The sequence below is a fragment of the Exiguobacterium sp. s46 genome (assembly GCF_018618875.1).
GTDB classification, from domain to species: Bacteria; Bacillota; Bacilli; order Exiguobacteriales; family Exiguobacteriaceae; genus Exiguobacterium_A; species Exiguobacterium_A abrahamii.
In genome coordinates, this window is the sequence record NZ_JACSMY010000001.1 from 115,344 (window position 1) to 346,029 (window position 230,686).

Consider the following 230,686-nt stretch of genomic DNA (forward strand, 5'->3'; position numbering starts at 1 on the left):
CTTTTACTTACGGCATGGGGCTACACGGAGTGGCACGCACCTGAACAGATCACTTTTTTAGATGTCGGGCAAGGCGATAGTATCGTGCTTGAGAAAGCAGGAGAGACATTCGTCGTGGATACCGGTGGCGTTTATCAACAAACGACGCATCCACTGCTTCGTCCGTTTGATCCAGGTAGTCATATCGTCGCGCCCTTTTTATTCACACGAGGAGAAGCAGAAATCGACGGTCTCATCGTGACGCATGCTGATCATGATCACGTCGGTGGACTTCTAGGATTACTGCGTCAAGTTCGCGTGAAAACCGTTTATTTAGGTGCGTATGACAACACGGATGAGAAGCGAAACGATTTGATTCGTTCGATCGAAGCAACTGGGACGCGTGTCGAGTTCGTTCAAAAGGGGCAAACGATTCGTCCTTGGTTACATGTACTTGCACCGACTGGACGAGAAGAAGAAGAGAACGATCGGTCTATTATATTACTTGCACAGATTGCCAAACAACGTGTTTTACTGACGGGTGACGCTGGCCTAGCAATCGAGGACGAATTAAGCGTTGGACCAATCGATATTCTAAAAGCAGGTCATCATGGTTCGAACACGTCGACCGGTGAAGAACTCTTGCAGAAGACGAATCCGAAGATTGTCATCTTGTCAGTCGGGCGAAAAAATCGATACGGGCATCCGCATCCGGACGTACTTGAGCGAATCGGGACAGATCGGATCGTCTTTCGAACGGATGAGGACGGGAGTGTAACTTGTTCTTCAGCGGGCTGTGAACCTATGATAAAATAAAAAAACAGCAACCCCCCAAGGTTGCTGTTTTACTGATTATAGACTTAAGAACTTAATTGCGACACCGATGATGAACAAGACTGCGAAGAAGCCGAATGATGCACCAAAACCAACGGCAGAGTCGAGCGCATCGTTGCGTTTTGATTGAATATCGTTCTCGAACGCGTTTTCACTTGGTGGGCGTACTGAATGTGCCATGCTGCATTCCCCCTTAATAGATTCCGCTTCTAGTATAGCGGAATAAAAGAGGATTATCTATGATGAAGTTAAGAACAAACTGTGAAATGTGGTGGGAATGATGAAAACTCCTTGGCTCGTCAACGGAAAATTAGCGAATTTATACTTATTATATGGAACAGAACGACACTTGTTAGAAGAATGGGAACGTGAAATCGTAAAAGCGGCTCTTCCGGACGGAGAACGCTTTGATTATATGAAAATCGATTTGAACGACCAACCGCTTGATGCGGTACTCGATGAAGCGGAGACGGTACCCTTTTTAAGCGACTACCGTGTCGTCGTTGCAAAACCTGCAACGTTTCTGACAGGAGCGAAAGATAAAAAACAACATAATCTCGAACGGTTAGCAGATTATATCCTACAACCGGCAGACTACGCGGTCGTTGTCTTGATCGTCGAAGCAGAAAAGCTCGATGAACGAAAAACCGTCGTCAAACGATTGAAGGAGCGCGCGACGGTACTAGAGGCAAAAAAACCGACGACCGAAGAGTTGTTCCGCTTCGTTCTGGATGCTGTCAACGACAAAGGATACCGGATGGAACGTCCAGCAATCGAGCGACTCATTTTCTTGACTGCTGAGATGTGGGGGACATTAGCCCATGAACTTGAGAAGTTGATGTTGTTTGCAGGGGACCGACCAACAATCGAAATCGAGGATGTCGATTTGCTTGTTCCGCGGACATTAGAGGACAACGTCTTTCAATTAACGGACTACTTGATGAAGCGTCAACTCGAACCAGCGATCCGCTTGATTCGCGACCTTGAAAAACAAGGACAGGAAGTGTTGGCTCTCCTTGGACTGATGGCACGCCAATACCGGATGATGCTGCTGTCGAAACGATTAGCAGAACAAGGATACGGAGAACGACAAATCGCATCAAAAGTCGGAGCGCATCCATATGCGATCAAATTGGCACTCCAGTCTGCCAAACGGTTTACGTTTGCGCAGCTCGAGCAAGCACTCATCGCCATCACGACGACAGATGAAGGTATGAAAACAGGACGCGGTGATAAGAAGATTCTATTCGATGCGTTGATTGTTCGCTTAGCGACGCTATAAGAGGAGGCAAACGATGATGGAAGTCCAGATCATTACAGCAGAAGAGGTCATCCCATTACGGCATGATGTGTTACGTCCACATCAACCACGTGAAGCATGTATCTACCCAGACGATGCGCTTGCATCGACGTTTCATCTCGGCGGGATAAAAGCACAACAAATCGTCGCAATCGGTAGTTTCTCGGAACAATCGCATGCACAAGCGCCAGGAGCGACGTATCAGCTTCGTGGTATGGCGTCGAGTGAAGACGTGCGTGGTGAAGGATATGGTCGTGCGCTGATCGAAGAAGTCCGTCGTCTATTGAAAGAACGACAAGTGACAGCATGGTGGTGTAACGCCCGCGTCACGGCACTTCCTTTTTATGAGCGCCTCGGACTGGAACGTGTTGGAGAACCGTTCCTCATTGAAGGGATCGGTCTTCACTATGTCATGATCGATCGTCTAGACGACAAGTAAGACAAGAAATGGCGGACGAAGGAATCGTTTTACACGAGTCCTTCGTCCGCCATTTTAGATCATATAAAAAATCGCCACTGGAGAACCCTCCTAGTGGCGACCCATCACCGTATTCTTCGGAAAGAATTAAAGTGCGTTTACGAGTTTAGCGAGACGTGATTTGTCACGACCAGCTTTGTTGCTGTGGATGAGACCTTTAGCAGCAGCTTTGTCGATTTTTTTAGAAGCTGTAGCGAAAGCAAGGACCGCTTGGTCTTTGTTACCTTCAGCTGCGAAAGTTTCGACTGCTTTAATCGCTGAACGCATTGCCGATTTACGTTGTACGTTAGCGACGCGGCGTTTTTCAGCTGTTTTAACGCGTTTGATTGCTGATTTAATGTTAGCCATGGATGATTCACCTCCAATAAAACTCATTCGAGATTTATATTCGCATATCTGCAGTTATCGTTCAACAGAACAAACACAATTGTAGCAAACGTTTTTCTTAAAAGCAATACGACGTCTAGGGAATCTTCACATTTTGTTTTTCGGGTAAAACAAAACGAGATAGTACAGTGAAGCGCTTTTTGGTATAATGAACCGTATGTACGTTTGAAAATAAGGTAAGGTGACTCTAAACATGACGAATGAAGACCGTTTAAAGCGGCAGAAGAGTATTCGTAACTTCTCGATCATTGCCCATATCGATCACGGGAAGTCGACACTCGCTGACCGAATTTTAGAAAAAACTGGCGCGTTGACATCGCGCGAAATGAAAGATCAGACACTTGATGCCATGGATCTCGAACGTGAGCGTGGCATCACGATTAAACTCAACGCTGTTCAATTGAAGTATACAGCAAAAGATGGGGAAGATTACATTCTTCACCTCATTGATACACCTGGACACGTCGACTTCACATATGAAGTCTCGCGTTCACTTGCAGCTTGTGAAGGGGCTGTCCTCGTCGTCGATGCGGCGCAAGGAATCGAAGCGCAGACGCTTGCGAACGTTTACTTAGCACTCGACAACGATCTCGAAATCCTTCCGATCATTAACAAAATCGATTTACCTTCTGCGGATGTCGAACGCGTCCGTCAAGAAATCGAAGATGTCATCGGACTCGATGCATCTGAAGCCGTTCCGACTTCTGCGAAGGCAGGGATCGGTATTGAAGAAATTCTCGAACAAATCGTCGAGAAAGTACCAGCGCCGACGGGTGATCCGTCTGCACCACTCGAAGCATTGATCTTTGACTCCTATTATGACGCTTACCGTGGTGTCGTAGCATCGATTCGAATCGTCAACGGAACAGTTAAAGTCGGCGATAAGATTCGGATGATGTCGACAGGTAAGGACTTTGAGGTTCTGGAACTTGCCGTTGCGACACCAAAACCATTACGTCAGCAAGAATTGACGGTCGGTGATGTTGGGACGTTGTCTGCTTCGATCAAAACGGTCGGCGACGTACGTGTCGGGGATACGATTACGCTTGCGAAACAGCCAGCTACTGAAGCACTGCCAGGATACCGTAAGATGAATCCGATGGTATACTGTGGACTCTATCCAATCGATGCTGCGAAATACAACGATTTACGAGAAGCGCTTGAAAAACTACAACTTAGTGACGCGGCGCTTGAGTTCGAACCAGAGACATCACAAGCACTCGGATTCGGATTCCGTTGTGGATTCCTCGGGATGCTCCACATGGAAATCATCCAGGAGCGGATCGAACGTGAATTCAACATCGATATGATCACGACGGCACCATCGGTTATCTATCACGTGACGACGACAGCGGGTGAAGTCTTGCACGTCGATAACCCATCGAAGATGCCGGATCAGCAAAAAGTCGAATTCATCGAAGAGCCGTTCGTTAAGGCTGCTGTCATGACACCAAATGACTACGTCGGTGCGATCATGGAGTTGTGCCAGAAGAAGCGCGGGACATTCGTTGACATGCAATATATCGATACGACACGTGTCAAAATCACGTATGAGTTACCGTTATCTGAGATCGTCTACGACTTCTTCGATCAGTTGAAATCGAGTACGAAAGGGTATGCGTCACTTGATTATGAATTGATCGGCTATCAACAGTCGCGTCTCGTCAAGATGGACATCCTGCTCAACAACGAGAACGTCGATGCGCTCAGCTTCATCGTTCACCGTGACTTTGCGTACGAACGCGGGAAAGTCATCGTTGATAAGTTGAAAGAATTGATTCCGCGGATGCAGTTCGAAGTCCCGATCCAGGCCGCTGTCGGAACGAAGATCGTTGCTCGTTCGACGATTAAGGCATTACGGAAGAACGTTCTCGCGAAATGTTACGGGGGAGATATTTCTCGGAAACGGAAGCTGCTCGAGAAGCAAAAAGAAGGTAAGAAACGCATGAAGATGGTAGGCTCAGTAGAGGTACCGCAAGAAGCCTTCATGTCCGTTCTATCCATGGACGAAGATTAAACAGGTGGGGGGCGCTTGCGTCCCCTTTTTGGTTTTTATAGAGAAAGGATGAGGCGAAATGGGAATACGCGCCGCATATGTCCACATCCCTTTTTGTGAACATATTTGTTATTACTGTGATTTCAATAAAGTCTTTTTAAAGAATCAGCCCGTCGATGAATACCTCGATGCGCTCGAACGCGAAATCGAACTGACGTTGAAACAATACCCGACGGATCATCTCGAGACGATCTTCATCGGTGGCGGAACACCAACCGCTTTAAATGAACCACAGATGCAACGGTTGATGGAAATCATCCAGAAACACTTGTTGCCCCTGACAGGCGATGATTTAGAGTATACAGTCGAGTCGAACCCGGACGGTGTATCAGAAGAGAAGCTCGATATCATGAAGGCGGGCGGTGTCAATCGCGTCAGTTTCGGTGTCCAATCGTTTGATGACGGTTTGCTCGAACGCATCGGTCGGACGCACCGGGAAGCGAAAGTCGCGCAGACGCTCGACGCAGCAGCGAAACGGTTTGATAACATCTCCGTCGACTTGATGTTCGGCTTACCGAATCAGACGCTCGATCAGGTCCGCTACGACGTCTCGCGGGCACTTCAATTACCGATCACGCATATCTCCTCCTATTCGTTGATCTTAGAACCGCACACGGTCTTTGCGATTCAAGAGCGAAAAGGAAAGTTACCGTTACCGACGCAAGATCTCGAGGCAGAAATGTATCAAGTGATGATCGATACGATCGAAGCAGGTGGATATGCGCAGTATGAGATCTCGAACTTCGCGCAAACAGGAAAAGAGAGTCGTCATAATCGCGTCTACTGGGAAAACGATGAGTACTACGGATTCGGTGCAGGATCACACAGCTACATCAATCAGACGCGTCGTGCGAACATCGCACCAATTCCGCACTATATCAAGGCGGAAGGGTTACCGGTTCGAAAAGAGACGCCGTTGACGAACGTCGAGCGGATGGAAGAAGAAATGTTCCTCGGACTTCGAATGAAGGATGGCGTATCACTCGAACGTTTCCAGACGAAATATGGAGTAGCGTTTAAAGATGTGTTTGGTGAAGTCATGAAACGTTTATTGCCAAACGGTCTCGTCGAACAGACGGAGACACATATCCGTTTAACGCCTGCTGGTATTCCGTTAGCAAACGAAGTCTTTGCGGAGTTCATCGGTGAAGCGCAGGTTCAATGAATCTTGAATAAATGAAAAGAAGCGGTGTTTCCTTAAAAAAGAGGAATACCGCTTCTTTTCATTTTTTGGATTTCCTTAAAAAATAGGCAGTCGTTCCGATGACCGCGATGAACAGCCAGACAAAGACTCCTGCCATTGCCAATAATTCAATCATCCGATTCATCCTTTCCGTTCTTTGTTTCACTGTATCGCAGAATGGGAAACTGTTCAAAGGGTCACGCAATTCGGTTGACATCGGACGGACAATTCCTTATAGTAAAAGATGTAATTAGCACTCGTTAAAAGTGAGTGCTAACAAAATAAGGTGGTGAAGAAGGTGCTGACGGATCGTCAATTGTTGATTTTACGTGCAATCGTCGATGATTACATCAAGACTGCTCAACCCGTCGGCTCACGGACGCTCTCCAAGCGAGACGACGTGACGTTCAGTTCCGCGACCATTCGCAACGAGATGGCGGACCTCGAAGAGATGGGGCTGATTGAAAAGCCACACACTTCCGCAGGACGGATTCCTTCCGAACTCGGATATCGTTTTTATGTCGACCATCTGATTCGTCCGGAAAGCATCACACCAAAAGAAGCGCAGGCATTGAAATCACTCTTTGCCCATTCCGTGAATGAGAATGATCGGTTGATTCGGCACACAGCAGACCTGTTGAGCGATTTAACCCATTACACGACGCTTGTACTTGGACCAAAAGAAGAAGGACAACGCTTGCATCATCTGGAATTGATTCCTCTTGCCGAAGGTCGTGTCGTCATCGTTCTCGTCACCGAGACGGGACATGTCGAACACAAGACCCTGCAATTGAATCAAGCGTTGTCCCAGGAAGCAGCGAGCCGACTGATGGAACGTCTGAATCAGACGTTACGCGGTACGCCGCTCTCAGCCTTGCGCAGTCGTCTGCTCGAGGAAATCCGTCGCTTCCGTTCAGAGCATTCTGAACAGACGGTGTTGCTTTCGAAGGCACTTGATCTCGTCTTGACGGATCAAGAGGAGCGACCGTTCATCTATCTGGGCGGGAAAGCCAACATGTTCGATCAGCCCGAATTTCAGGACGTCGCAAAACTACGACCTGTTCTCGAGTTGATCGAACAGCAAGAAGCCGTTCTCGACTTCCTACGACCGAATCTCGATAATCAAATCCTGATTACGATCGGGAGTGAGAACAATGTGGATGCATTAAAAGATTGTAGCGTCATCCGGGCCCATTATTCGGTCGACGGTGTCTCGATCGGGACACTTGCCTTGATCGGACCGAAACGGATGGATTACAACCGGGGAATCAACTCGATCATCCATCTACTTCAAGCATTCCAAACCGAATTGCATAAGAACAATTTGGATTGAATATAGAAAGGGGCTCGATTCAGAGTGGAAGAAAAAGAACAGAATCAAAACCTCCAACAAGAAGAAAACGTGACAGAGCCGACTGAAACCGTCGAAGTCACAGAAGAAGAAGTCATTCAAGCGGATCTCGTCGAAGACGAGAAACCAGACTTCGAAGCACAACTCGCAGAAGCAAAAGCTTCAGAATTACGCCTCCGTGCGGATTTTGAGAACTTCAAGCGTCGTAACCGTGTCGAAGCAGAGAATCGCGCGAAGTATTCTTCACAAGCCATCGTCGAAAAGCTGTTACCACTCGTCGATAACTTGGACCGTGCGCTCCAAATCGAGACGGAAAACGAGGAGACGAAATCCGTCTTGACGGGTGTTGAGATGGTGAAACGTCAACTCGTCGAAACGCTTCAAAATGAAGGCGTCGTCGAGATTCCAGCAGTCGGTGAAGCGTTCGATCCGAACTTACACCAAGCGGTCGTTCAAGAAGCGAGCGAAGAACACGAATCAGGTGTCGTCATCGCTGAATTCCAAAAAGGGTACAAATTGCACGATCGTGTGATTCGTCCGAGTATGGTTAAAGTAGCTGAGTAATCGGCTTGCACTTTATTATTCCAATCATTGAAAGCGAGGAAATAGATCATGGCAAAAATCATCGGTATTGACTTAGGTACAACGAACTCATGTGTTGCAGTAATGGAAGGTGGCGAACCAGTCGTCATCGCTAACGCAGAAGGAAACCGTACGACACCATCTGTCGTCGCATTCAAAAACGGCGAGCGTCAAGTAGGGGAAGTCGCAAAACGTCAAGCGATCACGAACCCGAACACGATCATGTCGATCAAGCGTCATATGGGTACGGACTATAAAGTAGAAGTTGAAGGCAAAGACTACACACCACAAGAAGTCTCTGCGATCATCCTTCAAAAACTAAAAGCGCAAGCAGAAGACTACCTCGGTGAAAAAGTCACAGAAGCTGTCATCACAGTACCTGCTTACTTCAACGATGCAGAACGCCAAGCGACAAAAGACGCTGGTACGATTGCTGGTCTTGATGTAAAACGGATCATCAACGAGCCTACAGCGGCAGCACTCGCATACGGTCTCGAAAAAGGCGAAGATCACACGATCCTCATCTATGACCTTGGTGGCGGTACGTTCGACGTGTCGATCCTTGAACTCGGTGATGGCGTCTTTGAAGTTGTTTCAACTGCTGGTGACAGCCGTCTTGGTGGAGATGATTTCGACCAAAAAATCATCGACCATCTTGTAGCAGAATTCAAAAAAGAAAACGGCATCGATCTTGCTCAAGATAAGATGGCGCTTCAACGTTTGAAAGATGCAGCTGAAAAAGCGAAAAAAGACCTTTCAGGTGTTTCTTCAACACAAATCAGCCTTCCGTTCATCACAGCTGGCGCATCAGGTCCACTTCACTTGGAAATGACACTTTCACGCGCGAAATTCGACGATCTCACAGCAGATCTCGTTGAACGTACGATGGAACCAACACGCCGTGCTATGAACGATGCAGGTCTGACACCAGACAAAATCGACAAAATCATCCTCGTTGGTGGTTCGACTCGTATTCCTGCAGTTCAAAAAGCAATCCAAGACTTCACTGGTAAAGAATCGTTCAAAGGGGTTAACCCGGATGAAGTCGTTGCACTCGGTGCAGCGGTTCAAGGTGGCGTATTGACAGGAGACGTCAAAGACGTCGTTCTTCTCGACGTAACTCCACTCTCACTCGGTATCGAGACAATGGGTGGCGTGATGACGAAATTGATCGATCGCAACACAACGATCCCGACTTCGAAATCACAAGTCTTCTCGACTGCGGCAGACAGCCAACCAGCTGTTGACATCCACGTCCTCCAAGGGGAACGTCCAATGGCAGCAGATAACAAAACACTTGGTCGCTTCCAATTGACGGACATTCCGCCAGCACCACGTGGTGTGCCACAAATCGAAGTTAAATTCGACATCGACGCGAACGGTATCGTTAACGTTTCTGCGAAAGATCTCGGAACGAACAAAGAACAGTCGATCACGATTCAATCATCAAGCGGTTTGACTGAAGCGGATATCGAGCAAATGGTCAAAGATGCAGAAGCAAACGCGGACGCAGACAACAAGCGTAAAGAAGAAGTCGAATTACGCAACGAAGCAGACCAACTCGTCTTCGCAACAGATAAAGCAATCAAAGACCTCGGTGAGCAAGTCGCTGACGCTGATAAAGAAAAAGCAGAAGCTGCAAAAGAAAAAGTAACAAAAGCTCTCGAAGGAACAGACATCGAAGCAATCCGTTCTGCAAAAGACGAATTGTCGACAGTCGTCCAAGAGTTGACACAAAAAGTCTACGAGAACATGGCACAGCAACAAGCGGGCGCTGAAGGCGCACAAGCTGGTGGTCAAGACGACAACGTCATGGACGCTGAGTTCGAAGAAGTCGACGAGAAAGACAACAAGTAATTCATCCGACCGATTTTTCGGGCGCTAGAGAGAGCCAAAGCGTATCCGCGCTTTGGCTCTTTCCATGTCGCACGAAGTTCGGTAAAATCAAACAGTATGAAATGAATCGGAATAGAGAGAGGAAGACTGCACGTGGAAAAACGCGATTATTATGAAGTACTAGGCGTCGCGCGCGATGCCTCATCAGCGGAAATCAAACGCGCGTACCGTAAGCTTGCCCGGACGTACCACCCGGACGTCAACAAGGAAGCGGATGCGGATGCGAAATTCAAGGAATTATCGGAAGCGTATGAAGTGTTATCCGATGACAATAAACGAGCACGTTACGATCAATTCGGTCACCAAGATCCATCGCAAGGTGGCGGTGGATTCAGTGGAGCTGAAGGATTCGGAGACATCTTCGACATGTTCTTCGGTGGCGGACGTCGTCAAGATCCAAATGCACCACGTAAAGGACAGGATTTACAATACGTCGAGGAAATCGACTTCATGGAATCGGTCACAGGCGTCGAGAAGACGATCACGATCCCAGTCGAAGAAGATTGCGGGACATGTCATGGTTCGGGTGCTAAACCAGGATCACAGCCGGAAACATGTAAACGATGCGGTGGTTCGGGTCACATCAACGTCGAACAAAACACGATGTTCGGTCGTGTTGTTAACCAAACGACATGTTCAACGTGTCACGGCCGTGGACAAATCGTCAAGGAGCCATGTGAAACATGTCGTGGAGCTGGTCGCGTTCGTAAAAACAAAGATGTCCGTGTCAAAATTCCAGCAGGAATCGATAATGGGCAACAAATCCGCTTAGCAGGTAAAGGGGAAGCCGGTGTCAACGGTGGACCAGCAGGTGACTTGTATGTCGTCGTTCGTGTCGCAGCACACGAACTGTTCGAACGTGTCGACGATCATATCGTCATGGATATGCCACTTACATTCGCGCAAGCAACACTTGGCGATGAAATCGAAGTGCCGACTGTTCACGGTAAGGTCAGTCTGAAGATTCCAGCCGGAACACAGACAGGATCACGGTTCCGGCTCCGTGGAAAAGGGATGCCGAACGTTCGGTCCGGTCACCATGGCGACCAGTACGTCAATGTCGTCGTCATTACACCGAAGAATCTGACGGAACGTCAAAAAGAACTCTTACGGGAATTCAATGAAATCAGCGATGAAAAAGGTGTCGAAGAGCAACACGAAGGTGTCTTCAGCCGGATCAAGACATTCTTTACAGGGTGATCACTACAGAGGAGCGTGACAAGAAATGAAATGGTCAGAGATCTGTGTCCATACGACACAAGAAGCCATCGAAGCAGTTTCAAACATCTTACATGAAGCGGGAGCAAGCGGAGTCGTCATCGAGGACGTCGAAGATTTCGAGATGATGTCCCACCGCGAAGATAACTTCGGTGAAATTTGGGATGAGACGAAACGAGACGAGTACCCGACTCAAGGTGTACTCGTGAAGGCGTATCTTGCAGAAAGCAGCGATTTGACGGACACGATCAAAGGCATCGAACATGATATCCAGCAGTTGACGAACTTCGGTCTGTCGATTGGCACGGGTGCTGTCACGCTGACTCAAGTAGATGAAGAAGATTGGGCTCATTCATGGAAACAATTCTATAAGCCAGTCAAGATCAGTCGCCATCTGACGGTCGTCCCGATGTGGGAAGATTATACACCACAACCGGATGAAAAAATCATCGAGCTCGATCCAGGCATGGCATTCGGAACGGGAACACACCCGACGACGGTCCTCTGTATTCAAGCGATTGAGAACTACTTGCAAGAGCAAGACCGTGTCGTCGATGTCGGAACGGGATCCGGTGTCCTAGCGATTGCAGCAGCGAAGCTTGGGGCAAAGGATGTCTTTGCACTCGATTTAGACGAAGTCGCTGTCAAATCAGCGACGGAAAACGTCGCTTTGAACGAAGTCAGTGAGCAGATCACGGTCCGTCAAGGTGACTTGATGAAGGAATTGAGTGAGCCGGTCGAGTTGATCGTCGCGAACATCTTAGCGGAAGTCATCCTTCTCTTCGTCAAGGATGCCTATACGTTGACGTTACCAGGCGGTCATTTCATCGCTTCCGGTATCATCAGTCAGAAGAAGGATATGGTCGTACAAGCGATGCAAGAAGCAGGATTTACGATCGTCGAGACGACGAAGCTTGAGGACTGGGTCGCGATCATCGCGAAACGGGAGGCGTAAACGCATGCAACGGTATTTCGTCGAGCCCTCGATGCGTCAGGGAGATGTGTTTCATCTCCCGAAAGACGACGCACACCATATGAAAAACGTCATGCGGATGGAAGTCGGCGGAGAGATTCTCGTACTCGACGGGACAGGTCTTTACCGGTGCCGTCTGGAAGCACTCGATAAACAAGCGGCTTCTGCCCGGATCGAAGAGACTCTACCGATCGAGACGGAATTACCGATTCGTGTGACGATCGCCCATGGATTGCCAAAAGGCGATAAGATCGAACTCGTTGCCCAAAAAGCAACGGAACTCGGGATCCATCATCTACGAATTTTCGAAGCCGACCGTTCCGTCTCGAAATGGGATCAAAAGAAGGTTCCGAAAAAGATTGAACGACTCGAAAAAATCGTCAAGGAAGCAGCGGAACAATCGTACCGTGCCCACTTGCCGACAGTCGACTTCGTGGCGTATGATGAAGTCTTACAGGATGCATCGAACTATACGGCTTGTCTGGTTGCCTATGAAGAATCAGCGAAACAAGGGGAGGCCTCCGTCCTCGCTACGACGCTTGCTGGATTGCAAGAGGGTGATTCCCTTCTTGTCGTCATCGGACCTGAAGGTGGGTTCGCTGAAGCAGAAATCGCACGTTTGACGGATGCCGGTTTTAAAAAAGCCGCTCTAGGGCGTCGCATCTTACGGACGGAAACGGCACCATTGTATGTCCTTTCCGCCGTCTCGTATCATTTTGAATTGAAAGGGTGAACGAAATGGCAACTGTTGCCTTTCAAACGCTTGGCTGTAAAGTCAACCATTACGAAACAGAAGCTGTCTGGCAACTGTTCAAGGACGCTGGCTACGCACGCGTTGATTTTGCTGATCATGCGGACGTGTATGTCGTCAATACATGTACGGTCACGAATACCGGAGATAAGAAAAGTCGCCAAGTCATCCGACGGGCGATTCGCCAAAATCCGGATAGTGTCATCTGCGTAACGGGTTGTTATGCTCAAACGTCTCCTGCTGAGATCATGGCGATTCCTGGCGTCGATGTCGTCGTCGGAACACAAGATCGGCATAAAATGATTGGATACATCGAACAATTCCGTGAAGAACGCATGCCAATCAATGCGGTCGGAAACATCATGAAAGCAAAAGTCTATGAAGAACTGGATGTACCGGCCTTTACGGACCGGACACGGGCTTCGCTGAAAATTCAAGAAGGTTGTAACAACTTCTGTACGTTCTGTATCATCCCATGGGCGCGTGGTCTCATGCGGTCTCGTCAACCGGAAGATGTCTTGAAGCAAGCACAACAGCTCGTTGATGCGGGTTACAAAGAAATCGTCTTGACGGGAATCCATACAGGTGGATACGGAGAAGACTTGAAAGACTACAACTTAGCAAAATTACTTAAAGCACTCGAATCCGTCAATGGACTTGAACGCTTGCGCATTTCGTCGATCGAAGCGAGTCAAATCACGGATGAAGTACTTGATGTCCTGAAGGATTCGCCGATCGTCGTTCGTCACTTACACGTTCCGATCCAGTCTGCATCCGATACGGTCCTTCGCCGGATGCGTCGTAAATATACGATGGCGGAATTCGGAGAACGGATCACGCGTCTGAAGGAAGTCCTGCCTGACTGTGCAATCACGTCAGATGTCATCGTTGGTTTCCCAGGCGAGACGGAAGAAGAGTTCATGGAAACGTTCAACTTCATCAATGATCATAAGTTCAGTGAATTGCATGTCTTCCCGTACTCGAAACGGACAGGAACACCGGCTGCGATGATGGACGATCAAGTCGAGGAATCGATCAAAGAAGAACGCGTCGCGCGTTTGATTGCCTTATCGGATCAACTCGCGAAGGAATATGCTTCGAAATACGAAGGAGAACTGCTTGAGATCATTCCGGAAGAATTTTCGGAAGAAGCAGGCGGTCGTCTCGTCGGTTACACGGATAACTATCTGCGTGTTGCAATTGAAGGCGATGAGTCAATGATCGGACAACTCGTTCGTGTCAAAATCACGAAAGCCGGCTATCCGATGAATGATGGTCAATTCGTTCGAATCATGCAGACATTAAAAGACGCTGCGGTCTAATCGAAAGGGCAAAGGAAACCTCTGGTTTTCTTTGCCACTTTTTTTGTTTTCATTTCAGGAATGCGCTACACTGAATACAGTTCAATTAAGGAAAGAGGATATCATTCATGCGAATCAACAAATTCATTAGCGAAACGGGCTTTTGCTCAAGACGTGCTGCCGATAAACTGATCGATGCAGGTCGTGTGACGATCAACGGTCTGACAGCAGAACTCGGCTCGCAAGCTGAAGAAACGGACGTCGTTGAAATCGACGGTCAGCCGCTCCAGACAAAACCAAAACCTGTCTACATCGTCTTAAATAAACCAGTCGGCATCACGTGTACGACAGAGCTTGATATCGAAGGAAACATCATCGATTTCGTCAATCATCCGAAGCGGATTTTCCCAATCGGTCGCCTCGATAAAGATTCAGACGGCTTGATTCTTTTGACGAATGACGGTGATGTCGTTAACCGGATCTTACGAGCAGAAAACAATCACGATAAAGAATATATCGTAACCGTCGATGCACCAATTACGGATACGTTCATTCAAGGGATGGCGAGTGGTGTTGACATTCTCGGTACGACAACGAAGGAATGCATCGTTGAACCACTTGAGACACGGACATTCCGGATCATTTTGACGCAAGGGTTAAATCGTCAGATTCGCCGTATGTGTAAAGAGTTCGGCTACCGAGTTAAGCGTCTCCAACGCGTCCGGATCATGAACATCGAGCTTGGCGATTTACCGATTGGTTCTTGGCGTGATTTGACAGAAGAGGAATTACGCGAGTTGTTTACGACGCTTGACGGGCAATAAGGTTCAATGAAAGTCGCCACTGGCGGCTTTCTTCATACATAAGGGGGATGACCGTGGATAAACGGGGTATGAGTGCGACATTCGTCGCCTATGTGATTGGTGGACTGTTGCCGATCTACAAAGTATTTGCTGCTGGTATTCCAGCATGGACGGTCGTTTCAATTCGGATATTGAGTGCGTTCATCTTCGTGACGTTGTTACTACGCCTGACGAAGAAATTCCAATTCGTTCGTCAATTATGGCAAAACAAACGCCAGCGCTATACCGTTCTTGCGGCAGGGCTCGTATTAGGCGGGAACTGGTCGCTCTATCTGTACGCCATCGGGGAAGGGTATATCGTTGAGTCGTCACTCGGGTATTACATCAATCCGCTCGTCAGCGTCTTGTTCGGTTTGATTTTTTTTAAGGAACGATTGACGCGTCCGCAAGTGATTGCAATTTTATCAGCAATCATCGGTGTGATGATTTTAACGCTCGGTTATGGTCAATTTCCGATCATCGCCTTTTCACTTGCCGTTTCGTTCGCATTTTACGGTGTACTAAAGAAAAAGGCAGCAGCCGAACCATTATCCGGATTATTTTTAGAGACACTCGTCACGCTTCCGTTCGCTCTCTTGACGCTTGGTGTGACAGATAGTCAACCGCTTGCGATGCCGACGAGTGCATTGATTGCGATCATCATGCTCGGAATCGCAACAGCAGTCCAATTGATGTTATTCGGATACGGAATGCCGAAAATCCCGTTCGTCTACGTCGGGATTCTCCAATACATTGCCCCGACGCTGACGCTGCTCCTTGGAATTTATCTATTTAATGACGTCTTTACGACGATTCACTTCATCGCTTTCCTGTTCATTTGGATTGCTGTTGCTCTCTTTACGATCAGCGGTTTATCGGCAGGAAAGATGCGAATGAAAAAGGTATCATAATGAAAGAGGGGATTACGTGAATCTACCAGGATTCTTTGCGACACTTGTCGCGTATATCATTTGGGGACTCTTACCGCTCTACTGGAAGATGCTCGCCAATGTACCGAGTGAAGAGATACTGGCACACCGGATCATCTGGTCATTCTTATTTCTGCTCATCTTATTATCATTTCAAAAAGCGCTTGGGAAGTGGAAGACGGCGCTGCGCGATCCGTTCACGCGCCGACTCTTTTTCTTAAACGGACTGATCATCAGTCTGAACTGGTTCATCTATATCTGGGCCGTCAATCATCAATTTATTGTCGAGGCATCGCTTGGCTATTATATCAACCCGCTCGTCAGCATCGTCTTCGGTGTCGTATTCTTTCGTGAAAAGCTCTCACGGATCGAGTGGGTATCGATTGTCCTTGCGACAATCGGTGTATTGATTTTGACGATTGGCTACGGCGAGTTTCCATGGATTTCGATCGCACTTGCCTTAAGCTTCGGCTTTTACGGCGTCGTCAAAAAGCGGCGACCGCTCGAATCAACGGTTAGTCTGACGCTTGAGACGATGGCGCCGCTTCCGCTTGCTTTGATTTTCCTCGGCTATTGGCAAGTACAAGGGACGTCTTCGATGACCGAATCTGTCGGTACGACGACCGGACTCATCTTGACCGGGATTGTCACCGCTGTTCCACTTTTGTTATTCGGATTCGGGGCACAACGGATTCCATTCACGTGGGTCGGATTCCTCCAATTCGTCGCACCGACCTTGTCGCTTGGACTCGGTGTATTGCTTTATCACGAACCATTTACTAAAACACATATGGTGGCGTTTACATGTATTTGGACAGCAGCAATCGTCTTTACGCTCAATGGTGTCTGGATTCGGAAAAAACAGCTCCGAAAAGTCGCGTAAAAAGATAGAAGTCTGACCTCTTGCGTGATAGAATAAAAACAGAGTCTAAGGGATACCCTTAAGGAGGACAACAAACATGAATTTAGCAGGAATGATCGACCATACGGCACTGAAGCCAGAAACATCACGTGCTCAGATCGAAACACTCTGTAAAGAAGCATTAGAATACAAATTCGCAAGCGTCTGTGTTAACCCAACATACGTCGCGTTAGCAGCAGAACTCTTAAAATCAGATGACAACGTCAAAGTATGTACAGTCATCGGCTTCCCACTTGGAGCAAACACGCCAGAAGTGAAAGCATTTGAAACAAAAGATGCGATCCAAAACGGTGCAACAGAAATCGATATGGTTCTCAACATCGGCGCATTAAAAGATGGTGATCTTGAGTTAGTTGAACGTGACATTCGTGCGGTTGTCGAAGCGGCAAACGGTACACTCGTTAAAGTCATTTTCGAAAACTGCCTTCTTACAAAAGAAGAAATCAAAACAGCTGCTGAACTTTCAGTTAAAGCAGGTGCTAACTTCGTGAAGACATCGACTGGTTTCTCAACTGGTGGTGCTACAGTTGAAGACATCCGTCTCATGCGTGAGACAGTTGGTCCTGACATCGGTGTTAAAGCATCTGGTGGTGTTCGCGACTTCGAAGGTGCAAAAGCAATGATCGATGCAGGTGCATCGCGAATTGGTGCATCAGCAGGAATTGCAATCGTTACAGGCGGTACGTCTGATAGCGACTACTAAGAATATCTGACATGTCCCTCTTTTTAAGAGGGGCATGTTTTTTTGTTATGAAAGCATTCTGATTTTAAATTTTGTATTAAGAAGTCAGACATCGCTTCCGATAATCAGATGTAGAATGTTGGAAGGGTGTGGAATAGATGAAACGATGGAGTGGAATCATCCTGGCATCGACACTTAGCCTCGCAGGGTGCGGTAGTGTCATCGATGATCCAGAACGGGCAGTCAAGGAAAGAAAGGAAATGGCAGTCGTCTTGTCTGATGTGGGTCTTGGCGATCAGTCGTTCAGCGATGCGGCAATGAGTGGTATGGCGTTGTTACGCGAGAAGGAAGGCTGGTCGATCGATTACCGAGAATTGAATGAAACGAAGACTTATAAAGCAGCATTCGAAGCGTTAGCGAAAAAGAAGCCGACCGTTATCGTCGGACTCGGCTTTATGGGACAGACGGATCTTGAAACGGTTGCTAAAAAATATCCGAAACAACAATTCGCCTTGATTGATGCTGTTTCGACGTTACCGAACGTGCTCTCGGTTACATTCAAGGAAGATGAGGGTAGTTACTTAGCCGGTGCTGCGGCAGGGATCCAAACGAAGACGAATACGATTGGTTTCGTCGGTGGGATGAAGTCACCTCTGATCGAAAAATTCGAAAAAGGATACATAGCTGGCGCAAAAGCCGTCAATCCAAAAACAAAAGTACTCGTCGAATATGCCGAAGACTTTGCAGCGCCCGAAAAGGGACGGACGCTCGCAAACGAAATGATGCAGAAAAAGGCAGACGTATTATACGCAGCTGCTGGATTGACGGGAAGTGGTGTCCTTGAGGCAGCACAAACGAAGGGGAAAAAAGCCATCGGTGTCGATAGCGATCAGACCGCGATTGCACCTGACGCCGTCATGACGTCAATGCTAAAACAAGTTGATCTTGCGATTACGAAAATCGGACAAGATGTAGCTGCGAAAGGTCTACAGTCCGGACAAGTCGTCCTTGGCGTCAAAGAAGGAGCGATCCAGTTGGCTCCAATCCGAAACACGAACTTTACGGACGGAGAACGAAAAAAATTAGAGCAGCTGCAGCAAGATGTGCTCGAAGGTAAGGTGACGATCCAATGACGTTACGGAAACGATTTTTACTCTCAACGTTAGTGACGATTTTGAGTGTCGTCATCTTGATGGGATGGACTTTGTTCCAGCTCCGTCAAATTCAGTCCTACAACGAAGATTATGGGAAACAGCTCGTTGAGATCTCAGAACTTGAAACGAAGCTCTTATACGAACAAGCAGCCTGGAACCGACTGGCAAGCCAACCGTCTGAGAGTCAGGCGGAGCAAGTACAGGCACTTAGTAAAAAGAACGAACAAGCATTAAACGAATTACAGAAGACGTATTTGATTCCTGCATTTCAAGAAGAGTTGAACCGGGCGGATATGAAGTATAAGACGCTTGCAACGAAGCGGACAGAACTGACGGACGCGATGAATCCGATTGAAATTCGCTCGCACGCTGCACAGATTGAGGGTGTCCTCAGTGATCTCTACACGTTACATACGAAAAATGGAGAGTTTTATGATGTCTTACAACGTGAAGCAAAAGACGAGACATTAAATCTGACGCGGACTGTCTTGATCGCGACATTCATTCTCCTGATTGGTCTTGCGTTATACAACTGGTACTTCGCACGTAGCATCACGCGACCGATCAGCCGTGTCGTCCGGACGGCAGAACAGATTTCGGACGGAGACTTATCGCAGGAATTAGTCGTATCCGGTCGAAAAGATGAGATTGGTCGACTCGAGACAGCGGTTGCGCAGATGCAAGGAACATTGCATGAGGTCATCGGAACGATTAGTCGTTCGTCGAACACGATTCGTCAGATGAGTACGGAAGCGACGACAGAGAACGCGAACATCGTTGAAGTATCGGGAAACATGACCCATGCGATCAATGAGATGGCAAGTGGGACACAAACAGTGTCGGACGATATCCAGACGACAGTCAGTACGATGTCCGATATGCAACTGCTCTTTGAAGAGAGTGAACAACGTGCACAAACGGCTTATGCAGAAGGACAGGCGGCCGATCACGTGATGGTTCAAAGTAGTTCCGTCATGGAACAGCAAGCACGGTCACTTCGCGCGTCAACAGAACAAAATCGCGAACTCGGTCAGAAACTGGAAGGTTTCTTAGAACAGACGCAACAAATTGAACAGATGGCACAACTTGTCGCGGGAGTCTCCGCGCAGACGAACTTATTGTCACTCAATGCGGCAATCGAGGCGGCACGGGCTGGAGAAGCTGGTCGAGGATTTGCCGTCGTGGCAAGTGAAGTTAAAAAGTTAGCAGATGAGACACACGAAGCGACGCGCTCGATCTTCTCGCTTGTCCGTTCGATTCGTCAGGACGGTGCTGTTTTACAAGAAGCACTCGTGCAAGCGGAGCGGGAGCAGACGAATCAGGTCGAGAACTTTACGCATGTTCAACAAGCTTTCGGTGAAACACGTCAAAAGGTAGCGAGTGTGACGGAAACCCTCGATTACGTGACGAAACAACTCGTTCATTCGAAGCAACAAGCCCGCCATGTCGTTGGTCAAGTCAGTACAGTCAGTGGTGTCATGGAAGAACTTGCAGCTGGAAATGAAGAGATCGCTGCTTCGATGCGTGATCAACAGGCCTCGTTTGAACAGATTCATCAATTGATGCAAGAACTCGAGTCGACGACGACGTCGCTTGACAGTCAGACACATCAATTCAAAATTTAATGAACACAGCAAAAAGTGCACTCCTTCTCGGGAAGAGAAGAAGTGCACTTTTTCTTGAATCGACTTAGAAGAAGCTTTCTGGGTCGAGCTCATTCGTCCGTCCATTCGCATCATACTGGTACCCACCATCGTGGATTTCAAAATGCAAGTGTGGACCAGTTGAGTTACCGCTGCTTCCGAGAACACCGATTTGCTGTCCTTGTTTGACTTGTTGTCCCTGTTTAACGTTCAAGGCATTCATATGGGCATAAACGGTCGTATACGTTTTTCCGTCGATATTATGAGAGATATAGACGTGGTTGCCGTAAGGACCACCTGAACTTGCTAAGATGACTGTCCCGCTTGCAGATGCAACGATTGGCGAGTTGAGTGGACCAGCGAAGTCGGTTCCATTGTGGTACGCATAACCATTGCTTCCGCTTGCTGCACCCATTCCTTGCGAAACAGAGCCTTGAGCAGGTTTGATGAATTTACCTTTTGCTTTTGAGATGACTTTCGTGCTGGCCTTGCTAACAGATGCTGGTGCTGCCGATTGTTTCGCAGCTTTTGCGGCAGCTGCCTTTGCTGCTCGTGCTGCTGCTTTTTCAGCTGCTTCCTGTGCCTTCAGTTGGGCCGATGCCTCTTTCAGGCTTAGGATATTGGATTCAATTTTTTTCTTTTGCGACGTCAGACGCTTCAAAAGTGCTGTGCGCTTTTGTTTTTCTTGTTTCAGTTCACGTTGTTTCTTTTTTAAAACATTACGATCTTCAATCAAGTCTTGGCGTGTCTGCTTTAGTTCTTCTTTCGCAGCTGCCAGTTCTTTTTTGTTTGATTCGTAATCTTTTAACAAAGAAGCATCGCTTTCCGCGATTGTATTGAAGGCATTGAAGCGGCTAATCATATCACCGACATCTTTTGCGCCGAATACGGCCTCAAGCAGCGGAGCGTTATCGGCTTTCGACTGACGGACCGCCAGACGATCACCGAGCATTTTTTCTTGTTTCTTGATTTTCTTTTGTAGCTTCTCGATTTTATCTTCTAATCGAGCAATCTGTTTCGTGTTCTCGTCGATTTTCTTTTGATTCTCGACGACTTGTAATGTCAGCCCATTAATCTGTTGATCCAGTGCGTAGACTTGTTGTTGTGCTTTAGATAACTGGTTATTCTTTTGAGACAACGCCTCACGTTGCTTCGATTGTTGTTGCTGGTTTTGTTGTTGCTTTTCTTTATATGAACTTGCCGCGTCGACGGGAGTTGTCGTCATGAGCGGACTTGCGAGTAGAGTGAGTGTCATGAGCGATAGCCCAATTGACTTTCCGAAAGGTCGTTTCATAAACTAAGCGTCATTCCTTTCCCTTGTATGAAGTGTTACCTTTCCCACTCTAACAAGAAAATCGGAAAATCAACTTTACAATTCTTTTAAAAAAATGCAAGAGAAGCTAGCGAAAAGTATGAAGAATTTATGAAAATAATGATTGATTAAGATTCGGATAAGGGCAAATCGTTGATATGAAGGGGAAGTTTATCGTGTAATCAATTGATTTCCGAATGATGTCAGAAGATATATTTTTGTAACATCATATCAAGAGAAGGTTTAAGAAGAATTGAGAAAGGTATAAGTATAGTTTTTGTAAAATGAAAATAATAATAGAGTGCCTAAATCAGGCACTCTTCATGAATCATTCTTCGTAAATCATTTTTCGTGTCATCCCGCCGTCTAGGACCAGTGTTTCTCCCGTCAAGAAGTCGTTATCTGGATGCGTTAGATAAAGAGCAGCACGTGCGACATCACTTGGTTTTCCGACGCGACCGGCTGGATGCTGACTGTGGTCTTCGGGTGATAATTCTTGGTAGTCACCGGTTTCGATCCAACCCGGAGCAATCGCGTTGACGAGAATTCCGTCTTCTCCGAGTGAGACAGCAAGTGCATGGGTCAGGGCAAAAATGCCACCTTTCGTCGACGCATAAGATTCTGTATGCGGTTCCGACATGAAGGCGCGGGTCGAAGCGAGGTTGACGATCCGACCACCACTTTTACTTTGTTTCAAATAGGGTGTAGCGGCCTTAGTCGTTAGAAAGATGCTACGCAGGTTCGTATGATGAACCCGATCCCATTCCTCAAGCGACAATTCGAGTAAGGGTTTTCGGATCATGATACCGGCGTTGTTGATGACGATGTCGATGCGACCCGTATGTTCAATCGCTTTTTCGATCAACAGTTGAACGTCTTTTTCATGTTGGATATCGAGGTGATAGAAGTAAGCCGTTCCACCATCTTCTTCAATTTGTTGAACTAGTTCGTCTCCTGTCATCTGATCGATGTCAGCAAGAACGACATTTGCGCCATGCGTAGCGTAGGTGCGGGCGAGTTCGGCACCAATTCCATTCGCCGCTCCCGTAATGATGACGGTTTGATTAACATGATTCATAAAAATCATCCTTTCTGTAACGCTTCTCTCCCTTTTTTACCGTTCCATCATATCCTGAAACCTGACAGGATTATCATACGTAGGAACAGGGAAATAGAAAAGCGTTGAAGTTACTTTAGAATGGGGGAAACAGGAATGAAATTCTCAAATCAACAATTAGAAAAACAACAAAATCAATATGCCGAAGATGCAAAAGATTATATCGATCGCCCGAAAAAGACGAACTCGCTGTTACAACGAGCAACTGCTAAAGTGAACGGGAACTCTCGTTTGTCCGTCGTCTTCTCGCCGTTGACGTTGTTCGTCGATATGATTCGCGCGTACCAGTCAGGTGAATATCGCAACATTCGTCGTACGACGATTTTAAAAGTAATCGGAGCGTTGATTTACCTCGTGTCACCGATTGATCTCGTACCTGATTTCGTACTCGGATTTGGTTTCGCAGACGATATCGCCGTCATCCTTTTCGTCACGAAAACAGTCTTTGAAGAGTTGACACGTTTCAGTGACTGGCAAGATGAACAACAAAAGCGTCGTACGCAACCAGTACAAAGTGAGGATGCGTATTAATCAAATAGATGATAATGATCCGAGCGACTTCACTATGAGAAGTCGCTCTTCTTTGTCTACGGAGAGCCGTTTCCTGTACGCCTTCTTGAAAGTTCGATACACTAGAAATAGTTGGTAAAGAGAGAGGGGGGCGAAGATGGGACACCATTGGATGGAATCATACGGTTATATCGGGATCATGATGACGCTCATGTTTCCATTCATACCGAGCGAAGTACCGCTCGCGTATGCCGGATATCTCGTGCATACCGCACAGGCGAATCTTTTATTCATGTTGTTCCTCGCTGTAGTGAGCTTCGTCATTAGTCAGAACCTCTTCTTTACGATTGGTCAGTTCGGGAGTGAACGGTTATTGAATCGTTTATTCAAATGGTTTCGGATTTCGGAAACAAAAATGCTTCAGTTTCAGACACAAATGGAGACAAAGGGACGCTATATCCTTCTTCTGTCTCCGATGTGGCGCATCGGATTTGCGATTGGTGCCGGTCTGACTGGTGTTTCACGCTGGACGTTTACCGTCGTGACGACGATTTCCTTTTTCCTTTGGTCGGCGATTTTCATTTGGGGCGGGAAAGCCGTCGGACATGAATGGCGAAAATTGCACCACCTCAATCATCCAATAGTTTGGATTGGTTTAGGCGTGTTGATTACGGTTGGCTACTTGATTCAAAAAAAGAGAAAAGCAAAAAAAGAGATCTAAAAGGAGTGGGAACATGGCAATTATCTTATTCGATATTGACGGTACATTGATTGATTCAACGGAACAGATGACAGAAGCAATCCATCGAGCGATGGAGGACATGCCGCATCTTCCAAAACCTTCTCAATCGAGTGTACAAGCGAGCTATGGTTTGGCGGGAAGTGCCTTTTGGCGTAAGGCGATTCCGGAAGCCTCAGAAGAGGATATTCGGTTGATTCGTAAAAAAAGACATGGTCATCTAGAAGCGACGATGGCAGAACAGAACGTCTTGTTCGACGGAATTCGATCTTTATTAGAAGCGCTAGTTTCCGCTGGACATACCATTTCAACAGCGAGTAATTGTGGCAACCACTATCTAAACCTTGTGCTGGATAGCCAGAGAATTCGTTCATTCTTTACGAGTCCGAAATGCTTAGAATCCGTCAACGGGAAAGAAAAAGCGGATATCTTACGAGCGCACCGTGAGGAGTTTGGGGAAGCAACATACTGGATGATTGGGGATCGGTCTTCCGATGTCGAAGCGGCCCGTAAGGAAAACATGCCGGTCGTCTTATGCCAGTACGGTTTTGGTACACAATCCGAGTGGGATTCGGCGGACCATGTCATCGAGACACCGCTTGACTTACTGACAGTGATCAAATAAATGCATCAAAAAGCCAAGTTCGATCCGTCGATTTTTTAGACGGTCGGCTTGGCTTTTTTTGTGATGAAAGAACGCTAACGATGAACTTACTCAAAATCCAGTCGGTATGGCTCTGCACTCATCCATGGACGGAATCTCCGGAAGAGCAGATGGAACAACAGACAAAGAATGACGGGCAAGACGATGAATAATCCGAGAACGAATGTCATGTTGAACAATGTCCAGCCCCCTGACATCAGATGTAACGCATTGATCGGACCGATTAGACCAGACATCCCGAAGCCGGCACTAAACGGCGTACCTTGGACGCCGAGCATTCCTGCTAGTGCGCCAAGGATAGCAGCACTACACATGACAGGTAGGATCATCAATGGATTACGTATGAAGTTCGCCATCTGGATTTTAGGAGAACCAAGAAAATGAGCAATCGACGTTCCGCGTGAATTCGCTTGCCACCCGGCAATCGCAAGACCGAATCCAGCGGCACAGACGCCTAGATTCGCAGCTCCGGCGGCAACACCGGATAAACTGATGGCTGTCGCAATGCCGACCGTTGAAAGCGGAGAAACGATAAGTACGGAAAAAGTAATCGCAATTAGAATACCCATCAAGACAGGTTGAAGTGCCGTAAAGTCTGAAATGACATGTCCGATCGCTGTCGTGATCCGTGTCACGAACGGGTACATTAACACACCGATCCCACCGGCACCGACAATCAAAATCGTTGGCATGACAAGTACCGTATACGTCTTGAAACGCTCACCGATCAATAAGACGATTGCTGTCGCAACAGCTGCCGTCAGACCAGCATTGATGACGTCGCCCGTGCCGACGAAAACGAAGGTCGCATCTGCACGAGTTGCAACGCCTGATCCAACGACCGTCGCAAGACCAATCGACGTGGTCGCAATCGGAGTCACTTTAAATTGCATGGCTACGGCAACACCAATCACCATCGGCAAAAGACGCATCGCGAGTGTGGTGGCATCTAAAACATGCTGGGCTCCGGATACGTATGGCAATAATGCCTTAGCGAGTTCCCCGAGTAGTGCTCCTGGAATAAGGGCAACGAGAATTCCGATACTGAGTCCGTTTAAAACATGAACGGCGAATTGACGCGGCTGACGCAAAATAGATGAATCCATACAAGTCCTCTCCTTATGTAACGCTTTTATGCATAACAGTATAAAAGTTATGAATTGTGTTTTATCTTACGGCAAGAACAGAAGGACGTCAAGAAAAAGTTAGAAAATTCCAAACGAGCAAAGGATTCGTCTTTCAGAAACGGAATTGTTACAGTGAAGAAGTACATTGAATGAGGAGGTCATGAATCATGTCAGAACAACGTATCGTATTAGCAGCACGACCAAACGGAAAACCAACAGGGGAAACATTCCGCTATGAATCATTCGAGTTAGCAGAGCTGAAGGAAGGACAAGTCGCACTGGAGTCACTCTATATCTCGGTCGATCCATATATGCGGGGGCGTATGAACGATGCGCGTTCTTATTCGCAACCATTTGAGATTGATGAACCGATTCACGGAGGTGTCGTAGCACGTGTCATCGAGTCTAAAAGTGAAGGGCTCAAGTCAGGTGATGTCGTTGTTGGGATGCTCGATTGGGCAACAAAAGCAGTCGTCGATGCGAAAACCGTTCGTAAAATCGATGAGCAGATCGCACCTATTTCAACAGCACTCGGTGTTCTCGGAATGACAGGGATGACAGCGTATTTCGGATTGCTTGATATCGGGAATCCACAACCAGGGGAAACGGTCGTCGTATCGGCAGCAGCAGGGGCTGTTGGATCAATCGTTGGTCAAATCGCTAAAATCAAAGGAGCACGTGTCGTCGGAATCGCAGGAAGTGACGAAAAGCTACAACACTTAAAAGCAGATCTTGGTTTTGACGAAGTCATCAACTATAAAACGGAAGACATCCGAGAGGCATTGGACCGGACATGTCCAGACGGGATCGATATCTATTTTGAAAACGTCGGCGGAGAGATTGGTGATGCAGTCCTTGATCGACTCAATCCATTCGCGCGGGTACCAGTCTGCGGTGCCATTTCTGGATATAACGCACAACAGGACATTGGTCCACGTGTTCAATCGAAATTAATCATCGCGCGCGCGCGCATGCAAGGTTTCTTAGTGGGCGACTATGGAAAACGTTTTAAAGAGGCAGCTGAGCAACTTGGTCAATGGGTTAGTGAAGGGAAGTTGCAATACGAAGAGACGATCTTTGAAGGATTCGATCGTGTACCAGATGCGTTCCTTGGCTTGTTCGATGGTTCGAACACAGGGAAACTACTAGTAAAAGTTAAGTGAACATGCCAAAAGAGGTTGCGGAATCATTTCCGCAACCTCTTTTTCTATGGCGTGAGATTCACGAATTTTTTCGATCGCGCTCGAGCTCTTCTGGATCAGGATCCGGATGCTGTGTTTCCGCAGGCTTGATTCCGGGATCTGATGTCTCAGCTGGATCAGGATCCGGGTGAAGACCAACGTCTGCCTTTTCATCTGGTAAATCATGATTTTTTTCGTTTAACATGTCCAGTCATCTCCTTTTATCAGTACGTAGTAATGTTTCCCCGTTTTTTAAATCCAAAACAATGAGAGTGCATAGGATTCGTTTTTGAAAACATGTGAATGACTTCCACGGACAAGAAAGCGAAACTGGTCGATTTCCTAGGAAATACAGGTTGACTGAACTGGAATGTAAGGAAAATCCAAAAAAGCTTCACTAAGTCTTTACAAAAACCTTGCAAGTCCTTCAAGTAGCCTTTGAACTGCTTCCGTAGACTAAGAAAGAGTTGAAAAGAGGAAGGGTGTTTACGTGTGAGTGATCAAAAATGGAAACGACAAATCATGCAACAACTGAACTGGGTCCGCGAAGAGAAAAAACGGCTTACGAGCGCGACGACCGCAAGTAAAGATGCACTCGAAAAACTCCGTCAGTTAGACGTCTTGCGACTGCCGACGGTTCGAACTTCTAATAACACGACGACACGTTATCGACAAAATAGCCAAGCATCACTGCTGAATCAATTGGATGTCTCGGAGATTCCGGTCCGGACGACGACGCGTTACTATGAAAAGCGACCAATCGAGATGGCAATCGTCTGCTCGGAATTCATGTATGCCTATTATGAAGATGCCGTTCATCTCCACTACGTCAATGCGCATACATTCGAAGAAGTCTTCGAGCGTGAGATTGATCTCTTTTTAGTCGTTTCCTCATGGAAGGGGTTACGAGGAGACGATTGGAAAGGTGTCGCCACACCGAATTCAAAGAAACGCCAACGACTGCTTTCGATGATGCAGGAAGTCAAAGCCAAAGGAATTCCAGTCGTCTTTCAATCGACGGAAGATCCGAGCAATCATGAACGGTTTCAAGACGTGGCGCAAGCTGCCGATTATGTCCTGACTTCAGATGAGGCGATGATTCCTGAATACCGCGTCTTATGTGGTCATGATCGGATCATGGCGATGCCGTTTGGTGTCAATCCATTGATTCACAATCCGATCGGAGCGACACGTAGCCGAAAGAAAGGCGTTTTATTTGCCGGTAGCTGGATGGCGAAATATCCGGAGCGTGTTAAAGATACGGAGATGTTGTTTGATGGGGTGATGCAATCCTCGCACGAACTCGATATCGTGGACCGGAATTATCATCTCGACTTACCAGCCTATCAGTTTCCGGAGCGCTATCAATCACGGGTCGCACCAGCGATTCCTTACGATGCTTTACAACAAGTCAGTAAATGTTACGACTGGGTCTTGAACCTGAATAGCATCAAATACAGTAAAACGATGTGTGCTCGTCGCGTTTATGAATCGCAAGCACTCGGGAATTTGATCTTGTCGAATTACAGTATCGCCGTCAACAACGAGTTTCCGAATATCTTCACTGTGCATGACGCACAGGAGGCGACGGCAATCGTGGAACGTACGTCACAGGATGAAATCGAACGGTTACGGGCAGAAGGACTTCGTGCCGTCATGACGGAGCATACGGTCTTCGAACGGATGGATCAGATCCTAGCGTTCATTGGACGAGTACCTGAAACACGGAAACATCGCTTACTCATCGTCGTCGCTCAGGATGGGGAAGCTATTCGTGACGTGATTGATCGCCAAAGTCTCACACCAGACGAAATCGTCTCAGCGGATACGTTGACGGAGCAAACCTATGATCAAGCGGATCTCGTTGCTTGGATGGATGGAGAGGAATCTTACGGCGAATATTATTTAGAGGACCTCGTGAATGGCTTTAAATATAGCGATGCCAGCATCGTCCGAAAGGGAAGCGAGCATCCGTATCATGTACAAGAGATGAGCGGTAGCCGAAACGGTGCGATCGTTTGGCGGTCAGCTATCGGATATGACATGTTCCAGGCAGATGAACTGAACGGAAAAACACTGTTGCTCGATCAATTTGAGTGGAACGAGCAGACGGTAGTTCCGACGAATCAGACCCCGCAACTGTCGGTCGTCGTTCCGATCTATAACAATGGGAAACACCTCACGTATAAATGTTTCGCCAGTCTAACGCGGATGGATCGATTCATGGAGTCGGAGATTTTACTCGTAGATGATGGATCGACGGACATAGCGACACGTCAAGCCGTAGAGCGTCTCGCGCGACGCTATGGAAATGTCAGAACTTATTTCTTCGAGACAGGCGGAAGCGGTAGTGCTTCACGTCCGCGTAACAAAGGAGTCGAGATGGCACGAGCTGACTATGTGACGTTCCTTGATCCGGATAACGAGGTACTCAGTGATCGATATGCCTTTTTGCTTCAAGAACTAGAAAAAGATCCATCACTTGATTTTGTGGCAGGGCATATGAAAAAGCTTGCCGAGAAGACGAGCATCATCGCCTTGCCGACGATTCGTAAACAAGGACGAACGGTTTGTGAGGATCCGAAAGCTTTTCTATTGAAACATCGGTTTGCGGTACAAAGCATTCAAGCGCTCGTCGTCCGTCGTACCTTCCTGCTTGAACATCAATTGGAACAAGTCGTCGGTGCGGTCGGTCAGGACTCCTTGTTCTTCCAAGAATTGATGCTTCGCGCGAACCGTGTCTTACTCGTCAATCGAGTCATCCATTATTATTACGCAGCCGTTGCAGGGTCAACCGTGAATGCATTGACGGTGAAGTTCTTTGAACGAAGTGTCGTCCGAGAGCGGGCACGAGCTGAGAAATTCGCTCGTTATGGAGTGCTAGAGGAATACAAGGAAACTCGATTCGAGCATTTCTTTGAGCATTGGTATCTTGTCAAGTTACGCTACTGCAGTGATAAGGACTTTGCACCGAGTGTCGCATTACTACGCACGATCATCGGATTCTATGAACCAATCACGTTGACGAACCCGTTGATTCGTCGATTCATGGAGCTTGCAGATCGACAGGAGACGGATCGACTTCAACACTTACTACTCGAGGAGGTGCAAAAATGACGGCATCGATGAAAACAGCACGCCCCAAGGATCAAATCCGAGCTGCCTACTACGATCAGTTAGGCGGTGGATTCGGTAAAAAAGTCCGCGCGCGTGTTCACTGGATCGTTCGACAAGCAAAAGGAGAGCACATTTTAGATATTGGTTGTTCGGGTGGAGTCGTCCCGATTTTGCTCGGACGCGAAGGGAAACATGTCATCGGGATCGATGTGTTACCAGAAGCGATCATCGAGGCCAAACAAGCGTTACTTGAAGAACCGGCATCCGTAAAAGAAAAAGTGGAATTACATGAAGCAAATGTCATGACGTACACACCTGACATTCAATTCGATACAGTCTTGATGACGGAAGTACTGGAACATATCGGGGAGCCAGAGCGCTTTATCGCCCGTGCCGTCTCGTTCATCGCACCAGAAGGACGACTCGTCATCACAGTCCCATTTGGAGTGAACGATTATGCGGATCACAAGCGGACGTATTATTTAAACCGACTGCTTGAACAGTTGACACCCTTCGGTAAGATCGAGACGATCGAGCGGATTGACAAGTGGCTTGGGATCACGATTCAAGTCTATCCGGAACCTCAATCCGGTCGATCGATTCTACCGGCGGAAGTCGAATGGCTTGAAGACGCCTTTGAAGAGGTGGAACGATTGCATCTCGCAACGATCATTGATTTAAAACGCAAGCAACAGAATCTAGAACGAAAAGTTCAGCGGTTAGGGGAACAAACGGACCAATTGGAACACGCTCAAGTCGAATTGCTACGTCATGAACAGCAACTACAGGAACAGCGTGAACAGTACAAGATGCTCGAAGAACAATATGCCGTACTGCTTGATCGATTCGAAGGATCATTGGTGACAAATCTGGAATTGCTGGAGGCGAATGCATCATGGAAATCAAAATACCGCTCACTCGCGCGATCAAAGCTCGGAAAAATCGTCGTCCGCTACTGGAAGTTCCGACGTCAACTCAAGCAGCGCCGGAGTCGTCGATGAACGTCTTGATGATTTGTCAAAATTTCTATCCGGAAATCGGGAGTGCGGCAAACCGAATGAAGAATATCTTCAAGCGGATGGAACAAGCGGGAAGTGACGTCCATGTGTTGACGTCAGAACCGCTCTATCCGACGGCAGAACTTTATACGGACTCGATGTTCTGGGATGAACCGAGCCTCGATACGGCACATGTAACCCGTATCCAACCGCGTGACGTCCGGGCGACGAATAATTTATGGCGGCGTCTTCGCTTGTTCGTGGAACAATTCGTGCTCGCGGTAAAAGAGGTGCGACAAGACCCGAAATCCTATGCCTACATCTATGCGACGACGCCATCCATCTTCATGGGGCTCGTCGGGGTCGTCGCGAAACATGTCAAAAAGGCTCCTTTGATTCTCGATGTACGTGATTTATGGCCGGAATCGTTGATTGGCGTCGGAATCACGAAATCGCGTCTCTTATTGACTCCGCTCTACTGGCTTGAAAAGTGGATGTATCGTCAGGCAGATCAATTGGTCATCAACAGTGAGGGGTTTCGATCGTATATTGAAGGGCGGGGCATTGCACCGGAAAAAATTCATTACATCCCAAACTCCATCGAGGAAAATGAGTGGTTGATCAAACGCCGAAAAGTATCGGAACAAGTGCGCGTCGTGTATACAGGGAATATCGGACTCGCACAAGATGTGTTCTTGTTGCTTGACGTCGCACAGGAACTTCAACAAGAGCAGGATATCTGCTTTCAAGTCGTCGGTTACGGCTATCACAAGCAAACGTTCGAACGACTCGTCAAGGAGCGTGGATTGACGAATATCGAGTTTCTTGACGCGATGCCACGCTGGGATGCGTTGAAACAACTCGCGAAGAGTGACATCGCCTTTGCGACACTCGTCGAGAGTACAGCGTTCGATACAGTGACACCAGGCAAAATCATCGACTACATGGCGATGGGCTGTGCCATCGTCGGTGCGGTATCCGGTCATGCGGCGCATGTCATCGAAGAAGCAGGAGCCGGTTATGTGTCTGTCCAGCGGAAAAAAGAGGAGATCGTTGATCATATTCTCGAGTTATCACGAAATCCAGAGAAACGTGCAGCGATGGGACGGGCGGGTGTGGCATACGTCCAACGCCATTTCGATTGGGAACAAAATGAACAGCGCTTGTTTGAAGCCATCGAACAAACGCAGTCACGAAAGGTGGTCGCAGAATGAAGCGAATTGGAATGTTTGTTTGGAATCCGTTTACGAATGACGCTCGTGTCTTGCGTGAATGTACAGCACTCGTCGAAGCAGGACACCGCGTGGACCTATACTGTCTCAATGACGGCACACTTCCAGAAGTCGAATACCCGATGTCAGGGTTTCGCGTCATTCGAATCGACCGGACGCCACCTTTTGCGAGGTGGCTCCCGTTCTTTCGCAAACGGAAAAAACGGACCCTTGTTATCGGATTGATGGGTGCGCTTCTTGCGCCATGGCTCATTCCCGTGATGCTCGTGCTCTTTTTACTCATGCGAAGTCGATTCATCCGTTACGCCCTATATAACAGTTTCGGCATTCTTCGTATGACACGTACTGCCCGGAAGCATGATTATGACGTCATGCATGCGAACGATGTCAATACGTTACCACAAGCGATTGGGGCGGCGCGTGGTGCACAAATCGTCTATGACTCGCATGAAGTCCAGACCGATCGGACAGGATACGGAAGCATGCAAGGGAAATTAGAACGCTGGTTGCTTCGATTCGTCGACCAGACAATCGTTGAAAATGACACGCGTGCAGATTATCATCAAAAATTATATGGAATCCGACCATCCGTCTTGCACAATTATCCGTTTTACGAACCGATTATTCCGCAACCGCGACCGTTACGCGAAGAGTTAGCACTCGCACCAGACGAGCCGATTTTGTTGTATCAAGGCGGGATCCAGGAAGGACGTGGACTGGAGCGACTCATTGAAGCGATGCCGTTCATCGATCGAGGAACACTTATTTTCGTTGGAGATGGAAAGTTAAAAGGGAAACTGATGCAACTGGCCACGCAATCATCGGAAAAGTCTCGTATCCGCTTCATTGATAAGGTTCCACTTGCTGAACTACCCAGTTACACGGCAGCGGCGACGGTCGGCTTTCAAGTCCTCCAGAACGTTTGCTTCAATCATTATTCCGCTTCTTCGAATAAACTATTCGAATACATGGCGGCGTTGATTCCTGTCATCGCGGCCGACTTACCAGAAATCCGTCGTGTCGTCGAAACAGAAGGAGTTGGATTAATCGTCGATGTCGAATCACCGCAGAGTATCGCCGAGGCGGTCAATCGTCTAGTGAAGGATGAGAACTTGCGACGGGCGATGCAGGAACGAGCAAGCGTAGCAAGGAGACAATACAACTGGGAGCAAGAAAAAGGTCGACTTCTTGCTGTCTATGACTCGATTTTCATGGAATCTGGCGCAAAATAAGAAAAATAGTCAACGACTCGAAGGGAAATCCACGTGCAATGAAGGCGGATTCCTGACGAGTCGTTTTGTTTCATTCGAATAGACACGAAGGATTCGCGAAAGCTTCATAAGATTTACAAAAACGATAGAAAACACTGGAAATGTAAGGTCTGTGAAGAATGGTTTAAGAGATGGTTAGAAGCATTGGAAAGCAAAGGAAATGTCGTTATGGTCTAGTTACAGCCAAGCCACAGACCGTTCGTTGGCTAGTATGACTAACTCGATGGAGGAATGACAAAATGAAACTTTGCACAATCGGACTAGGATATATTGGATTACCTTCTTCTGCGATGTTCGCGGATCATGGCACGGAAGTCGTAGGTGTCGACATCGATCCACAAATCGTCAATCTTCTGAACACGGGAACGATTCATATTGAAGAACCAGGACTCGAGGATGTCATCAAACGAGTCGTCGCGAACGGAAAATTCCGAGCGACACTTACGCCAGAACGAGCAGATGTCTTTTTAATCGCCGTTCCAACTCCTAACTTAAACGATACGTATAAATCGTGTGATTTGAAATATGTCATTTCAGCGGTTAACAATATGCTGCCATTCCTTGAAAAAGGGAATGTCGTTATCGTCGAATCGACGATTGCACCACGTACGATGGATGACCATGTTCGTCCCTTAATCGAAGCAGCTGGATTTACGATCGGTGAGGACATTTATGTCGTCCATTGTCCCGAGCGTGTCTTGCCAGGACAAATCTTACATGAACTTATCCATAATAACCGCATCGTCGGTGGGTTGACGCCAGCGTGTGCGGAGGCAGGAGCTGCCGTCTACGAAACATTCGTTCAAGGTGAGATTGTCCGGACCGATGCCAAAACAGCCGAAATGTCGAAGTTGATGGAGAATACGTTCCGCGATGTCAACATTGCTCTTGCAAATGAATTAACGCAAGTATGTCATCAGCTAGAGATCAACGTCTTAGATGTGATCGAGATGGCGAACATGCATCCACGTGTGAACTTGCATCATCCGGGACCGGGAGTCGGTGGTCACTGTCTCGCAGTCGATCCGTACTTCATCGTCGCAAAAGCCCCATCGCTTGCACGCATCATTCATACGGCACGACAAACGAACGTTCAGATGCCGCAATTCGTTGCTGAACAAGCGGCTCGCCTCGTCGGTTCCCGTGTCCGTCCAAAAATCGCTGTCTTTGGTGTCACGTATAAAGGAAACGTCGACGATATGCGCGAGAGTCCAGCTGTTGAAGTCATTGAACAATTACTTGACCGTGGACTTGACGTCGCTGTCTGTGATCCGCACGTCGAACGTTCAATCTCGACACGTTTCGAACTCGTCGATGAGCTGGAAGCGATTCAAGGCGCTGATCTAGCACTCGTCTTGGTCGACCACGATGAATTCAAACAATTCGATTCACGTCGTCTCGCAAATTACATGCGGACACCGTTACTCTTTGATACGAAAGGGATCGTCAAAGCGCTCGACGCTGTCAAAGTCCTGAACTTCGGTAATTTGCATACGCACCGCGTGACGGAAGTGGATGCGAAAGCGATATGAACGCGTTACGAACGATTGGGGGAGAGTTGAAGGATCATCTGTATCTGATCTTTCGACTCTCGCTTTATGAAACAAAGAGTCAATATAGCATGCAATACCTGGGTTGGTTTTGGGAGATCATGACGCCACTTCTCCAAATCGGTGTCTACTGGGTCGTATTCGGCTTCGGGATTCGTGGTGGGCATCCAGTCGATGGAATTCCATTCGTCTTTTGGCTCGTCAGCGGATTGATTGCTTGGTTCTTCATCGGCAGTACGATTCCAAGTGGTTCCCGGTCGATTTATGGTCGGGTTGCCCTCGTCTCGAAGATGCACTTTCCACTAAGTACGATTCCAGCGTATGTCATTTTGGCACAATTCTACCGTCATCTCGCGATGATTGCTTTGACGATCATTTTAGGGTGTGCCTTCGGTTACTTCCCGGGATGGCATACGCTTGAACTCCTTTATATCGTACCGGCAGGCGTCGTATTCCTATATGCGGTCTCCTTATTGTTATCCGCACTTGCGACGATGATTCGAGATGTACAAAACATGGTGACATCTGCGATCCGCATGCTGATGTATTTAACGCCAATCATGTGGATTCCGCCAGATCACTCGTTATTCAAGATGTTGTTGATGCTAAACCCGCTCGTTTATTTGATTGAGGGATATCGGTCCGCACTCATCGGAACGGGTTATCTGCTCGATCATATGTGGTACGGCGTGTACTTCTGGTGTATGACGCTCGCAATCTTACTTGTTGGAGCATCGATTCACATTCGATTCCGACGCTATTTCATCGATTACGTATAGGAGGGAGAACGATGGGTCATGTCGTGTTTGAGAATGTATCGAAACGGTACATGCTCTATGCCCGACCGATCGACAAGCTAAAAGAAGTGTTGTTCGGTAAGGTGAATGGAAAATCGTTCTATGCTCTGAAGAACGTCTCCTTTTCTGTGGAAGAGGGAGAAATCGTCGGTGTCGTTGGCATCAACGGAAGTGGGAAATCGACACTATCGCATCTGCTTGCTAACGTGACACCACCGACGTACGGTCGGGTCACGTTGGGTGGGAAGTCAGCCTTGATTGCCATCTCTAGTGGATTGAATAGTCAACTGACAGGGCGAGATAACATTGAATTAAAAGGGCTGATGATGGGCTTGACGAAACGCCAAATCGAGACGATTACTCCAGAAATTTTAGAGTTCGCTGATATTGGGGAGTTCATCGATCAGCCGGTCAAGACATATTCGAGCGGCATGCGAGCTCGAATTGGTTTTGCGATCTCGATTCATATTAATCCAGATATCTTGATCATCGACGAAGCACTCTCAGTCGGAGACCAAACGTTTACCGAAAAGTGCCTCGATAAGATGCGTGAATTCCGCGATCAAGGGAAAACGATTTTTTTCGTCAGTCATTCGCTCAGCCAGGTAAAGAGTTTCTGTACAAAAATCCTTTGGTTGGAATACGGGGAAGTACGTCTATTTGGTCCGACGAACGAAACGTTGGCTGAATACAATAAATATCTATATTGGTACAAACAGTTATCAAAAAAGCAAGCCTCCCATTACGTAGCTAAGAAACGAACGGAACGGATCGGTTCCGTGGATCAGCAGATGATGGGCGAGACGATTGAACAATCGTCATGAAATGAGATAGGGGATGAAGTAAATGAAACGTGTCATGCTTGTATTCGGAACACGACCAGAGGCGATCAAAATGGCGCCGGTCGTCAAAGCACTTGAAAATCGTCAGGACGTCGAACCAATCGTCGTCGTTACAGCACAACACCGAGAGATGCTCGATCAGGTCCTTGAACTGTTCGAAATCACTCCGGACCATGACTTGGATTTGATGCGTCCGCGTCAGACGTTAGAGGAAATGACGGCGCGTATTTTAAACGCGATGCGTCGCGTCCTCGAAAAGGAACAGCCGGATCTCGTCCTTGTCCATGGGGATACGACGACGACGTTCGCTGCTTCTTTAGCGGCGTTCTATCAACAGATTCCAGTCGGTCATGTGGAAGCAGGACTACGGACATATGAAAAGTATGCGCCGTTCCCAGAAGAGATGAATCGTCAATTGACAGGTGTGTTGGCGGATTATCATTTTGCACCGACTGAACAGGCTGCAATGAACTTACGTGCTGAGAACAAGCAGACACCGATCATCGTAACCGGTAATACGGTCATCGATGCGTTGAAGACGACTGTATCACCGACATATACGCATCCTGTCCTATCGCGCCTAGAGAAGTCGGGACGAAAACTTGTCTTGCTGACCGTTCATCGCCGTGAGAATCATTTACAACTGGCAACGATTTTTGAGGCGATTGAACGATTAGCAAATGATCATCCAGAAATCGAAATCGTCTATCCGGTTCATCCGAATCCGGTCGTACTAGAAGCGGCAGCTCGCTTGGAGCATCATCCGCGGATTCAATTGATCGAACCGCTTGATGTCTTTGACTTCCATAATCTTGCGGCTCGGGCATCCTTCATTCTGACCGACTCAGGTGGGATTCAAGAGGAAGCACCTTCGCTCGGCGTGCCTGTCCTTGTCTTACGGGAGACGACAGAGCGTCCAGAAGGGGTCGAAGCTGGAACGTTGAAGCTCGTCGGGACGAATCCAGAGATGATTTATACGATGAGTCATCAATTGTTAACGGATCAGGTGTTCTACCAATCGATGGCACAAGCGGCGAATCCTTATGGCGATGGACAAGCGGCGGAGCGAATCGTCGATGCCATCATGAGTGAGGTACCTGTATGAGTCAACGTATTCCTCCAGCGATTTATCAATTCTTTCCATTCGGAACGCAGGAAAAAATCTTGCTTGAGGATGCTACAGATGGTGTCTATTTTGATTTTCAAGAAGCGACGGCAGACGACAAATTGTACATTCAGTTGTTTGATCAAGGATTTCAACATCCTCCTTCAAAGTTATACCGGTCAGACGCCACGATTACAGGAAATCTCATCGAGGTGACCTGTCATTTCGAAGTCGATGCACCATGTGTCGTTCAGTTATTCAAGATGCAGTATGGACAGAAAAAACGGATGGGATCCGAAACGGAAACCGTCACATTGACGAATGAGACAGTCGTTCATGTACAGATGAAACGAGTACCGGGAGCGAAGTATTTCAAGGTGGCATGGAAGTTCTTGCAAGAGGGGAGCTTCCGGGTCCATCTCCGGGACATTCAGATTGTGCAACATGTCACGGCAGGGGAGGAAGCGACGTATGCTATTTAGTTCGACGATATTCTTATTTCTGTTCTTACCGACTGTGTTGATCGTCTATTACCTACTCCCACGCAGCTTCCGAAATGGCTGGTTATTAGTGACGAGTCTATTCTTTTATGCATTCGGAGAACCACGTTTTGCGTTGCTGATGCTACTGAGTGTCACGATCAACTACTTCTTCGCCTTGTTCGTCGATCTGTATCGACACCGAATCGGCGTCAAATGGATCATGTTCAGTATGATCGCAGTCAATCTGGGGTTACTCGGCTGGTTCAAGTACAGCGGATTTTTTGTTCGTTCAGTCAACGAGACATTCGGATTAGGATGGTTCGTACCAGAAGTCGTCTTGCCACTCGGAATCTCGTTCTATACGTTTCATGCGATGAGTTATGTCATCGACATCTACAAAGGGAAGGAAGCGGTGCAAAAGAATCCGCTTGACCTCGCCCTTTATATCGCGTTCTTTCCCCAACTCGTCGCGGGTCCGATCGTTCGCTATAACACGATTGCGAGCCAAATCGAGTCACGAGAAGAGACGGTTTCCGATTTTGCCCGAGGGGTTCGTCGGTTTACGATCGGCTTAGCTAAAAAACTGATTCTTGCCAATGGATGTGGTCAGGTCGCGGATGCCATCTTCAATATGAAAGATCTTTCGATGGGGCTTGCTTGGATCGGCATCATCGCCTACGCCTTACAAATCTATTTCGATTTTTCGGGATACAGTGATATGGCGATTGGACTAGCTTTGATGTTCGGATTTCATTTTCTTGAGAATTTTAACTATCCCTACATTTCAAAGTCCGTTTCTGAATTTTGGCGTCGATGGCATATTTCGCTTGGATCATGGTTTCGGGATTATGTCTACATCCCGCTTGGTGGAAATCGTGTCTCACCGTGGTTACAGTATCGCAACTTAGCAATTGTCTGGATGCTGACAGGTCTTTGGCATGGTGCGAGTTGGACGTTCGTCGCGTGGGGAGCGTATTACGGAATCTGGATCATGCTCGAGAAAGCATTTCTCGGGAAATGGTTGGAGAAAACGCCAGTCTTCTCAACCGTTTGGACACTCGTACTCGTGTTGGTCGGTTGGGTATTCTTCCGTTCAGAGACGTTCCCGGAAGCCGTTACGTACATTCAAGCGATGTTCGTACCAGATGTGATCTGGGATGAACGCGCGAGCTACCAGCTTGTCCAAAATGGTGTTCTACTGCTTGTCGCGTGCATCGCAGCGACACCGATTCCGAAAATCATCGGAGAGCGATTAGTTGTGTCACTCGGAAGAATTGGTACGACGATGCAGTATGGATATGCGATGTTGCTACTATTTTTGGCGACATCAGCACTTGTTGCAAGTACGTTTAATCCATTCATCTATTTCCGCTTCTAAAAAGGAGGTCTACTGATGGCACAGCCACTTGAAACAGAAAATAAGCAGGGACAAAAACGGACGACTTCTTTTGAACGGATCATGATGTGGGTGACGACGATCAGTTTTTTACTCATCTTGTTAACGATTGGTATTGGTACGATCGTCCGAGAAGACCGTGTGCGTTCTCAGCTAGAAAATCGTACACTCGCACAATCGGTCAATCCGACGATCGAAGGAATCGCGACTGGAAAAGACATGCTGAAGATGGAGACGTATTTCACGGACCAACTACTTTTGCGAGGGACGTTCGTTGAGATGCAGGCACTACTATCGAAGGATGTCTTCAGACAGCCTTTTCGTAATGGAATCTATACAGCTAAAAATGGCTATATGATCGAACCGAGTGCCTCGACTCAAGTCCAGATTCCAAACGCGTTTCAGCAATTCGTGCAAGAAGTCGATCGACCCGTCTATATGGCGCTAGCTCCATCGAAGACGGTCATTGCTGAACGCGATCAGTTGATCCCATCGTATGTTGCTTCGAATGCACGGACACGTTACGCAGGAATGATTCGTGACTTCAAGGCTGCGGGGATGACGAATTTGTCACTTGATCAATTAAAACTAACGGACTACTTCAAGACGGACCATCACTGGAATATCGACGGAGCAGCGTCAGCATACCAGACGATTACGAAGGGGATGGGATTGCAACCGGTCACACCATCAAAAGCAGATCGTAAAGAGGATGAGCATGCCTATTATGGTTCATTAGCGCGAAAGACGACGCTTGCGTACGCGACGTCCGGTGATCAGTTAGCTTATTATGGACCAGCATTCTTTAAAGGGATCGATGTCTGTTACGACGGGGCATGCGATCGTCCAATCATTGATGAATCCTTCGTTCAGCAGGAGGGAGATTACGTCGATCGGTATGAAGTATTCTTGCGCGGGAATCACGGCATCATGTCGATGAAAGAGCAAACGAAGAATGATCGACCAACGATTCTCGTCTTAAAGGATTCATTCGCGAATCCTGTCTTACCGTTCCTTGCTAAAAGTGCCAATCTGGAAGTCGTCGACGTTCGTTATGTGCCAAAATCATTCGACGTCTCGCAGTTCGCTAAACAAAAACAAGTCGACTCCGTGTTGTTCCTGCATAACTCGAACATTGCTGGATTGATGAAGACGTATGAAAACACACTATGAAGGAGTTCATGACATGAGATCCCGAATGGCGAAAAGAAAACCACGCCTTGTTTGGCGCGTATTGAGTGCGCTCCTACTAGGGTTCGTTCTGATTGCTAGTACATCAGCTGGTTTAGCTTTTTTAAAAGTGAAGCAAACGGCAGACGCGTTTTTAACACCGTTAGATGGAGAGCGGCCGAAGCCACTCGAATCGATGAAGCCGGTCAATGTCTTGTTACTTGGCGTGGATGAACGGAAAAATGATAAGGGACGTGCCGATGCCATCATGCTTCTTTCATTCAATCCAAAAACAAGACAAGCGACTTCCCTGTCCATTCCAAGAGATATGCAGGTAACCGTTCCGTCTGGCGAAAAGACTAAAATTAATCATACCTATGCCTATGGGGGTGTGAAAGAGACAGTCGAAACGGTGGAGCAGACGTTTGAGACCGATATTCCTTATTATGCGAAGATCAACATGGATGGATTGATTGAGTTGGTCGATGCTGTTGGGGGTGTCACGGTCGACAATCCATCTGCCTTCAGTTGGAACGACCGTCGTCTTCAAAAGGAGTATGAGAAAGGGAAAATTCATCTGACGGGTCTTGAAGCGAGTGGTTACGCTCGGATGCGAAAGCAAGATCCACTCGGCGATATGGGTCGACAAATTCGTCAGCGTCAAGTGCTGGAAGCAGTCGGAATGAAGCTTGCTGGACCACAGTTGTTGACGCAACTCGAAAAGATCACGGATGTCATGAAAAACAACTTTACGACGAATATCGGACTGGATGTCGCAGCGCAGCTAGCGCAGGAGAATCAGCGTGGGTTCGAACAATTGAAGCCGCTGGAAATCGAGGGAGAAGGATATATCGCAAGTGATGGTGTCTGGTATTTCTTTGCATCGGACGAATCAATGGAACAGACGAAGCAGACGATCGCTAAACTTCTCGCGCGATCGTAAGTCATAATTAGTATTACCATCAAATAAACAAGGTTGAGCGTCTCTAGCACATGATTGTGGAGGCGCTTTTTCTTGCCTGTCTCTGAAGTAACCATCGTTCTTTTTGAAAAAAAGTGCTTGGTTCAAAAGTCTTATTTTCGATCAAACCGATGAAATAGGCTTTGACAGGACTTGTAAACGGATGCAAAATGAAAACGATTACATACCAAAAGGAGATGGCTACCGTATGAAACGCATGAGATCCGTTTGTATCGTTGCGCTAACGTTTGCACTGATATTTAGTGGACTCTCTTTATCCGGTCAAGCACTGGAAAAAGGGAAGTCGACATTGGTCATCATTCACTACAAGGAAGACCCGAATGCCACAAAGGATTGGAATCTGTGGTTATGGGCGAATGGACCGGATTATTTTCCGAATAAAGCCCACGCTTTTAACGGCGAGGATGCTTACGGAAAAATCGCAGCTTATGAATTCCCAGTGGATCAGCCGGAAAAAATCGGCTTCATCGTTCGAGATGACAACTGGAACAAAGATGGGGGATCTGAGAATGATCGCTTCATCACGAAAGATATGATTAAAAATGGTGTTGCTGAAATCTGGATCGAGTCAGGAAGCAAGAACATCTCGACAGTCAATCCAAGCAATGGAGCAGATGTCGAAAAAATTGATACGAACATCCACTATTACCGGTATGACAATGATTACGACAAGTACGGTGTCTGGTCTTGGCCGGAAGAGCAAGATGGCAAGCGTTTCGAGTTCGATCAGCAGGATGAGTTCGGTGCCATTGCCAAGGTAACGCTCGATAACCCAACGAAAGCACGTCTTGCAGGCGTCATTCCTCATCTTGAGGGTTGGTCGGAAAAAGACGGAGCTGATCGTTTCTTTTATGCAGGGGCGAAAGACATCTGGTTGATTGAAGGGGATCAGACGGTATACTACAACAAACCGGAAATTGATCGCACACCGAAAATCACAAGCTTTTTAGCAGATGACTTCCGGACGATGACATTAAAAACGAATGCACCGCTGACGGAAGAAGACTTAAAGGCATTTACGTTTGAAGGCGTGACGAATCCAGTCGTGTCAGCAATCGATGCCAAAACGGTAAAAGTCGAAGTCACTTCAGATATCGATTTAGCAAAAGTCGTCCGAGCATCTCATCCTGTTTTTGGAGAAGCAATTCTTGAAGCAGGTAAAGTGCTCCGTTCGAAAGCATTCGACCAAAAGTATGCCTACGATGGAAAACTCGGTGTCGACTATCAAAAATCGAAGACGACGTTTAAAGTCTGGGCACCGACAGCACAAGCCGTCGAGCTCGAATTGTATCGCTTACCAAAACAAGAAGCTGCTACGACAAAAGATATCACGCGCGAAATCAAGATGGAACGAACGGATCGTGGTGTGTATCAAGTAACAGTCAAGGGCGATCTTGACGGTGTCGGATACACATACGAAGTCAAACACGCCAAAGAATCAACGCGTGCTGTTGATCCGTATGCGACAGCAGTCGCCGTCAATGGCGACCAAGGTGTCGTCGTCGACTTACGCGAGACGGATCCAAAACGCTGGACGAATGGGAAAATGCCACTTCGCCATGCGACAGACGCGATCATCTATGAATCACACGTCCGTGATTTATCGATGTTTGATGTGACGAATTCAGGTTACGATTCAGGCATCAAACAAAAAGGGAAGTACCTTGGCGTCATCGAGCCAGGTACACGTTTGACGAAGGATGGTAAGAAAACGAAGACGAAGACGGGGCTTGATCATCTGAAGGAACTTGGCATCACGCACGTTCAGTTCATTCCAGTCTATGATTTCAACACAGCGTCCGTCGATGAGACGAACCCGCTTAAATCGTATAACTGGGGTTATGATCCGAAGAACTATAACGCACCAGAAGGATCGTATGCGACAAACCCCTATGATCCAAAAGTCCGAATCATAGAAATGAAGCAGATGATTCAAGGACTACATGACAATGGACTTCGTGCTGTCATGGACGTCGTTTACAACCACATGTTTGACGCAAAGGCATCAAACCTTGATAAAATCGTCCCTGGTTATTACTACCGTTATACAGAAGGCGGCGATTTAGCGAACGGAACGGGTGTCGGAAACGATACAGCATCTGAGCGTCAAATGATGCACAAATTGATCGTTGACTCTGTCTCATATTGGGCGAAAGAATACCACTGGGACGGATTCCGCTTTGACTTAATGGGCATTCACGACGTCAAGACGATGAATGCTGTTAAACAGGCGACAAAACGAATTGATCCGTCGATTCTCGTATTCGGAGAAGGGTGGAGCCTTGGAACACCGCTTCCGGATGCAGAGAAGGCCAACCAAACGAATACAAAACAAATGCCAGGAATCGGACATTTCAATGACAATCTACGCGATGCGCTCAAAGGTAGCGTCTTCATCGATTCAGATGCTGGTTTCATTAACGGAACAACCGGTCTTGAAACGCGCATCAAACGCGGAATCGTCGGAGAGATTGCTTATGACAAAGAGATTCAAGGATTTACGCAAGAACCAGATCAAGCCATCACTTACGTTGAAGCACATGATAACCATACGCTTTGGGATAAGTTAAACCTGACGAATCCACAAGACAATGACGCAACGAAGACAAAGATGCATCGTTTGGCTTCAAGTATCTTGTTGACGTCACAAGGAACGACGTTCATCCATGCAGGGCAGGACTTCATGCGGACGAAGGGCGGAGACCATAACTCGTATAAATCACCGGATTCTGTCAACCAGCTCGACTGGAAACGGAAGATGGACCGTCAACAAGACGTTGATTATATGACAGGATTGATCGAGTTACGTAAAAAGAATCCAGTACTTCATTTAGCAACAGCAAAAGACATTCGTCGTTACCTGACGTTTGAAACAGCACCGGCACAAGTCATCGCTTATCGATTAGATGATGCTGCGCCACAACAAAAGGATGATCTCTACGTCATTCATAATGCGAATCGGACAGCAGTCGATATGAAGTTACCGACAGGGAAATGGAAGTTGCTTGTAGACGGTAAACAAGCAGGAACCAAAGCAATCCGTAAAGTATCAGGTACGGTTCGTGTCGAAGGACTTAGCTCATTCGTCTTATCGAAATAAGTGAACAGATAAAAAAGGACGTTCCGCAGTTGGCGGAACGTCCTTTTCGTCAGTCGAGAAACGTGCAATCAAGCGTAACGCTCATCCGTTTCTTCGTTCTCTTCTTCTTTCAGATTATCTTCTTCCGATTTCGAGACGATGACGGCACATGCTGCGTCACCAGTGATGTTGACGGCTGTCCGCATCATATCAAGAAGACGATCGACACCGATGATTAAAGCGATCCCTTCGACCGGTAGATTGACCGATTGAAGAACCATCGTCAACATGACGAGACCGACACCCGGTACACCGGCTGTACCGACTGAGGCAAGAACAGCTGTCAGGACGACAGTCGCAAGTTGACCTGGCGTTAAATCAACAGCGTAGACTTGCGCGATGAAGACAGTCGCGACACCTTGCATGATTGCTGTTCCATCCATATTGATCGTCGCACCGAGAGGCTGGACGAAACTTGAGACGGAACGCGGAACCTTCAACTCTTTTTGAGCCGTTTGCATCGCAACAGGAAGTGTTGCGTTCGATGAAGACGTCGAGAAAGCAAACAACATGACAGGTGCGAACTTCTTAAAGAAGAAGAACGGGTTCATCTTCCCTAGAAGTGAAACGGTCGAACCATACGTCAATACGGAATGGACGAATAGTGACAAGATGACAACACCCATATAAAGTCCCATTGCCTTCAGGGAATCAAATCCTTGTGAACCGACGGCTGATGCGATCAGGGCAAATGCTCCAAGCGGAGCCATCTTCATAACGAGCGTGATGAGGTACGTCATCAATTCGTTTCCTTGTTCGACGAATGTCCGTAACGTCGAGACTTTTTTACCGAGGAACGTGATTCCAAAACCGATAAAGACACTGAAGACGATGATTTGTAACATGTTGCCTTCTGCCATCGACGTGATCGGGTTCGTCGGGAACATACCGACGATTGTGTTGATTATGCTCGTATCTGGTAGATTTCCGTTATCATATTCAAGACCTTGCGTCTCGAAGTTACCGAACGTACCCGGCTTGATCAGTAATGACAAACCGAGAGCGATGACAATCGCGACAGCCGTCGTCGTCATGAAGTAGCCGATTGCCTTTCCGCCGACACGACCAAGCTCTTTTGGATTACCAAGACCCATGACGCCGAGAGCGATCGAGAAGAAGACGATCGGTACGACGAGCATCTTAATCAGGTTCAGGAAGATTGTCCCGATGGGTTGTAAAGCATATTTATTCAATCCCTCATAAATCGACTTATCCGGTAAGGTTGCAAGAATGATTCCGAGGATCACCCCGAGAATCAATCCCCAGATGATGCGCTTTGCTTCTTTCATAAGTGATGTCACACTCCTTTATTTGATAATTGTCTATATTTTGACACATCATCACCCATTTTGACAAAACATTTTAAAAAATACATGATAACGCTTACAAAAAAGTTTCTTGATTTTGATGCAGGAATGACTAGATTTTGTTGTCAAACTGATGCAACCATGAGAGGATAGAAAAGAACAAAAAGGAACAGCGTAGGGTATAGAAAAGTCGCTAGAATCAACTGTTGACCAAATTGTATATTCCTACTATAATGTTGTATGACGTGTCTGACACGTTTCCTTTAGTCGGTAATATCGGAGGGAGGGAAAACTAGTGGAAACTCGTGTACGTAAAAATGAATCACTTGAAGACGCACTTCGTCGCTTCAAACGTGGTGTTTCAAAAGATGGTACGCTTGCAGAAGTTCGTAAACGTAAACACTACGAAAAGCCAAGTGTAAAACGTAAGCTTAAATCGGAGGCTGCGCGTAAGCGTAAGAAGTTCTAACGTTAGAGAGGGTGTATCCTCATGAGTCTTCAGGAGCGTTTGACAGCGGATATGAAAGAAGCCATGCGTCTACGTGAAAAAGATCGTCTTACGACGATTCGGATGGTGAAATCATCGCTGCAAAATGAAACGATCAAACTCGGTAAGCAAGAATTGACGGACGAGGAAGAATTAACGATTCTTTCACGTGAAATGAAGCAGCGCAACGACTCCCTCCGAGAATTCGAAAGCGCTGGTCGTCACGATCTCGTCGAGAAAATTCAAGCAGAGATTGTCGTGCTCGAAGCTTATATGCCAAAACAGCTTTCCGAGGAAGAAGTACAGGAAATCGTCGACGCAGCTATTGCGCAGACGGGTGCCTCTGCTCCTTCAGATATGGGGAAAGTAATGGGTATCGTCATGCCACAGCTTAAAGGCAAGGCAGACGGTGCATTAATTAATCGACTCGTCAAACAACGGCTCGCTTAATACATGGAAAAGGTGTCCTTCGGGGCACCTTTTTTGTCGTTCCTGTCACAATTAAAAGTTTCTTGATGAATTCAGAATAGTCATGAAACCTTTTTGTTTTGAAAGCGTATATAATTATAGTAACGAATCAAAGTGCAAAAGAAGCAGCTTCTGACACGAATGAAAAGGGGTGAACGTACGCATGACGTTTAGCTTAGGGATGATTTTGGCGGTCTTCATGATCGGGGTCCTCATGTTACTGGTCGAAATATTCGTCACAGGGTTCGGAATTTTTGGAGTCCTCGGAATCGGCGCTGTCCTTGCTAGTCTGATCATGGCAGGTGCTACAGTTGGTCAAGTAGGCATAGCGATTGGACTTGCTGTATTTCTATCACTTGCGGCCGGATACTGGGCATATCGCAGAATTAAATCGAATCAATCCTTATTATGGAGAGGTTTGATTTTGACAGATTCCACATCGTCTGAAAAAGGCTATCTTTCTCATCAAGACAAAGTGCAATTGTTAGGACAAGAAGGAGTTAGTCTGACACCTCTCCGTCCGTCAGGAACAATTGAAATCGACGGAAATCGAATCGATGCCGTTACGGAAGGGACCTTCATTCAAGCGGGGGAAACGATCGTCGTAAAAGAAGTGACGCATGGACGCGTCATTGTTAGAGTCCAACATACGAAGGAGGAGTCCCACACATGACACCTGAATTATTGACTGTATTACTCATATCCGGAGGAATTTTAATTTTCCTCGCCATCTTCTTCACGCTCGTTCCGATTCCACTTTGGATTAGCTCGCTCGCAGCGGGAGTGCGCGTATCGATCTTTACATTAGTCGGGATGCGTCTTCGTCGAGTAACACCGTCTAAGATCGTCAATCCGTTGATCAAAGCGGTTAAAGCAGGATTGAACCTGAATACGAACCAACTCGAAAGTCACTTCCTTGCCGGTGGTAACGTTGACCGCGTCGTCAATGCCTTGATTGCAGCACACCGTGCGAATATCGAGTTGAGTTTCGAACGTGCAGCGGCGATTGATCTTGCTGGTCGTAACGTTTTGGAAGCTGTTCAAATGTCGGTTAACCCGAAAGTCATCGAAACACCATTCATCGCCGGTGTGGCGATGAACGGGATTGAAGTAAAAGCGAAAGCCCGGATCACGGTACGTGCGAACATCGATCGTCTCGTCGGTGGTGCTGGGGAAGAAACGGTCATCGCACGTGTTGGTGAGGGTGTCATCTCAACAATTGGTTCGTGTAATGACCAAAAAGAAGTACTTGAGAATCCAGAGATGATCTCACGGACGGTTCTTGCAAAAGGACTCGATTCGGGTACGGCGTTCGAGATTCTCTCAATTGATATCGCGGACATTGATATCGGTAAGAATATCGGTGCGGTTCTGCAGACGGATCAAGCAGAAGCAGATAAGAACATTGCGCAAGCAAAAGCGGAAGAACGTCGCGCAATGGCGATCGCAAGTGAACAAGAGATGAAATCACGTGTTGAAGAGATGCGTGCGAAGGTTGTCGCTGCTGAAGCGGAAGTGCCGCTTGCTATCGCTGAAGCGATGCGTGACGGTAACTTTGGCGTCATGGATTATGCAAACTACTTGAACGTGACGGCAGATACGAAAATGCGTCAAGCAATCGGTGGGCAATCATCACCAAATGACTCACAATAAAGGGTGAGACGGTATGGATATCATATGGGTCGGATTGATGATCGCATTCGGTGTCATCTCCGTCATCTCAAAAGCAGCGGATAAAAAGCCGAAGCAGACGAACCGGACACCTTCAAAGGAGTTCGGCGACTATGTGAAACAAATAACCGAACAGGTCGATACGGCGCGACAAGAGACGGTACCTCCACCTGTCGTTCGTAAAAAAGCACCGGCGAAGAAACAACCGGGGGTAACGCAAACAAAAGCGCGACCCGTTCATGAACGAACGGAATTGCAACAACGTTTGGACCAACGTCAAAAGCAACATTCGAAAAAAGGGATGTCCTCGTCGACGATTGGCGAAATCAAAGATAGCGTAGCAGACGGTGCCATTGGATCGTCGAGTCGTTCAGCATCAGCAACGACGATTTCACAAGATGAAATGCGACGTGCCATCGTTTGGAGTGAAGTTCTTGGTGCGCCTGTTTCCAAGCGCAAACGCTAATATTTGTATAGTGAGTCGATCCTACGAAACGCGTAGGATTGACTCTTTTTATTTCCTAAAAGGTGGGAACGGGTTTTTCTTTCCATCTTTTCGGCGGAAGTGCTAAAGTGGAAGAGATTAGATATGAAGCGATGACAACTTGTTATCCATGACTAGGAGGCCATTCACAACGTGATATTCAACGAAAGAATCCCATTTGCATTTTCGAATTCAGAACAGATTCAAGCATTCGTCGGTCCGAATGATGCAGTCTTACGTACGATGGAAGCAGAACTTGACGTTCAGCTGACGCATCGAGGAGATGAGCTGTTGGCACAATCCGAACAGGAGCAGTCTGTGATCTTAGCAGGACAGGTCGTAGGCGTCTTGAAACAACTTGTGAATCGTGGTGCTGTTTTAACAGAGCGTGACGCGACGAGCGCCATTCAACTCGCACGTCAAGATCGTGTGGATGAACTGCTAGAACTTTACGATACGGTCATTCATACGAATCATAAAGGAAAACCACTTCGTGCAAAGACACTCGGTCAAGCACGTTACGTTCGGGGAATCGACCGCTGTGATTTGACATTTGGTATTGGGCCAGCGGGAACCGGAAAAACGTATCTTGCTGTCGTGATGGCGGCAAAAGCGTTAAAAGAAGGTCACGTCAAACGACTCGTCCTGACGCGTCCGGCAGTAGAAGCAGGAGAAAATCTAGGATTCCTTCCAGGGGATCTTAAAGAAAAAGTCGATCCCTATCTACGTCCTCTGTACGATGCGCTACATGACGTGCTTGGTGTCGAACATACGGCTCGTCTGCTTGAACGTGGTGTCATCGAAATCGCACCGCTTGCTTACATGCGAGGACGGACGCTTGAACATGCTTTTGTCATTCTCGATGAAGCGCAAAATACGACACGGGAACAAATGAAGATGTTCCTGACGCGTCTCGGATTCCATTCGAAGATGATTGTTACGGGCGATTTAACACAAGTCGATCTTCCGCGTGGAAAAACATCTGGTCTACAAGAAGCGTTACATTTGCTCGGTAATGTCAAAGGGATTCATTTTGAGCACTTTGGCTCAGCTGATGTCGTACGTCACCCACTTGTCCGGAAAATCGTTGATGCTTATAGTCAGGATTTGACCTAAGCCGTTACGGAAAAAGAGGGAAAAGGGGGAGATGATATGCGCAAGGTTGGGGTCTGGGTTGGTCTTTTGACAGTAGTATTCTATCTCATCGTATCGACGATGATGTATGTCAGCGTTCGACCAGAAGCCTTGTCCGCAGAACCATTCTCAATTGCAGAAGAAGATATCCGGTCACCCTTGACGATGGAGGACCGGGTCGCAACAAATCAAATCAAGGAAAATTCGGTTGCTGCAATCGAGAGTCAGTATACGATCAAACAAGAGTATGCAGCACAACAAATTGATAAAGTCGAACAACTTTTTGCGAGTTTGTCCGGTATTAAAAAAACAAATGAGATCGGTAAAATCAAACAGCGTCTGCGTGGAACGGAGGCAGCGACACTGTTGAAGGATGATGAGTTACGCTTGCTTGTGACGTCGACGACAGCACTGCGGAATACGACACGTGACGTCGTCATTACAGCGATTGAAGAAGCGATGCGTCAACGCATCTCGTCCGATGGTGGTGAAGTAGCGGAAGCGCGTGAGAATGCGCGGACGGATATCGAACGTTCGCCACTCTCCTTTTCACTAAAAGCAGTCGCTAAAGCGTTGACTGATCAACTGATCGTGACGAACTACGTCTATGATCCGGAAAAAACGGAACAGCTCCGTAAACAGACGAGTGATAAAGTCGAACCGGTTATCATTTCAGAAGGTGAAGTGATCGTCAAACGAGGCGAAGTGATTTCACAAGATGCCTATCGTCAGCTACAACTCGTCGGATTGATTTCTGATCGACAGTCGTTGAAACCGTTACTCGGTGCGATGCTAATCAGTGCGTTGATGACTGCCTTTTTATTTGGCTTCATTCACCGTTCGAAACTGCGATACGCTCAAATGGGGCGGATTCGTTTATTTGGGCTTGTCTATCTCGTCGTCAGTCTACAATTACTCGTCATGTATGGTATGGCGTTCTTAGCAGACGACATCAATCCAGCATTTTACTTACTCACGCCGACGGCTTTTGCTGCGCTCGTCCTGCGCAATTTATTGAACGAACGGATTGCCTTATCAAGCTCTCTGTTCACGGCGCTTGCGGGAACGTTCTTCTATAGTACGAATCAAAACTTCAGCTTCAATATCGCAATCTATTTGTTGGTTGGTGGGTTAGTCGCAACATTTTTCCTACAATCTAGTTTGTCGCGTCGTCGTATTTTCATGAGCAGTATTTCGATTGCCGGAGCAAACATCGCGATTTTCTTAGCATTCGTCCTGTTACGAAGTGGTACGTTCGAACTGCGAGAAACGCTGATTTTAATCGGTTTTGCGATTGCGAGTGGTATATTGAGTGCCGTCCTAGCAATTGGACTATTGCCGTTTCTTGAAATGACGTTCGGTATTTTAGCACCGACCCGCCTACTCGAACTGTTGAACCCAACACATCCGTTACTCAAAAAACTATTAGTTGAAGCACCTGGAACGTACCATCATAGTATGATGGTCGCGAACCTAGCAGAAACAGCCTGTGAAGCAATCGGAGCAGATGGGTTGCTTGCACGAGTCGGAGCCTATTATCATGATTTAGGGAAAACACGACGGCCACTTTATTTCATTGAAAACCAGCATGGACGTAATCCCCATGATCGATTGACACCGGAAGAGTCGGCACGTGTCATCTTGGCACATACCGAGGATGGCGTTGAATTACTCGAAGACGCAAAACTTCCTGCAGCGATCATCGATATTTGCCGTCAGCATCATGGAACCTCTCTGCTTCGCTATTTTTATGTCAAAGCAGCAGAACAAGGTGAGGTCGACGAAGAGACGTTCCGTTACACAGGTCCGAAACCACAAACTCGTGAAGCGGCGGTCATCATGATCGTTGACTCGATTGAAGCGGCTGTTCGTTCGATGAAAGCTCCTTCAGAAGAAGGAATTCGGGACTTAGTCGCGAAAATCATTCGTGAAAAGATGATGGATGACCAATTTGCGGCATGTGACATTACGACACGTGAGATTTATCGCGTCGGTGAAAGTGCGTGTCATACTTTATCCGGTTTGTTCCATGAACGAATCGAGTATCCAGAATTAAAGAAAGAGGCAACGACATGAATATTTATATGACAGACGAAAATAATCGTCTAACGGAAGAACAACGACAGCTTGTCGAATCGATTTTGATTTACACGGCAGAACAAGAAGAAGTCGATTCAAATAGTGAGTTGTCCGTGACTTTCGTCTCAAACGATGAGATTCAAGAAATTAATCGTGAATGGCGTGGAAAGGATCAGGCGACAGACGTCATTTCCTTTGCGATGGAAGAACTAGGAGAAGATGAAATCGATTTTGGATTGCTCGAAGATGAACCAATCGTCCTTGGCGATTTGATCATTTCCGTGGAACGATGCCGTGAACAAGCGGCAGAGTATGGCAATCATTTTGAGCGAGAGCTCGGTTTCCTCGCTGTCCATGGTTTTCTCCATTTACTCGGATACGATCACATTGAAAAAGCAGATGAGGAAGTCATGACGAAGCGACAGGAGGAAATCCTGCATCACTTCGAGTTATATCGGGGCACATTGTGAAAAGCTGGTGGCAACCCTTTCGGCATGCCATGAACGGATTGCGCCAATCGATTCGAGAGGAACGGCATATGAAAGTTCATGTGACAGTTGGTGCCATCGTGTTACTTGTCGCCTTTCTATTACCCTTGACATCTGTCGAGCGAGCGATCCTCTTCTTGACGGTCGGGATCGTCATCAGTGCTGAGATGTTCAATACAGCGTTTGAGCGCGTCGTTGATCTCGTAACGCAGGAATGGCATCCGCTGGCAAAAGCAGTCAAGGATATTGCAAGTGGAGCTGTTCTTGTGTTGGCGCTTACATCTATTGCAATTGCACTATGCATCTTCATCCCATATTTGGTACAATAAGAATCCGGCCTTTTTGGCCAATACCGTTCCTAAGAAGGGGATATTCACATGAAAACAGAACAATTACTCGAACAAGCTAAACGTGCACGCGAAAAAGCGTATGTTCCATATTCGAAATTCCAAGTCGGTGCTGCTTTACTAACAAAAGACGGACAAGTCTTCCATGGCTGCAATATTGAAAACGCTGCATATGGTCTTTGTAACTGTGCAGAACGGACAGCAATCTTTTCTGCGTGGGCACAGGATGCGCGTGAGTATGCAGCGATGGCTGTCGTTGCGGACACGGAAGGACCGGTCGCACCATGCGGACAATGCCGCCAAGTGTTATCAGAGATGTGTGATGCGGATATGCCAATCTATTTGACGAACCTTAAAGGGGATGTCACAGAAACAACAGTGGGTGCCCTCTTACCAGGAGCATTCACGAAAGGGGATTTACATGTTTAAAGAAGGATTCAAATCGGGCTTTGTCTCGATCATCGGACGCCCAAACGTCGGAAAATCGACATTCCTCAACCGTGTCATCGGACAAAAGATTGCCATCATGTCTGATAAGCCACAAACGACGCGAAACAAGATCCAAGGTGTCTATACGACAGAAGACGTTCAGACGATTTTCATCGATACACCAGGGATTCACAAACCAAAACATAAACTCGGCGACTTCATGATGAAGGTCGCGACGAACGCATTGCGTGAAGTTGATGCGATTTTGTTCATGGTCAACGTGACGGAACCAAAAGGAAAAGGTGACGATTTCATCATTGAAAAATTGAAGGAACTCGATACACCCATCATTCTCGTCATGAATAAGGTCGACTTGATTCATCCGAATGATATTCCGCCAATCATCGAGTCATATAAAAATGAGCTTGAGTTTGCGGCAGTCGTTCCAATCTCTGCGTTACAAGGTAACAACGTCGGACCGTTACTTGAAGAAATCGCGAAGATCTTACCGGAAGGACCGATGTATTACCCGGCGGATCAAGTCACTGACCACCCGGAGCGTTTCATCATCTCAGAGATGATCCGTGAGAAAGTCCTGCAAAAGACACGCGATGAAGTACCACACTCGATCGCAGTCGCGATTGATCAAATCAAGACGCGTGAGAATGGCAACATGGTCGATGTCCATGCGACGATCTTGATCGAGCGCGATTCCCAAAAAGGAATCATCATCGGTAAACGCGGAGCACTTCTAAAAGAAATCGGCTCTGAAGCACGAACGGACATCGAGATGTTACTCGGAACGAAAGTTTACCTGAACTTGTGGGTTAAAGTCCAAAAAGATTGGCGCAACAAGGCCGGTCAATTGCGTGAACTTGGCTTCCGCGATGACGAGTACTAAGCGATGATCGATAAGGCGGAAGGGCTTGTACTACGAACGGTCGTATACGGTGAATCGAATAAAATCGTCACGCTACTGACACGTGAATACGGCAAGCTCGCCGTCATGGCGCGAGGAGCGAAGAAGCCGGGTAGTCGTTTTAACGCGGCAAGCCAGCCTTTCGTTCGAGCCGTCTATATCTATCCAAGGTCACGTGGTCTCGGTCAGTTGAAATCAGCAGACGTCATCACGAGTCATGCGCATATCCGGCAAGATGTCGTCTTGATGGCGTATGCGATGTATCTACTGGAGCTTGCAGATAAAGCGCTTGATGAACGTGTGCCGCAACCGGCACTCTATGATTTGTTCGTCGAAGGACTGGAGGCGATGGATGAAGGACTCGATCCCGACGTCGTCTCCTTCATCATCGAGTTGCGCCTGTTGCGTCATCTAGGGATTGCGCCACACTTGAACGGCTGTACGATTTGCGGGAGTGCTGAAGCACCGTTTGCTTTTTCGTTACACCACGGCGGTCTACTCTGTCGCCGGCATCGCCATGAGGATGAACATGCTGTCTTCATGTCAGAAGCAGTCGCGAAGATGCTCTACGTGTTTTCTGTCTACGATTTTTCGCGGATCGGGACCGTGACAGTGAAGCCGGAAACGAAGCGTCTATTGCGTCAAATCATGGATGCTTATATGGAACGCTACAGCGGGTTACGCCTGCGTTCAAAACGTGTCCTCGACCAGTTGATTGATTTCGGCAACGATTGACAGCAACAAGCGGGTTCGGTAGAATAAATGCGGTAGAAGCAACTAAATGAACACGATGACGAAAAGGAGTACCGTCTTTTTCTCAATCAAGCGATTCCAGGGTGGTGCGAGCTGGGAGTGAGAGGGGCGCGAATGGCGTTTCGGAGTGTTCTTTGTCAAAAAGAGTGGCATGCGATGCATGCAAGTAGGGTGGAACCGCGGGCTCGTCTCGTCCCTATGTGCAACGATTGTTGTACATAGGGGCGTTTTTTGCGTTCCTTAATCATTTCGGAGGTGAAAGTCGTGAAGATGACAGTACAAGACATGATCTTGACATTACAAAAATTTTGGGCAGAACAAGGCTGCTTGACGATGCAAGCATACGACGTAGAAAAAGGAGCCGGTACGATGAATCCGATGACATTCTTACGGAGTCTCGGACCAGAACCATGGAACGTTTGTTATACAGAACCATCACGCCGTCCGGCTGACGGTCGTTACGGGGAAAATCCGAACCGTCTGTATCAACATCATCAATTCCAAGTCATCATGAAACCATCACCTGACAACATTCAGGAATTGTACTTACAAAGTCTCGAGTTGCTCGGTATCAACCCACTCGAACATGATATCCGTTTCGTAGAGGATAACTGGGAGAACCCGACATTCGGTGCTGCAGGTCTCGGCTGGGAAGTATGGCTGAACGGGATGGAAATCACGCAATTCACGTATTTCCAACAAGTCGGTGGAATCGAGTGTAATCCGATCGCAGTAGAGATCACTTATGGAATCGAACGTCTCGCGTCGTACATTCAAGACGTCGAGAGTGTCTTTGATCTCGTTTGGACGGATGGCTTTAAATACGGTGATATCTTCTATCAACCGGAGTTCGAACATTCGAAGTATACGTTTGAAACATCAGATGTCGCCTTACTCTTCACGTTGTTCGATCAATATGAAAAAGAAGCGAATCGTGCCTTGGACGAGAATCTCGTTTTCCCAGCGTATGATTACATCTTGAAATGTTCGCATACCTTTAACCTTCTCGACGCGAAGGGTGCGATTTCTGTTACGGAACGTACAGGATTCATCCATCGTGTCCGGAACATGTCGCGCCGTTGTGCGCAAAGTTTCATCGAAGAACGGGAACGTCTTGGCTTCCCATTGATCAAGTCGAAAGCAGGTGAGTCACATGCATGAATTATTACTTGAAATCGGTTTAGAAGAGATGCCGGCTCGATTCGTCCTTCAATCCGAAACACAACTCAAGGAACGCGTGACGCGTTTCCTTGAAGAAGCTCGGATTGAGTTCACAAGCGTCGAATCCTTCTCGACACCACGTCGTCTTGCAGTGTATGTCAAAGGTCTCGCAGCACGTCAAAGTGACCTCGAAGAGACATTAAAAGGACCAGCAAAACGTATCGCGATGGACGAAGCAGGGAACTGGACGAAAGCAGCCGAAGGGTTCGCGCGTGGTAAAGGGTTAACGACGGACGATCTCTTCCTTGGAGAAGAAAAAGGAGTCGAGTATCTCTATGCGACACGTAAGGAAGTCGGACAAGCGACAGCCGATCTACTTCCTGGACTAAAACAAGTCGTCGAAGCGATGACATTCCCGAAAAACATGCGTTGGAGCACACAATCGTTACGTTACATGCGTCCGATTCGTTGGTTGATTGCCCTGCTTGACGATCAAGTCATCCCGTTTGAAGTCGCATCCGTCGAAACAGGTCGGACATCACGTGGACATCGTTTCCTCGGGCAGGACATCACGATCCTGCGTCCGAACGCTTATGTTGAAGCGCTCGCAGGAGAAAACGTCATCGTCAGTTATGAAGCACGTCGTCAATTGATCGAAGAACAAATCGCAGCGCTTGCGGCACGCGAACAATTCGAAGTGCCGATTGATGCGTCTTTACTTGAAGAAGTCACGAACCTCGTCGAGTATCCGACAGCCTTGTTCGGTGCATTCGATGAAGCGTATCTTGAGTTACCAGAAGAAGTCTTGATCACGACGATGAAAGAACACCAACGTTACTTCCCGGTCAAACGTGACGGTGCGTTGCTCCACTATTTCGTCACGGTACGAAACGGAAACGCAACACATCTTGAAAACGTCGCACGCGGAAACGAAAAAGTCATCCGTGCCCGTTTAGCCGATGCGCAGTTCTTCTATGAAGAAGATAAAAAAGCAGATATCGATGAACAGGCGAAACGCCTTGATAAAATCGTCTTCCATGAAAAATTAGGAACGACAGGCGAAAAAGTCCGTCGCGTCCGTCAGATGGCGCTCGCACTTGCAGATCGTGTCGGTGCGGACAAAACACGTGTTGAACGTGCAGGACAAATCTATAAATTCGATCTCGTCAGTCAAATGGTCTATGAATTCACAGAATTACAAGGTCTGATGGGTGAGCGGTATGCGAACATGAAGAATGAGGATCCAGAAGTCGCGGCTGCGATTCGTGAACATTACATGCCACGCTTCGCGGGGGATGCAAGTCCGGAGACACCGACAGGAACACTCTATGCGATTCTCGATAAGATGGACAGCGTCGCTGGATTCTTTGGTGTCGGTATGATTCCAAGTGGATCAGCGGATCCGTATGCATTGCGTCGTCAAGCACAAGGGATTGTTCAGATTTTATCAGATCGTAAGTTGAATCTGACATTGACTGAACTGATTGCTTTCGTCGTTTCAGAACAGGTGGCAGCAGGTCTTTACGCGAAGGATGCCGAAGAAGTTCAAGCTGCATTACAAGACTTCTTTGCACAACGCTTGAAATACCGTCTATCGGAAATGAACTTCCGTCATGATGTCGTCGAAGCCGCTCTTGATCATACGTTGACAGTCGAAGCGAATGAGCAGCGTGCTGCGATGCTTGAAAGTGCGACGAAAAAAGAATCGTTCAAGAAAACGGTCGAACAACTCAGCCGTGTCTTAAACATCTCGAAAAAAGCAGAAGACGCCACAACTGTTAATCCAGCGCTCTTTGAAAATGATGCGGAACGCGCGTTACATGAGGCGATTGAGAAGACCTTACCAGAGGTCGATCAAGCGATCGCGTCACTTGATTATGAACGAGCGCTTGAGGCACTTGAGGCAACCGTTCCGTCGATCACAGCATACTTTGACGGTACGATGATCATGACGGACGACGAAACAGTCCGCACGAACCGTCTTAGCGAAATGAAACGATTTGCGCAAGCCATCGAATCAGTCGCCCGGTTCAATGCACTTACTTTAGCGTAAAGAAAAAGGACGGATGAGCCGATGAAGTTAAATGAACGGCAAAAAAAGATACTCCAAATCGTCAAAGAGAACGGTCCGATCACGGGAGAGCAGATTGCTTCTGCACTCTCCTTGACACGGGCGACGTTACGACCCGATTTGTCGATTTTAACGATGACCGGCATGCTAGAAGCGCGTCCACGTGTCGGCTATATGTACGTTGGAAAGAAAAATGCGTCCATGCTTCATGAGAAACTCGACACCTTGACCGTCGGCGAATTCATGTCGTCGGCAAAGGTCATTCATGAAGGGATGACCGTATACGATGCGATCGTTCACTTATTCCTTGAAGATGTAGGTTCGCTGTTCGTCGTCAGTAAGGACCATGCGTTGGTCGGTGTGTTGTCACGTAAGGATTTTCTACGTGCGGCAATCGGTAATCAAGAGTTAGACTCGTTACCGGTCAATATCATCATGACACGGATGCCGAATTTGACGGTCTGTGAAAAATCGGAGACGTTGATTGGTGCCGGTATGAAACTGATCGAAAAGCAGATTGATTCAATGCCAGTCGTCGAAGAGGAGAACGGCGTCTTGAAAGTCGTGGGTCGAATGACGAAGACGAACATGACGAAAGTGTTGGTCGCTTTAGCACGTGATGAAGAAATTTAAGGAGGGTTCCTGATGCGTCAACGGATTTATGTCGTGAGTGACTCTGTCGGAGAGACGTGTGAACTCGTCGTCCGCGCAGCTGCAATCCAATTCCCGGAACAAGCCATCGAGACGGTCCGCATTCCGTTCGTCGATGATGATCAAGTCATTTATGACTTGGTTCTTCATGCGAAAGAAGAACAAGCGACGATTGCTTTTACGATCGTTCATGCGACCCATCGTCGTCTGCTTGCAGATACAGCTCGTGCCCACGGTGTAAAAGCGATTGATCTACTTGGTCCATTGCTTGACACGATGGAAGATCGCTTGCAGATGCAACCGAAGGAAGAGCCAGGTTTAATCTATCGCTTAGATGAAGAATATTTCCGAAAAATCGAAGCGGTTGAGTTTGCTGTCAAGTATGACGATGGACGTGATCCAAAAGGTATCAAACGTGCGGATATCGTCTTGATCGGGGTGTCGCGTACATCAAAGACACCACTTTCGCAGTATCTGGCTTTGAAGCGATATAAAGTAGCGAACGTACCACTCGTACCTGAATCGATCCCGCCAGCGGAGCTATTCGACATTCCAAAAGAAAAATGTTTTGGACTACTCATCTCACCGGAAAAGTTGATCGACATCCGAATGGAACGCCTGCGTTCATTAGGACTCAAACCAGAAGCAGCATATGCGCAGATGGACCGAATCAACCGGGAACTCGAATACGCACGGAATTTATACGAACGAATCGGTTGCCAAGTCATCGACGTGACGAATAAAGCAGTCGAGGAAACAGCGAATCTGATTTTGACTGGAATTTCCGGGAAAGCGCATGACTAGTCAAGCAGTCAGGAACATAGTATACTTGTTTAGCTGATAAATGAGATAATGCCCTTTTTCTAATGAAACGGAACGAGTCATCGTTCCGTTTCATTGCGGGTATGGTCATGTAAGGATAAGTTCTCAAGGAAAGGGGAGAGGACGGAATGAAGCGAATTCCTGATGAAATCGTCGATCAGATCCGCCAAGCAACGGACATCGTCGAATTGATTTCAGAACGTGTAGAATTAAAAAAACAAGGGAATCGATATTCAGGGCTTTGCCCGTTTCATTCTGAGAAATCACCTTCCTTTTCTGTTTCTCCTGATAAAGGGATGTACTACTGTTTTGGATGTGGTGCAGGTGGAAACGCGATCACTTTTGTCATGGAAACAGAAGGAATGAGTTTCAAGGAAGCCGTCTCTAAATTAGCTGATCGCAGCGATGTCACACTTCCAGAACTGGAGCCGGATCGATTCGAACAATCGGAATCGACACCTGAACAGGAAAAGAAGTTCCGGATGCGCGAGGCACATCGGATCGTCACCGAGTTGTATCATGAGGTGTTGATTCAAACGGAAGCAGGCGACGCGGGACGAATCTATTTAGAGAATCGTGGTATCCGTGAGGGTGCGATGCGTGAGTTCCGACTCGGGTATGCACCGGATCAAGATCGTTTTACAGTGGATTCCTTGGCACGGCGTGGGTTTGATTTAGATGAGATGGTCGAAGCGGGATTGATTTCAATCGGACGCGATGGCGATTATCGAGATCGATTCAACGGTCGAGTCGTATTTCCTATCTCCGATCGTGATGGCACGATCGTCGGATTTAGTGGACGTTCGATTGATGGTCGTGATCCGAAGTATGTCAATACAGCGGAAACACCTTTGTTCAATAAAAGTGAACTGTTATTCGGATTCGCTCAAGCACGAGGGGCGATGCGCAAAATCAAACAAGTCGTCCTCGTTGAGGGGAATCTTGATGTTGTGCGTGTCGCTCAAGCGGGTATACCTTATACGGTAGCCTCTTTAGGAACAGCCTTAACACCGGTTCATGCCCAAAACCTAGCACGTATCGTCGATGAAGTCATTATTTGTTATGACGGAGACAAGGCAGGACGCGCTGCGACGTTAAAAGCCCTACAATTGCTTGAAGCCGTTGCCGTCGACTGTTCCGTCATCCGTTTACCGGATGGCGAAGACCCGGATTCCTTCATTGGGAATCAGGGCGAAGAGACGTTTTTACACTGGATCGAACAAGAACGGGTTTCAAGTCTTGAATTCAAATCTTTTTATTTTCGACAAGGAAAAAACTTGCGATTAGAAGGAGAACGCGTTCGATATATTGAAACTATGCTTGAAGAGATTGGTCGAACATCCAATCCGTTGTTACGGGACATTTATTTAGGAAAACTTTCTGAGGAATTTAAACTCTCGAAAGACTCCTTGATCGCACAAGTGCGTCCAACCGTCCAACAACCGAAGAGAGAACAAATCGTTTCCGATCGCCCAACTGCTCTACCGACAGCACCTCCTGACCGAACGTTCGCGAACTGGAAAAAGGCAGAACGCTTCTTGCTTGCCTACATGATCCGTTCAGAAGAAGTATGTCTTGAAGTGCGAGAGCAACTAGGTGTCCAATTCAATGATCCGGCACACCAATTGATTGCCGGCAAGCTATATGAATTTTACGGAGCAGGTACGCAAGGAAGTCCTGATCGTTTTTTGACGATGTTGCACGACGCTTCTTTGCAACGAATCGTAGCGGATTTAGAGTTCATGCTGATGCCTGAGTATGATCCTGATTTACTCAGTCACTACATTCGTGCCGTCCAAAATGAACAGCAACGTCGGTTGTTAGAAGAAGAAAAGTCACGATTGAATCAACAAACAGATATCCGTGCTCAAGCGGAGCTGATGCAGGCGATCATAGAACGGAAGCGTCGTTTAAAAGATCGATGACCTGCTGCATGATGTGGAAGGAGTGTATGGTTCGATGGCAGAAAAAGCAAGATCAGAAGCTGAATTACTCCGTCTCGCGAAAGAGGAACTCATCGCGCTCGGACATAAAAATGGTGAATTGTCACACCAAAAGATCGAAGACAAACTAAGTTCGTTCGAATCAATGGATGCTCAGCAATTCGAGGAATTCCTTCAATTGCTTGAAACAGAAGGTATCAAGGTCAACAATGACGGCACAGGGGACGAAAAAGAAGAGGCGGATCTAAACGATTTGTCTGTTCCTCCTGGTGTCAAGATCAATGACCCTGTCCGGATGTATCTAAAAGAAATCGGCCGCGTTGATCTGTTGAATGCAGAAGACGAAGTCGAACTCGCTAAACGAATCGAGCAAAACGATGAAGAAGCAAAAAAACGATTGGCGGAAGCAAACTTACGTCTCGTCGTTTCGATTGCGAAGCGTTATGTCGGACGCGGTATGTTGTTCCTTGATTTGATTCAAGAAGGCAACATGGGTCTGATCAAAGCGGTCGAAAAATTCGACTATACGAAGGGATATAAATTCTCGACGTATGCAACATGGTGGATTCGTCAGGCAATCACACGTGCGATTGCTGACCAAGCGCGGACAATCCGAATTCCGGTTCACATGGTTGAGACGATCAATAAATTGATTCGTGTCCAGCGTCAACTCTTGCAAGATCTCGGACGTGAACCATCACCGGAAGAAATTTCGAAAGAGATGGAAATCACGCCGGAAAAAGTCCGTGAAATCCTGAAAATTGCGCAAGAGCCGGTTTCTCTTGAAACTCCAATCGGGGAAGAGGACGATTCACATCTCGGAGATTTCATCGAGGACCAAGATGCGACGGCACCACAAGATGCTGCAGCATACGAACTCTTGAAAGAACAACTCGAAGATGTGTTAGATACACTGACGGATCGTGAAGAAAACGTCCTTCGTCTTCGTTTTGGTCTTGACGATGGTCGGACACGGACACTTGAAGAAGTCGGAAAAGTATTTGGCGTTACACGTGAGCGGATTCGTCAAATCGAAGCAAAAGCACTTCGGAAGTTACGTCACCCGAGTCGTTCGAAACGCTTGAAAGATTTCCTCGATTAATTCAAAGTGTGAAGAATATATGAAATTTTAGTGGGAAGGAAGAAAAAAGTTTCGTTTTTTTCTTCCTTCCCTGTTTTTTTTACAGTAGAATAGTAACGGGGAATACCATTCAGTCACCAACTTGGTTGGGTATAGAATATGGGGGGAATCCAAATGCGTAATCCATTAGTACCGTTCGCGGCGATCGCAGTCATCGCCATCATCGCTATGATTTCATTGTCTTACTTTGGGGTCGATCAGGTGAAGGAAGCTCGCAAAGGGCCGTCAACTGCAGAAATGAAGCCGGAAGACTTATTTGCATCTAAAGGATGTACAGGATGTCACGGTGGAAACTTAGAAGGCGGAACAGGTCCGAACTTAACAAAGATCGGCGCGAAGCTGAAAGAAGATGAAATTAAAGACATCGCAATGAACGGTAAAGGGCAAATGCCTGGCGGTCTTGCGAATGACGAAGAAGCAGCTGTTCTAGCCAAATGGTTAGCTGCTAAGAAATAAGAACAAGGACATCTATCTCGTTACGAGATGGATGTTTTTTTGTGGTGTATGGTATCTTTTTTAGCGTAAATCCGCTATTTTTAAAAGAGAGTTTTTCGGAAAATAGGAAGGATGAAGATGATGCAAATGAACGTCGTATTGGATCAACGACTCCAAAAAGTCGTGTCGTATATTCCACAAGGAGCGATCCTCGCAGATATTGGATCAGATCATGCATTCGTACCTTGTTTTTGTGTACAACAAAAGAAAATCGAGCGTGCGATTGCAGGAGAGGTGAATGAGGGACCGATGGAAGCGGCAAAAGGACAAGTGGCGCTTGTTGGTCTTGAATCACAGATTGATGTCCGTTTAGGAAGTGGCTTATCGGTTTTGAAACCGGGCGAAGCAACGGCGATTACGATTGCGGGAATGGGCGGAACGCTGATTGCCTCTATCCTTGAGGAAGGAAAAGATCGGTTGTCAGGTGAGGAACGCTTGATTCTTCAACCGAATGTCGATGCAGTCGATGTTCGGAAGTGGTTGCTGACGAATTCATATGCGTTATTGTCTGAAGCCATTGTCGAGGAGAACGGAAAGATCTATGAAATTCTCGTTGCAGAACGTGGAGATGAAACACTTTACTCAGAGGACGAAACAACACGTCAGTGGGAATTGTTCTTTGGACCACAGTTAATGCGGGAACGTGCACCAGAATTCATTGAAAAATGGCAGATTGAAAAACAAAAGCGAGAGTATATCTTAGCTCAGATGAAACAAGGGCAAGCAACGGAGGTTTTATCTGAAAAAATCGAAGCCATCGAACGATTGATTCAAAAGATGGAAGAGGTGACGAACTAATGGTGAATGGGAACCATATCATTGAGCAGTTTGAAGCATTTGCTCCGAAAAAATTCGCACTCGAAGGTGATCCGATTGGTCTACAAATCGGAACATTGAACAAGGACGTCAAACGTGTGCTCGTGACACTTGATGTCTTGGAGTCTGTCGTCGATGAAGCAATTGAAAAGAAGGTCGATCTCATTATCGCGCATCATCCACCGATTTTTAGTAAGTTAGCAAATGTGACGGATCGTTCTGCAACAGGACGGATCGTCACAAAATGTATCAAACACGATATTGCGGTGTATGCTGCGCATACGAACCTTGACGTGACACCAGGCGGGGTCAATGACTGGATGGCAGATGCGCTTGGTCTTGAGTCTTGTGAAGTACTAGCTCCGACATTTGAAAACACACAATATAAACTAAGTGTCTTCGTACCGACTGAGGCTGTAGAGCATGTTTCAACAGCCCTTGCACAAGCGGGAGCAGGAAAAGAAGGAGACTACAGTGATTGTCAATTCCACGTCAATGGAACGGGTCAATTCCGACCGTTGACGGAAGCTACCCCGTATATCGGTGAAGCAGGACGACTCGAACGCGTTTCAGAAGTCCGAATCGAGACGATCGTCACGGAACTGAATCAGAAACAAGTCATTCGAGCGATGAAACAGGCTCATCCATATGAGGAAGTCGCCTATGATCTCATTCGTCAAGAACGTCCGGCAACATCACTTGGTCTTGGACGGATTGGTCGGTTACCGGAAGCAATGACGTTGCGGGAATTTGCAGAGCATGTTCGCGATGCGTTTGGTGTACAAAACTTACGCTTCGTCGGAGACGAATCACGCCACATCCAAAAAGTAGCAGTACTTGGTGGTGACGGCAATAAGTACGTCTCGACTGCAGCATTTGCGGGAGCAGATGTCCTTGTGACAGGGGATCTCTATTTCCATGTGGCGCATGATGCGATGGCACTTGGACTAGCAGTCGTCGATCCGGGACATCATGTGGAGTCGGTTATGAAGGAAGGCGTCGTCAACGAATTGAAGCGTCGATTCGAACAGAAAAAAATCGATGTCGAGCTGCTGATTTCAACAGCGAATACGAATCCGTTTCAGTTTTTATGATGAATCGAATGAAATACGTCGATGATATCGTCATATTCCATAACAAAAAAACCGAGTCGCGAATGAGGATCGCGACTCGGTTTTGCTGTATCGATTGTAATGATTAAAGTACTTTAACTTTAGGCAAGATGCGTCGTAATTCAAGGAATGGTGTCTTGTCATGCGTACTGATATCAGCAGGATCATATTGTTGGAGGAAATCAATGACCTTTTTCGTGATTGGTGTTGGCGTTGATGCACCTGATGTGACACCAACTTGAGTCACACCCTCAAGCCAAGTCAAATCAAGTTCCGTTAAATCACCAATCCGATGCGCTGGAGTTCCTGCGATATCGAAGGATACCTGTGCTAGGCGATTCGAGTTGTTCGAACGCGGATCACCGACGACGATGACGAGATCGCAATCTCCTGCTTGATCAGCCACCGCTTCTTGCCGGACTTGTGTTGCGTTACAGATTTCATTGTGTACTTCTACATGCGGATATTTTTTACGAACGTGTTCCATCAAAGCTTGGACATCCCATTGGCTCATCGTCGTCTGATTCGTGACGATGATTTTTTTGTGAGCAAGCTGTGGCGGGAGTTCATCGATATCTTCGACTTTTTCGATGAGGTGCACATGCTCTGGTGCTACACCGACTGCACCTTCAGGTTCCGGGTGTCCGTGTTTGCCGACGTAGATGACTTCATAATCATCCGCGACGACTTGACGAATCAAATCGTGCGTACGCGTCACGTCAGGACATGTTGCATCGACGACATGTAAGTTCTTCTCAGCAGCACGTGCATAAACTGCAGGTGAGATGCCGTGTGCGGTAAAGATGACAGTACCCTCTTGAATCGTCTCTAACGCTTCGAGGCGATCGGGACCATCGACAGTGATGACACCCATATTTTCGAACTCACGTGTCACGTGAGCGTTGTGGACGATCATCCCTAAAATATGGATCGGACGTGGCAAGTCTTTATTCAATGCCGCTTGTTGTGCAAGTTTCATTGCATCGACGACACCGTAACAATAGCCGCGGGGGCTGATTTTTTTTACTAGCATAGTTATGGATTCTCCCTTTGTGAAAAAGAATGATTAGTTAGAGTGTACCATTGATTGAAGCTGAATGAAAATAGAGGAGTCTGTTTCATCCACAGAACATGCTATACTAATGAAGTTGTCAATTATTCAAAAGGGAGGCGAAGGGATGGAGTCTAAGAAAATGATGCGGTCGTATTTTTTTCAAATCACCGCCGTCTTATTCATCCTGATTTGTCTTGTCATTTCAGCGCTTGCCTTCACTGCGGACCGGGTCACGATTTCCCGCGTCGAGCAACAAACAGAGAAACAGAGCGAGAAGAGTGTCGAGGTCTCAGGAAATGCGATTCGCGACAATGTCGGGAATCTGCATGAAGAGATCATGAGCTTGCAGTTGAATGTCAAAAACCCCGACAAGCTGAAACAAAAAATTGAAGAATCGAATCTATTAGACATCGATACAGGATTTAAGAGTTTCTTCTACTTTGATCGACAGACGAAGCAAGTCACTTGGTTCTCAAGTGAGGATCGACGTATAGAAAACAGTACGATCCTAAAAGACGATGAATTCTTGCAAACGTTGACGAGTACGGACTTTCATATGAGTAAGTTGTATACGATGGAATCAGATGCTGTCACCTATATGTTCGTTCCGGTTCGAGACGGCAATGAACGCGTCGGTGTCTTTGGTGGTGGGTTAAGTGTCATGAACTCGATCGTTTTTCGGAATTCGCTTGAATCATTTGACGATCAGACGATCGCCTACCTATTCAATAGTAAAAAAGAATTGTTAGCCACATCTAGTAATCTAGTACCGGATGAAGAACGCTTATTATCGAAAAGTGTCATTGAACGTGCGTTTCAGTCGGTAGAACCTTCTGAGATTTTTAGTACGAACCAGGACATGTATTACTTCGCGAAAGATTTGAAGGTGACGGATTGGAAGATTCTCGTTCGAACGCCACGAAGCGTCTTTTATGAACCAGTCTACACGACACGGCAACAGTATTTGATCATCGCTGCCTTGACGCTCGTCCTCAGTCTGATCGTCGGCTATTTGATGTCAAAACAATTGACAGCACCGATGCTTGAACTTGTGAAGAAGATCGAGAAAAGCACCTCACCCAAACCGATTGTTCTCGAGCGTGCCGGATCAAACGAAGTCAAGACACTCGTTGCTGCCTATAACGAGTACGCTCAACGGATGGAAAATGCGCGCCTTGAGCAGTTGAGTCAACAACAAACGATGTTACATCAAGAAAAATTAGCATCACTCGGTCAACTAGCAGCAGGAATTGCCCACGAAATCCGCAATCCACTAACGCCAGTCAAGATGACGTTACAGTTGTTAGCAGCAGAAAAGGATCGTGATCCAGAAATGTTGATTCTCGCCTTATCGGAACTGGATCGAGCAAATGGCATGATTCAAACGATGCTTGATTTATCGAAAGGCGAAAACAACGCACTTCAAAAAACGACGATTGATATGAATGATTTAATGAAGAAGCTGACATATATCTTAGAAGCGGAAGCTCATCATTACGAAGCGGACTGCAAGATTTATACACCGTCCTTCATGCCAAAGATTTATGCATCAGAAGAGGGGATTTTGCAGATTTTAGCAAACTGTGTTCGAAATGCCCTTCAAGCTGTCGCGTTTAAAGGACCGGATGGAATCTGTCATCTGCATGTCCACGTTTATCCAGAAGAAGTCGTCTTCATTGTTCAGGATAATGGGGTAGGGATGGATGGAAATCAGATTGATCATGTCGGTCAAGCGTTCAAGACATCAAAAGTCGATGGCAATGGACTTGGACTCTTCATGTCGAAACAAATCGTTCGTGATCATAAAGGCAAGATGATCTTTGATAGTAAGCCGGGTGTCGGTACGACGATTCAAGTCCACTTACCTCGAAAGGAGCAAACGGAATGAAATTCAATAAGGCCTGGTTATTCGTCCTGATTGTTTGGATTTCATCCGTTTTGTTCATTTCCAATTTATTCGTCAATCCGGATCCGAGTCCACGCCGTCATCTCGTCGGCTTCACGATCGTCAATGATAAACATGAATTTGCGCAACGGCTCGTCGATGCGTTCAAGACACAAGCCAAACTAAATAAATACGAAGCAGTCGTCGCGACGTCTCATAATTCACGCATCAATGAACGCGAGCAAATTCAAGAGTTCATTCGAATGAAGGTAGATGCAATCTTCGTGACGACGCTTGATGATGTCTATATTGCTAGTACGTTAGAAGAGGCAGCTCGTGCTGGGATTCCGGTCTTCGCGATCGATCGATTGATTCGCTCCGATGCAGTCGTCAGTTCGATTACCTCGAATAATCAATTGATCGGGGAACAGCTTGCCTCATTCATCAAACACGAACGCATCAAGCAGACGGGACGAGCTACGGCCGACATCATTGAAGTCGCGGGTACGGCAAACGTCAATACGACGAATGAACGACACCGGGGATTTTTGACTGGTCTTGAGCGTGAGCCGGAACTTGAAATCGTCGAATCCGTGAATGGGGATTACGACCCCGTCACTTCAGAACAGGTCATGACACAGGTGATTGAGTCGGGAATTCCGTTTGATGCCATCTATTGTCACAATGACGATATTGCGCTAGGTGTCCTCGAAGCATTGAAAAAAGCAGGTATCAAAGGAAAAATAATTGTCGGCATAGACGGGAATCGTGCTATATTAGAAGCTGTTGACATGAAATCGATGGATGCGACGGTCGTCCAGAGTGCTGATGAGATGATGAAAGTCGCCTTCAGTGCATTGAAGCTTCATACGAAAAACAAAAAGATTCCAACTCGTTTTTATACGTACTCCTATCTGTATGACGGTAGTAGACCCATAACCATGTTGAACTAATCGAGAGGCAGAAGCCTCAGCAAATAAGGAAAGGACGGTGTCAATTCATGAATGGATTCAGCCATTATCAATTACACCCGTTCGTCATCGAAGCACTCGATGACGCCCGCATCACAAAACCGACCGACATTCAGTCGCGGATCATCCCAGCTGCAGTAAAGGGACGCGATATCATCGGTCAATCACAAACAGGAACAGGAAAAACGTTATCGTTCCTTCTTCCAATCGTTCAAAACGTCGATCCAAAGCTTCAAGAATTACAAGCAATCATCGTTGCTCCAACGCGCGAACTTGCTTGGCAAATTCATGAAGAACTGAAATCGTTACTCGTGAAGGAACCAGACTTCATCAAGACGAGTCTTATTACAGGTGGAATGGATCGCGAACGTCAAATCGGTCGTGTGAAAGTCTCACCTCAAATCGTTATCGGAACACCGGGACGTATTTTAGACCTATTTAAAGAACAGGCTTTAAAACCACATTTCGTGAAGCACTACGTTATCGATGAAGCGGATCAAATGCTCGACATGGGCTTCTTGCCAGAAGTTGACCGGATTGCGCAAGCTCTTCCAGAACAGCTTCAGATGATGGTCTTCTCAGCAACGATTCCTGAGAAATTGCAACCGTTCTTGAAAAAATACATGAACAACCCGCGTTATGCGCATGTGGATCCAAAACAACAGACAGCGAAGAAAATCGTTCACCATACGATTCCGGTCAAGCATCGTGAGCGCTCACAATTGACGTTGAAAGTCGCGAAAGCGCTGAATCCGTATATCTGTCTAATCTTTACGAATACAAAAGCAGAAGCAATCGAAGTCGAAGCTTTGTTCCTAGAAGCAGGACTGAACGTTGGTTCCCTTCACGGAGATCTTCCGGCACGTCGTCGTAAACAAGCCATCAAAGAAATCAACGATGCGAAGTATCAATACGTCATCGTGACGGATCTTGCAGCACGCGGAATTGATATTTCAGGTGTCTCACACGTCATCAACCATGGTATTCCAAAAGATTTAGACTTCTACGTCCACCGTGTCGGTCGGACAGGTCGCGTCGATCAAGATGGATTGGCATACACATTGTTTGAAGATCACGAGAACGGTATGATCAATCGCTTAGAGGACCGTGGCATTCAATTCACGAACGTTGATGTCAAAGGCAGTCAAATCGTCGAGGTCAAAGAACGTCGTCGTGCGAAGCCGCACATGAAAACTGCTGTCTCGAAGACAGCGCATAGCCGTCTGTCGGGTGAAGCAGCAAAAGCGAAAAAGCGCGTTAAACCAGGTTATAAGAAGAAGCATCAATATAAGTTGAAAGAAACAGCAAAACGTGAACGCATCAAAGAACAACGTGGTGTCGGTCGCGCGCAACGTAAAGAAAACGCACGCAAATCAAAATAATTCCATTGATGACACCCGTGAAATGAAAAAACATTTTTCGGGTGTCTTGTTGTTTTTAAGATTTGGTACACTGTAAAAAGAGAAAGGTGGAAAAGAATATGAAAATAGGTTCACACGTCTCCGTTTCGGGGAAAAAAATGCTGTTAGGTGCAAGTGAGGAAGCGGCATCTTACGGTGCAACGACGATGATGGTCTATACAGGAGCACCTCAAAATACACGCCGTAAGCCGATGGAAGAGTTACGGATTCAAGAAGCATTGCAACATATGAGTGCTAATGGAATAGAGGAAATCGTCGTGCATGCGCCGTATATCATCAACTTAGGGAATACGACGAAACCCGAGACATTCGAACTCGCCGTTTCGTTTTTAGCAGCAGAAATTAAACGAGCAGAAGCGCTTGAAAAGGCGCAACACATCGTATTACATCCTGGTGCGCATGTAGGTGCTGGGGAAGAAATCGGAATCAAACGGATTGTCGAAGGACTCAATGAAGTACTGACAGGTGACGAACAGGTCAAGATCGCGCTTGAGACGATGGCTGGAAAAGGATCGGAAATCGGAAAAACCTTCGAGGAACTTGCTCAAATCATCGAAGGCGTCACACATCATGATCGTCTGTCCGTCTGTCTCGATACATGTCACGTGCATGATGCAGGATACGATATCGTGCACGACTTAGATGGTGTTCTTGAACAATTCGACCGGATCGTTGGACTGGATCGTCTTGGTGTCATCCATGTGAATGACTCAAAGAATATCCGTGGTGCTCGAAAGGACCGTCATGAAAATATTGGTTTTGGTGAGATTGGATTTGATGCCTTACATCGTGTCGTGCATCATACTGCTCTGGCACATTTACCGAAAATCTTAGAGACGCCATACATTGGTCTCGATCCAAAGAAAAAAGTGGCACCGTATAAACAAGAAATCGATATGTTACGTTCGGGTGCGTTTGATGCAGACTGGCGTCTACCGATTCTAGGAGCACCAGTCGAATAACTCATAAAGGGGTGTCTGTGATGTGTCATATACTCGTCGTTGATGAGACTAGTTTTGCGATACGACAAGCTGTTGTCCACTACTATGAAACAAAGGAACCGTTTTATTTGCCGGCAGAACTGGTAGAGGGAGAAGAGGTGTTTCTTGCGACGACTGACGGTATCATGGCGTATGCTGAAGCCTTGTTCACCGAGTATACGACACGTCCAGAAGATCCATTTTGGTTGACGAATGCTGACGACTCAGAAGGGTCATATGTGTGCCTTGATCTCATCAGTGTGGATTTACGTCATCCCTTACTTGGACGACCACTCGATCAACTTGGTCTTAAAACTGGACCGGTCGAAGGCGTGTTTCGCACGCGTCTGCTTGATTCATGGCAGTATGGGTATTTCGAAACGGATGTACTGACACTCGAACAATCTAAACAACGTCGAATCGAGCGCTTCAAGGAGCGAAATCATCTGGAACAAGTCGCGCGTCAATGTATGCATTGTGAGGAGTCTAGGCAGTCGTTACTGGAATGGCATTTGACACCAGAAGGATATCAGACGGTTTGCCCGACCTGTCACCGATGGTTACATCAACAGATGCTTCATGCGGTGGATACGGCAGCAGCAACGGAAGAGAGTGAGTAAAATCTTTTCCTATTCAAGCAGAGCTCCCACGATCGACATTTAATCATTAAAACCTTAAAAAGAATCAAAGAAAGTTCTCTTTTCTGCGCTGGCAGCAAAGAGAACTTTTTTTGATTGGATTAGAAAAAGCGTTCTACTAAAAATAGATAGATTTTCATCCCAAGGAAGACACCGAAGATTCCGACGACGGCTGGAAAAACAGGTGGGGCAGGAATCGGCAGTTTCAGTGCTGTGAACACGACGCCGCAGATGACGCCGGCGAGAAGGGATAATAAGATTTGCTGAAGCATACATTTCGTCCTTTCTGCTGTAAATCAGCATTTGAAGTAGAGTACGTGGTAAAACATGACCAACATCATGTAGCATTTTGATCAAGAATGACTTTGTCCTCTTTCTTTTCGATCGTGATCCACTTTTGTGTTAATGGAGTTGTAAAACTAGGTTTTTGTTTGAGTTTGCCGCTCGTATAGTCTTGAATCAGCAACTGGGATTCACAGCTCTGTTTTCCGTCCTTCACGTAATGATAAGATCCATCCGCTGCCTGCTCACGCGACTTCACATTATCAGCCAGGGCGAGGGCCAGGCAATCCTTTAAATACTCCTTATGTTCTTCGTCCATGATCGGGAACAAGATTTCAATCCGTTTTCGCATGTTGCGTGTCATCCAGTCCGCGCTTGATCCATACATCAAATCCTGACCGTTGTGATGGAAGTAGAAGATGCGTGAATGCTCCAAGTAACGATCGACAATCGAGATGACGCGAATGTTCTCCGAAACATCTGGAATGCCAGGACGCAGACAACAGACGCCCCGAACGATGAGTTCGACTTGGACACCGGCGCGCGATGCCTTGTAAAGCCGTAAAATGATGTCTTTTTCCGTTAGACTATTCATCTTGGCAACGATTCGACCATTTCCGTGCTTTTTATGATGATGAATCTCTTCATCAATCAATGACAGGAACTTCTCAAGCATTGCGTTCGGTGAAGTTTGAATGACGTTCCATTCTGGCTGTTCCCCGTATCCGGATAACCAATTGAAGAAGTTCGTCGCATCTTCGGCGATCTCTTCCCGAGCGGTCAATAATCCGACGTCCGTGTATAGTTTCGCCGTCGAATCATTATAATTGCCGGTACCAAGATGGACGAAACGCTGAATCTTGCCTTCGTGGAGTCGGACGACGAGCGTGATCTTTGAGTGTGTCTTTAAATCACTATATCCGTAAATGACATGGGCGCCGACCTTTTCTAGTTGCTTCGCCCACTCGATGTTCTTCGCCTCGTCGAATCGAGCCTTCAGTTCAACGAGAACGGTGACCTGTTTCCCGTTCTCCGCTGCCGTTTTTAAGGCCTTGATGATCGGAGAATCACCAGATACGCGATAAAGTGTTTGTTTGATAGCAAGGACGTTCGGGTCATTCGCCGCTTGGACGATGAACCGGACGATAGGATCAAACGTATGATACGGATGATGCAAGAGATAGTCGCGTTCGAGTAATTGATTAAACAGATTTTTTGAACTATCGAGTGCCGGTGGGTCGACCGGCATGATCGTCTGATAAATCAAATGATCATATTCAATACCGATTTGACTGTAGAAGGCAAAGGAGAACGTTAAATCAATCGGACCATCCACGGCAAAGATGTCGCGTTCCTGTAAATCGAGTACATCGCGTAACATGTTGAGCAGTTCGGTATTGATGGCAGCTTTTTGAACTTCGAGTCGAATGGCGACTCCCCAACGCCGTTTTTTTAATTCTTTCTCAATCAGCTTTAATAAATCATGCGTACCTTCCTCATGAAACGGAAGGTCGGCATTACGCGTAATTCGAAACGGCATGGCAGACAACACACGATAACCTTTGAATAGACTATCGATGAAGGCGATGATGACGTCTTCGAGTAAGATGACAGCCGTCGTCTCGTCATCTTCTACCGGTAAATCGACGAATCGTGGCAAGACAGCAGGTACTTGTACGAGCGCCAAATTTCGTTTTGTCCCGTCTTCTGCCTCAAGCACCGTCGCAATGTTGAGTGACTTTGACGAGAGCATCGGGAACGGACGATAGGCATCGACGGCAACGGGCGTGAGTACCGGAAAGACTTGTTCACGGAAAAAGGATTTTACATAGGTCGTTTGTTCCGAAGTCAGAGCGTCGTATTTCAAGAATGTAATGCCTTCATCGGATAACGTCTGATTGATTGCTTGAAATGCTTCGTATTGCCGATCGACTAACTCTTTTGTTTTCGCTGCGATTGCACGTAACTGTTGTTTGGGTGTCATCTGTTGTTTATTTTCTGGTTTATTGAACCCGGCGAGTACTTCATCCTTTAAACCACCGACTCGTACCATATAGAACTCGTCTAAATTGGAACTAAAGATACCGAGAAACTTAAAACGTTCCATTAGCGGATTGCGTGTGTCAAACGCTTCATCCAGCACACGTTTGTTGAACTGGAGCCAGCTGAGCTCACGATTATTGAAATGTTCAGGTATGTCGAGCTTCATGAAGGAAGATCTCCTTTCGTTTCGAAGGTAATCGTACAATCAATGATTCGTTCCAGGTGTTTCTTTTGTTTTTCCGCTTTTTCGACTTCGAATCCATAATCATGATCCCCTGTATCGAGGACGAATTGGAGTTGATCCTTTTCAAGGAACAGTTCCAAATGATCGACAGCTTTTCGCTCCGTCACGTCGAGCGCGTGACTTAATTTGAGGAGAGATCCAAGTAGGTCGAAGCGATCCAGCGATTTTTCCGTAAACCAGTCCTTGAAAGGTTTCGCAAGCTGGTTCATCCGTTTGGCAGAAGAATAGGAACTGACGAGCGAGAGAGCAACGCGATCCTTGTGCGTCATGCCATTCAATTCGGTATTCGTCAACAGGTAGAACGTCTGGTCCGATCGTGTATCTGGATTAATGTATTGTCCACAATAAAATAAGCGACTTGCTGAATCGAGCAGTCGTAGATCAGACGCGCGTTCTGAAATCAAGTCGAGCGTGACGAGCTGTCGGTACATCGATTTGGCGAGTGTTCCAATATATGACGCACGATCTCGATTGACCTTATAGTCGCTTTCGAGCTGATAGAGACTTTGCTCACGTACGTTTTCAATCCGACGGTATGCTTCGTCCTGCACATCGAACTCGTAAACAAGACCTTCGCGAAGACCGAGATTACTCATTACGAATTCTTCCGCTTCGATGTGATGGGCTAACTCTTGAATCGCAATCAATGCCGGCAGGAAGATATCAATTCGATCTTTTGAGAGTCCTTCGATTTTCGATAGTTGTTTCGCCGACTTTCCTTCGAGATCGTCGACCATCTTCGCGAGTTCTTTCGCTTTGATTTGATATTGGTGAACACTTCGAAGGGGATAGTCCTGATTCGACTGATGGATCCGAACGAAATTTCGGGCAGAACCACCGACACCGATTAAAGGAAGCTTTTTATCACTCAGCCATGGAATCGATTCGAATTGTTCCCGTAGGAATTTCACCAATTTCTTCTTATCGCTGGCACTTAGTGTCTCGTCCGAAACGAATTGCCGTGTCAAGGTGACGGCACCAAATGGAAAGCTGTGATACGCCACCATTTCGCGATTTTCAATCAAGGTGACTTCCATGGAACCACCACCGATATCGACAGAAAAGCCATCAGTCAAGAAGGTCGAATTGATGATGGCAAAATAGCCATAGTATGCTTCTTGTTCATCTGTCAGAACCTGAATGGAAAAAGGCGTGTTTTCTGTAACGGATTCAACGATGGCATCTCGGTTCGTTGCATTACGGATGGCTGCTGTCGCGACACAGATCGTTTCTTCGACTTCATGGGTGACACCAACTTCATAAAAACGATGTAACGTTTCTTCGAGTAAGGCGATGCCTTCATCATCGAGTGCTCCATCCTCGTTGATGTGAGCAGATAATCGGGCGACGACTTTAATATTAATCTTCTCGATATAGCGACCAGAAGCGATCGGATGGAAGATAACATAACGAATCGAGTTGGAACCGATATCGATGACTGCAAGTTCTTGTTTCAAATGACTCCGACTCCTCTCTGCGATGCGTGCACTAAAAGAATTCCCTCTCTGAACAAGCCGGAAACAGCTAGCTTCTTTCTTTATTGTACCTTGAATGTTTTCTAAGGAGGATAGGAAGTTGCTAGAGTTGCACCAATAATTGGCGGGCGCTATAATAAGACAGTTGATTAAGGCGTAATTATTCCGTTTTACGAAAACGGAAGGAGTGGAAATAAATGGAAACACCAATCATCGAGATTGATCAAGTCAGCTATGATTACCCAGATCGTCGGGTGTTGAATCAAGTCTCGTTTCAGGTCGAGCAAGGACAATTTTTAGCCATTGTCGGGGAAAATGGATCCGGAAAATCGACGTTGATCAAATGTATATTAGGGTTATTGCAACCGAAAGGAACGATTCGTTTATTTGGACAATCCCAATCACAATTCAATGAATGGTGGCGGATTAGCTATGTTTCGCAAAAAGCGGCAGCGTTCAACTCCGGTTTTCCGGTGACTGTCGCAGAAGTCGTTGAGATGGGACTGTACGCCAAAAAAGGACTCTTTCGTCGCTTATCTCGCGACGATCGAGACAAAGTACGAACGGCCCTCGAAACGGTCGGAATGTGGGAGCGACGAGATTCAAAAGTCGGCGACCTATCCGGTGGTCAACAACAACGTGTTTTCATCGCACGTGCGCTCGTCAACGATCCTGATTTAATGATCTTGGATGAACCAACCGTTGGTGTCGATCAGCGATACGTGAAAGAATTTTATGAGATCTTAGAAGAACTTCGTCGAGATAAGCGCCGGACATTCGTTCTTGTCACGCATGATATTCACTTCGTCAGTAAACTTGTCACGGATGTGATTCATCTGGTCGATGGACGTTTAGGGTGTAACTGTGGCATCAAGGAATACTGGGAACTAGATGAACAGACGATCCGCTCCCTCTATCCGGTTCCGGGACGTGTCCTCGTTCACGAAGGGAAGAGTGTCCAATGATTGAAGCGTTCATGACGTTAAAGTTTTTACAGTACGCTTTAGTGGCTGCCATTCTGATCGGATTCACGGCACCATTGATCGGTTCGTTCGTTGTCGTCCGGCGGATGAGCTTGATCGCAGATGCACTATCACACGTCACCCTTGCCGGAATTGCGCTCAGTCTATTGATCTCTGGAATGGTCGCACAATTAGCGGACTTGAATCCACTGTATTTAGGAATCGTGACGTCGGTCATCGCGGCACTGACGATCGATTGGTTGCGTGCGAAGTACAAGCATTTCCAAGAACTCGCAATCCCGATCATCATGGCGACGGGGATGGGGCTTGGAGCAACATTCATCAGTCTCGCGAACGGCTTTTCAATGGATCTCGTCTCCTTCTTGTTTGGAACGGTCTCGGCTGTCGCCTTGACGGATGTGTACACGATTCTTATCGTGACGGTCGTCGTCGTCATCTTCGTCTTTGCTTTTTATAAGGAATTGTTGTTCCTCTCCTTTGACGAGGAGCAGGCGCGCGTTTCCGGGATTCGCCTTCGCTTAGTGCATATTCTCTTTATGATCGTCGTTGCGCTTGTCATTGCGATCAGTATGCGAATCGTTGGGATTTTGCTTGTCTCAAGCTTAATCACGTTACCGGTTGCGGCAGCACTTCGAATTGCGAAGAGTTTTAAGGCGACGATCTTTTTAGCTATCATATTTGGTGAGGTTGCGACAGTACTCGGACTCATCCTGGCCTATCAGTTCGATTTAGCACCAGGTGGAATGATCGTCTTGCTTGCGGTACTTGAGCTGATCATCGTGATGCTGTTGGAACGTTTTTGGATAGGAGGGAAAACACATGAAGACGAACATCGAACAAGCGCGTGAACGCATGAAGGCTTCCGGGTTTAAAATGACACCGAAGCGTCTCGATTTGCTATCGTATCTGTTTGAAGTGAATCGTTATGTCAGTGCGCGGGAAGTAGCAGAAGCTCTTCGAACGTCTCATCCTTCGTTAAGTTATGATACAATCTATCGAAACTTGAATGACTTTTCGGAAATCGACTTATTAGAAGTGACGGAATTAGACGGTGAGATGAAATACCGAGCAGCTTGTGCTTCAGGACACCATCATCATCATTTGATATGCCGAATCTGCGGCAAGACGGAAACATTGAATGTCTGTCCGATGGAATGGGTTTCTCCGGTCCAAGAGACTGGCTTTGAAGTCGAGGATCATAAGTTCGAAATTTATGGACGCTGTGCGAATTGTCAACGCATGACATCTTAAATGAAAGAGGATGCCCGGTCGGGCGTCCTCTTTTTGCGTTTTAAAAGACTAGTCCTGTTCAAAACGGGAATAGTCGAACAGAGGTGATGAGAAGATGATTTATGATACACAAGAAGCGCGACAAATCGATGAGTGGGCACGGACATCCGGACTGCGACTTGAAGTGCTGATGGAACGAGCTGGAAGTCACATCGCAACACGTATCAAAGAGCGTCATAGGAAGACGGAGCGAATCTTGATTTTATGTGGGACAGGCAATAACGGTGGGGATGGGTATGTCATTGGACGCGAATTGATACGCGACGGATTTGATGTCACACTACATGCACCATTTGGAGAGAATCGTTCGGATACATCTATCGTTCATGTCCATTATGCAGAAGCGTTTGGACTCGTGACCGAACAACCGTGTGGTCAATATGATGTCATTCTAGATGCCTTATATGGAACGGGATTTGATCCAAAGCGGGTGAATCAAGTGTTCGAAGCGCAATGTGAATTCGTATCGGAACAAAAGCGACAAGGGGCACGTATCTATGCAGTGGATGTGCCGAGCGGAGTACCGACGGATCACGCAACGGAATTTAAGGAGACAGCGGTTCGCGCAGACGTGACATTTCAACTGCATGCAATGAAACGATCTGCCTTTTTAATACGGACAGCACCGTTTTATGGCGAATCAGAAACGATTGATATCGGATTACCGACATTTGGTGAATGGCGCGTATCACCTAATGGTGTGACCGCCTTGTTCAAGCGGGAACCATACGGTCATAAAGGAACGTACGGGACGGCTCTATTGATTGGTGGAAGTGAGACGATGCCGGGTTCCATCCAACTCGCGACACGGGCAGCCTTACGAACAGGAGTCGGTAAACTACAAGTGGCAACGACGGCACTTGCGAAACATGGAATCATCGTCCAAGCGCCGGAAGCGATGGTCATTGATCAGACATTACCAGCAATTCAGGAGATGCTCCCCTCCATCTCAGCAGTTGGAATCGGTCCCGGATTATCGCAAGAGGCAGTCGAAACATGGGTGGACTATCTGCTTGAGAGTGATTTGCCGGTTGTACTAGATGCTGCAGCTTTAGTAAAAGAAAGTTATCCCGAACGAACCGCGCCAATCATCGTCACACCGCATATCGGTGAATTCGCCCGGATGACGAACCAGAGTGTCGCAAGTATTCAAGATGATCTTTTTGGTCAGGCAACCGACTATGCCATCTTGCATCAAGTAACTGTCGTTTTGAAGTCCCATGTCATCTTAATCGCGAAACCAGATGGAGGCGGATTCGTCGTCTCTGGTGCATCAAGTGGTCTCGCCAAAGGAGGAAGTGGGGATACGCTGTTTGGTATATTAACCAGCCTTCTTGCACAACATCCAACAGGAGATATCGAAAGAACACTAGCGCAAGGAGCGGAGTGGTATGCACGTGCTTCTCGACAAGTCGAACGACACATGCATCCGAGCAGCTTGCTAGCAACGGATGTCATCGAGGAGTTAGGAAGAGTCGAGCTATAAAAACATCAATTTGAAAGAAAAGTCTTCCACGATACGTATGAGGGAAGACTTTTCTTTTTAGGAAAGAATTGACACATTCCATTTGACAGGAGTATCATCAAGCGATGTCGAAACCTTTATACGGAAAATCAGACGGAAAGGAGGGGGAAAGCATGGAGGATATCGTTCGGAAACAACAATGGTGGATTGGAAATTTTGCCTTATTCATGATGTTCGTTGGTGCTTTGATCATTTATACGACGACAGAAGAGACAATTAAGAATGCGTATTTGAGTCGTTCTGTCATCATTTCATTTTTAATCGTCATGGGTCTATTTATTTTTTATATTAGTCGTCGCAAAATGGAAACCGTTTTGCAAACGCACTTATTGTCTTTGATGTTGCTCGTCGTTCCGATTACATCGATTAGCTTTTTACCTTATGCGGCAGTTACCGTTTGGGCAAGTAGCTTTTTGTTTTTGATGATCGCTTTAATCTCGTATCAACGAATCATGATGTGGTACGCCATCGCGATTGCCATCGCAACTAGTTTGTATGTCATGTGGAATGCCGATACCGTGACGGTAGAAATTGATCCGACAGACCATTATGGACGGATTGGCATGATTGTGATTGGCGTATCGATTGCGCTTGTCATCAATCACTTGCATATTCGCAATTTAAATCGGTTAAATGACCTTGCGATACAATTACACGATACGGCGCGACGTGATGAAGAAACAGGTGTCTTGAATCGCCAAGGATTAAACGAAATTGATTTTCCAAGACCCGAACAACAGCTCATTTTTGTCGGGATTCATTTAGAAAACTACTATGAGCTGGCACGTTATTTTGGAGAAGATATTCAGTTACAAGTACTACGCGCCTGTATCGAGCGACTCAAGAGACAACTACCTCCTTATCAAGCTTTTGCTCGGATTGAAGCAGGGACGTTATTGATCGTCATGGAAAAGCCGGACGAGGTGGCGTGTAAGGAAGCGATGGAAGAATTGAGCCAAGAAATCTCTGTACCATACGAAATCGAGGGGCATCATGTCTATGTCAACATATCCATCGTCATTGATAATGGCGAAGGGGCGACCAACAATCGAAAGCGTCGGGTGCAGCAATTATTGACTGCCTTACAAGAAGCAGCGCAACAAAACGAACGTGTGATGTGTATTGACCAAGAATGGCGTAAGGATCAAGAATTACGAGTCAAAGCAGCACAATCCCTAGCCCAAGCTAACATCGAAACGGATTTTCATCTGGTTTATCAATTACAATACGATGTTCAATCAGAGCAATTCATCGGTCTTGAGGCCTTAGTTCGCTGGAAGACCTCGTTACAAGGAGCAGATCGACCATCCGTATTCATTCCGATTGCTGAAAAAAGTGATTTAATCATTCGTCTAGGAGAATGGATTTTTGAGGAAAGCTGTAAGACACGCAAAGCATTGATCGATCTGGTTCCAGACGAGTTTACGTTATCTGTCAACGTATCACCACGCCAGTTGACGAGTGAATCGTTCATGCCGTTCATCGAACGAACGCTACTGAAGTATGCCTTAAAACCGCAACAGATTAAAATTGAAATCACAGAGAGTCAGTCACTTGATTTCGAGAGTCAATCGATTCATCGAGCGCTCAAACGAATCAAAACGCTCGATTTCCCGTTGTCACTCGATGATTTCGGAACTGGTCACGCATCCTATCATGTTCTCGAGCGTTTGTTACCGTTACGTCAATTAAAGATTCCGAAGCAATTCATCGAACAAATCGGTGAATCGGAGAAACGACAATCCATCCTCGAGTCGATTTTTCAACTGAGCCAGTCGATGCATGTCGAATGTATCGTCGAAGGAGTTGAGACAGGAGAAGAAGTACGCATTGCCAAGGAAATCGGTATTCATCTATTCCAAGGTTATTTCTTCGCTAAACCGGTACCACTTGAAGAAATCATCTGTCTACTGCAAAAGACGAATGAAGGAACGGTCCGTTGACCAACAAAAGCCACTTCAGTCCGAATCGCTCGGAGGAGAAGTGGCTTTTTAGTATTCATTTCGATTGATACAGGCGATACTGATTTCGTCCTTGTGCTTTTGCTTCGTACAAAGCGCTATCCGCTTGCTTAAATACTGTTTCAGCTGGTTGTTGATGAGCGTAAGCAATTCCTGCGGATACCGTAATGGATACGGCATGATCTTGCATGACGAAAGGTGTTTGCTGAACGGCTGTTACGATTGTTCTAGGACGACAGGAGGATGCAGTTCGATGTCTGGAACGATGACGATGAATTCTTCACCACCATATCGACCGACCGTAACGGGTGCCGGACAATGCTCGTTCAATAAGATTGAAAAGTGGCGCAAGACAGCGTCTCCTATCGCGTGACCATGTGTATCGTTTACATTCTTGAAGTGATCCAAATCAAACAAGATGACTCCCCAAGAATCTTTACTCTTTTCGAGCGTTGTGACTTTTTCTAAAATGACATGGCGGTTCGCGAGCCGCGTCAATTGATCGGTCGAAGCAAGATAGGATTGATAAGAATAAAGAACAAAATGCTGCTGAAGAAGTGAAGACAAACGATAAAACAAAAAGGCTCCACCAATCGTTAAAATGAAATATGGAATATAAATCGTTCCCCAGGCATCCGCTGGGGAGTTGCTCATAATCAATCGCGAGAGTACGAGTAGGGAACCGACCGTGACGATGGCAGAAAAGAAATACCCTTGCCGTTTGATGAATCGACGACAAATAAAAGAAAGTACTAGAAATCCAAGTAGTGTGATGACAGAACTAAACAGAGCGTTTAGTGAATCGCCACTATCAATCACGAATCGGTAGATCAAGAGCATCAGCCCTGTCACGGCAATACTGATATTACCACCGAACAAAGCGGACAAAGCGAGTGGTAATAACCGTAAATCAATCAATGCTCCATTTAAGTCGATTGCATTATGCATAAGTAGAATGCCAGTCATACCATTGGAAAGTCCGAAATAGAGACGAGTAGACATTTTTGAGTCAGGTTGAATTGGCAAACGATCACGAAGTAGGTAAAAGGTGAACGTAGAAACGAGAAAAATAATACAGATATTAATAAAAAAGATATTCACTGTCGCAAGCATCACGAAGCCCTTCCTATATCAAAGTTTCAATCTATCGTCATTGTACGATATCAAGTCATGCAATGACATAAAAATGGAAAAAACAGCCTAATCGGCTGTTTTTAACGAATCGGTGCAAATTTTTGAATCTCTAAAACGGCCTCATTCCATGAAGCGACACGAATGACATTATTCGGTACGGCTTTACGGTTATAAGGTGCGTCGAACAAGATTACAGGAATCGATGTGTCTTCTGCGATTTGCACAGCATTCTCTAATCGATCTTCCATGAATAAATCGAGTGATAAATCACGGACGACTTGTACTTTGTCGTGTGATCCCGTCATGATCAAGGAATCAAGAGGAAGTTCGTGTTGTTTGATCCACTCTTCTGTTACAGGACGAACGAGCTCCGATCGTGCTGTTACGTAATGGAGGTCATATTGCTTCCGCAAATTCCATAAGTGGTGGCGAACATGTTCTTGAGGGATGGATTCACGATAAATGCCGGTCTCGTGACCGGAGTTCACCATGTAGTCCCAAAATTCGATTTGATTCATATCGGTATACGTATGCAATTCATACTCGGACGCCTGATTGAAGTCAATCGACGTTCCGAGATATTTATTCATGTAAGTGAAGCAAGAGGATGGATGTGTGATCGTTCCATCGATGTCAATTCCAATTTTCATTTACAGTCACCCACGTTCTAAAAATTTTTCTTCACTTAGTATAACATAGTCGAAATCGAGATACGAAAAAAGACTCCTCGCGAGGGAGGAGTCTTCAACTTATGCATGGTTCGCTTTTTCGGCTTCTTTTTCAGCCTGTTTTTCGAGAACGATCGCATCGATCTCTTTCTTCAATTCTTCGACCATCGTTGCTTCCGGTACTTTACGGATGATTTCTCCGTGACGGAATAACAATCCTTCGTTTCGTGCACCAGCGATACCGATATCAGCTTCACGTGCTTCACCAGGACCGTTGACCGCACATCCGAGAACCGCAACTTTGATGTTCGCTTGGATGTTTTCGATATAGTCTTCGATTTCTGCAGCGATTGACATTAAATCGATTTCGATCCGACCACATGTTGGACATGAGATCAATGTCGCTGCGTTCGCTGCGAGACCAAATGATTTCAAGACTTCTTTTGCGACTTTTACTTCTTCGACAGGGTCCGCTGAAAGAGATACACGAACTGTATTTCCGATTCCGCGTGACAAGATCGCGCCAAGTCCCGCTGCTGATTTTAATGAACCAGAGCGAAGTGGACCAGATTCCGTAATCCCGACGTGAAGTGGATAGTCGAATGATTCAGAAGCGAGCTGATACGCTTCAAGCGCCAACTGTACGTCTGATGCTTTAAGCGAGACGATGATGTCATGGAAGTCGAGGTCTTCGAGGATCTTAATATGGTGCAAAGCACTTTCGACCATACCACGAGCAGTTGGATAGCCATATTTTTCAAGAATATGCTTTTCAAGTGAACCAGCGTTTACTCCGATACGAATCGGAATGTTTTTCGCTTTTGCTGCTGTAACGACGGCTTCTACCTTTTCGCGACGACCGATGTTACCCGGGTTGATCCGGATTTTATCGACGCCAGCTTCGATTGCCATAAGCGCAAGTTTATAGTTGAAGTGGATGTCTACGACAAGCGGAATGTTGATTCGGCTTTTGATTTCTGCAAGTGCGAGCGCATCACGTTCTTCCGGACAAGCGACGCGGACGATTTGGCAACCAGCTTCTTCAAGACGTAGGATTTCAGCGACTGTCGCTTCGACGTCGTGTGTTTTAGTTGTCGTCATACTTTGGATGATGACTTCATTATTTCCACCAATGACAAGGTCCCCTACACGAACGGGACGAGTCTTAGAGCGATGGACCATTTTCGGCATATCGAAAATCTCCTTTTGTGGCATACCGCCATATTGTTTATGTTTACCTTTTCTATCATATCGAACTATTCCCTAAAAATCGAGAAACAAGAACGAAAATTGAACATTTACAATTGTTTAATGAAAGAAGGGCGTCCGTCAATCCGTCGGACGCCTGATTTTAATACTCATTGAGGTTTACGTGAAGCGCGTGGCTTTGAGGAACGGGCAATCCATAATGGTACTAATGTGTAGACGAAGTGTCCGATTACGAGTATCCCGATTCCGAAGCAAGGGTAATCGAGTTGGTATAGAAGCATACCGAGTGGGAAAGACCAGAGATTCGTTGCAACCGTATAAGGAAACGTTTGGCGATATGCCCACGGACGGGGAAGTAACAATCGGACGAACCCCTTCGTTAGATACGCCATAAACAATACGTAAAGTAATACAGCGATTGCGATAAAGATGAAATGAAGGATGAACCAAACGATGATCGGGATGTTTTTTTGTAAAAAGAAGGAATCAATGACCGTCGTCCAAAATGAAATCCAAGCTAATCCACAAAAATAAAGGGAAACATCTGCCAAACGAAGACGCAAAAACGGACGATTTGGAATTAAAGAAGTTTGTAAGTAATTAATCAGTTGACGTAAAAATGACAAGTGAATCACTCTTTCCACTGTTTTATAACAGATTTTAATTGTTTAATTTTTGTTGGTAATAAAGGGTTTTTGTGTGATGGTACAGATTAATAAAACCTTAACAAACGGATGTCTCAAAAACTATTTACAAGTTCAACAGACCTTTACATAATGGGGGAGTTGAGAAAATAAACTTTACAAACACATCAATCCACATGAAATAAAGGAGCTGGCAAGATGAACTATGATTTGCAGGAAATGATTTTCACCTTCATAGGTGGACTCGGGATTTTCCTATTCGGTATTAAGTATATGGGAGATGGGCTCCAAAAAACAGCAGGAGACCGATTACGTTATATCCTCGATAAATATACGACAAATCCACTGTTAGGTATCCTAGCGGGTATCGTCGTCACGATTTTGATACAGTCGTCGTCAGGGACGACCGTCATCGTTGTCGGACTCGTTAGTGCGGGTCTGATGAATTTACGACAGGCAATCGGAGTCGTCATGGGGGCTAACATCGGAACAACGATTACGGCTTTCATCATCGGCTTTAACGTCAAGGAAGCTGCGCTTCCAGCAATCGCAATTGGTGCTTTCTTGATCTTCTTCTTCAATAAAGAACGGGTTCAATACATCGGACAGATTTTCTTTGGCTTCGGTGCATTGTTCTATGGTTTGACATTGATGGGCGACGGAATGGCTCCACTTGAGTCAAGTGTCTGGTTCCGTGAGTTGACGGTATCGATGTCGGATAATCCATTGCTTGGTGTATTCGTCGGAACGATCTTTACTGTTCTTGTCCAGTCGTCGTCAGCAACGATCGGCATCTTACAAGAGTTGTACGCTGGTGGCATGATCGATATCAAAGCGGCACTTCCGGTCTTGTTCGGTGATAACATCGGAACAACGATCACAGCAGTACTTGCAGCACTTGGTGCGTCGATTGCAGCTAAACGGACAGCAGCGGCACACGTCATCTTCAACATTATCGGAACAGTATTGTTCCTGATTGCATTACCAATCTTCTCAAGCTTCATTACGTCGATCACAGGCGCGCTTGATTTAGGTCCAAAAATGCAAATCGCCTTTGCACATGGAACATTCAATGTCGTCAATACGTTGATTCAATGTTGGTTCATTGCGCAAATCGCATGGCTTGTACAAAAAATCGTACCGGGTACGGATACGACGATTGATTCGAAACCGCGTCATCTCGATCAGAACATCTTGAACCAATCTTCGGCACTTGCTTTGAATCAAGCAAAGCTCGAAGTATTGCGAATGGGAGAATTCTCGAAAGACGCACTTGCAAAAGCGCACCGTTACACGCAATCGCATGATAAGAAAGATGTTTCAGAATCAGAGCAGATTGAATATGCGATCAACCATTTAAATACAGAAGTCACGAGTTATCTCGTTAAAGTAGCGGCACATGATTTATCAGAGCGTGAATCAAATGAACACTCGTTACTGATGCACGCTGTCAATGATTTCGAACGAATCGGTGACCACGTCGAAAACATCGTTGAATTAGTCGATTTCCAAATCGTCAACCGAATTCAGTTCACATCAGCTGCGAAGAAAGAGCTTGATGACATGTATGCCTTGACGCAAGAAATCGTCGATTGTGCCGTACGCGCTGTCGAAGAGGATGATGTCACACGAGCTCGCAAAGTTCTAGAACTCGAAGGTAAACTCGATGCACTCGAACGGTCATTCCGGAAGCATCACGTCCTTCGTGTTAACGCTGGCGAATGTACGGGACAAGCAGGGATGATCTTCGTCGATCTCTTGTCAAACCTCGAACGAATTGGCGATCACGCTGTCAACATCACGGATCTCGTCCTTGAACAGCGGACGGCTTTAACGAACTAAGTGAAATACGATTTTCTTATGACGGCTGATTTCAAAAAAATGAAATCAGCTGTTTATTTTTTTGAAATAGCATATTGACAAGTTTCGCCACATCTCGTAATCTAGTAAGAGTAAGAAACATACATCATGGCGGTGTAGCTCAGCTGGCTAGAGCGTACGGTTCATACCCGTGAGGTCGTGGGTTCGACTCCCTCCGCCGCTACTATTACTTAAGGACCCTTAGCTCAGCTGGTTAGAGCTGACGGCTCATAACCGTCCGGTCGCAGGTTCGAGCCCTGCAGGGTCCATTCAGTAGAACGCTTCTCGTTGAAAAACGGGAAGCGTTTATTTTTGTTCCCCCGGGGAATAGTAAAGATATTGTAATAATATTCATACTATAGTAACTAAGGGAGAGCGAAGAGAGATGGAACGTAACCATACGATGATGCAGTTTTTTGAGTGGCATGTAGAGAATGATGGGAAGCACTGGCAACGCTTGAAAGAGCGGGCGCCTGAATTACGTGCTGCCGGCATCACGTCCGTGTGGATTCCACCGGCGTCAAAAGGTCAATCGGATGAAGATACAGGATATGGCATCTATGACGTCTATGATTTAGGCGAATTTGATCAAAAAGGAACGGTCCGTACGAAATACGGTACGAAAGATGAACTCGTCGAAGCGATCCAGGTTGCTCGGGAGAACGATATCGCTGTTTACGCTGATGTCGTCATGAACCATAAAGCAGCAGCCGATGAACTCGAGACGATCAATGTCGTCGAAGTCCATCCGGAAGATCGTTCGAAAGAAATTTCAGAAGAGTTTGAAATCGAAGCTTGGACGAAGTTTACGTTCCCAGGACGTAACGGAAAATATTCAGATTTCATCTGGACACATGAATTTTTCAATGGAACGGATTTTGATGCCCGTGAAGAAAAGACGGGTGTCTTTAAAATTTCCGGTAAAAATAAAGATTGGAATGATCAAGTCGATGATGAATTCGGAAACTATGACTATTTGATGTTCGCGAACATCGATTATAATCACCCGGAAGTCCGAGAAGAAATGATCCGCTGGGGACATTGGTTCCAAGAAACAATTGATTGCCAAGGTTTCCGACTCGATGCCATCAAACATATCAACTATGAATTCGTTCATGAATTCGCAAAATCAATGATTGAAAAAAGTGAAGGTGACTTCTATATGGTCGGTGAGTTCTGGAAATCAGATCTCGATGATTGTCGTCATTTCCTTGATAGCGTCGACTATACGATCGATTTGTTCGATGTTCCGCTTCATTATAAGTTCCATGAAGCTTCGAAGCTGGGACAGGAGTTTGATATGACGACATTGTTTGCAGATACCCTTGTCGAATCACACCCGACGAATGCCGTCACGTTCGTCGACAATCACGATTCTCAACCGGGGGAATCACTTGAGTCGTGGGTGGATGACTGGTTCAAACAACACGCTTACGCGGCGATTTTACTTCGTAAAGACGGTTACCCATGTGTCTTCTACGGTGACTATTATGGAGTGCAAGGACCACATCCGGTAGAAGGGAAAAAAGAAATGATCGATGCTTTACTCTATGCACGGTATCACAAAGCATATGGTGAGCAAGAAGATTATCTCGATGATCCACATTGTGTCGGTTGGGTTCGTCGTGGAGTTGAGGAAATTGAGAACTCTGGCTGTGCGGTCTTATTGTCGAATGCCGATATGTGTGAAAAACGGATGTTCGTTGGTGAAGAACGGGCAGGCCAAGAATGGTTCGACTATACGAACCATCAAGATCACCCTGTCGTGATCGACGATGAAGGATTTGGTGTCTTCCCAGTTCCAGGTGGTGGTGTCTCAGTTTTTGCTCCACGAGAAGTCAAGTAAATCCGAGGGTCTTGACTTGCGTCAACACAGGTTCTTTTGCTAGTCTTAAAGGGTATTGAAGTTTTCGAAAATAGCACAAAGGGGGACATGAACATGTCAAAATTTGAATTACCAGAACTCGGCTACGCTTATGATGCGCTTGAGCCACATATCGATGCTCGTACGATGGAGATTCACCACACGAAACACCACAACACGTATGTCACGAACGTGAATGCGGCGCTTGAGGGTACAGAACATGAAGGAAAGTCACTTGAAGAACTTCTTCAAAACTTGGATGCTCTCCCAGCAAACATTCAAACTGCAGTCCGTAACAACGGTGGCGGTCACTGGAACCACTCATTCTTCTGGAAACTGTTGAAGAAGAACGATGGCGCTGCTCCAACAGGCGAACTCGCGACAGCAATCGACGAAGCATTCGGATCATTCGATGCATTCAAAGATGCATTCGCGAAAGCAGCAACAACTCGTTTTGGTTCAGGTTGGGCTTGGTTAATCGTTGACGGTGGAAAATTGGCGGTCGTTTCGACACCAAACCAAGATACACCAGTCATGGAAGGCAAAACACCAATCCTCGGTCTTGATGTTTGGGAACACGCATACTATCTCAACTACCAAAACCGTCGTCCTGATTACATCAATGCGTTCTTCAACGTCGTTGATTGGGATCACGTAGCGAAGCTTTACGCTGACGCGAAGTAATGTGAAAACTAGCGTATCGTTCAATTGTGAACGATACGCTTTTTTTAATGCGGAAAATGATGGGATAGGTTGTTATGGAAAGTTTCCTTCTATATAATGAAACAAGATGACTTTTGAACGATAGGGGAGTACGCCATGGCTAAACGAATTACCGTACGAGGAAGACGGCGTAATCATCTGCCGCTTCGTCTGAATTTAATGTTCTTCGTCGTTTTTTTATTGTTTGCGATTTTGATTTTCCGTTTAGGAGTCGTGCAAATCGTCAATGGTGAGAAAATTTCGCGGGAAGTTCAAAAAACAGAAATGATCGCATCAAAATATGAAGTGCCACGCGGAAAGATTTATGACCGGGATGGTCGTCTTTTGGTTGATACGATTTCTAAATACTCGATCGTCTACCGTCGAGCACAAACGACGAAAGTCGATGAACGCATTGAGATTGCACAGCGTCTTGCAGCAATCATTGATCTACCTAAAAAAGATTGGAAAGTCACAGAACGTGATATTAAGGATTTCTGGATCGCGACGAACACGAAAGAGTCTGATCGTCGTTATCAAGAAGCCGTCAAACAGAAATATCCTTCAGCAGAGGCACAAAGTAAACTATCAATCGCAGAACAGGATCAAATCCGATTAGATGCGATTACGAAAGACGATATCGATTATGACGATCAAACGATGGAAGTCATTGCGATCAAACATAACATGGAAGTCGGATACGCACTTGATCCGCAACTCGTCAAACTCGGTGCTTCTGCAAAAGAAATGGCGATCATCGATGAAAATCTAGAAGATTTAAAAGGTGTATCGGTGGAACCGTTCTACGAGCGTTCTTATCCATATGAAGGAACACTTCGGAACATCTTCGGGAAGTACTCGAAGATTCCAGCAGAACAACAAGCTGAGTTCAAAGCAAAAGGTTACAGCTTGAATGACCGTGTCGGAACATCATTCCTTGAACAACAGTATGAAGATCTTCTGCGCGGGAAACCAGCGTACGATGTGTATGAGACGTTCAATGGAGAGCCGGTCGGTGATCCAAAACGCGAGGAAGGCGAGTCCGGTAAAGATCTCGTTCTGACCGTGGATGCGGAATACAACAAACAAGTCGACCAAATCATGCAACAAGCCATTAAAATGGGACGTGGCATGGGTAGTCGTTATCTAAAAGAAGGTTACGCCGTCGTCATGAATCCACAGACAGGTGAGATTCTTGCGATGTCTGGTCAAAAGTTGGATCCAGCAACCGGTAAGTTCTCAGATGTCGCAATCAATAATGTATTGACGTCGCTTCAAATCGGTTCGACGATCAAAGGCGCAACGGTTGCGATGGGACTCGAAGAGGGTGTTATTCGTCAAAACGAAGTCATCAACGATACACCGATCACGATTGGTGGTACGAAAAAAGGATCGTATGTCAACATGGGTCCAATTACGGATTTAACAGCACTTGAGCGTTCATCAAACGTTTATATGTTCAACATTGCAATGCGGATGGCGAAGTACCCAAGTAACGGTATTGCCGGAGCGAGTGTGGACGGAGCAGCTGCTATCATGCAGAATTACTACAGTCAGTTCGGGCTTGGAGTGACGACGGGTGTAGATTTACCGTACGAAGCAAAAGGTGTGCAAGGAACACCTGACCGTGTCACTTTACTCATGGACCGAGTCATCGGACAATATGATGCCTTTACACCGCTACAAGTCGCACAATATATTTCAACACTTGCCAACGGTGGCTATCGTGTTCAGCCGCACTTCTTAAAAGAAGTTCTCGCGTCGAATTCGATTGAAAAAGGGACAAAACAAGTTGATTATAGCTTTAAGACGAATTATTTGAATCGAATTGAAGTCAGTCAAGATAACATTGATCATGTTCGTGAAGGATTACATCGCGTTGTCAAAGGAGAGCGTGGTACAGCAAAAATCATCGCACAAACCGGTATTGATGCAGCTGCGAAAACAGGTACAGCGCAGGTTAGTGTCTATGGTGACGATGGAATCGCCTTACGTGATGGAAGTGGACAACCAGTTCGTTCATTGAACTCGAACCTTGTCGGCTGGGCACCGTACGATAATCCAGAGGTGGCATGGGCCGTGTTCCTTCCTTATATGGAACAAGAAACCGTCAACTCAAAAATTGGTCACGATCTTGTCAAAGCGTATTTCAATGTGAAGGACGTACCATGGCAAACTAAGCCAAATTAACTAGATGGAAAACGAGAGTGAGCAATCACTCTCGTTTTTTTGTTTGCATTGACCTTTTTTTCTAATGGATTTCGAATTGTAAACACTAAAAAACACGCCTTTACAATTCTTTTACGTTGGATTCATTTCGTTTTAATAGTTCATCCGTAGTATAAGTCTTGTAAGGAAAACGGATAAAAAGTCGTAGCATCGTCAGCGACATACTTTCGAGGAGGAAAATTAATCATGTCTTGGATGAAAAAAACAGCACTCATCACAACGGTAGCATCAATCGCAGTAGTGGGGGCAGCATGTGGTAACGATAAAGGCGGTTCTGCTAGTTCATCTGATTTAAAAGGAAAAATCGCAATCGACGGTTCTTCTACTGTCTTCCCGATCATGGAAGCTGTCGGTGAAGAATATTCAATGGAACAACCTGACGTAGATGTCACAGTCGGTGTCTCTGGTACAGGTGGCGGATTCAAACGCTTCGTCGTTGGTGAAACAGATCTTTCAAACGCGTCACGTGAAATTAAAGAAGAAGAAGCGGCTGAAGCGAAAAAGAACAACATTGAATTCACGAAAATGGCACTCGCATATGATGGTTTGACTGTCGCAGTCAGCAAAGAAAATACATGGGTAAAAGAACTCTCAATGGAGCAACTCGAGAAAATCTGGCTCGACCCGAACATCAAGACTTGGAAAGATGTCGATTCTTCTTATCCGGCTGAACCATTGAAATTCTTCAGCCCAGGGAAAGATTCAGGAACATTCGACTTCTTCTCTGAGGAAGTACTTGAGAAAAAAGACATGCGTAAAGATGTTCAATTATCAGAAGACGATAACGTTCTCGTCAAAGGTGTTGAAGGAACGAAAGGCGCAATCGGATATTTCGGTTATGCGTACTACGCTGAGAATAAAGATAAGTTGAAGGAAGTACCACTTTCTGCTGAAGGAAAAGACGCAGTCGATCCAACACCAGAAACGATCAAAGATCTTTCTTATCCACTATCACGTGAAATCTACACGTACATCAATAACAAATCGATGAAAGACAAAAAACAAGTCGCTGACTTCGTTCAGTTCACGAACGAAAACGCTGGTGATCTTGCTGAAGAAGTCGGATATATCAAAATGCCACAAGATCGTTACGATGAAAACGCAAAAGCAATTGAAGACGCAATGAAATAAATCATCGAGTCATGAGGATGGCCCAACCGGGGAAGTCTGTACCGGTTGGGTCCCGTTCTCATGTCAAGAAGGAGTAGGGAGTGAAGAAGGATGAGTTCAACACAAAATAAATCGGTTCGCGAGCTGATTCAACAGAACCGACAGCAAAAATATAGTATGAAAAACGTCATGGAACGCGTCATGCCGATCGTGTTATTCCTTTGTGCGTTCGTCTCGGTCGTTACGACCATCGGCATCATTCTCACGTTAGTCATTGAAACAGAACACTTCTTCGAAGTCGTTCCGTTCAAGGAATTCTTCGGCAGTACGAGCTGGTATCCACTCAACTCACAACCAGAGTATGGAATTTGGCCACTTGTCGTCGGTACGCTTGAGATTACCGTGATTGCGATGCTAGTTGCCGTGCCGATCGGCCTCACATCAGCGATTTATTTAAGTGAGTACGCGTCAGACCGCGCACGCCGTATCTTAAAACCAATTCTTGAAGTGTTAGCAGGTGTTCCAACGATCGTCTTCGGATTCTTCGCATTGACGTTCGTCACACCATTACTCGTAAAATTAATTCCAGGTATTCAAATTTACAATGCGCTCAGTCCGGGGATCGTCGTCGGGATCATGATCATTCCGATGATCGCTTCGATTTCTGAGGATGCAATGAGCTCCGTTCCGAAAAAAATTCGCGATGGTGCGCTTGCACTCGGTTCGACACGTCTTGAAGTTGCATTGAAAGTCGTCGTTCCAGCTGCTTTATCAGGGATCATTGCATCGATCGTACTCGGTATGTCACGGGCAATCGGTGAGACGATGATCGTAACGATCGCTGGTGGTTCGAATCCGACAGCTGCGATCGATCCACTCGAGCCAGTCCAAACGATGACAGCGTATATCGTTCAGGTCGCCCTAGGTGATGCTGGATTTGGAACTGTCGAATATTACAGTATCTATGCGGTTGGTACACTCTTGTTCGTCTTCACATTAGTGATGAACTTACTTGCGAACTGGATCACACGCCGCTTCAGAGAGGAGTACTAAGATGGCCTTACCAGAAAAGCAACCTGTCTCAAAGAAATTCATCGATCCGGTCGCGGTGAAGAAATCCATTAGCCAGCGACTCGTCGTCAACAATGTCACAAAAGTCATTTTCCTTGCTGGACTGTTCTTCGGTCTCGTCGTCTTAGGTATTCTCTTGTTCGGCGTCATCCGTGACGGTGCATCATGGTTATCACTTGAGTTTCTACAAAATGCACCATCACGCCGTTCGGAACGTGCCGGGATTTATCCGGCGTTAATGGGCTCCATCTTCTTGATGCTCCTCATCATCCCGATGATTTTCATCATTGGTGTCGGGGCAGCGATTTACCTAGAAGAGTACGCGAAAAAGAGTCGGATGACTTCATTCATCGAAGTCAACATCTCAAACCTTGCAGGTGTACCATCGATCGTCTTCGGCTTACTTGGTTTGACGTTCTTCGTACGTAACATGGGCTTCGGTTCAACATTGATTGCAGGAGCATTGACACTCGCGTTGATGAGTCTTCCGGTCGTCATTGTCTCGTCCCAAGAGGCAATCCGTGCCGTTCCACAAGCGATGCGTCATGCATCACTTGCACTCGGTGCTTCGAAATGGCAAACGACGTTCAAAGTCGTTCTTCCGGCGTCACTACCGGGTGTCATCACTGGGATCATCTTGGCTGTATCTCGAGCGATTGGTGAGACAGCACCACTCATCATGGTCGGAGCTGCGATTTTCATTGCTCGTGCGCCAGAAAGTATTTTCTCAGAGTTCACAGCATTACCGATTCAAATCTACAACTGGACAAGTCGTCCACAAGCGGACTTCCAAGGACTTGCAGCGGCAGGCATCATCGTCTTAATGGTCATCCTCTTGACGATGAACTCACTTGCAATCTGGATCCGGAACCGATTCTCAAAACGCTACTAATCGAACGAGATAGATAGAAGGGATTTCTTTTAAGGAGGAAGACAGATGATGGATACGAAGCTGAATACGAAATCAGTCGTTACAGAAGGGACAGAGCGTATGAACCAACCAGTAGCAGCACGTGAGAGCGTCTATAACGTCAAAGACTTAAACTTATGGTACGGTGACGATCATGCGCTGAAAGATGTTAATCTCGATATTAAGAAAAATGAAGTCACGGCAATCATTGGACCGTCTGGTTGCGGGAAATCGACATTCATCAAAACATTGAATCGAATGGTCGAACTCGTTCCGATCGTACGGACGAATGGTGCAATCGAGTATCACGGACGTAATATCTTTGATAAAGAATACGGTGTCGAAGAATTACGGACATCGGTCGGAATGGTCTTCCAGCAACCGAACCCATTCCCAAAATCAATTTATGACAACATCGCTTATGGTCCCCGTGTCCACGGTGTCAAAAACAAAAAAATCCTCGATGAGATCGTCGAACGCAGTTTACGTCGTGCAGCGATCTGGGATGAAGTCAAAGATCGTTTGAACGAAAATGCCTATGGTCTTTCTGGTGGGCAGCAACAACGTCTTTGTATCGCACGTTGCCTTGCAATCGAACCAGATGTCATCTTGATGGATGAGCCGACATCGGCACTTGACCCGATTTCTACATTAAAAGTAGAAGAACTCGTCCAAGAATTGAAATCAGACTACTCGATCATCATCGTGACACACAACATGCAACAGGCTGCACGTGTTTCGGACAAAACAGCGTTCTTCTTGAATGGTGAAGTCGTCGAGTTCGATCAAACAGACCGGATCTTTGGAAATCCGAGTGACAAACGGACGGAAGATTACATTTCAGGACGATTCGGATAAGAAGGGGAGACGAGACGAATGGCAGCGAACCGTACGATTTTTGGAGAAAATCTTGCAATACTCGATCAAAAGGTCTTTTTACTGGCTCGTAAGACGATGCAACAGATCGCAACAACGGCAGAAGCACTCGAAAAATATGATCAAGACATCGCGCGTGGTGTCATCGAAAACGATAATGAACTCGATGATCTTGAACTTGAAATCAACGATGATGCGATTTTATTAATCGCGAAGCAACAACCCGTTGCGACGGATTTACGACGAATCATCACCGCGATGAAAATTTCGTCGGATCTCGAACGGATTGCAGATTATGCGGGGAATATCTCAAAAGCGGTTCTTCGTGTCGAAACGTTCCCGTATGTCATTGATATCTCTTTGTTGAAGGAAGCATTCGAGACATTACTGGATATGACGGAAACTGCGATCGTCGCCTATCGTGACGGAGATGTCGAGAAAGCAAAAGCCTTGTCTGATCTCGATAACGTCATTGATGAGACGACATATAAGGCACTTCGCCAGTACATGCGTCATATGTCACTTCAGCCGATCGTCGTCGATGAAGTCATGCAATTCACGAACATTTGCCGCTACATCGAGCGGATGGGTGATCACTTGACGAACGTCGGGGAGCATCTGATCTATCTCGAAAAAGGAAAACATTATGATTTAAACGGATGAATCAAGTAGGCAGGAGGAATTTCCTCTGCCTACTTTTTTTGTAAAGGGATTCGAAACACGTTTGTAGAATAGGAAAGAAGTGAATAATGACAGAGAGGTGATTGGGAATGCTTGAGCAAATCATTAAAATGAAGGAACAAGGGCTGACAACAAAACAAATCGCAGCTCAATTGGATACGACTGAAGGGAAAATCAAATATGCTTGGACTAAATATCGTAAATCGTTAACAGAACAACCTTCTGTAGCAGCGCCGAAAGTAAAATCAAAAACGGTCAAGCAGACAAAAAAGTCGACTGCACCGGTATTAGACGTCGTACCGTCTGTGCAAGTGGTACCTTCGCTAGAACGTGACGCGTTTGGAATGGCGACACATTACGAGGATGACATCCTCCACGCCATCGTTCAGTCACCGACAGCGTTATACGTCTACTGGGAATTATCTGAACTGTCGAAACAGTTGCTAGAGACGCACTATCACACGACGTTTGATTCGTTCCGTAAAGAATTACGCATCATTGATGTCACGCTTGTTGAATATGAACAAGGACAGGCAAATCGGACGTATCAATTCGAGCTACCAGAAATGACGAATGCTTGGTTCGTTCGACCAGTCGCCCCGAATACTACATACATCATCGAATGGGGCATTCAAACGATCGACGGGGACTTTGTTCCAGTACTGCGTTCAAAACCAGTCGAAACGCCACGTGACGAGCCAGTCACGGATGGACGGTTCGCGGAAGTCGTGCATCATTGGCAATACGGAGAGGTCGAACAACCGGAATGGGTCGAAGTATTACGCCCTTATTCCTATTTCGATCGCGTCCGGTAATGGAATTAGAGAGAGGGAAAGGAAGAGAAGCTATGCGAAAAGGATATTTTTCACTCGTCTTACATGCACATTTACCATATATCCGTCATGAAGAGGCACATCGTCTAGAAGAACGGTGGATGTATGAAGCGATTTCAGAAACCTATATCCCATTATTGTGGGAGGTCGATCGCTTGTCACGTCCGCTCGGCTGGACGGTCAGCATTTCGCCACCCGTCATCGAGATGCTTGCCGACCCATTGATTCAAGAGCGGTATATCGAGCATATCGAGGATACGTTACGTTTGATTCGCCAGGAACTAGAGCGAGAGCTTGCTCAAAAGGAACGAGATGCGCTTCTATTCTATCAAGAACGCTATCAAGATTTATTGAATACGTTCCTTCACTGGGAAAAAGATTTGAACCGCGCATTCCGTCATTACAAGGAGCAAGGTTATCTCGATTTGATTACGTGTACAGCGACGCACGGATTCAGTCCGCACATGTTGTCCGAACAAGCGGCACGTTCTGAAATTCAGACGGGATTGAACTGTTTCGAACGTCATTACGGATTCCGTCCATCTGGTCTTTGGATGCCAGAGTGTGCGTATACGCCAGGACTTGATCGTATTTTGTATGAAGAGGGCATTCGTTATACATTCGTTGACGAACATTCCATCTTAAACGCGGATCCGTCACCGAAACACGGAATCGGAGCACCTGTCTATTCGCCGCACGGTGTGGCACTGTTCCCGCGTGATCAAATCATTTCCGGGAAGATTTGGAGCTCTGTCATCGGATACCCGGGTCATCCGGATTACCGCGAGTTTTATCGTGACCTTGCGTACGATCGAGAGTGGGATCAAATCGCTGAGTTCATGCACCCGGAAGGCTTACGTTATGATACAGGATTGAAATTGCATCGCGTAACAGGAGAAACGGATCAAAAAGACTATTACGTCCGTGATTGGGCATGGCAACGGACGAGTGAGCATGCAGCAGACTTCGCACAAGCACTCGGTGAACATTTAGATGCGCATCAAGGACAAGACTTCCCACCGTTCCTTGTCACTGCACCATTTGATGCCGAATTGTTCGGTCACTGGTGGTTTGAAGGTCCCGACTTCCTCGGTAAAGCGATGGAACGTTTAGAAGATCAAGGAATTGAGTCGATTTCACCGGCAATCTTCCTCGAACGTCACTTCCAAGACATCGACACGGCACACGTCGCGATGGGAACGTGGGGACGAAAAGGCTACGCGGAAGTCTGGATCAACGAACGGAATGACTGGATGATTCGTCATCTCCATCAGCTTGAGAAGAGACTAGCAGGTGTCGTAGCTCGAAATCGTCATCAAGATGCATTGACTGTCAAAGCGAAGCGTCAGCTCATTCGAGAATACCTCCTCGCTGTCTCGAGCGACTGGCCGTTCATCCTCGATGGACAGACGACAGCGCAATATGCTGCGAACCGTTTCCGTGAGCACATCTTACGTTTTGAAGAAACCGAGCGTCGCCTGGATGCTGAGGAGCTGACGGTGGAATGGTTGGATGATCGATATCGCGAATATCCTTTCCTTCAAGATTCAGATATTGAACCGGATGTCTTCTTGACGGCACATGATTACTACGTGGCAGTGAAACGTGAGAAATCTTGGAATACAGACGCCATCTTATTGTTCGTCCGACAATATGATGCGTCAGACCGGCCAGCTTCAGAGCTCGCTCGACGGCTCGCTGCTGCTGGTGAGAACGTCTATGTCGTCACGGAACATCCGGAAGCGTATCGATTTGAAGAAGGTGTTCACGTTTACGGAGTGCAAGTGACAGGTCTACCGCTCGTTCAGACCTATAACCAACTGGCGGCACTAAATTTAGCCTTCTTACGCCAAGCGCAAGCCTTGAGTAAGATCGTTGATTTCGCAGTTATCCACAACTTCAACATGGAGACCGCATCAGCTGCCCAAGCTATCGCGAAGATCAAAGAGTTGCCACTTGTCAGTAACGTCTACGATGTCGAAAGTGAGCGTTCTCCTGATCGTTCAGGTGGTCTGGTCGTTGCCTTAAAACGACTTGAAGGAGATGCGTTGCGCCAATCAGCGGTTGTTTATCTAGAACGAGAAGAGTCACGTCACGGGGTGGAGCAAGAGTATCACGTCGAAAAGAAGCCGCTGCGTTTTGAAGAGAACCTTGAAAAACCATATCAACACGTGACGAATCCGAAAAAGAACGGATGAACAGTTGCAATTCCTTTCCTTTCTTGGTACGATACTTGAGTATGCTTAACCTTATGTAAAGCAAAATCACTTGATACATCGAGAGCTAGATAGGAGGGAATCCCATGCGCGTTAAAATCACATTAGCTTGCACTGAAACTGGTGACCGTACTTATATCACTAAAAAGAACAAGCGTAACAACCCAGAGCGTCTTGAGTTGAAGAAATACAACCCACGTCTCCGTAAGCACACACTTCACCGTGAAGTGAAATAATTGAGATGGAAGCCGTCACTTCGTGTGATGGCTTTTTTTGTGGAAAGGAAGACAACTATGAACAAACAAGAAGTACGCCGTCTGATTAAAGAACGACTAGATGTGATGGAGAACCGTGCGGAAAAGGAACGATTGATTCACGAACATGTCTTGTTACTACCTGAATGGCAACAAGCGACCTGTGTCGCGATCACGTTAGCTTTTCGAAATGAATGTGATACAAGAATGCTGATTGAACAAGCGTGGCAAGAGGGAAAGACGGTCTTGATACCAAAAGTAGTCGGAGACGAGATGGTCTTTTATGAACATGGACCAGAAGATCAAGTGCATGCAAATCAGATGGGGATTGCTGAACCGACCGCTTCAGCACGTCGCGCTTCACTTGCTCAAGCAGAGCTTTGCCTTGTTCCGGGTCGTGCTTATCGACGGGACGGATATCGGTTAGGGTGGGGAGGAGGCTATTACGATCGTGCACTCGTGACATATACAGGTTGCAAAGTATCGATTGCCTTTTCTGAACAACTTCTTTCAGATTTCGAAGTGGAAGCCTTTGATATTCCAGTTGACCTGATCGTTACTGACTTAGAGGTTATCCGATGTTGAGCGCGACCATTTTGTTTTGTCTATTGCTGGCTTGGACCGGACGATCTTTTCGTTTATTGACGACAAGTGGTGCGATCATGACCTTGCTCGTCGGTAGTGGTGTCTCATTCGGATTCGGTTGGCAAGGATTAGTAGTACTCTTGCTTTTCTTTGGTAGCTCGAGCTTATTATCGAAGGTCGGACGGTCCAGAAAACAATCGGTCGACTCCATCGTTGAGAAAGACGGCGCGCGTGATGGATGGCAGGTCCTTGCGAATGGAGGGCTAGCGTTCGTTGCTGCCTTAGCGTATGCCATGACGATGGATTTTGCGTATCTCTTGTTATTTCTATTCGTCATCGCAGCATCGAATGCTGATACGTGGGCATCCGAAATCGGACCGCTCTCAAAACGTGATCCATGGTCGCTCAAAACGTTACGTCGGGTACCAGCAGGAACAAGTGGAGCGATGTCGCTGATTGGAACGGTCGGTACGATCGCAGGAGCTGCGTTCATCGCGATAGCAGCGCATTGGATATTTTCTCTTTCTTTAAGGGACGTCTTACTCGTAACAAGCATCGGTGTACTTGGGAGCCTACTGGATACACTATTTGGAGCAGTAGGGCAACGCGTTTACCGATGTACGGTTTGTGGGGAATACACAGAAAAGCGAGAGCACCATGGTCAACCGACCGCTTACGTTTCGGGCATTCGATTTTTAGGGAACGATGCTGTCAATGTCTTAACGAGCGGTTTGGCAAGTGGAATCGGGTTTATCATCGTTCGATTCTGGTAACTGGAAAGTATATGAGTATGTAATTCCTTATGTTAGGATATCAATGACACAAAATGGACAAATGTGATTAATTTCACATGATACAAAGAATGTGAAAGATGTTACAATTTAATTGTGAGATAGTTAACAAACTCTTAGGACGAATGAAAGGGTGGACATAACGATATGGAATTACATGCGAAAGTGACACGGGTAGCTCTCATTGGAGCTGGTGCAGTCGGTTCAAGCTTTGCCTATCAGATGTCAACAGCTGGACTTTGTGAAGAACTTGTCATCATTGATGTCAACAAAGCCAAAGCAGAGGGCGAGGCAATGGACTTAAACCATGGAACACCATTTAGCTCTTCACCGATGCGAATATGGGCTGGCGACTACGCAGACTGCCGCGAAGCGGAAGTCGTCGTCATCACGGCAGGCGCTCCACAAAAACCAGGTGAGACAAGACTCGATCTTGTCGCAAAGAATGCGTTGATCATGAAAGAAATGATTCGTCAAATCATGGATTCCGGTTTTGATGGAATCATCGTCGTGGCTTCCAATCCGGTTGATATCATGGCACACCTTGCCTGGAAATATTCCGGTCTTCCGAAAGCACGCGTATTTGGATCAGGGACGGTGCTGGATACAGCGCGTCTGCGTCAAATGCTCGGAGAATACTTTCACATTGATTCCCGAAATGCCCATGCCTATATTCTTGGCGAACATGGTGACACGGAATTCGCAGCCTGGAGTAACAGCCGCATTTATGGAAAAACGATTGATGAACTACTTGCTGAAGACGATCGTTATTCTCAAGCAGATCTTGATCAAATCTACATCAACGTCCGAGATGCTGCTTATCATATCATCGAGCGCAAAGGGGCAACCTACTATGCGATTGGGCTTGGACTCGTTCGGATCGTTCGTGCCATCCTCGGAAATGAGAACTGTCTATTGACGGTCGGTGCGCATGTCGATGGGCAGTACGGAATTTCCGGTATCCATATTGGAGTTCCCGCCATCATCAATCGTCAAGGTGTGCGTGAAATCATTGAAGTCTCATTGACGGAAGAAGAGTTGAAGAAATTCCATCATTCTGCTGATGTATTACGTCAGACGCTTGAACCCGTCTTGCAAGGATAAGCGTACGCATCATGATGAAGGTATTACGAAATAAAGTAGCAAAAAACTCAAGTGTCGGACTTGCTTCATATTGTCCACACTTGAGTTTTTTTGATGTAGAGAACGAATACATCAAAAATCACATCTATTCGTCCGGTAGTAAAAAGAAAAAAATCTAGGTTTTATTTTACTAGAAAAGGGTTAAGTAAGAGATAGAAGCATTTTTACGTCATTTTTTTGTACGTCATGATACCCAAAAAGGAGAGAACCGACAGTCATGTATACTTTTCGAAAACTAACTAAAGAGGATGCAGAACAATACTGGAATCTACGCCTTGAGGGATTAAAAAATCATCCAGATGCATTCGGTCATTCGTTTGATGATGAACAGCAAACCCCGCTCCGCGAAGTACAAGAAGGACTTGAGGGAGAACCCGACTCCGATGAGGTTTGGCTTGGTATGTTCGACGGTGATACATTGTTTGGGTTTGGTCAGGTCAAACCATATGAATTGTCACGTGAATCGCATAAAGCGATGATTTCTGGAGTATACGTATCACCTGAATATCGCGGAGGTACTGGTCGCGCTTTAATGGAAGCCTTAATCGAGGAAGCGAAGAAGTTACCGGACGTCGAGCAAGTCATTCTTGCCGTTTTATCAGGAAACGAAGCCGCACAAAATCTTTATGAGTCGCTCGGTTTTGAAGTATATGCCGAAGATCCAGATTCCGTAAAATTAGAAGACGGCACATATCGTGATGATATTTGGATGAAGAAGTATGTCTAAGTTCTTCAGATGGTGTGGAAAGAAGCTGTAGCAAAAAAAGTGCTACAGCTTTTTCGCATGGTATCCGTAGGATATCAGTATCGGCAAAGAATGAATATTTGTTATCATGAGAACAAAGCGGATATCACGTCGTAGTCCGATTGAAAGGGAGCGAATGAACATGAAAGAAGTCATACGTACGATTGAAGAGCTTGTCTCGATTCCGAGTCCAACAGGTTCGACAAAAGAAGCGATTACATATGTAGAAAAGCGATTGATCGCAGAAGGGATCACGTATCGAAAACTTAAAAAAGGAGCGATTTTAGCGACACTACCTGGTGCTTCAACGCGTACGCGGTTACTGACGGCACACGTCGACACACTAGGAGCGATGGTGAAAGAGATTCTACCAACAGGACGACTTCGTTTATCACAACTAGGGGGATATGCTTGGACAGCGATCGAAGGAGAGAACTGTCTCATTCACAAGATGGACGGTCAAACGGTTTCAGGTACGATCGTGTTCCATCATTCGAGTGTTCATACGTCGCGCGAGACGAACAAAACGGAACGATCCGCTGATAATATCGAAGTACGATTAGACATTCGTTCGACGACAGCAGAAGAGACGCGCGTTGCGGGGATTGAAGTAGGAGACATCGTAACGTTTGATCCGCGATTCCTCTATACGGAAACGGGATTCGTGAAGTCGCGCCATCTCGATGATAAAGCATCCGTTGCTTTGTTACTTGAATTGATCAAGGAATGGAAAACAATCGAACTACCACACACGGTCCAGATTCTGATTTCAAATTACGAAGAAGTCGGATTCGGTGGGAATGCTGGATTCACGGACGAGGTCGCAGAATACATCGCGGTCGACATGGGAGCGCTAGGAGACGGTCAGCATTCGGATGAATTCACGGTCTCGATCTGTGCGAAAGATGGTTCAGGTCCATATGACTTGGCTTTACGACACCAGTTAACGCGCTTAGCACAACGAAATAGTATTCCATATAAAGTTGATATCTATCCGTTCTATAGCTCGGATGCCTCAGCAGCAGTAAGTGCGGGTCACGACGTCCGGCACGGATTGTTCGGTCCGGGAATCGAATCGAGTCATTCGTACGAACGTACGCATGAGACGTCGTTACAAGCGACATATGATTTGCTACATGCCTATGTAAAGGAGCCGATGGTCGATGAAGACACTGTATGACGTACAGCAATTACTCAAGACATACGGGACATTCATCTATCTTGGGGACCGGGCGTCCGATATCGCGATGATGATGCTTGAACTCGATGAATTACAAGAAGCAGGCGTTTTGGAACAACGACAGTACGATTCAGCAAAACTAATCTTGCGACATGAATTAAAGCGTTCACAATCCGATAACATTTAAGGTTGTGCAACCCTTTGCGCAAACGAGTTATGTCCGGTAAAATGAGGAAGCAGACATTATATGAGTATAGGGGAGACGAAGCAATGAAATGGTTACTCGGCATTGATATCGGCGGAACGACAGTCAAGATGGCAATTTTGGATTTGCAAGGGATCATCGTAGAAAAGTGGGAAATCGAGACGGTCGTTTTGAATGATGGCGTACAAATTCCTGGAGATATCGCAAAATCCTTCTTTGAGAAGTGTCAAGAGAGCAATAAACGACCAGAAGATTTCGTTGGAGCGGGCATCGGTGCGCCGGGATTCATTGATTTCAATACAGGTGTCGTTGAGAAAGCGGTCAATATCGGTTGGAGTAATTTTGAACTCATCGGTGAATTCGAGCGTTTGACGGGTTTACCGGCTGTTCTTGAAAATGATGCGAACGCAGCGGCAATCGGTGAGATGTGGAAAGGTGCCGGTAGTGGTGCAACCGAACTCCTTGCGGTCACACTCGGTACGGGCGTCGGTGGTGGTTTGATCACGAACGGACAAATCGTGCATGGTACAGTCGGAATGGCTGGAGAAATCGGTCATATCACGATGTTGCCTGAAGGTGGCGTTCTATGTGGATGTGGTCGTAAAGGATGTCTTGAGACGATCGCGTCAGCAACAGGGATTGCCCGTCTTGGTCTTGAGAAGCGTAAAGGGAAGGAAACGTTACTCAACGACATCAAGGCAGTGACGGCGAAAGACGTATTCGAAGCGTATGAGAAAGGGGACCGGATCGCAACGGAAGTCGTAGAAGAAGTGACGTTCCACCTCGGTCTTGCCATCTCCAACTTAGCGAACAGTATCAACCCGGAAATCATCGTCATCGGTGGTGGTGTCTCAAAAGCGGGCGAGACATTGCTTGCACCACTCCGTCAACAGTTCGAACGCTTTGCTTTACCACGGGTTTTCGGATCGACGACGTTCAAGATTGCCGAGCTTGGAAACGATGCCGGAGTCATCGGCTGTGCATGGCTTGCGAAGCAGATGTTTCTCAAAAAATGATAATATTCAATTTCAGTAAAAGGTTCGCTTCGGCGAATCTTTTTTTTGTTTACAAACGTACAGTAATTATGTGATTGTTAAGTATCTTCCGGATTCCAGTTGCATTTTTGTAAAACTAAGCGTAAAATTTTCACGTGATATGGGTATATGTAAATTATGATGTAAGTTGTGTGAACTGAAAGCAGAAAGCACATGTAAATTAGGAGGCAGGTTTTTATGCAGCAAGACGCAAACATCTGGTCGCGAATGCGCCTAAAGATGGGTCAAGGCGTTCGCAGCACCTATAAAGAGCATAAGCTCTTTTGGATTGCGACCTTATTGATTTGGTTAAAAACGTATTTAGCGTATACACTTTTCTTCAACGTTCCCGTAACAAACTCTGCGCAAGCATTCATTCTACTAATTAACCCAATTAGTTCAGCGCTCTTCATGTTCGGGTTCAGCTTCTTCTTCCGGGGAAATGTTCAAAAATGGTTCATCTACGGTACATTGTTCGTCGCGACACTCATTTTATATGCGGACATCATTTTCTTCCGCTTCTTTAATGACTATCTGACGTTGCCGGTATTGTTCCAAACATCGAATGCAGAGACCGTTTCTGCATCGCTCGGGTCACTCTTGAACTGGTCCGATTTATTGATTGTCGGAGACTTGATCATCTTACCGTTCTTCCTACGGAAAATGGACATGTCAAAAAATGTTGCGTCACGTGGACGCGCGATTCTCGCATTCGTTGCAGCAGTTGTCGTTTTCCTTGGAAACTTGACGCTCGCTGAGACAGAACGTCCAGAATTGCTCACACGTGCCTTCGACCGAGAATTGCTCGTTAAAAACATCGGAACATTTAACTTCCATATGTATGATGCACTCATTCAGTCGAAGACATCTGCGCAAAAAGCACTCGCAGACAGTTCTGAACTGTCGGAAGTTCAAAGCTTCATTGATTCAAAACATGCCGAACCGAACCCAGCTATGTTCGGAAAGTACAAAGGAAAGAACGTCATCGTCGTTTCCTTTGAGTCGGCACAATCCTTTGCAGTTGGATTAAAAGCACCAAACGGACAAGAGATTACACCGAACCTGAATAAGTTGATCAAGGAATCGCATTCATGGGATAACTTCTATCACAACACAGGACAAGGGAAAACGGCAGATGCTGAGTTCATTCTCGAAAACTCGATCTATCCACTTGGACGCGGTGCAGCATTCTTTACGAACGGAGAAAACGAATTCCGGGCAACTCCTGAAATGTTGAAAGAAGACGGCTATTATTCAGCTGTTTTCCATGCAAACAACAAATCGTTCTGGAACCGAGACATCGTCTACAATAGCTTTGGCGTCGATCGTTTCTTCTCAGAGACGGATTATGACCTAGGTGATCCAGCAGATTTGACGGAGTGGGGCTTGCTCGATGATAAATTCTTTGAACAGTCATTGCCGATGTTGAAAGATTTACCACGTCCGTTCTATTCGAAGTTCATCACATTGACGAACCACTATCCATTTGAGATGCCAAAACCAGAAGATGAACTCGTACCACCGCTTGAGACAAGTTCTACGACGTTGAACCATTATGTTCAGGCACTAGCGTATCAAGATATGGCACTCGGTAAATTCATCGAGGGTCTGAAAAAAGATGGTACGTGGGATGACACGATCTTCATGGTCTATGGCGACCACTATGGTATCTCGACGAACCACAATGCTGCGATGGCAGAACTCATGAACAAAGATGAGTTGACACCGTATGATGTCGCGCAATTGCAACGTGTACCATTCGTGATCCATTTACCGGGTCAAACGAAAGGTGTGAAACATGAAGACGTCGCGAGCCAAATCGACATTAAACCGACATTGCTACATCTGTTAGGACAAGACTTCAAGAATGAAGTATTGTTCGGTACCGATCTCTTCTCGAAGCAGCACAAGGATTATGCGCTGTTCCGCGATGGTTCCGTCATAACAGACAAAACGGTCTATACGCAGGAAACATGTTATGATCGTCAGACAGGTGAAGAAGTAAAAGATGGAGAGTTAGCGGAGATGTGTAAACAATCTACGAAACAATCCGAGAAGGAGTTAGGACTTTCGGATAAAGTCATCTATGGTGACTTGCTCCGTTTCCTTCAAACTTCAAAATAAGATGAGGAAAACGAATCTACTTTCGAGTGGATTCGTTTTTTTTTTTTGTAGAAAGGCAAATAAAAAGAGAGATGCGTGAGGCATCTCTCTTCAGATTTTAGACAAAAGGGCTGACACCAAAAAATGACGCATCTTTTCACGCCCTTTCCTCAGACGAGACACAAGCCAGTTTTCCTGCTTCATTTAAGCAGGAAAGCGGGTCTTGTTCGTCTCTGACAGCGCATAAATGCGCTTTTCCCTGTAGGAGTGGCGTGTGACGCGTCATTCTTTTTATTACGAGATAAGGGAGGCAGATCATCAATCTGCCTCCCTTATCTTTGTAGATACTGACTTTTGAGTCAGCCTCTTTTTAGCGTATCTTGATTACGATGGAATACCGCCGTAAATCAATGTCGCAATCCCGAACCAGCCGAATAAGACGACAGTCAGACCTGCGAATACGAGTGGAAACATTTGGCGTTTCTTAAGTGAACGAACGACGGCCCAAACGCCGACGAGTGCGACGAAGAAGAAAAGCCAACCGATTGGTTGATCCAAATGCATGACGTACTCCCCCTTAAACAATCACGTTATGAATTTCACGAAGATTTCACTTAAATCTCACTTTTTAGTTTATCCGACTCGCGGGATAAAGTCGAGAGGGCGTTGCAGGAACTTTCGACAATTTCGTGTATAGTAGGAGAAGAGTCTATTGTAAAGGGGTTTTATAGAATGGAAATCGTAATGATCACTTCCGGTATGGCATCTGAGAATGGTTATTTGTTATTTAAAGATAAGGAATGTCTCCTCATTGATCCGGGTACAGAAGATATGCGGTTTTTCGATGAGATTGAAAGTCGGGGAGCAACATTAAAAGCGATTTTGTTGACGCATGCGCATTTTGACCACATTGGTGGTGTGGATATGTTACGACGCTTCACGGAAGCCCCTGTCTACGTGCATCCGGAAGAAGCAGGATGGCTCGGTAATCCAGAATGGAATGGTTCAGCAAAATTTGGAATGCCACCGATGCGGATGAAACCAGCGGATCATTTGTTGCAACCAGGACGATTGACGATCGGTAGCTTTTCGATGCATGTACTTGAGACGCCAGGACACTCACCAGGAAGTGTGACGTTCTACTTTAAAGGAGAACGGATCGCGTTCGGTGGAGATCTCCTGTTCCAGCAAGGCGTCGGACGAACGGATCTACACGGTGGGGATCAAGACGTATTGATGCGTTCACTGGATCGACTCATCGCGGAACTACCGGCAGATACGACGGTTTATCCAGGGCATGGTCCGAGTACGACGATTCGTCAAGAAATGAAATCGAATCCATTCCTCTGACTAAAAAAACTCGCCATCCAAAAGGATGACGAGTTTTTTTCATTACATCTGGAAGTTCGACCAGTACGTAAAGACGATGAAAAATACAGTTAAGTAAGCTCCAAAGATATAGACATACGTTTTTTCAGTTAAGCGCAAGTAACCGAGCGCTGCAAAAAATACAGTTTGTGCTAAGAAGACGAAGCCCATGACTAAAAATGAATCCGTATGCTCACTTGAGCTTGCATCGCCACCCAATGCGCCGATAAATGCCATGACTGCGATGATACCAGTCCAGAAACCGAGTACGCGGTACATTCTCCCCATTCCTATAACCCCCTAAATCCGACAGATAGTCAATATACGTACTTATTTTACCAAGCAAACAATCATCCGTCCATCCTGTTCTAGTGATTGTTAAGGAATAACTGTGAACAAAAGATGAAGTTTCAAAAAAAGTTGTACAATAGTTGTACAAAAGGTGTACAAAGTCAAATTGACGTGCTATAGTAACTGTAATGAAACCCCACACTTTGAGAGGAGGAGCAAAAATGACGAATGAGTTAGTCTTTTTCACATACCCAAGCTGTACATCATGTCGTAAAACGAAATCATGGTTAAAAGAGGAACATGTTGATGTAGAGGAACGTCATCTGTTCAGAAATGCTCCAACAGTTGATGAACTCATGGAACTGTTGAAATTATCGACGGATGGGATTGAAAGTTTGCTCGCAACACGCAGTCAAGCCTTCAAGGATCTCGGCATTGATATTGAAGACATGAAACTCAGTGAGTTATTACGCCTCATGAGTGACAATCCGAAATTATTACGCCGCCCAATCATCACTGATGGAAAACAACTTGTTATCGGATACGATAAACCAGGTCTTGAGACATTGGCGAAGCGTAAACATCGGACAATCGCACACGTATCGTAAAGAAGCCGGTTTGGTCGGCTTCTTTTTTTTGTGTATTGTTTGCGGTAGGGAGGTGAAGAGAAATGAAGGAATGGACGACACAACTCATGGAACGATTCGAATCACTTGGTGCAACAGATGTTCATTTCGTACCGAATGAAGCTTGCGTCCGAATCGTTTGTCGAACGGGTGACGGTTTGTGTGAACAAGAAGAGGTGGAATTGACGCGTTATCGAACGCTTGTCAGTCATGTTCGCTATGAGGCGAACTTAAAGGAACAAAATGAGCGGATTCCGCAAAGTGGTTTGTATCCGCACGGGAAAAAGGGAATGCGTGTCTCGTTGTTGCCGAGTCGACAAGGGGATGCGATGTCGTGGCGATTTTATCGTTCGACGGTCTCTCAAGAAACGGCTTTACGAACGTTACACGATCAATTGGACTTTGCTTGGTTAGCTGAACAACGACACGGGTGTATCGTCATTTCTGGATCGACAGGTGCAGGAAAGACGACGATGTTATATTCCTTGATGAGTGCGATGGAAGAAAAGCGAATCATCTCGATTGAAGATCCGGTGGAGTGTACGGTACCAAACGTCTTGCAACTGGAACTAAATGAAAAAGCAGGCTTCACTGCTACGCGATGTTTTGAGGAAATATTGCGAGCGGATCCGGATTGGATTGCTTTTGGTGAGGTGCGGACGAGAGAGGCAGCACGTTTGACGATGAATGCCGCACTTAGTGGTCACGTCGTGTTATTTACATTACACGCTGGAAGTATTGATGAGGCGCGATTGCGATTGCGCAGTTTAGGGATCGAAGAGTCAGAACTAGCTGTCTGTCAACGTATCATTCATCTCGAGCGAAAAGGAGAGGATGTCCGCTGTACCGTCAGAAACTTACAAGCCGCGATCAAAGTCGGTTCTTAAAACGATATCACCGTTTGTTATCAAAAGGCATTTCCGCGAAAGAGACGTTACTCATTTTAAAACGATTCGAGCGTCAGCCGTTCGCGGAAGTAGTCGGAGAAATGGAACAACGTCTTGAGAAAGGAGACTCCTTTGCAGCATCGCTTGAACCGCTTGCGTTAACGAATACCTTAAAACGACTTCTTTTCGTTGGAGAAAGGACAGAGCGACCATTGCTCGTTCTTCGCCAAATCGTGAAACTGCTCGACCTCGAAACAGAAATGCGATCGAAGTTTTGGAAGATGATTCGGTATCCGCTTGTTCTAGCGACCAGTCTATTCCTTCTGTTCTTCTTTTACGCCCTCTACGTATTTCCGTCTCTCCTCGAGATGTCGGACCCGAAGACTCTCCCCTCATTTCTGCATCTCCTTCTTCACCCCTCTGCGAAATATCTGCTCGCAAGTATTCCCGTTATTTTGTTGACCTCCGGGTACCTCTTTTTTCGCTTCTTTCCGTTAAACCGTGTTTTACGACTGAAACCGCTACAGCGTTTGATTCGCCTCTACTACAGCTATTTATTCACGATCGAAGTAGGATCATTCATCGATGCTGGCTTCTCACTCGAAGAGACCTTTCGCCATCTAGAGCAAGGACAAGCGAATAAAAAAGGGCATCTCTATGCTCGTCTACATGCTAAACAACAGGCAGGGGAACCACTTGCAGAAGCGCTTGGCGAAGATGAGATCGTCGAAGCCGAGACGATTGGAATCGTCCATTTGGCACGGGAAAGTGGCGATCTTGGACCGTTGTTGCTTGAACAAGCGACACTCTTACATGAGTCGATGGAAGAGGAACTAGAGAAAAAGTTGTTATGGATCGAGCCGATTTTGTACGGTGGATTGACGATCATGACGGGAACGTTGTTTCTCATCTTGTATTATCCGATACAGCTAGCGATACAGCAGCTTCCATTCTAAACAGAGGAGACGATACGATGAAACAATTCTTAAAGCGACAGGATGGATTCACCTTACTTGAGATGGCAGCCGTCTTATTGATCATTTCGTTATTACTGCTCGTTTTGATTCCAACGATGACAAGTGGAAAGGACCAGGCGAAAGGTGTCAGTTGTGAGGCGAACATTCGAGTCATTCGGTCAGAAGTAAACCTTTACTATGCCAAAGAGAAGAAGTACCCAGAATCGCTTCAGACGATCAATCGCGGAACAGCTGATAAACCGAATGCTCTTGTCTGTGATCAGGAGACGTATACGTATGATCCGAAGACTGGCGAACTTACGAAGTGAACGTGGATTTACCTTATTTGAGATGACGGCGGTGCTGACAATCATTGCTTGTTTACTTGTTTTTTTATTACCGGCACTGTTTGAGAAACGACCGGACTGGATTCCGCTTGAACAAGAGGTTCGTCTGATGGAACAAGATATTCAGACACTTCGACTGATGCAGTACTCAAAGCAAGATCAATCATTGATGCAGTTTCGATTTCGAGGAGACGGTACAGGATACCTTGTCCTTGCGGATGACCGGTTGTTATGGCAACGGACATTCCAAAATGGTCATACGTGTACCGTTCCACCCTCGAATCGCATCATCTATTTTAAAAGCTATCACTCGATTTATGCAGCGACTTGGTCTTGCCGTTCGGCAACAGCCGAATATGAAATCAAATTCTTACTTGGGAACTATCAAATGGCAATCCGTAAAGTGAGGTGAGAAGTATGCAGAACGAACGCCAAGCGGGCTTCTCTTTGCTTGAAGTGATGCTCTCGATCGTTGCAATCGGTATCTTTATGATGTTAGCGATTGATCCTTATCTCGATTTACGGACGAAACAAATGAAATGGGAACAAGAGACGGAACAGCTTGAGCAGATGGCTACGGATCAAGTTGAAAACCGAACAGCGTCCTATGTCCTGAAACAAGGAGCGTGGTGCAATGAAACGATGTGTCTTGCGAGCGGAATCCGGAATGACCCTTCTCGAACTCTCATTCGTCCTATGGCTGAGCCCACTTCTTCTGCTGGCAATCTTGACATTGACCCCACTCGTTCGTCCGCCGGAAGTCAACCGAATGAATGAAGAATTGTTCTTTCATACCGTGGAACGACTGATGTGGCGTAGTACGATGTGTGAGCGCGTCGGAGACGAGATTCGTGGAATGGACGTCAATCCGGGAGAGACGGCTGAAAAGTGGCGTCTCGTCCGTGTGCAAGATCAACTACGTCTCAAGAAAGAACAGGGAGGTGAACTGACATACGCCCGCGACGTCAAACACTATACCGTGACAGGGGATGCCGAGATTCTCTCGATTCAGTTGAACGACAGCAGACGTTCCTTCCGATGCGTCAGGAAGGATTCATCTTGATTCAAACGTTACTGTTACTTCTAGGAATGGGAGTCGTGCTCTTGATTTCTTGTCAGCAAATTGACGAAGAGATGCGGCATCATCAGTTAGAGCAAGAAGCCCTTCAACTCGAGTCTCTCATCCGAGCGGCGAAAGCAGATTGTACGAAGGACGAGACCCTCCACTACCCAATCGGACAAGTCAGCTGTACAGCGACCGATAAAGGCTTTAAAATGGAAGCGAGATTAGAGAATGGTCAAAGAATCGAGGCGGTCGTCACACATGAGTAAGGTTTATTTGATTGGGTTTATGGGAACTGGTAAAACAGCCGTCGGACATCGATTGGGTTCACAATACGAGGTCGACGAACTGGATGAACGGTTCGAACAGGAACATGGACAAACGATTACCGCTTTTTTCGCTGAGCATGGCGAAGCAGGGTTTCGTACACATGAAAGCGAATTGTTGAAGAGTAGCAATGCGGAAGTAATCGTCACAGGTGGCGGGATCGTCGAACGAGAAGAGAACCGACTGTACATGCAGGAGTCCGGAACAGTCGTCTGGATCGATACACCCTTTGATTTGATTTGGGAACGTATCGCCGCTGATCCGAATCGTCCACTCGTGACAGAACGGGAACAAGTGAGACGATTGTTTGAACGTCGCTATTCCTTATATGCTGGAGTAGCTACTGTCCGACTTGAAGGAACGGCATCAATCGAAGAATTAACGCGTGCGATTGAAACTGTATTGGAGGAGAAGTCATGATTTGGATTACGTTAAGTATTATTTTATTGGCTATCATAGGACTCGTGTTGTTCGGATTCAGTCTTTACAAAAAGAAGCTGTCTCAGGATATTCGGCAGTTAAAACAACTGATGGAGCGCTTTACGATTCGTCAGCAAACCTTGCAGACGAACATTGATCATACGACGCAGCGAATCGATCAAATCAAAGGGAATATCAATCGAATCACTGAAGAAGGAAATCGTGTGAAGCAAGGAGCGAGCCAATTGGTGACGGAAGGTCGTCGACTCCAGGAGGAAATCAAACGAACTGCCGGAATCAAACAATTTTGAAATGGCTTTCATGGGAAGAATATGAAACAATAGGAGAGAAGGGACAGGGTCCTTTCTCTCTTTTTCGTATGTTCCTTTTTCCGAATAATACTAGATAATTATGATTTTAATTGGTAAGATGGATTTGAAAATGGAACATTAAAGAGAAGAGAGAGTGAAAACGTTCGTAAATAGGGGGATTTGTATGAGTCAAACGACATTGAAAAGAACACCGTTATTCGAAACGGTTTCGCAAACCGGTAAGATGGTGGATTTTGCGGGATTTGAAATGCCAGTTTTGTTTTCCTCGATTAAAGAAGAACACGTTGCAGTAAGGGAGAACGTCGGCATGTTCGATGTCTCGCACATGGGAGAACTGTTCGTCAGCGGACCGGATGCTCTGACGTTTTTACAAGCTACATTATCGAACGATATTTCGAAGATTGCGGTGGGGCAAGCGCAATATAACGTCTTATGCCAAGAAGACGGTGGGACAGTGGATGATTTACTCGTCTATCGTTTGGCAGAAACGGACTATCTTCTCGTCGTCAATGCTTCGAACATTGAAAAAGACGAACAACATTTACGTCACTATCTAACAGGGGACGTCACGCTTGAGAATCAATCGGAACAATATGGTCAAATTGCGGTCCAAGGACCACGTGCGGAAGCCATCCTTTCCGGCATGACACCACTTGCTTTATCAGAGATCGGATTTTTCAAGTTCCAACGGGGGACGGTTGCAGGAGTGGAAATGATCGTCTCACGCAGTGGGTACACAGGGGAAGATGGATTCGAACTCTACATGGCAGCTGATGACGCACCTGCTGTCTGGCAAGCACTGCTTGAGCAAGGTGTCGTACCATGCGGGCTCGGGGCACGTGACACATTACGTTTTGAGGCATGTCTTCCACTTTACGGACATGAATTATCAGCAACGATTTCACCAATCGAAGCGGGAATGGGCTTTGCGGTCAAACCACAAGTCAAACCGTTCGTCGGTTCAGAGGTCTTGTTGCAACAGAAAGAACAAGGAGCACCGCGACGCTTGATCGGTCTTGAATTACTCGATAAAGGGATTGCGCGTCAAGATGCACCGGTTTGGCATGACGGGGAAGTCGTTGGTGTGGTGACGACAGGTACGTTGCCGCCGACAGTCGGAAAAGCGATTGCTTGGGCACTCGTTCCTGCAGAAGTAGCGGAACAAGAGCAATTTGAAGTGGAAGTACGCGGAAAACGTTTAGCAGCGAAACGAACAGCGACACCGTTTTATCGTCGCACGAAATAAGGGGGATATTTCTATGGATTTTCGTTATTTACCAATGACAGCAGAAGATGAGCAGGCGATGTTACAGACGATCGGTGCAGCATCGATCGAAGATTTACTTGCTGATATCCCGGCATCCGTCCGTGATAACGGTACATTGGAAGAAGTCGGTGTGCCACTTCCGGAAACGGACTTGATTCGGACGCTATCGAAGCTTGCCGACCAAAACATGAATACGAAACAATATCCATCGTTCCTTGGCGCAGGTATCTATGATCACTATGCACCTGCTGTCGTCAACCATATGTTACTGCGCTCAGAGTTTTACACTGCCTATACACCATATCAGCCAGAGATTTCGCAAGGTGAGCTACAAGCGATTTTTGAATTCCAATCGATGATTTGTGAATTGACAGGGATGGATGTCGCGAATTCTTCGATGTATGACGGGATCACGGCGTTAGCGGAAGCGGCCATGCTTGCGTGTGCCCATACGAAGAAAAAGACGATCGTTCTTTCGGACGGCGTTCACCCGGAAGCACACGATGTCGTTCGGACGTATGCGAACGGTCCAGGACTAAACGTCGAGACATTATCGCTTGAGCAAGGTGTCACACGGATCGATCAACTCGATGCCATCGAAGACGTCGCCTGTGTCATCGTGCAGTATCCGAACTTCTACGGTCGTGTCGAAGAACTACAAGCATTGGCCGATGCGACACATGCACGTGGTGCGCTCTTCATCGTCTCTGCGAATCCACTGGCACTCGGTATCTTAGAAGCGCCAGGTAAACTTGGCGCTGACATTACGATCGGAGATTGCCAACCGTTCGGAATTCCACAAAGCTTTGGTGGACCGACATGTGGTTATTTCACGACGACAAAAGCGTTGATGCGTAAGATTCCGGGACGTCTCGTTGGACAGACCGTCGATGAGAATGGGAAACGCGGTTTCGTTCTGACGTTACAAGCACGTGAACAACACATTCGCCGTGACAAGGCGACATCTAACATCTGTTCGAACCAAGCGTTAAATGCACTCGCTGCTTCGATCGCGATGAGTGCACTCGGAAAACGGGGTATCCGGGAACTCGCGACACGCAACTTGCAAACGGCACATGCCTTAAAACAAAAGCTGAAACAGGCTGGCTTTACGATCGTTGACGATGGACCGAGCTTCAATGAATTCGTCGTTACGCTACCAATCGACGCGACACGTGCGAGTCAACAATTGCTCGATCACGGAATCATCGGCGGTTTACCGTTAGGATCGTATGACGCGGCACGTCAAAATGAAATGCTTGTTTGTGCAACGGAATTACGGACGAATGAAGAGTTGGATCAATTCGTGACAGCGTTAGGGGGACTCACACATGAATGAGCAAACATTGATCTTTGAAATTTCTAAACCGGGTCGTATCGCCTATAGCTTACCGTTACCGACTGTCGATGAGGTGGCAGTAGAAGAATTGTTACCGACCTCGATGTTACGGAAGGAAGACGTGGCGCTACCGGAAGTATCTGAACTGGATCTCGTCCGTCACTATACGGCACTCTCGAACCGTAACCATGGTGTGGATTCTGGATTCTATCCACTCGGATCATGTACGATGAAATACAATCCGAAAATCAATGAAGATATGGCACGCCTCCCTGGGTTTGCACACATTCACCCGCTTCAACCAGTCGAAAGTGTCCAAGGGGCACTCAGTTTGATGTATGATCTGCAAGAGAAACTCGCAGTCATCACAGGAATGGATGAAGTGACGCTTCAGCCGGCGGCGGGAGCACACGGTGAATGGACAGGCTTGATGTTGATTAAGGCCTACCATCATGCACGTGGTGACTTTAAACGGACGAAAGTCCTCGTACCGGACTCGGCACACGGAACGAACCCCGCATCGGCATCTGTCGCTGGATTTGATACCGTGACGGTCTTATCGGATGAACGTGGTCTCGTTGATTTAGCGGACTTAAAGAAAAAAGTCGGTGACGATACAGCGGCACTCATGTTGACGAATCCAAACACGCTCGGTTTATTTGAGTCGGATATCGTCGAAATCGCCAAAGCGGTTCATGAGGCAGGCGGAAAACTGTACTACGATGGTGCGAACTCGAATGCGATCATGGGCATCGCTCGACCAGGGGACATGGGCTTTGATGTCGTCCACTTGAACTTGCATAAGACGTTCACAGGACCGCACGGTGGCGGCGGACCAGGATCGGGTCCAGTAGGGGTCAAACAAGATTTGATTCCGTATTTACCGAAACCAATCGTCCGCAAAGAGGAAGAGCGTTATGTCCTCGACTACGATCGTCCGGAAGCAATCGGTCGTGTCAAACCATTCTACGGTAACTTCGGCATCAATGTTCGTGCCTATAGCTATATTCGGACGATGGGTGGAGCAGGTCTTGCTCGCGTCTCGAAAGAAGCGGTCTTGAATGCGAACTATATGTTGGCTCGTCTCAAAGGTGCGTATGACGCGCCATACGACGTCTATTGCAAGCACGAATTCGTCTTGTCGGGTAAACGTCAAAAAGCACTAGGTGTCCGGACGCTTGACATCGCTAAACGTCTGCTTGACTTTGGATACCATCCACCAACGATCTACTTCCCGTTGAACGTCGAGGAGTGTATCATGATCGAACCGACGGAAACAGAGTCGAAAGAAACACTCGATGCCTTCTGTGATGCGATGCTCCAGATTGCAAAAGAGGTCGAAGAGACACCGGATGTCGTCTTGAACGCACCACACACGACGGTCGTCAAACGGATGGACGAGACACTTGCTGCTCGAAAACCAGTCTTACGCTACGAACCAAAACAAGAAGTACACGCATAAGCTGTTTCATAAAAAAGAGGACCTCTCCGACGAAGGAGAGATCCTCTTTTTGCGATGAACGAAGCATTAGCTCCGTTTGATTTTTCCTGACCACTGCTTGAATCCGCCTTTTAACTGATACAGATTCGTATAGCCTGCTTTTTTCAAGACTTTTGCAGCCTGTGAAGAACGCATGCTACCTTGACAATACAAGTAAATCGGCATGTCTTTTCGTAATTCCTTCGAGCGCATCTTCATTTGGCTGACCGGGATGTTACGGGCACCGACGATGTGTCCACCTTTGAATTCCTGTGTTTCGCGAACATCGACGATTTGTGCTTTACGGTAGTTCGCACGGAATTCTTCTTGCGACAATTTCGTGATGCCTTTGACCGGCATGAAACGCCAAGCGATGTAGGCGATCAGCGCGACCCATAATACGATCGTAATGATAGTTCCAGTTTCCATATTCGACTTCCAACCCCTTCGTTCGTTTAACCTCTGTTTCATTATAGTCAACGAAATCGATTTCGGCAATCGACTCGTGATTGCGCGACCGAGAATGGGTTTGATACACTAAGACGGAAACGTTTTGGGGGTGCTCAAGTGAACAGAGAGTGGCAAGTGTTGACGACGCCGGCGATGGAGCCGGCAATGAACATGGCAATCGATGAAGCATTGATTCAGTTCGTCGGGCGGGGGGAGATCGCACCGACGCTTCGTTTTTACTCATGGGAACCACGTGGATTAAGCGTTGGTCATTTTCAACGGGCAACCCGTGATATCGATCGAGAGCGGATTGCAGAACTCGGGATTCCGATCGTGCGTCGGATGACAGGAGGGCGCGCTGTCTTGCATGCAGACGAGTTGACATACAGTGTCGTCATCCCGGAAGATACAGAAGGTTTACCACGCACGGTCATCGAAAGTTATCGGATGTTGACGGAAGGGATTCGCAAAGGATACCATCACCTCGGCATTCCGGTCGAATTTTCCGTTCCGTTGACGGAAGAGGAAAAAGAAGAATTACGGAAGCCGAAATCAGCCGTCTGTTTTGATGCAGCATCGTATTATGAACTCGCTGTCGGAAAACGGAAAGTCGCAGGAAGTGCACAAGTCCGCCATCAAGGCGTTGTCTTACAGCACGGTTCGGTCCCACTCTCTGTCGATGAAGGTGAATTGTTTGATTGTTTCTTGTATGATGATGAGTCGATGCGCGAGCGAATGAAAGCGCGTTTTTCAGGAAAAGCTGTCGCTTTAAATGAGCTAGCAGGTCGCGCTGTCGCATTTGACGAGGTACGAGAAGCGTTCACGAAAGGCTTCGAAGAGGCGCTTGATTTGTCGTTCGTTCCGTTGACGTTCACGAGTGAGCAGTGGCAGGAGATTGAGCGTCTTGCCGAGAAATACCGTAGTGATGAGTGGAACTGGAAACGCTAATGAATGAAATGGGAAGGTGATGTCGTGCCAACTCCGAGTATGGAAGATTATTTGGAACAAATTTATAAACTGATTGAAGATAAGGGATATGCCCGCGTATCGGATATAGCGGAGTCGTTAGGAGTTCACCCGTCATCGGTAACGAAGATGGTTCAAAAACTCGACCGGGAGACGTACCTTGTTTACGAAAAGTATCGGGGTCTCATGCTGACACCTAAAGGACGCAAAATCGGAAAGCGTCTCGTGGAACGACACGCCTTACTTGAAGATTTTCTTCGTCTCGTTGGTGTGGATGAAGAACTGATTTATAAGGATGTCGAAGGAATCGAGCATCATATTAGTATCGAAGCGTTGGATAAGATTAACGGAATGATTCAGTTCTTTGCGGAACGTCCTGGTTTGAAAGAGGAACTGCATCGCTATCAACAAGCCCATCCAGAGGATTGAGGCTTGTTTTTTTATAGTTCCTTGCTAAAAAAGTTCTCAAACACGAACGATCCATTACATTTTTATGATAAAGTGCGCATTTTAAGTTAGATATGCTATACTGAGCCTGAAAATGGACGAAGGGGGTGGCGGGTGTTCGCACCTTGTCATGGAAATCACGATTAAAGAAAAATTAGTGTCGGAGTCACAACTGAAAGAAAAGGTTCGTGAATTAGCACAACAGATCGAAGTGGATGCGGCTGGGCGTCAAATCGTTCTCGTCGTCGTGTTGAAAGGGTCGATGGTCTTTGCTGCGGATTTGATGCGCGAAATCAAAGGAAGCGTTCAAATTGATACAGTCGCGTGCTCTTCTTACGGAACAAAGACCGTCTCTTCCGGGCGTGTTCAGTTGAAGAAAGATCTCGATCTTGATGTTCAAGGGAAATATGTCGTCGTCATCGAAGATATCATCGACACAGGGAGGACGCTCCATTTCTTATGTGATCACATGAAATTGCATCAACCCGGAGTTCTCAAAGTATGTACATTGCTTGATAAACCGGCACGTCGTGAAGTAAAACTCGACGCAGACTATGTCGGTTTCGAGATTCCGGATTACTTCGTTGTTGGGTACGGAATCGATTGTGCGGAGGAATATCGCAATCTACCGTATATCGGTTGGGTCGAAACGGATTGAACACGAAAAAAGGAGGTTCGTCGCATGACGAATCTCCTTTTTAATGTACTTCTGAAATTAAAAAGCACGTTTTTTCTTTTTGCCTTTTTTTCCTTCGATAACTGTCAGATGAGGCGCTTTTGAACGATCGCGCAACGGTCTGACTTTATTCGATGCCGGCGCTTTTGAGGATTTGACCGGTTTTTTCTTAAAGTCTGTCCGGCGAACAGAATTCGAAGAGCCATGCATTTTTTTTGATTGAGCGACGGATTTTCGGTACTGAGCATTTGCGCCCGTTCCGACGCTTCGATTACGAGTCAGGAACTTAAAGAGCAAGAAGATGATCCCGGCGGTAATCCCGAAGAACAGCAATTGTGAAAACAGACTACTTGGATTATTGACGAGTTTATATCCGAAGCCGACAAAAGCGAACAGTAACACGACGAGTGCAAATGTAGAACCAATGCGTTGTCTGATCATAATATCACCCCTGTTATCGATTAACCCAGTGCATTCTCATGTAGGTTATGTTCCTGTTTTTCCAATGCTTCAAACGCATAAATCGCAACCTCGATCTGTGCATCGTCCGGTTCTTTCGTCGTCAAGTATTGTAACCATAGGCCAGGCAAGGCGATGACGCGAAGTCCTTTGATGTGCTGCGCTTTATTCGTCAGCTGTAACACTTCAAATGAAAGACCGATGACGACCGGTAATAAGGCGATCCGGCAGACGAGACGCAACCAAAGCGGATCCGTTGGCACGATCAGATAGACGAAAAATCCGACGATGACGGTGAAGATCAAGAAACTCGAGCCGCAACGGTAATGAAGACGACTGCTGACGCGAACGTTTTCGACCGTGAGTGGGCGTCCTGATTCGACGCAGTTGATGACCTTATGCTCTGCACCGTGATATTGAAAGAGTCGTTTGACGAGCGGAGTCAATGAAATCACGTAGAGGTAACTGAACAAAAGCGTTAATTTGATTGTTGCTTCGATGACATTTTGAATGACATGTCCCGATAAAGCAGGGATCACATCGAATAATGATGCAAGGAAAGCAGGTAGTAACGTAAAGAGTAATTTACCGAAAAAGAATGATAGGATCCCGACTACAGCTACGCCGAGCCATTTCGTCAAGGGGCTGGCAGTCGTTTCTTCCGGCTCTTCTTCACCAGGTTTGACACCGTATCGGTCACTTGCGAAGTTCATATGACTGGCGCCATTCGCTGAGGACTCCATTAAAGCAAACAAGCCACGCAGAAGTGGGATTTTTTTACCTTTAGCGATTCGTGGTCGAACCGGCTTTTGTTGGGCGAACGTCTCGATCGACTCATCATTTCGACGAATCGCAGAGACCGCGTGGGTCGCATTTTGGAACATGACGCCTTCGACGATGGCTTGACCACCGACCGGCGGATTAGTCGTTTTCATAATAGAACGCATCCCGTCTTCATTAAAATTAGGTGTATCGTCAGTGTACTTGATTTACGACAAAAAAACTATGTTCGACTCGTCAAAACGAGGTAATCTTTAGGAGTCGGAAATCGGGTTATGATACAATGAAAAGGAATTCGAGGAGGTGTTTTTTTGCGTGTCTTGATATTAAACGGACCAAACTTGAATTTACTCGGATCACGCGAACCGGATACATATGGAACGGCGACATTAGCCGACTTAGAACACGACCTTCGCACTTATTTTCCGAACATTCAGTTTCGGTTTGAACAATCGAACCATGAAGGACGACTGATTGATGTTCTTCACGAGGAACGGGGAGCGGACGGCATCGTCTTCAATGCGGCTGCCTACACGCATACGAGTATCGCGTTACGTGACGCGATTGCTGCAATCGAAGCGCCCGTCATCGAGGTCCATCTATCGAATGTCCATGCACGTGAATCCTTCCGGCATCATTCGATGATCGCACCCGTCTGCCAAGGTGTCATCGCTGGACTTGGCATGACGGGATATCGTCTGGCAACGGAGGCACTCCAAGCTTTACAACAATCGGAACAAGGGGGAAATCAATCATGAAACAACGGATCGAGGCGTTACAAGCAGCTTTAAAGGAACGGGACCTTCCAGGATTACTCGTCACGAAGGCAGAGAATATTCGTTACATTTCCGGCTTCACGGGCTCAAGTGGTGCATGTCTCGTAACAGAAGAGCAAGCGTACTTCGTGACGGATTTCCGTTACACGGAGCAAGCGGCAGACCAAGTTAAAGGAATGGAGATCGTCCAAATCGAACGGTCGATTCCAGAGACGATGGGCGAATTGATGGCAGGAGCGCGTGTTCGCGCGGTTGGTGTCGAAAAGGATGCGATGACACTCGGTGCTTTTGAAGCATACGATCAAGCTTCGGCAATCGAGCTTGTTCCGACGACAGGAATCATTGAAAACCTACGCTTGATTAAGGATTCGTCAGAGATTAAGATGATTAAGGAAGCGGTGGAGCTCGCAGACGCGACCTTCCAACACATCTTGACGTACATTCAACCAGGACGAACGGAACTTGAAGTATCAAATGAACTAGAATTCTTCATGCGTAAGCATGGAGCGACGTCTTCTTCTTTCGATACGATCGTGGCATCGGGCTATCGTTCTGCCTTGCCGCACGGTGTTGCCAGCTCGAAGGTCATTGCGACGGGTGAACTCGTCACGCTTGATTTCGGAGCGCTCTTGAACGGTTATGTTTCAGATATCACACGGACTGTCGCAGTCGGTCCGATCAATGCCGAGTTGCAGAAAATCTACGATACGGTCTTACAAGCGCAACTAGCGGGTGTTGACGGCTTAAAACCAGGCATCACTGGGATCGAAGCGGACGCGTTGACACGTGATATCATCAAAGAAGCAGGTTACGGTGAGTACTTCGGTCACTCGACGGGACACGGTATTGGTCTAGAAGTACATGAAGGACCTGGCTTGTCGTTCCGCTCTGAGACGAAACTTGAACCAGGCATGATCGTTACGGTCGAACCAGGTATCTACGTGCCGCAAGTTGGCGGATGCCGGATTGAAGATGACGTCTTGATCACGGAAACAGGTCGAGAAATTCTTTCGTCTTCACCAAAAGAACTGATCACTCTCTAATTCAGAGTGACGGGACATTTTAGGAGGAACCATTCATGGTATCAGTAAACGATTTAAAAACAGGATTAACGATTAAGACTTCAGACGGTATGATTTGGCAAGTACTTGAATTCCAACATGTTAAACCAGGTAAAGGGGCAGCTTTCGTTCGGACGAAAATGCGTAACATCCGTAACGGAAACATCCAAGAGATGACATTCCGTGGTGGTGAGCGTGTCGAGCGTGCACACATCGAGCGTAACAAGATGCAATACCTTTACCCAATGGGCGAGACTTACGTCTTCATGGACACAGAATCGTATGAGCAATTGGAATTGACGACGGCACAAGTCGAAGCAGCTCTTCCATACTTGCTTGAAAACATGGAAGTTCAAATCGCGGTTTACAACGGCGAAATCCTCGGTCTTGAATTGCCGAACACAGTCGTCATGACGATCGTTGAAGCAGAGCCTGGCGTTAAGGGTGATACAGCTTCGAACGTCAAGAAAAATGCGACAGTGGAGACAGGTCATATCATTCAAGTACCACTCTTCATCGAAGCAGGCGAAAAAGTAACGGTTGATACACGTACAGGTGATTTCACAGGTCGTTACAACGGATAATATTGAAACGACAAGACGTCTCTCACCTTCTATCAGGTCGAGAGACGTCTTTTTTCATTCAGCTTGACTTGCATCCAATGGTATGACCAGTTAATATAAGTATTTGAGTAGGCATTAGCACCTGGTATAATAATTGTGAATACAGCATAGATGGGGGAAGAATGACAGATGAAAATCGATCAGTTGAAACAAGTACTCGAAATGCTCGATCAGTCGAGTGTAAATGAACTCTCACTCGAGACGGATACGTATAAATTAAAGTTGAAGAAACAAGGAGAAACAGTGACAGTCTCGCACCAAGCACCTGCTGCTCCAGTGGCGGCACCTGCTCCTGTGAAGCAAGCGGCAGCACCAGTCGAGGAAGAGGCGACTACGGATGATACGGTCACGATCAATGCCTTGATGGTCGGAACGTTCTATTCGCGTCCGAATCCAGATAAACCGGCATACGTCAAAGTCGGTGATCAGATTGAAGTAGGTCAAATCGTTTGTGTCCTTGAAGCAATGAAACTCTTCAATAACTTAAACTCGGAAGTATCTGGAACAGTCGTCGAGATTCTTGTCGCCGATGGAGATCTCGTTGAATTCGGTCAACCACTCTTCCGGATCCGTCCGTAAACGGGGGTGAACAGCATGGAAAAATTATTGATTGCCAACCGTGGAGAAATCGCCGTCCGTATCATTCGAGCGGCAAAGGAACTTGGAATACAGACCGTTGCTGTCTACTCGACGGCGGATAAGGAAGCCTTACACGTTCGTTTAGCCGATGAGGCGTACTGCATCGGTGAGGCGAGTTCTGCTTCATCCTACTTAAACGTTACGAATATCCTTGCGATCGCAACGAACCGTCAAGTGACGATGATCCATCCGGGTTATGGTTTCTTAGCCGAGAACGTCGATTTTGCTGAGATGTGTGAAGCATGCGGGATCAAGTTCGTTGGTCCGACGTCGGATGCGATCCGTCAGATGGGAATCAAGGACGTTGCGAAGAAAACGATGATCGAGTGTGGTGTGCCTGTCGTACCTGGTTCAGATGGAACGGTCACGGACGAAGAAGCGGTCGCACTGGCGCAAGAAATTGGTTATCCGGTCATCATCAAAGCAACAGCAGGTGGTGGAGGTAAAGGGATTCGGGTCGCTCGTTCGGAAGAAGAGCTGATCAACGGGCTAAGTGAGACACGCCGTGAAGCAAAACAAGCTTTCGGAAACGGGGATGTCTATTTAGAACGTTTCATCGAAGAATTCCGCCATGTCGAGGTACAGGTCCTCGCTGACCGTCACGGGAATGTCATTCACCTCGGTGAACGGGATTGTACCGTCCAGCGTCGGATGCAGAAACTGATCGAGGAAGCGCCATCACCTGCGGTCAGTGAAGCGACACGATTAAAAATGGGCGAGGCTGCCGTAAAAGCCGCAAAAGCGATTCAATACACGGGAGCTGGAACGATCGAATTCATCTTCGTCGAAGAGACGGAAGAGTTCTTCTTCATGGAGATGAACACGCGCATTCAAGTCGAACACCCGGTAACGGAGATGATCACTGGATTCGACCTCGTTCAAGCACAATTGCAAGTCGCGCTCGATCATCCGCTTGCCGTCAAACAAAAGGATATCAAGTTCCACGGTCATTCGATCGAATGCCGAATCAATGCCGAGGATCCAGATCATGATTTCCGTCCGTCTGCTGGACGCGTCACACAATACGTGACACCAGGCGGAATGGGCGTACGTATCGATAGCGCAGTCTATCCGGGGTACATGATTCCACCGTACTATGACTCGATGGTCGCGAAGTTGATCGTCCATGCGGAAACACGGGAAGAAGCATGTGCGAAGATGGAACGTGCACTGGCTGAATTTTGGATCGAAGGTGTCAAGACGACGATCCCGTTCCACGAACGTGTTCTCAGTCACCCGGTATTCCGGCGTGGGACGTTCACGACGAAATTCGCAGAGCGTGAGCTAAAAGGTACGATCGTTAACTGAATCAGGACGGGAGTTTGTGCGACGAACTCCCGTCTTTTTTTGGCGTTCTCTATGTTTTTTAAAAGAGGAATGTGCTAAACTAACTGATTGAGAACGACAAAAAAAGGAGCACGCAAAATCATGATGAAACGACACATGGCACGCGAACTCGCAGTCCAGTCTTTGTTCCAAATGGAGCTTTCGGATCTGACTGCACAAGAGGCCATTGAATTCGCGGTAGAAGGTAAGGAATATGACACATTCGTCGAGCAATTGGTGAACGGTGTCGAAACGAACAAAGCAACGATTGACCAACACATCCGAGAAGCACTGGTCAACTGGTCATTCGAACGACTCGGAAACATCGAGCGGACGATTCTTCGCTTAGCCGTCTACGAATTATTATTCGAAACGAACATTCCAGTTCGAGTGACGATCAACGAAGCGATTGAATTGACGAAGGCGTTCGCTGACGAAGAAGCGACAAAAATCGTGAACGGTGTTCTCGGTAAGGTCGCACAAGGCGTCGTCAAAGAAAATTCATAAACTTGTAAAACCGAATAGAGACAAACAGACAGAAGAGTGAATCGAACTTTTTGGGGGAGTGGACAAATCATGGCAGTAGTAATCGATGGAAAACAGGTAGCCCATTCATATCGTATGAAGCTGAAAGAAGAAGTCGCACGTCTGAAAGAACAGCGGATTCAACCGCAATTGACTGTCATCCTGATTGGCGAAGATCCTGCTAGTCAGTCCTATGTACGTGGTAAAGAAAAGGCGGCGAAGGAAATCGGCATGGATTCGGAGTTAATCCGACTTCCGGCAGAAACAACGGAATCAGAGCTTCTTCACTTGATCGACCGTCTGAACGTTGATGCGAGTGTCCATGGGATTCTCGTCCAATTGCCGTTGCCTGACCACATTGATGAGAGTAAGGTCATTTTTGCGATTTCTCCTGAAAAGGACGTCGATGGTTTTCATCCTGTCTCTGTCGGGAAAATGATGATTGGTGAACCAACATTTTTACCGTGTACACCAAACGGCATTCTTCATCTCGTCAAAGAGATGAACATACCGATTGCTGGTCAACACGTCGTTGTCGTCGGTCGTAGCCAAATCGTCGGTAAACCCGTCGGTATGTTGTTCTTGAATGAATCGGCTACCGTTTCCTATTGTCATTCCAAGACAAAAGATCTCGGTGCGATGACGCGTCAAGCGGATATCTTGATCGTCGCAGTCGGCGTACCGAAGCTGATTACGGCGGATATGGTGAAACCGGATGCTGTCGTCATTGACGTTGGTGTCAACCGTGTCGATGGCAAACTCGTCGGTGATGTCGAGTTTGATACGGTACAAGACGTTGCATCGATGATTACACCTGTTCCGGGTGGCGTTGGTCCGATGACGATCACGATGCTACTGCATAACACGATCGAGGCTGCGCGATGAGCGAACCTCTTCACGTTTCCGATTTAGTCCACTATGTCAAACGTGAACTAGAAGGCGACGCCCTTCTGCAACAAGTCCAGGTGGTGGGAGAAGTGTCGAACTTTAAACGACACTCTTCCGGTCACCTTTATTTTACGTTGAAGGACGAGCAGTCACGGATGAAAGCCGTCATGTTTGCCCGGGATGCGAGTCGAGTCAAAGCAGACGTTCGCGATGGAATGCGTGTCGTCGTCACCGCGCGCTTATCCGTTTACGTCTCTTCTGGAGAGATGCAACTCTATGTCGAACGGATGACGGAAGATGGTGTAGGAGCGCTATATGAGGCGTTCTCACGCTTGAAGGTGGATCTTGAAGAGCGTGGCTGGTTTGATCCAGCCATCAAACAATCGTTGCCAGCGTTTCCCGAGCGAATCGGGATCATCACGTCGCCAAAAGGAGCAGCGCTTCATGATATCGCAACGACACTCCGGCGCCGTTATCCGCAAGCGGCCATCGTCTTCGCCCCGGTCCTTGTACAGGGAGTGGACGCGGCACCACAAATCAGTCGTGCCATTCAGCTGATGAATGAGCATGATGCCTGTGATGTATTGATTATTGGTCGTGGTGGTGGTTCGATTGAGGAGCTGTGGGCATTCAATGAGATGTCTGTCGTGACAGCCGTGTTTGAATCACGCATTCCGATCGTCTCTGCCGTCGGTCACGAAACGGATTTTACGATCAGTGATTTCGTCGCCGACGTTCGTGCTGCTACACCAACGGCAGCGGCAGAACTCGTCACTCCGGAAGCAGAGGCACTATCTCGACGGGTGCAGGATGTGGAGCGTCGTTTAGAACGAACGTATGCACAACTTCTCAAAAGTAAGCAGGAGCAAGTGACACGGCTTGCTGCGAGCTACGGTCTGAAATCACCACGCGTCCTACTCGGACTGAAGCAGGAACAATTGGACCGAGCAGAGATGGCACTCCAAAAGGAGATCAAGCAAGTAGTAGCGCAACACCAGCAACAGGTGGAGCGTCTTGACACACGCTTAATGCGTGTGCCGATGCGGGATCGCTTCGTGCAACAACGGGCGACGATTGAACAATCACGACGTCGACTCGAAATCGTTCGTCGATTTTTACAATCGAAGCAACAACAGGTGCGTCATGTGCTCGCGCGACTCGACTCCGTCAGTCCGACGCATGTTCTGATGCGCGGCTATACGTATGTCGAACAGGATGGACAAATTGTCCGTTCCGCGAAGGCATTGACAGCGTCTTCGTTCGATATCCGATTCCATGATGGAACGATTCGTGCTAAACGAGAGGATGGGGAGTAAGAATGGAGACGGAACAATCTTTTGAAGAAGCACTGGAACGATTAGAAGAAATCGTCACGTTACTCGAAGAGGGCGAAGCTCCTCTTGAACAAGCGATGGCTCTATATGAAGAAGGCGTCAAACTGACGGCTCTTTGCCAAGGAAAGTTATCCGTTGCTGAGAAAAAACTCGATCAAATCCTGGAGCAAGATGGTACGCTTCGGGAAAAAGGAGGAGCGCAATGATTGCTTTGAATGAGTGGAAGACACAAGTCGAAAACAAAATGGAAGAGTTCATGGAGCGACTCGACGCACCGGATCGTTTACGCGATTCGATGCGGTATTCACTCGATGCGGGTGGTAAACGAATTCGCCCAGCCTTGATTTATGCGGTACTCGATGCTTTTTCCATCGATCGTTCAAAAGGTGACGCGACTGCTGCGGCACTTGAGATGATTCATACATACTCACTGATTCACGATGACCTTCCAGCAATGGATGATGATGATCTGCGTCGAGGGCGTCCGACGAATCATATCGCTTTTGATGAAGCGACAGCGATTTTAGCAGGAGATGCCTTGCTCACGAACGCCTTCAGCTGTCTTCTTGAGACACCAGCTTCGCCGGAAGTGAAGCTTGCTCTTGTCGAACAGTTGGCAACAGCAGCGGGCGCTACGGGTATGGTCGGTGGTCAGCTCGACGATATGCTCGGTGAGCGTGGCGGCATCAATGACGTAGCGGAGCTTGAATCGATTCATCGTCGGAAAACAGGAGCACTCCTCGTCTTTGCAGTCGAAGCGGGTGGTTTGCTTGCTTCGGTCAGCTCGACGGATCTTGAGCACTTGAAGCAATACGGTCGCCATCTCGGAATCGCATTCCAAATCCAAGATGACATCTTGGACGTAACAGGAGATGCTGAAAAAATCGGCAAACCGGTCGGTAGCGACGAAGGGAACGAAAAAGCAACGTATCCAAAATTACTGGGTCTTGAAGGAGCGAAACGCGCACTGACAGCTCAGGTGGAAGCAGCGGAACAAGCGATTGATGCATTATCAGTCGAAGCGACGACACTTAAGGAACTGCTCGACTTCGTGGTCAAGCGCGACCATTAAGCAGGACGACGCATCTGCGTCGTCTTTTTCTATGCTGACAATGGCGCTCGATAGATTGTTCTAGTACAATGTAGGGTACAAACCCTATAAGATTGTAAGGAAAAGAGGCGGTAAGGTATGAAATTGACAGAAATACAGGATCCGTCATTTTTAAAGCGTATGTCGGTCTCCGAACTCGAAGTACTCGCAGGCGATATTCGACGCTTTTTGATTGAAGAATTAGCGACGACAGGTGGACACTTGGCACCGAACCTCGGTGTCGTCGAGTTGACGCTTGCGTTGCATCGTGAATTCGACAGTCCGAATGACAAGTTCGTCTGGGATGTCGGGCACCAAGCATACGTGCATAAGATTTTGACAGGACGTGCGAGCCAGTTTGATACGCTCCGTCAGCACAAAGGACTCTGTGGGTTCCCGAAACGCAATGAGAGTGTGCATGACGTCTGGGAGACAGGACACAGCTCGACGTCCTTGTCAGCAGCAATGGGGATTGCTGTTTCGAACGAACTGAGCGGTAAGAGTGATCGTGCAGTCGCGATCATTGGTGACGGTGCTTTGACAGGTGGTATGGCACTCGAAGCATTGAATCATATTGGAGCAGAACAACAAAACGTCATCGTCATCTTGAACGATAACGAGATGTCGATTGCACCAAACGTTGGGGCGATGCATCAAATGCTTGGACGAATTCGTTCATCACGTAAAGTGCGTTTTGCCCAAGACGAGCTTGAAACGTTGATCAAAAAGATTCCGGTCATTGGCGGACGTCTTGAAAAAGGAAGCGAGAAGTTGAAGGAAGCTGTTAAAGGCGCACTTGTTCCTGGCATGTTCTTTGAAGAGCTCGGCTTCAACTATTATGGTCCAGTCGATGGGCACGATCTTGATGATTTAATCGAACAGCTCAATTACGTGAAAAAAGAAGAAGGTCCTGTCCTGCTTCATGTCATCACGAAAAAAGGGAAAGGCTATCGTCCGGCAGAGTTCGATGGTGTCGGCACATGGCATGGTCTTGGACCGTACAAGATGGAGTCTGGCGAAGTCATCAAAGGGAAATCAAAAGCACCTAGTTACTCCTTTACGGTAGCGGATACTTTAACAAAGATGGCACGCGATGATGAAAAGCTGACGTTGATTACGCCAGCGATGAGCGTCGGTTCAAAACTCGATTGTTTTGAAAAAGAATTCCCAGAGCGGATGTTTGACGTCGGGATTGCAGAACAACATGCTGTGACGTTCGCAGCTGGTCAAGCGACGCAAGGCATGAAACCTGTCGTATCGATCTACTCGACCTTCTTCCAACGTGCATACGATCAGCTTGTTCACGACGTGGCTCGTCAAAATCTAGATGTGACGTTTACGATTGACCGGTCAGGTCTGGTTGGTGCAGATGGTGAGACACACCAAGGGGTCTTCGATATCGCTTTCATGCGTCACGTACCGAACATTCGAATCGTCATGGCGAAGGATGAGAACGAACTGCAACACTTGCTTTATTCAGCCGTCAAATATGAAGGACCAATCGCCGTTCGTTTCCCACGTGGAGAAGGCATCGGTGTACCAATGGACGAGACACTGCATGAAATTTCGCTTGATACATGGGAAGTCGAACGCGAAGGAACGGACGTCGCGATCCTTGCATTCGGACCACAAGTACAAGATGCACTCAAAATCGCGGATCTCCTAGCAGACGAACTGTCGGTTCGTGTCATCAATGCTCGGACGATCAAACCGCTTGACGAGAAGATGCTGAATGCCCTTTACGCAGAAGGCATTCCACTCGTGACGCTCGAAGAAGCCGTCTTAAAAGGTGGATTCGGATCAGCTGTCCTTGAGCATGCGAACGAGCAGGAAGCATTCCCACGCGTCAAACGCTTCGGTATTCCGGATTGGTATATCGAGCACGGCGGTGTCAACGAATTACTTGAAGAAATCGGATTATTACCTGGACAAATCGCAGAAGAAGTACGCGCTTTCGTCAATCAAGGAAAGAAACAGAGTGTGTGACGATTCATGGAAAATGTAAAAAAAATCCGCCTCGACGTTCTTCTCGTCGAGCGCGGTTTGTTTGAAACGCGTGAAAAAGCGAAACGATCGATCATGGCTGGACTTGTCTTTAGCGGAACGGAACGATTAGAGAAGGCTGGTGAGAAGGTCAAGTCGGACATCGACCTGCATGTTAAAGGTCAGTTGATGCCTTATGTCGGTCGTGGAGGCTTCAAGATGGAAAAGGCACTTCAAGTATTCGATTTCGATGTCGCTGGTAAAACAGGTCTCGATATTGGATCGTCAACAGGTGGCTTTACCGATTGCTCCTTACAAAATGGAGCAGCGCATATGTATGCGCTTGATGTCGGTTCTAATCAGCTGGACTGGAAGCTTCGTTCGGATGATCGTGTGACGGTGATGGAGAAAACGAACTTTCGGCACGCAACACCAGATATGTTCCCTGTTGCGCCACAGTTTGCGACGATTGATGTCTCATTCATCTCGTTACGGTTGATGCTTCCACCTCTGAAGACGATCCTCGTCGAAGGAGGAGATGTCATGGCGCTCGTCAAACCGCAATTCGAAGCGGGGCGTGATGATATCGGTAAAAAAGGCATCGTGCGGGATGAACGGATTCATGTCCGCGTCCTCGATGAGATGGTTGAATTCTTCATTCAACAAGGGTTCTATGTGAAACAGCTCGACTATTCGCCGATTACCGGTGGAGAGGGGAACATCGAGTTCTTATTGCATGCGCGCCTTGGTCAACCAGGACTTGATCCATCTGTCCATGCGACAGAGACAGTCAAGCAAGCACATGCTAGTCTTTAAACGAACAGATGAAAACGAGGACGGATCCGGTTCATGGGTCCGTCCTCATTGTTGTTCGGAGCGACGAAAACCGTATAATAAAATGGCAAACGTGGACTTTTAATGATTTATTGGATTACAATAGTAACATCGAAGAATACTGTGAGGTGCAGGAATGACAAAGGGGCAACGGTTGATTAAGATTCGGGAGATCATCACCCAGTCGGAAGTAGAAACCCAAGATGAATTGGTAGAGGAATTACGGAATGCAGGATATAAGGTGACACAGGCAACGGTATCACGAGATATCAAGGAACTTCATCTCGTTAAGGTTCCGTTGAATGATGGACGTTATAAATACAGCTTACCCGCCGACCAACGCTTCAACCCACTCGGGAAATTGCGGCGTCTGCTCGGTGACAGCTTCATCTCGATTGATTCTGCTCAAAATCTGATTGTCATGCATGTCCTGCCGGGAAATGCGAACGCAGTCGCCGTCTTACTGGACCATTTGAGCTGGAACGAACTGCTTGGCACGGTGTGTGGGGACGATACGATCCTATTGATCGCACGAAGTGAGGAACAAGCGAAAGAAGTGACCGAACGAATTTTAGAAATGCTGTAAGGAGTTGACAGGATGCTAGCTGAATTATCGATCAAACAATTTGCGATCATTGACGAGCTACAGATCGACTTTAAAAAAGGAATGACCGTCTTGACTGGGGAAACAGGTGCCGGTAAATCGATCGTTCTCGACGCGATCGGTTTATTGATTGGTGGACGTGGATCCGCGGAATTCGTTCGATACGGGGAAGATCGGGCGGAACTAGAAGGATTGTTTCTGATTGAAGACGACCATCTCGTCTATGGTCTTGCAGAAGAGTATGGTATCGATATCGAAGATGGATTGATCATCTTACGACGTGATCTGTTCGCGACCGGGAAAAGTGTCTGTCGCGTCAACAATAAGCTGGTCACACTGACGATCTTACGTGAGTTCGGGCGTGTCCTCGTCGACATGCACGGGCAACATGAACATCAGCATTTAATGGACAGTACGTATCATCAAGCGATTCTCGATGACTTCGCGCAAGAGACGATTGCGCCGCTCCTTCAAGCCTATCAATCCGGTTATCAAGCGTATGAAGAAAAACGGACGGCGCTGCAATCGCTCGCGCAAAGTGAGCAAGAACTCGCTCAACGGATCGATCTACTATCGTTTCAGACAGAAGAGATTGAAGGCGCAAAACTTCGAGCACATGAGGAAGATGAGTTGCTCGTCGAACGAAATCGTCTCGCGAATTTCGAGAAGTTATATGCATCGTTAAAGACAGCGTATGATGCTTTGCATGATGAGATGCGCGGCATCGACTCTGTTGGAGACGCGATGCGTGAATTACAGCAAGCATCAAGCATCGATGAACAGTTTTCGCAGCAGAGTGACGCGATCGCAAGCGCTTTTTATGGACTGGAAGAAGTCGGGTATGCGATTCGAGATCAACTCGAAACACTTGAGTTTGATTCCAATCGACTCGATGAGATCGAACAACGTCTATCGGTCTTTCAACAGCTGAAACGAAAATACGGGGCGACAATCGAGGAAGTCATCGCGTATGGGGAGAAGATTCGAGTTGAACTCGATACGATGACGAATCGAGATGAACGGATTGAACGATTAAAAGCCGAAGTCGAACAGCTCGAAGGCGAATTGTTTGATATAGGTGGTCGACTCTCGCAACAGCGTCGAAAAGCGGCAGTTCAATTAAGCGAAGCGATTCATCTGGAGTTGCGTGAGCTCTACATGGAGAAAGCACGGTTTGAAATTCGTTTTCTTCAAGACGGGAAGACACCGATGCTACGCAAGAACGGGATCGACCAAGTAGAGTTCTTCATCATGACGAATGCGGGAGAGCCATTCAAGTCGCTCGGAAAAGTCGCATCGGGCGGGGAGTTATCTCGTATCATGCTCGGACTGAAGTCAATCTTCTCGCGCTCGGTTGGAGTCGCTTCGATCATTTTCGATGAAGTCGATACAGGAGTATCGGGTCGTGTCGCACAAGCGATGGCTGAAAAAATCTATCGTTTGTCAGTAGACGGACAAGTACTTTGTATTACGCACTTACCGCAAGTCGCTTCGATGGCTGATCAACATCTCTATATTCGGAAGATTGAAGAGACGGATCGTACGACGACACAGGTCAATGTCTTGTCTCAGTCAGACCGAGGAAACGAACTTGGACGGATGATTTCCGGTGCACATATGACGGATTTGACGTTACGCCATGCCGAGGAATTGATGGATCAGGCGAAGACGATGAAAGAATCGCTTAAAAATGGGGTGTAAGGATTGATTAAAGTCGGGATAGCAGATGATAATCGCGAAATGGTCGAACTGATTCGCCAGCATATCTCTGCGCAAGAAGACATGGAAGTCGTTTGCGTCGCCTACAATGGCGAGAGTTGTCTCGAACGCATGAAAGAACACGAAGTGGATGTATTGCTCCTCGACATCATCATGCCTCATTTAGATGGGCTTGGTGTTCTCGAAGAATTGATGAAGAAAAAGAAGAACCCTGCTGTCATCATGTTGAGTGCCTTCGGTAAAGACGAGGTCTCGCAACAGGCGGTCACCCTCGGAGCATCGTACTTCTTACTTAAACCGTTCAGCATGGATCAGCTCGTTCAAAAAATTCGTCTCGTGACGAATCAAGGACAAGCACCGATCGTCGAAACGATTGATTTAAAAGTCGGTACGACACTTCGAGAAGTGGGGATTGCTCCGCATATTAAAGGCTTCACGTATTTGAAGGACGCTGTCTTAATGGTGCTTGAACGGGAAGATTTACTCGGATTGATCACAAAGGAACTCTATCCGACGATCGCGAAGAAACACCAAACGACGGCTTCTCGTGTCGAACGAGCGATGCGTCACGCCATCAAGTCCGCCTGGAACGAAGGGATGCAACAGCACGAGCTCTTCAATGGCCGAATCGAACAAGAGAAAAGTCCGAAGAACTCGGAATTCATCTCGTATGTTTCGAGTCATATGAATCAAGAACAATCTGGTTAAAGGAAACACACCGTCTGAATGATAGACGGTGTGTTTTTAGTTCCTATCCCGTTCATAGCAAGCGATCAATACGCCGTTATCAAACGTGTGTCGTTTCGTGACATTCCAAGTGACGGGCGTCATTCCGTTGTCGGGAAATAGACGTTTACCAGAACCGATGATGACGGGATAGAGGATCAATCGAAGTTCATCGATCAGATCGGCTTGATAAAGCGTATGAACGAGTTGACTACTCCCCCAGACGTGAAGCGGTGGTCCGTCCTGTTGTTTCAAGCGTGTTAGTTCAGAAGTTGGTTGATTCAAATAAGTCGTCGGTTGCCAAAGAATAGGTGGTGTATGACGCGTAGCAACATACTTCATGGCACGATCGGCAACTGGCCAGATATCTGGGTGGAGTGGCCAGTAACTTGACCATTGCTCGTATGTCTTGCGACCGAGCAACAGGGAACAATCCTCTTGCATCCATCCACGGATGACCTGACCAATCTCAGGATGTTGAAATGGAGCAGTCCATCCACCCTGTTCGAAGTCGTTGCTCACATCCTCATTCTTTCCGCTCGGTGCTTGAATGACACCGTCTAACGATAGATGTTCGAATACGATGATTTTTCGCATGAAGGGTCTCCTTTCGATTACGATCTGCTTATAGCATACCGTAAAGCTAAAAATATATAATAGCGCTTGCAAATAAATATTGCATAAACTGAAATGTTTGTTATAATAAAGGTACCAAATGATTTGGCAAGACGTCAGATGAACGTCGAGTCGACAAGGACTCCGGAAATCCTGTTGATGAACATCATCTCAGAACGCCAACTGTAAATGGCTCAAGAATGCCGGACGACATTCTCTTGGTAGAAGTCGTACCAAGGTATCTTGTTCATTCTAGATGAGAAATCTCGAATGAATGGGAGCTTCCATGATTTCGAAGCTAGGGAAAAGTGGAAGGTAACGGATCGTCTAAAATGAAAAGTACAGTTCGTGAAAAGGAGTGTTGTCTAGCAGTGATTGTTAGCAACCGAATGTTTGACTGCTTCAAGCGGATGACATTACGCTCCACCTAGGTCCCGAGTACAGTCAGATGATGGAACTGAAACACCATTCTATCGTTAGCCCGATAGCCAGATCTGATTTCTTTCTACCTCTTCATTAAGAGGAACACCTAAGGTTTTGGAGTACACGAATAGTTCTAACTATGAGAGGAGTTCATCCGTAAGTGAAACCAACTTTATATGAGTAAAAGGTCCCGCGCTTGAAATGAGTTCAAGAGATGGGGACCTTTTTCTGTGTTCATTTTTTTTGATAGCGATCGGAGACTTTTCCACGTTTTCGATCGCGATAAAAAACATATCCTGCGACAAATCCAATGCCAGCCATCGCAAGAATCAAACCAACGAGACCTTGCAATACATATACGTAAGCCGCATCGCCTAAGTATTTAAACGGCACTTGTGCAATTAGAAAAACACTATCACGCATGAGCTTAATACCAATCGCGCCGATGATGCCGGGGATTAATAATGAGAGCAAACCAATGATACGCATAGGACGCCACTCCTTTCCAAGCGTATTGTATCAAAAAATCGATCGTTCTGCGAATCGGGTTTGCTTCCCTATTTTATTCCGAGTACGATAGAAATGTAAGCAGTTTCAAAGGGGGAATTCATATGCATCATCTACTCGTCGTCGGGGCTGGTCAAGGGGGAACAGAAGTCCTGCACGCGTTTCAACGTTCACCATTATTAACGGTCATTGGTCTTGTCGATCCAAACATGGATGCGCCTGGGGTGGCGCTTGCACGGCGTGCGGACATTCGGATCGAAACGAGCTGGTCAGCTTTCGAAGGAGCGGATGTCGATTTCATCATTGACGCTACAGGAGAAAATGGCGTACTTGAGCAATTGATTCATGATTTTCCGGGAGCGGCGGTCTTACCGGGGGAATTCGTCAGAGTGTTGCTCGAGCGATTGACTGAAAAAGAGAAAATGCTCGAAGCGATCATTCATTGTACGAGCGAAGCAATCTCCGTCGCCGATCAAGACGGACAGACGATGCTGATCAATCCAGCATATACGCGCATGACCGGTTTCACGGAGCGAGACGTCGTCGGAAAACCGGCAAGTGCCGATATCGGAATGCAGGAATCCGTTCATTTGAAAGTCTTGAATACGGGCGAGAACGTTCGAGATGTTCGCATGAAGATCGGGCAAGATCAACGCGATATCATCGTCAACGCGGCACCCGTCATCGTCGATGGACAAGTCCGTGGTTCCGTTGGGGTCATTCGGGATATCTCGGAAATGAAGGCACTCGCCAAAGAATTGAAGGCAGCGCGACAAAAAATCCGGACGCTCGAAGCCAAATATACATTCGATGATATCATCGCCGAGAGTGAAGCGATGCGCTTCGTCGTCGATCAAGCGAAACTTGCGGCAACGATGCCAGTCAATGTCTTGATTCGCGGTGAATCCGGAACCGGCAAGGAACTGTTCGCGCATGCGATCCATGCAGCGAGCGAACGTAAATATGAACAATTCGTCCGCGTTAATTGTGCGGCAATCGCACCGACGTTACTCGAAAGTGAACTATTCGGGTACGAGGAAGGCGCGTTCTCAGGAGCGCGACGTGGTGGTAAGCGTGGATACTTCGAAGAAGCACACGGGGGTTCGCTGTTCTTAGATGAGATCGGCGAACTGCCACTCGACGTCCAAGCCAAACTGTTACGGGTGTTACAGGAAAATGAAGTCGTTCGCGTCGGTGGTACGAAGGCCATTCCAGTCGATGTTCGGATCATCGCGGCGACGAATGCGAATCTGGAGCAGAAGATCATCATGAATGAGTTCCGAGAAGATCTCTACTACCGGATTAATCGTTTACCGATTCACATACCGGCACTACGTGAGCGTCCGGATGATATCGCGCCATTGACCTTACACTTACTCCGTAAATTGAATCAAAGTTATGGGCGATCGGTCGGACGGATATCGGATGATGTACTCGAAGCAATGAAGAAGCAACCGTGGAAAGGAAATGTCCGCGAGCTTGAAAATGTCATCGGACGCGCGTTGATTTTTACGGATAAAACAGAAACAGTCTTACGAAAAGGTCATCTTCAGCTTGTCGTGCCACAAACAACGAAAGTCGCGACGAGACAGAAAAAGGAAATCAAGCATTTATCGGATGAGATGTCACACGTCGAAGAACGGTTGATTCGGGAAGCGCTTACTGCCTTTAATGGCAACAAAACAGAAGCCGCGAAACAACTCGGGATTTCTCTCCGGGCACTTTATTACAAAGTGGAACGATTTAACATCTATTCGTGAAGCGCAAATTTTTGCGTGCAATATATTGCAAAAAATGCAAAAGCGTGCAAAATTAAAGACGTTCTTGCTTATCCTGCCGTCTCTTTTGAATTGGCACGAAAATTGCTATTACTATTTATGTATGACAGGTGAGGGGGGAATACGGTGAGATTCAGTGAAATGGTCGAGCAGGCAGCTCGACTCGAAGATTCCGTCGTTGCGATTGCAGCTGCGGATGACGAAGAAGTGATGGATGCTGTCGCATTAGCAATTGAGAACGATTTAGCACGTTTTCATTTGTTTGGGGATGCGACACGGATTCAGCAGATGATTCAAAAACGGGCATTACGGGAGTCACAATTCGTGATTACTCACACCTCTTCATCACAAGAAGCGGCAGAACGTGCTGCTCATGCCGTTCGCAAAGGGGATGCGAGCGTCTTGATGAAAGGTCTTGTTCCGACAGCGACGTTCATGAAAGCTGTCTTGAACAAAGAAACGGGTCTGCGTTCAGGGAATGTCCTGTCGCATGTCGCGTTGTTCGAAGTACCAGGGCGTGAATCAGCGATCGGATTGACCGATGCAGCGATTCACATCCAGCCGTCACTTGAAGATAAAGTGAAAATCATCGAAAACGGTGTCTCCGCCTTACGTGCTCTCGGATACGGCTTACCAAAAGTCGCAGTCTTAGCAGCCGTCGAAGTCGTCAATCCAACGATGCAGGCAACGATTGATGCCGCACTTTTGACACAGATGAACCGACGTGGTCAAATCAAGGATTGCCTTGTAGACGGACCACTCGCGCTCGATAATGCTGTGAACCTCGTCGCTGCCCAGCAAAAAGGGTTAACGGGAGACGTAGCAGGTCAGGCGGATTTACTCGTTGTTCCGCAAATCGAAGTCGGAAACGTCATCTACAAATCACTCATGTATTTCGCACATGCCTCGGTTGCGGCGATTCTCGTCGGAGCACGGGCTCCGGTCGTCTTGACAAGCCGTGCCGATACAGCTGAAGCAAAAATGTACTCACTAGCCTTTGCGCTATTAAATGCTCAACAGACGAAAAAAGTAAAACAAACAATCTGAGGAGGAACTTAAAATGGTCGAAACAAACGTAGAATCACGCTTCAGCATCTTTGAAACAATGGAGATGGAAGATTACGAACAAGTCGTATTTTGCCACGATAAAGTATCTGGATTAAAAGCAATCATCGCGATTCATGACACGACACTCGGACCGGCACTCGGTGGACTTCGTATGTGGAACTATGCATCAGACGAAGAAGCATTGATTGATGCGCTCCGTTTATCAAAAGGGATGACGTATAAGAACGCAGCCGCTGGTTTGAACCTCGGTGGTGGTAAAGCTGTCATCATCGGCGATGCGAAGACACAAAAGTCAGAAGCACTCTTCCGGGCATTCGGACGTTACGTCCAGTCACTGAACGGTCGTTACATCACAGCAGAAGATGTCAATACGACGGTCGCAGACATGGATTACATCCATATGGAGACAGATTTCGTCACAGGTGTCAGCCCAGCATTCGGATCAAGTGGTAACCCATCACCGGTTACGGCATACGGTGTCTATCGTGGGATGAAAGCAGCGGCAAAAGAAGTGTACGGAACAGATTCACTTGGTGGAAAAACGATTGCGATCCAAGGTGTCGGTAACGTTGCCTTCAATCTGTGCCGTCACTTGCATGAAGAAGGGGCGAAGCTGATCGTCACGGACATCAACCAAGAAGCACTTCAACGTGCGGAAGAAGCATTTGGTGCCTTGATCGTCGCACCAGAAGACATCTATAGCGTCGAAGCGGATATCTTTGCGCCATGTGCCCTCGGTGCGACATTAAACGATGAAACGATTCCACAATTGAAAGTCAAGATCATCGCTGGTGCAGCAAATAACCAACTCAAAGAAGACCGTCATGGTGACATGCTCGAAGAACGCGATATCTTATACGTACCCGACTTCGTCATCAATGCGGGTGGTGTCATCAACGTTGCCGATGAACTCGACGGATACAACCGTGATCGTGCCATGAAAAAAGTTGAACTCGTCTACGATGCGGTCACGAAAGTATTTGAAATCGCAAAACGCGATCATTTACCGACATACCGTGCGGCTGAGAAAATGGCAGAAGAGCGTATCGCAACGATGCGCAGTGCCCGCAGCCAATTCTTGCGTCGTGATAAAAACATTCTAGGATCACGTGGCTGATCAGAGGAGGATATCCATGAGCGAACGTATTTTAACGATTAATCCCGGTTCGACGTCGACGAAGATCGGTATCTTCGAAGGGGCGAACCAGGTGTTCACGAAGACGTTACGCCATCCAGCGGAAGCGGTCGGAGGACCGCTTCCAGCGCAGCTGGAGATGCGTCGTCATGTATTACTCGAAGTATTGGCTGAAGAGCAGATTGATTTGAAAGCGCTTACCGCAGTCGTGGGTCGCGGAGGACTACTCCGACCGCTCGTCAGTGGTACGTATGCCGTCAATCGAGAAATGCGAGAAGACTTACTCAGCGGTATTTTTGGCGTCCATGCATCGAACCTCGGCGGACTCCTCGCGGATGAGATTGCTCGGACACTCGATATCCCATCGTTCATTGTTGATCCAGTCGTCGTTGACGAACTTGAGCCGATTGCGCGAATTACAGGCTTACCTGAACTTGAACGAAAGAGTATTTTCCATGCCTTGAATCAAAAAGCTGTCGCGAAGCGGTACGCAAAGGAAATCGGACGTCCATATGAGGAACTACGTCTGATCATCGCACACATGGGCGGCGGCATTACGGTCGGTGCGCACCAAGAGGGGCGTGTCATCGATGTCAACAACGGACTCGATGGAGAAGGACCGTTTTCGCCAGAACGAAGCGGATCTCTACCTGTTGGTCAACTAGTAGAACTATGTTATAGTACCAAGTATAAACTTGGAGAGATGAAGCGTCTGGTCGTTGGGTCAGGCGGACTTGTCGCGCACTTGGGTACGTTTGACGCGATCGAGATCGAGCGCCGGATTGAGGAAGGCGACGAAAAAGCGGCATTGTTATATGACGCGATGGCGTACCGGATCGCAAAAGAGATCGCTGGTCAAAGTGCCGTCTTGTTCGGTCAGATCGACGCGATCATTCTAACAGGCGGACTTGCCTATAGTGATCGGTTGACGCGTGCGATCGAAGAACGTGTCGCCCACCTCGGTCAAGTCGTACGTAGTCCTGGTGAAGATGAGTTGCAGGCGCTCGCAGAAGGAGTGTTGCGTGTCTTACGTGGAGAAGAGGAAGTCAAGGAATATGGAGGCGAACCAACATGGCTAGAGAATTCGACGTCGTTGTCCTAGGTGGTGGACCCGGTGGATATGTCGCCGCGATCCGTGCGGCACAAGCTGGGAAGTCGGTAGCAATCGTAGAACAAGGAAAATTAGGCGGGACATGCTTACATCGTGGCTGTATACCATCTAAATCCTTTTTGAAATCAGCAGCAGTCTATCAGACGGTCAAGCACGCTGCTACATATGGCGTGGACGTACCGGAATCGTTTTTACGATTCGAACAGGTCAAACAACGCAAACAAGAGATCGTAGATGGATTAGAAGCAGGCATTCAGCACCTGATGAAAAAAGGAAAGATTGAAGTCTTTCACGGTCGTGGTTCGATTCTTGGACCAAGTATCTTTTCACCGATGCCGGGAACGATCAGCGTCGAGCCGGAAGAAGGCGAAGGCGAATTGATCCTTCCGCGTCAATTGATCGTCGCGACAGGGTCGCGTCCACGTCCATTGAACGGACTTGCTTTTGATTCAGAGTATGTCCTCAGCTCGGATGATGCGCTCGATATGGCAGATTTGCCAAAATCGATCGTCATCATCGGTGGTGGTGTCATCGGTGTTGAATGGGCATCGATGTTGACGGATTTTGATGTCGCAGTAACGGTCGTTGAATTCAGTGACCGGATTTTACCGACGGAAGATGCGGCAGTCAGTCGTGAAGTCGCCCGTCAACTGAAAAAGCGGGGCGTCAAGATTCATACGGGTGCAGCTGCACAAAGCGATACGTTCCGGATGTCAGAAGACGGCGTTTCGATCGCAATCGATCGTAACGGAGAACAGACGACGCTTGAAGCGGATAAGTTGCTCGTCGCGATCGGTCGAATGGCGAACGTCGAAGGCATCGGGATCGAAAACACGAATATCGTCGTCGAAAATGGCTTCATCCAAGTAGATGACCATTTCCGGACGAAGGATCAACATATCTATGCGATCGGAGATGTCATCGGTCGCTTACAACTGGCGCACGTCGCGTCAGCAGAAGGTGTCAAAGCGGTCGAGGCGATCGTCCACGGAACGACGACACCACTTGAATATGCGTTCGTACCACGTTGTATCTACAGCGTACCGGAAGCGGCATCGGTCGGTTTAACGGAAGACGAAGCAAAACGTGCCGGAATGGACGTCAAGGTAGGGAGCTTCTCGTTCAATGGATTAGGGAAAGCGCGGATCGAAGGAGAGGCGGCAGGCTTCATCAAGCTCGTCTCGGATGCGAAGACAGATGATCTCGTCGGCGTTCACATCGTCGGACCAAAAGCAACGGAACTGATCAGTGAAGGTGGATTAGCGCTCGTACTCAATGCAACGGCATGGGAAGTCGGACAGCTCGTGCATCCGCACCCGGCCTTGTCAGAAGCATTCGGAGAAGCAGCACTTGCCGTCGACGGACTCGCGGTTCACGCCTAAGGAGGAATTACGGATGGAAAAGATAGAATTCAAAGAATTGGTAGAACTCGGATTAACGGAACAGGACGCGATTCACATGTTCGAAACGATGGTCCGTGCGCGGAAGATCGACGAACGGATGTGGAAGTTGAACCGAGCGGGTAAAATTCCCTTCCTTGTCTCATGTCAAGGACAAGAAGCTGCTCAAGTCGGTGCAGCGTTCGCCCTTGAAAAAGGAACGGACTACATTTTGCCGTATTACCGGGACTTAGGTGTTGTCTTACACTTCGGTCAAACGTCACGCGATATCATGCTGTCGGCATTCGCAAAAGCAGAAGATCCGAACTCAGGTGGTCGTCAAATGCCAGGACACTATGGTTCACGTGCCTTGAATATCGTCACGGGTTCAAGTCCAGTTACGACTCAAGTCCCACATGCCGTTGGGATCGCACTTGCTGCGAAGATGCGTAAGGAACCACTCGTTGCTTACGTCTCTTTCGGAGAGGGCTCTTCAAACCAAGGAGACTTCCACGAAGGGGCGAACTTCGCGGGAATTCACAAGCTTCCTGTCATCTTGTTCTGTGAAAACAATAAATACGCGATCTCGACACCACTTTCGAAACAGTTGTCGGCTAAACACGTCGCTGACCGGGCGATCGGCTATGGTATGCCAGGCTATACGGTGGACGGCATTGACCCACTCGCTGTCTACAAGGTCGTCAAGGAAGCGCGTGAGCGCGGATTACGGGGAGAAGGTCCGACCTTGATCGAAGTTGAAGTCGAACGCCTCGTGCCACACTCATCCGATGATGACGATAAATCGTACCGTTCTGCTGAAGAACTCGATGCCTTAAAAGCACGTGACGGGATCAAACTCTTCCGTGCGCGTCTGATCGAAATGGGCGTCCTGACGGAAGAATCAGCGACTGAAATCGAACAAGCGATGGAGAAAGAAGTCGACGAAGCAACGGCTTATGCGGAAGCAGCAGCTTACGATGCGCCAGAAAATGCATTACGTTACGTGTACGACGAGGAGGAAACGAAATGACGACGTTAAGTTTAATCGAAGCAATCAATAGTGCAATCAAAGAAGAGATGGAACGCGACGAGTCCGTCTTCATCCTCGGCGAAGACGTCGGTGTCCGTGGTGGTGTTTTCCGGGCGACACAAGGATTGCTCGAACAATTCGGAGAAGAGCGTGTCATCGATGCACCGCTCGCTGAGAGTGCGATTGCTGGTGTCGGAATCGGAGCTGCGATGTACGGCATGCGCCCGATTGCTGAAATGCAATTCGCTGACTTCATCATGCCAGCGGTCAACCAAATCGTCAGTGAAGCAGCGAAGATTCGGTACCGTTCGAACAATGATTGGACGTGTCCGATCGTTATCCGCGCACCGTTCGGCGGCGGAATTCACGGAGCACTTTACCATTCTCAGTCGGTCGAGGCGATGTTCAACTCGACGCCTGGTCTGAAGATCGTCATCCCGTCTAATCCATATGACGCAAAAGGATTGCTAAAGGCAGCGATTCGTTCGAATGATCCGGTCTTGTTCTTTGAGCATAAACGTGGTTATCGCCTATTGAAAGGCGATGTTCCGGAAGGCGATTATACCGTTGAAATCGGTAAAGCAGACGTAAAACGTGAGGGAGAAGATGTCACAATCATCACCTACGGTCTGTGTGTCCATATGGCACTCGAAGCGGCAACGCGCCTTGAAAAAGACGGGATTGATGTCCACATCCTTGATTTACGGACTGTTTATCCGATCGACCGCGAAGCAGTCGTCGAAGCGGCGAAAAAGACGGGGAAAGTCTTGCTCGTTACGGAAGATAATAAAGAAGGTAGCGTCATGAGTGAAGTGTCGGCAATCATTGCAGAAGAAGCATTGTTTGATCTCGATGCACCAATCGAACGACTCTGTGGTCCAGACGTACCAGCCATGCCATACGCTCCGACAATGGAGAAGTTCTTCAACATCTCGAGTGAGAAAATCGAAGATAAAATCCGGACGTTGCACGCATACTAAGGGGGAACTGATCGATGAAGACTGAAACACTTACGATGCCACAACTCGGAGAAAGCGTCACAGAAGGGACGATTTCGATGTGGCTCGTCAAACCGGGCGATACTGTCAAAAAATACGATCCGATTGCAGAAGTCATTACCGATAAGGTAACGGCAGAAGTCCCATCTTCATTTGATGGTGTGATTGAAAAACTGCTTGCAGAAGAAGGGGATACGTTGCAAGTCGGTGACGCGATTGTCACGATGCAAGTCAGTGGTGGGTCAACGGAAGTCGCTGCGACGGAACAAGAAGTACCGGCTGTCGAAGAAACGACGTCGTCTGATACATCGATGAAAAAACGCTATTCACCAGCTGTCTTGAAACTATCGGGAGAACACGGCATTGATCTCGAACAAGTGACGGGTACTGGAGCTGGCGGACGGATTACACGGAAAGACCTCTTGAAACTGATCGAGTCTGGATCGATCCCGACACCACAAGCAACTGAACCAAAATCGGAAGCGCAAGCGGCTCCGGTAGCGCCTCCGGCAGAAGCACCACCTGCACCAAAACGTCCGGTCAGTGCACCACAACCGACGGAAACGGGCGACATCGAGATTCCGACTGCCGGTGTGCGTCAAGCGATCGCTTCGAACATGGTACGTGCGAAACACGAAGCGCCACATGCCTGGTTGATGATCGAAGTCGATGTCACGAACTTGGTCGAAGCACGTAATCGTCATAAAGATGCGTTCTTCAAACAAGAAGGGGTCAAATTGACGTTCTTGCCGTTCTTCATGAAGGCGACGGTCGAAGGATTGAAAAAACATCCGATCATGAACTCGACATGGGCGGGAGATAAGATCATTCAAAAGAAAGCGATCAACCTATCACTTGCTGTCGCGACGCAAGACGCTCTGTTCGTACCGGTCGTCAAGAATGCGGATGAACTAAGCATCAAAGGTATCGCACGCGCGATCGATGACTTCGGGAAACGCGCACAAGCAGGTACGTTGTCGTCTGCTGAGATGCAGGGCGGTACGTTTACGGTCAACAACACAGGATCGTTCGGTTCGATTCAATCGGCACCGATCCTCAACTTCCCGCAAGCGGCAATTCTATCCGTTGAATCGATCGTCAAACGTCCGGTTTGGGTGAACGGTATGTTCGCAGCACGCGACATGGTCAACCTCTGTATGTCGATCGACCACCGGGTACTCGATGGACTCGTTGCCGGACAGTTCCTGCAAACCGTCAAACAAGCGCTCGAATCGATTGATCCGAACCAACTTTCCCTATATTGAGTTTTTCCAGTTGACAGGGAAGAAGAAGCATCGTAATATAAGAATCAATTCAACACACGATAGCAAAGACGAAGAGAAGTAACTTGTGAAACGATTCAAGAGAGCTGATGGGTGGTGCGAATCAGTATCGGGCAACAAGCGAATGGCCTTCTGAGCTTCAGACCGAATCCCTTCAATGGGTAGTAGGCTCTGACGGGTTCCTCCCGTTATCGGGGTCGACGAATCAGGACAACGGTCCGGTTCGTTTCAAAGGGGACGGTGTCAGCATCGTCAACGAAGGTGGTACCGCGGGTCTTCCCGTCCTTCATGTTCTACATGAATGGGCGAGAAGACCCTTTTCGTATACAATCGAATCAAACAAATCGTAGAGTGAGTTAAGTAGCGAGACAACATCGGCGTTTCAGAGAGCGGGAGAATGGTGTGACTTCCGTACGGCGAGGTTTCGTGAATGGTCTCATGAGAGCGTGGCTGAACGATGAAGTAGGTCGCGACGGATGCCCCCGTTATCGTAGGCTATGATGTCTCTTATTAAGACGCATCAGACAAAGTGGGAACGGTCAAACCGTTCCAATCGAGAGGTGGCACCGCGAGATAATCGTCCTCCATGCAGCATACGCTGTGTGGGGGACTTTTTTTATATTCCAGGAGGCGAACAGGGATGGTTCAGACAGACACACTTATCATCGAACAACTTGAACTAAACGGCGACGAGATGACGCCGATCATGATTTTCCAACAACTGAGCGGAACACAGAAATGTTTACTTGAAAGTTCTGCGCATACGGATCAAGGACGGTATTCGATCATCGGTGTCGATCCGGTGGAGATGATTCGGGCAGAGGGACGGACCGTGACACGGGAACAGTTGACGACAGGTCAATTGACGCAGGAAACGGGTGATCCAGTACGACTGATGCAACAGATGATCCTCCGGGATGGCGTCGAAGAAGACCTTCCGTTTTTAGCGGGTGGGATCGGATATGTCGGTTACGACATGATGCGCGCCTATGAAACGCTCGGAGCGGTTCCTGAGCGAACGCGACAATTACCAGACGCGTTACTCGCCGTATACGACCAAATCATCCTGTTCGATCATCTCGAGCATCGTGTTCATTTGATTCAGACGTCACTTGGTGGCATCACTGATCGTGACGTCTTACGTCAACGTCTAGCAGAACGGAAAGCGCAACTTGAGCAACCACGGGAGCGAACGGACATCGAGCGTCCACTCCGGGATGTCGTCTATGAACCGTTAATGGATCAAGAGACGTTTGAAGGACTCGTCGAACAAGCGAAGAGACACATTCGCCAAGGCGACGTCTTCCAACTGGTTCTCTCGCAACGACTTGATGCGACGTTCTCAGGTGATCCGTTCCAATTTTATCGGAAGCTCCGTAAGGATAATCCGAGTCCCTATCTCTTTTATATCGACTTAGGCGAAGCAATCGTACTCGGGGCCTCCCCGGAAAGTTTGGTCCAAGTCAAAGGGAATCGAGTGACGACGAATCCGATTGCCGGCACCCGGCGCCGGGGGAAGACGAAAGAGGAAGATGGACGGTTAGCAGAAGAGTTGCTGCACGACGAGAAGGAACGAGCCGAGCACCGGATGCTTGTCGATCTTGGACGCAACGACTTAGGACGGATTTGCCAGATTGGTACAGTCGAGGTGACGCGCTTCATGCAAATCGAACGATTCAAGAACGTTATGCATCTCGTCTCGGTCGTTGAAGGTACGCTAGCAGACGGGAAGACTGGAGCAGACGCACTCGTCTCTTGTCTACCGGCAGGGACGGTCACGGGAGCTCCGAAAATCCGAGCGATGCAGTTGATCGACCAGTACGAGCAGGTGAAACGAGAAGTATATGCTGGGGCTGTCGGCTATTTCGATGTTCGGGGGAATATGGATTTTGCCCTCGCTATCCGGACGATGGTGATCAAGGATGGTGTCGCCTCTGTGCAAGCAGGTGCTGGCATCGTCTACGATTCGATTCCACGCCTCGAGTACCAGGAGACGTTACACAAAGCGAAATCACTACTGGAGGTTTGGAAATGATCGTCCTAATTGATAACTATGATTCCTTTACCTATAACCTATACCAATACGCATCCGTTTACACAGACGTTCACGTCATTCGAAACGATGCGGTCAGCATAGAAGAACTCCGCGAGATGAAACCAGACGGCATCATCCTCTCACCCGGTCCCGGTCGCCCGGCTGATGCTGGCATCTGCATCGATCTAATTCGTCAATTATCGGGTCAAGTACCGATTCTCGGTGTCTGCCTCGGACATCAGGCAATCGGCGAAGCATTCGGAGGACACGTCGTCGAAGCACCGGTCATCATGCACGGGAAGACATCGATGATTCGACAATCGGGACAACTCTTCGACGAAATGACGGAAACGTTAGAGGTCATGCGCTACCATTCGCTGATCGTCGCGCGAAACGACTTACCAACGGAACTCGTCATCACGGCAGAAACGGAGGACCGGACGATCATGGCACTCGAGCACAAGACACATCTGACGTTCGGAATCCAGTTTCATCCGGAATCCGTCGGAACACCGCAAGGGCAGCAGATGATCAAACGATTCATTGAATTGACGAAGGAGTGACAAACGATGAAAGAGACATTATTAAAATTAGCGGAAGCGAAGCATTTACGATATGAAGAGATGCAACAGGCAGCACGCGAACTATTTGCGGAAGGCATCACGGACAGTGAAATTGCGGCTTTTCTCGTCGCCCTGAAAGCAAAGGGGGAGACAGCAGAAGAACTAGCCGGTCTCGCTTCGATCATGCGAGAGGTCGCACTCGACATTCCAGTCACCGGCGATTTCATGGATAACTGTGGTACAGGAGGCGACGGCTCACAATCGTTCAACATCAGTACGACAGCCGCCTTCGTTCTAGCAGGTGCCGGCATGAAAGTCGCGAAGCACGGGAACCGAAGTGTCTCGAGTAAAACGGGCAGCGCTGATGTGCTCGAAGCACTTGGGGTTTCGCTCGATGCAACACCGGAACGCTTAGCAGAACAGCTCGAGTCGAACGGAATCGCCTTCTTGTTTGCGCAACGGATGCACCCACGCGTCAAGCAAATCATGAAGGTCCGACGCGATCTGCGGATTCCAACGATCTTTAACTTGATCGGTCCATTGACGAACCCGGTTCCACTCAAGACACAACTATTAGGAATTTACCGAGAGGATATGCTTGAGACGATGGCGTTGACATTGCATCGACTCGGACGGAAGCGGGCAATCGTCTTACACGGTGCGAATGGAATGGATGAAGCATCCCTTGCCGGAACGAACCAACTCGTCTTACTCGACGAAGGCGAGCTGATCCGCTTCAGTCTTCACCCGGAGGAAGTCGGACTGAAGACCGCACCGCTTGAAGCGATCCGTGGAGGTAGTGCACAAGAGAATGCGACGATTTTACTGCAAGTCCTTGGTGGTGAGCATGGTGCTTATCGCAACACGGTCCTACTCAATGCCGGAATTGCCCTCTTTGCAGCAAATCGGGCGAAGACGATCGAAGAAGGGATTGCCTTAGCAGCGGATAGCATCGACTCAGGACGGGCGATGGAACGATTGAATCAATTACGACAAATGACACGGGAGGAAGCAATCGGATGAATATCTTAGATCGCATCATCGAAACGAAACGGACAGAAGTCCTGCAATTAAAATTAACTGGTGTCGAACGGATTGATCGGGAGGCATTGAAGCCGTCGATTAAGCAACGTTTAGCAGGAGCGGATTTATCCGTCATCGCGGAAATCAAGCGAGCGTCGCCATCAAAAGGTGCAATCGCACTCGACGTCGACGTCGTCGCTCAGGCAAAACAATATGAAGCGAGTGGAGCGACCGTCATCTCCGTCTTGACGGACGAGACGTACTTCAAAGGGTCGATGGACGATTTAGCGGCAGTCGCTGCAGCAGTCGACATCCCGGTGCTTTGTAAGGACTTCATGATTGATCGGATTCAAATCGATCGGGCAAAAGCACATGGGGCACGGTTGATTCTCTTAATCGTCGCCGCTCTCGAGCAGGAGATGCTTGCTGACTTGTATGCGTATGCTTACGCAGAAGGACTTGAGGTCTTGGTCGAAGTCCATGACGAAGAGGAGTTACGCCGAGCAGAGGCGATCGGTGCGCAAATCATTGGCATCAACAACCGAAACTTGAAAAAATTCGAAGTTGATTTACAGACATCGGTCGGATTACTCGAACAAAAACAACCGGACGTCCGGTATATAAGTGAGAGTGGCATCAAGACGGTCGAGGAAGCACAGCGATTACACGCTGCCGGTGCAGACGGTATCCTCGTCGGCGAGACGTTGATGCGGGCAGACGATCCGCAAGTCTTCATCCGAGAAGTGAGTGGCGTTCGCGTATGACACGGATTAAGTTCTGTGGTCTCCGGGAAAGAGAACATGTCGAAGCGGCAGTTCGCTTAGCGGACTACATCGGCTTTATCTTTGCTAAAAGTAAACGACAGGTCACGCTGGAAGAGGCAGCTCGTCTCAGACGCGACATTCCAAAAACGGTCCAGGTCGTCGGTGTCTTCGTCTCCCCGACTTACCAGCAGGTGACCGACGCGGTCGAGCAAGTCGCGCTAGATCTCGTCCAAATTCATGGTGTCATTCCGGACGGAGCGTTACCAGTTCCCGTCATTCAAGCGATTCCGGTGACGGACATCGGACAAGTAGAGCAACAGACGGATTATTTGCTCGTTGACGCACCGGTTGCTGGAAGTGGCGAGACATTCGACTGGTCACGAGACATTCAAGCCGATCGACCACTGTTCATTGCCGGTGGCTTGACAGCAGGAAACGTCGGAGAAGCAATCAAACGATATCACCCGTTCGCGGTCGATGTCTCAAGTGGCATCGAGACGGATGGACGGAAAGATCCCATCAAAATGCAGGCATTCGCAGATGCCGTAAAGGAGAGAGAAGCATGAGCTACGCACAACCGGATACACTAGGACAATACGGTAAATACGGAGGACGCTACATCCCGGAAACATTGATGCACGCGGTGATCGAACTCGAAGAAGCATACGCAACAGTAAAAGAAGATCCAGCGTTTCAAGCACGGATGGACGAATTGCTGAAAGAATACGTCGGACGTGAAACACCACTTTATTTTGCCGAACATTTGACGCAAACGATCGGTGGCGCAAAGATCTATTTGAAACGAGAAGACTTGAACCATACCGGTGCCCATAAAATCAACAATACGATTGGTCAAGCGTTACTGGCTGAACGGATGGGGAAACGAAAAATCGTTGCTGAGACAGGAGCAGGACAACACGGTGTCGCGACAGCGACGGTCTGTGCCTTGCTCGACCTCGAGTGCGTCATCTTCATGGGAGAAGAGGACGTCCGTCGTCAAGAGTTGAACGTCTTCCGGATGGAGTTACTTGGAGCAACCGTCATCCCGGTCACGCAAGGGAGTCGGACACTCAAAGATGCCGTCAATGAAGCGCTCCGTTACTGGGTCAAACATGTCGAAGACACGCATTACTTGATGGGTTCTGTTCTCGGACCACACCCATTCCCGCAACTCGTCCGTGATTTCCAAGCGGTCATCGGAAAAGAGACACGACGCCAAATCATCGAAAAAGAAGGACGTCTGCCGGAGGCGATTGTCGCTTGTGTTGGCGGTGGCAGTAATGCAATCGGGATGTTCCATCCGTTCATCGATGATACGGACGTGCAGTTGTACGGCATCGAAGCAGCCGGAAGCGGTGTTGAGACGGATAAACACGCAGCGACGATGACAAAAGGAGAGGTCGGTGTCTTGCATGGCTCGATGATGTATCTCTTACAGGATGCACATGGTCAAGTACAGGAAGCACATTCAATCTCAGCTGGACTGGATTACCCGGGCGTCGGACCGGAGCATAGCTTGCTAAAAGATATCGGTCGCGTCCAGTATGAAGCCGTGACGGACGAACAAGCACTGGAAGCACTCCAGTTGTTGAGCCGCAAGGAGGGAATCATTCCGGCACTTGAGTCGGCACACGCGATTGCCTACGCGACTCAACTCGCGGCAGAGATGGACAAGGAAGAGATTCTCGTCATCTGCTTATCAGGACGTGGCGACAAAGACGTCGTCACTGTCAGAAACGCACTAAAGGGGGAAGCATGATGCGATTAGAGACAGCCATTCGTACCGTTACGAGCAAAGGGGAGAAAGCATTTATTCCGTACGTCATGGGGGGAGACGGAGGGATCGATCAACTCCCGGAAATCCTGTCGTTTCTCGCTGAATCCGGAGCGACAGCGATTGAAGTCGGTGTCCCGTTTTCGGATCCCGTCGCTGATGGTCCAGTCATTCAAGAAGCGGGACTCCGCGCGCTAGAAGCGAACGTTGGACTGAAGGACGTCCTCGATGCAGTTCGGATTGCCCGTCAGACAGTCGATGTTCCTGTCGTTTTGATGACGTACTTGAATCCGATTTTCCGCTACGGATTAACAGCGTTTCTAGCGACGTGTCGCGAAGTCGGAGTCGACGGACTGATCATTCCCGATCTGCCGCTTGAGCAGAGCGAACAGTTCTTCGAACAAGAAGATAAGTCTGACATCGCGCTCGTTCAACTCGTCTCCTTGACGAGTCCGATGGAGCGAATCCAAAAGATTGCCGATAAAAGTGAAGGATTCCTCTATGCGGTCACGGTCAACGGAACGACAGGCGGACAGACGACGTTTGATATGGCGCTCGAAGACCACTTAGCGAACGTTGCAGCAAACAGTCCAGTACCTGTACTTGCCGGGTTCGGGATTAGTACACCGGAACATGTCAAACAACTGAGCAGACCAGTCTCAGGGGTCATCGTCGGCAGTAAGATCGTCGACTTACTCCATCAGAACGATCGAGAAACGATTCAACAGTTGATGGCAGCACGTCTTGCGGCGACGCCGTCACATTAATAAAAAGGAGCTGACTCAAAAGTCAGTCTCTACAAACATAAGGGTGGCAGAATGATGATCTGCCACCCTTATCTCGTAACAAAAAGAATGACGCGTCACACGCAACTCCTACAGGAACAGGCGCATTTATGCGCTGTTAGAGACGAACAAGACCCGCTTTCCTGCTACGAAGCAGGAAAACTGGCTTGTGTCTCGCCTGAGGAAAGGGCGTGAAAAGACGCGTCATTCTTTTTTGAGTCAGCCCCTTTTTCGTATAGATGTCACTGTTGAACGAGCGACTTCTGCAAGTTGGTATACAGCGGTTCGAATCCAAGTTCCTCATAAAATGTGGCGGCACGGTCGTTGACCGCCCAAACGTTTAAGCGAACAGCATCGACCTTTCGCTCGAGTGCGAGTTCTTCTGCAGCCTGCATTAACTGGCGACCAATTCCGAATGAACGATGGGATGAGGTGACACCGACGTCAGTGATGTTCAAGATCCGGGCTGGTGTAAATCGATCGGATGCTGGCGCAGTCCACTTGCCGAACAAGTAACCAACGAGTGTTTCTCCGTCAAGCGCTGTCAGACAGAGTTGTTGTTCTGCTTCCACCATCTGACTTAAAGACTCCAGCGTGTACGGTGTCGTTACATCTGGATGAAAGTGAGGCGATAATCGTTGATGGTGCAAGAAGGTCTCTGCCGTCAGTGCAAGCAGGGCAGGGAGGTCTGAAGTACGGCTCGTGCGGATCATCAAGCAATCACTCCAATCATCGATTTTGTTTGAGTACTTCGGCAACAAGACCCGATACATACGGACTACCACGATCTTCTTTTTCGACCGATTCAATCATGATGGCAACAAGAAGATCTTTTTTATCGTTATCGTAACCGACGAAGAAGCCATTCTCTTTTCCATCGGTTTCGCCTGCCTTTTTCAATTCTGCCGTACCGGTCTTACCGGCAACATCGACTTCCTTGATATCGGCCGGGAGCGTGTAGCCGTTATGGACAACGTCATAGAGATCATCACGAATCATCTTCGCGTCTTTCGCATCCAGCAGATCCTTTTTGAAGACTTGTTTCGTTTTTTCCTCTTGTAAAAGAGTCGGACGATAGATTGTTCCATCGGTCAAGAAAATTTCATACATCGACGCTAGATGGAGAATGTTCGTCAGCATCTGTCCTTGTCCGTAGGACGTATCCATCAGCTGTCCATCTGAAGCGATCGTCCCGTCGTTTGAGATTTGAGAAGCGCGTAACGGATACGTAAACGGTAGCTTCTCTCCGTAGCCGAGTGCTTCAAGTCCAGACGTGAACGCCTTCGTTCCGACCTGTTCGAGTGTTGAGCGGGCGAAATAGATGTTATCTGAATAAACGAGCGCATTGTGCAGATTAACGGGTGCTGGCGTCTCGTGAATCCGCGTGACGTTAAAACCATCGATCTTATTTTTCAGTCCATTGATCGTATAGGCTTTTTCCGGGTCAAGTGTTCCACTCTTTAAGCCAACGGCGGCCGTCAGGGGTTTTTGGGTCGAACCGGGTGCGAAGGCACTCGTGAATCGGTTCAACAATGGTTGATCCGGATCCTGCGTCAGTTCATCGAGTCGCGCTTGCGAGATCCCTGACATGAATTCAGAAGGATCAAAGCCCGGGGAGCTAAGTAAGACACGCGTCTCACCAGTCCGCGGATCGATTGCCGATGCCGTTCCCGGGTCCTCTTGCATCGTGTCGTACGTCTTTTTCTGGAGCGTAGCATCAATCGTCAACGGGATATCCTCACCATCCGTCGGTTTCGTTTCAGCGACGGTAACGCTTGATCCGTCTTTCTTTTGTAGAATGATCGAAGCACCGGCTTTACCGCGTAACCGATCATCAAGGACTTGTTCAAGACCCCGTTTCCCGACTTGTTCACCAGCTTGGATTTTATTTTTCGATTCTTTAATCTCGTCTGCTGTTGCCGAACCGATATATCCAATTAAATGAGAGGCTGCTTTACCAAGTGGATACGTTCGGACTTCTGTCTCTTTGACGCTGATTCCAGGAATGTCACGCAATTTTTCAACCGTTGCTTCGTCGGTCAGTGTTTTGAGCGGAACGAATTGTCCATCCTTGACCCAACTTGCTTTTAAGGAATCTTCGACCGATGAGGTCGGGCGGTCGAGCAACTCGGCAACTTGGTCGACATCTTTAAGTTGTCCTGCAGTTGCTCCGACAGCATACCCTTTACCGGAGGTCGCGAGCGGTTTATCGTTCGCGTCGAGTAAATCACCACGTTTGCCTTCTACGGTTTCTAACTGAACCTTGTCTTCTTTCTTAAAGTCTTTTAGAACAAACGAAGAGTCCCAGTCAATGAACCAGTTTTCTGTTTCTCCTTGTTTCTCGAATGTTAACGGGACTTGTTTATCATAAGCAACGGCTCCTGCAACCGTATCAAAGGAGATTCGTACGGGAAGGGACGCTTTTTCGTCATCCGTTGCGTCCTTCGCTTTCTTCCGTTCGACGGATAACTTTTTGATATCAAGCGATTTCGACAATTGTTTTGTCCGGTCGATAAATTCTTTTTTTCCGTATTCCTTTTTAGTAGCCGTACTCGCGTACGTATACATCTTATCGTAATCTTGTTTTTCCCAAAGTTTGATGTAGGCATCAAGACGTTCTTCAGGTGTCGGCTGATCTTGACATCCGGCAAGTAACGTCACACCAAACGTCGCTGATAAAAGATAAGGGATCGTTCGTTTCATGTGTTTCGCCTCCGTTGTGGATTAGACTCATAATCATACCGTACCACTCCTGTCAGGAGATTTCATCTGAAACACAAAACCGGACTTCTCATGGGGAGAAGTCCGGTGAATCAAGCTTAGTTGAAGTAATTGAGTGGATTGACACTGTTTGCAGCAGACGTTCCGCTGTAGACGTAAGGACCACGATGCATTTCAAAATGGAGATGCGCACCAAACGCGTTACCTGTTGCACCAATCGTACCGATTTTCGATCCTTTTGCAATCGTCTGTCCGACCGAAACGGAGCGACTATTTAAGTGTGCATACACCGTCGTATATTGGATGCCGTTGACGGTATGCGTCATCATGACGTGATTTCCGTATGCGCCGTAATAACGGGATGTGATGACTTTACCAGCGGCTGATGCATAGACAGGTGTACCTGTTGGAGCGCCGATATCGATGCCGTTATGGAACGTATAACCGTAAACGCCACTTGCAGCACCATATCCTTGCGTGATTGGACCGCTTGCTGGACGCGAGAAGCCAGTCGTTGCTTTTGTTGAAGTCGTTGTGCTGTATTTTTTTACGTATGTAGAAGAAACGTAGCGTGATGCGCCACCGTATGAAATTTTTGTCCATGAACCAGAAACACCAAGATAATTGAATGTCTGTCCTGTATTGACGCTACCGACGATTTTATAAGCTGTTGATGGACCTGTACGAACACGAAGTCCGTCTGCCATGACCTTTACTTTATATGTCGTTGCAGCTTCAACTTTCGAAGCACTCGTTGTTGCAAAACCTGAAACTACCAAAGCTGTCATTGTCATTGTTGTAAGTAAACGTTTCATTGAGTGTATTTCCTCCTTAAAAATCTGAAGCGCCAGAACTGATCATTACAAAATTGTAAGATTTTATGTATAATTATTTATTTTAAAGAATGATTTTTCGCCTGAGATGATTATAGCATCGTCAATAACACGAAAATATTTCAAATATGTTTCAAAATTACGCTTTGTTAACATATATTGTAATGGATTAATAAGTAAAAAAGAACTGACGAAGAGTCAGTTCTTTTTTCTATGAACATATACTGTTATTCATTAGAAGATGGTGAAAACACAGTTAAATGTTGCGGGAGTACCTCGACAGTCACCGGAACATGACCTGCTGTATCCCCATCGGCATTAATCGGCAATTCTTCTTTCGAGCGAATTTCGACACGTGTCGTCGTGAAGTGTTCGATTTGATCTGCTTTTGATAATCCACCCGTGATGAGTTTGGGTAATGCTTGGAGCGCATCAAAGAATCCAAGCTTCGTAATGATGAAGCCATGCAGCAGTCCATCATCGACTTTTGCGTCTTCTGCAAAGGATTCGAACCCGCCAACGGAATTCGTCAAGGCGATGATCAACAAGTGCGCTTCTCCATCGAATTGTTTCTCAGCAGAATCAATTTCAATCGGATAGGGGCTATGATCCTTGAAGGCTTTTAGACCTTCAATGAAATAAGCGACCGATCCGAGTGACGTCTTTTGTTCGACACTGACCTCCTCGACGGCTTCCGCAATCAGACCAACAGCGATGACGTTCATGAAGTAATGGTCATCATATTTACCGATATCGAGCGGTCGGGTAGGGGCGTCAGCTAAGATCTGAATCGCCTCTTCTGGATCCGTCGGGATGTGTAACGCACGGGATAAATCGTTCACTGTTCCTAGTGGGACGATTCCGAGCGTTGGGCGATGCGGTTGTTCGGCGATCCCAGTGATGACTTCATTGACCGTTCCGTCACCCCCCATGGCGATGACAGCGTCGTAATTAGACTGGGCGGCATGACGCGCAAATTCCGTCGCATCGTGTTCTTTTTCCGTGAACCGAACGTCAACAGTTTCAAAGCGAGTAGCAAGCGTTTCCTCAGCAAGCGTTGCGTGTTTTTTTCCGAGTTCTTTTCCAGAAGACGGATTGATGATCAGCATGACTTGAGACAAGATAAATTCCTCCTTCAGGACAATCTGTTGACTTTTTCCCTGTCCGATGAAAACATAATCCAAATTCTTTTTAACAAATAGAAGCACCGAGTAGGCACATGGCTTACTCGGTGCTGAAGTTTGAACTCAGAAGTGATTTATTGTGATGGTGGCACTTCGCCAGCCGCAGGACGAGCTTCTTCTTCGACATCCCAACACTCCGTATTTTCGATCCCGAGTGCTTTTGCTGAGAAGACAGGATCGAGTCCTTGTTTTCGTTGTTCCTGATAATCTTTAATGACTTTGAGGGCGATGCCGCTCAAGAGGAGGATCGCCGTCATGTTGATCAATGTCATGCCTGCCATGAAGAGATCGGCAAAACTCCATACCATACCAAGGCTGAGCACGGATCCAATGAAGACGAAGCCCATTGTCGCAATCCGGAAACCGAAGACGGCTGCAGGACTTTGTTTGATGAACTCGATGTTCGTTTCGCCGTAGTAGTAACTACCAACGATCGAACTGAAAGCAAACAAGAAGACGCTGAGTGCGATGAATGGTGGAGCAATTGCACCAAATTCCTCGGAGAGCGCGTTTTGCAACATGCCGATTCCTTCGCCATTTCCAGCAGCATAACTATCACTGAGGAGAATGATCGTTGCTGTCGCTGTACAGACGATCAACGTATCGAGGAATACACCGAGTGTTTGCAAGAAACCTTGTTTTGCTGGGTGTGAGACTTCAGCCGCAGCAGCAGCGTTCGGAGCAGACCCCATTCCGGCTTCGTTCGAGAACAATCCGCGTTTGACACCGAGTGAGATCGCAGCACCGACCGAGCCACCGAATGCTTGCTCGATTCCGAAGGCACTTTTAAAGATCATTGCGAATACACCAGGAAGTTCCGTCAGGTTCGTGACGACGACATAAAGAGCAGCAATCAAGTAGAGACCTGCCATGACAGGAACGATGATCGCAGAGAACTTCGCGACACGGTGAACGCCACCAAAGATGACGAGTCCCGTCAAGACGACGAGTGCAGCACCGACGACAGCTGTGTTGATACCGAACGCATTGTCAAAGGCAGCAGCAATCGTATTCGATTGAACGGAGTTGAAGATGAGACCGAACGTCACGGCAATCAAGATTGCAAAGACGATTCCGAGAGCTCGGTTTTTCAAGCCTTTTTCGATGTAGTAGGCAGGACCACCACGGTACGCGTTCGATTTCGTATCGCGCACTTTATAAACTTGAGCAAGTGTACTTTCGATGAGAGCTGTCGCACCACCGAGAAGAGCGACCATCCACATCCAGAAGACGGCACCCGGTCCACCGAGTGTGACGGCAATCGTGACACCGGCAAGGTTACCCGTACCGATCCGTGTCGCAGCACCGATGAAGAATGACTGGAGAGAAGTGATGCTTTCCCCATTATCGTCTGTTGTTTGTTCACTTTTATCGAGCGTGACACGGAACATCTCTTTTAAGTAAGTGAATTGGATGAAGCCAGTTCGGATCGTGAAGTAGATCCCGCCGCCGATCAATACGGCAATTAATACATACGACCATAAAATATTGTTGGCGTAATCGACACTTCCTTGAATGACTTGCTGAATGGCGTTCATGATGATGTATTCCTCCCAAAGAATAATAAAAAGCTATACGCTAAATTATACGAATTTTCTGAAAATAAGCAACAACAAAATAAAATAAAATTTTAAAACTTAATAAGGTTAGCTAAAAAAACATATGATGAAATCTTATGAATGAACGAAAAACTGTCACTCTCGGTATCGAGAGTGACAGTCAAGTAAAGCTGGATCATCCATACTGTAGTAACTGTTCGTATAAGTCATCGAGTTGCTGTTGGATGCTTTTAGAAACGGTATCGGTCGATTTTTCACGTTTTGCTAATTTCTGTTCAAGCCGCTCGATCTGCATTTCTAACTCGTATTGTGATAAGCGTTTTGGTTTTTGTAGGGTTACGTGAAGTGGAGACGACGCAGCGAACTCGGTACGCTTCTGTTGGGCATACGTATACGTACCATGATAACGCGTCAGACCATTTTCAAGCCAAAGGATCTGCGGAAAAAGACGATTCAAGAAATAGCGGTCGTGTGAGACGGCAATCAATGTACCAGAAAAATTCTCGAGTGCTTCTTCGAGTGTCTCTCTTGATTCAATATCGAGATGATTCGTCGGCTCGTCGAGAATTAATACATTGATCGACGAATGAACGAGGACGGCGAGTTGCAATCGCACACGTTCGCCTCCGCTCAGTGACAAAATGGACCGAAAGACAGTTGGTCCAAAGAACAGGAACCGGGCTAGGATATGGCGGGCTTCCGCTTCTGGAACGGCAATCCGGTCTCTAAACCAGTCGATTAACCGCGCGTCCTCCTCGAAATGGGCATGCTGGGACAAGTAACCGATCCGATTCGATGGTCCACGCGTGAGTGTGCCTGCGTCTGGTGATAATTCGTCAAGCAGCAGTGAGAGCAACGTCGATTTCCCGCTCCCATTCGTTCCGACGATCGCGATCCGATCCTGTGCCATGATCTCGAACGAGACTTCATCAAAAATGTGACGGGTTCCGTAAGCAAACGAGAGTTCTTCAGCGCGAAAGACGACTTGGCTCGAGTGATCAGTGGAAGAGAAGGAGACATCAGCGGTTTTGGCTTCGAGTTGTGGTCGTTTAATCCGTTCGATCCGCTCGAGTGCTCGTTCCATTGATTTTGCTTTACGGAATAATTTCTCACTCGGTGGAGACGCTTCGTTTGCCCATTGCCGGAGTCGACGAATCGCTTCCTTCATTTTCTTTATTTTTTTCTGTTGCTCTTGGTAGGCGTGGAACTGTTCCATCAAGCGACGTTCTCGTTCGACGACGAACGCGCTGTAATTCCCTATATAGGTTGTCAGTTCACCGTCCTCGAGTTCAACGATCGAGGTGACGACGGCGTCTAAGAAGACCCGGTCGTGAGAGACGAGCAGGATGGTTCCTGTGTAGTCCCGTAAGAACTGCTCTAGCCATTCCACGGCAGCTAAATCAAGATGGTTCGTCGGTTCGTCAAGAATGAGCAGATTTGGCTCCATGAGTAACATGCGACCGAGACAAATCTTCGTCTGTTCACCACCGCTCAACTGGTGGAAAGGACGAGTGAGTAACGGACGAAGGTGTAACCCGTTCACCATGCGCTCGATTTTCGAGTCGAGTAGATAGCCATCCTTTTGTTCGAACGCATTCGTCGCTTCCGCATATCGTGCGAGTAACGCATCCAGATTCTCTGGTGCTGTCGCCATCATTTGCTCCAACTGTTGCATCCGAGAACGGATCGCGAGGATGTCTTCAAACGCTGTCCAAAGGACGTCGAGTCCGGTCATCGTCTCACTATATACAGGAAGTTGTTCCAAATAGCCGATCGTCAAACCGCTCTTTTGATAGATGACACCACCGTCCGGTTGCTCAAGGCGAGCGAGCAAGCGGAGTAATGTCGTCTTGCCACTCCCGTTTCGTCCAATTAGACCGACACGGTCGTGTTCGTTTAAGAAGAGGGAAACATCCGTTAAGATCGTTTCGCCTCCGAATTGTTTGGTTAGGTGTTGAATGTCGCAAATCATCATAATCAATTGATCCTTTCGCGCGCATCAAAAAAAGGAGAGCGCAAATAGCACTCTCCATCACGTGTGAAAGATGCGCTTTGCTGTATTTTTCAATCATGAAGTTCTAAAAAAGGGCAGAGGGGTGCCTTAGAACGCCATTCCATGAAAAATCGCGCGCAACAGATACAATTGTTCCATCAACCAGTGTTTGCACGCGGCAAAGTCCATCTTTTCACACCACCTTTCGTTTCAGATATCTCTAGTTTACTATTTTTTTGTCAGTTACGGAAGTCTGAATTATTTGAACACGCCAGCGATTGAACTGAAGAAGTCACTGAGTCCATCGAATAATTTAGCGAAGAAACCTTTCGTTTCTTCTGATGTTGCGAACGCGTGGATGTCTTGCCCCGCATTTTTCAAACCACTCTCGATTTGTCCCCAGTTGATGTTCGCTTGCTCCATTTGATTGAATAGATTCGTCAACCGGTCCATTTGTGCGTCAGACAACTGGATATTGTTGTTTTGAATGACTTGGACGATCAGGTTTTCGATCTCGACTTTGGTTTCCGGTTTTTGATTGGCGATCTCAGCCTTGATCTCATTCATTAAGTCAGCGACTTTATCCGTGCCGACCGTTTTTCCGACGTCTGATGTGACCGATAATTCTTGCTGTGCTAAATCCTTGCGTTCGTCACTTAACTTAATTCCAGTCTCAGCGGAAGTTTGATCGTACGCTTTCATGATTCCTGTCAGTGCCGATGTCCCGGTCACCTTGTAGGGAGAAGTGATCGTGATATCGGCATCTTTGACACCCGCTGTGACGAGAGCGTTGAGATACATATCCTTTGTCACCCATGTGATGTTCTCCGTCGAGACGGAAAGTCCATCACCTTTTTCCGTCAGTTCGATCTTAGCCGACGAATACATGTTGCCACCTTTTTGCGACTGTGGAATGTTTTTCCCGAGATATTTTTCTTCGTCAGCAGAAGTGGCGATGATCGGTGTGATGCCTTCCGGTGCATTGAGACGGGAAAGCACCCATGCTTTATCCTTTGCGCCGAGCGACTCCCCGAGTGTGACGATCGTCTTATCGACGACTTGTTCGGCAGATGCGGCTGTCGGGAGTAATAGAGCAGAAGCGATAACGGCTGACGCCATGATTTTTGTTGGTGTATGCATAATGAAATCCTCCAATTGTAAGTAACAGAATGAATTATAGTATCAGGTACTAAAGTTAGTGTACGAGAACGAAAGAAGTTCGGAATCGGTCTGTAGATGGAGACGGCATCCGTCTTCTGACACTCCATAGTATAGCGAAAAGAGGACAACTTGACTTCCGTTTTCAGCATGCTATAGTGGATGGGAATCGAATAATGACCACTAGGGGAGTCGGTAGACCGACTGAGACGAACGAAGACGTTCGGACCCTTTGAACCTGATTAAGTTCGTACTTACGGAGGGAAGTGGCGTCAAGTCTTGTTCTTCTTGCGCCATGCCCGTGTGTTTCGGGGTGGTGTTTTTTCGTTTCATAACTAAACGAGGAGGATGAGATCATGACATTCACACAAGAAATCAAACAAGCGGCACAAGCGTACTGGGATAGTAGTTTTACGCACCCATTCGTACAAGGAATCGGGGAGGGGACGTTACCGCTCTCGAAATTTCGGCATTACGTCATGCAGGATGCCTATTACTTAAAACACTTTGCGAAGATTCAAGCGAAGGCAGCGTCAAAAGCAGACGACTTCGCGACGATCGCGACACTTGCCGAACATGCTACTTCGACTTACGAGGCAGAGTTGAGCTTACATCAATCATTTTTTGAGCCGCTCGGTATTACGGAAGCAAATCTTGAAGCATTTGAACCGGCACCGACAGCATATGCGTATGTCTCCCACATGCATCACGCGAGTGAAGGAACGCTCGGTGAGACGATTGCTGCTATCTTGCCATGTTACTGGTTGTATTATGAAGTCGGACAGCAATTACTGACGTGTACTCCGGAAGAAAAAATCTATCAGCAATGGATCGACACGTACAGCTCGGAATGGTTTGAAAAGGTCGTCTTTGAACAGATTGCACGGCTTGATGCACTGGCGGAACAAGCGAGCCCGACGGAACGCGAGCGGATGAAACGTCATTTCGTGACAAGTTGTTACTATGAGTTACTCTTCTGGCACATGGGGTGGACGGAAGAGACGTTCACGTCGGTCTACGAAAAGATTCCAGCACGCCCGGTATCTTCTTAAACCAGTAGATGGTAGAATTAGGAATACCATCTGGTGAAAGTAGGGATTGGAATGGAAATCGTAGTCATCGCACTCGTGATCCTCGCGGCATATGCTATGCAACGAATGCTTGGTAAAGTCAAAGTAAGATTTGTAGGACTTATCATCCCAACGTTGATTGTGTTATCCGGTATATCCGCATCGACTCGAAACTTCAAGGTAGCGTATAGCATGGGAAGCTATATTTCTGCTGTTCTTGTCATCGTCGTCTATGCACTGCTGACTTATTGGTTATACCGCGTCTACCATCGTGCGAAAGAAGAAACTGAATATCCGTATCAATCATTAAAAGACCGAGGCATCCTTTAAGGAGCTTCGGTCTTTTGGTGTATCACGTCATCATTTTTTCCAGTTTTTAAAGCCGTCACCGAATTCGAGATGCAGTTGATCGGTAAAGACACCGTTCTGAAAGACCGGCACATCAACCGGTAAAGTGCCTTGCGGTTTGAACGTTCCGAAGATCGCTCGGATACCTGCAGGCAGGTTCGGTCCCGCTGATTTTAGATTGCCTGCTTCGGAGTCTGGACCGTTTGGATCGCCTTTGAAGCCATAGACGAGGACGTGTGCCGGTGCGTCCGGTTGAACGGCGACATCGTATGGGTTACGGAGACTGAGCAGGACGGATGGTGTATCCGTTTGTTTCGCATAGCGGAAGATCGAAGCCGGAATCGCTTGTTCTGGTGCAGTAGGTAGTAGTTTAGCACTCGTGTTGACGTTGGAACCGACGATGATGTAATCTGCTGCATCGAGTTGCGCCCGTAATGTCGGGTTTTGGTCGAGCGGTAGCGTAGTAGCCGAGTAATTCGCTGTCGTCACGTGCCAGTTCCGATTCTTCGGTAGGGAAGCGATCGTTTTTTTCATGCTGTCCGTTTGATCCGCCGCAGGAGCGATCACAAGAACATTTGCGTTCTTTTTCGGTTTGAATGGTAAGGTCCGCTGATCATTTTTCACGAGTGTGACCGCGGCTTCCATCATCGCACGTTCTTTTGCTTTATGCTCGGGACTACCGACGATTTGGTTCGATTGCGCGATTTTTTCAGCTAGGGATGTCGTGTCAGTCGTACCGTTCCAAATTCCGCGTTCTGCTTTCAGTGTCAGAATCCGCTCAACCGATTGATCGATCCGTTCCTCTGAGAGGCGACCATCTTTGACTGCTGCGATCACATCCTTGAAAATCCGGTCGAGTTTTGTGACATCCTGCTCGGAACGAAGGATCGTCGGCATGAGCGCGATATCGACACCGGCGTCAAACGTCTTTAAGACGGCTTCTGATTCCGTGAAGTTGTCGGCAATCGCCTGCATGTTCAGCGCGTCCGTGATGACGATGCCATCGTAACCGAGCTTTTCGCGCAGTACGCCCGTGATGACGTCATCTGATAACGTCGCAGGTAAAGGGAAGGTACCATTTGTCGACGTGACGACTTCAGGTTCGATTTGCGGCATCCCGATGTGTCCTGTCATGATCATATCGATGTCTTCAGCAATAGCTCGCTTGAACGGTACGAGCTCGACTTGTTCTAGCTCCTGCAGGGATCGGTCAACGACCGGTAATCCATAGTGGGAATCGGTCGCCGTATCGCCGTGACCCGGGAAGTGTTTGGCGGTCGCCGCGACACCTTCAGACTGAATTCCCTTCATTAGAGCGGAACCGAGTGTGCCGACGAGCTCCGGATCACTCGAGAACGAGCGGACACCAATGACAGGATTTCCAGGATTGCTGTTGACGTCGAGAACCGGACCAAAGTTGACATTGATGCCGAGCGCACGCAGTTCGGAACCGATGATATGACCGGCATCATTGGCATATGTGCTACTGCGGGTCGCACCTAACGCCATGTTGCCAGGTAAGTTCGTACCTGTTCCGAGCCGAGTAACGATTCCACCTTCTTGGTCGATCGTGACGAAGAGCGGAATATCGTTGCTAGCATCTTGTTTGACGACTTCTTGCAGATCATGAACGAGTTTCGTCGTCTGTTCGGTTTCGCTGACGTTCTCAGCAAACAAGATGACGCCGCCTAAATCATAGCGATCGATGATGTTCGCGACTTCTGGGGCAAGCGACGTATGATTGCTGCCATTCCACTGTCGGAAGTCCGGCATGATCATCTGCCCGATTTTTTGTTCGAGTGTCATCGTGTCGATTTTGTGACTGATCCGATCGGCTGAAGATCCTGCCTCTGCCATGACGGGTAAACTACTTGAGACGAGTACTGCTGCGAGTCCGGCTGTTAACGTGAACTGTCCGATTTTTTTCATGATGTACGTCCTCCTTTAGTCAAACCGTGACTGGAATTCTTTTCAATACGGACAGTATAGCAAGGTGTTTGTTTTAAAACAATATTTTATTTGTAAACGATTTCAAATTGAAATAAATTTCAAACGTGTTTTTAGACAGACTGACTTGAATGAAAAAAAGTGACTCCCCCTGAAGAGGAATCACTTTCAAGTAAAGTCGATCGATTGATCAGCTATAGCGTTCCACGATGCTTGTCAGCTGACGTTCGACGAACGATTGATCCTGCAATTCACTATTGGACAGACGCAGTTTGATCATTGACTCATCCGCACCAGCCATTTCACTGAACAATGATCCGAGACTGTGCGCACGACGATCGACTTGGACGATTAAAACAATCCCAGACCCGTCTTGAAGCATGATGATTTCAATCTCATCCAGTTTATGAGCGTAGTGTGTATTGCGAGCTGAATATTCAAGCTCCTGAGCAATCGGTAAATCTTTCCGGAATCGTCCAGGTAATTTTTCCGTGTCGGCTTTTTTCAATCGGAAGCCAAGTGACTCCATTGCATCTAAGACTGTTGCTTGGTAGCGGTTTGCTTCGACGATGACAGCGTCACGGTCAGATGGATCGACGGCTTGAGCGATGTCGAGTCCCGTCTCGATCCACGATTTCGATTGACTGACGGAGAGTGGCGTATTCAGCGGGACGCGTAATGTAAAGGGAATTTCCCGCTCGACACCCGCTTCAATCGTGAACTTCGCTTCATTTAAGGCAAATCGGTCGAGCGTAAAGGTCGTAAACGTCGTGCTATCATTGACTTCTTGTTTGTACTGCGTGTTGAATTCAAGATAAATTCGATCAATTTCTTGATCGACGTTTCCGCCTTTGATATGGACGACACCGTGAATTTGACCGCCTGGTTCACAGCGGTCATCCGTCAAGCGTGTATCGACCGTAGCAGCACCAATTCCGATTTGCGATAGAATTTTTTTGAACATGATGAATTCCTCCTTTTGATTACGTACGAATGATGAAGCGTGTAAACTTGTCGAACAGGTACGAATTTGCTACAGTTTCGAAAGAACATCAGAAAAGGACGGGACGACTAGTGGAACTACATGAATTAAAAGCGAGTCTTGCCTCGCAAATCACGCAAGGAACACTGATCCATGCAACGATAAGTAATCCGCGTCAAAAATCAAATGATCTCCGACGAATCAAGGTAAAACCGATTCTATTAAGAGATACGGTGATGATGCAGGTAGAGTTTCAATTTGAACGCGTTATGAAGCATGAAAATATTTTAATTGACGATTTCGTCGGGCGACTCGATGACTGGTTCACGGAATTCCGCCAATTCTTATTCCGTTTTGAAGAAGAGGAATGGCAATTCCAGCTCTCGAAAAAGCTGAAAGTCGCGCTCAAGACATCCAAAAAGGAGCCGATGAAAGCTCTCTTGTCGCATGACCGGAAAAAAACCTATCTATTAGAAGACGGTGTGCCGGTTCCGTTTCTGATTCGCTTAGGCGTCATGACGGAAGCGGGTCAAGTCAAAAAACAGAAGTACGATAAGTTTAAACAAATCAATCGCTTTCTTGAATTTGTCGAGGATAGCATTGCTGCCTTGCCAAAAGGAAAAAAACTCCGGATCTTGGACTTCGGATGCGGAAAATCGTATTTGACGTTTGCTCTCTATCATTATCTAAAAGTCGTCAAAGGATTCGACCTCGAAGTGACAGGTCTTGATTTAAAGAAAGAAGTCATCGAAGAATGTACACAAATTGCGCGTGATCTGGATTATACCGATCTGACATTCCGTGTCGGAGACGTTCATGATTACACAGGGGAGACGGAAGTTGACCTGATGGTGACACTTCACGCTTGTGATGTCGCGACCGACGTCGCACTCGCGCGAGCTGTTGACTGGAATGCATCGGTCATCCTGAGCGTACCGTGCTGTCAAAAGGAATTGAACCGTCAACTGGACTGTTCGCCACTCGATGTCATGCTCCAGCATGGACTGATCAAAGAAAAATTCGCATCACTGGCGACAGATTCGATTCGTGCTGAGTTGCTAACACTGGTCGGATATGAAGCGCAACTTCTCGAATTCATTGATCTCGAGCACACACCGAAGAACATCTTGATTCGAGCATACAAACAAAACAAGCGACCAACGGAAGAGAAAATCGACCGCTACATCGCTTTCCGCGATCTGTTGCATGCCCGACCATTTTTAGAAACTGAATTAAGCGGCAGACTTGGACAGATTTCACCGAAACTCGTACAATAAGAAGGAGAACGAATCAAAGGAGGCAATACGATGGATTTCCAAATGTATTTTGAAGATGTCGTCCAAACAGCCCGCAAAGAAGCGCAAGCTGCTGGATTTGAAGAATTAACGACGCCAGAGAGCGTGGATGAAGCAATGAAACGCGAAGGGCTAACACTTGTCCTTGTCAATTCGGTGTGTGGATGTGCTGGCGGGATCGCCCGTCCTGCTGCAGCGTACGTTAATCGGAAAGAGGGCATCAAGCCCGATCATTTCGTCACGGTATTCGCTGGACAAGATCGCGAAGCGACAGACCGTGCGCGTGAATACTTCGAAGGTTATCCACCTTCATCTCCGTCATTTGCATTAATGCAAGATGGAAACATCCTCTCGATGGTCGAGCGGTTCGACATCGAATCGTTCACGGCAGAAGAGGTCGTCGAGAAACTTGAATCATTGATTGAAATCTATGCATAAGCAAAGAAGACTCCTGATAAAGGGGTCTTTTTTTTACGCATTCATGAGATTAAGATAATAAATTTTAAAATTGAAAGCGTTTGCAAAATTGTATAAAAAGTCATTTATGCATGATTTATGAATAGAAAGTCAAAAAAATTTATATATTTATGCTTTACAGTGAATAAATATTCGTATATCCTGAAAGCAATAGAACAGGTCAGGCTTTTCGGTATTGAATTGGACATACACATAAGTCATACTATTGTTAAAGTTCTGACAATTGAGCGTTGGAAGGGGAAAACTCGAATGAAAAAATTATTAGCAACGGCAATGGCAGGCATTCTGGCAGTCACGATGGCAGCATGTGGCGCGTCGGAAGAATCAACAGGTGGTTCAAGCAAAAGCGATAAAGTATTGACGATGGGAACGTCAGCGGATTACTTCCCATTTGAATACATCGATACGAAAAAAGGAGAGGACATCGTCGGGTTCGACGTTGCGATCGCCAAAGAAGTCACGAAAAATCTCGGATATGACTTAAAAATCGAAGACATGGAATTCGGTAGCCTACTTGGTGCCCTCAGCTCAGGTCGTGTCGACTTCGTCATGGCGGGTATGACACCAACGGAAGAGCGGAAGAAAAACGCTGACTTCACGGACATCTACTTCGAATCAAAAAACTTGGTCATGACGAAGGATAAAGCCATCAGTTCGGAAGACGAACTCAAAGGCAAAAAAATCGGTGTCCAGCTTGGATCAATCCAAGAGGGACTCGCAAAAGATCGCTTCAAAGATAGCGAAGCGGTTCCTTTAAACAAAATCCCAGAAATCATTCAAGAATTGAATACAGGTCGGATCGATGCCCTCATCATCGAGGATGCAGTTGCCGTCAAATACATGGATCAAGATGCATCCCTGAAAACGTACCAGATTGAAGAAGATGGTCCAGCTGGATCAGCGATCGCCTTCAAAAAAGGTGACAAGATGCGTGACGATTTCAACAAAGAGTTGAAGAAGATGATTGACAGTGGTGAAATCGATAAATTGGCAGAAGAATGGTTCCAAAAAGAAGCAAAATAAGTCAAGTGCATGGGGGTGGGGGTAACCTCATCCCTTTTGTGCGACGTTAGGAGATTGATTATGATAGACTTTACAAAGATTCAAGATTCAATTCCATATATTCTTGAGGGGATTCCGGTCCTTTTCCAAGTCGTCATCGTGGCGGCCATTGCCGGGATGCTGATCGGAATCGTCGTCGCGGCACTGAAAATCACGAAGAGCCGTTTCATCCGTTTCATTGGTCATACGTATACGGCGATCTTCCGGGGAACCCCATTGATCTTGCAACTGGCGATCGTCCACTTCGGATTACCACAGTTGACAGGGTATGTCACGACAGGATACCAATCGGCAATAATCGCCTTCTCCTTGAACTCCGGAGCGTACATCTCGGAAATCATTCGGGCCGGGATTCAAGCTGTTGATCGTGGGCAGTGGGAAGCTGCAGATGCGCTTGGTATTTCGTATTTCAAACAACTCCGTTCGATCATTTTGCCGCAAGCCTTTAAAAATATCCTTCCAGCGATCATGAACGAATTGATCACGTTGACGAAGGAATCGGCACTCGTCTCGACGGTCGGTGTTCTCGATGTCATGCGTCGTGCACAAATCGTTGGAGGAGAAAAGGCGATTTATTTCGAACCGTTGTTGTTTGCCGGATTCGTATATTTTGTTCTCGTCATGGGATTGAGCTTGATAGGCCAACAAGTCGAAAAAGCTATGAGAAAGAGTGGGTAATCAGATGGAACCTATGATCCAAGTCACCGATTTGCATAAGCAATTCGGAAAATTAGAAGTATTAAAAGGTATCTCGACGACAGTTACACGCGGTGAAGTCGTCGCTGTCATTGGACCGTCGGGATCCGGTAAATCAACATTTCTACGTTGTATCAACTTACTTGAACAACCAACGAGTGGAACGATCATCGTCGATGGTTTTGAACTGACGAAACCAAAAGCGAACATCTCGAAAGCACGTCAGAACATCGGAATGGTGTTCCAACAATTTAACTTGTTCCCACATAAGTCTGTTCTTGATAACTTGACGTACGCACCGATCAACGTCCTTGGTATCTCAAAAGACGAGGCAGTCAAGCGGGCAGAGACGCTACTAGATCGCGTTGGTTTAGCTGAAAAACGCGATAATTACCCGAACCAGTTGTCAGGTGGACAAAAACAACGGGTCGCAATCGCACGCGCTCTTGCGATGGAACCGAACGTCATGTTGTTTGATGAACCGACGTCAGCGCTTGACCCAGAGATGGTCAACGAAGTACTGGACGTCATGAAACAATTGGCGGAAAGCGGAATGACGATGGTCATCGTCACTCACGAGATGGGCTTCGCCAAAGAAGTCGCGGATCGCGTCTTGTTCCTCGATGAGGGGATTCTGATGGAAGAAGGTTCACCGATCGAACTCTTCGACAATCCGAAGACGGACCGGGCGAAAAAATTCCTCGAAAAAGTTTTATGAGCACAGTACGCTAACTCTGAAGAGGGTTAGCGTTTTTCGGTTTTTAGTAGAGAGGGGGATAAGAATGAAAAAATTGCTTGAAGGTCATCATACTCGTCTGACGCGTTTTCAGTCGGAAGATACCGAAGTGATGCAACGTCTGCTTGACGATGCAACGTTTGCTCGCCATTTCAGTGCGACGCCATATCGTCACTTATCGAAGGAAAAGATTGAACAGATGATGGCGACGGATGCTCCGGAGACGTTTCGGTTTGCGATTCGTAACTTCGAAGATGAACGGATGATTGGGGTGGTCGCATTAGAAGATATTTTACCGACACATGGAACGGCATGGCTGATGATCGGCATCGATCCGGATTGTGAAGGGCAAGGGTATGCAACGGATGCGCTACAGACAATCCTCGAATACGCCTTCTTCGAACTGAATCTGTACCGGATTCAATTGACGGTCTTTGAGTATAATACACGTGCGGTTCAACTGTACGAACGACTCGGGTTCGTTCAGGAAGGAAGATACCGAGCCTTTTTACGACGAGACGGAGAGCGACATGATATGTTACTGTACGGATTACTCGAACCGGAATGGAGGGGACGACAATGATTCAAGAAACGGAAGCGTTCGTCCGGTCGTTTCACGCGACGGACTTTTCAGGTCATGATTATGCTCACATCGAACGAGTTCGCCGCTTAGCCTTACATATTGCCAAACAGGAAGGCGGGAACGTCAAAATCATCGAACTGGCGGCCTTACTTCATGACGTAGCAGATAGCAAACTCGGAGGAACGGCAGAGATGGTCGCATCCTTTTTGCAAGGAAAGGTGACAGAGGAAGAACAAGAACAGATTCTAGACATCATCATGAGTCTTTCGTTTAAAGACGGCACACGTCCACCGATGCGGACGGTCGAAGGGCAAATCGTCCAGGATGCCGATCGCCTCGATGCCATCGGTGCGATTGGAATTGCCCGAACGTTTCAGTTCGCTGGTCGATTCGGGGAGCCGATGCATGTGCCTGGACTAGCGCCACGAGAGCCAGGTGACCGAAAGGGAGAGACGAGTGCCCTGAATCATTTTGAAGAGAAGTTATTCCGACTAAAAGATTTAATGAATACGAAAACGGCACTTCATTTAGCAGAGGAGCGGCATCGCTATATGGAAGAGTTCGTTGATCGGTTCAAGCAAGAGTGGGATGGCACTATATACAGTTGAATACTTGTTTTCAAAATCACTTCAAAAAAACAATGCGCGTTTCCGATTAAGCTTGCGGAAAACGTGCATTGTTTTTGTCATTAACTAAGGATGATGGCAGTAATTAACCCAAGTGCTGCGAACAGACCAACGATCGCGCCGCCTTCCTCGTGGGCTTCCGGCATCATCGTCGAGGCGAGCATCGCGATGATCCCACCGCTTGCGAAGCCACCGATCATGGCGAATTGCATGTCCGGTAGTTCTGCGAGAATCGTGTAGCCGGCGAGTGAGGCGAGGGCGGAGATCAACCAGACGACTCCCCACATCAGCAATACTTTGTTCTTCGAGAATCCATCTTTTCGCAAACCGGTCGTACTCGATAAACCTTCCGGGATGTTGCTGACAAAAATGGCCGCGACGAGTGCCGCGCTGACATTTCCGGATAACAGACTGGCACCGATCATGATTGATTCCGGGATGGCATCAAGAATCGTCCCGAAGAAAATCGCTGTTCCCGTGCCTTCGTTCCCACCAGATGAGCGTTTCCGTTTACTCGCACCGCGTGACGAAATGAATAAGTCAAAGCCCGTAAAGACGAGTGCGCCGACGATGAAGGAGATCGCGACGACGAGCGTTGTTGACTTCTTTAATGCTTCATCGAGTAACTCGAACGTCGCTGCTCCAATCAAGATGCCAGTACCAAACGACATGATATAACCAATCAGGCGTTGCTTTAAGGGTAAGTACAGCCCGAATAGGGCACCGATGACAACGGCCCCACCTGCTAGCGCTCCCCAACCGAACGCTTCCCACATACGATCGCCTCCTTCTTGTCCTTTCTACCTGTTCTAGATAATTCATAAACATAGCGAAAAGAAAGAAAAAAGTTCGCGACGCATGCAAGGGGCTGACTAAAAAAAAGAATGACGCGTCTTTTCACGCCCTTTCCTCAGGCAAGATACAAGATCCTGTCGGAGTGGCGTGAAACGCATCATTCTTATCTTTGTGGAGACCGACTTCTTGAGTCATTCCATCTCAATCATTAGAATGGTTGTTTATTTAACCAATGACCACCGTCAAGAGCAATACATTCTCCGTTCAAGTAGCGGGCTTGATCTGACACCATCCACGCTGCAAGCGTTGCGATCTCTTCCGGTGTACCGAATCGACCGAGCGGGACGTTGCGACGAATTCGTTCCGCGTGTTCCGGTGATAAAGCGAGTTTGTCAGCACCACCTGTCCGTTCGATCGGGCCAGGACTGATCGCGTTGACACGGGCTTGATATTTATAGCCCCATTCGACGGCAAGCGTCCGCGTCAAGTTCAGGACACCGGCTTTCGCAGCAGCACTCGGAGCGACACCAGCGCCGGCCTGCCACGCATAAGACGCAACGATGTTGACGATCTGTCCGCCAACGACTTGATCTTCCTGCCATCCTTTGACAAGAGCGTGACAGCAGTTGAATGTCCCGTTGAGGACGATATCGATGACCGTCTTCCATCCATTTGGTGATAACTCGTCGGTCGGACAGATGAAGTTCCCGGCAGCATTGTTGATCAATGCCTCGAGACGACCAAACCGTTCGCGTGCTTGATTGACAGCAGCCAGACAAGCGTCAGCATCACGGACATCCATCTGAATCGTCAGATGTTCACCTTGAATCTGACCCAATGCTTCATCCATGAGTCGCAAGCGTTCCGCGTCGCGTCCTGTAACAACGACGTTCCAGCCGGCTTCCTTTAAGGCGAGCGCCATCGCTTTCCCCATTCCGTTCGTTCCACCCGTCACCATGATCGTTTGTGTCATATTGCTTCCTCCTTTATGTAATGAATGAACAGCCATTCATATTCTTTATTCAAAAAAGAAGGAGCGAACTCCTTCTTTTTCTGACTTATTGTGTTGCAAGAGCCGTATCTGTTAAGACAGGAACGACTTGTTTCTTACGTGAAACGACACCTTCGAGGTAAACAAGGTTGTTCGTCGCTTCAAGACCGTAAGCACGTTCGACGAGATTCGCTTCTTTCCCGAGGACGAGTCCAACAGAGTTGTTCGTCAAGATATCCGTGACGATGAAGACGAACAGATCAAGTCCTTTTGCAAGGATAACTTCGTTGATCGCTGTTTCGAGTTCTTCTTGGCGAAGCAAGACTTCAGCTGTATCGACCGTGTTGACTTGAGCGATTTCGACTTTGAGTGTTCCCATCGTGAATTCTTTTGCATCAAGTGAGATCAATTCAGGAACGGATTTTTTCGAGAGATCAGCTCCAGCTTTGAGCATCTCAAGACCGTAGACGTTCGCATCGACACCAGCGATTTCTGCGAGTTCACGTGCTGCGATGATATCTTGCTCCGTGCAAGTCGGCGATTTGAACAGGAGCGAGTCAGAAATGATCGCTGATAACATCAACCCAGCGATTTCTGGTTTGATTGCAACACCATGCTCTTTGTAGAGCTTGTTAAGGATCGTTGCTGTACAGCCGACCGGTTCTGCCCGGTAGTAAACAGGATCCGATGTCTCAAAGTTTGCGATCCGGTGATGGTCGATGACTTCCGTTACCGTAACAGCGTCGATATCGTTCGCACTTTGTTGACGTTCGTTGTGGTCGACTAAAATGACGTGTGACGCTTCTGTCGCGACTTCTGTCACTAAACGTGGTGCTGTCACTTTGAACGTATCGAGTGCGAATAACGTTTCATCATTCATTTCACCGAGGCGGATGGCTTCGGCATTGACACCGAGTGCTTTCTTTAATTCTGCATAAGCGATTGCCGATGTGATTGTATCGGTATCAGGATTTTTGTGACCAAATACTAAAACTTTTTCCATGACGTGTTCACTCCTCAATGATTGTTGTCTCGCCCTATAGTGTATCATATCTCGGATTTAGAAAGCGTTCATTTTCACCATGATACCAGCGATTTTTTCACTCCAGAAGGGGTCTGACGCGTAAAAGACGTTCATGCCTTTTTGTTTGTTTCCAAGGTACGCCCCACGGAAATAACGTCCATCCCGATCGAGATAATCCTTTGCGATGAATCGACCGGTTTGCTCGATTGAGTCCGTCAAGGATTTATAGACGGTCGCATCCTCTCCCGGCGCGGAATCGGTCGCATTGACGCCGAACAAGTTATTTTTCTCGCGGGCAATCTCAGACCGTCCATAATCGGATTCGTGAATCGCATGTGCAAGCAGATAGGCCGCGTTGACACGGTATTTCTTTTCAACGGACTTAAAGACTTTTCCTTTACCGATCAAGGGGCTGTCCGGTGCTTGCTCCTTGATGAACGCATCGAGTTGTTTGGCACTGAGACGCGTCGGTTTCGTCAAATCACGCGTTAATGTCTTCGATTCGACATATTTGCTCGTCCGAGGAGTTGTTTTCGTCGCTTCGCCGGCAACGATCAGTCCACCAAGTCCGCTGTCCGCGACGATATAGTGAAGGAGTCGATCGCCCTTCGTCTGATAATACGATGCATTCGAGACACGTTCTGTCGGGAACGGACGTAAGCGGTCCGTTGGGACATGCCCCGTCACGCCGGCGATGCTGACACGACTCGTCTGTTCACCGAACTCAAGTAACTGGACACGTGTGCCGGAAGCGACGTACGTGAGCCGTTTCTTTAACTCAGGGTCACGATGAATCGATAGAATACCACGATCGTCGACGATTCCAGTACCTGGTCCACCGAGGTAGACGTAGCGGTCGTCCGATGAACGTTTCACCGCACCACGCTGACCCGCATATTCCTTCGCCTCGGCGAACGTCTGGAACTCTTGCTCGTTGATTTTACCTTTCTCATAGCGCTCAGCCGAATAAGGCGCTGGTGGGGTTAAGACGGTCTTCGGTTCCTCGCGGAGCCAAAAGAACAAGAGAACTCCGATGAGGAAGAAAAAAAGTAATCCTTTTATCGAACCGGTCCGGCGCACGGGGCGACCGGGGCGGATAGTGCGTGTCGTCAAAGTAAATCACGTCCTTTAAAAAGCAATGGACATTCCTGTCCAAGGTAGGTAGTCTAACAAAGAAAAACAAAAGGGGGTGAACCTGTTGCAAATCGGTTATCGCACGCTGAAGACAGCGGTTGCTGCTGCGCTCGCGATGTGGATCGCAGAACAGCTCAAGCTCGACTATTACGTCTTCGCTGCCATCATCGCCATCTTGAGCATCCAGTCGACACGAAAGAAGACGTTCCGGTCTTCTTACGAACGCATCATGGCATCATTACTTGCCATCGTGCTCGGATTCATTCTATTCGAGGTCATCGGCTATCGTCCGGTGACGTTATTGATCTATTTCATTTTATTCCTTCCATCCGTTCAACGCCTCCGACTTCAGGACGGTTTCATCACGAGTGTCGTCATTCTGACACATTTGTATACGGAACGTCAGCTCAACGCGCACATCTTATTGAACGAATCCTTATTGCTTGGCATTGGTGTTGGTGTCGGATTACTTGTCAACATGTACATGCCAAGTCTCGATTTATTGATTGACGACCGACGAGAAAAGATTGATCAACGGATCGCCGCCTTATTTTTTGAAGTCGCGGCTGCGATTGAAACAGGGCGGGTCAATCATCATGCGTTGACGCTTGACGAGACAGAACGTCTGTTACGTGAAGGGAAAGATGCCGCCTTAAAACGAATGGGAAACGCGATCGGTCGTCGGAACGATGATGAAGATTATGCCTACTTCCGGATGCGCGAACAACAATTCGAGTTACTGCGCGGTATCGTCCATCATGCCGAGGAACTCGTCCTCGTCGTCGAAGAAGGAAAAAAAGTCGCCGACTTCTTTCGGACGATTGGTGACAATGTCCGACCTGAAGCCGACGCAATGGTGTACATTTCAGAACTAGAGGCATTATTGACACGTTTTCGTGCCTCTGCCTTACCCGTCACGCGGGAGGAGTTCGAGGTCCGCTCTGCCTTACTGCATATGCTACAAGAAGCGGAGCAATATTTACGTTTAAAACAACGATACGTCAATCAAAAGAAATAAAACATCGTCGAAGCGAACGTACCGATCAGGAAGATTGCTAAAATCCCGATCGTCGTCCATTTGATGATGCGTTGTTGTTTCGATGGTTTTGCCATATCCACTACTCCTCTCTTACATCAACTGATTACTGCCATTGTACAAACAACCTTTCAGAAGTGCAAATGACGATGGGGATGGTATACTAAAAAAGCGCTAGTGGATTGAAACATATTAGGAGGAGGGTTTTGTCATGGTCAATGAGCAACGCGTATTAGATACGTTTTTAGAACTTGTCCAGATCGATTCGGAATCAAAAGAGGAGGCACGCATTTGTGCCCATTTGAAAAAAACGTTCGAGGATCTCGGATGTGATGTGTTCGAGGATGACGCTTCATCCAAGACGGAACATAAAGGAAACAATTTAATCGTCACGCTTCCGGCAACAAAAGACGGCGTCGATAAAATTTATTTCACTTCCCATATGGATACGGTATTCCCGGGTCAAGGCATTAAACCGATCATCGAGGACGGTTACGTCAAGACGGACGGCACAACGATTCTTGGGGCAGATGATAAAACAGGTCTCGCATCTCTAATCGAACTCGTGCATGTATTGAATGAAACGAAACAACCTCACGGGAAAATTCAGTTCATCATCACAGTCGGTGAAGAATCTGGACTCGTCGGTGCGATGGTGCTTGATCCATCAAAAATCGATGCCGATTACGGTTTTGCACTCGATTCAGATGGAAAAGTCGGAGACATCATCACGGCTGCCCCAACGCAAGCAAAAGTCAATGCGAAGATTTTCGGGAAAACAGCGCATGCTGGTGTCGCACCGGAAAAAGGTGTCTCGGCGATTACGATTGCGTCGAAAGCGATCGCGAAAATGCCGCTCGGTCGGATTGATGAAGAGACGACAGCGAACATCGGACGGTTCAGCGGTGGCGGTCCATCAACGAACATCGTTTGTGATTATGTCGAAATCTTCGCGGAAGCACGGTCACTCGTCGCTCCGAAGATGGAAGCACAGACAGAGAAGATGAAAGCGGCGTTTGAAGAAGCGGCAGCAGAGCTTGGTGGTCGTGCTGAAGTTGAAGTCAAAGTCATGTACCCAGGATTCAAGTTCGAGGATGGAGATCAAGTCGTCGAAGTCGCGAAAGCAGCGATCACACAACTCGGACGCACGCCACGCCTCTTACATTCTGGTGGTGGATCAGATGCCAACGTCATTGCTGGTTTTGGTATTCCAACGGTCAACTTGGCTGTCGGATATGAAGATATCCACACGACGAATGAGAAGATGCCGATCGAAGAACTCGTCAAAACAGCGGAACTTTGCGTGACGCTAGTTGATTACATTACGAACAAATAAGCTGATGAAACACAAAAAAGAGTGTACCGCAACATTGCGGTACACTCTTTATCATTGTACGATTAAACTACTTGAGGACGATCAACATATTCCATAGACTCTAGAACGAGTTCTTCGGTACATAATAAGGTCGAAGCGATTTCATCGATTTGAATCGACTTTCCGTATTTTTGCCGATAACTCTCGTTCAGTTTGCGGGCTTCCCGGACGATGCGGGCATAGGTCCGTTCAATCTTAGTCATGGAAAAAACCACCTTCCAAATCTGAATAGGTACAGTTTACCATGCTTCAACAGAAGAAAGGTGTATTTTGTGTATAAAAAATGCTAATTTTACGAAAAGGGGAAAAAGATGGAATTTTATTTTTTAGGGACAGGAGCCGGTATGCCGTCGAAACAACGAAACGTCACATCGATTGCCTTGTTACACCCCAAAATGACCTGGTTGTTCGATTGTGGAGAGGCGACACAACATCAAATCTTACACAGTCCGATCAAACCACGGAAAGTCAACGCGATCTTCATCACCCATTTACACGGGGATCATATCTTTGGGTTACCAGGATTCATTAGTACAAGAGCAGCGCTGGAAGGCACGACACCGCTAACGATCTATGGACCGACCGGGATCAAAGAATGGATGGACGCGACATTACGCATCACAGGAACATATCTACGCTATCCACTCCGGATCGTTGAAGTCGAAGACGGTCAAACCTATGACCAGGATGGATTCCGCGTGACGGCGCGGTCGCTTGAACATCGCTTCCCGGCGTTCGGGTACCGACTAGAAGGACCAGAAGAGCGGGGTGCCTTGCGTGTGGATGCACTGAAGGCACTAGGCGTTCCTTCCGGTCCGATCTATCGCCGAATCACACTGGAAGAAACCTTTGAATTCGAAGGCACGGTCTATTCATCGTCCGATTTTTTAGAATCACCCAAACCGGGTGTCAAACTAGCCGTTCTTGGCGATACGATGCCGTGCGCGGCCTCGGTCGAACTGGCACGAGACGTCGATGTATTAGTCCATGAAGCAACGTTTGCCGATCGAGAAGTCGAACATGCGGGACGCTTCGGTCACTCGACCGCTCGACAGGCAGCTGTCATTGCAGAAACGGCACAAGCGAAAAAGCTTCTATTGACGCACGTTTCCGCTCGTTATGTCGATCAAGAGGAAGTACTGGAACAAGAGGCGCGAGAAGTATTCGCGAACAGCCATCTCATGTTTGATCACCGGGTCGTCCCGGTCAAAGGATAGACGATGGACTTTCTCATTCTATGGGCACTCTTTTTACTGGCTGCTAGCGGATTAGGATTTTTACTCGAACGTCGGACGGAAAAAGAAAAATACTTGTACATGAAGTTCATTTTTTATGCATGTCTCGGGGCCGTGTCGTTTCCAGTCTATGATATTCAGTTACCGCTCGGCATCATCATTTTCCTGATCGTCCTGCACCCGAAAAAGAACTCGCGTTATAAACGGTACATGGCACTCTTTGGATTCCTATTCTTCCTGTTCCAACTCTTTCTCGGTCCGTTTGATGCTGGGATGTTGCGGGAAGAAACACAACAGATTGGTCGCGTGACGATCACGGATGACTCATTCGACAATTTCCTTTCTCAAATCGAACGACGTGTCGGTGAAGAGGGACTGCGGATGGAACAAAGTCAGTTGATGTTCGATCGGGGCGGAAATCTCCGGAACGCCTCGTTTGAGATGCTCGTCGAAACACCGAAACGCTTCATTCGTTACGATGTCAGTTACCAGGAGCTGACAGGAACGATTTCCTATCGACCACGTGAAGAGTTGACGACAAAATCGTTGACGTCGTATTACCAGAAACTGATTGATGCGAATCAATCGTTTGAGACGTTGCGAAAGCTTTCGATTCATGAAATCTTACATGATTCCAAAACACCCTATGTCGAGATGGATCTCGATGGGCTCTATGAAACGTTTAGTCTGCAGGATGCGACGGTCTTCTTGATTGATGACGAAGGAAAACTGATTCCGTACGTCAATACAGGGGACGATGTCTTAGCGAATGCGGTCCGTCTGACCTATTACCGTTCTGACGGTCAATCCTTACGCGATAAAACTATTCTGTTATATAATTACAGCTTTGAGACATCAAGGCGAAAAGGAGTCGTACGATGAAAAAATGGTTATTTGCTGCAAGTATCGTGTTACTTGCCGGTTGCGCGGAAGCAAAAGAGGAACAACAAACAGCGTCTTGTGAGGCGGAAGTCAAGGTATCGGTCGTGGATCACGTCAAGGATAAAACGTTATTTAATAAAGACGTATGCTTGAACGAAAAAGATACAGCACTTGATGCACTTGAAGATACGACGCTCGATGTCGTCAAAACAGGCAAAGGTGAGATGGCATATGTCACGGCAGTCGATGGGATTCGAGAGAAATCAGCTGGAGCAGGTAGTGGCTGGGTCTTCGGAGTCAACGGCAAACCAGGCGAAGTCGGTGCTGGAAGTTATGAACTGAAAAAAGGAGATCGTCTCGAATGGCGATTTGAAAAAGATGCAATGGCTTATTTTGAGTAAACCAGAACGGGAGCGACTTCACCCAGTGAACGTCGCTCTCTTTTTCATCGGGATGATTACGATCCCGTTCGTCCTCACACATGATCAATCAGTGATCGTCGTCTATCATCTGCTCTTGTTTTTATTCGTTCAAGAACGGACTGTGTTTCGCTATTTAGTCCTCCCGGCTCTTTATGCCGTCATGATGTGTGTCCCGCTTCTTTATGGTGCAAGCATCGACACAGTAGCGATTTATGAAACGACGGTCCAAGTGACGCTATTCATCACGTCGAGTCAATGGATTTTTACGTTGGTTCGACTCGATCAGATGGGACCGTTGTTTCGTTTCTTACCTCGACTGACACGATTGACGGGTATGGTGCTGGCGCTGATTCCGTCTTTCTTACGCACTTGGCCCGAAGTCAAGATGAGTCATCCGGATACGTCGCTTGCTGTTCGACTGGAGCGGATGGCCGCCTATCATATCGTACCGATCGAAGCGGTGCCGTCTCGCTTAAGACCGATCACGCGACGTGATGTTCAGATAGGTTTATTGCTTGCGGCAGGACTGGTTTTTTGTCTGACACCATGGGCAATCATTTCGGCGATGATTTTGCCTATAGCGCTATTATTTACAAAAGGGGGAATCCGGGATGCCTATCATGTATACCGACACCGATCGCGAAGAGCGACTACGTCAACAGGCGGGCGAACATGAACAACCGGTCTTGACACCCGAGCGGTTGCTTCATGGACGTGTCCGAGATCTTCTGGCGACGGGTTCCTTGTTTCGGGCAGGAGAACTCGCGACTTTGCTTGGGCTAGAAGCTTTTTTTGAAGCGGAGTCCAGTGAGCTCTCATCCGGAGAACAACAGCTTGTCGGTCTCGGTCATGCGTTGTCTTCGTCACCAAATACCCTGTTCTTGTCGGAACCGTTTCTCTTTCTTGATCATGTCAGGCGGAAACGATTAATGGGATTGCTTGAAGAAATCGAACGACGGTTTGGTTGTCAGATCCATTGCTCGATGACGATACAATCCGACTTGTCGATCACGAGTCGCGCCACTGAACTGACAGGTCGTATCCTGAATCGGATCGAAAACGTCCAACACCGTTATCCGTTACAGACACGCTATGCACTCGTGACAGAAAAATTGTTGTTTCACCAAGGTGAACGCATTGCGATCGTCGGTGCGAATGGTAGTGGGAAATCGACGTTACTACGACTCGCGCTCGGTGTCGAGCGACCGCTATACGGAAAAGTCCGGCGGTCGGGGGAGACGCATTATGTACCAGCGCATCCGATGCTTGCGCCATTAGACGATCGAAGTGGTAGTTTTACGACGCAAAAAAAACGTCTCTTGGACGGTATCGATTGGAGTAAAGACAGCTATTACTTTGATGAACCGACGGCTGGACTTGATGACAGCACACGAATGGCTTTCGTCGCATCGTGGAAGCAGAATCCGACGAATCTGATCGTCATGGCGACGCATGATCCAGTTCTCATTCGGGCAGCACAGCGGATCATTTATCTCGTGCACGGAGAAGTTGCTTTCGATGGACCGACGAAGCATTTTTTACAAGAAAGTCGGTTGTTCGTATGATCGTCGCAACGGTTCTAATCGTTTGTCTGTTTTTAGTCATGTTCGAGAGACTTCAGATGACGGATCAACGATTACGGTTCATCGCCATCATCACGGCAGCGGCAATCGTCGGACGATTGTTGTTCTCTAGTTTGCCGAACGTCCAGCCGGCAACGGCACTCGTCTTATTATTAGCCGTATTCATCCATCCGATCGTCGGAGCTATTTCTGGGATGCTTGTCGTTGTGTTAACGAGCTTATTTCTCGGAAGCGGTCCGTTCGTCCTCTTTCAGGCGCTGGCGTATGCAACGATTGCCAGTTTAGGATTCGTTCCGTTTCTTCGTTACCGGATCGTATTGACTGGATATGGATTTCTAGCTGGTTTCTTATACGGATGGGTGAGCAATCTCGGGTTCTTGGTATTGACCGGATTCTCGTGGCAAGCTTTTTTGACACTGCTTGTAGCCGGGGGAACGTTTGATATGCTTCACGGATTCAGTAACGCGATATTCATTTGGATATTGTTTCCGATTTTTTTACGAATTATGCATTCATTCGATGAAAAGAGGGGTACAGAATAGTAACATACCGAACAGGAGGGAAGGCATATGCTGGGATCGTCGATTTCGCTTGCTTATGTCGTCATGTTGCTCATCGTTTCGAGTGTCGGCTTAGTGTTTGGCAGTATTCTGTTGATGAAAGGTACGATTAGAGGACGTTACGCTGCTTGTTACTTACTTGCTGCCGCCATCTTCCCAAGCGCCATGCTCATTACCTCATCAGAAGGATTACTTTGGCAACATTTACGATTCGAGAGTTCATGGTTCCTCGCGATTGTCTCCTGGTTACTCGTCTTATCGACGGGCTACATCGTCTCGATCACGGGTGCGCTCGTCATTCGTTATCTGTATCACTATACGACGACGTTCGATCGCGTCAAACGTTATGCGACGCGGCGTTTTCGTCATCATGAGGCATAATTACAAAAACGGAAGAACCAGCTATCTGGTCCTTCCGTTTTTTTATGAATTCGCGTACAGGAGTTCTTCTTCTGTCGATGATTCTTGTTGGCGAGCAGGATCTTGAATTCGACCTGTCACTTCGGTCAGGAGACGGCGTGGCAAGAGACGAGACAAGGAAACCATGGCGCGGTTGCTTGCACCTGGAACAACGACGCGGCGTCCTTTGAGCATGCCACGGTACCCGGCGAAGGCGACGAGGTGTGACGGCATACTCTTGAATGGTAGCGTGATGTTCGCCCGGTCGAAGAAGTTCGTATCGGTCGGTCCTGGACAGAGACAAGTCACACTGACACCCGAGCCGTCGACTTCTGTCGCAAGTGCTTCTGAGAACGACAGGACATAGGCTTTCGTTGCATAGTAGACACTCATGTATGGTCCTGGCATGAAGGCAGCGACCGACGCGACATTCAAGATGCGTCCAAAGCCACGTTCGACCATTCCCGGTAAGAGACGTTTCGTCAAATCCGTCAAGGCGACGACGTTGACCTGGATCGAGTTAATGTCTTCTGTTGGATCGATTTCCGCAAAGCGTCCCGACGTGGCGAAGCCGGCATTATTGAACAATAGATCGACTGTCAATTCTTGTTCCTCTAAGTATTGCACGAGACGATCAACGCTGTCGCTTAGCGATAAATCAGCAGCGAATACATAGACTTTGATCTGATAGCGTTTTTCAAGGACCTGTTGAAGCTCCTTCAATTTCTTCTCATTGCGGGCAACGAGTACACAATCGAAGCCATCTCGCGCCGCGAGGACAGCGAGATCTAGTCCGATTCCACCCGATGCACCGGTAATCAGTGCCGTTTTTCGTAACATAGGACATTCCTCCATTCGAAATCGTGAATCTGAGTCTAGTGTATACCATTCCATACCGTTCCCGCGAATCCTGTTTCGTAAGCATTTACTTTTCTTATCACTGGTTCAACCAGTATGATAGAACAGTAGAGGGGAAGTGGAACGAATGAGGAAAAAAGTAACCGTCGCCTTGTTGCTCGCGACGTTTTTAGCCGCGATCGAGGGGACGATCGTTGCAACAGCAACACCTGTCATGGCGAGTGAATTGAACGGGGCGAAATTAGTCAGTTGGATCTTTGCTGGATTCTTGTTGTTCATGGCGGTATCAACACCGATTTACGGAAAGATGGCAGATTTATATGGTCGAAAACGGGTTCTGTTATTCGGGATCGGCGTCTTCACCGTCGCTTCGTTAGCCTGTGGACTCGCTCAATCGATGGAGATGTTGATCGTTTTCCGCGCCGTCCAAGGAATCGGGGCAGGAGCTGTATTGCCGATCGCGATGACGATCATTGGGGATTTGTATACATATGAGGAGCGGGGGAAAATCCAAGGAGTGCTCAGCGCTGTCTGGGGAATCTCAGGTGTCGCTGGACCACTTGTCGGTGGATTCCTCGTCGAATCGCTTTCGTGGCGGTATATTTTCTTACTAAACGTACCGTTTGCGTTATTGTCGTTCTTCATGATCGTCGTTTACTACAAAGAGACGGTCCGTGAAACGGAACGGAAAATCGATTACCGGGGTGCGTTATTGTTTGCGCTCGGGATGAGTGCGTTTCTTTACGGCTTATTATCGGGCAGTGAGTCGGAGACGTTCTTGCGTCCGATCATTCTAGCCAGCTTTTTCATTAGTTTCGTTTTATTGTTCACGTTCTATCGTGTCGAGAAAAAGGCGAGCGATCCACTCTTACCACCAGCAGTCATTCGCCATCCGGTCATTCTCGTGATCAACTTAGCGGTCTTCTTTTCCGCCTGGGTGCTCGTCTCGATGTCAGCGTATATTCCGATTTTTGCCCAAGGGGTACTCGGCAAGAGTCCGACCGAAGCTGGTTTCATGTTGATGCCACTGTCGCTTTTTTGGACGCTGACCGCCATTATCGGTGGACGGACGATTGGTGTCGCCTCACCCCGGTATCGGACGATGACAGGAATGGGACTGCTGATCGTCGGTACAGTGATTTTATCGTTGATCACGCGCGAATCAAGTGATGTTTTCATCTATCTTGCCGTTTCGCTGATCGGAATTGGTTTTGGTCTCTCACAACCCGTCTTCATGGTCGTCCTGCAGACTTCCGTCGATTGGTCACTTCGTGGCTCAGCGACGGCCGTCAACTCGTTCTTGAGTACGACGGGACAGACGCTCGGTGTTGCGATCTTCGGTACGATCTTCAACCTATCCATCCTTCGTTCGTTTTCAGCGTCGGACACGCTCTCAGGGTACGCGATTGATCCATTTTTCCAATCGAGTACGGCAAAAACGTTCGGACAGGATGTGCAGTATGCGGCAGAAATCGCGTTATCACATGGATTACGTTACGTCTTCATCGGTGGCGTTCTTTGTGCGATTCTTGCGTTCGCGATGACATGGCGTTTACCGAAAGTTCGACCTGACGATCCACGATCGTAATGAAAAAGCGAACCAGGATGATGATCATCCTGGTTCGCTTTTGTCATTAAGAAGATTGACTAGTGGCACTCTCACGCCGGGCGAGTTGTTCGCGAATATCGCGTTCGTTGCGTCGGAGGAACAATCCGATTCCGATCAATAGTAAAGCGGCACCGGTGATTTGAATCCATGTCAGCTTCTCATCGAACAGATAGTATCCGAAGATCATCCCCCAAACCGCTTCGCCAAGGATCGTGATGCTGACGATGCTGGCACTGACACGAGCGAGCGCCCAGTTGAATAAATTGTGACCGAGTAACGTCGGGAAGACGGCAAGAAGAATATACAGCCACCAATCTTGTTGGAACGCAGCAACGAGATTCGTTGATTGAATCAATGATAACAAAAGTAAGACGAGCGACGCGACAGCGTAGACACCGAACGAATAGAGGTTCGTCGAGACGCTTGTGCGGACGTGTTGACCGAGCAACCAGTAACCAGCGACTAAAATCGTTGCGAGCAAGGCAAGACCGTCCCCGATCAAGGCGCGCATGCCGACAGCGATATCTCCATAAGCGACGAGACCGCCACCAAATAAGGCGACAGCGACGAACAGGAGTGCTTTGCGCGACGGGTGTTGTTTGAAGAATAACGCGTTACCGGCCAGGACAAAAATCGGACTCGCGGTCACGAAGAGCGTCGAGCTCGCAACTGTCGTATAATCAAGAGAGAGGAACCACAGCCAAAAATGCCCGGCGAGCAAAATGCCACTTAATAGCATATGCCGGATCGTCGACGAACTGAGTTGCAACAGTTCCTTCAATCGAATGAGTGGGAGCAACAACAAGGTCGAAAACAACATGCGGTAAAAGGCGACAGCCTCGATCGGTGTCTCCGCCCACTTGACGAAGATTGCCGATGTTGAAATAAAGAATAAAGCCATGAATAACGTAAAATAGGGCATGGGTACCTCCACATGTCTGAAGTAAGGAAATGAGGGTGAAGCGTGTGCAATTGATCATTGCTGAAAAACCAAAACAAGCGGAAAAACTGGCAGCTCCGTATCCGTCCGTGAAGCGGGACGGCTACATTGAAATCAAACCATGTGACCGGTTTCCGCAAGGAGCAAAACTCGCCTATGCGGTCGGACACTTATGCGAACTGCAGGAGCCGGCGCATTATGACGCCAAATGGAAACGATGGAACTACGATCATCTGCCGATCATCCCGGAACGATTTGATTACCGACTGGCAAAAGGCAAGAGTAAACCATACCAGGTCATCAAGAAATTATTGAATGAGCGGACGACGACTTCCATCATTATAGCATCGGATGCCGAGCGAGAGGGAGAGGCAATCGTCCGATTGATCTTACGTCTCGCGAACAACGCGAAACCACTGCAACGACTCTGGATTTCGAGTCTGACGCCTCAAGCGGTTGATCATGGGTTTGCGAACCTGCTCGATGGCAAGGAAACGGAGAACATTTTTCATGAGGCGATGAGTCGCGCTTGCGCCGATTGGTTGATCGGGATGAATGCGTCACGTGCGTATACGACGTTACTGAAGAAGAAGGGCATCGCCGACGTCTTCTCCCTCGGACGGGTCCAGACACCGACGCTTGCACTGATCGTCGAACGGGAAAAACAGATCGAGAATTTTCGACCGGAGACGTACTACGAAGTCGAGGCGGATTTTACGCGATACAAAGGAAAATACATCAATGCGAAGAAACAGACGAAGCTGAGTGACCGGGACCAGGCACAAGCGATCGTGGATCGGACGAAAGGAACTGGAGTCGTCGCATCAATCGAGAAAAAACGTCAGACGGAACGACCACCGTTTTGGTTCAGTTTGTCACTCTTACAAACAGAAGCGAGCCGACGGTTTGGTCTCGGTGCAAAAGAGACGCTCGATATCGCGCAAAAACTCTATATCCGTGGTTGGATCAGTTATCCGCGAACGGACTCTTCCTTCGTAACGAAAGAGGAGGCGGGACAGTTCCCGGTCATTCTTGATCGGTTACTGAAGCAAGCGGAATATAGCCCAATCAAGGATGTCCTGACGAACAATCCGGCTAACGATAAACGTTACGTTAATCCGGCGAAGGTCAGCGACCACTATGCGATCATTCCAACAGAAGAAGCGGGTGCCGTCGCGAAGCTCTCCGGACGAGATGCACAAGTCTACGACTTAATCGTTCGCCGTTTTCTTGCTGCCTTTGCACCGGACGCCGTCTCGGAGAAGACGGAAATCGTGACGACGCGTGAGATGGACCGTTTTTTGACGCGCGGCAGTCGGACGATTGATCCGGGCTTTAAACAGGTCTTACAAATCGAGTCAAAGGAAGTCGAATTACCAGCCGTCGAACAAGGACAAGAGATGCCGATCAAAGGCTGTCGTCTGCTTGAGAAACAAACGGAGCCGCCGAAACGCTATACGGAAGGGACGCTCATCCTCGGTATGAAAACAGCCGGTAAGTTACTCGAAGATGAGCTGCAAGCGATCATGAAGGAAGTCGAGGGACTTGGGACGGAAGCGACCCGTGCCGGGATCATCGACGGACTAAAACGGCGGGAATACATCAAACTCGTCAAAAAAGAGATTCATCCGACGCCAAAAGGTCGGATCTTGATCGATGCCGTAACGGGGAGCATTCTTGCTTCGCCAGAGATGACAGCGAAGTGGGAGAGCCGTCTCGAGCAAATCGGTAAAGGGGAAGCGTCGGCTGCCCAGTTCATTGAACAGGCGAAGAAATTGTCGGAGCATCTCGTCGTCGATGCCAAACAACGAATTGAACAACTCGCCGTTGATCCGACACAAGTCAAAAGCAAGTCCCCGCGGGGTGCAACGAATCGTCCGGTCGGTCCGTGCCCGCTGTGTCAATCAGCAGTGCTTGATCGTGGGAAGTTCTATGGCTGCAGTGGCTATCAAAAGAACAACTGTGGCTTTACGTTACCGAAAACGATCCTTGGTGCCCGACTGACGCAAACGGAAGTCAAAAAAGTACTAGCGGGTCAAAAAACAAAGCCACTCGAGATGAAAAAGAATGCGCGCCAGTTTAAGGCGATGCTCTATCTCGAACGCGATCAATTAAAATTCGAATTCACGAAAGGGGAAGACTGATGCAATACGAACTGATTCAAAATCAAACGTTTCGTCCTGTCTTTGAACGACTGTTACAAGAAGGGCGCCGCTTGACGGTCTGGTTTCCGGACCATATTGAGGTACAGTCGGCAGAAGGACTGGTCGAAGAAGCAGAAGAACTGTTTGGTGTGACTGCGGAAGTGATCGATGATCCACAATCATTCGGAAAACACATCCTACTTCCGTACTTGACGGAAGTCGAGCACCGGGAAGATGGATTCATCCGCTACGAAGCTGAGCTGACGGAAGAATTACGCCAACTCGTACGCGAATTGACGTTACCGATGCTGACGGAGGGCGACTTCGAAGTGTTGTATTCATATCAAATCGAGACGGAGACGGAACGCTTCTTCGTTGAAGACTGGTTCCAAGCTGACTTACAAAAACTACCTAACTAGGTGAAACTTTCTTGAAGAGGATGACGTAGGATAAGTGATCGTCATCATTCTATTCATTTGGAGGGTTCACTATGTTCACAGTAGCATTCATGGAAGGCGAACTGGGAGGCGACGGCTTCTTCTCGGGCATGCCGATTTTCATGGTCGGATTTTTTGTTCTCATCATCGGGTTCATTCTGTTTGGAGTCATCTCTGCAGCCTCAAAGGGAATTTCGACGAATTCATTGACGCAACAACTGCGCGAGCATGCGGCGCGTCTCGTCAGTCCGGATGAATCGGATGCACAGAATTACGTCGCTTACTTAGAAACGTTGACAAGTTTTCCAGTCGAAAAGACGAATCTCGAACCTTTCCGGATTGCGACCGGCATCTTAAGGCTCGTCCAAGGAACAGATCAGATTTCCGAAACGACGAAAAAACAAGTCGTCGCCCAATACTTACGGCTCGGCATTTTGGATGCGGATCATTTAGCGGACGAACAGCCGGTCCGGAGTCATAGTCATAGCCATCACCATCATCATTGAAAAAGGGTCCTGAGGGGCTCTTTTTTTGTTGAAAACGACCGAATCGTGACATCTAATTGTCATATACAACGATTTAGATTAAAGTTGTATGAAATTGAAATCTTTTTGAGCAGAATGCTGTGTATCGATTGAAAAAAGTTTACAATGAATGGACGGGAATACCTTTATTGCTGGAGAAGAATAAAGGGAAAGGAGTTGAATTCCTTTAATGAAAACATGGCTGAATCGAACGATTGGACGGCAAATCATGTCTGCGTTTTATGTGATTTTTCTGACACTGCTGCTAACGACAGGTGGTGTCTACCTATATACGAAACAACAGGTGGATGAATCACGCCAAGAGTTAAAGATGTTAAACGAACATCGGACACGGGCGACGGATTTGTACGAATCATGGCAAAGCATGCAGTACGAGATGCGTGGCTTCGTCTTGCTTGGTGACGAAGAGATGTTAAAAGAAATCGAAGCAAAGAAAAATGGCATCAATCAACAAACGACATGGTTCGAGCGCAATGCACGCTTCAAAGAAGAACGGCAGTATGCAACGGACGCACGGGAGCTCTATACAGCGTATACCCAACGCGTCATGCCGAGCCTCGTCAATTATGTCGCGGCGAAAAAAGACGGCAAAGTGACGGAACCGTTCTTGAAGATGCCGACGCTTGGAAAGGTCACAAAATCAAAACCACTCGATCCACAGCGGAAGTTCAACATCAAGACGAAGAGTGCGGCTGATATGAGTTCAAGTATCGTTGATATGGAGACGGTCTTCACAAAATATCGTAATTCCTTAAACGATCAAGAGATGGCGGCGCAAGAGCAGCTTGGTAAACAAGTCAACTCGTCGCAAATTCTCGGAGCAGTCAATATTGCAATCCTCTTATTGATTACTCTCGTTTTCGTCCGACCATTCGTCCGCCGCTTGACGCGTCAGTTGCGTCAGTTGAACCGGGAAAGTGGACGACTCGCTAAAGGTGAGGATGCGACACCGATCGTCATCACGAATCGTCAAGATGAGATTGGTGAGTTGACGACGACGTTCAACCAGATGGCAGCCGCCATTTCCGGGCAAAAGCACCAGCTTGTCGCGAGTAACGACGAACTTCAAAGTCAACAAGAAGAATTAATTGCCCAGCAAGAAGAGCTTCAATCGCAACAGGAAGAACTCGAAGAAGCACTCGACATCACGTTGCGCAACGAGACCCATTTGCGTTATCGCAATGAGTTGACGGAAACGCTCGCTTCTCGTGAAACGTTGACGGCGTATCCAGCGATCATCGAAAAATTGATTACGATCACCGATGCGGAGCTCGGAGCAATCGTCTTCTTAGAGCAAGACCGCTATACGGATCTCGTCTCGTACGGGATGACGGCAGCTCAGGAGCACCAGTTATTACATGCTTCGACGTCATTACTCGAACGCACACGTCAAAACAAACGCGCTGTTCGCTCGACGAAACAAGTCGCGAGTCATCATCCGCTCCCGTATCCATACACGATGTACGAAATCGTCGTACCGGTGATGGATCCAGCGACGAACACGATGATTGCAAGCATTTATCTCGTCCGTTACCGGGATGCTTTCACGGAAGACCAGACAAATGAAATCTGGTCGTTCTCCCGTCAATTGGCACTCTCCTTGCTTCGGATGCGTGTCTTTGAAGAAGTCGAACGAGAACGGGAAAAGACCTCAAAACTTCTCCATTCGATTCGAGAAGCGGTCATCTATATCGAAGGAGAGACGATTTTTGCCAATAAACCATTGCTCGCTTTATTCCATCATCCGGCGCACGATCAAGTGGCGGAAGAAGGATTGATGACGCTCGACGTCAAAATCGAAGAGTTGGCAGTGCAGGTTGATCAACATGAGGCGTTCTTAACCTACATGGATCATGTCTGCAGTCAGGAAATTCCGACGGAGAGCTTGGCGTTGTCCTTGAACAAGGAAGAGCGATTCGTCACGCTGTATGCAGAGGAAATTCATTACGGTGGTTGTTTCCGCGGTACGATGCTCGTCTTACGTGACGTGACGGCAGAGACAGCGATCGACCGGATGAAATCGGAATTCGTCTCGACCGTCTCGCATGAGTTGCGGACACCGCTTGCCTCGATTTACGGCTACACGGAATTGATGCTCGCGCGCGACGTCCAGGAATCAAAACGTCAACGGTATCTCGAGACGATTCATGCAGAAACCGAACGGTTGACGAATCTCGTCAACGACTTCCTCGATGTCCAGCGCATGGAATCGAGTCAGCAGCAGTATGACTTCAAACCGCTTGATTTGACGAAAGTCATTCAGGAAACGGTCGAGTTCCATACGGCTTCGGCAAAAGATCACGAGCTAGTCCTTGATTTTGAAGAAACGACGACGGGTCGGATTCATGCTGACGAACAAAAAATGCGTCAGCTGTTCACGAACCTGATCAACAATGCGATCAAGTATTCACCGGATGGTGGTCAAATCACGATCACGATGCGTCAAGTCGAAGATCGTGTCCAGCTGAAGATCGAAGATGAGGGAATCGGCATTCCCCGTCACGCGTTACCACAACTGTTTAGTAAGTTTTATCGAGTCGATAATTCGGATAGTCGAAAAATCGGCGGTACCGGTCTTGGTCTTGCGATTTGTCAGGAAATCGTTCGTTCGCACGAAGGGATGATTCATGTCGAATCAACAGAAGGTGTCGGGTCCGCGTTCATCGTCGAACTACCGATCGTCCAGTCCGTCGTACCGGTCACGGAATCGGCAGATGAATGTTAATGTCAAAAGCGTTCTTTGATTTTTTAATCAAAGGGCGTTTTTTTTGTTGGTTTCATCTGCAAAACGGGAATTAACTACTATCAAACAGAAAGGAAGTGAGGAGATGCGGCGAAGCAGATGGCCTTGTTAAGTCCGACGATCACTCATGCTTTGGATCCTGATCGAAGCTAGTAGTTCGTTCATTCCAGCTTATGTGATTGAGCGCTTTTACTGGGAAGACCGGGGAATGAGCATTGCCGAAGTCGTCATCGCAGAAATCGTCTTTGCTTGGGTCATGTTGATTGGTGAGGTCCCGTTCGGTTTGTTATCCGATCGATGGGGCAGAAAGCCGTTCATTCTGGCTGGTTTCGTATGTGAGTGGTTATCGTTTACGGTGTTGCTTGAAGCCTACTCATTACCTGCCTTCCTCTTGGCGATGGTCCTTGCCGGCATCGGTGGCGCAGCACTTAGTGGAGCGCTTGAAGCCCACGTCTATGAAACATTGCGAATGCATAGGATGGAAGAGCGATTCGAGACGGTCTGGCGAGTGATTTCAATCGGTGGTTTATTGACATCAGGACTCGCAGCACTTGTCGGGAGTTACGCCGTGCGATCGGTAGACTTGATTTGGCACTATCACGTGTCCTGGTGGGTATTGCTCGGAACAGTACTGCTGACGTTTTTCTTAAAGGAAGCATCGCGAGAACAAGACGGAGAGACGATTTCATTAAAGACATTGCTAAACGGTTTTTCGTTTCGACGCGTCTACGTCCGAATTCTTTGTATTGTCTTGTTATACGGGGCGACGATTGATTTCGTCGATGAGTTTTGGCAACTTTATCTACGGGATCAAACGATACCGATGGTCCATTTCGGATTCGTTTTCGTGTTATTTCAAATCATGCAGGCGACCGGCGCGTCATTATCTCGGTTCCGATCTCCGGTCGGATGGGCGATGATCTATATCGTGTGTCTTGCCGGATTGTCGGTTGCCTCTCCGCTCGTCAGTATCGGGTTACTCGGGACGCTGTACTTGTGCTATGGCTGGGCTGAGCCTTATGTGACCACTATCATCCAAGAAGTTGCGCCGCCAAATGGACGTGCAACGTTTACGTCGCTGATCTCAGTCATTGAACGTTTAGCTGTGCTTGGAACCGGTACGCTGTTCGTCTTCGTCGAACGTGTCTTTTCGCTTCAGATGACCTATGCCGCGCTCGGTCTCGTCTCACTTATGTTGCTTCTATTGTATAGTGTGACGCGAACGCGTCAGAACTGAATCAAAAAAAGGGGCTGACTCAAAAGTCAGCCTCTACAAAGATAAGGATGGCAGAATGATAATCTGCCATCCTTATCTCGTAACAAAAAGAATGACGCGTCACACGCCACTCCTACAGGAACAAGCGCATTTATGCGCTGTCAGAGACGAACAAGACCCGCTTTCCTGCTTCAACGAAGCAGGAAAACTGGCTTGTGTCTCGCCTGAGGAAAGGGCGTGAAAAGACGCGTCATTCTTTTTTTGAGTCAGCCTCTTTTGACTGTCATTTATTACGACACGTGTCGTTGCTCCTGAGAAGAACGTGCCAATACCTGGCGAGCTGGTTGCCACATCAACAAGGAGAGGAGTCCTGCGAGCGCATAGACAAGCTCGATCGCAAACACATCGGCAAACCATCCGAACAGCAGACTACCGAGACAGAAGCAGAGTGCATACACGGTTTGTTGCACGCTATAGACATACGGTAACCGTTCGAGTGGTGTCGTCGTCTGCAACAACGTATTCAGCTCAATCGCCCGGACTTGACTTGCAAACCCTTGGATCAGACAAGCGATCACGGCAAGTGTGACGATTGGAGCGAAAGCAAACAAGAGGGTCGCAGTAATCGAAAAGCCGATACTACGATAAAGCAACGAACGCGTTCCACGACGACGTAACATCATGTAACTGCCGGCGATCATGCTCAGCAGATAGAAGGCATTTAGAATGCCCCACCAGCGTTCCGATAGTTGGAAATGTGTATCGATGTAGACGAGGAACAGAGCAGAAATCCACGCCGTACTGACGAACGCATCGATTCCGACGAGATACGTGTTGGCTTTCGCGAAAGAATGCGATCGCGTGTAGCGAATACTCGACCGGAAGGAGACGTCTTCTTCTTCCATCGAAGGATCGGGTAGAGAGCGGACGCTTCGATAGAACAGATAGCTGATGAGACTGGCACCTAAAAACAGACCAGCCGAGACGGACAAGACGGAAAGAGGGGATAACAAGCTGACCAGGATGGCACCGAGCGGCCACATGATGAGCTGAATCACTTGATTCGAACCTTGTACGAGACTGTTAGCTTTCTGGACATCCTGACACAGTCGAGGGATGAAGGCACTTTCGATCGGACGAGCAAATCCGTCGAAGAAAGCGATACACCCAACGAGTGCGAGGATAAGTGGCAGTGGTAAATCAAATCCCCAGATGACGCCTAATAGAATCGTCTTGAGGAGTTGACTGCCGAACAACAAGGAGGCATGGGGAACACGTTGAGCGACTTGGGCGAATAAGAAGCCGCTACCTGTCATGCCTGCTGTGACGAGAACAGGAAACAGGGCAGCGAGACTCGCTTGCCCTGTCGTTTGATAGATCATCGCGATCAGGGAGACGATATAGAGCGCATCTCCCGCATTCGCAATCCATTGACTGACCAATAAAAGCGTAAACCGGTTCATTCTGAATGACCTCCATATCGTACGTATTTAGTTAGGAGTGAGAGTTCAGAATGACTTACATTGGACGCCCTCATTTCATGTTTTTTTCTAGTGTAAGAGGAAAAAAATGGATTGTCAATCAGAATCGTGATGAGATTTCAGTGCAACGGGTGTAAAGGGATCGACCATCGACGACGCAGCGGCTTCGTCTTGAGCACGAGATGCCGATAGCTTGATTGGTTTTAGTTGCTGGCGGAAGCGGAAAGCCCGTTCGAGTCGACTCATGAATAGATTGCTGAAAAAGACGACTAATGCTAGTCCAATCAGTGGAACGAGGAACATATGATTGAGCCAAGATGTCGCTGAAAACTGGTTATAGTAATAACCGAACATCGAGGACCACTCAAAAATCGTTGGGGCAGTTCCGACATGTAAATTAACCGTTCCAGCGAAGAAAATTTTGAAAAGTGATAAGTGAACGAGTAACATCAACGTTTGGATGAACTGTTGCATAAAAACGATTGTCAACGTTGGAACAAGATGTGGCCAAATGTGGCGTCTGAACCGATGCCACGGACTGCCACCAAGCGTCTGGGCGACAATCATGAACTCTTGACTAAGTAACTGACGGGTCTCAGCAATCAGATAAAGCGATAAAGAGGGGAGACCAAGCAAAATCAAGACGATTAATTCGAACGATACACGGTCGAACAACGGTGGGATAGCAGTCGAATCAAAGAACGTAAGTGATGGAAGCAAAATGAGCAACGCGACAAGAGAGAGCGGTAAAACTAAAAATCCATCAAGAATAAGTTTTAAGTATCGATTGACGCGAGCACTTCTAAAAGCTAGCGGAATTGCGATCACTAGCGAAAGAAACATTCGCCCGAGCGCAACAATCATACAAATACCGGCTGTCCATTTAAATCCTTCAATCATCAATTGAAAGAGGTCATAGCCAGAGCGGTCTGTACCGAGCCATTGATCACTTGATGGTTTTAGTGGTGACGTCGCAAGGAACGTACCGTCTTCAGCATACCTGTTCGAGATTTGATCGACTTGACCATCACGAAAGATCGTATTTCCAAAACTAAGGAGCAGTAAACCAGTAAGTAAAACTAAACATAGCCAGAAGACAGGATCTCGCATCAAAGTACGACGCATCAAATCCCCCCTTTCCAGGCGTTCGGAATAAGCCATTCTGCCAACAAATCAATGATGAAAATCGGCAGATAGATTAAGAACAAGATGACCATCAAAATCGGCATTTGTCCATTATAAAAGACGAACCGGAACATACCTTGCACTTCGAACGTGTATTCAATGATCACGAGACTCGATAATACCGTAATGATGTTCGCTCGGAAAAACAGATAAAACCGATAGATCATTGTCGGAATCAAATGTTTCCAGAAAAGAGCGGCAGGACGAATGCCTTTAGCCCGTGCGAGTTCAAGGAAAGGAGCAGCTTCCTGTTCGAGTACTTGCGTCGTTAACCATTTGATGAAGAAGAATAGTGTTGTCAACGTTAGCGTAAGAATCGGTAAAAAACGAATGTACTCAGCATAGGATCCCGCAATTTCGATTTTGTCATACCCGGTCGTTTTAAACAGATAGAGGACAAGGAATTGCGAAAGAATGATCCAGAACAGATCCGGAACCATCTCAAGCGTCCGCGTCGTTTGTTTCAGCATCATGCGTGTTTTGCGACCACTCCGATAAAACAAATAAGCATAAAAAATCGCACACACAGCGGAGACTAACATAGCTGTCGTAAAGATGATCAACGTCTCTTTAATGAATGGACTGATGGTAGGAAGCAACAAGAATTCCTTTTGAGCGGTTACGTTGAAATAGGTAATCTCATCAAGTTTCGTTAATTGAGCAAATTGTTGCTTCAGACCTTCCCAGTAGCTTGCTGGGTTGAATTTCATTTGCGCGACAAGCGCCGGAAGGGCGCTGATCGCAATCAAGACAAAAAATGCCATGATGAGTTGAATTGATTTTCGGGCGATAAACACCATGAGGCGAAAAACTCCTTTCTTTGGATCCTCAGCCGATGGCGAGGATCCGGTCATTGCCAATTTGGATCAACTGACTGTTCATATGTTTCCGGCGCAGTACATAGCGTTCGAACTGTTGTGTCGCGATGAACGAATCACGCGTCGAGACCGTCGAAAGGGTCATCAAGACATGTTTTAATTGCGGTTGTCCTTCTTGTAACGAGAGATGTGTCATCCGGTTTGCTCCGTCGAGTCGATTGAGGAATAGTTCGATCTTACAGCCTTCTTTGATTAATTCACTGATCAGGAATGCGGCTTGTTCGATGAACGTCTCAAATTGTTGATGGAGACCGTAACCGCTCGGGGCTGATAAATTCAAGGCAATCGTAAACGTATCCTGATTGCTCGTTTCGAACACTTTCGCCTGCAGGCGACCGGTCTTCGCCGTCGCATACCAATCGATTTCTTTTGACGGTTCCGCCGTATAGGGTTTTGCACCAAGCTGAACCAGTTTGTTCTTGAGCGGTGAGTAGCGGTCCGGTCGATCACCGATCCGTAAATGCTGTAAAAGCAATGGCGTCGCTTGCGCTGTCAAGGACGGCAAGACTGTAAACGACGGATACGTATCGAACGTGAAGAGATAAACGCCCATCTTCCACGGCAGACGAATCGTCAAGATGATCTCATCGAATTCGGCTGGTCCACGACGAACCGTCTGAATCGGGATCGTCACTGCGTCTTCAGAGTCAATCACTGCATGAAACGTCGCCGGGTGAAGTGGATCCATCTCCGGGAAGATGACTCCGCCATCCGTGTGCAAACGAAGTGTCGCTTCGAGTCCAAGCTGACTCAAGGATTCGACACCGAAGACTTGTAAATGGAGTGTCGTCTGTTCCTGGTTGAACATCAATGATTCATAGTGCTTCCATTCAATTGCGACGTCCCGTCGGAGCTGCTTTTCTGTTCGCCCGACGACGAAATGAATCGTCGCCAAGGCTGCAAACAGGAAACCGAGGACGGAAAGACGCGGAATGAAGAGGAAGATGAACGTCATCGTGACGTACAGTGGAAAAAGTCGGCGTTCAAGCCAAAACGGAACGGAACGTTCAATCTGCATGATTCGTCACCCCATCTCGACCGGAACCGGCACGTCGTCCAGAATATGCGTCAAGACAGCCGCTTTCGTCGTCTTGATTCCACCTTCGAGTGTCAGTGTCAGGCGATGGGACAGAACGTGTTTTGCAAGATATTTGATATCTTCCGGGATGATGAAGTCGCGTTGATTCAAGAAAGCGTAACTTTGCGAGGCGCGAAGTAATGCAATCGCTCCACGCGGACTGACACCGACTTCAATGAGTTCATGGTTTCGTGTCGCTTGAACGATGTGTAATAGATAATCAAGCACGTCTTGCGATGCATGGACGCGGCGTGCCTCTTCCTGCCAGGAAATCAAGTCGCCACCTGACGCGATGCCGACGGCTGACCGACGGACGTTCGTCAGAATCTCAGATAATAAGCGCCGTTCGTTCTCGAAATCCGGGTAACCGACTTCAATTGCGACCATGAACCGGTCGAGTTGGGCGTCCGGTAGTGGGAATGTTCCTGCCGATTCGATCGGGTTTTGTGTTGCGATGACAAAGAATGGGGCTGGCATCTGATAGGTCGTTCCACCGATCGAAACCTGACGTTCCTCCATCGCTTCAAGCAGTGCCGATTGTGTCCGCGGAACGGCGCGGTTGATCTCATCGATCAAGACGACGTTCGCAAACAATGGACCGCGTTTATTCTCGAACTCCTGCGTCTTTAAGTTGAAGAAGTCTGAACCGATGACGTCTGATGGGAGAAGATCCGCCGTGAACTGAATCCGCGAGAAGGCACTCTCGAAGCTTTGAGCGAGCGCCTTGGCGAGCATCGTTTTCCCCGTTCCCGGTACATCTTCTAATAGAATATGTCCTTCTGCGATGAGTGTCGTCAGACAGAGATCAATGACGTCCGGTTTACCGAGATAGATCGAATTGAGTTGGTCTTTTAATTGTTGTAGTTTCATAGGAAATCCCTCCAAGGTTAAATGGTTGAGTAGCGTGCTAGTTGTTGTTCGAAGCGTAGAATCTCATCGTCCGTGACGATCGTTTCCGACATATCACCGTAGCGAATATTCCGATATAACTGAAAATCGACAGGGACCTCAATCCTACGTAACCAGTCTTCAAGCGTTTCGTTCGGACGGCGTTGCTGACTGCGCGGTAAGTGTTGCTCAAAGCGGATGACGAGATCACGGACACGTGAAGACGAATACGATGAATACAGGTAAGGCGATTTTCTTAAAGAAGTAGGATGAAAGATCGATTGAGCGAATGGAACGTCATCCGTTACTTCTCCTGTAGACCTGCGCCGTTTTTTCACGCGACGCGACTGAACGAGTTTCCAGACCATGAAACTAAACAAACTGATTAAAATGACATATTGTAGATAAGAAAAGGGAGAGTCAGAGGCATCCGCTTTAAGGGATTTCCAGAGCTCTTTTGGACCAGGTCGTGGATCGATCGGTTCAAAAGGCATCTTGCCTTTTGTGTTAGTAGGTGAGTGACCGTTTTTAAAACTAATTTCGCCGTTCGCTTCAGTTTCTGCAATCGAAGGCTTTTTAAAAGGATCCGGCATGATGTAATGTGTATAAATATACGTCGCGGTAGTTTGAAACAAGAACAGACCAATCAAAATGACACCAAGCGACATGATAAAGCGTTGCCGTAACACAAGCGATCCTCCTTCTTGTTTTTAAGGAAAAAATATCCATATGTACTTAGGAAGATTTTAGCACACACGCTTAACAAATAAAAACAATTTTCTGAAAATAAAGACAAGGTGAGACGATTCATTTTCAAGTGGTGAGGGTATGATGGAATCAGTGGATCTTGAAAGAGAAAGGGTGTTTAGTATGAAATTGATTATTTTTGGAGCGACGGGTCAAACGGGGCAAGAACTGGTCAAGCAAGCGATTGATCACGGGCATGAGGTCACAGCATTCGTCCGTAGTCCGGAAAAACTGACACTACGTGACGAACGGTTACACGTCGTTAAAGGCGACGTGCTCGATCAAGAAGCGGTGACGACTGCTGTTGCAGGGCAAGAGGCTGTCCTGACGGCTCTTGGCACTGAAAGTCTTGCATACAGCGGCTTTTTAGAACGGAGTCTCGTCCGGATCGTGACAGCGATGAAAAAACAGGGGGTAGACCGGATCGGTTATGTTGCGTCTGCCGGTGTTGATGATGAATTACCGGGTGTACAAGGAATGCTCGCTCAGCGGATTCTGAAAAATCCACTGAAGGATCACCGCCAAGCGATCGCGCTTTTGCAACAAGCGGATTTGAACTATACGGTAGCTCGACCACTCCGTTTACTGAACGGTCCGTTGACGGGACTTTATCGTCAAGCAGATACAGGTGTACCGGAAGATGCGAAACAGATCAATCGCGCAGATGTGGCGCATTTCCTCTTACAGGCAATCGAGACAGAAGATCATATCAAATCGAGTGTCGGTTTAGCAGAATGAAGAAAAAAGGACTCTCCCATATACGGAAGAGTCTTTTTTGATTGCTTATTGTTGACGATAGACGGAGACCGAACCACCGTTGACGAAGAATTGACCGTAGCCATCTTGATTGATCGTAACCGACTTCGTGTTGTTTCCAGTGATGTCTGTCCAAACTTCTCCTTTGTTCTGAAGCCCGACGTACATCCACTTACTACCGCCAGGACCATCTGACAGAATCGTCGCAAGACCTGATTTCGCACGGTCTGAGACACCTTCACGTGTCCAACCGATGATGTCTTGGTTATCGAGGTAATCATTTTGTTTCCCGAATGCGAAGTCCTTCCGTGCTTTAAGTAACGGATCAATCTTCGAAGCGAGTGCTGGAATTTCGCGATTCGACGTACCCTTTGTACCATAGTAGTCACCATAGAAGACCGACGGATAGCCTTGTTCACGTGTCAGAATCATCGCGTAAGCAAGCGGTTTGAACCATGACTGAACCGTTGATTCAAGCGATTGTCCAGGCTGCGAATCATGGTTCTCTACGAGTGTGACGGCTTGGACTGGATTGCTCTTGACGAGAGTACCGTCAAAGATCGTCCGCATGTCATAGTACCCGCCGCCTTTACTTGCCTGTTCGAACCTATAATGAAGCGGTGCATCAAAGACGGATTGTTGATAATTCGTCCGACTTAAGTAGTTTTGCAACGTGCCGAGATCGTTCTGCCAGTACTCTGCGACTGTAAACAATGGTTTGCCCGTCGTCTGACGAACGTTCGCGAGCCAGTCCGCTAAGTAACCGTGTTTGATATGCTTGACGGCATCGAGACGGAACCCATCAAGACCAAGTTCGTTGACGTACCATTTACCCCAGTTCTTCATTTCTTGCTGGACTTCTGGATGATCGAAGTCGAGATCCGCATACATCAAGTAATCGTAGTTGCCATTTTCAGTTGAGACATCCGTATCCCACGCTTTACCGGTACCGCGGAACTTGTAGATGGCGCTTTTTGAACGCGATTGATCCCAGTCCGTGCCGTCGAAGTGGTACCATTTCCACTTGAAGTTCGAGTAGAGGTTATTTCGCGCTGCAAAATTGAAGCCCGTCCATGCCTGGATTTGATAATCGCCAGAGACTTCCTGATTACGGTTACCCGGATTGACTTCGACTGCCGTGACGGCTTCCGTGAAATCAGCGCCACCTTTATGGTTCATGACGACATCGCCATAGACATCGATTCCGGCGGTATGCAATTGTCCAATCGCCGTTTTTAATTGCGCCTTTGTGCCGTATTTCGTACGGACCGTTCCTTTTTGGTTGAACTCACCTAAATCGTACAAATCATAGGCGCCGTACCCGACATCATTTTGCGAGGTACCTTTGTAAGCAGGGGGAATCCAGACCGATGTGATCCCGAGCTGATCGAGCTTTGTTGCGTCACTCCCGAGACGGTTCCAGTGGTTACCATCATTTGGCACATACCATTCGAAATACTGCATCATCGTTCCGTTGTCTGCCGTTGCGCCGACTGCAATCGGTTGCGCAAGTGGCACTAAAAAAGCAGCGGATGCGACGGTTGCTAAAATCCATCTTTTTTGTTTCACGTAAAGACCTCCTCATGATTTGTGAAAGCGCTTGCATTATTTATTATAGGGAAGCTTCAGACAGGAGGAATATCGTCCCGGATTCTTATTTGTAAGTCTCTTTTGTTCGTGACTTTTGACCCTAGAATATTTCTTCTGAAGAACTATTTTGATCGGATTGACGTCATAAATGAAAAAAATCAGGACCATCTAACCGTTGCCTTTCAATGAATATTCTGAACGACGACTCATCTTCAAAAAAGCAGGTCTATCGTCCATCTTCCACCAGGAATGGATTCGGTGTGAAAATGAGCGTGTAACATCCGCTTTCATACATACCATTTAAGGGGGAACACACATGAACTGGAAGTCAAAGGTCACAGGTGCGCTCGCTGCAACACTTGCGCTCGGGTCAATCGTCTTTACACCGGTCACAGCAAAAACAGTTGATCCAAAACAAGTTTCAGCAGGTCCGCAGATGGTTACGTCACAATCGACGATCGATGCGTACTATTTACCAGCAGCGGGGAAGACAGGGGCAGCGTTGAAGGCATCGCTGCACGATATCATCGATAATCATACACAAGTGTCATACGACACGGTATGGACAGCACTGAAAGAAACGGATCAAGATCCAAACAATGCGAATAACGTCATCGAGTTATACACGGGGAAATCGATTTCAAAGAGCAGTAACGGTGGGAATGTCGGTCAATGGAATCGTGAACATGTCTGGGCAAAGTCACACGGTGACTTTGGTACGTCAAACGGTCCAGGAACAGACTTGCATCACTTGCGTCCGGAAGACGTTGTCGTCAACAGCGCACGTGGGAATTTAGATTTCGATAATGGCGGTACGAAATACAGTGGATGTGATTGCTATCGCGATAGCGATTCGTGGGAACCACCGAACCGTGTCAAAGGTGATATCGCGCGGATGATCTTCTACATGGCGGTTCGTTATGAAGGTGGCGGAGAAATCGATCTCGAAGCTTCTGAAAACGTCAATAATGGTACGAACCCGTTACATGGCAAATTGTCGACGCTGAAAGCATGGAATAAGCTTGACCCTGTTGATAGCTTCGAGAAACGTCGCAACGATGTCATCTTCGAGAAGTGGCAAAAGAACCGGAATCCATTCATCGATCATCCGGAATACGTAACATCAATTTGGGGAAATTGATGACGAGTCAGTAAATTAGGAAAGGGGCTGACTCAACAGTCAGCCTCTACAAAGATAAGGGTGGCAGAATGATGATCTGCCATCCTTATCTTGTAACAAAAAGAATGACGCGTTTCACGCAACTCCTACAGGGAAAAGCGCATCTTTGCGCTGTCAGATACAAATAAGACCCGCTTTCCTGCTTGAATAAAGCAGGAAAACTGGCTTGTGTCTCACCTGAGGAAAGGGCGTGAAAAGACGCGTCATTCTTTTTTGAGTCAGCCTTTTTTCATTGAGTCCGAACCTGTTATGCTGAAACTTTTTTGGAGAACCATTCGTATTGCCTACCGTAAGCCATTTTTTAGTAGAGAGGTCGTACGGTATGATCAAACGCACGTTTAACAAACGAAACATCAAATGGATGGTCGGTGGGGGATTAGTCGCTTGTGTCGCCTTCTGGTACAGTGTCGGTATTTTCGTCAATAAAGGGGAACGGCCACTCGCTGATGGGACGTCACCGTATGTCATCGTCCTCGGTGCGGGTGTCAAAGGAGAAAAACCGTCGCAAATCCTACATAACCGGATTCAGGCAGCTGCGGCATATGGGAAACAACATTCAGAAGTCCGCTTCATCTTGAGCGGTGGACAAGGTCCAGATGAAGATATTTCAGAAGCAGAGGCGATGCGTCGCGGGATGGTGGCATCTGGGATTGCTGAAGAGCGGTTGATCCTTGAAGCCGACTCGACATCAACGACGGAAAATCTACAATTTTCAAAAGCGTTGTTGCCAAAGGACGTTCGTCGCGTCTCGATCGTCACGTCAGACTTTCATCTGTACCGTGCGCGACAAGAGGCGAAACAACTTGGTTTACAGACGGATGCGATTCCGGCTGAAACGCCACTTTCAGGAGTCCTTCGATTTGGAATGCGCGAACGCGTTGCGATCGTTGTTCAATTCCTACGCTAAAAACCCCGACATGCTGAACATGTCGGGGATAAAGAAGAAGTGCATTGAATGATTAGATGCCTTCACCTTTATGTTTTTCCTCAGAAGATTGAGAATCATTTGCTTGTTTGTCGGAAGCATCATGCTCAGCAGGTGGTTCTTCTTTGCCGAGTGCGACATCCTTCGCTTCGACGACTTTATTGCTGATTGCATTCAAGTCACCTTTCGTCTCATTTACTGTCTCTTTCACCGTCGAGGCATCTGATTTCACCGTTTCAAGCTCTGTGTTCACTTTGTCATAGACATTTTGAACGTCAGATGCGACTTCTTGAATGATGCTTGAAGCACTCTTCACTTGATTGATGACTTGTGATGCTTTACCTGACGGATCTTCCTTAATAGAAGAAGCGAGGGTAGAGACGGAATCTTTCGCTCCCCGTAAACTCTGTTTCGTATTTTGGCGAGACGAAGAACTAAGTAGCGTCAATAGACCGCCGACAAGGGCACCGAGCAACATCCCTGTGACGAGATTGATTTGACGACCTGATGATTCTTCCTGATCGAACTGGCGATTCGGATGTTCTGCGTGTGCTGCGTGTGGATCATGTTGAAGCTTCGGTTCCATGATGAACACTCCCTTGAGATAATATTTAACCATGATATGGATATACCCTTGTGAGTGAATAAAAAACATTTAAAAATAACATGTATTTGAAATGAATATAAAAAAGACCATCGTGATATGATGGTCTAAGAGGTTCATTTGTTGGATGAATCATCATCATTTTCGTGACGAAGTTTTCGGTTGATTTCATCATAATCGATTTCGATATCATCTTTGTTGCCTTTGTAGCCATATCCTTTCGAAATGACGATGATCGAGGCGACCAAGACGAATACGATGATGAGAATGGAGACGACATATAACCACATAGTCCACTCCTCCTTTCGTTCACTTTCTAGTATGACGGAAAACGCAGCTTCCGTCTAAACGAAATTGTAGGTTGTGTGCTAAACTGATGTCAGATAAACATGTTAAACGGAACGAGGTGACGGCGTATGAGTATTTTGGTCGTAGATGATGAGTTAACGAATTTAATGCTCCTAGAGCGATTGTTAGAAAATGAAGGCTATGACGTCGTCAAGGCGATGAGTGGGGAAGAAGCAATCGAATTGATGGAGGATCCGTTATTCATCGAACAGTTGGACGTCGTTCTTCTCGACGTCGAAATGCCAGGAATCAGCGGAATCGAGGCGACACGTTTGATTCGAAAACGGTTTGGTCTTGATGAATTACCGATTCTGATCGTTTCCGGGCGATCAAACGAAGAAGATATCGTTGATGGACTGAATGCAGGAGCATCGGATTATACGACGAAACCGATCCGTAAAACGGAATTGCTCGCGCGAGTTCGTAACGCGATTGGTCTGAAGCAAGCAATCGATGCGCGAAAACGATATGAAAAAGTATTACAGGAAGACTTTGATTTGGCGCAAAAACTGCAACAGAGTGTGCTCAGTGCGAATATCGAAGACGATGAGATCCGCATCATGGCGACGTATATCCCTTCTAAAAAGCTCGCGGGAGATATGTACGCCTGGTACCGCATCTCTCAGAATAAATACGGCATCATCTTGTTTGACGTCATGGGACACGGTGTCTCTTCTGCGCTGATCACGATGGGAATGAGTTCGATTTTGTTCGAACTCGTGCACCGGATTGGTGATCCAGCACAAGTACTTGAAGAATTGAATCAGCAGATGAGTCGTTTGTTCCCGGGAGACGAGACAGAAATCTATTTCACTGCCGTTTACCTCTACATCGACCTAGATGAGATGAAGCTTAGCTATGCGAACGCAGGGCACCCACCTGGTTTGTTACGCATGAATGATCAAATCATTCCGCTTGAGAATACGGGACTTCCTGTCGGTATGTTCGAAGACTCGACGTATTCGAGCAAGACGATCGACATCGTCTCACCAGGATGTGTTTACTTGTACACGGATGGTTTCATGGAACTCTACAGTAAAGGCATTGATGAAGGAATCCACGCCATCCAGAATCTGATCGAACAACAAGGACCGAACATCCATCAGTTGATTCAACCGGATCAGAGCGATGAAGCGGATGACTTATGTCTCGTGACGGTCGAAATCAATTAACCTGTAAATGAAAAGACTCAGCGAAGGAAGCACCGTCGCTGAGTCTTTTTTGAGTCATACAAGCTCTGAATCTACTTGAACTAAAAGAACCTTCTCCGCCATAAGATGAAGGCGGCAAGACCAGAGAAGAAGATCATCATACCGAAAACAATCCAGAATCCGATGACTTCTCCTTCCCATGGAACGTGGACGTTCATCCCGAACATCCCGGAAATCATCGTCGGAATCGAGATGACAATCGTAATCGAGGCAAGGAACTTCATGACGAAGTTGACGTTGTTCGAGATGACAGAACCAAACGTATCCATCGTCGAACTGATGATGTCTTTATAGATTTGAGCCATCTCCATCGCTTGTCGGTGTTCGACGAAGACGTCTTCCAGTAAATCTTCATCATCTTCATGTTTCTCAAGACTCGGAGTCTTAATGATTCGGTCGAGCACACCATCGTTCGATTTCAAGGACGTCATGAAATAGACCAATGATTTTTGAAGGTTCATCAATTGAAAGATTTCTTGATTTCGCATCGAACGTTGAAGTTCTTCCTCAAGTTCGTCCATACGACGATCGATTTGACGCAAGAAACGTAAATACGAGGAACTGACTTTATAGAGAATCTGGAATACGAAGCGCGATCGGTAATTCGTCCGGAATCCTCGCAACTTACCACTCGAGAATAACGTCAGGACATCGAGCTGTTGCGAACAAACGGTAATGAAATGACGGGATGTCACGATGATACCGAGCGGAATCGTATTATAACGGCGTCCTGATGATTCTTCTTCGATGTAGGGAACGTCGACGATCATCAGTAGACCTTCTTCATCTTTTTCAAAACGTGGTTTTTCTTCCACGTCCAAAGGGTCATAAATGAAATCCTCTGGAATATTCGTAGCAGCGATGACTTGGTCGGCTTCGTCCTTTGTCGGATTGACAAGATGGATCCAGGAACCCTTCGTGAACTCCTGTATCTCGTTGACTGCCCCGGTGACATCGCTTCGATAAATCGTCAACATATTGTCTATCCCTCCTGCTCTTCACTGTCTCATTATAGAAATAGAAACGATGGCGTGTAAATGATTCTCCGATTTTTTTTTACGAAGATTAGTGATAAGATGAAAACAGAGGAGGGGAAGACATGCCTTTTTTTAATGCTAAGAAGCTCGAAGAACTTCAATCGATCGCGGGTGGGGATCACGCGTTCCTTCAAAAAATCGGAGAAACGTATATCGCGCAGTTCGATCGAAAGTTTCCTGAACTAAAAGATGCCGTCGCCAAGCAAGATGCTGAGCAAACTGAAAAGCTCGCTCACTTGCTAAAAGGTGCTTCCTATTCCGTTGCCGCTGATGATTTAGCTGATGATTTCGAACTGCTTGAAAAAGAAGCAGAATCTGGTTCAATGACCGGAACACAAGAAATCGTCGATCGGATTGAGCAATGCATGGTGGAATTCCGTGTCGTCTGGCTCGATGTGTTTACTGGAAAAAATCTTGACGCGCTGCGTTGAGCAATCGAATAGATCAAAAAAGCCGACATGCTGTCGGCTTTTTTTCTTATAAGACGTATGAATCGACCGTTTCGATCAAACGACCGATTTCCGGTTTCGTGATTTGTGCATTGACACCAACCGACTCACCTTTATGGCGTAAATCGTCGGAAATCAAGGAAGAGAAGACGATGATTGGCAATTCCGCATAACGATCATCTTCACGGAGTCGTTTCGTCAAGTGTAGTCCATCCATCTTCGGCATCTCGATATCGGTGATCAGGAGGTCACAGTTGCTTCCGTTCTCAAACGCATCAAAAGCTTCCTTACCATTGATGAACCATTTCAGACCATGGTAACCGGCTTCCTCGAGTGTTTCGATGATCAACGTCCGGAGCATTTCCGAGTCTTCGGCAATCCAGATGACTTTGTCGGACCGGTCACGGGACTGGACGCGACGCCCTTCTTCGCGGGCGAAGATATCCTTGCGTGAGAGCTCAAGTGCGATTTTTTCGTAGTCGAGCAAGATGATCATTTTGTCGCCCGTTTTGACGACACCGTTCGTTAATCCCTCAATGCCACGAGCGAGTTCGTTTGGTGTATCGATCTGTTCCCATGAGATACGACGGATTTCCGTCACGGAATCGACACGCAGGACGCTTTTTTCCCCATTAAATTCACAGATGATCAATCGATCCTCGGTTGCTTCATCGTGTGGAACACCAATGACCGTCGGCAAATCGATGACTGTCATGACTTCGCCACGCAGTTCAATCAATCCTTTAACAGCGTCCGGTGTACCTGGGAGTGGTGTCATCGGGAGCGGAACGATGATTTCCCGAACCTTCATGACGTTGATTCCAAACGTGTATGGTCCGCAATGGAAGATGACGATCTCGAGTTCGTTCGTGCCGGCTTCTAATAAAATATCGTGCTGATTATACATATGGTTGTGCCCCTTTCCATTACCTTCACTTCACTTCTGACTAGTTATCGGCATGCTACGCTAAAAATTCTAGTTCTGAATTGACAAAAAAAGTTTTGTAATCGCTTTCATAATATGTTAAGCAAAAAGTTTGGCATTTGTCAGACCAATTGATTACAATAAGCTATGCAGCCACACACTGAAATGAGAGAGATAAAAATAAATGGAGGTAGAGTGGAATGACTACAGCAACAACCTACACATTTTTACTAGATGGACAATGGCATGAAAGTGAATCAAAAGAGACGATTGAAATCTCTTCACCATATAAAGAGGATCTTGTCGGTCGCGTCCAAGCGATGACAAAACCGGAAGTCGATCGTGCCATCGCTTCAGCGAAAGCGGCACAAGCAGAGTGGGCAAAACAACCAGCGAACAAACGGGCTGAATTGCTTCACGCTTGGGCAACGGAACTCGAAAAACGTGCGGACGAAATCGGTGAAGTCATTATGCGCGAAGTCGGTAAAGGACGTGCAGATGGCGTCAAAGAGGTCAAACGGACAGCTGAAATCATTCGCTACACAGCGGAAGAAGGTCTCCGTTTCGACGGTCAGATGATGCAAGGGGATTCGTTCCCTGGTGGTAGCGCGAAAAAAATCGCGGTCATCAAAAAAGCACCACTCGGCGTCGTGCTTGCGATTTCACCGTTCAACTACCCAGTCAACTTGGCAGCAGCAAAACTTGCACCTGCCCTCATGACAGGAAACGCCGTCGTCTTCAAACCGGCAACACAAGGTTCGATCAGCGGTATCTTGATGGTCGAGGCACTTGTCGCAGCAGGTCTTCCGGCTGGACTCGTCAACATCGTCACAGGTCGTGGATCGGTCATCGGTGATTACTTGACGGCTCACCCGGGTATCAACATGATCACATTTACTGGTGGTACAGGCACAGGACAACATTTGTCGCGTCAATCGGCAATGATTCCACTTGTCCTTGAACTTGGTGGAAAAGACCCAGCGCTCGTTCTTGAAGATGCGAATCTGTCACTTGCGGCAGACCATATCATCAGTGGGGCGTTCTCTTACTCAGGTCAACGTTGTACAGCAATCAAACGCGTTTTCGTTCTTGATCATCAAGCGGATGCACTCATTGAAGAACTCAAGACACGAATCGCGAAATTGACAGTCGGTTCACCTGAACAAGACAGTGTCGTCGTGCCGCTCATCGACACGAAATCAGCGGACTTCGTCGAAGGCTTGATCACGGACGCAACAGACAAAGGCGCAACGCTCGTCTCAGGTGGCGGACGTACGGCGAACTTGATCGAACCAACACTTCTTGACAACGTGACACGCGACATGCGCGTTGCTTGGGAAGAGCCGTTCGGACCAGTTCTTCCAATCATCCGTGTCAACTCAGTCGACGAAATGATTGCATACTCAAACGAATCAGAATACGGTCTTCAAGCAAGTGTCTTCACAGAGAATATCGATGCTGCGTTTGCAGTAGCGGATGCGCTTGAAACAGGTTCTGTTCAAATCAATGGTCGGACGGAACGTGGTCCTGACCACTTCCCATTCATCGGTGTGAAATCATCGGGTCTCGGCGTTCAAGGCGTCGGACGTAGCTTAGCTTCGATGACACGCGACAAATTAACAGTCCTCAACTTAAAATAAGTTTCTGACCGACCTTTCAATCTGCGGAAAGGTCGGTTTTTTGTGCATCCATTTCTCACGCCGTAACGTAAGCTAGAAAACAAATGTCACCCTTTGACGCACAAAGTTTGGCGCTATAGCTTCATTCTCTCTATAATGAAAGAAAATGGACGAGAGAAAAGAGGCGTGTAGGTATGACTGTATCAGACGAAATCATCCCGATTCCGATTCCGACACCATTTCCGGTTGGAGACGTGAACTGCTATGTACTACGAACGGAAGGGGAAAACATCCTCATTGATTGTGGACCGGATACGCTTGAAGCATGGCAAACGATGCAACGGACGCTTGCACGACATGAACTTCAGGTCGAGGATTTAGATCGTGTCATCGTGACACATCACCATGCGGATCATGCTGGGATGGCACATCGCTTTTCAGAGAAAGGCATTCCCGTCTATGGACATGCGCGATTACGCCCATACTTGGAACAGGACGAGACCTTCTTGAAAAACGGGGACGCATTCTTGCGTCGATTGGCGACATCGTTTGGCGTTCCGCTAGCGATTCAAGAGATGTTACCAAGCTATCAATCTGCCTTGAAATGGCTTGGAAAAGGTCAACTTGATTTTACATTAAAAGAAGGCGACGCGATTACGCCGTCTGGGCGATACCGGGTCATCGAACTACCGGGGCATGCAAGTGACCAAATCGGAATACTAAGTGACGATGGTGTGTTGTTCGCGGCTGATCACCTGCTCGACCGGGTCGAGCCGAATCCATTGCTCGAGCAACCACAACCAGGTGATGATGTGCTCGTAAAACGTCCTGTTCTTGCGTATCTTGACTCTTTAGAAAAATTACAAAGTGAGCAGATTCGAATCGCCTACACTGGACATGGTGCTCCGATTCGAGATGTTGCGGTACTCGTCGAAGAACGATTGATGCAACGCAAAGCACGTGGTGATCAGCTCTTGAAGTATTTTACGGGAGAACATACGTTATTCGAATTAGCACAAGTGACGTATGGAAACCGATTAAAAAAATCATTCCCTCTTGTCATGAGTGAGATGAAAGCACGTCTCGATACACTCGTCGCCCGCGGTGCGATCACGGTCGAGAAACGATCAGGTATCCTCTACTATTCAAAAGCGGAGGAAGTCTAATGCAGCTCATCAACCGGACGATTGTCATCACGGGTGCTTCAAGTGGACTCGGGGAAGCACTGGCGCGCACTCTGCATAAAGAAGGCGCAAACTTGATTTTAATTGCACGACGCGAGGATCGATTACAAACGTTAGCATCTGAACTCCAGGCAGACTACCTGGTCTACGATTTGGAAAAGGCGCCTGAAATTCTTGCAAAAACACTCGCAAATCGTTATGGACGGATTGATATTTTGATTAATAACGCAGGTTTCGGGGAATTCAGCTTCTTAGACGATACCTCGATTGAAACGATTGAGTCGATGCACCGGATCAACGTCTTAAGTCCCGTTCGCTTAACGAAGGCATGTCTGCCATTACTCAAAGAAGGTGGCATGATCGTCAACGTGGCCAGTCAGGCGGGGAAGTTGCCGACACCGAAATCAACGATCTATTGCATGACGAAAGCAGCGATGTTGCAGTTTTCGAACGCGTTACGTCTGGAGTTACGTCCAAAAGGCATCCACGTCATGACGGTCAATCCAGGACCGATCGCGACAGAATTTTTTGTCCGTGCGGATGTCGACCGGAAGTATGAGCAAAATGTCGCTTCTATCGTCCTATCGAAAGAACGACTAGCTTCGACTGTCGTCCGAGCAATAGAGCGGCGTAAACGTGAAGTCAATGCACCATGGTGGATGGAGCTATCGGCAAAAGGGTACGGCGTGATGCCACGGTTGATCGAGTGGTTAGGAAAACCGGGCTTCGATAAAAAGTGATGACGGAGGAGAACGACAAATGAAAACAAAGGTAATCAGCTTTCTTGCCCTAGGTACGCTGCTCGCAGGCTGTGGAACACCGGATGCGACACCGGAACCGAAGAATGTCTTAGGGACTTCTTATCAGACGATCGAAAAAGAAGCGGAAAAGTCAACGGTTCGGATGTATATGTGGGGCGGCGATGACGGCATCAATGCCTACATCGATGAATACGTAGCACCGCGTCTGAAGAAGGAACACAACATCACGTTAGAACGGGTCCCGATCGAGACGGCGGATATCATTCAAAAACTGCGTGCTGAGAAACAGGCAGGTAAGGAAAAAGGTGTCATCGATGTCGTCTGGATCAATGGCGATAATTTTTTAAATGCTAAAAAAGATGATTTACTGTATGGAGAAATCACAAAAGTCCTCCCGAACATGAAATATGTTGATGCTGCCGCACAGAGTTCAGATAGTGGTACGAAAACAGACGGACTTGAAGCCGCATGGGGGAAAGTTCAATATACGTTGCACTATGACGCAGCTGACGTGAAGTCGCCACCGACCGACTTGAAAGCACTGAAGTCATGGGTCAAGGAAAATCCAGGACGTTTCACTTATCCGGAAGTGACGGACTTTACGGGGAATGCCTTCGTCCGCCACGTCATGTATGGTGTCGAATCGAATGAAACCTTAAAAGACCCGAAAGCAGACTTCAAGAAGACATGGGCTTATTTGAACGAAATCAAACCGTATCTCTGGAAAAAAGGGAAGACCTATCCAAAGACACTTGCCCAACTCGATCAGTTATACGCGAAGGGAGACGTTGATTTCACGATGGGCTTCAACGAACGACGGGCTGAACAAGAAGTGAAGTCAGGAACGTTTCCGAAACAAACACGTCCGATCGTCTTGAAGGATGGATCAATCGCGTCGACGCATTTCCTTTCCGTACCGTTCAACGCACCGAATCCGAAGGGCGCACTCGTAGCGATCAATACATTGTTATCACCAGAAGCACAGTTGAAAAAATACGATGCGACGTATTGGGGAGACGGAACGAGTCTTAATTTATCGACACTTGATTCATCAGAACAAAAGCAATTCGCTGATGTACCGGCTGCACCGTCGACACCAAAGCCAAGCGTCTTTGAAGGAAAGGTCCGGACGGAACTCGACCCATCCATTTTCGAGATGATCCGTAAGGAATGGCCGTCTCGTGTGGCGCGGTAACGCGTATCCTGCTGCACTCTTGATGGCAGGCATGGTCTTATACGGGTTATGGGTCAGTATCTCGATGACGACATCTGCTGATTACCGCGAGCTACTGACGGATGAGGTCTTTTTAGAGAGTCTAGCCGTCAGCAGTTACGTGGCCATCGTCAGTACGGTGCTCGCGCTGATCATTGGTGTGGTGCTCGCAAGGCTCTTGAGCAGAACAAGACTAGCTGCGTTACTTGCGATTCCTTTATTCATCCCTCATCTAGGAGCAGCATACCTCGCGATTCTCTATTTGAGTGATGTGCCTGTCATCGGACCGCATGAAGGGAATTATTTTAGTGTCATCTTGACGTATCTGTATAAAGAAATTCCGTTCGTGTTTTTTTATCTCTTACCGGTGGTCCGGCGCCTTGATTCGCGTTATCAAGAACTCGGTATGATGCTCGGTTTATCACCAGTGCGCCGATTCTGGCATGCGCGGGGTGTTTTCCTGCTCGTTCCGATGCTTGAGGCAGCATTTATCTTGCTTGCCTTCATCCTGTTCGCATATGAGATTCCAGCACTGCTCGGCGTGACCTATCCAAAACTACTTGGAGTCTATGCGTTCGATTTGTATACACAAGGCGATTTATCGGAGCAACCACTCGCTTTTGCAATGAGTGTCGTCTTGACGGGAGGACTCTTCCTCCTGCTATTGCTTATGACTGGTTTGACACGCCCACTGGCAACGAAGATCAGTAGGGGGCGAAGCGAATGATGAAAAAAATCAGTGTGATCGTATTCGTTGTACTCCTGTTCATCGTTCCTTTAATCGGTTTGATTCCAGGAGAGTGGAGTTGGAATCCGCGCCTAGAAGCGACGCTCGGCACGACCGTCGCGATGATTTGTGCCGTCGTATTGTTAAATCATCTCTTCGGGTACATGGCAGGAAAAGCGATTGCCTTTCAAACGGGGAAACGGATTCGTATAGCAGAGTTCTTGATTAGTTTGCCGCTGTTCGTTCCCGTGTTATTGCTATCATTCGGTCTCTATTTGACATGGATCCGTCTTGGTTTGGCAGATCGATTTTTCGGTGTCCTGCTCGTGTTGCTTCTGCCGACCTTGCCGTATACAGTTCGTTTGTACACGAACGGATTTCAGGCGCTCGGAGAACGGATGCTTGAACAGATGGTCTTGATTGAGGGGAACCGGTTCAAGCGTTGGTTCTATTTGACGGGACCGATGCTTCGGTCGACGTTACAATCCGTGACGCTACTCGTCACGGTGATCACGATCAGTCAGTATGCACTAGTTGCGTTGATTGGTGGTGGGATCGTCCGCATGATATCACTCGAAGTATTCCCGGCGTATTCTGGTAATTCGCAAGGGGCGGCGCGTCTAGCGACGCTGTGGTTGATCGGGTTGCCCATTCTCTTTTATGCTGGACAAGCCGTTATTTTTTCTAGTTGGATACGAATCGTACGGAGGCGTTTAAATGGAAGTCACGATACAACAAGTCAATAAACGATTTGGAACGAAGCATGTATTGTCTGATATCGATTTAAATATCGCATCTGGACAATGTGTGGCTTTAGTCGGACCGAGTGGTAGTGGGAAAACGACGCTTCTCCGCCTGATTGCAGGTCTCGAACGTGTGACGAGTGGAGTGATTCAGTTCGGCGACCGAGATGTGACTGTCCTTTCACCAAATCAGCGAGGTGTGACGATGATGTTTCAACGGTCGCTGTTGTTCCCACATTTGAACGTCGAACAGAACATCCGTCTCGGCGCCAAACAATTAACACCGATCGAGCTCGAATCCTGGTTACATCGCGTCGGACTCGAGGGAAGAGGAAAAAGTGCTGTTCACGAATTGTCAGGGGGCGAACAGCAGCGGGCGAGTTTAGCTCGTGCGCTGGCAAGTCAACCGGACTTCTTGTTGCTCGATGAACCGTTCTCGAGTCTAGATGTACCGAGACGACGGGAACTACGGACATTGATTCGGAAGTTGACCGAGGAACAAGGTGTCACGACACTCCTTGTCACACACGATCGGGAAGAGGCAATGGCGATGGCGGATATCGTCTATGTCTTAGAACAGGGGCGAATCGTCGATCATGGTACACCGATTACGCTGAGCCAGACCAGCCCGTTTTTTGGCGAAGGCATTCAAATTGAAGAAACATGGCATCCGTTGACGGCAGTCAACTTGGTCTCAAGACCGACGAAGGAGACGGATGAACGTGTTACGATTACGAAAGAACTCATTCAATACGGTGTTCGATTCTACGAAGTCGAACGAGCATCCGGAGAACGACTCGTGCTCTCTTCAGACGAGACGATTCATGAGAAAGAAGGCTATATCGTTAGAAAGGAGGGGTGACATGTTAGATACGCGTGCGCGTAAAATCGTTCAACCCCTATTTGATCAAGGGGCGACCTTATTTAAGAAAATTGGATTATCGGCGACACAGGTGACGATCATCTCCGGCATCATCGGTGGTGCGACGGGCTTTTTCGTCTATAACGACATGATGGGAACGGCGATTGTCTTGTTGTGGATCTCGGGCATGCTTGATGTCATCGATGGAACGATGGCACGAAAAGAAAAGACGACTCCAATCGGCACGATTCTTGACCTTGTTCTCGACCGGATCGTCGAGCTGTCAGTATTGATTGGTCTTGCGCTTCGGTTTCCGGAAACACAGGTCGTTATTCTGTTGCTCGTCGCATCATTCGTCATTGGGATGACGATGTTCCTTGCAATCGGAGCGGTCAGTGAAAATTACGGCTACAAGTCTTTTCAATATCAACCGGGACTCGTCGAGCGGACGGAAGGGTTCTTATTCCTAACAGCGATGATCCTGTTCCCAAGCGCCATCATTTGGATCGCAATTGTCTTCTTGATTGCTGAACTCTATACGGTCGGGGAGCGGTTCCATCAAGCTTCGAAGGTGTTGCGATGAGTGAACAAGAGATGATCATGACCGTGGATCGAGCGGGCAACCTGCTCGGACCTCGTCCACGATCAGAAGTCCACGCAAACGGCTTGTGGCATGAAACGTTTCATTGTTTCGTCTATAATCCAAAGCGGGACGTCGTGTTGCTCCAGCAACGGTCTGAACAAAAGAAGGACTTTCCAGGAATGCTTGATATCACGGCAGCGGGTCACTTGCTTGCGAATGAGACAGTCGAGGATGGTGTCCGGGAACTCGAGGAAGAGATTGGTTTGACATGTACCTTTGATCAATTGATACCGCTTGGCATCCAGGAAGATGAGTTTCGGGATGCGTCGCTCTGGGACTGTGAGCGATGCCATGTCTTTCTTGCTCGAAGTGATCAAGCGATAGACGCATACGTCCTCCAGGAAACAGAAGTGAAGCGATTGATTGCTTTTTCAATCGAGCAGTTTGAACGAATCGCGGACATGTCCATCGAGCGCATTCAGGACACGACAGGCGAATGGTTCGATCGTCGTCAATTCGTTCCGCATCCTTCTTCTTACTGGAGACATGTCCGACAGGGAATCGAGCAATTACGTAAATAGAAAGAATGGGAAAGAAATAACGCATGAAGACCTACGATCGAATGTGATTTCGCTCGCAGGTCTTTTTTTTAATCGTACATTCGTTCGACGCAAGAGTAGCGAAATTAAGATATATTTGAGATAATTAAGTATATATACAAAAGAAGGAAAGAAGGTGCAGCCAGTGGCATTACGATTTGCACTACTCGGGCTGCTGACCCAAGGGGAAGCGACCGGTTACGATTTAAGCGCGACTTTCAAAAAACAGATGATCCACTTCTGGACCGCACATCATACTCAAATATACCGAGAGTTGTTGAAAATGGAAGAGGCAGAGCTCGTGACGAGTGTCCATATCGTCCAAGAAGACTTACCGGACAAGAAAGTCTATTCGATTACCGATAAAGGGCGTACGGAGCTCGTTGAATGGTTACGGACACCAAATGAATTCAAACCGAAGATGAAGGATGAGAACTTGATGCGGGTGTCGCTCTTGCATCTGCTCCCACCAGAGGAAGCCGTTGCTTATTTGGAAGAGTCGAAGCGGCACCATCAATTTGCCGTCGAGATGATGCATAGTTGGCGTCACGACCACCTCGAGAACGGTGCAACACTAGGGGAGACCTTGACGAGTGAGTACGGCTTGCGTATGATGTTGAATTACTTGGATTGGTGTGACTGGGCAATCGCGGAAATCAAAAAGAACGAAGCAAACGTCTAACAAAATTGGCTCGACTGTCATGTAGATGGCGGATTCGAGCCAGTTTTATTTTGTAATAGGATTTAGTAAGGAGAGAATCGATGTACTTTAATGACTATGAAGACTGGATTGAGGAAGAGGCGGAAGCATTATTTCGCTTACATGAAGAACCGCTGATACGAGAAGCGATCTCGTATTCGCAATTTACGGCGTATGTAGAAGAAGCACTCCTTGAACCATTATTGCTGAAATTACGTTGGCTCGGAGAAGCAGAAGAAGAGGAGATTCTAGAACGAGCGGATTCAATCGTTTGGGAGAATGCCTCAGGTCATTCGGAAGCTTCCCTTCGGCGAGATGTGTTACGACGGGTCGTCGAGCGAGACTTTACTGCGCATATCCTCGCGTACCTCACACCAATTCTTGAAGCTAGACAAGCTACTTATGAGGCGGAATTGAAGCAGCTTCAATTGGCGCATGCTGAACAAATAGATGAGGTCAAACAACACGAGCAACAGATTGAACTCGGACCGCCACCTAAAAAAGTCAAAAAATGGTGGTACCTCAAAGAAAAAGAAGTAGCACGTTCCTATACGGAGGAAGAACGATCTGCATTGCAAGCCCAACAGCAACAACTCGAGGACGAGTTAAAGCGACTCGAACAAAAAACACGTGAGACAGAAGCTGACCTCGAACGATTGGATTCAATTCACCGTCTATAACGTATGAAAAAATGGAGCACGCGACATGATGTCGCGTGCTCCATTTTGTATGAATACTATCTATTACGCTTGTGTCGCCAGTTTCGCGAGGACTAGTTTTGCGACTGCTTCACTTGACGCTGGGTTTTGTCCTGTGACGACGTTGCCATCGATGACGGCGAATTCCTTACCGGCATCCGATGTGAGGAAAGTAGCGCCTTCGCCACGAAGTGTCGTCTCAAGCAAGAATGGTACTTTATCTTCGAGACCTGTCGATTTTTCTTCTTCGTCTGTGAAGCCGTTGATTTGACGACCTGAAACGAAAGGTTTGCCATCGATCATGACGTGTGCGAACGCTGCTGGACCGTGACAGACCGATGCGACGACGCCATCTTTTTTGATGACAGCTTCAATGGCACCAGCCACTTGTGGGTTATTCGGGAAGTCGACGACTGCACCGTGACCACCTGGGAAGTAAACGGCATCAAATGATGCTGGATCGACCTCCGAGAGTGCTTTCGTGTCGTGCAACGCACGGCGTGCATCTTGGAATTTCGGCAAGATTTCTTTAACGATCGATGCTTTATCGATCGGGACGTCGCCACCTTTGATCGAAGTGACCGTCACGTCATGTCCTGCATCCTTAAACAGGTTGTATGGTGCTGCGAACTCTTCGAACCATAATCCTGTTTTGTGACCATTCATGTCATCTGCACTTGTTGATACGATTAAAATACGAGCCATAATAAAACTCCTCCTCTGTATGAACGTTACAAAGAAGGAGTTTCCCGGAGATATGAAGAGTTAAACCTCACCGGTGTTCCGTATAGTGATGAACCGGTAGTGTAGCAAGTGCCTGATCGATTTGAGCTTGTGAGATCGACTCTTTCATCGCTTGGACGTTTGCCTGAAGCTGTGACACGCTCGACGCACCAGGAAGGACGATGTCGACCTGTTGATCGATGGCTTGCAACGCAAGCGCAGGAAGCGGGAAATCTTGAAGTTTTTGTAGACTCGCCTCAAGCGTTTCCTTATCGAATTGTTCGAACCGATCAACCGACTGCAGGCGTGAAGCACTCTCATGTGTCAAGAGTCCTTTTGCCAGTGGACCACGGGCAACGACTTGGATGTTTTTCTCTTTTAAGCGTGGCAACAACTCTTCGATGCGGCGATCGAGCAACGAATAAGGCGTCATCAAGTAAGAGAAATTACTATGCTCGAGCCAATATTCGATGACATTCGGGCGCAGTGACGACAGACCATATTCCTTGATCTTTCCCTCTGCTTTTAAATCTTCCATTGCGCGGATCGACGCATCGATGTCATCATCGATCGTGCCGCCGTGGACGTAATACAGGTCGAGATAAGGTGTTTCAAGACGATTCAAACTTTCAAGACAAGCTTGCTTCAGATAGTCATAACTCGGATCCCATGTCCAACCGGTTCCGGTCGCGTTCATCCGATTCCCACCTTTTGAGGCGAGGAACAATCGACTGCGATCCTCTTGTGAGAAGGTTTGACCGATGATGGATTCGACCGCTCCGTTCGCATAGACGTCCGCTGTATCGAAGTGCGTGATTCCAGCATCAAGTGCCGTCCGCAGGATTGCTGTTGCTTCCTCCTGGCCGCGCTTTAAGATCGTCATCGTACCTAATCCTAATGACATGTTCAATTCCCTCTTTTCTTAGATGAACTATAAGTTTGGAACTTCTGCATTCTAGTGTATCATATCTGATGAAAAAGACGATTTCGAAGTCTTGCGGCAATACGTCGGAAACGGCATACTAATCATGACAGAGAACGTAAACTAAGATAGAAGAGGGGAACACATCCGATGGAAGAAAAAACGATTGAACGTGAAGTGATCTATGAAGGAAAAGTCTTTGATGTCGAGAAACATGTCGTCACGTTACCGAACGGCAATACCTCGGTCCGTGAATTGGTCTATCATAATGGTGCCGTCGCGATCATTGCTTTTGATGAACAAGGTGATTTGATCGTCGTGGAACAGTACCGGAAGGCGTTCGAGAGTCTATCGATCGAGATTCCAGCAGGAAAACTCGAGAAAGGCGAAGATCCACTTGATTGTGCCGGACGCGAATTAAAGGAAGAAACAGGATACGTCGCGAAAGAGTTACGACATGTCTTTGATTTTTACGGTGCGCCTGGTTTCTGCAGTGAGCGTGTACATATCTATGAAGCGATTGGTCTGACTGCCGGTGATCGTCAACTCGATGAGGATGAGTTCCTTGAGAATAAGACATTGAAGCTCGAAGAAGCACTCGAACTCGTTGCAAACGGAACGATCGTTGACGCGAAAACGATCATGGCGATCCAGCATTGGCAAATTCGTACTTTAAAATGATTCTCATTTAAATGATTTTCAGTTGATAATCATTTTAATTTGAAAAAAGACTGATTATCAGCTATGATAATAGCATCAGTTCGAACAAAGGGGGCGTTATGATGGAAAGTCGTGTAGAACGCATCAAAAAACAGCTAAGCGGTAAAGGATATAAGCTGACTCCCCAACGTGAAGCGACTGTGCGTGTCCTGCTCGAACACGAGTCGGATCACCTCAGTGCCGAAAATGTCTTTCTCCTTGTAAAAGAAAAGAACTCCGACATCGGACTTGCGACGGTTTACCGGACGCTCGAATTATTGACGGAGCTTGAAGTCGTCGATAAGGTCAACTTCGGAGATGGCGTATCCCGGTTTGATTTACGACAAGAAGGTGCGAGTCATTCGCATCACCATCTCGTCTGTATCGAATGCGGATCCGTCGAAGAGATTTTAGACGATATGCTAGAAGAAGTAGAGAAAGAAATCGTGTCCCGATTCCACTTTAAAATCAAGGATCATCGCCTGACATTCCATGGCGTCTGCCGTGTCTGCCAAGAGCGTCATGCTCGGGAAGCGTTGGAACAATCGCAAACACAAACAGTCTGACCGTCCGACGAAATTTCGGATGGTTTTTCTTTTTCAATTTTTATAGGTCAGACCTCTTCACAACGGTTTACACCTTTGATATGATGGGAAAGTAAGCGATTTCGTAAACGAAGAGGATGAGTTCAGTGCGTGAACAACTGGAAGCATTTATCAATTATTTAGTGATTGAACGGCAAATGTCCGCGAATACGGCAGCTGCGTATCGAAATGATTTAAATCAATACTTACAGACGCTTGAAACAGCGGAAGTTTCCTCGTTCGAACAGGTTCACCGACATCATATCGTCGACCATATTGAACGATTGCTTGAAGCACGAAAGTCACGATCGACGGTTCGCCGGGCGACGAGCTCGATCCGTTCGTTCCATCAATATTTGGTCGAAGAGAGACTGGTAACACATGATCCGTCTCGTCATCTTGATTTACCGAAACCGGAGAAAAAGTTGCCCGTCGTCTGGAGTCAAACGGACGTCGAACGCTTGCTTGATTCGGTCGTCGGTGTCGATCCGCTTACACGACGAGATGCAGCAATGCTTGAGCTTCTCTATGGAACAGGCATGCGCGTCAGCGAACTGCTCCAACTGAAGTTGAACGATTTGCAACTCGAACTCGGGTATCTGTCGTGTCTTGGGAAAGGGAACAAATCCCGGATCATCCCGATGAGTAAGACATCGATTGAAAGTGTCAGGACATATCTTGACCTCGCGCGCAATAGTCTCGGTGGTCAACAGACGGACGATGTCTTCTTGAACAGTCGCGGTGATCGTTTGTCACGGCAAGGGTTTTGGAAGATGATCAAGCGACGGGCAAAGGAAGCGGGTATTGAAAAAGAGATCACACCGCACGTCCTGCGCCATTCGTTCGCGACCCATCTACTTGAAAATGGTGCTGATTTACGCGTCGTACAAGAAATGCTAGGACACGCTGATTTGTCGACGACACAAATGTATACACACGTTAACAAATCACGACTTCACGACGTGTATAAGAAACATCATCCACGGGCATGATGGTTCTATCTTTTAAAGGTCTGACTTCAGACAAATGATGCGTTTTGTCTAGTCCCTTTCCGGGAAAAATCGTAACGGGAATCGCACAACTACAGCTCGTATATAGGAGGAACAGCAAATGGCTCAATCATTTAAACGTGTATTTTTGATCGTCATGGACTCCGTAGGAATCGGAGAAGCACCGGACGCTGAACAGTTCGGAGATCTTGGTTCGCATACGCTCGGTCACATCGCGCGTGAACGCAACGGACTCAACATGCCGAACATGGCAAAACTCGGTCTCTCGCATATCGAACCGATCGAAGGTATCTCAGCTGAAGAAGCACCGCTTGCAGCATATGGAAAAATGCAAGAAGTATCTGCAGGGAAAGATACGATGACAGGGCATTGGGAGATCATGGGACTCCGGATCGATACACCATTCCGTGTCTTCGAAAAATTCCCGGATGATTTGATTCATCGCCTAGAAGAGTTCTCGGGTCGGAAGATCATTGGGAACAAACCGGCTTCTGGTACGGAAATTCTCGACGAACTCGGACAAGAACATGTCGAGACAGGCGCCTTGATCGTCTATACGTCGGCAGACTCTGTCCTTCAAATCGCAGCACACGAAGAAGTCGTGCCATTAGAAGAATTGTACCGGATTTGTGAATACGCACGTGATATCACACGGGATGACCCGTACATGCTCGGTCGTATCATCGCACGTCCATTCCTTGGTGAAGCAGGAGCGTGGGTCCGGACAGCGAACCGTCACGACTATGCGCTTAAACCATTCGACCGGACGGTCATGAACGAACTCGAGACGGCAGGACTCGATGTCATCTCACTCGGTAAGATTGCTGATATCTACGATGGAGAAGGCGTCACGGATGCAATCCGGACGAAGTCGAACATGGACGGGATGGATCAGCTCGTGAAACAACTCGATCGTGATTTCAACGGACTTTGCTTCTTAAACCTTGTCGATTTCGATGCGTTGTTCGGACACCGTCGTGATCCGCAAGGCTACGGACAAGCACTCGAAGAGTTCGATGCGCGTCTTCCGGAAGTGTTTGCTCGCTTAAACGAAGACGATCTCTTGATCATCACGGCTGACCACGGAAACGATCCGGTTCATGCTGGGACTGACCATACACGGGAATACGTACCATTGCTTGCCTACCATAAAAATGGTGTTGCAAAACCGCTCGGTATCCGTGAAACGTTCGCTGATCTTGGAGCGACGGTCGCAGAAAACTTCGCCGTCAAGATGCCGGCACATGGAACAAGCTTTTTAACAGAACTATAATTCGAGGGAGCGATTCAGATGACAGTCAACTGGAATGAAACACGTTCGTTTTTAGAAAGCAAGATGCAGGCAAAACCGGAGATCGGATTGATTCTCGGTTCAGGACTGGGTGTCCTTGCGGATGAGATCGAAAACCCGATCGCGATTCCATATCATGAAATCCCGAACTTCCCAGTATCAACGGTCGAAGGACACGCGGGACAACTCGTCTTCGGTACTCTTGAAGGGAAACAAGTCGTTGCGATGCAAGGGCGATTCCACTTCTACGAAGGATATTCGATGGACATGGTCACGTTCCCAGTCCGTGTCATGAAAGCGATCGGTGTTGAGACATTGATCGTCACGAACGCAGCGGGTGCTTGTAACGAAGCGTTCGAACCAGGTGATTTGATGTTGATCACAGATCACATCAACTTCTTCGGTACGAACCCATTGATCGGGAAGAACGTTGATGAGATGGGACCACGTTTCCCGGATATGTCGAAGCCGTATGATGCGGAATTACTTCGTCTTGCACAAGAAACAGCAGATGAACTCGGAATTCGTGTCCGTCAAGGTGTCTACTTCGGAAACACTGGTCCAACGTATGAGACGCCAGCAGAAGTCAAGATGGCACGGATGCTCGGTGGCGACGTCGTCGGTATGTCGACGGTCCCAGAAGTCATCGTTGCCCGTCATTCCGATATGCGAGTCCTTGGGATCTCATGTGTCTCGAACATGGCAGCAGGTATTCTCGACCAACCGTTACATCATGATGAAGTCATCGAAACGACAGAACGTGTCCGGGCACACTTCCTATCACTCGTTCGCGGTTCGATCAAAAAAATGTAACGACTGTTTATAAAACTCACAAACCACTCCTGAGGAGGAACTAGATTATGCGTATGGTAGATTTGATTGCAACAAAACGAGACGGTGGCGAACTCGCAACAGCTGATATTCAAGCAATGGTAGAAGGATTCACGAATGGTGAGATTCCAGATTACCAAATGTCAGCGATGTCGATGGCGATTTTCTATCAAGGAATGTCAGATCGTGAAATCGCTGATTTGACGATGGCGATGGTCAACTCGGGCGACGTGATCGACCTTTCACGTATCCACGGGAAAAAAGTCGATAAACACTCGACAGGCGGTGTTGGTGACAAGATCAGTCTGATCGTCGCACCACTCGTTGCGTCAATCGGTATTCCGGTTGCGAAGATGAGCGGTCGTGGACTCGGTCATACAGGTGGAACTATCGACAAACTCGAAGCGTTCCCTGGTTTTGACGTCGAGCTTTCAGAAGAAGCGTTCGTCTCACAAGTCAACGACATTAAGATGGCAATCATCGGTCAAACGGGTAACCTAACTCCTGCAGACAAAAAACTCTACGCCCTTCGTGACGTCACGGCGACGGTCAACTCGATCCCATTGATCGCAAGTTCGATCATGTCGAAGAAGATTGCAGCAGGAGCAGACAGCATCGTACTCGACGTCAAGACGGGTTCTGGTGCCTTCATGAAATCATTCGAAGATGCAAAAGCACTTGCGACAGAGATGGTTTCGATCGGTAAGAGTGTCAACCGTAAGACGGTTGCTGTCATTACGGACATGGATCAGCCGCTCGGCTTTGAAATCGGAAACGCAAACGAAGTCAAGGAAGCGATTGAAGTCCTTCAAGGGAAAGATGTCCGTGACTTGAAAGTCATCGCCTTAACGATTGCATCACACATGGCAGTCCTCGGTGATTTCTACCCGACGTTTGACGAAGCATATGCGGATCTCGAAACACGTCTCGGTAACGGAGCAGCACTTGACGTCTTTAAAAAGTTCATCGCAGCTCAAGGTGGCGACGCGTCTCTCGTTGACGACATGACAAAAGCACTTGAAACGAAATACGAAAAAACATTCGTCGCTTCAAAAGCAGGTTATGTCTCTGAAATCATCGCTGACGAAGTCGGTGTTGCAGCAATGATCCTCGGTGCAGGACGCGCGACGAAAGCAGATGAGATCGATCACGCAGCAAGCGTTACGTTGCACAAGAAAGTCGGCGACCGTGTCGAAGTCGGCGATGTCATCGCAACACTTCGTTCAAACAAAGAAACACTCGATCAAGCAATCGAAAAAATGGATCACGCGTACCATATCAGTGAAACGAAACCGGCAGAACGCCCGCTCGTTCACGCTGTTATCCAGTAAGCAATCCAATCAGCAATACTTGAGTAGTGGACGTCGTCCGCTACTCTTTTTTTATGATAAAATTGTAAGTGTAAAAATATGGGAGGGGAGCATATGAAACGTTGGATAATCGGGATTGCCAGTCTAGTTGGAGTCATCGGAGGTAGTGCCTTATTGATGACTTTCGCTTTTACACAGGATATGAACTCGGATGGAACGAAAGAGACTGAAGTACAGCGGAAAGCAAAAACTTACTTAGAACAGCATCTTCCGGAAGCGAAGGTGACCGGTAGTCTTTACGACAACATGGGCAATTTTCCATTTGAATATGCCGCACGCGCGATAGACGAAAAAACGAATACTGAGTTTTTCGTCTATCAACAAGAGGAGTCGGGGAGGTTCGTTGACTCGTATCATGCGTCACTTTGGGAAGATCGGTTAGAGCGACGGATCCCGTCGCCGACTCTCGAACAACTGAACAATCAATTGAGCGTGACCGTACTTTATGACAACGATAAAATACAGCAGCTAGGTGACGCGCGTTTTGATTCAAAGGCTTATTTACGGAAGGAAGTCGCCCCGACGCTCTTAGTGGACGTTCCACGCAAGCGACACGAACAGGATAAAGCGCAGGTCACAGCGTGGGCAAAGTCGTTGCGCGAACAAAAGATTCTTCAACATATGACAGTCAAGGTCGATTATGTTTCGGAAAAAGGAGAATTGCTTGAGAACGGAGATTCGCTCTTCGTGAAGCTGTAAGATGGATGGAAAAAATGAGAGTACGCGGTTCCTCTTCGATTTGTTATACTGGAAATACTTGTAATGAAAAAGGGGGAACTCTCATGAAACCACCACGCTTACAAAAAGGGGATAAGATTGCCATCGTCTCGCCGGCGTCTGCTGTCGCAGCATACGTACCGCGTCGTCTCGCCCGCGGTATCGCAACACTTGAAAAAATGGGCTTCGAGGTCGTCTTAATGCCGAACGCAACGGCTGTTCATAGTCATACGGCAGGAACGATCGGGGAACGGCTGCAAGATTTACATATGGCGTTCGCTGATCCGTCGATCAAAGCGATCATCTCGACGATCGGTGGATTTAACTCGCACCAGTTGCTCGACGAACTTGATTATGAATTGATTCGGAACAATCCGAAGATCTTCGTAGGTTACAGTGATATCACAGCACTGTTTGCTGGCATCTATCAGAAGACAGGATTGACGACGTTCGTCGGACCCGCACTGCTGACGCAGTTCGGTCAATTCGATGGTCTTGATCCATATACAGAAGAATCGTTCAATCGTACGTTCATGCAGACGGAGCCGATCGGTCGGATCGAAGCGTCTGAAGAATGGACGGATGAGGTTTTACGCTGGGATGTCGCAGACGACCGAAGACGAGAACATCAAGTGAACGCAGGATACACGATCGTTAAGACCGGCGTCGCAGAAGGTCCGATTCTGACGGGGAACACGGGAACACTTTTACTGCTTGCCGG

At 47.4% G+C, this 230,686-nt stretch carries 232 protein-coding genes, 2 tRNA genes, 1 pseudogene, 1 riboswitch and 2 other annotated features (2 of these 238 only partly in view); of the genes and pseudogenes, 183 read left to right on the top strand and 52 right to left on the bottom strand.

Annotated features, from left to right (window positions below; translation table 11 throughout):
* On the top strand, nt 1–795 hold the 3' end of the coding sequence (locus KNQ08_RS00615) for a DNA internalization-related competence protein ComEC/Rec2 (RefSeq protein ID WP_214804381.1). It extends 1,368 nt beyond the left edge of the window; 795 of the gene's 2,163 nt are visible here — the last part of the coding sequence; the start codon falls outside the window, past its left edge; its stop codon occupies nt 793–795.
* Between the two features lie 36 nt (nt 796–831).
* On the opposite strand, the gene KNQ08_RS00620 is transcribed toward KNQ08_RS00615, so the two are convergent.
* Nucleotides 832–993 carry a YqzM family protein gene (locus KNQ08_RS00620; RefSeq protein ID WP_023467431.1) on the bottom strand — a complete coding sequence of 54 codons (162 nt, stop codon included), beginning with the start codon at nt 991–993 and terminating at the stop codon, nt 832–834.
* A 97-nt stretch (nt 994–1,090) separates the two neighbouring features.
* On the opposite strand from KNQ08_RS00620, the gene holA reads away from it, so the two are divergent.
* Together holA and KNQ08_RS00630 are read left to right on the top strand one after the other, a co-directional pair.
* The gene (holA, locus tag KNQ08_RS00625) at nt 1,091–2,095 is read left to right on the top strand and encodes a DNA polymerase III subunit delta (protein ID WP_231681748.1); all 1,005 of its coding nucleotides are present in this window, start codon (nt 1,091–1,093) and stop codon (nt 2,093–2,095) included.
* Between the two features lie 13 nt (nt 2,096–2,108).
* Nucleotides 2,109–2,552 carry a GNAT family N-acetyltransferase gene (locus tag KNQ08_RS00630; RefSeq protein ID WP_251133591.1) on the top strand — a complete coding sequence of 148 codons (444 nt, stop codon included), beginning with the start codon at nt 2,109–2,111 and terminating at the stop codon, nt 2,550–2,552.
* Between the two features lie 126 nt (nt 2,553–2,678).
* On the opposite strand, the gene rpsT is transcribed toward KNQ08_RS00630, so the two are convergent.
* On the bottom strand, nt 2,679–2,939 hold the full coding sequence (gene rpsT / locus KNQ08_RS00635; protein WP_023467434.1) for a 30S ribosomal protein S20: 261 nt from the start codon (nt 2,937–2,939) through the stop codon (nt 2,679–2,681).
* 232 nt (nt 2,940–3,171) lie between these two features.
* Between rpsT and lepA the strand changes: the two genes are divergently transcribed.
* The 15 genes from lepA (at nt 3,172) to KNQ08_RS00710 (ending at nt 20,443) form a co-directional block, all read left to right on the top strand.
* On the top strand, nt 3,172–4,995 hold the full coding sequence (gene lepA, locus KNQ08_RS00640; RefSeq protein ID WP_023467435.1) for a translation elongation factor 4: 1,824 nt from the start codon (nt 3,172–3,174) through the stop codon (nt 4,993–4,995).
* A 58-nt stretch (nt 4,996–5,053) separates the two neighbouring features.
* Nucleotides 5,054–6,199 (top strand): radical SAM family heme chaperone HemW, encoded by a 1,146-nt coding sequence (gene hemW / locus KNQ08_RS00645; RefSeq protein ID WP_064300342.1) that lies wholly within the window; start codon nt 5,054–5,056, stop codon nt 6,197–6,199.
* Between the two features lie 316 nt (nt 6,200–6,515).
* Nucleotides 6,516–7,550, top strand: coding sequence for a heat-inducible transcriptional repressor HrcA (gene hrcA / locus KNQ08_RS00650; RefSeq protein ID WP_023467439.1), 1,035 nt, complete (start codon nt 6,516–6,518; stop codon nt 7,548–7,550).
* Between the two features lie 24 nt (nt 7,551–7,574).
* Nucleotides 7,575–8,132: a nucleotide exchange factor GrpE gene (grpE, locus tag KNQ08_RS00655; RefSeq protein WP_023467440.1), complete on the top strand. Its 558-nt coding sequence runs from the start codon at nt 7,575–7,577 to the stop codon at nt 8,130–8,132.
* A 48-nt stretch (nt 8,133–8,180) separates the two neighbouring features.
* Nucleotides 8,181–10,007, top strand: a complete 1,827-nt coding sequence (gene dnaK, locus KNQ08_RS00660) for a molecular chaperone DnaK (protein ID WP_035398411.1) — start codon at nt 8,181–8,183, stop codon at nt 10,005–10,007.
* Nucleotides 10,008–10,139: 132 nt separating this feature from the next.
* Nucleotides 10,140–11,246 (top strand): molecular chaperone DnaJ, encoded by a 1,107-nt coding sequence (gene dnaJ, locus KNQ08_RS00665; protein ID WP_214768975.1) that lies wholly within the window; start codon nt 10,140–10,142, stop codon nt 11,244–11,246.
* A gap of 25 nt (nt 11,247–11,271) precedes the next feature.
* Nucleotides 11,272–12,219 carry a 50S ribosomal protein L11 methyltransferase gene (gene prmA, locus KNQ08_RS00670; RefSeq protein ID WP_029341002.1) on the top strand — a complete coding sequence of 316 codons (948 nt, stop codon included), beginning with the start codon at nt 11,272–11,274 and terminating at the stop codon, nt 12,217–12,219.
* A gap of 4 nt (nt 12,220–12,223) precedes the next feature.
* Nucleotides 12,224–12,970, top strand: a complete 747-nt coding sequence (locus tag KNQ08_RS00675) for a 16S rRNA (uracil(1498)-N(3))-methyltransferase (protein WP_058704804.1) — start codon at nt 12,224–12,226, stop codon at nt 12,968–12,970.
* 5 nt (nt 12,971–12,975) lie between these two features.
* Nucleotides 12,976–14,310, top strand: coding sequence for a tRNA (N(6)-L-threonylcarbamoyladenosine(37)-C(2))-methylthiotransferase MtaB (gene mtaB / locus KNQ08_RS00680; protein WP_023467445.1), 1,335 nt, complete (start codon nt 12,976–12,978; stop codon nt 14,308–14,310).
* Between the two features lie 107 nt (nt 14,311–14,417).
* Complete coding sequence (rluF, locus tag KNQ08_RS00685) at nt 14,418–15,113, top strand: 23S rRNA pseudouridine(2604) synthase RluF (RefSeq protein ID WP_023467446.1); 696 nt, start codon at nt 14,418–14,420, stop codon at nt 15,111–15,113.
* A gap of 47 nt (nt 15,114–15,160) precedes the next feature.
* A complete protein-coding gene (rarD, locus tag KNQ08_RS00690) occupies nt 15,161–16,042 on the top strand; it encodes an EamA family transporter RarD (RefSeq protein ID WP_238239084.1) in 882 nt (293 codons plus the stop codon).
* 16 nt (nt 16,043–16,058) lie between these two features.
* On the top strand, nt 16,059–16,943 hold the full coding sequence (rarD, locus tag KNQ08_RS00695; protein ID WP_050676932.1) for an EamA family transporter RarD: 885 nt from the start codon (nt 16,059–16,061) through the stop codon (nt 16,941–16,943).
* A 76-nt stretch (nt 16,944–17,019) separates the two neighbouring features.
* On the top strand, nt 17,020–17,685 hold the full coding sequence (gene deoC, locus KNQ08_RS00700; RefSeq protein ID WP_214768979.1) for a deoxyribose-phosphate aldolase: 666 nt from the start codon (nt 17,020–17,022) through the stop codon (nt 17,683–17,685).
* Between the two features lie 137 nt (nt 17,686–17,822).
* The gene (locus KNQ08_RS00705; RefSeq protein WP_058704806.1) at nt 17,823–18,797 is read left to right on the top strand and encodes a BMP family lipoprotein; all 975 of its coding nucleotides are present in this window, start codon (nt 17,823–17,825) and stop codon (nt 18,795–18,797) included.
* The gene (locus tag KNQ08_RS00710; protein ID WP_214768981.1) at nt 18,794–20,443 is read left to right on the top strand and encodes a methyl-accepting chemotaxis protein; all 1,650 of its coding nucleotides are present in this window, start codon (nt 18,794–18,796) and stop codon (nt 20,441–20,443) included. The genes KNQ08_RS00705 and KNQ08_RS00710 overlap by 4 nt, the downstream gene beginning before the upstream one ends.
* 64 nt (nt 20,444–20,507) lie before the next feature.
* Here KNQ08_RS00710 and KNQ08_RS00715 read toward each other — a convergent pair whose 3' ends face one another.
* Nucleotides 20,508–21,716 (bottom strand): murein hydrolase activator EnvC family protein, encoded by a 1,209-nt coding sequence (locus KNQ08_RS00715; RefSeq protein ID WP_251133592.1) that lies wholly within the window; start codon nt 21,714–21,716, stop codon nt 20,508–20,510.
* Between the two features lie 385 nt (nt 21,717–22,101).
* Nucleotides 22,102–22,851: an SDR family NAD(P)-dependent oxidoreductase gene (locus KNQ08_RS00720; protein ID WP_050676928.1), complete on the bottom strand. Its 750-nt coding sequence runs from the start codon at nt 22,849–22,851 to the stop codon at nt 22,102–22,104.
* Nucleotides 22,852–22,986: 135 nt separating this feature from the next.
* On the opposite strand from KNQ08_RS00720, the gene KNQ08_RS00725 reads away from it, so the two are divergent.
* The 3 genes from KNQ08_RS00725 (at nt 22,987) to KNQ08_RS00735 (ending at nt 24,764) form a co-directional block, all read left to right on the top strand.
* Entirely contained in the window at nt 22,987–23,421 is a 435-nt protein-coding gene (locus KNQ08_RS00725) for a YkvA family protein (protein WP_029341012.1), read from the top strand.
* Nucleotides 23,422–23,557: 136 nt separating this feature from the next.
* Nucleotides 23,558–24,121 carry a DedA family protein gene (locus tag KNQ08_RS00730; RefSeq protein WP_035398399.1) on the top strand — a complete coding sequence of 188 codons (564 nt, stop codon included), beginning with the start codon at nt 23,558–23,560 and terminating at the stop codon, nt 24,119–24,121.
* Nucleotides 24,122–24,134: 13 nt separating this feature from the next.
* Nucleotides 24,135–24,764 carry an HAD family hydrolase gene (locus tag KNQ08_RS00735; RefSeq protein ID WP_214768990.1) on the top strand — a complete coding sequence of 210 codons (630 nt, stop codon included), beginning with the start codon at nt 24,135–24,137 and terminating at the stop codon, nt 24,762–24,764.
* A gap of 86 nt (nt 24,765–24,850) precedes the next feature.
* Here KNQ08_RS00735 and KNQ08_RS00740 read toward each other — a convergent pair whose 3' ends face one another.
* The gene (locus KNQ08_RS00740) at nt 24,851–25,909 is read right to left on the bottom strand and encodes a PTS sugar transporter subunit IIC (protein ID WP_214804382.1); all 1,059 of its coding nucleotides are present in this window, start codon (nt 25,907–25,909) and stop codon (nt 24,851–24,853) included.
* Between the two features lie 188 nt (nt 25,910–26,097).
* Between KNQ08_RS00740 and KNQ08_RS00745 the strand changes: the two genes are divergently transcribed.
* Entirely contained in the window at nt 26,098–27,093 is a 996-nt protein-coding gene (locus tag KNQ08_RS00745; protein WP_214804383.1) for an NADP-dependent oxidoreductase, read from the top strand.
* 58 nt (nt 27,094–27,151) lie between these two features.
* Here KNQ08_RS00745 and KNQ08_RS00750 read toward each other — a convergent pair whose 3' ends face one another.
* Nucleotides 27,152–27,316, bottom strand: a complete 165-nt coding sequence (locus tag KNQ08_RS00750; protein ID WP_167507528.1) for a hypothetical protein — start codon at nt 27,314–27,316, stop codon at nt 27,152–27,154.
* Between the two features lie 287 nt (nt 27,317–27,603).
* Between KNQ08_RS00750 and KNQ08_RS00755 the strand changes: the two genes are divergently transcribed.
* The 13 genes and pseudogenes from KNQ08_RS00755 (at nt 27,604) to pulA (ending at nt 45,153) form a co-directional block, all read left to right on the top strand.
* Nucleotides 27,604–30,228 carry a glycosyltransferase gene (locus KNQ08_RS00755; protein ID WP_214724424.1) on the top strand — a complete coding sequence of 875 codons (2,625 nt, stop codon included), beginning with the start codon at nt 27,604–27,606 and terminating at the stop codon, nt 30,226–30,228.
* Nucleotides 30,225–31,229: a class I SAM-dependent methyltransferase gene (locus KNQ08_RS00760; protein WP_064300330.1), complete on the top strand. Its 1,005-nt coding sequence runs from the start codon at nt 30,225–30,227 to the stop codon at nt 31,227–31,229. The genes KNQ08_RS00755 and KNQ08_RS00760 overlap by 4 nt, the downstream gene beginning before the upstream one ends.
* Nucleotides 31,124–32,440 carry a glycosyltransferase family 4 protein gene (locus tag KNQ08_RS00765; protein ID WP_251133593.1) on the top strand — a complete coding sequence of 439 codons (1,317 nt, stop codon included), beginning with the start codon at nt 31,124–31,126 and terminating at the stop codon, nt 32,438–32,440. The genes KNQ08_RS00760 and KNQ08_RS00765 overlap by 106 nt, the downstream gene beginning before the upstream one ends.
* Nucleotides 32,437–33,690 (top strand): glycosyltransferase family 4 protein, encoded by a 1,254-nt coding sequence (locus KNQ08_RS00770; RefSeq protein WP_214804384.1) that lies wholly within the window; start codon nt 32,437–32,439, stop codon nt 33,688–33,690. Before KNQ08_RS00765 ends, KNQ08_RS00770 begins: the two co-directional genes overlap by 4 nt.
* A 278-nt stretch (nt 33,691–33,968) precedes the next feature.
* On the top strand, nt 33,969–35,261 hold the full coding sequence (locus tag KNQ08_RS00775) for a nucleotide sugar dehydrogenase (RefSeq protein ID WP_214804385.1): 1,293 nt from the start codon (nt 33,969–33,971) through the stop codon (nt 35,259–35,261).
* Nucleotides 35,258–36,058: an ABC transporter permease gene (locus KNQ08_RS00780; RefSeq protein ID WP_029341022.1), complete on the top strand. Its 801-nt coding sequence runs from the start codon at nt 35,258–35,260 to the stop codon at nt 36,056–36,058. The genes KNQ08_RS00775 and KNQ08_RS00780 overlap by 4 nt, the downstream gene beginning before the upstream one ends.
* Before the next feature lie 11 nt (nt 36,059–36,069).
* A pseudogene (tagH, locus tag KNQ08_RS00785) lies at nt 36,070–36,810 on the top strand (teichoic acids export ABC transporter ATP-binding subunit TagH); the annotation flags it as partial.
* 112 nt (nt 36,811–36,922) lie between these two features.
* Nucleotides 36,923–38,023: a non-hydrolyzing UDP-N-acetylglucosamine 2-epimerase gene (wecB, locus tag KNQ08_RS00790; RefSeq protein WP_023467472.1), complete on the top strand. Its 1,101-nt coding sequence runs from the start codon at nt 36,923–36,925 to the stop codon at nt 38,021–38,023.
* On the top strand, nt 38,020–38,505 hold the full coding sequence (locus KNQ08_RS00795) for a hypothetical protein (protein ID WP_214804386.1): 486 nt from the start codon (nt 38,020–38,022) through the stop codon (nt 38,503–38,505). Before wecB ends, KNQ08_RS00795 begins: the two co-directional genes overlap by 4 nt.
* Entirely contained in the window at nt 38,495–39,883 is a 1,389-nt protein-coding gene (locus KNQ08_RS00800) for an MBOAT family O-acyltransferase (RefSeq protein ID WP_064300326.1), read from the top strand. The genes KNQ08_RS00795 and KNQ08_RS00800 overlap by 11 nt, the downstream gene beginning before the upstream one ends.
* A gap of 15 nt (nt 39,884–39,898) precedes the next feature.
* The gene (locus tag KNQ08_RS00805) at nt 39,899–41,074 is read left to right on the top strand and encodes a DHHW family protein (RefSeq protein WP_214804388.1); all 1,176 of its coding nucleotides are present in this window, start codon (nt 39,899–39,901) and stop codon (nt 41,072–41,074) included.
* Nucleotides 41,075–41,099: 25 nt separating this feature from the next.
* On the top strand, nt 41,100–42,014 hold the full coding sequence (locus KNQ08_RS00810; protein ID WP_251133594.1) for an LCP family protein: 915 nt from the start codon (nt 41,100–41,102) through the stop codon (nt 42,012–42,014).
* Between the two features lie 226 nt (nt 42,015–42,240).
* Complete coding sequence (gene pulA / locus KNQ08_RS00815) at nt 42,241–45,153, top strand: type I pullulanase (protein WP_214804389.1); 2,913 nt, start codon at nt 42,241–42,243, stop codon at nt 45,151–45,153.
* A 68-nt stretch (nt 45,154–45,221) separates the two neighbouring features.
* Here pulA and KNQ08_RS00820 read toward each other — a convergent pair whose 3' ends face one another.
* Nucleotides 45,222–46,481, bottom strand: a complete 1,260-nt coding sequence (locus KNQ08_RS00820; protein ID WP_214804391.1) for a dicarboxylate/amino acid:cation symporter — start codon at nt 46,479–46,481, stop codon at nt 45,222–45,224.
* Nucleotides 46,482–46,794: 313 nt separating this feature from the next.
* Here KNQ08_RS00820 and rpsU point away from each other — a divergent pair, with 313 nt between their 5' ends.
* The 21 genes from rpsU to KNQ08_RS00925 all read left to right on the top strand — a co-directional run bounded on the left by rpsU (nt 46,795) and on the right by KNQ08_RS00925 (nt 65,952).
* Nucleotides 46,795–46,968 carry a 30S ribosomal protein S21 gene (gene rpsU / locus KNQ08_RS00825; protein ID WP_012369719.1) on the top strand — a complete coding sequence of 58 codons (174 nt, stop codon included), beginning with the start codon at nt 46,795–46,797 and terminating at the stop codon, nt 46,966–46,968.
* A 21-nt stretch (nt 46,969–46,989) separates the two neighbouring features.
* Nucleotides 46,990–47,436, top strand: coding sequence for a GatB/YqeY domain-containing protein (locus tag KNQ08_RS00830; RefSeq protein WP_023467485.1), 447 nt, complete (start codon nt 46,990–46,992; stop codon nt 47,434–47,436).
* Between the two features lie 169 nt (nt 47,437–47,605).
* Entirely contained in the window at nt 47,606–48,127 is a 522-nt protein-coding gene (locus tag KNQ08_RS00835; RefSeq protein ID WP_235147624.1) for an NfeD family protein, read from the top strand.
* Complete coding sequence (gene floA / locus KNQ08_RS00840; protein WP_023467489.1) at nt 48,124–49,107, top strand: flotillin-like protein FloA; 984 nt, start codon at nt 48,124–48,126, stop codon at nt 49,105–49,107. The genes KNQ08_RS00835 and floA overlap by 4 nt, the downstream gene beginning before the upstream one ends.
* Before the next feature lie 13 nt (nt 49,108–49,120).
* Complete coding sequence (locus KNQ08_RS00845) at nt 49,121–49,591, top strand: MSCRAMM family adhesin SdrC (protein WP_214769005.1); 471 nt, start codon at nt 49,121–49,123, stop codon at nt 49,589–49,591.
* A gap of 171 nt (nt 49,592–49,762) precedes the next feature.
* Nucleotides 49,763–50,725, top strand: coding sequence for a PhoH family protein (locus KNQ08_RS00850; RefSeq protein ID WP_023467492.1), 963 nt, complete (start codon nt 49,763–49,765; stop codon nt 50,723–50,725).
* 36 nt (nt 50,726–50,761) lie between these two features.
* Nucleotides 50,762–52,819 (top strand): HD family phosphohydrolase, encoded by a 2,058-nt coding sequence (locus tag KNQ08_RS00855; RefSeq protein ID WP_214804393.1) that lies wholly within the window; start codon nt 50,762–50,764, stop codon nt 52,817–52,819.
* Complete coding sequence (gene ybeY, locus KNQ08_RS00860) at nt 52,816–53,292, top strand: rRNA maturation RNase YbeY (RefSeq protein ID WP_029341033.1); 477 nt, start codon at nt 52,816–52,818, stop codon at nt 53,290–53,292. Before KNQ08_RS00855 ends, ybeY begins: the two co-directional genes overlap by 4 nt.
* 29 nt (nt 53,293–53,321) lie before the next feature.
* Nucleotides 53,322–53,639, top strand: coding sequence for a diacylglycerol kinase (locus KNQ08_RS00865; protein WP_241492327.1), 318 nt, complete (start codon nt 53,322–53,324; stop codon nt 53,637–53,639).
* Nucleotides 53,640–53,687: 48 nt separating this feature from the next.
* Complete coding sequence (locus KNQ08_RS00870; protein ID WP_023467498.1) at nt 53,688–54,086, top strand: cytidine deaminase; 399 nt, start codon at nt 53,688–53,690, stop codon at nt 54,084–54,086.
* A complete protein-coding gene (era, locus tag KNQ08_RS00875) occupies nt 54,079–54,987 on the top strand; it encodes a GTPase Era (protein WP_023467500.1) in 909 nt (302 codons plus the stop codon). Before KNQ08_RS00870 ends, era begins: the two co-directional genes overlap by 8 nt.
* Nucleotides 54,988–54,990: 3 nt before the next feature.
* Nucleotides 54,991–55,740, top strand: coding sequence for a DNA repair protein RecO (gene recO / locus KNQ08_RS00880; protein WP_023467502.1), 750 nt, complete (start codon nt 54,991–54,993; stop codon nt 55,738–55,740).
* A gap of 288 nt (nt 55,741–56,028) precedes the next feature.
* Entirely contained in the window at nt 56,029–56,919 is an 891-nt protein-coding gene (gene glyQ, locus KNQ08_RS00885) for a glycine--tRNA ligase subunit alpha (protein ID WP_029341034.1), read from the top strand.
* Nucleotides 56,912–58,972 (top strand): glycine--tRNA ligase subunit beta, encoded by a 2,061-nt coding sequence (glyS, locus tag KNQ08_RS00890; RefSeq protein ID WP_149426944.1) that lies wholly within the window; start codon nt 56,912–56,914, stop codon nt 58,970–58,972. Before glyQ ends, glyS begins: the two co-directional genes overlap by 8 nt.
* 21 nt (nt 58,973–58,993) lie before the next feature.
* Nucleotides 58,994–59,623: a transcriptional regulator CcpN gene (ccpN, locus tag KNQ08_RS00895; RefSeq protein WP_035398363.1), complete on the top strand. Its 630-nt coding sequence runs from the start codon at nt 58,994–58,996 to the stop codon at nt 59,621–59,623.
* Nucleotides 59,624–59,635: 12 nt separating this feature from the next.
* Nucleotides 59,636–60,445: a pyruvate, water dikinase regulatory protein gene (locus KNQ08_RS00900; RefSeq protein ID WP_047396410.1), complete on the top strand. Its 810-nt coding sequence runs from the start codon at nt 59,636–59,638 to the stop codon at nt 60,443–60,445.
* Nucleotides 60,446–60,591: 146 nt separating this feature from the next.
* Complete coding sequence (gene dnaG / locus KNQ08_RS00905) at nt 60,592–62,388, top strand: DNA primase (protein ID WP_214804395.1); 1,797 nt, start codon at nt 60,592–60,594, stop codon at nt 62,386–62,388.
* Nucleotides 62,389–62,422: 34 nt separating this feature from the next.
* A complete protein-coding gene (gene rpoD / locus KNQ08_RS00910; RefSeq protein ID WP_023467512.1) occupies nt 62,423–63,508 on the top strand; it encodes an RNA polymerase sigma factor RpoD in 1,086 nt (361 codons plus the stop codon).
* A gap of 153 nt (nt 63,509–63,661) precedes the next feature.
* Nucleotides 63,662–64,003 carry a cytochrome c550 gene (cccA, locus tag KNQ08_RS00915; protein ID WP_029341040.1) on the top strand — a complete coding sequence of 114 codons (342 nt, stop codon included), beginning with the start codon at nt 63,662–63,664 and terminating at the stop codon, nt 64,001–64,003.
* 117 nt (nt 64,004–64,120) lie between these two features.
* Nucleotides 64,121–64,840: a tRNA (adenine(22)-N(1))-methyltransferase gene (locus tag KNQ08_RS00920; protein WP_350464432.1), complete on the top strand. Its 720-nt coding sequence runs from the start codon at nt 64,121–64,123 to the stop codon at nt 64,838–64,840.
* Nucleotides 64,840–65,952, top strand: coding sequence for a Nif3-like dinuclear metal center hexameric protein (locus tag KNQ08_RS00925; RefSeq protein ID WP_214724438.1), 1,113 nt, complete (start codon nt 64,840–64,842; stop codon nt 65,950–65,952). Before KNQ08_RS00920 ends, KNQ08_RS00925 begins: the two co-directional genes overlap by 1 nt.
* Before the next feature lie 103 nt (nt 65,953–66,055).
* Here KNQ08_RS00925 and KNQ08_RS00930 read toward each other — a convergent pair whose 3' ends face one another.
* Nucleotides 66,056–67,003: a 4-hydroxy-3-methylbut-2-enyl diphosphate reductase gene (locus tag KNQ08_RS00930; protein WP_029341043.1), complete on the bottom strand. Its 948-nt coding sequence runs from the start codon at nt 67,001–67,003 to the stop codon at nt 66,056–66,058.
* Between the two features lie 145 nt (nt 67,004–67,148).
* Between KNQ08_RS00930 and KNQ08_RS00935 the strand changes: the two genes are divergently transcribed.
* The 5 genes from KNQ08_RS00935 to KNQ08_RS00955 all read left to right on the top strand — a co-directional run bounded on the left by KNQ08_RS00935 (nt 67,149) and on the right by KNQ08_RS00955 (nt 72,901).
* Nucleotides 67,149–68,912 (top strand): two-component system sensor histidine kinase NtrB, encoded by a 1,764-nt coding sequence (locus KNQ08_RS00935; RefSeq protein ID WP_149426947.1) that lies wholly within the window; start codon nt 67,149–67,151, stop codon nt 68,910–68,912.
* Nucleotides 68,909–69,862, top strand: a complete 954-nt coding sequence (locus KNQ08_RS00940) for a sugar ABC transporter substrate-binding protein (RefSeq protein ID WP_149426948.1) — start codon at nt 68,909–68,911, stop codon at nt 69,860–69,862. The genes KNQ08_RS00935 and KNQ08_RS00940 overlap by 4 nt, the downstream gene beginning before the upstream one ends.
* A 47-nt stretch (nt 69,863–69,909) precedes the next feature.
* A complete protein-coding gene (locus tag KNQ08_RS00945; protein WP_064300313.1) occupies nt 69,910–71,262 on the top strand; it encodes a DEAD/DEAH box helicase in 1,353 nt (450 codons plus the stop codon).
* A gap of 98 nt (nt 71,263–71,360) precedes the next feature.
* Nucleotides 71,361–72,263, top strand: a complete 903-nt coding sequence (locus KNQ08_RS00950) for a deoxyribonuclease IV (protein WP_149426949.1) — start codon at nt 71,361–71,363, stop codon at nt 72,261–72,263.
* Between the two features lie 20 nt (nt 72,264–72,283).
* Nucleotides 72,284–72,901, top strand: a complete 618-nt coding sequence (locus tag KNQ08_RS00955; protein ID WP_058712879.1) for a hypothetical protein — start codon at nt 72,284–72,286, stop codon at nt 72,899–72,901.
* A 119-nt stretch (nt 72,902–73,020) separates the two neighbouring features.
* Here KNQ08_RS00955 and KNQ08_RS00960 read toward each other — a convergent pair whose 3' ends face one another.
* The 3 genes from KNQ08_RS00960 to KNQ08_RS00970 all read right to left on the bottom strand — a co-directional run bounded on the left by KNQ08_RS00960 (nt 73,021) and on the right by KNQ08_RS00970 (nt 76,945).
* The gene (locus KNQ08_RS00960) at nt 73,021–73,191 is read right to left on the bottom strand and encodes a XapX domain-containing protein (protein WP_023467523.1); all 171 of its coding nucleotides are present in this window, start codon (nt 73,189–73,191) and stop codon (nt 73,021–73,023) included.
* Nucleotides 73,192–73,256: 65 nt separating this feature from the next.
* A complete protein-coding gene (locus KNQ08_RS00965) occupies nt 73,257–75,410 on the bottom strand; it encodes an RNA degradosome polyphosphate kinase (protein ID WP_214724441.1) in 2,154 nt (717 codons plus the stop codon).
* Nucleotides 75,407–76,945, bottom strand: coding sequence for a Ppx/GppA phosphatase family protein (locus KNQ08_RS00970; protein WP_149426951.1), 1,539 nt, complete (start codon nt 76,943–76,945; stop codon nt 75,407–75,409). The genes KNQ08_RS00965 and KNQ08_RS00970 overlap by 4 nt, the downstream gene beginning before the upstream one ends.
* Nucleotides 76,946–77,160: 215 nt before the next feature.
* Here KNQ08_RS00970 and KNQ08_RS00975 point away from each other — a divergent pair, with 215 nt between their 5' ends.
* From KNQ08_RS00975 to KNQ08_RS00995, 5 genes are all read left to right on the top strand, one after another.
* Complete coding sequence (locus tag KNQ08_RS00975; RefSeq protein WP_023467526.1) at nt 77,161–77,928, top strand: metal ABC transporter ATP-binding protein; 768 nt, start codon at nt 77,161–77,163, stop codon at nt 77,926–77,928.
* A complete protein-coding gene (locus KNQ08_RS00980; RefSeq protein ID WP_064300309.1) occupies nt 77,925–78,794 on the top strand; it encodes a metal ABC transporter permease in 870 nt (289 codons plus the stop codon). The genes KNQ08_RS00975 and KNQ08_RS00980 overlap by 4 nt, the downstream gene beginning before the upstream one ends.
* Nucleotides 78,766–79,197 (top strand): Fur family transcriptional regulator, encoded by a 432-nt coding sequence (locus KNQ08_RS00985; protein ID WP_023467528.1) that lies wholly within the window; start codon nt 78,766–78,768, stop codon nt 79,195–79,197. Before KNQ08_RS00980 ends, KNQ08_RS00985 begins: the two co-directional genes overlap by 29 nt.
* A 94-nt stretch (nt 79,198–79,291) precedes the next feature.
* On the top strand, nt 79,292–80,722 hold the full coding sequence (locus KNQ08_RS00990; protein WP_214804397.1) for an NAD(P)H-hydrate dehydratase: 1,431 nt from the start codon (nt 79,292–79,294) through the stop codon (nt 80,720–80,722).
* Nucleotides 80,723–80,874: 152 nt separating this feature from the next.
* On the top strand, nt 80,875–82,704 hold the full coding sequence (locus KNQ08_RS00995; RefSeq protein WP_214769038.1) for a GGDEF domain-containing phosphodiesterase: 1,830 nt from the start codon (nt 80,875–80,877) through the stop codon (nt 82,702–82,704).
* Between the two features lie 55 nt (nt 82,705–82,759).
* On the opposite strand, the gene KNQ08_RS01000 is transcribed toward KNQ08_RS00995, so the two are convergent.
* The 5 genes from KNQ08_RS01000 to KNQ08_RS01020 all read right to left on the bottom strand — a co-directional run bounded on the left by KNQ08_RS01000 (nt 82,760) and on the right by KNQ08_RS01020 (nt 86,368).
* The gene (locus tag KNQ08_RS01000; RefSeq protein ID WP_353049225.1) at nt 82,760–82,999 is read right to left on the bottom strand and encodes a GGDEF domain-containing protein; all 240 of its coding nucleotides are present in this window, start codon (nt 82,997–82,999) and stop codon (nt 82,760–82,762) included.
* A complete protein-coding gene (locus KNQ08_RS01005; RefSeq protein ID WP_285800973.1) occupies nt 82,939–83,835 on the bottom strand; it encodes a GGDEF domain-containing protein in 897 nt (298 codons plus the stop codon). Before KNQ08_RS01005 ends, KNQ08_RS01000 begins: the two co-directional genes overlap by 61 nt.
* A 101-nt stretch (nt 83,836–83,936) precedes the next feature.
* Nucleotides 83,937–84,446: a hypothetical protein gene (locus KNQ08_RS01010; protein WP_214724743.1), complete on the bottom strand. Its 510-nt coding sequence runs from the start codon at nt 84,444–84,446 to the stop codon at nt 83,937–83,939.
* A gap of 159 nt (nt 84,447–84,605) precedes the next feature.
* Nucleotides 84,606–85,715: a flavodoxin-dependent (E)-4-hydroxy-3-methylbut-2-enyl-diphosphate synthase gene (ispG, locus tag KNQ08_RS01015; RefSeq protein WP_023467533.1), complete on the bottom strand. Its 1,110-nt coding sequence runs from the start codon at nt 85,713–85,715 to the stop codon at nt 84,606–84,608.
* A gap of 167 nt (nt 85,716–85,882) precedes the next feature.
* On the bottom strand, nt 85,883–86,368 hold the full coding sequence (locus KNQ08_RS01020; RefSeq protein ID WP_214804403.1) for a hypothetical protein: 486 nt from the start codon (nt 86,366–86,368) through the stop codon (nt 85,883–85,885).
* A 207-nt stretch (nt 86,369–86,575) separates the two neighbouring features.
* On the opposite strand from KNQ08_RS01020, the gene KNQ08_RS01025 reads away from it, so the two are divergent.
* From KNQ08_RS01025 to KNQ08_RS01130, 22 genes are all read left to right on the top strand, one after another.
* The gene (locus KNQ08_RS01025; RefSeq protein WP_214724451.1) at nt 86,576–88,219 is read left to right on the top strand and encodes a Na/Pi cotransporter family protein; all 1,644 of its coding nucleotides are present in this window, start codon (nt 86,576–86,578) and stop codon (nt 88,217–88,219) included.
* 128 nt (nt 88,220–88,347) lie between these two features.
* Nucleotides 88,348–88,421, top strand: a tRNA-Met gene (locus KNQ08_RS01030).
* Between the two features lie 11 nt (nt 88,422–88,432).
* Nucleotides 88,433–88,506, top strand: a tRNA-Ile gene (locus KNQ08_RS01035).
* A 116-nt stretch (nt 88,507–88,622) separates the two neighbouring features.
* Nucleotides 88,623–90,083, top strand: a complete 1,461-nt coding sequence (locus KNQ08_RS01040) for an alpha-amylase (protein WP_149426957.1) — start codon at nt 88,623–88,625, stop codon at nt 90,081–90,083.
* 93 nt (nt 90,084–90,176) lie between these two features.
* A complete protein-coding gene (locus KNQ08_RS01045) occupies nt 90,177–90,785 on the top strand; it encodes a superoxide dismutase (protein ID WP_064300301.1) in 609 nt (202 codons plus the stop codon).
* Nucleotides 90,786–90,920: 135 nt separating this feature from the next.
* The gene (locus tag KNQ08_RS01050; RefSeq protein WP_214804405.1) at nt 90,921–92,993 is read left to right on the top strand and encodes a peptidoglycan D,D-transpeptidase FtsI family protein; all 2,073 of its coding nucleotides are present in this window, start codon (nt 90,921–90,923) and stop codon (nt 92,991–92,993) included.
* A gap of 225 nt (nt 92,994–93,218) precedes the next feature.
* Nucleotides 93,219–94,163, top strand: coding sequence for a PstS family phosphate ABC transporter substrate-binding protein (locus tag KNQ08_RS01055; RefSeq protein ID WP_047396434.1), 945 nt, complete (start codon nt 93,219–93,221; stop codon nt 94,161–94,163).
* A gap of 90 nt (nt 94,164–94,253) precedes the next feature.
* Nucleotides 94,254–95,195, top strand: coding sequence for a phosphate ABC transporter permease subunit PstC (gene pstC / locus KNQ08_RS01060; RefSeq protein WP_047396437.1), 942 nt, complete (start codon nt 94,254–94,256; stop codon nt 95,193–95,195).
* A 1-nt stretch (nt 95,196) separates the two neighbouring features.
* The gene (gene pstA, locus KNQ08_RS01065) at nt 95,197–96,105 is read left to right on the top strand and encodes a phosphate ABC transporter permease PstA (protein ID WP_029341063.1); all 909 of its coding nucleotides are present in this window, start codon (nt 95,197–95,199) and stop codon (nt 96,103–96,105) included.
* A 99-nt stretch (nt 96,106–96,204) separates the two neighbouring features.
* Complete coding sequence (pstB, locus tag KNQ08_RS01070; protein ID WP_053454494.1) at nt 96,205–96,981, top strand: phosphate ABC transporter ATP-binding protein PstB; 777 nt, start codon at nt 96,205–96,207, stop codon at nt 96,979–96,981.
* Between the two features lie 18 nt (nt 96,982–96,999).
* Nucleotides 97,000–97,662 carry a phosphate signaling complex protein PhoU gene (phoU, locus tag KNQ08_RS01075; RefSeq protein WP_050678392.1) on the top strand — a complete coding sequence of 221 codons (663 nt, stop codon included), beginning with the start codon at nt 97,000–97,002 and terminating at the stop codon, nt 97,660–97,662.
* A gap of 107 nt (nt 97,663–97,769) precedes the next feature.
* Nucleotides 97,770–98,495: a DUF4912 domain-containing protein gene (locus KNQ08_RS01080; protein WP_064300297.1), complete on the top strand. Its 726-nt coding sequence runs from the start codon at nt 97,770–97,772 to the stop codon at nt 98,493–98,495.
* A gap of 32 nt (nt 98,496–98,527) precedes the next feature.
* A complete protein-coding gene (locus KNQ08_RS01085; protein WP_214724455.1) occupies nt 98,528–100,711 on the top strand; it encodes a 1,4-alpha-glucan branching protein domain-containing protein in 2,184 nt (727 codons plus the stop codon).
* 104 nt (nt 100,712–100,815) lie between these two features.
* The gene (rpmG, locus tag KNQ08_RS01090; RefSeq protein WP_012369771.1) at nt 100,816–100,965 is read left to right on the top strand and encodes a 50S ribosomal protein L33; all 150 of its coding nucleotides are present in this window, start codon (nt 100,816–100,818) and stop codon (nt 100,963–100,965) included.
* A 57-nt stretch (nt 100,966–101,022) separates the two neighbouring features.
* The gene (locus KNQ08_RS01095; RefSeq protein WP_214804407.1) at nt 101,023–101,568 is read left to right on the top strand and encodes a 5-formyltetrahydrofolate cyclo-ligase; all 546 of its coding nucleotides are present in this window, start codon (nt 101,023–101,025) and stop codon (nt 101,566–101,568) included.
* Complete coding sequence (locus tag KNQ08_RS01100) at nt 101,562–102,341, top strand: DUF92 domain-containing protein (protein ID WP_149426962.1); 780 nt, start codon at nt 101,562–101,564, stop codon at nt 102,339–102,341. Before KNQ08_RS01095 ends, KNQ08_RS01100 begins: the two co-directional genes overlap by 7 nt.
* 165 nt (nt 102,342–102,506) lie before the next feature.
* Entirely contained in the window at nt 102,507–103,463 is a 957-nt protein-coding gene (locus tag KNQ08_RS01105) for an L-lactate dehydrogenase (RefSeq protein ID WP_214769069.1), read from the top strand.
* Between the two features lie 256 nt (nt 103,464–103,719).
* Complete coding sequence (locus tag KNQ08_RS01110; RefSeq protein WP_023467548.1) at nt 103,720–104,229, top strand: GNAT family N-acetyltransferase; 510 nt, start codon at nt 103,720–103,722, stop codon at nt 104,227–104,229.
* Nucleotides 104,230–104,389: 160 nt separating this feature from the next.
* Nucleotides 104,390–105,427, top strand: a complete 1,038-nt coding sequence (locus KNQ08_RS01115) for a M42 family metallopeptidase (RefSeq protein ID WP_214804409.1) — start codon at nt 104,390–104,392, stop codon at nt 105,425–105,427.
* Nucleotides 105,411–105,614: a YqgQ family protein gene (locus KNQ08_RS01120; RefSeq protein WP_023467550.1), complete on the top strand. Its 204-nt coding sequence runs from the start codon at nt 105,411–105,413 to the stop codon at nt 105,612–105,614. The genes KNQ08_RS01115 and KNQ08_RS01120 overlap by 17 nt, the downstream gene beginning before the upstream one ends.
* A gap of 83 nt (nt 105,615–105,697) precedes the next feature.
* Nucleotides 105,698–106,648 (top strand): ROK family glucokinase, encoded by a 951-nt coding sequence (locus KNQ08_RS01125; protein ID WP_149426965.1) that lies wholly within the window; start codon nt 105,698–105,700, stop codon nt 106,646–106,648.
* Nucleotides 106,649–106,864: 216 nt separating this feature from the next.
* Complete coding sequence (locus KNQ08_RS01130; RefSeq protein ID WP_023467552.1) at nt 106,865–108,790, top strand: LTA synthase family protein; 1,926 nt, start codon at nt 106,865–106,867, stop codon at nt 108,788–108,790.
* A gap of 363 nt (nt 108,791–109,153) precedes the next feature.
* On the opposite strand, the gene KNQ08_RS01135 is transcribed toward KNQ08_RS01130, so the two are convergent.
* Nucleotides 109,154–109,333 carry a DUF2759 domain-containing protein gene (locus KNQ08_RS01135; protein ID WP_023467553.1) on the bottom strand — a complete coding sequence of 60 codons (180 nt, stop codon included), beginning with the start codon at nt 109,331–109,333 and terminating at the stop codon, nt 109,154–109,156.
* Between the two features lie 168 nt (nt 109,334–109,501).
* Between KNQ08_RS01135 and KNQ08_RS01140 the strand changes: the two genes are divergently transcribed.
* A complete protein-coding gene (locus KNQ08_RS01140; protein ID WP_214724463.1) occupies nt 109,502–110,119 on the top strand; it encodes an MBL fold metallo-hydrolase in 618 nt (205 codons plus the stop codon).
* 42 nt (nt 110,120–110,161) lie between these two features.
* Here the strand turns inward: KNQ08_RS01140 and KNQ08_RS01145 are convergent, their stop codons facing one another.
* Nucleotides 110,162–110,425: a DUF2626 family protein gene (locus KNQ08_RS01145; protein WP_023467555.1), complete on the bottom strand. Its 264-nt coding sequence runs from the start codon at nt 110,423–110,425 to the stop codon at nt 110,162–110,164.
* A 224-nt stretch (nt 110,426–110,649) separates the two neighbouring features.
* Here KNQ08_RS01145 and KNQ08_RS01150 point away from each other — a divergent pair, with 224 nt between their 5' ends.
* From KNQ08_RS01150 to gcvPB, 13 genes are all read left to right on the top strand, one after another.
* A complete protein-coding gene (locus KNQ08_RS01150) occupies nt 110,650–111,036 on the top strand; it encodes a Spx/MgsR family RNA polymerase-binding regulatory protein (protein ID WP_023467556.1) in 387 nt (128 codons plus the stop codon).
* Nucleotides 111,037–111,098: 62 nt separating this feature from the next.
* Nucleotides 111,099–111,941: an ATPase, T2SS/T4P/T4SS family gene (locus tag KNQ08_RS01155; RefSeq protein ID WP_149426967.1), complete on the top strand. Its 843-nt coding sequence runs from the start codon at nt 111,099–111,101 to the stop codon at nt 111,939–111,941.
* Nucleotides 111,942–111,955: 14 nt separating this feature from the next.
* On the top strand, nt 111,956–112,897 hold the full coding sequence (locus KNQ08_RS01160) for a type II secretion system F family protein (RefSeq protein WP_244290104.1): 942 nt from the start codon (nt 111,956–111,958) through the stop codon (nt 112,895–112,897).
* Nucleotides 112,898–112,914: 17 nt separating this feature from the next.
* Nucleotides 112,915–113,226: a competence type IV pilus major pilin ComGC gene (locus tag KNQ08_RS01165; RefSeq protein WP_023467559.1), complete on the top strand. Its 312-nt coding sequence runs from the start codon at nt 112,915–112,917 to the stop codon at nt 113,224–113,226.
* The gene (locus KNQ08_RS01170; protein ID WP_149426968.1) at nt 113,195–113,656 is read left to right on the top strand and encodes a type II secretion system protein; all 462 of its coding nucleotides are present in this window, start codon (nt 113,195–113,197) and stop codon (nt 113,654–113,656) included. Before KNQ08_RS01165 ends, KNQ08_RS01170 begins: the two co-directional genes overlap by 32 nt.
* 5 nt (nt 113,657–113,661) lie before the next feature.
* Nucleotides 113,662–114,021, top strand: a complete 360-nt coding sequence (locus KNQ08_RS01175) for a type II secretion system protein (RefSeq protein ID WP_064300292.1) — start codon at nt 113,662–113,664, stop codon at nt 114,019–114,021.
* The gene (locus tag KNQ08_RS01180) at nt 113,912–114,307 is read left to right on the top strand and encodes a hypothetical protein (RefSeq protein WP_230088813.1); all 396 of its coding nucleotides are present in this window, start codon (nt 113,912–113,914) and stop codon (nt 114,305–114,307) included. Before KNQ08_RS01175 ends, KNQ08_RS01180 begins: the two co-directional genes overlap by 110 nt.
* Nucleotides 114,304–114,576 carry a hypothetical protein gene (locus tag KNQ08_RS01185; protein ID WP_231884698.1) on the top strand — a complete coding sequence of 91 codons (273 nt, stop codon included), beginning with the start codon at nt 114,304–114,306 and terminating at the stop codon, nt 114,574–114,576. The genes KNQ08_RS01180 and KNQ08_RS01185 overlap by 4 nt, the downstream gene beginning before the upstream one ends.
* Complete coding sequence (locus tag KNQ08_RS01190; protein ID WP_214769076.1) at nt 114,569–115,054, top strand: shikimate kinase; 486 nt, start codon at nt 114,569–114,571, stop codon at nt 115,052–115,054. The genes KNQ08_RS01185 and KNQ08_RS01190 overlap by 8 nt, the downstream gene beginning before the upstream one ends.
* Nucleotides 115,051–115,365 carry a hypothetical protein gene (locus KNQ08_RS01195; protein ID WP_149426970.1) on the top strand — a complete coding sequence of 105 codons (315 nt, stop codon included), beginning with the start codon at nt 115,051–115,053 and terminating at the stop codon, nt 115,363–115,365. The genes KNQ08_RS01190 and KNQ08_RS01195 overlap by 4 nt, the downstream gene beginning before the upstream one ends.
* A 184-nt stretch (nt 115,366–115,549) precedes the next feature.
* Entirely contained in the window at nt 115,550–116,632 is a 1,083-nt protein-coding gene (gene gcvT, locus KNQ08_RS01200; protein ID WP_214804411.1) for a glycine cleavage system aminomethyltransferase GcvT, read from the top strand.
* Between the two features lie 13 nt (nt 116,633–116,645).
* The gene (gene gcvPA / locus KNQ08_RS01205) at nt 116,646–117,992 is read left to right on the top strand and encodes an aminomethyl-transferring glycine dehydrogenase subunit GcvPA (protein ID WP_023467567.1); all 1,347 of its coding nucleotides are present in this window, start codon (nt 116,646–116,648) and stop codon (nt 117,990–117,992) included.
* Entirely contained in the window at nt 117,985–119,454 is a 1,470-nt protein-coding gene (gene gcvPB / locus KNQ08_RS01210) for an aminomethyl-transferring glycine dehydrogenase subunit GcvPB (RefSeq protein ID WP_214769083.1), read from the top strand. The genes gcvPA and gcvPB overlap by 8 nt, the downstream gene beginning before the upstream one ends.
* 66 nt (nt 119,455–119,520) lie before the next feature.
* Here gcvPB and KNQ08_RS01215 read toward each other — a convergent pair whose 3' ends face one another.
* Nucleotides 119,521–119,901 carry a rhodanese-like domain-containing protein gene (locus KNQ08_RS01215; protein WP_023467569.1) on the bottom strand — a complete coding sequence of 127 codons (381 nt, stop codon included), beginning with the start codon at nt 119,899–119,901 and terminating at the stop codon, nt 119,521–119,523.
* A gap of 138 nt (nt 119,902–120,039) precedes the next feature.
* Here KNQ08_RS01215 and KNQ08_RS01220 point away from each other — a divergent pair, with 138 nt between their 5' ends.
* From KNQ08_RS01220 to hpt, 3 genes are all read left to right on the top strand, one after another.
* Nucleotides 120,040–120,870 carry a lipoate--protein ligase family protein gene (locus KNQ08_RS01220; RefSeq protein ID WP_214769085.1) on the top strand — a complete coding sequence of 277 codons (831 nt, stop codon included), beginning with the start codon at nt 120,040–120,042 and terminating at the stop codon, nt 120,868–120,870.
* A gap of 24 nt (nt 120,871–120,894) precedes the next feature.
* Nucleotides 120,895–121,317, top strand: a complete 423-nt coding sequence (mntR, locus tag KNQ08_RS01225; RefSeq protein ID WP_035398709.1) for a transcriptional regulator MntR — start codon at nt 120,895–120,897, stop codon at nt 121,315–121,317.
* 148 nt (nt 121,318–121,465) lie between these two features.
* On the top strand, nt 121,466–121,993 hold the full coding sequence (gene hpt, locus KNQ08_RS01230; protein ID WP_064300287.1) for a hypoxanthine phosphoribosyltransferase: 528 nt from the start codon (nt 121,466–121,468) through the stop codon (nt 121,991–121,993).
* 57 nt (nt 121,994–122,050) lie between these two features.
* On the opposite strand, the gene KNQ08_RS01235 is transcribed toward hpt, so the two are convergent.
* Nucleotides 122,051–122,452: an SA1362 family protein gene (locus KNQ08_RS01235; RefSeq protein WP_023467573.1), complete on the bottom strand. Its 402-nt coding sequence runs from the start codon at nt 122,450–122,452 to the stop codon at nt 122,051–122,053.
* 20 nt (nt 122,453–122,472) lie between these two features.
* A complete protein-coding gene (locus KNQ08_RS01240; protein ID WP_133207977.1) occupies nt 122,473–123,405 on the bottom strand; it encodes a DUF1385 domain-containing protein in 933 nt (310 codons plus the stop codon).
* A gap of 156 nt (nt 123,406–123,561) precedes the next feature.
* Between KNQ08_RS01240 and aroQ the strand changes: the two genes are divergently transcribed.
* The 15 genes from aroQ (at nt 123,562) to spo0A (ending at nt 137,360) form a co-directional block, all read left to right on the top strand.
* Complete coding sequence (gene aroQ, locus KNQ08_RS01245; protein WP_214804413.1) at nt 123,562–124,008, top strand: type II 3-dehydroquinate dehydratase; 447 nt, start codon at nt 123,562–123,564, stop codon at nt 124,006–124,008.
* Nucleotides 124,005–125,069, top strand: coding sequence for a M24 family metallopeptidase (locus tag KNQ08_RS01250; protein ID WP_023467576.1), 1,065 nt, complete (start codon nt 124,005–124,007; stop codon nt 125,067–125,069). Before aroQ ends, KNQ08_RS01250 begins: the two co-directional genes overlap by 4 nt.
* Nucleotides 125,070–125,104: 35 nt before the next feature.
* A complete protein-coding gene (efp, locus tag KNQ08_RS01255; RefSeq protein ID WP_023467577.1) occupies nt 125,105–125,671 on the top strand; it encodes an elongation factor P in 567 nt (188 codons plus the stop codon).
* Nucleotides 125,672–125,839: 168 nt separating this feature from the next.
* Nucleotides 125,840–126,289, top strand: a complete 450-nt coding sequence (gene accB, locus KNQ08_RS01260; RefSeq protein WP_058704313.1) for an acetyl-CoA carboxylase biotin carboxyl carrier protein — start codon at nt 125,840–125,842, stop codon at nt 126,287–126,289.
* Between the two features lie 15 nt (nt 126,290–126,304).
* Entirely contained in the window at nt 126,305–127,657 is a 1,353-nt protein-coding gene (gene accC, locus KNQ08_RS01265) for an acetyl-CoA carboxylase biotin carboxylase subunit (protein WP_035409099.1), read from the top strand.
* Nucleotides 127,658–127,777: 120 nt separating this feature from the next.
* A complete protein-coding gene (gene nusB, locus KNQ08_RS01270) occupies nt 127,778–128,182 on the top strand; it encodes a transcription antitermination factor NusB (RefSeq protein WP_023467580.1) in 405 nt (134 codons plus the stop codon).
* A gap of 69 nt (nt 128,183–128,251) precedes the next feature.
* Complete coding sequence (gene folD / locus KNQ08_RS01275; RefSeq protein ID WP_214804414.1) at nt 128,252–129,085, top strand: bifunctional methylenetetrahydrofolate dehydrogenase/methenyltetrahydrofolate cyclohydrolase FolD; 834 nt, start codon at nt 128,252–128,254, stop codon at nt 129,083–129,085.
* A complete protein-coding gene (xseA, locus tag KNQ08_RS01280) occupies nt 129,082–130,404 on the top strand; it encodes an exodeoxyribonuclease VII large subunit (protein ID WP_214804416.1) in 1,323 nt (440 codons plus the stop codon). Before folD ends, xseA begins: the two co-directional genes overlap by 4 nt.
* A gap of 2 nt (nt 130,405–130,406) precedes the next feature.
* Nucleotides 130,407–130,628, top strand: coding sequence for an exodeoxyribonuclease VII small subunit (gene xseB / locus KNQ08_RS01285; RefSeq protein WP_023467583.1), 222 nt, complete (start codon nt 130,407–130,409; stop codon nt 130,626–130,628).
* Nucleotides 130,625–131,494 carry a polyprenyl synthetase family protein gene (locus KNQ08_RS01290; RefSeq protein WP_050678408.1) on the top strand — a complete coding sequence of 290 codons (870 nt, stop codon included), beginning with the start codon at nt 130,625–130,627 and terminating at the stop codon, nt 131,492–131,494. The genes xseB and KNQ08_RS01290 overlap by 4 nt, the downstream gene beginning before the upstream one ends.
* Nucleotides 131,495–131,611: 117 nt before the next feature.
* Nucleotides 131,612–133,498, top strand: coding sequence for a 1-deoxy-D-xylulose-5-phosphate synthase (gene dxs / locus KNQ08_RS01295; RefSeq protein WP_023467585.1), 1,887 nt, complete (start codon nt 131,612–131,614; stop codon nt 133,496–133,498).
* 6 nt (nt 133,499–133,504) lie between these two features.
* Complete coding sequence (locus KNQ08_RS01300; RefSeq protein ID WP_029341099.1) at nt 133,505–134,311, top strand: TlyA family RNA methyltransferase; 807 nt, start codon at nt 133,505–133,507, stop codon at nt 134,309–134,311.
* A gap of 154 nt (nt 134,312–134,465) precedes the next feature.
* On the top strand, nt 134,466–134,915 hold the full coding sequence (gene ahrC / locus KNQ08_RS01305) for a transcriptional regulator AhrC/ArgR (protein ID WP_023467586.1): 450 nt from the start codon (nt 134,466–134,468) through the stop codon (nt 134,913–134,915).
* 12 nt (nt 134,916–134,927) lie between these two features.
* A complete protein-coding gene (gene recN, locus KNQ08_RS01310) occupies nt 134,928–136,634 on the top strand; it encodes a DNA repair protein RecN (protein ID WP_029341101.1) in 1,707 nt (568 codons plus the stop codon).
* Nucleotides 136,635–136,637: 3 nt separating this feature from the next.
* Entirely contained in the window at nt 136,638–137,360 is a 723-nt protein-coding gene (spo0A, locus tag KNQ08_RS01315; protein WP_035398295.1) for a sporulation transcription factor Spo0A, read from the top strand.
* A 36-nt stretch (nt 137,361–137,396) separates the two neighbouring features.
* Here spo0A and KNQ08_RS01320 read toward each other — a convergent pair whose 3' ends face one another.
* Together KNQ08_RS01320 and KNQ08_RS01325 are read right to left on the bottom strand one after the other, a co-directional pair.
* A complete protein-coding gene (locus tag KNQ08_RS01320) occupies nt 137,397–137,975 on the bottom strand; it encodes a dihydrofolate reductase family protein (protein ID WP_035398293.1) in 579 nt (192 codons plus the stop codon).
* Between the two features lie 675 nt (nt 137,976–138,650).
* Nucleotides 138,651–138,905: a DUF2627 family protein gene (locus KNQ08_RS01325; protein WP_214804418.1), complete on the bottom strand. Its 255-nt coding sequence runs from the start codon at nt 138,903–138,905 to the stop codon at nt 138,651–138,653.
* Nucleotides 138,906–139,027: 122 nt separating this feature from the next.
* On the opposite strand from KNQ08_RS01325, the gene KNQ08_RS01330 reads away from it, so the two are divergent.
* The 15 genes from KNQ08_RS01330 (at nt 139,028) to trpA (ending at nt 155,631) form a co-directional block, all read left to right on the top strand.
* Nucleotides 139,028–140,683 carry a sigma-54-dependent Fis family transcriptional regulator gene (locus KNQ08_RS01330; protein ID WP_029341107.1) on the top strand — a complete coding sequence of 552 codons (1,656 nt, stop codon included), beginning with the start codon at nt 139,028–139,030 and terminating at the stop codon, nt 140,681–140,683.
* Between the two features lie 144 nt (nt 140,684–140,827).
* Entirely contained in the window at nt 140,828–141,748 is a 921-nt protein-coding gene (gene yqiS / locus KNQ08_RS01335; RefSeq protein ID WP_133207980.1) for a phosphate butyryltransferase, read from the top strand.
* 13 nt (nt 141,749–141,761) lie between these two features.
* Entirely contained in the window at nt 141,762–142,886 is a 1,125-nt protein-coding gene (locus tag KNQ08_RS01340) for a Leu/Phe/Val dehydrogenase (RefSeq protein WP_023467593.1), read from the top strand.
* Nucleotides 142,887–142,902: 16 nt separating this feature from the next.
* A complete protein-coding gene (gene buk, locus KNQ08_RS01345; protein ID WP_214804420.1) occupies nt 142,903–144,006 on the top strand; it encodes a butyrate kinase in 1,104 nt (367 codons plus the stop codon).
* Nucleotides 143,976–145,397: a dihydrolipoyl dehydrogenase gene (gene lpdA, locus KNQ08_RS01350; RefSeq protein WP_214804422.1), complete on the top strand. Its 1,422-nt coding sequence runs from the start codon at nt 143,976–143,978 to the stop codon at nt 145,395–145,397. Before buk ends, lpdA begins: the two co-directional genes overlap by 31 nt.
* A 13-nt stretch (nt 145,398–145,410) precedes the next feature.
* Nucleotides 145,411–146,424, top strand: coding sequence for a thiamine pyrophosphate-dependent dehydrogenase E1 component subunit alpha (locus KNQ08_RS01355; RefSeq protein WP_035398286.1), 1,014 nt, complete (start codon nt 145,411–145,413; stop codon nt 146,422–146,424).
* The gene (locus KNQ08_RS01360) at nt 146,421–147,404 is read left to right on the top strand and encodes an alpha-ketoacid dehydrogenase subunit beta (RefSeq protein WP_023467596.1); all 984 of its coding nucleotides are present in this window, start codon (nt 146,421–146,423) and stop codon (nt 147,402–147,404) included. Before KNQ08_RS01355 ends, KNQ08_RS01360 begins: the two co-directional genes overlap by 4 nt.
* Before the next feature lie 14 nt (nt 147,405–147,418).
* Nucleotides 147,419–148,687: a dihydrolipoamide acetyltransferase family protein gene (locus KNQ08_RS01365; protein WP_149426977.1), complete on the top strand. Its 1,269-nt coding sequence runs from the start codon at nt 147,419–147,421 to the stop codon at nt 148,685–148,687.
* 56 nt (nt 148,688–148,743) lie between these two features.
* Nucleotides 148,744–148,995: a binding site (T-box leader), on the top strand.
* 48 nt (nt 148,996–149,043) lie between these two features.
* Nucleotides 149,044–149,293 (top strand) — a binding site (T-box leader).
* A gap of 52 nt (nt 149,294–149,345) precedes the next feature.
* Nucleotides 149,346–150,740: an anthranilate synthase component I gene (gene trpE, locus KNQ08_RS01370; protein WP_149426978.1), complete on the top strand. Its 1,395-nt coding sequence runs from the start codon at nt 149,346–149,348 to the stop codon at nt 150,738–150,740.
* Nucleotides 150,737–151,303 (top strand): anthranilate synthase component II, encoded by a 567-nt coding sequence (locus tag KNQ08_RS01375; RefSeq protein ID WP_050678411.1) that lies wholly within the window; start codon nt 150,737–150,739, stop codon nt 151,301–151,303. Before trpE ends, KNQ08_RS01375 begins: the two co-directional genes overlap by 4 nt.
* Before the next feature lie 6 nt (nt 151,304–151,309).
* Nucleotides 151,310–152,326, top strand: a complete 1,017-nt coding sequence (gene trpD, locus KNQ08_RS01380) for an anthranilate phosphoribosyltransferase (RefSeq protein ID WP_214804424.1) — start codon at nt 151,310–151,312, stop codon at nt 152,324–152,326.
* Nucleotides 152,323–153,090: an indole-3-glycerol phosphate synthase TrpC gene (gene trpC / locus KNQ08_RS01385; RefSeq protein ID WP_050678413.1), complete on the top strand. Its 768-nt coding sequence runs from the start codon at nt 152,323–152,325 to the stop codon at nt 153,088–153,090. Before trpD ends, trpC begins: the two co-directional genes overlap by 4 nt.
* On the top strand, nt 153,087–153,656 hold the full coding sequence (locus KNQ08_RS01390; RefSeq protein WP_050678414.1) for a phosphoribosylanthranilate isomerase: 570 nt from the start codon (nt 153,087–153,089) through the stop codon (nt 153,654–153,656). Before trpC ends, KNQ08_RS01390 begins: the two co-directional genes overlap by 4 nt.
* The gene (gene trpB / locus KNQ08_RS01395) at nt 153,653–154,849 is read left to right on the top strand and encodes a tryptophan synthase subunit beta (protein WP_214728043.1); all 1,197 of its coding nucleotides are present in this window, start codon (nt 153,653–153,655) and stop codon (nt 154,847–154,849) included. The genes KNQ08_RS01390 and trpB overlap by 4 nt, the downstream gene beginning before the upstream one ends.
* Nucleotides 154,849–155,631, top strand: a complete 783-nt coding sequence (gene trpA, locus KNQ08_RS01400) for a tryptophan synthase subunit alpha (RefSeq protein WP_214805662.1) — start codon at nt 154,849–154,851, stop codon at nt 155,629–155,631. The genes trpB and trpA overlap by 1 nt, the downstream gene beginning before the upstream one ends.
* A gap of 260 nt (nt 155,632–155,891) precedes the next feature.
* On the opposite strand, the gene KNQ08_RS01405 is transcribed toward trpA, so the two are convergent.
* The 7 genes from KNQ08_RS01405 to KNQ08_RS01435 form a co-directional block, all read right to left on the bottom strand.
* Nucleotides 155,892–156,362, bottom strand: a complete 471-nt coding sequence (locus KNQ08_RS01405) for a GNAT family N-acetyltransferase (protein WP_214804426.1) — start codon at nt 156,360–156,362, stop codon at nt 155,892–155,894.
* Nucleotides 156,363–156,378: 16 nt separating this feature from the next.
* Nucleotides 156,379–158,352, bottom strand: a complete 1,974-nt coding sequence (locus KNQ08_RS01410) for a penicillin-binding transpeptidase domain-containing protein (RefSeq protein ID WP_214804428.1) — start codon at nt 158,350–158,352, stop codon at nt 156,379–156,381.
* Between the two features lie 116 nt (nt 158,353–158,468).
* Complete coding sequence (locus KNQ08_RS01415; RefSeq protein ID WP_055966831.1) at nt 158,469–159,185, bottom strand: peptidoglycan DD-metalloendopeptidase family protein; 717 nt, start codon at nt 159,183–159,185, stop codon at nt 158,469–158,471.
* 245 nt (nt 159,186–159,430) lie between these two features.
* Nucleotides 159,431–160,324 carry a diacylglycerol/lipid kinase family protein gene (locus KNQ08_RS01420; RefSeq protein ID WP_133207991.1) on the bottom strand — a complete coding sequence of 298 codons (894 nt, stop codon included), beginning with the start codon at nt 160,322–160,324 and terminating at the stop codon, nt 159,431–159,433.
* Between the two features lie 137 nt (nt 160,325–160,461).
* Nucleotides 160,462–161,925 (bottom strand): alanine/glycine:cation symporter family protein, encoded by a 1,464-nt coding sequence (locus KNQ08_RS01425; RefSeq protein WP_133207992.1) that lies wholly within the window; start codon nt 161,923–161,925, stop codon nt 160,462–160,464.
* A gap of 196 nt (nt 161,926–162,121) precedes the next feature.
* Entirely contained in the window at nt 162,122–163,921 is a 1,800-nt protein-coding gene (gene abc-f / locus KNQ08_RS01430; protein WP_214804430.1) for a ribosomal protection-like ABC-F family protein, read from the bottom strand.
* Between the two features lie 276 nt (nt 163,922–164,197).
* Entirely contained in the window at nt 164,198–165,079 is an 882-nt protein-coding gene (locus KNQ08_RS01435) for a DUF1002 domain-containing protein (protein WP_023467610.1), read from the bottom strand.
* A 193-nt stretch (nt 165,080–165,272) separates the two neighbouring features.
* A riboswitch (TPP riboswitch) is annotated at nt 165,273–165,379 on the top strand.
* Between the two features lie 74 nt (nt 165,380–165,453).
* Here KNQ08_RS01435 and tenA point away from each other — a divergent pair.
* Both tenA and KNQ08_RS01445 read left to right on the top strand, forming a co-directional pair.
* Nucleotides 165,454–166,149 (top strand): thiaminase II, encoded by a 696-nt coding sequence (tenA, locus tag KNQ08_RS01440; RefSeq protein WP_214724491.1) that lies wholly within the window; start codon nt 165,454–165,456, stop codon nt 166,147–166,149.
* Between the two features lie 51 nt (nt 166,150–166,200).
* The gene (locus tag KNQ08_RS01445) at nt 166,201–166,497 is read left to right on the top strand and encodes a hypothetical protein (RefSeq protein WP_149426985.1); all 297 of its coding nucleotides are present in this window, start codon (nt 166,201–166,203) and stop codon (nt 166,495–166,497) included.
* A 30-nt stretch (nt 166,498–166,527) separates the two neighbouring features.
* On the opposite strand, the gene KNQ08_RS01450 is transcribed toward KNQ08_RS01445, so the two are convergent.
* Together KNQ08_RS01450 and KNQ08_RS01455 are read right to left on the bottom strand one after the other, a co-directional pair.
* Nucleotides 166,528–168,444 (bottom strand): glycoside hydrolase family 3 protein, encoded by a 1,917-nt coding sequence (locus tag KNQ08_RS01450; RefSeq protein WP_214804432.1) that lies wholly within the window; start codon nt 168,442–168,444, stop codon nt 166,528–166,530.
* 208 nt (nt 168,445–168,652) lie between these two features.
* On the bottom strand, nt 168,653–169,426 hold the full coding sequence (locus KNQ08_RS01455; protein ID WP_214804434.1) for a sporulation protein: 774 nt from the start codon (nt 169,424–169,426) through the stop codon (nt 168,653–168,655).
* Between the two features lie 110 nt (nt 169,427–169,536).
* On the opposite strand from KNQ08_RS01455, the gene KNQ08_RS01460 reads away from it, so the two are divergent.
* The 7 genes from KNQ08_RS01460 (at nt 169,537) to KNQ08_RS01490 (ending at nt 174,901) form a co-directional block, all read left to right on the top strand.
* Entirely contained in the window at nt 169,537–170,721 is a 1,185-nt protein-coding gene (locus KNQ08_RS01460; RefSeq protein WP_058265127.1) for a class I SAM-dependent methyltransferase, read from the top strand.
* 30 nt (nt 170,722–170,751) lie between these two features.
* Entirely contained in the window at nt 170,752–171,177 is a 426-nt protein-coding gene (locus tag KNQ08_RS01465; protein ID WP_023467616.1) for a BrxA/BrxB family bacilliredoxin, read from the top strand.
* Nucleotides 171,178–171,465: 288 nt separating this feature from the next.
* Nucleotides 171,466–172,239, top strand: a complete 774-nt coding sequence (locus tag KNQ08_RS01470) for a transporter substrate-binding domain-containing protein (protein WP_029341130.1) — start codon at nt 171,466–171,468, stop codon at nt 172,237–172,239.
* A 57-nt stretch (nt 172,240–172,296) separates the two neighbouring features.
* Complete coding sequence (locus tag KNQ08_RS01475) at nt 172,297–172,956, top strand: amino acid ABC transporter permease (protein ID WP_035398698.1); 660 nt, start codon at nt 172,297–172,299, stop codon at nt 172,954–172,956.
* Between the two features lie 13 nt (nt 172,957–172,969).
* Entirely contained in the window at nt 172,970–173,692 is a 723-nt protein-coding gene (locus KNQ08_RS01480; RefSeq protein ID WP_214805665.1) for an amino acid ABC transporter ATP-binding protein, read from the top strand.
* A 64-nt stretch (nt 173,693–173,756) separates the two neighbouring features.
* Complete coding sequence (locus KNQ08_RS01485) at nt 173,757–174,293, top strand: GNAT family N-acetyltransferase (RefSeq protein WP_035398252.1); 537 nt, start codon at nt 173,757–173,759, stop codon at nt 174,291–174,293.
* Complete coding sequence (locus KNQ08_RS01490; RefSeq protein WP_035398249.1) at nt 174,275–174,901, top strand: HD domain-containing protein; 627 nt, start codon at nt 174,275–174,277, stop codon at nt 174,899–174,901. Before KNQ08_RS01485 ends, KNQ08_RS01490 begins: the two co-directional genes overlap by 19 nt.
* 80 nt (nt 174,902–174,981) lie before the next feature.
* Here the strand turns inward: KNQ08_RS01490 and KNQ08_RS01495 are convergent, their stop codons facing one another.
* The 4 genes from KNQ08_RS01495 to KNQ08_RS01510 all read right to left on the bottom strand — a co-directional run bounded on the left by KNQ08_RS01495 (nt 174,982) and on the right by KNQ08_RS01510 (nt 178,842).
* On the bottom strand, nt 174,982–175,695 hold the full coding sequence (locus KNQ08_RS01495; RefSeq protein ID WP_035398248.1) for a ZIP family metal transporter: 714 nt from the start codon (nt 175,693–175,695) through the stop codon (nt 174,982–174,984).
* 227 nt (nt 175,696–175,922) lie between these two features.
* Nucleotides 175,923–176,687 (bottom strand): 2,4-dienoyl-CoA reductase, encoded by a 765-nt coding sequence (gene fadH, locus KNQ08_RS01500; RefSeq protein WP_035398246.1) that lies wholly within the window; start codon nt 176,685–176,687, stop codon nt 175,923–175,925.
* An 85-nt stretch (nt 176,688–176,772) separates the two neighbouring features.
* Entirely contained in the window at nt 176,773–177,708 is a 936-nt protein-coding gene (locus tag KNQ08_RS01505) for a manganese-dependent inorganic pyrophosphatase (protein WP_029341137.1), read from the bottom strand.
* A gap of 57 nt (nt 177,709–177,765) precedes the next feature.
* Nucleotides 177,766–178,842, bottom strand: coding sequence for an N-acetylglucosaminidase (locus KNQ08_RS01510; RefSeq protein WP_149426987.1), 1,077 nt, complete (start codon nt 178,840–178,842; stop codon nt 177,766–177,768).
* A gap of 76 nt (nt 178,843–178,918) precedes the next feature.
* Between KNQ08_RS01510 and KNQ08_RS01515 the strand changes: the two genes are divergently transcribed.
* Entirely contained in the window at nt 178,919–179,881 is a 963-nt protein-coding gene (locus KNQ08_RS01515) for an aromatic acid exporter family protein (RefSeq protein ID WP_235147627.1), read from the top strand.
* 229 nt (nt 179,882–180,110) lie between these two features.
* Nucleotides 180,111–181,235: a M20/M25/M40 family metallo-hydrolase gene (locus KNQ08_RS01520; protein ID WP_214804436.1), complete on the top strand. Its 1,125-nt coding sequence runs from the start codon at nt 180,111–180,113 to the stop codon at nt 181,233–181,235.
* A 62-nt stretch (nt 181,236–181,297) separates the two neighbouring features.
* Here the strand turns inward: KNQ08_RS01520 and KNQ08_RS01525 are convergent, their stop codons facing one another.
* Nucleotides 181,298–181,477 (bottom strand): hypothetical protein, encoded by a 180-nt coding sequence (locus KNQ08_RS01525; protein ID WP_023467629.1) that lies wholly within the window; start codon nt 181,475–181,477, stop codon nt 181,298–181,300.
* A 108-nt stretch (nt 181,478–181,585) separates the two neighbouring features.
* Here KNQ08_RS01525 and rnz point away from each other — a divergent pair, with 108 nt between their 5' ends.
* Genes rnz through KNQ08_RS01560 form a run of 7 tightly spaced genes read left to right on the top strand, consistent with a single transcriptional unit; the run spans nt 181,586 to nt 186,337 of the window.
* On the top strand, nt 181,586–182,491 hold the full coding sequence (gene rnz / locus KNQ08_RS01530; protein ID WP_149426989.1) for a ribonuclease Z: 906 nt from the start codon (nt 181,586–181,588) through the stop codon (nt 182,489–182,491).
* A 3-nt stretch (nt 182,492–182,494) separates the two neighbouring features.
* The gene (locus KNQ08_RS01535; protein ID WP_058265134.1) at nt 182,495–183,391 is read left to right on the top strand and encodes a hypothetical protein; all 897 of its coding nucleotides are present in this window, start codon (nt 182,495–182,497) and stop codon (nt 183,389–183,391) included.
* On the top strand, nt 183,388–183,792 hold the full coding sequence (locus KNQ08_RS01540; RefSeq protein ID WP_087679903.1) for a DUF4430 domain-containing protein: 405 nt from the start codon (nt 183,388–183,390) through the stop codon (nt 183,790–183,792). The genes KNQ08_RS01535 and KNQ08_RS01540 overlap by 4 nt, the downstream gene beginning before the upstream one ends.
* The gene (locus KNQ08_RS01545; protein WP_149426990.1) at nt 183,770–184,489 is read left to right on the top strand and encodes a hypothetical protein; all 720 of its coding nucleotides are present in this window, start codon (nt 183,770–183,772) and stop codon (nt 184,487–184,489) included. The genes KNQ08_RS01540 and KNQ08_RS01545 overlap by 23 nt, the downstream gene beginning before the upstream one ends.
* Nucleotides 184,425–185,378, top strand: a complete 954-nt coding sequence (locus tag KNQ08_RS01550) for an ATP-binding cassette domain-containing protein (protein WP_251133597.1) — start codon at nt 184,425–184,427, stop codon at nt 185,376–185,378. The genes KNQ08_RS01545 and KNQ08_RS01550 overlap by 65 nt, the downstream gene beginning before the upstream one ends.
* Nucleotides 185,375–185,938, top strand: a complete 564-nt coding sequence (locus tag KNQ08_RS01555) for a hypothetical protein (protein ID WP_050678517.1) — start codon at nt 185,375–185,377, stop codon at nt 185,936–185,938. Before KNQ08_RS01550 ends, KNQ08_RS01555 begins: the two co-directional genes overlap by 4 nt.
* A 27-nt stretch (nt 185,939–185,965) precedes the next feature.
* Complete coding sequence (locus KNQ08_RS01560) at nt 185,966–186,337, top strand: hypothetical protein (RefSeq protein WP_149426991.1); 372 nt, start codon at nt 185,966–185,968, stop codon at nt 186,335–186,337.
* Nucleotides 186,338–186,379: 42 nt separating this feature from the next.
* Here the strand turns inward: KNQ08_RS01560 and KNQ08_RS01565 are convergent, their stop codons facing one another.
* Nucleotides 186,380–187,195 carry an SDR family NAD(P)-dependent oxidoreductase gene (locus KNQ08_RS01565; protein ID WP_023467637.1) on the bottom strand — a complete coding sequence of 272 codons (816 nt, stop codon included), beginning with the start codon at nt 187,193–187,195 and terminating at the stop codon, nt 186,380–186,382.
* A gap of 145 nt (nt 187,196–187,340) precedes the next feature.
* Here KNQ08_RS01565 and KNQ08_RS01570 point away from each other — a divergent pair, with 145 nt between their 5' ends.
* The gene (locus KNQ08_RS01570) at nt 187,341–188,801 is read left to right on the top strand and encodes an MDR family MFS transporter (RefSeq protein ID WP_058712922.1); all 1,461 of its coding nucleotides are present in this window, start codon (nt 187,341–187,343) and stop codon (nt 188,799–188,801) included.
* A gap of 46 nt (nt 188,802–188,847) precedes the next feature.
* Here the strand turns inward: KNQ08_RS01570 and KNQ08_RS01575 are convergent, their stop codons facing one another.
* Entirely contained in the window at nt 188,848–189,744 is an 897-nt protein-coding gene (locus KNQ08_RS01575) for a DMT family transporter (RefSeq protein ID WP_149426992.1), read from the bottom strand.
* A gap of 44 nt (nt 189,745–189,788) precedes the next feature.
* On the opposite strand from KNQ08_RS01575, the gene KNQ08_RS01580 reads away from it, so the two are divergent.
* The 5 genes from KNQ08_RS01580 to KNQ08_RS01600 all read left to right on the top strand — a co-directional run bounded on the left by KNQ08_RS01580 (nt 189,789) and on the right by KNQ08_RS01600 (nt 196,868).
* Nucleotides 189,789–191,906 carry a DNA topoisomerase III gene (locus KNQ08_RS01580; protein WP_149426993.1) on the top strand — a complete coding sequence of 706 codons (2,118 nt, stop codon included), beginning with the start codon at nt 189,789–189,791 and terminating at the stop codon, nt 191,904–191,906.
* Nucleotides 191,906–192,325, top strand: a complete 420-nt coding sequence (locus tag KNQ08_RS01585; protein ID WP_023467641.1) for a hypothetical protein — start codon at nt 191,906–191,908, stop codon at nt 192,323–192,325. Before KNQ08_RS01580 ends, KNQ08_RS01585 begins: the two co-directional genes overlap by 1 nt.
* Nucleotides 192,326–192,396: 71 nt before the next feature.
* Nucleotides 192,397–192,849: a hypothetical protein gene (locus KNQ08_RS01590; protein WP_214804438.1), complete on the top strand. Its 453-nt coding sequence runs from the start codon at nt 192,397–192,399 to the stop codon at nt 192,847–192,849.
* Between the two features lie 208 nt (nt 192,850–193,057).
* On the top strand, nt 193,058–195,613 hold the full coding sequence (locus KNQ08_RS01595; protein WP_149426995.1) for a sensor histidine kinase: 2,556 nt from the start codon (nt 193,058–193,060) through the stop codon (nt 195,611–195,613).
* 145 nt (nt 195,614–195,758) lie between these two features.
* Nucleotides 195,759–196,868, top strand: coding sequence for an MFS transporter (locus KNQ08_RS01600; protein ID WP_149426996.1), 1,110 nt, complete (start codon nt 195,759–195,761; stop codon nt 196,866–196,868).
* Nucleotides 196,869–197,137: 269 nt separating this feature from the next.
* Here the strand turns inward: KNQ08_RS01600 and KNQ08_RS01605 are convergent, their stop codons facing one another.
* The 6 genes from KNQ08_RS01605 to KNQ08_RS01630 all read right to left on the bottom strand — a co-directional run bounded on the left by KNQ08_RS01605 (nt 197,138) and on the right by KNQ08_RS01630 (nt 203,046).
* Complete coding sequence (locus tag KNQ08_RS01605; protein ID WP_149426997.1) at nt 197,138–198,310, bottom strand: MFS transporter; 1,173 nt, start codon at nt 198,308–198,310, stop codon at nt 197,138–197,140.
* A gap of 114 nt (nt 198,311–198,424) precedes the next feature.
* Nucleotides 198,425–199,453 carry an ABC transporter permease gene (locus KNQ08_RS01610; protein ID WP_149426998.1) on the bottom strand — a complete coding sequence of 343 codons (1,029 nt, stop codon included), beginning with the start codon at nt 199,451–199,453 and terminating at the stop codon, nt 198,425–198,427.
* The gene (locus KNQ08_RS01615; RefSeq protein ID WP_149426999.1) at nt 199,453–200,313 is read right to left on the bottom strand and encodes an ABC transporter permease subunit; all 861 of its coding nucleotides are present in this window, start codon (nt 200,311–200,313) and stop codon (nt 199,453–199,455) included. The genes KNQ08_RS01610 and KNQ08_RS01615 overlap by 1 nt, the downstream gene beginning before the upstream one ends.
* 28 nt (nt 200,314–200,341) lie before the next feature.
* A complete protein-coding gene (locus tag KNQ08_RS01620) occupies nt 200,342–201,409 on the bottom strand; it encodes a DUF58 domain-containing protein (protein ID WP_149427000.1) in 1,068 nt (355 codons plus the stop codon).
* 6 nt (nt 201,410–201,415) lie between these two features.
* A complete protein-coding gene (locus KNQ08_RS01625; protein ID WP_149427001.1) occupies nt 201,416–202,339 on the bottom strand; it encodes an AAA family ATPase in 924 nt (307 codons plus the stop codon).
* 17 nt (nt 202,340–202,356) lie between these two features.
* Nucleotides 202,357–203,046 carry a hypothetical protein gene (locus tag KNQ08_RS01630; protein ID WP_149427002.1) on the bottom strand — a complete coding sequence of 230 codons (690 nt, stop codon included), beginning with the start codon at nt 203,044–203,046 and terminating at the stop codon, nt 202,357–202,359.
* 181 nt (nt 203,047–203,227) lie between these two features.
* Between KNQ08_RS01630 and KNQ08_RS01635 the strand changes: the two genes are divergently transcribed.
* A complete protein-coding gene (locus KNQ08_RS01635; protein ID WP_149427003.1) occupies nt 203,228–203,842 on the top strand; it encodes an NAD(P)-dependent oxidoreductase in 615 nt (204 codons plus the stop codon).
* A 45-nt stretch (nt 203,843–203,887) separates the two neighbouring features.
* Here the strand turns inward: KNQ08_RS01635 and amyS are convergent, their stop codons facing one another.
* Nucleotides 203,888–205,411, bottom strand: coding sequence for an alpha-amylase (gene amyS, locus KNQ08_RS01640; protein WP_432277378.1), 1,524 nt, complete (start codon nt 205,409–205,411; stop codon nt 203,888–203,890).
* 355 nt (nt 205,412–205,766) lie between these two features.
* Between amyS and KNQ08_RS01645 the strand changes: the two genes are divergently transcribed.
* Together KNQ08_RS01645 and KNQ08_RS01650 are read left to right on the top strand one after the other, a co-directional pair.
* Nucleotides 205,767–206,591 (top strand): endonuclease I family protein, encoded by an 825-nt coding sequence (locus KNQ08_RS01645; RefSeq protein WP_149427005.1) that lies wholly within the window; start codon nt 205,767–205,769, stop codon nt 206,589–206,591.
* 361 nt (nt 206,592–206,952) lie between these two features.
* The gene (locus tag KNQ08_RS01650; RefSeq protein ID WP_023467654.1) at nt 206,953–207,537 is read left to right on the top strand and encodes a YdcF family protein; all 585 of its coding nucleotides are present in this window, start codon (nt 206,953–206,955) and stop codon (nt 207,535–207,537) included.
* Between the two features lie 52 nt (nt 207,538–207,589).
* Here KNQ08_RS01650 and KNQ08_RS01655 read toward each other — a convergent pair whose 3' ends face one another.
* On the bottom strand, nt 207,590–208,141 hold the full coding sequence (locus KNQ08_RS01655; RefSeq protein ID WP_023467655.1) for a hypothetical protein: 552 nt from the start codon (nt 208,139–208,141) through the stop codon (nt 207,590–207,592).
* A 134-nt stretch (nt 208,142–208,275) separates the two neighbouring features.
* On the bottom strand, nt 208,276–208,449 hold the full coding sequence (gene ytzI / locus KNQ08_RS01660) for a YtzI protein (RefSeq protein ID WP_023467656.1): 174 nt from the start codon (nt 208,447–208,449) through the stop codon (nt 208,276–208,278).
* A 126-nt stretch (nt 208,450–208,575) separates the two neighbouring features.
* Here ytzI and KNQ08_RS01665 point away from each other — a divergent pair, with 126 nt between their 5' ends.
* Entirely contained in the window at nt 208,576–209,679 is a 1,104-nt protein-coding gene (locus KNQ08_RS01665) for a PP2C family protein-serine/threonine phosphatase (RefSeq protein ID WP_035408959.1), read from the top strand.
* Between the two features lie 80 nt (nt 209,680–209,759).
* On the opposite strand, the gene KNQ08_RS01670 is transcribed toward KNQ08_RS01665, so the two are convergent.
* Nucleotides 209,760–210,695, bottom strand: coding sequence for a magnesium transporter CorA family protein (locus tag KNQ08_RS01670; protein ID WP_023467658.1), 936 nt, complete (start codon nt 210,693–210,695; stop codon nt 209,760–209,762).
* A gap of 122 nt (nt 210,696–210,817) precedes the next feature.
* Between KNQ08_RS01670 and KNQ08_RS01675 the strand changes: the two genes are divergently transcribed.
* Nucleotides 210,818–211,186 carry an Hpt domain-containing protein gene (locus KNQ08_RS01675; RefSeq protein ID WP_023467659.1) on the top strand — a complete coding sequence of 123 codons (369 nt, stop codon included), beginning with the start codon at nt 210,818–210,820 and terminating at the stop codon, nt 211,184–211,186.
* Nucleotides 211,187–211,232: 46 nt separating this feature from the next.
* On the opposite strand, the gene KNQ08_RS01680 is transcribed toward KNQ08_RS01675, so the two are convergent.
* Nucleotides 211,233–212,111, bottom strand: coding sequence for a chemotaxis protein CheV (locus tag KNQ08_RS01680; protein WP_023467660.1), 879 nt, complete (start codon nt 212,109–212,111; stop codon nt 211,233–211,235).
* Nucleotides 212,112–212,329: 218 nt separating this feature from the next.
* Between KNQ08_RS01680 and KNQ08_RS01685 the strand changes: the two genes are divergently transcribed.
* The 11 genes from KNQ08_RS01685 (at nt 212,330) to KNQ08_RS01735 (ending at nt 221,800) form a co-directional block, all read left to right on the top strand.
* Nucleotides 212,330–213,769 (top strand): NADP-dependent glyceraldehyde-3-phosphate dehydrogenase, encoded by a 1,440-nt coding sequence (locus KNQ08_RS01685; protein ID WP_050678501.1) that lies wholly within the window; start codon nt 212,330–212,332, stop codon nt 213,767–213,769.
* A 173-nt stretch (nt 213,770–213,942) separates the two neighbouring features.
* Nucleotides 213,943–214,914: an MBL fold metallo-hydrolase gene (locus tag KNQ08_RS01690; RefSeq protein WP_214804440.1), complete on the top strand. Its 972-nt coding sequence runs from the start codon at nt 213,943–213,945 to the stop codon at nt 214,912–214,914.
* Complete coding sequence (locus KNQ08_RS01695; protein WP_075642049.1) at nt 214,914–215,672, top strand: SDR family NAD(P)-dependent oxidoreductase; 759 nt, start codon at nt 214,914–214,916, stop codon at nt 215,670–215,672. Before KNQ08_RS01690 ends, KNQ08_RS01695 begins: the two co-directional genes overlap by 1 nt.
* Before the next feature lie 19 nt (nt 215,673–215,691).
* Complete coding sequence (locus tag KNQ08_RS01700) at nt 215,692–216,888, top strand: ABC transporter substrate-binding protein (protein ID WP_214804442.1); 1,197 nt, start codon at nt 215,692–215,694, stop codon at nt 216,886–216,888.
* Nucleotides 216,875–217,633: an ABC transporter permease family protein gene (locus KNQ08_RS01705; protein ID WP_064300243.1), complete on the top strand. Its 759-nt coding sequence runs from the start codon at nt 216,875–216,877 to the stop codon at nt 217,631–217,633. Before KNQ08_RS01700 ends, KNQ08_RS01705 begins: the two co-directional genes overlap by 14 nt.
* Nucleotides 217,630–218,379, top strand: a complete 750-nt coding sequence (locus KNQ08_RS01710; RefSeq protein WP_244290108.1) for an ABC transporter permease subunit — start codon at nt 217,630–217,632, stop codon at nt 218,377–218,379. Before KNQ08_RS01705 ends, KNQ08_RS01710 begins: the two co-directional genes overlap by 4 nt.
* Nucleotides 218,351–219,238 carry an ABC transporter ATP-binding protein gene (locus KNQ08_RS01715; RefSeq protein ID WP_064300242.1) on the top strand — a complete coding sequence of 296 codons (888 nt, stop codon included), beginning with the start codon at nt 218,351–218,353 and terminating at the stop codon, nt 219,236–219,238. Before KNQ08_RS01710 ends, KNQ08_RS01715 begins: the two co-directional genes overlap by 29 nt.
* A gap of 1 nt (nt 219,239) precedes the next feature.
* Complete coding sequence (locus KNQ08_RS01720; RefSeq protein ID WP_023467668.1) at nt 219,240–219,821, top strand: CDP-alcohol phosphatidyltransferase family protein; 582 nt, start codon at nt 219,240–219,242, stop codon at nt 219,819–219,821.
* Nucleotides 219,818–220,402 carry an NUDIX hydrolase gene (locus KNQ08_RS01725; protein ID WP_214804444.1) on the top strand — a complete coding sequence of 195 codons (585 nt, stop codon included), beginning with the start codon at nt 219,818–219,820 and terminating at the stop codon, nt 220,400–220,402. The genes KNQ08_RS01720 and KNQ08_RS01725 overlap by 4 nt, the downstream gene beginning before the upstream one ends.
* Before the next feature lie 163 nt (nt 220,403–220,565).
* Nucleotides 220,566–221,102 (top strand): PadR family transcriptional regulator, encoded by a 537-nt coding sequence (locus KNQ08_RS01730; protein WP_023467670.1) that lies wholly within the window; start codon nt 220,566–220,568, stop codon nt 221,100–221,102.
* 80 nt (nt 221,103–221,182) lie between these two features.
* Nucleotides 221,183–221,800, top strand: a complete 618-nt coding sequence (locus tag KNQ08_RS01735; RefSeq protein ID WP_149427010.1) for a hypothetical protein — start codon at nt 221,183–221,185, stop codon at nt 221,798–221,800.
* A gap of 63 nt (nt 221,801–221,863) precedes the next feature.
* Here the strand turns inward: KNQ08_RS01735 and KNQ08_RS01740 are convergent, their stop codons facing one another.
* Together KNQ08_RS01740 and KNQ08_RS01745 are read right to left on the bottom strand one after the other, a co-directional pair.
* Complete coding sequence (locus tag KNQ08_RS01740) at nt 221,864–222,523, bottom strand: type 1 glutamine amidotransferase domain-containing protein (RefSeq protein ID WP_023467672.1); 660 nt, start codon at nt 222,521–222,523, stop codon at nt 221,864–221,866.
* A 67-nt stretch (nt 222,524–222,590) separates the two neighbouring features.
* Nucleotides 222,591–223,445, bottom strand: a complete 855-nt coding sequence (locus tag KNQ08_RS01745) for an aldo/keto reductase (RefSeq protein ID WP_023467673.1) — start codon at nt 223,443–223,445, stop codon at nt 222,591–222,593.
* 168 nt (nt 223,446–223,613) lie between these two features.
* Here KNQ08_RS01745 and KNQ08_RS01750 point away from each other — a divergent pair, with 168 nt between their 5' ends.
* The 8 genes from KNQ08_RS01750 to KNQ08_RS01785 form a co-directional block, all read left to right on the top strand.
* Nucleotides 223,614–224,144, top strand: coding sequence for an NUDIX domain-containing protein (locus tag KNQ08_RS01750; RefSeq protein ID WP_023467674.1), 531 nt, complete (start codon nt 223,614–223,616; stop codon nt 224,142–224,144).
* A gap of 101 nt (nt 224,145–224,245) precedes the next feature.
* On the top strand, nt 224,246–224,728 hold the full coding sequence (gene fur / locus KNQ08_RS01755) for a ferric iron uptake transcriptional regulator (RefSeq protein ID WP_023467675.1): 483 nt from the start codon (nt 224,246–224,248) through the stop codon (nt 224,726–224,728).
* Nucleotides 224,729–224,853: 125 nt separating this feature from the next.
* On the top strand, nt 224,854–225,738 hold the full coding sequence (gene xerD, locus KNQ08_RS01760; RefSeq protein ID WP_214805671.1) for a site-specific tyrosine recombinase XerD: 885 nt from the start codon (nt 224,854–224,856) through the stop codon (nt 225,736–225,738).
* 118 nt (nt 225,739–225,856) lie between these two features.
* The gene (gene deoB / locus KNQ08_RS01765) at nt 225,857–227,029 is read left to right on the top strand and encodes a phosphopentomutase (protein ID WP_055967084.1); all 1,173 of its coding nucleotides are present in this window, start codon (nt 225,857–225,859) and stop codon (nt 227,027–227,029) included.
* An 18-nt stretch (nt 227,030–227,047) separates the two neighbouring features.
* Nucleotides 227,048–227,860, top strand: a complete 813-nt coding sequence (locus KNQ08_RS01770) for a purine-nucleoside phosphorylase (RefSeq protein ID WP_029341181.1) — start codon at nt 227,048–227,050, stop codon at nt 227,858–227,860.
* A gap of 47 nt (nt 227,861–227,907) precedes the next feature.
* Nucleotides 227,908–229,209: a pyrimidine-nucleoside phosphorylase gene (locus KNQ08_RS01775; protein ID WP_055967087.1), complete on the top strand. Its 1,302-nt coding sequence runs from the start codon at nt 227,908–227,910 to the stop codon at nt 229,207–229,209.
* A 93-nt stretch (nt 229,210–229,302) separates the two neighbouring features.
* Nucleotides 229,303–229,947 carry a hypothetical protein gene (locus tag KNQ08_RS01780; protein WP_214804446.1) on the top strand — a complete coding sequence of 215 codons (645 nt, stop codon included), beginning with the start codon at nt 229,303–229,305 and terminating at the stop codon, nt 229,945–229,947.
* 83 nt (nt 229,948–230,030) lie between these two features.
* Nucleotides 230,031–230,686: the 5' portion of a S66 family peptidase gene (locus tag KNQ08_RS01785; RefSeq protein ID WP_214804448.1), read on the top strand. 349 nt of this gene lie beyond the right edge of the window; 656 of the gene's 1,005 nt are visible here — the first part of the coding sequence; its start codon is at nt 230,031–230,033; its stop codon lies off the right edge, out of view.

Bases quoted from the DNA above. Each gene is read 5' to 3' on its own strand.
- KNQ08_RS00620 (WP_023467431.1), bottom strand. From the start codon at position 993: ATGGCACATTCAGTACGCCCACCAAGTGAAAACGCGTTCGAGAACGAT.
- holA (WP_231681748.1), top strand. From the start codon at position 1,091: ATGATGAAAACTCCTTGGCTCGTCAACGGAAAATTAGCGAATTTATAC.
- KNQ08_RS00630 (WP_251133591.1), top strand. From the start codon at position 2,109: ATGATGGAAGTCCAGATCATTACAGCAGAAGAGGTCATCCCATTACGG.
- rpsT (WP_023467434.1), bottom strand. From the start codon at position 2,939: ATGGCTAACATTAAATCAGCAATCAAACGCGTTAAAACAGCTGAAAAA.
- lepA (WP_023467435.1), top strand. From the start codon at position 3,172: ATGACGAATGAAGACCGTTTAAAGCGGCAGAAGAGTATTCGTAACTTC.
- hemW (WP_064300342.1), top strand. From the start codon at position 5,054: ATGGGAATACGCGCCGCATATGTCCACATCCCTTTTTGTGAACATATT.
- dnaK (WP_035398411.1), top strand. From the start codon at position 8,181: ATGGCAAAAATCATCGGTATTGACTTAGGTACAACGAACTCATGTGTT.
- prmA (WP_029341002.1), top strand. From the start codon at position 11,272: ATGAAATGGTCAGAGATCTGTGTCCATACGACACAAGAAGCCATCGAA.
- KNQ08_RS00675 (WP_058704804.1), top strand. From the start codon at position 12,224: ATGCAACGGTATTTCGTCGAGCCCTCGATGCGTCAGGGAGATGTGTTT.
- mtaB (WP_023467445.1), top strand. From the start codon at position 12,976: ATGGCAACTGTTGCCTTTCAAACGCTTGGCTGTAAAGTCAACCATTAC.
- rluF (WP_023467446.1), top strand. From the start codon at position 14,418: ATGCGAATCAACAAATTCATTAGCGAAACGGGCTTTTGCTCAAGACGT.
- rarD (WP_238239084.1), top strand. From the start codon at position 15,161: ATGACCGTGGATAAACGGGGTATGAGTGCGACATTCGTCGCCTATGTG.
- deoC (WP_214768979.1), top strand. From the start codon at position 17,020: ATGAATTTAGCAGGAATGATCGACCATACGGCACTGAAGCCAGAAACA.
- KNQ08_RS00705 (WP_058704806.1), top strand. From the start codon at position 17,823: ATGAAACGATGGAGTGGAATCATCCTGGCATCGACACTTAGCCTCGCA.
- KNQ08_RS00710 (WP_214768981.1), top strand. From the start codon at position 18,794: ATGACGTTACGGAAACGATTTTTACTCTCAACGTTAGTGACGATTTTG.
- KNQ08_RS00715 (WP_251133592.1), bottom strand. From the start codon at position 21,716: ATGACACTCACTCTACTCGCAAGTCCGCTCATGACGACAACTCCCGTC.
- KNQ08_RS00720 (WP_050676928.1), bottom strand. From the start codon at position 22,851: ATGAATCATGTTAATCAAACCGTCATCATTACGGGAGCGGCGAATGGA.
- KNQ08_RS00725 (WP_029341012.1), top strand. From the start codon at position 22,987: ATGAAATTCTCAAATCAACAATTAGAAAAACAACAAAATCAATATGCC.
- KNQ08_RS00730 (WP_035398399.1), top strand. From the start codon at position 23,558: ATGGGACACCATTGGATGGAATCATACGGTTATATCGGGATCATGATG.
- KNQ08_RS00735 (WP_214768990.1), top strand. From the start codon at position 24,135: ATGGCAATTATCTTATTCGATATTGACGGTACATTGATTGATTCAACG.
- KNQ08_RS00740 (WP_214804382.1), bottom strand. From the start codon at position 25,909: ATGGATTCATCTATTTTGCGTCAGCCGCGTCAATTCGCCGTTCATGTT.
- KNQ08_RS00745 (WP_214804383.1), top strand. From the start codon at position 26,098: ATGTCAGAACAACGTATCGTATTAGCAGCACGACCAAACGGAAAACCA.
- KNQ08_RS00750 (WP_167507528.1), bottom strand. From the start codon at position 27,316: ATGTTAAACGAAAAAAATCATGATTTACCAGATGAAAAGGCAGACGTT.
- KNQ08_RS00760 (WP_064300330.1), top strand. From the start codon at position 30,225: ATGACGGCATCGATGAAAACAGCACGCCCCAAGGATCAAATCCGAGCT.
- KNQ08_RS00765 (WP_251133593.1), top strand. From the start codon at position 31,124: ATGGAAATCAAAATACCGCTCACTCGCGCGATCAAAGCTCGGAAAAAT.
- KNQ08_RS00770 (WP_214804384.1), top strand. From the start codon at position 32,437: ATGAAGCGAATTGGAATGTTTGTTTGGAATCCGTTTACGAATGACGCT.
- KNQ08_RS00775 (WP_214804385.1), top strand. From the start codon at position 33,969: ATGAAACTTTGCACAATCGGACTAGGATATATTGGATTACCTTCTTCT.
- KNQ08_RS00780 (WP_029341022.1), top strand. From the start codon at position 35,258: ATGAACGCGTTACGAACGATTGGGGGAGAGTTGAAGGATCATCTGTAT.
- wecB (WP_023467472.1), top strand. From the start codon at position 36,923: ATGAAACGTGTCATGCTTGTATTCGGAACACGACCAGAGGCGATCAAA.
- KNQ08_RS00795 (WP_214804386.1), top strand. From the start codon at position 38,020: ATGAGTCAACGTATTCCTCCAGCGATTTATCAATTCTTTCCATTCGGA.
- KNQ08_RS00800 (WP_064300326.1), top strand. From the start codon at position 38,495: ATGCTATTTAGTTCGACGATATTCTTATTTCTGTTCTTACCGACTGTG.
- KNQ08_RS00805 (WP_214804388.1), top strand. From the start codon at position 39,899: ATGGCACAGCCACTTGAAACAGAAAATAAGCAGGGACAAAAACGGACG.
- KNQ08_RS00810 (WP_251133594.1), top strand. From the start codon at position 41,100: ATGGCGAAAAGAAAACCACGCCTTGTTTGGCGCGTATTGAGTGCGCTC.
- pulA (WP_214804389.1), top strand. From the start codon at position 42,241: ATGAAACGCATGAGATCCGTTTGTATCGTTGCGCTAACGTTTGCACTG.
- KNQ08_RS00820 (WP_214804391.1), bottom strand. From the start codon at position 46,481: ATGAAAGAAGCAAAGCGCATCATCTGGGGATTGATTCTCGGGGTGATC.
- KNQ08_RS00830 (WP_023467485.1), top strand. From the start codon at position 46,990: ATGAGTCTTCAGGAGCGTTTGACAGCGGATATGAAAGAAGCCATGCGT.
- floA (WP_023467489.1), top strand. From the start codon at position 48,124: ATGACACCTGAATTATTGACTGTATTACTCATATCCGGAGGAATTTTA.
- KNQ08_RS00845 (WP_214769005.1), top strand. From the start codon at position 49,121: ATGGATATCATATGGGTCGGATTGATGATCGCATTCGGTGTCATCTCC.
- KNQ08_RS00855 (WP_214804393.1), top strand. From the start codon at position 50,762: ATGCGCAAGGTTGGGGTCTGGGTTGGTCTTTTGACAGTAGTATTCTAT.
- ybeY (WP_029341033.1), top strand. From the start codon at position 52,816: ATGAATATTTATATGACAGACGAAAATAATCGTCTAACGGAAGAACAA.
- KNQ08_RS00865 (WP_241492327.1), top strand. From the start codon at position 53,322: ATGAACGGATTGCGCCAATCGATTCGAGAGGAACGGCATATGAAAGTT.
- KNQ08_RS00870 (WP_023467498.1), top strand. From the start codon at position 53,688: ATGAAAACAGAACAATTACTCGAACAAGCTAAACGTGCACGCGAAAAA.
- era (WP_023467500.1), top strand. From the start codon at position 54,079: ATGTTTAAAGAAGGATTCAAATCGGGCTTTGTCTCGATCATCGGACGC.
- recO (WP_023467502.1), top strand. From the start codon at position 54,991: ATGATCGATAAGGCGGAAGGGCTTGTACTACGAACGGTCGTATACGGT.
- glyQ (WP_029341034.1), top strand. From the start codon at position 56,029: ATGACAGTACAAGACATGATCTTGACATTACAAAAATTTTGGGCAGAA.
- glyS (WP_149426944.1), top strand. From the start codon at position 56,912: ATGCATGAATTATTACTTGAAATCGGTTTAGAAGAGATGCCGGCTCGA.
- ccpN (WP_035398363.1), top strand. From the start codon at position 58,994: ATGAAGTTAAATGAACGGCAAAAAAAGATACTCCAAATCGTCAAAGAG.
- KNQ08_RS00900 (WP_047396410.1), top strand. From the start codon at position 59,636: ATGCGTCAACGGATTTATGTCGTGAGTGACTCTGTCGGAGAGACGTGT.
- dnaG (WP_214804395.1), top strand. From the start codon at position 60,592: ATGAAGCGAATTCCTGATGAAATCGTCGATCAGATCCGCCAAGCAACG.
- rpoD (WP_023467512.1), top strand. From the start codon at position 62,423: ATGGCAGAAAAAGCAAGATCAGAAGCTGAATTACTCCGTCTCGCGAAA.
- cccA (WP_029341040.1), top strand. From the start codon at position 63,662: ATGCGTAATCCATTAGTACCGTTCGCGGCGATCGCAGTCATCGCCATC.
- KNQ08_RS00920 (WP_350464432.1), top strand. From the start codon at position 64,121: ATGATGCAAATGAACGTCGTATTGGATCAACGACTCCAAAAAGTCGTG.
- KNQ08_RS00925 (WP_214724438.1), top strand. From the start codon at position 64,840: ATGGTGAATGGGAACCATATCATTGAGCAGTTTGAAGCATTTGCTCCG.
- KNQ08_RS00930 (WP_029341043.1), bottom strand. From the start codon at position 67,003: ATGCTAGTAAAAAAAATCAGCCCCCGCGGCTATTGTTACGGTGTCGTC.
- KNQ08_RS00935 (WP_149426947.1), top strand. From the start codon at position 67,149: ATGGAGTCTAAGAAAATGATGCGGTCGTATTTTTTTCAAATCACCGCC.
- KNQ08_RS00940 (WP_149426948.1), top strand. From the start codon at position 68,909: ATGAAATTCAATAAGGCCTGGTTATTCGTCCTGATTGTTTGGATTTCA.
- KNQ08_RS00945 (WP_064300313.1), top strand. From the start codon at position 69,910: ATGAATGGATTCAGCCATTATCAATTACACCCGTTCGTCATCGAAGCA.
- KNQ08_RS00950 (WP_149426949.1), top strand. From the start codon at position 71,361: ATGAAAATAGGTTCACACGTCTCCGTTTCGGGGAAAAAAATGCTGTTA.
- KNQ08_RS00955 (WP_058712879.1), top strand. From the start codon at position 72,284: ATGTGTCATATACTCGTCGTTGATGAGACTAGTTTTGCGATACGACAA.
- KNQ08_RS00960 (WP_023467523.1), bottom strand. From the start codon at position 73,191: ATGCTTCAGCAAATCTTATTATCCCTTCTCGCCGGCGTCATCTGCGGC.
- KNQ08_RS00965 (WP_214724441.1), bottom strand. From the start codon at position 75,410: ATGAAGCTCGACATACCTGAACATTTCAATAATCGTGAGCTCAGCTGG.
- KNQ08_RS00975 (WP_023467526.1), top strand. From the start codon at position 77,161: ATGGAAACACCAATCATCGAGATTGATCAAGTCAGCTATGATTACCCA.
- KNQ08_RS00980 (WP_064300309.1), top strand. From the start codon at position 77,925: ATGATTGAAGCGTTCATGACGTTAAAGTTTTTACAGTACGCTTTAGTG.
- KNQ08_RS00985 (WP_023467528.1), top strand. From the start codon at position 78,766: ATGAAGACGAACATCGAACAAGCGCGTGAACGCATGAAGGCTTCCGGG.
- KNQ08_RS00990 (WP_214804397.1), top strand. From the start codon at position 79,292: ATGATTTATGATACACAAGAAGCGCGACAAATCGATGAGTGGGCACGG.
- KNQ08_RS00995 (WP_214769038.1), top strand. From the start codon at position 80,875: ATGGAGGATATCGTTCGGAAACAACAATGGTGGATTGGAAATTTTGCC.
- KNQ08_RS01005 (WP_285800973.1), bottom strand. From the start codon at position 83,835: ATGCTTGCGACAGTGAATATCTTTTTTATTAATATCTGTATTATTTTT.
- KNQ08_RS01010 (WP_214724743.1), bottom strand. From the start codon at position 84,446: ATGAATAAATATCTCGGAACGTCGATTGACTTCAATCAGGCGTCCGAG.
- ispG (WP_023467533.1), bottom strand. From the start codon at position 85,715: ATGCCGAAAATGGTCCATCGCTCTAAGACTCGTCCCGTTCGTGTAGGG.
- KNQ08_RS01025 (WP_214724451.1), top strand. From the start codon at position 86,576: ATGAACTATGATTTGCAGGAAATGATTTTCACCTTCATAGGTGGACTC.
- KNQ08_RS01040 (WP_149426957.1), top strand. From the start codon at position 88,623: ATGGAACGTAACCATACGATGATGCAGTTTTTTGAGTGGCATGTAGAG.
- KNQ08_RS01045 (WP_064300301.1), top strand. From the start codon at position 90,177: ATGTCAAAATTTGAATTACCAGAACTCGGCTACGCTTATGATGCGCTT.
- KNQ08_RS01050 (WP_214804405.1), top strand. From the start codon at position 90,921: ATGGCTAAACGAATTACCGTACGAGGAAGACGGCGTAATCATCTGCCG.
- KNQ08_RS01055 (WP_047396434.1), top strand. From the start codon at position 93,219: ATGTCTTGGATGAAAAAAACAGCACTCATCACAACGGTAGCATCAATC.
- pstC (WP_047396437.1), top strand. From the start codon at position 94,254: ATGAGTTCAACACAAAATAAATCGGTTCGCGAGCTGATTCAACAGAAC.
- pstA (WP_029341063.1), top strand. From the start codon at position 95,197: ATGGCCTTACCAGAAAAGCAACCTGTCTCAAAGAAATTCATCGATCCG.
- pstB (WP_053454494.1), top strand. From the start codon at position 96,205: ATGAACCAACCAGTAGCAGCACGTGAGAGCGTCTATAACGTCAAAGAC.
- phoU (WP_050678392.1), top strand. From the start codon at position 97,000: ATGGCAGCGAACCGTACGATTTTTGGAGAAAATCTTGCAATACTCGAT.
- KNQ08_RS01080 (WP_064300297.1), top strand. From the start codon at position 97,770: ATGCTTGAGCAAATCATTAAAATGAAGGAACAAGGGCTGACAACAAAA.
- KNQ08_RS01085 (WP_214724455.1), top strand. From the start codon at position 98,528: ATGCGAAAAGGATATTTTTCACTCGTCTTACATGCACATTTACCATAT.
- rpmG (WP_012369771.1), top strand. From the start codon at position 100,816: ATGCGCGTTAAAATCACATTAGCTTGCACTGAAACTGGTGACCGTACT.
- KNQ08_RS01095 (WP_214804407.1), top strand. From the start codon at position 101,023: ATGAACAAACAAGAAGTACGCCGTCTGATTAAAGAACGACTAGATGTG.
- KNQ08_RS01100 (WP_149426962.1), top strand. From the start codon at position 101,562: ATGTTGAGCGCGACCATTTTGTTTTGTCTATTGCTGGCTTGGACCGGA.
- KNQ08_RS01105 (WP_214769069.1), top strand. From the start codon at position 102,507: ATGGAATTACATGCGAAAGTGACACGGGTAGCTCTCATTGGAGCTGGT.
- KNQ08_RS01110 (WP_023467548.1), top strand. From the start codon at position 103,720: ATGTATACTTTTCGAAAACTAACTAAAGAGGATGCAGAACAATACTGG.
- KNQ08_RS01115 (WP_214804409.1), top strand. From the start codon at position 104,390: ATGAAAGAAGTCATACGTACGATTGAAGAGCTTGTCTCGATTCCGAGT.
- KNQ08_RS01120 (WP_023467550.1), top strand. From the start codon at position 105,411: ATGAAGACACTGTATGACGTACAGCAATTACTCAAGACATACGGGACA.
- KNQ08_RS01125 (WP_149426965.1), top strand. From the start codon at position 105,698: ATGAAATGGTTACTCGGCATTGATATCGGCGGAACGACAGTCAAGATG.
- KNQ08_RS01130 (WP_023467552.1), top strand. From the start codon at position 106,865: ATGCAGCAAGACGCAAACATCTGGTCGCGAATGCGCCTAAAGATGGGT.
- KNQ08_RS01135 (WP_023467553.1), bottom strand. From the start codon at position 109,333: ATGCATTTGGATCAACCAATCGGTTGGCTTTTCTTCTTCGTCGCACTC.
- KNQ08_RS01140 (WP_214724463.1), top strand. From the start codon at position 109,502: ATGGAAATCGTAATGATCACTTCCGGTATGGCATCTGAGAATGGTTAT.
- KNQ08_RS01145 (WP_023467555.1), bottom strand. From the start codon at position 110,425: ATGGGGAGAATGTACCGCGTACTCGGTTTCTGGACTGGTATCATCGCA.
- KNQ08_RS01150 (WP_023467556.1), top strand. From the start codon at position 110,650: ATGACGAATGAGTTAGTCTTTTTCACATACCCAAGCTGTACATCATGT.
- KNQ08_RS01155 (WP_149426967.1), top strand. From the start codon at position 111,099: ATGAAGGAATGGACGACACAACTCATGGAACGATTCGAATCACTTGGT.
- KNQ08_RS01165 (WP_023467559.1), top strand. From the start codon at position 112,915: ATGAAACAATTCTTAAAGCGACAGGATGGATTCACCTTACTTGAGATG.
- KNQ08_RS01170 (WP_149426968.1), top strand. From the start codon at position 113,195: ATGATCCGAAGACTGGCGAACTTACGAAGTGAACGTGGATTTACCTTA.
- KNQ08_RS01175 (WP_064300292.1), top strand. From the start codon at position 113,662: ATGCAGAACGAACGCCAAGCGGGCTTCTCTTTGCTTGAAGTGATGCTC.
- KNQ08_RS01180 (WP_230088813.1), top strand. From the start codon at position 113,912: ATGACCCTTCTCGAACTCTCATTCGTCCTATGGCTGAGCCCACTTCTT.
- KNQ08_RS01190 (WP_214769076.1), top strand. From the start codon at position 114,569: ATGAGTAAGGTTTATTTGATTGGGTTTATGGGAACTGGTAAAACAGCC.
- KNQ08_RS01195 (WP_149426970.1), top strand. From the start codon at position 115,051: ATGATTTGGATTACGTTAAGTATTATTTTATTGGCTATCATAGGACTC.
- gcvT (WP_214804411.1), top strand. From the start codon at position 115,550: ATGAGTCAAACGACATTGAAAAGAACACCGTTATTCGAAACGGTTTCG.
- gcvPA (WP_023467567.1), top strand. From the start codon at position 116,646: ATGGATTTTCGTTATTTACCAATGACAGCAGAAGATGAGCAGGCGATG.
- gcvPB (WP_214769083.1), top strand. From the start codon at position 117,985: ATGAATGAGCAAACATTGATCTTTGAAATTTCTAAACCGGGTCGTATC.
- KNQ08_RS01215 (WP_023467569.1), bottom strand. From the start codon at position 119,901: ATGGAAACTGGAACTATCATTACGATCGTATTATGGGTCGCGCTGATC.
- hpt (WP_064300287.1), top strand. From the start codon at position 121,466: ATGGAAATCACGATTAAAGAAAAATTAGTGTCGGAGTCACAACTGAAA.
- KNQ08_RS01235 (WP_023467573.1), bottom strand. From the start codon at position 122,452: ATGATCAGACAACGCATTGGTTCTACATTTGCACTCGTCGTGTTACTG.
- KNQ08_RS01240 (WP_133207977.1), bottom strand. From the start codon at position 123,405: ATGAAAACGACTAATCCGCCGGTCGGTGGTCAAGCCATCGTCGAAGGC.
- KNQ08_RS01250 (WP_023467576.1), top strand. From the start codon at position 124,005: ATGAAACAACGGATCGAGGCGTTACAAGCAGCTTTAAAGGAACGGGAC.
- efp (WP_023467577.1), top strand. From the start codon at position 125,105: ATGGTATCAGTAAACGATTTAAAAACAGGATTAACGATTAAGACTTCA.
- accB (WP_058704313.1), top strand. From the start codon at position 125,840: ATGAAAATCGATCAGTTGAAACAAGTACTCGAAATGCTCGATCAGTCG.
- accC (WP_035409099.1), top strand. From the start codon at position 126,305: ATGGAAAAATTATTGATTGCCAACCGTGGAGAAATCGCCGTCCGTATC.
- nusB (WP_023467580.1), top strand. From the start codon at position 127,778: ATGATGAAACGACACATGGCACGCGAACTCGCAGTCCAGTCTTTGTTC.
- folD (WP_214804414.1), top strand. From the start codon at position 128,252: ATGGCAGTAGTAATCGATGGAAAACAGGTAGCCCATTCATATCGTATG.
- xseA (WP_214804416.1), top strand. From the start codon at position 129,082: ATGAGCGAACCTCTTCACGTTTCCGATTTAGTCCACTATGTCAAACGT.
- xseB (WP_023467583.1), top strand. From the start codon at position 130,407: ATGGAGACGGAACAATCTTTTGAAGAAGCACTGGAACGATTAGAAGAA.
- KNQ08_RS01290 (WP_050678408.1), top strand. From the start codon at position 130,625: ATGATTGCTTTGAATGAGTGGAAGACACAAGTCGAAAACAAAATGGAA.
- dxs (WP_023467585.1), top strand. From the start codon at position 131,612: ATGAAATTGACAGAAATACAGGATCCGTCATTTTTAAAGCGTATGTCG.
- KNQ08_RS01300 (WP_029341099.1), top strand. From the start codon at position 133,505: ATGGAAAATGTAAAAAAAATCCGCCTCGACGTTCTTCTCGTCGAGCGC.
- ahrC (WP_023467586.1), top strand. From the start codon at position 134,466: ATGACAAAGGGGCAACGGTTGATTAAGATTCGGGAGATCATCACCCAG.
- recN (WP_029341101.1), top strand. From the start codon at position 134,928: ATGCTAGCTGAATTATCGATCAAACAATTTGCGATCATTGACGAGCTA.
- KNQ08_RS01320 (WP_035398293.1), bottom strand. From the start codon at position 137,975: ATGCGAAAAATCATCGTATTCGAACATCTATCGTTAGACGGTGTCATT.
- KNQ08_RS01325 (WP_214804418.1), bottom strand. From the start codon at position 138,905: ATGCGTATCATTGGTTTGCTCTCATTATTAATCCCCGGCATCATCGGC.
- KNQ08_RS01330 (WP_029341107.1), top strand. From the start codon at position 139,028: ATGCATCATCTACTCGTCGTCGGGGCTGGTCAAGGGGGAACAGAAGTC.
- KNQ08_RS01340 (WP_023467593.1), top strand. From the start codon at position 141,762: ATGGTCGAAACAAACGTAGAATCACGCTTCAGCATCTTTGAAACAATG.
- buk (WP_214804420.1), top strand. From the start codon at position 142,903: ATGAGCGAACGTATTTTAACGATTAATCCCGGTTCGACGTCGACGAAG.
- lpdA (WP_214804422.1), top strand. From the start codon at position 143,976: ATGGCTAGAGAATTCGACGTCGTTGTCCTAGGTGGTGGACCCGGTGGA.
- KNQ08_RS01355 (WP_035398286.1), top strand. From the start codon at position 145,411: ATGGAAAAGATAGAATTCAAAGAATTGGTAGAACTCGGATTAACGGAA.
- KNQ08_RS01360 (WP_023467596.1), top strand. From the start codon at position 146,421: ATGACGACGTTAAGTTTAATCGAAGCAATCAATAGTGCAATCAAAGAA.
- KNQ08_RS01365 (WP_149426977.1), top strand. From the start codon at position 147,419: ATGAAGACTGAAACACTTACGATGCCACAACTCGGAGAAAGCGTCACA.
- trpE (WP_149426978.1), top strand. From the start codon at position 149,346: ATGGTTCAGACAGACACACTTATCATCGAACAACTTGAACTAAACGGC.
- KNQ08_RS01375 (WP_050678411.1), top strand. From the start codon at position 150,737: ATGATCGTCCTAATTGATAACTATGATTCCTTTACCTATAACCTATAC.
- trpD (WP_214804424.1), top strand. From the start codon at position 151,310: ATGAAAGAGACATTATTAAAATTAGCGGAAGCGAAGCATTTACGATAT.
- trpC (WP_050678413.1), top strand. From the start codon at position 152,323: ATGAATATCTTAGATCGCATCATCGAAACGAAACGGACAGAAGTCCTG.
- KNQ08_RS01390 (WP_050678414.1), top strand. From the start codon at position 153,087: ATGACACGGATTAAGTTCTGTGGTCTCCGGGAAAGAGAACATGTCGAA.
- trpB (WP_214728043.1), top strand. From the start codon at position 153,653: ATGAGCTACGCACAACCGGATACACTAGGACAATACGGTAAATACGGA.
- trpA (WP_214805662.1), top strand. From the start codon at position 154,849: ATGCGATTAGAGACAGCCATTCGTACCGTTACGAGCAAAGGGGAGAAA.
- KNQ08_RS01405 (WP_214804426.1), bottom strand. From the start codon at position 156,362: ATGATCCGCACGAGCCGTACTTCAGACCTCCCTGCCCTGCTTGCACTG.
- KNQ08_RS01410 (WP_214804428.1), bottom strand. From the start codon at position 158,352: ATGAAACGAACGATCCCTTATCTTTTATCAGCGACGTTTGGTGTGACG.
- KNQ08_RS01415 (WP_055966831.1), bottom strand. From the start codon at position 159,185: ATGAAACGTTTACTTACAACAATGACAATGACAGCTTTGGTAGTTTCA.
- KNQ08_RS01425 (WP_133207992.1), bottom strand. From the start codon at position 161,925: ATGAACGCCATTCAGCAAGTCATTCAAGGAAGTGTCGATTACGCCAAC.
- abc-f (WP_214804430.1), bottom strand. From the start codon at position 163,921: ATGATGATTTGCGACATTCAACACCTAACCAAACAATTCGGAGGCGAA.
- KNQ08_RS01435 (WP_023467610.1), bottom strand. From the start codon at position 165,079: ATGCATACACCAACAAAAATCATGGCGTCAGCCGTTATCGCTTCTGCT.
- tenA (WP_214724491.1), top strand. From the start codon at position 165,454: ATGACATTCACACAAGAAATCAAACAAGCGGCACAAGCGTACTGGGAT.
- KNQ08_RS01445 (WP_149426985.1), top strand. From the start codon at position 166,201: ATGGAAATCGTAGTCATCGCACTCGTGATCCTCGCGGCATATGCTATG.
- KNQ08_RS01450 (WP_214804432.1), bottom strand. From the start codon at position 168,444: ATGAAAAAAATCGGACAGTTCACGTTAACAGCCGGACTCGCAGCAGTA.
- KNQ08_RS01455 (WP_214804434.1), bottom strand. From the start codon at position 169,426: ATGTTCAAAAAAATTCTATCGCAAATCGGAATTGGTGCTGCTACGGTC.
- KNQ08_RS01465 (WP_023467616.1), top strand. From the start codon at position 170,752: ATGGATTTCCAAATGTATTTTGAAGATGTCGTCCAAACAGCCCGCAAA.
- KNQ08_RS01470 (WP_029341130.1), top strand. From the start codon at position 171,466: ATGAAAAAATTATTAGCAACGGCAATGGCAGGCATTCTGGCAGTCACG.
- KNQ08_RS01480 (WP_214805665.1), top strand. From the start codon at position 172,970: ATGATCCAAGTCACCGATTTGCATAAGCAATTCGGAAAATTAGAAGTA.
- KNQ08_RS01485 (WP_035398252.1), top strand. From the start codon at position 173,757: ATGAAAAAATTGCTTGAAGGTCATCATACTCGTCTGACGCGTTTTCAG.
- KNQ08_RS01490 (WP_035398249.1), top strand. From the start codon at position 174,275: ATGGAGGGGACGACAATGATTCAAGAAACGGAAGCGTTCGTCCGGTCG.
- KNQ08_RS01495 (WP_035398248.1), bottom strand. From the start codon at position 175,695: ATGTGGGAAGCGTTCGGTTGGGGAGCGCTAGCAGGTGGGGCCGTTGTC.
- fadH (WP_035398246.1), bottom strand. From the start codon at position 176,687: ATGACACAAACGATCATGGTGACGGGTGGAACGAACGGAATGGGGAAA.
- KNQ08_RS01505 (WP_029341137.1), bottom strand. From the start codon at position 177,708: ATGGAAAAAGTTTTAGTATTTGGTCACAAAAATCCTGATACCGATACA.
- KNQ08_RS01520 (WP_214804436.1), top strand. From the start codon at position 180,111: ATGGTCAATGAGCAACGCGTATTAGATACGTTTTTAGAACTTGTCCAG.
- KNQ08_RS01525 (WP_023467629.1), bottom strand. From the start codon at position 181,477: ATGACTAAGATTGAACGGACCTATGCCCGCATCGTCCGGGAAGCCCGC.
- rnz (WP_149426989.1), top strand. From the start codon at position 181,586: ATGGAATTTTATTTTTTAGGGACAGGAGCCGGTATGCCGTCGAAACAA.
- KNQ08_RS01535 (WP_058265134.1), top strand. From the start codon at position 182,495: ATGGACTTTCTCATTCTATGGGCACTCTTTTTACTGGCTGCTAGCGGA.
- KNQ08_RS01540 (WP_087679903.1), top strand. From the start codon at position 183,388: ATGAAAAAATGGTTATTTGCTGCAAGTATCGTGTTACTTGCCGGTTGC.
- KNQ08_RS01545 (WP_149426990.1), top strand. From the start codon at position 183,770: ATGCAATGGCTTATTTTGAGTAAACCAGAACGGGAGCGACTTCACCCA.
- KNQ08_RS01550 (WP_251133597.1), top strand. From the start codon at position 184,425: ATGCCTATCATGTATACCGACACCGATCGCGAAGAGCGACTACGTCAA.
- KNQ08_RS01555 (WP_050678517.1), top strand. From the start codon at position 185,375: ATGATCGTCGCAACGGTTCTAATCGTTTGTCTGTTTTTAGTCATGTTC.
- KNQ08_RS01560 (WP_149426991.1), top strand. From the start codon at position 185,966: ATGCTGGGATCGTCGATTTCGCTTGCTTATGTCGTCATGTTGCTCATC.
- KNQ08_RS01565 (WP_023467637.1), bottom strand. From the start codon at position 187,195: ATGTTACGAAAAACGGCACTGATTACCGGTGCATCGGGTGGAATCGGA.
- KNQ08_RS01570 (WP_058712922.1), top strand. From the start codon at position 187,341: ATGAGGAAAAAAGTAACCGTCGCCTTGTTGCTCGCGACGTTTTTAGCC.
- KNQ08_RS01575 (WP_149426992.1), bottom strand. From the start codon at position 189,744: ATGCCCTATTTTACGTTATTCATGGCTTTATTCTTTATTTCAACATCG.
- KNQ08_RS01585 (WP_023467641.1), top strand. From the start codon at position 191,906: ATGCAATACGAACTGATTCAAAATCAAACGTTTCGTCCTGTCTTTGAA.
- KNQ08_RS01590 (WP_214804438.1), top strand. From the start codon at position 192,397: ATGTTCACAGTAGCATTCATGGAAGGCGAACTGGGAGGCGACGGCTTC.
- KNQ08_RS01595 (WP_149426995.1), top strand. From the start codon at position 193,058: ATGAAAACATGGCTGAATCGAACGATTGGACGGCAAATCATGTCTGCG.
- KNQ08_RS01600 (WP_149426996.1), top strand. From the start codon at position 195,759: ATGCTTTGGATCCTGATCGAAGCTAGTAGTTCGTTCATTCCAGCTTAT.
- KNQ08_RS01605 (WP_149426997.1), bottom strand. From the start codon at position 198,310: ATGAACCGGTTTACGCTTTTATTGGTCAGTCAATGGATTGCGAATGCG.
- KNQ08_RS01610 (WP_149426998.1), bottom strand. From the start codon at position 199,453: ATGCGTCGTACTTTGATGCGAGATCCTGTCTTCTGGCTATGTTTAGTT.
- KNQ08_RS01615 (WP_149426999.1), bottom strand. From the start codon at position 200,313: ATGGTGTTTATCGCCCGAAAATCAATTCAACTCATCATGGCATTTTTT.
- KNQ08_RS01620 (WP_149427000.1), bottom strand. From the start codon at position 201,409: ATGCAGATTGAACGTTCCGTTCCGTTTTGGCTTGAACGCCGACTTTTT.
- KNQ08_RS01625 (WP_149427001.1), bottom strand. From the start codon at position 202,339: ATGAAACTACAACAATTAAAAGACCAACTCAATTCGATCTATCTCGGT.
- KNQ08_RS01635 (WP_149427003.1), top strand. From the start codon at position 203,228: ATGAAATTGATTATTTTTGGAGCGACGGGTCAAACGGGGCAAGAACTG.
- KNQ08_RS01645 (WP_149427005.1), top strand. From the start codon at position 205,767: ATGAACTGGAAGTCAAAGGTCACAGGTGCGCTCGCTGCAACACTTGCG.
- KNQ08_RS01650 (WP_023467654.1), top strand. From the start codon at position 206,953: ATGATCAAACGCACGTTTAACAAACGAAACATCAAATGGATGGTCGGT.
- KNQ08_RS01655 (WP_023467655.1), bottom strand. From the start codon at position 208,141: ATGGAACCGAAGCTTCAACATGATCCACACGCAGCACACGCAGAACAT.
- ytzI (WP_023467656.1), bottom strand. From the start codon at position 208,449: ATGTGGTTATATGTCGTCTCCATTCTCATCATCGTATTCGTCTTGGTC.
- KNQ08_RS01665 (WP_035408959.1), top strand. From the start codon at position 208,576: ATGAGTATTTTGGTCGTAGATGATGAGTTAACGAATTTAATGCTCCTA.
- KNQ08_RS01670 (WP_023467658.1), bottom strand. From the start codon at position 210,695: ATGTTGACGATTTATCGAAGCGATGTCACCGGGGCAGTCAACGAGATA.
- KNQ08_RS01675 (WP_023467659.1), top strand. From the start codon at position 210,818: ATGCCTTTTTTTAATGCTAAGAAGCTCGAAGAACTTCAATCGATCGCG.
- KNQ08_RS01680 (WP_023467660.1), bottom strand. From the start codon at position 212,111: ATGTATAATCAGCACGATATTTTATTAGAAGCCGGCACGAACGAACTC.
- KNQ08_RS01685 (WP_050678501.1), top strand. From the start codon at position 212,330: ATGACTACAGCAACAACCTACACATTTTTACTAGATGGACAATGGCAT.
- KNQ08_RS01690 (WP_214804440.1), top strand. From the start codon at position 213,943: ATGACTGTATCAGACGAAATCATCCCGATTCCGATTCCGACACCATTT.
- KNQ08_RS01695 (WP_075642049.1), top strand. From the start codon at position 214,914: ATGCAGCTCATCAACCGGACGATTGTCATCACGGGTGCTTCAAGTGGA.
- KNQ08_RS01700 (WP_214804442.1), top strand. From the start codon at position 215,692: ATGAAAACAAAGGTAATCAGCTTTCTTGCCCTAGGTACGCTGCTCGCA.
- KNQ08_RS01710 (WP_244290108.1), top strand. From the start codon at position 217,630: ATGATGAAAAAAATCAGTGTGATCGTATTCGTTGTACTCCTGTTCATC.
- KNQ08_RS01715 (WP_064300242.1), top strand. From the start codon at position 218,351: ATGGAAGTCACGATACAACAAGTCAATAAACGATTTGGAACGAAGCAT.
- KNQ08_RS01720 (WP_023467668.1), top strand. From the start codon at position 219,240: ATGTTAGATACGCGTGCGCGTAAAATCGTTCAACCCCTATTTGATCAA.
- KNQ08_RS01725 (WP_214804444.1), top strand. From the start codon at position 219,818: ATGAGTGAACAAGAGATGATCATGACCGTGGATCGAGCGGGCAACCTG.
- KNQ08_RS01735 (WP_149427010.1), top strand. From the start codon at position 221,183: ATGTACTTTAATGACTATGAAGACTGGATTGAGGAAGAGGCGGAAGCA.
- KNQ08_RS01740 (WP_023467672.1), bottom strand. From the start codon at position 222,523: ATGGCTCGTATTTTAATCGTATCAACAAGTGCAGATGACATGAATGGT.
- KNQ08_RS01745 (WP_023467673.1), bottom strand. From the start codon at position 223,445: ATGTCATTAGGATTAGGTACGATGACGATCTTAAAGCGCGGCCAGGAG.
- KNQ08_RS01750 (WP_023467674.1), top strand. From the start codon at position 223,614: ATGGAAGAAAAAACGATTGAACGTGAAGTGATCTATGAAGGAAAAGTC.
- fur (WP_023467675.1), top strand. From the start codon at position 224,246: ATGGAAAGTCGTGTAGAACGCATCAAAAAACAGCTAAGCGGTAAAGGA.
- deoB (WP_055967084.1), top strand. From the start codon at position 225,857: ATGGCTCAATCATTTAAACGTGTATTTTTGATCGTCATGGACTCCGTA.
- KNQ08_RS01770 (WP_029341181.1), top strand. From the start codon at position 227,048: ATGACAGTCAACTGGAATGAAACACGTTCGTTTTTAGAAAGCAAGATG.
- KNQ08_RS01775 (WP_055967087.1), top strand. From the start codon at position 227,908: ATGCGTATGGTAGATTTGATTGCAACAAAACGAGACGGTGGCGAACTC.
- KNQ08_RS01780 (WP_214804446.1), top strand. From the start codon at position 229,303: ATGAAACGTTGGATAATCGGGATTGCCAGTCTAGTTGGAGTCATCGGA.